Origin of the sequence: Asanoa sp. WMMD1127 (assembly GCF_029626225.1) — a bacterium.
In the GTDB taxonomy this organism is placed as follows: Bacteria; Actinomycetota; Actinomycetes; order Mycobacteriales; family Micromonosporaceae; genus Asanoa.
On record NZ_JARUBP010000001.1, the window covers coordinates 2389956 to 2617275 of the forward strand.

227 protein-coding genes, 2 tRNA genes, 3 pseudogenes and 1 riboswitch (2 of these 233 only partly in view) are annotated in these 227320 nt (G+C 72.2%); of the genes and pseudogenes, 116 read left to right on the forward strand and 116 right to left on the reverse strand.

What is annotated here, in order from left to right; genetic code table 11:
- Positions 1-1153, forward strand: partial view of a class II fumarate hydratase gene (locus tag O7635_RS11495; RefSeq protein WP_278080396.1) — the 3' portion only. The gene continues 248 nt to the left of window position 1, outside the view; 1153 of the gene's 1401 nt are visible here — the last part of the coding sequence; the start codon falls outside the window, past its left edge; its stop codon occupies positions 1151-1153.
- A gap of 362 nt (positions 1154-1515) precedes the next feature.
- Here the strand turns inward: O7635_RS11495 and O7635_RS11500 are convergent, their stop codons facing one another.
- From O7635_RS11500 to O7635_RS11510, 3 genes are all read right to left on the reverse strand, one after another.
- On the reverse strand, positions 1516-2505 hold the full coding sequence (locus O7635_RS11500) for a LacI family DNA-binding transcriptional regulator (RefSeq protein WP_278080397.1): 990 nt from the start codon (positions 2503-2505) through the stop codon (positions 1516-1518).
- Entirely contained in the window at positions 2505-3422 is a 918-nt protein-coding gene (locus O7635_RS11505) for a hypothetical protein (RefSeq protein WP_278080398.1), read from the reverse strand. Before O7635_RS11505 ends, O7635_RS11500 begins: the two co-directional genes overlap by 1 nt.
- A gap of 108 nt (positions 3423-3530) precedes the next feature.
- Positions 3531-4184 (reverse strand): helix-turn-helix domain-containing protein, encoded by a 654-nt coding sequence (locus O7635_RS11510; RefSeq protein ID WP_278080399.1) that lies wholly within the window; start codon positions 4182-4184, stop codon positions 3531-3533.
- Positions 4185-4227: 43 nt separating this feature from the next.
- Between O7635_RS11510 and cysS the strand changes: the two genes are divergently transcribed.
- The 4 genes from cysS (at position 4228) to O7635_RS11530 (ending at position 10691) form a co-directional block, all read left to right on the forward strand.
- Positions 4228-5655 carry a cysteine--tRNA ligase gene (gene cysS / locus O7635_RS11515; protein WP_278080400.1) on the forward strand — a complete coding sequence of 476 codons (1428 nt, stop codon included), beginning with the start codon at positions 4228-4230 and terminating at the stop codon, positions 5653-5655.
- Complete coding sequence (gene rlmB / locus O7635_RS11520; protein WP_278080401.1) at positions 5655-6758, forward strand: 23S rRNA (guanosine(2251)-2'-O)-methyltransferase RlmB; 1104 nt, start codon at positions 5655-5657, stop codon at positions 6756-6758. The genes cysS and rlmB overlap by 1 nt, the downstream gene beginning before the upstream one ends.
- Before the next feature lie 60 nt (positions 6759-6818).
- A complete protein-coding gene (locus tag O7635_RS11525) occupies positions 6819-8018 on the forward strand; it encodes an esterase-like activity of phytase family protein (RefSeq protein ID WP_278080402.1) in 1200 nt (399 codons plus the stop codon).
- A 69-nt stretch (positions 8019-8087) separates the two neighbouring features.
- Entirely contained in the window at positions 8088-10691 is a 2604-nt protein-coding gene (locus O7635_RS11530) for a hsp70 family protein (protein ID WP_278080403.1), read from the forward strand.
- A 54-nt stretch (positions 10692-10745) separates the two neighbouring features.
- On the opposite strand, the gene ugpC is transcribed toward O7635_RS11530, so the two are convergent.
- Entirely contained in the window at positions 10746-11837 is a 1092-nt protein-coding gene (gene ugpC, locus O7635_RS11535) for a sn-glycerol-3-phosphate ABC transporter ATP-binding protein UgpC (RefSeq protein ID WP_278080404.1), read from the reverse strand.
- A 199-nt stretch (positions 11838-12036) separates the two neighbouring features.
- Between ugpC and O7635_RS11540 the strand changes: the two genes are divergently transcribed.
- Positions 12037-12110: transfer RNA gene (locus O7635_RS11540), tRNA-Thr, on the forward strand.
- A 248-nt stretch (positions 12111-12358) separates the two neighbouring features.
- Here O7635_RS11540 and O7635_RS11545 read toward each other — a convergent pair.
- Positions 12359-12826, reverse strand: coding sequence for a DIP1984 family protein (locus tag O7635_RS11545; RefSeq protein ID WP_278080405.1), 468 nt, complete (start codon positions 12824-12826; stop codon positions 12359-12361).
- Between the two features lie 139 nt (positions 12827-12965).
- On the opposite strand from O7635_RS11545, the gene O7635_RS11550 reads away from it, so the two are divergent.
- Positions 12966-13955: a GDP-mannose 4,6-dehydratase gene (locus tag O7635_RS11550; protein ID WP_278080406.1), complete on the forward strand. Its 990-nt coding sequence runs from the start codon at positions 12966-12968 to the stop codon at positions 13953-13955.
- Here the strand turns inward: O7635_RS11550 and O7635_RS11555 are convergent.
- The 5 genes from O7635_RS11555 to O7635_RS11575 all read right to left on the reverse strand — a co-directional run bounded on the left by O7635_RS11555 (position 13952) and on the right by O7635_RS11575 (position 18106).
- Positions 13952-14761: a hypothetical protein gene (locus tag O7635_RS11555; protein WP_278080407.1), complete on the reverse strand. Its 810-nt coding sequence runs from the start codon at positions 14759-14761 to the stop codon at positions 13952-13954. The two genes, O7635_RS11550 and O7635_RS11555, sit on opposite strands and share 4 nt — an antisense overlap.
- Before the next feature lie 66 nt (positions 14762-14827).
- On the reverse strand, positions 14828-15163 hold the full coding sequence (locus tag O7635_RS11560; protein WP_278080408.1) for a DUF3263 domain-containing protein: 336 nt from the start codon (positions 15161-15163) through the stop codon (positions 14828-14830).
- Positions 15164-15247: 84 nt separating this feature from the next.
- Complete coding sequence (locus O7635_RS11565; protein ID WP_278080409.1) at positions 15248-16264, reverse strand: ABC transporter permease subunit; 1017 nt, start codon at positions 16262-16264, stop codon at positions 15248-15250.
- Complete coding sequence (locus O7635_RS11570) at positions 16261-17253, reverse strand: ATP-binding cassette domain-containing protein (RefSeq protein WP_278080410.1); 993 nt, start codon at positions 17251-17253, stop codon at positions 16261-16263. The genes O7635_RS11565 and O7635_RS11570 overlap by 4 nt, the downstream gene beginning before the upstream one ends.
- 67 nt (positions 17254-17320) lie before the next feature.
- On the reverse strand, positions 17321-18106 hold the full coding sequence (locus tag O7635_RS11575; protein ID WP_278080411.1) for a DeoR/GlpR family DNA-binding transcription regulator: 786 nt from the start codon (positions 18104-18106) through the stop codon (positions 17321-17323).
- A gap of 193 nt (positions 18107-18299) precedes the next feature.
- Between O7635_RS11575 and O7635_RS11580 the strand changes: the two genes are divergently transcribed.
- The 4 genes from O7635_RS11580 to O7635_RS11595 are packed head-to-tail and all read left to right on the forward strand — an operon-like array spanning position 18300 to position 21452.
- A complete protein-coding gene (locus O7635_RS11580; protein ID WP_278080412.1) occupies positions 18300-19175 on the forward strand; it encodes an SIS domain-containing protein in 876 nt (291 codons plus the stop codon).
- Positions 19172-20098 (forward strand): ROK family protein, encoded by a 927-nt coding sequence (locus O7635_RS11585; protein WP_278080413.1) that lies wholly within the window; start codon positions 19172-19174, stop codon positions 20096-20098. The genes O7635_RS11580 and O7635_RS11585 overlap by 4 nt, the downstream gene beginning before the upstream one ends.
- Positions 20095-21192 carry an N-acetylglucosamine-6-phosphate deacetylase gene (gene nagA / locus O7635_RS11590; protein ID WP_278080414.1) on the forward strand — a complete coding sequence of 366 codons (1098 nt, stop codon included), beginning with the start codon at positions 20095-20097 and terminating at the stop codon, positions 21190-21192. The genes O7635_RS11585 and nagA overlap by 4 nt, the downstream gene beginning before the upstream one ends.
- Positions 21193-21245: 53 nt before the next feature.
- Positions 21246-21452, forward strand: coding sequence for a hypothetical protein (locus O7635_RS11595; RefSeq protein WP_278080415.1), 207 nt, complete (start codon positions 21246-21248; stop codon positions 21450-21452).
- A 25-nt stretch (positions 21453-21477) separates the two neighbouring features.
- On the opposite strand, the gene O7635_RS11600 is transcribed toward O7635_RS11595, so the two are convergent.
- The 3 genes from O7635_RS11600 to O7635_RS11610 form a co-directional block, all read right to left on the reverse strand.
- A complete protein-coding gene (locus tag O7635_RS11600; protein WP_278080416.1) occupies positions 21478-22293 on the reverse strand; it encodes a DUF3626 domain-containing protein in 816 nt (271 codons plus the stop codon).
- On the reverse strand, positions 22290-22418 hold the full coding sequence (locus tag O7635_RS11605) for a hypothetical protein (protein ID WP_278080417.1): 129 nt from the start codon (positions 22416-22418) through the stop codon (positions 22290-22292). Before O7635_RS11605 ends, O7635_RS11600 begins: the two co-directional genes overlap by 4 nt.
- 104 nt (positions 22419-22522) lie before the next feature.
- On the reverse strand, positions 22523-23707 hold the full coding sequence (locus O7635_RS11610; protein WP_278080418.1) for a hypothetical protein: 1185 nt from the start codon (positions 23705-23707) through the stop codon (positions 22523-22525).
- Between the two features lie 127 nt (positions 23708-23834).
- Between O7635_RS11610 and O7635_RS11615 the strand changes: the two genes are divergently transcribed.
- Positions 23835-25655 carry an NAD-binding protein gene (locus tag O7635_RS11615; RefSeq protein ID WP_278080419.1) on the forward strand — a complete coding sequence of 607 codons (1821 nt, stop codon included), beginning with the start codon at positions 23835-23837 and terminating at the stop codon, positions 25653-25655.
- Here the strand turns inward: O7635_RS11615 and O7635_RS11620 are convergent.
- Positions 25647-26867: a DUF4032 domain-containing protein gene (locus O7635_RS11620; RefSeq protein WP_278080420.1), complete on the reverse strand. Its 1221-nt coding sequence runs from the start codon at positions 26865-26867 to the stop codon at positions 25647-25649. The two genes, O7635_RS11615 and O7635_RS11620, sit on opposite strands and share 9 nt — an antisense overlap.
- A 138-nt stretch (positions 26868-27005) precedes the next feature.
- Between O7635_RS11620 and O7635_RS11625 the strand changes: the two genes are divergently transcribed.
- The 4 genes from O7635_RS11625 (at position 27006) to O7635_RS11640 (ending at position 31135) form a co-directional block, all read left to right on the forward strand.
- Entirely contained in the window at positions 27006-28388 is a 1383-nt protein-coding gene (locus O7635_RS11625) for a serine protease (protein WP_278080421.1), read from the forward strand.
- 52 nt (positions 28389-28440) lie between these two features.
- A complete protein-coding gene (locus O7635_RS11630) occupies positions 28441-29139 on the forward strand; it encodes a phosphatase PAP2 family protein (RefSeq protein WP_278080422.1) in 699 nt (232 codons plus the stop codon).
- The gene (locus tag O7635_RS11635; protein WP_278080423.1) at positions 29106-30359 is read left to right on the forward strand and encodes an APC family permease; all 1254 of its coding nucleotides are present in this window, start codon (positions 29106-29108) and stop codon (positions 30357-30359) included. Before O7635_RS11630 ends, O7635_RS11635 begins: the two co-directional genes overlap by 34 nt.
- Positions 30360-30448: 89 nt before the next feature.
- Positions 30449-31135, forward strand: a complete 687-nt coding sequence (locus O7635_RS11640) for a hypothetical protein (protein ID WP_278080424.1) — start codon at positions 30449-30451, stop codon at positions 31133-31135.
- A 3-nt stretch (positions 31136-31138) separates the two neighbouring features.
- On the opposite strand, the gene O7635_RS11645 is transcribed toward O7635_RS11640, so the two are convergent.
- From O7635_RS11645 to O7635_RS11680, 8 genes are all read right to left on the reverse strand, one after another.
- On the reverse strand, positions 31139-32002 hold the full coding sequence (locus O7635_RS11645) for a hypothetical protein (RefSeq protein WP_278080425.1): 864 nt from the start codon (positions 32000-32002) through the stop codon (positions 31139-31141).
- Between the two features lie 326 nt (positions 32003-32328).
- The gene (locus O7635_RS11650; protein WP_278080426.1) at positions 32329-34656 is read right to left on the reverse strand and encodes an AAA family ATPase; all 2328 of its coding nucleotides are present in this window, start codon (positions 34654-34656) and stop codon (positions 32329-32331) included.
- Between the two features lie 10 nt (positions 34657-34666).
- Positions 34667-34984, reverse strand: coding sequence for a hypothetical protein (locus O7635_RS11655; RefSeq protein WP_278080427.1), 318 nt, complete (start codon positions 34982-34984; stop codon positions 34667-34669).
- Positions 34985-35011: 27 nt separating this feature from the next.
- Positions 35012-35599 (reverse strand): ATP/GTP-binding protein, encoded by a 588-nt coding sequence (locus O7635_RS11660; RefSeq protein WP_278085449.1) that lies wholly within the window; start codon positions 35597-35599, stop codon positions 35012-35014.
- Positions 35600-35747: 148 nt separating this feature from the next.
- Positions 35748-36191: a DUF742 domain-containing protein gene (locus O7635_RS11665; protein WP_278080428.1), complete on the reverse strand. Its 444-nt coding sequence runs from the start codon at positions 36189-36191 to the stop codon at positions 35748-35750.
- A complete protein-coding gene (locus O7635_RS11670) occupies positions 36188-36661 on the reverse strand; it encodes a roadblock/LC7 domain-containing protein (protein ID WP_278080429.1) in 474 nt (157 codons plus the stop codon). Before O7635_RS11670 ends, O7635_RS11665 begins: the two co-directional genes overlap by 4 nt.
- Positions 36658-39996 carry a nitrate- and nitrite sensing domain-containing protein gene (locus tag O7635_RS11675; RefSeq protein ID WP_278080430.1) on the reverse strand — a complete coding sequence of 1113 codons (3339 nt, stop codon included), beginning with the start codon at positions 39994-39996 and terminating at the stop codon, positions 36658-36660. The genes O7635_RS11670 and O7635_RS11675 overlap by 4 nt, the downstream gene beginning before the upstream one ends.
- Positions 39983-41215, reverse strand: a complete 1233-nt coding sequence (locus tag O7635_RS11680) for a hypothetical protein (RefSeq protein WP_278080431.1) — start codon at positions 41213-41215, stop codon at positions 39983-39985. Before O7635_RS11680 ends, O7635_RS11675 begins: the two co-directional genes overlap by 14 nt.
- Positions 41216-41526: 311 nt before the next feature.
- On the opposite strand from O7635_RS11680, the gene O7635_RS11685 reads away from it, so the two are divergent.
- The 5 genes from O7635_RS11685 to paaN all read left to right on the forward strand — a co-directional run bounded on the left by O7635_RS11685 (position 41527) and on the right by paaN (position 49728).
- On the forward strand, positions 41527-44307 hold the full coding sequence (locus O7635_RS11685; protein ID WP_278080432.1) for an alpha/beta fold hydrolase: 2781 nt from the start codon (positions 41527-41529) through the stop codon (positions 44305-44307).
- Positions 44304-45170: an ABC transporter permease subunit gene (locus O7635_RS11690; RefSeq protein WP_278080433.1), complete on the forward strand. Its 867-nt coding sequence runs from the start codon at positions 44304-44306 to the stop codon at positions 45168-45170. Before O7635_RS11685 ends, O7635_RS11690 begins: the two co-directional genes overlap by 4 nt.
- An 82-nt stretch (positions 45171-45252) precedes the next feature.
- Positions 45253-45387: riboswitch (SAM riboswitch) on the forward strand.
- 10 nt (positions 45388-45397) lie between these two features.
- Entirely contained in the window at positions 45398-46687 is a 1290-nt protein-coding gene (gene thrC, locus O7635_RS11695) for a threonine synthase (RefSeq protein ID WP_278080434.1), read from the forward strand.
- A 306-nt stretch (positions 46688-46993) separates the two neighbouring features.
- Positions 46994-48013, forward strand: coding sequence for a GNAT family N-acetyltransferase (locus O7635_RS11700; RefSeq protein WP_278080435.1), 1020 nt, complete (start codon positions 46994-46996; stop codon positions 48011-48013).
- Positions 48014-48051: 38 nt separating this feature from the next.
- A complete protein-coding gene (paaN, locus tag O7635_RS11705; RefSeq protein WP_278080436.1) occupies positions 48052-49728 on the forward strand; it encodes a phenylacetic acid degradation protein PaaN in 1677 nt (558 codons plus the stop codon).
- A gap of 1271 nt (positions 49729-50999) precedes the next feature.
- Here the strand turns inward: paaN and O7635_RS11710 are convergent.
- The 3 genes from O7635_RS11710 to O7635_RS11720 all read right to left on the reverse strand — a co-directional run bounded on the left by O7635_RS11710 (position 51000) and on the right by O7635_RS11720 (position 53486).
- Positions 51000-51539 carry a GNAT family N-acetyltransferase gene (locus O7635_RS11710; protein WP_278080437.1) on the reverse strand — a complete coding sequence of 180 codons (540 nt, stop codon included), beginning with the start codon at positions 51537-51539 and terminating at the stop codon, positions 51000-51002.
- 721 nt (positions 51540-52260) lie between these two features.
- Positions 52261-52599, reverse strand: coding sequence for a gamma-glutamylcyclotransferase family protein (locus O7635_RS11715; RefSeq protein ID WP_278080438.1), 339 nt, complete (start codon positions 52597-52599; stop codon positions 52261-52263).
- A gap of 32 nt (positions 52600-52631) precedes the next feature.
- Positions 52632-53486, reverse strand: a complete 855-nt coding sequence (locus O7635_RS11720) for a serine hydrolase (protein WP_278080439.1) — start codon at positions 53484-53486, stop codon at positions 52632-52634.
- 237 nt (positions 53487-53723) lie between these two features.
- Between O7635_RS11720 and O7635_RS11725 the strand changes: the two genes are divergently transcribed.
- Together O7635_RS11725 and groL are read left to right on the forward strand one after the other, a co-directional pair.
- On the forward strand, positions 53724-53927 hold the full coding sequence (locus O7635_RS11725; protein ID WP_278080440.1) for a cold-shock protein: 204 nt from the start codon (positions 53724-53726) through the stop codon (positions 53925-53927).
- A 525-nt stretch (positions 53928-54452) separates the two neighbouring features.
- Entirely contained in the window at positions 54453-56075 is a 1623-nt protein-coding gene (gene groL, locus O7635_RS11730; RefSeq protein ID WP_278080441.1) for a chaperonin GroEL, read from the forward strand.
- 68 nt (positions 56076-56143) lie between these two features.
- Here groL and O7635_RS11735 read toward each other — a convergent pair whose 3' ends face one another.
- The 3 genes from O7635_RS11735 to O7635_RS11745 form a co-directional block, all read right to left on the reverse strand.
- Positions 56144-56365 (reverse strand): hypothetical protein, encoded by a 222-nt coding sequence (locus O7635_RS11735; RefSeq protein WP_278080442.1) that lies wholly within the window; start codon positions 56363-56365, stop codon positions 56144-56146.
- Between the two features lie 64 nt (positions 56366-56429).
- Complete coding sequence (locus O7635_RS11740) at positions 56430-57356, reverse strand: GNAT family N-acetyltransferase (RefSeq protein ID WP_278080443.1); 927 nt, start codon at positions 57354-57356, stop codon at positions 56430-56432.
- A 10-nt stretch (positions 57357-57366) separates the two neighbouring features.
- Positions 57367-59613: a S8 family serine peptidase gene (locus tag O7635_RS11745; protein WP_278080444.1), complete on the reverse strand. Its 2247-nt coding sequence runs from the start codon at positions 59611-59613 to the stop codon at positions 57367-57369.
- 39 nt (positions 59614-59652) lie between these two features.
- On the opposite strand from O7635_RS11745, the gene O7635_RS11750 reads away from it, so the two are divergent.
- The gene (locus O7635_RS11750; RefSeq protein WP_278080445.1) at positions 59653-61473 is read left to right on the forward strand and encodes a glycerol-3-phosphate dehydrogenase/oxidase; all 1821 of its coding nucleotides are present in this window, start codon (positions 59653-59655) and stop codon (positions 61471-61473) included.
- On the opposite strand, the gene O7635_RS11755 is transcribed toward O7635_RS11750, so the two are convergent.
- The gene (locus O7635_RS11755) at positions 61470-62864 is read right to left on the reverse strand and encodes an FAD-linked oxidase C-terminal domain-containing protein (RefSeq protein ID WP_278080446.1); all 1395 of its coding nucleotides are present in this window, start codon (positions 62862-62864) and stop codon (positions 61470-61472) included. The genes O7635_RS11750 and O7635_RS11755 overlap by 4 nt on opposite strands.
- Positions 62865-62887: 23 nt before the next feature.
- On the opposite strand from O7635_RS11755, the gene O7635_RS11760 reads away from it, so the two are divergent.
- Complete coding sequence (locus O7635_RS11760; RefSeq protein ID WP_278080447.1) at positions 62888-63172, forward strand: DUF4031 domain-containing protein; 285 nt, start codon at positions 62888-62890, stop codon at positions 63170-63172.
- Here O7635_RS11760 and O7635_RS11765 read toward each other — a convergent pair.
- Positions 63141-63782 carry a metal-dependent phosphohydrolase gene (locus O7635_RS11765; protein ID WP_278080448.1) on the reverse strand — a complete coding sequence of 214 codons (642 nt, stop codon included), beginning with the start codon at positions 63780-63782 and terminating at the stop codon, positions 63141-63143. The two genes, O7635_RS11760 and O7635_RS11765, sit on opposite strands and share 32 nt — an antisense overlap.
- A gap of 67 nt (positions 63783-63849) precedes the next feature.
- Here O7635_RS11765 and O7635_RS11770 point away from each other — a divergent pair, with 67 nt between their 5' ends.
- Positions 63850-65178 carry a PrsW family intramembrane metalloprotease gene (locus O7635_RS11770; protein WP_278080449.1) on the forward strand — a complete coding sequence of 443 codons (1329 nt, stop codon included), beginning with the start codon at positions 63850-63852 and terminating at the stop codon, positions 65176-65178.
- Here O7635_RS11770 and O7635_RS11775 read toward each other — a convergent pair.
- Positions 65169-65501, reverse strand: coding sequence for a co-chaperone GroES (locus tag O7635_RS11775; protein ID WP_278085450.1), 333 nt, complete (start codon positions 65499-65501; stop codon positions 65169-65171). The two genes, O7635_RS11770 and O7635_RS11775, sit on opposite strands and share 10 nt — an antisense overlap.
- A 126-nt stretch (positions 65502-65627) precedes the next feature.
- Between O7635_RS11775 and O7635_RS11780 the strand changes: the two genes are divergently transcribed.
- Positions 65628-66914, forward strand: a complete 1287-nt coding sequence (locus O7635_RS11780; RefSeq protein ID WP_278080450.1) for an AI-2E family transporter — start codon at positions 65628-65630, stop codon at positions 66912-66914.
- Positions 66915-67146: 232 nt separating this feature from the next.
- Here the strand turns inward: O7635_RS11780 and O7635_RS11785 are convergent, their stop codons facing one another.
- Positions 67147-69150 (reverse strand): ATP-dependent DNA helicase, encoded by a 2004-nt coding sequence (locus tag O7635_RS11785; RefSeq protein WP_347405331.1) that lies wholly within the window; start codon positions 69148-69150, stop codon positions 67147-67149.
- A gap of 211 nt (positions 69151-69361) precedes the next feature.
- Between O7635_RS11785 and O7635_RS11790 the strand changes: the two genes are divergently transcribed.
- Positions 69362-69865: a DUF402 domain-containing protein gene (locus O7635_RS11790; protein WP_278080452.1), complete on the forward strand. Its 504-nt coding sequence runs from the start codon at positions 69362-69364 to the stop codon at positions 69863-69865.
- Here O7635_RS11790 and sigJ read toward each other — a convergent pair.
- Entirely contained in the window at positions 69862-70821 is a 960-nt protein-coding gene (gene sigJ / locus O7635_RS11795; protein WP_278080453.1) for an RNA polymerase sigma factor SigJ, read from the reverse strand. The genes O7635_RS11790 and sigJ overlap by 4 nt on opposite strands.
- Positions 70822-70899: 78 nt before the next feature.
- Here sigJ and O7635_RS11800 point away from each other — a divergent pair, with 78 nt between their 5' ends.
- The 3 genes from O7635_RS11800 (at position 70900) to O7635_RS11810 (ending at position 73552) form a co-directional block, all read left to right on the forward strand.
- Positions 70900-71769: a PPK2 family polyphosphate kinase gene (locus O7635_RS11800; RefSeq protein WP_278080454.1), complete on the forward strand. Its 870-nt coding sequence runs from the start codon at positions 70900-70902 to the stop codon at positions 71767-71769.
- 150 nt (positions 71770-71919) lie between these two features.
- Complete coding sequence (locus O7635_RS11805; RefSeq protein WP_278080455.1) at positions 71920-72546, forward strand: DUF47 family protein; 627 nt, start codon at positions 71920-71922, stop codon at positions 72544-72546.
- Between the two features lie 4 nt (positions 72547-72550).
- Positions 72551-73552 carry an inorganic phosphate transporter gene (locus O7635_RS11810; protein WP_278080456.1) on the forward strand — a complete coding sequence of 334 codons (1002 nt, stop codon included), beginning with the start codon at positions 72551-72553 and terminating at the stop codon, positions 73550-73552.
- A 363-nt stretch (positions 73553-73915) separates the two neighbouring features.
- On the opposite strand, the gene O7635_RS11815 is transcribed toward O7635_RS11810, so the two are convergent.
- Positions 73916-74419 (reverse strand): hypothetical protein, encoded by a 504-nt coding sequence (locus O7635_RS11815; RefSeq protein WP_278080457.1) that lies wholly within the window; start codon positions 74417-74419, stop codon positions 73916-73918.
- Positions 74420-74515: 96 nt separating this feature from the next.
- On the reverse strand, positions 74516-75481 hold the full coding sequence (locus O7635_RS11820; protein WP_278080458.1) for a Gfo/Idh/MocA family oxidoreductase: 966 nt from the start codon (positions 75479-75481) through the stop codon (positions 74516-74518).
- Positions 75482-75523: 42 nt separating this feature from the next.
- Between O7635_RS11820 and O7635_RS11825 the strand changes: the two genes are divergently transcribed.
- Positions 75524-76342, forward strand: coding sequence for an NUDIX hydrolase (locus O7635_RS11825; RefSeq protein WP_278080459.1), 819 nt, complete (start codon positions 75524-75526; stop codon positions 76340-76342).
- Here O7635_RS11825 and O7635_RS11830 read toward each other — a convergent pair.
- The 7 genes from O7635_RS11830 to O7635_RS11855 all read right to left on the reverse strand — a co-directional run bounded on the left by O7635_RS11830 (position 76329) and on the right by O7635_RS11855 (position 82696).
- Complete coding sequence (locus tag O7635_RS11830) at positions 76329-78593, reverse strand: excinuclease ABC subunit UvrA (protein WP_278085451.1); 2265 nt, start codon at positions 78591-78593, stop codon at positions 76329-76331. The two genes, O7635_RS11825 and O7635_RS11830, sit on opposite strands and share 14 nt — an antisense overlap.
- A gap of 24 nt (positions 78594-78617) precedes the next feature.
- A complete protein-coding gene (locus O7635_RS11835) occupies positions 78618-79406 on the reverse strand; it encodes a hypothetical protein (RefSeq protein WP_278080460.1) in 789 nt (262 codons plus the stop codon).
- 57 nt (positions 79407-79463) lie between these two features.
- The gene (locus O7635_RS11840) at positions 79464-79784 is read right to left on the reverse strand and encodes a DUF1416 domain-containing protein (RefSeq protein WP_278080461.1); all 321 of its coding nucleotides are present in this window, start codon (positions 79782-79784) and stop codon (positions 79464-79466) included.
- A gap of 5 nt (positions 79785-79789) precedes the next feature.
- A complete protein-coding gene (locus tag O7635_RS11845; RefSeq protein WP_278080462.1) occupies positions 79790-80638 on the reverse strand; it encodes a sulfurtransferase in 849 nt (282 codons plus the stop codon).
- Positions 80639-80803: 165 nt separating this feature from the next.
- A complete protein-coding gene (locus O7635_RS38125) occupies positions 80804-80881 on the reverse strand; it encodes an Ms5788A family Cys-rich leader peptide (protein WP_311202345.1) in 78 nt (25 codons plus the stop codon).
- 80 nt (positions 80882-80961) lie between these two features.
- The gene (locus O7635_RS11850; RefSeq protein WP_278080463.1) at positions 80962-81753 is read right to left on the reverse strand and encodes a DUF2993 domain-containing protein; all 792 of its coding nucleotides are present in this window, start codon (positions 81751-81753) and stop codon (positions 80962-80964) included.
- Between the two features lie 40 nt (positions 81754-81793).
- On the reverse strand, positions 81794-82696 hold the full coding sequence (locus tag O7635_RS11855; RefSeq protein WP_278080464.1) for a hypothetical protein: 903 nt from the start codon (positions 82694-82696) through the stop codon (positions 81794-81796).
- Between the two features lie 241 nt (positions 82697-82937).
- On the opposite strand from O7635_RS11855, the gene O7635_RS11860 reads away from it, so the two are divergent.
- The 3 genes from O7635_RS11860 (at position 82938) to mshD (ending at position 85761) form a co-directional block, all read left to right on the forward strand.
- Positions 82938-83645, forward strand: a complete 708-nt coding sequence (locus O7635_RS11860) for a response regulator transcription factor (protein WP_278080465.1) — start codon at positions 82938-82940, stop codon at positions 83643-83645.
- Between the two features lie 103 nt (positions 83646-83748).
- Positions 83749-84813 carry a polysaccharide deacetylase family protein gene (locus tag O7635_RS11865; protein WP_278080466.1) on the forward strand — a complete coding sequence of 355 codons (1065 nt, stop codon included), beginning with the start codon at positions 83749-83751 and terminating at the stop codon, positions 84811-84813.
- A 9-nt stretch (positions 84814-84822) separates the two neighbouring features.
- Complete coding sequence (gene mshD, locus O7635_RS11870; RefSeq protein WP_278080467.1) at positions 84823-85761, forward strand: mycothiol synthase; 939 nt, start codon at positions 84823-84825, stop codon at positions 85759-85761.
- Here mshD and O7635_RS11875 read toward each other — a convergent pair.
- On the reverse strand, positions 85750-86250 hold the full coding sequence (locus O7635_RS11875; protein ID WP_278080468.1) for an anthrone oxygenase family protein: 501 nt from the start codon (positions 86248-86250) through the stop codon (positions 85750-85752). The genes mshD and O7635_RS11875 overlap by 12 nt on opposite strands.
- A 258-nt stretch (positions 86251-86508) precedes the next feature.
- Between O7635_RS11875 and pstS the strand changes: the two genes are divergently transcribed.
- The 5 genes from pstS to O7635_RS11900 all read left to right on the forward strand — a co-directional run bounded on the left by pstS (position 86509) and on the right by O7635_RS11900 (position 92685).
- Positions 86509-87615 carry a phosphate ABC transporter substrate-binding protein PstS gene (gene pstS, locus O7635_RS11880; protein WP_278080469.1) on the forward strand — a complete coding sequence of 369 codons (1107 nt, stop codon included), beginning with the start codon at positions 86509-86511 and terminating at the stop codon, positions 87613-87615.
- 49 nt (positions 87616-87664) lie between these two features.
- A complete protein-coding gene (gene pstC, locus O7635_RS11885; RefSeq protein ID WP_278080470.1) occupies positions 87665-88783 on the forward strand; it encodes a phosphate ABC transporter permease subunit PstC in 1119 nt (372 codons plus the stop codon).
- Positions 88780-89856: a phosphate ABC transporter permease PstA gene (gene pstA, locus O7635_RS11890; protein WP_278080471.1), complete on the forward strand. Its 1077-nt coding sequence runs from the start codon at positions 88780-88782 to the stop codon at positions 89854-89856. The genes pstC and pstA overlap by 4 nt, the downstream gene beginning before the upstream one ends.
- Before the next feature lie 16 nt (positions 89857-89872).
- On the forward strand, positions 89873-90649 hold the full coding sequence (gene pstB, locus O7635_RS11895) for a phosphate ABC transporter ATP-binding protein PstB (protein WP_278080472.1): 777 nt from the start codon (positions 89873-89875) through the stop codon (positions 90647-90649).
- Between the two features lie 68 nt (positions 90650-90717).
- Positions 90718-92685: a histidine kinase gene (locus tag O7635_RS11900; RefSeq protein ID WP_278080473.1), complete on the forward strand. Its 1968-nt coding sequence runs from the start codon at positions 90718-90720 to the stop codon at positions 92683-92685.
- On the opposite strand, the gene O7635_RS11905 is transcribed toward O7635_RS11900, so the two are convergent.
- Entirely contained in the window at positions 92572-93177 is a 606-nt protein-coding gene (locus O7635_RS11905) for a response regulator transcription factor (RefSeq protein ID WP_278080474.1), read from the reverse strand. The genes O7635_RS11900 and O7635_RS11905 overlap by 114 nt on opposite strands.
- A gap of 101 nt (positions 93178-93278) precedes the next feature.
- Between O7635_RS11905 and O7635_RS11910 the strand changes: the two genes are divergently transcribed.
- Entirely contained in the window at positions 93279-93833 is a 555-nt protein-coding gene (locus tag O7635_RS11910; protein WP_278080475.1) for a dihydrofolate reductase family protein, read from the forward strand.
- A 49-nt stretch (positions 93834-93882) separates the two neighbouring features.
- On the opposite strand, the gene O7635_RS11915 is transcribed toward O7635_RS11910, so the two are convergent.
- Both O7635_RS11915 and mtfM read right to left on the reverse strand, forming a co-directional pair.
- On the reverse strand, positions 93883-94476 hold the full coding sequence (locus tag O7635_RS11915) for an FABP family protein (protein ID WP_278085452.1): 594 nt from the start codon (positions 94474-94476) through the stop codon (positions 93883-93885).
- Positions 94473-94577, reverse strand: a complete 105-nt coding sequence (gene mtfM, locus O7635_RS11920; protein ID WP_275408206.1) for a small membrane protein MtfM — start codon at positions 94575-94577, stop codon at positions 94473-94475. Before mtfM ends, O7635_RS11915 begins: the two co-directional genes overlap by 4 nt.
- Before the next feature lie 23 nt (positions 94578-94600).
- Here mtfM and O7635_RS11925 point away from each other — a divergent pair, with 23 nt between their 5' ends.
- Entirely contained in the window at positions 94601-94963 is a 363-nt protein-coding gene (locus O7635_RS11925) for a DsrE family protein (protein ID WP_278080476.1), read from the forward strand.
- Positions 94963-95583 (forward strand): SAM-dependent methyltransferase, encoded by a 621-nt coding sequence (locus O7635_RS11930; RefSeq protein WP_278080477.1) that lies wholly within the window; start codon positions 94963-94965, stop codon positions 95581-95583. Before O7635_RS11925 ends, O7635_RS11930 begins: the two co-directional genes overlap by 1 nt.
- Before the next feature lie 261 nt (positions 95584-95844).
- Here the strand turns inward: O7635_RS11930 and O7635_RS11935 are convergent, their stop codons facing one another.
- On the reverse strand, positions 95845-97275 hold the full coding sequence (locus O7635_RS11935; RefSeq protein WP_278080478.1) for a DHA2 family efflux MFS transporter permease subunit: 1431 nt from the start codon (positions 97273-97275) through the stop codon (positions 95845-95847).
- 136 nt (positions 97276-97411) lie between these two features.
- Here O7635_RS11935 and O7635_RS11940 point away from each other — a divergent pair, with 136 nt between their 5' ends.
- The 7 genes from O7635_RS11940 to O7635_RS11970 all read left to right on the forward strand — a co-directional run bounded on the left by O7635_RS11940 (position 97412) and on the right by O7635_RS11970 (position 102681).
- Positions 97412-98056: a TetR/AcrR family transcriptional regulator gene (locus O7635_RS11940; RefSeq protein WP_278080479.1), complete on the forward strand. Its 645-nt coding sequence runs from the start codon at positions 97412-97414 to the stop codon at positions 98054-98056.
- A 22-nt stretch (positions 98057-98078) separates the two neighbouring features.
- Positions 98079-98507, forward strand: coding sequence for a Fur family transcriptional regulator (locus O7635_RS11945; RefSeq protein WP_278080480.1), 429 nt, complete (start codon positions 98079-98081; stop codon positions 98505-98507).
- On the forward strand, positions 98504-99589 hold the full coding sequence (locus O7635_RS11950; protein ID WP_278080481.1) for a folate-binding protein: 1086 nt from the start codon (positions 98504-98506) through the stop codon (positions 99587-99589). The genes O7635_RS11945 and O7635_RS11950 overlap by 4 nt, the downstream gene beginning before the upstream one ends.
- A gap of 22 nt (positions 99590-99611) precedes the next feature.
- Positions 99612-100451, forward strand: a complete 840-nt coding sequence (locus O7635_RS11955; RefSeq protein WP_278080482.1) for a 3-keto-5-aminohexanoate cleavage protein — start codon at positions 99612-99614, stop codon at positions 100449-100451.
- Entirely contained in the window at positions 100451-101434 is a 984-nt protein-coding gene (locus O7635_RS11960; RefSeq protein ID WP_278080483.1) for an asparaginase, read from the forward strand. The genes O7635_RS11955 and O7635_RS11960 overlap by 1 nt, the downstream gene beginning before the upstream one ends.
- Positions 101435-101518: 84 nt before the next feature.
- A complete protein-coding gene (locus O7635_RS11965) occupies positions 101519-102121 on the forward strand; it encodes a helix-turn-helix transcriptional regulator (RefSeq protein WP_278080484.1) in 603 nt (200 codons plus the stop codon).
- Positions 102121-102681, forward strand: a complete 561-nt coding sequence (locus tag O7635_RS11970) for a hypothetical protein (protein ID WP_278080485.1) — start codon at positions 102121-102123, stop codon at positions 102679-102681. The genes O7635_RS11965 and O7635_RS11970 overlap by 1 nt, the downstream gene beginning before the upstream one ends.
- A gap of 62 nt (positions 102682-102743) precedes the next feature.
- On the opposite strand, the gene O7635_RS11975 is transcribed toward O7635_RS11970, so the two are convergent.
- The 5 genes from O7635_RS11975 to O7635_RS11995 form a co-directional block, all read right to left on the reverse strand.
- A complete protein-coding gene (locus tag O7635_RS11975; protein WP_278080486.1) occupies positions 102744-103481 on the reverse strand; it encodes an alanyl-tRNA editing protein in 738 nt (245 codons plus the stop codon).
- An 11-nt stretch (positions 103482-103492) separates the two neighbouring features.
- Positions 103493-104386: an alpha/beta hydrolase gene (locus tag O7635_RS11980; protein ID WP_278080487.1), complete on the reverse strand. Its 894-nt coding sequence runs from the start codon at positions 104384-104386 to the stop codon at positions 103493-103495.
- Positions 104383-104700 (reverse strand): DUF2516 family protein, encoded by a 318-nt coding sequence (locus tag O7635_RS11985; protein WP_278080488.1) that lies wholly within the window; start codon positions 104698-104700, stop codon positions 104383-104385. Before O7635_RS11985 ends, O7635_RS11980 begins: the two co-directional genes overlap by 4 nt.
- 327 nt (positions 104701-105027) lie before the next feature.
- Complete coding sequence (locus O7635_RS11990; RefSeq protein ID WP_278080489.1) at positions 105028-105234, reverse strand: hypothetical protein; 207 nt, start codon at positions 105232-105234, stop codon at positions 105028-105030.
- Between the two features lie 45 nt (positions 105235-105279).
- On the reverse strand, positions 105280-105696 hold the full coding sequence (locus O7635_RS11995; RefSeq protein WP_278080490.1) for an MmcQ/YjbR family DNA-binding protein: 417 nt from the start codon (positions 105694-105696) through the stop codon (positions 105280-105282).
- A gap of 47 nt (positions 105697-105743) precedes the next feature.
- Between O7635_RS11995 and O7635_RS12000 the strand changes: the two genes are divergently transcribed.
- Positions 105744-106226, forward strand: a complete 483-nt coding sequence (locus O7635_RS12000) for a GNAT family N-acetyltransferase (RefSeq protein WP_278080491.1) — start codon at positions 105744-105746, stop codon at positions 106224-106226.
- Positions 106227-106279: 53 nt separating this feature from the next.
- On the opposite strand, the gene O7635_RS12005 is transcribed toward O7635_RS12000, so the two are convergent.
- Complete coding sequence (locus O7635_RS12005; RefSeq protein WP_278080492.1) at positions 106280-106792, reverse strand: hypothetical protein; 513 nt, start codon at positions 106790-106792, stop codon at positions 106280-106282.
- A 603-nt stretch (positions 106793-107395) separates the two neighbouring features.
- On the opposite strand from O7635_RS12005, the gene O7635_RS12010 reads away from it, so the two are divergent.
- From O7635_RS12010 to O7635_RS12030, 5 genes are all read left to right on the forward strand, one after another.
- A complete protein-coding gene (locus O7635_RS12010) occupies positions 107396-107842 on the forward strand; it encodes a hypothetical protein (protein ID WP_278080493.1) in 447 nt (148 codons plus the stop codon).
- A 72-nt stretch (positions 107843-107914) separates the two neighbouring features.
- Positions 107915-108403, forward strand: coding sequence for a hypothetical protein (locus O7635_RS12015; RefSeq protein WP_278080494.1), 489 nt, complete (start codon positions 107915-107917; stop codon positions 108401-108403).
- A 104-nt stretch (positions 108404-108507) separates the two neighbouring features.
- Positions 108508-109683, forward strand: coding sequence for a hypothetical protein (locus O7635_RS12020; protein WP_278080495.1), 1176 nt, complete (start codon positions 108508-108510; stop codon positions 109681-109683).
- Between the two features lie 80 nt (positions 109684-109763).
- On the forward strand, positions 109764-110159 hold the full coding sequence (locus tag O7635_RS12025; RefSeq protein ID WP_278080496.1) for a hypothetical protein: 396 nt from the start codon (positions 109764-109766) through the stop codon (positions 110157-110159).
- Between the two features lie 51 nt (positions 110160-110210).
- Positions 110211-111077 carry a hypothetical protein gene (locus O7635_RS12030; RefSeq protein ID WP_278080497.1) on the forward strand — a complete coding sequence of 289 codons (867 nt, stop codon included), beginning with the start codon at positions 110211-110213 and terminating at the stop codon, positions 111075-111077.
- On the opposite strand, the gene O7635_RS12035 is transcribed toward O7635_RS12030, so the two are convergent.
- The 3 genes and pseudogenes from O7635_RS12035 to mshA form a co-directional block, all read right to left on the reverse strand.
- Positions 111074-111811: a peptidase E gene (locus O7635_RS12035; RefSeq protein ID WP_278080498.1), complete on the reverse strand. Its 738-nt coding sequence runs from the start codon at positions 111809-111811 to the stop codon at positions 111074-111076. The two genes, O7635_RS12030 and O7635_RS12035, sit on opposite strands and share 4 nt — an antisense overlap.
- Before the next feature lie 249 nt (positions 111812-112060).
- Entirely contained in the window at positions 112061-112576 is a 516-nt protein-coding gene (locus O7635_RS12040) for a YbjN domain-containing protein (protein WP_278080499.1), read from the reverse strand.
- Positions 112573-113986: pseudogene (gene mshA, locus O7635_RS12045) on the reverse strand (D-inositol-3-phosphate glycosyltransferase). Before mshA ends, O7635_RS12040 begins: the two are co-directional and overlap by 4 nt.
- A gap of 101 nt (positions 113987-114087) precedes the next feature.
- On the opposite strand from mshA, the gene O7635_RS12050 reads away from it, so the two are divergent.
- From O7635_RS12050 to O7635_RS12060, 3 genes are all read left to right on the forward strand, one after another.
- Positions 114088-114864, forward strand: a complete 777-nt coding sequence (locus tag O7635_RS12050) for an SDR family NAD(P)-dependent oxidoreductase (protein WP_278080501.1) — start codon at positions 114088-114090, stop codon at positions 114862-114864.
- Positions 114865-114881: 17 nt separating this feature from the next.
- Positions 114882-115652 (forward strand): class I SAM-dependent methyltransferase, encoded by a 771-nt coding sequence (locus O7635_RS12055; protein ID WP_278080502.1) that lies wholly within the window; start codon positions 114882-114884, stop codon positions 115650-115652.
- Between the two features lie 79 nt (positions 115653-115731).
- Positions 115732-116070, forward strand: a complete 339-nt coding sequence (locus O7635_RS12060) for an LPXTG cell wall anchor domain-containing protein (RefSeq protein WP_278080503.1) — start codon at positions 115732-115734, stop codon at positions 116068-116070.
- A 149-nt stretch (positions 116071-116219) separates the two neighbouring features.
- Here O7635_RS12060 and O7635_RS12065 read toward each other — a convergent pair whose 3' ends face one another.
- Positions 116220-117311 (reverse strand): UDP-N-acetylmuramate dehydrogenase, encoded by a 1092-nt coding sequence (locus O7635_RS12065; protein ID WP_278080504.1) that lies wholly within the window; start codon positions 117309-117311, stop codon positions 116220-116222.
- A gap of 72 nt (positions 117312-117383) precedes the next feature.
- Between O7635_RS12065 and O7635_RS12070 the strand changes: the two genes are divergently transcribed.
- Genes O7635_RS12070 through O7635_RS12085 form a run of 4 tightly spaced genes read left to right on the forward strand, consistent with a single transcriptional unit; the run spans position 117384 to position 120861 of the window.
- Entirely contained in the window at positions 117384-118145 is a 762-nt protein-coding gene (locus O7635_RS12070) for a maleylpyruvate isomerase family mycothiol-dependent enzyme (RefSeq protein ID WP_278080505.1), read from the forward strand.
- Positions 118146-118149: 4 nt separating this feature from the next.
- Positions 118150-119178 (forward strand): LacI family DNA-binding transcriptional regulator, encoded by a 1029-nt coding sequence (locus O7635_RS12075; protein ID WP_278080506.1) that lies wholly within the window; start codon positions 118150-118152, stop codon positions 119176-119178.
- Between the two features lie 58 nt (positions 119179-119236).
- On the forward strand, positions 119237-119752 hold the full coding sequence (locus O7635_RS12080) for a SigE family RNA polymerase sigma factor (protein ID WP_278080507.1): 516 nt from the start codon (positions 119237-119239) through the stop codon (positions 119750-119752).
- Entirely contained in the window at positions 119749-120861 is a 1113-nt protein-coding gene (locus O7635_RS12085) for a hypothetical protein (protein ID WP_278080508.1), read from the forward strand. Before O7635_RS12080 ends, O7635_RS12085 begins: the two co-directional genes overlap by 4 nt.
- Here the strand turns inward: O7635_RS12085 and O7635_RS12090 are convergent.
- Both O7635_RS12090 and O7635_RS12095 read right to left on the reverse strand, forming a co-directional pair.
- Entirely contained in the window at positions 120841-122064 is a 1224-nt protein-coding gene (locus tag O7635_RS12090; RefSeq protein ID WP_278080509.1) for an MFS transporter, read from the reverse strand. The genes O7635_RS12085 and O7635_RS12090 overlap by 21 nt on opposite strands.
- A 39-nt stretch (positions 122065-122103) precedes the next feature.
- Positions 122104-123426 carry an MFS transporter gene (locus O7635_RS12095; RefSeq protein WP_278085453.1) on the reverse strand — a complete coding sequence of 441 codons (1323 nt, stop codon included), beginning with the start codon at positions 123424-123426 and terminating at the stop codon, positions 122104-122106.
- A gap of 129 nt (positions 123427-123555) precedes the next feature.
- On the opposite strand from O7635_RS12095, the gene O7635_RS12100 reads away from it, so the two are divergent.
- On the forward strand, positions 123556-124305 hold the full coding sequence (locus O7635_RS12100; RefSeq protein WP_278080510.1) for a phosphoglyceromutase: 750 nt from the start codon (positions 123556-123558) through the stop codon (positions 124303-124305).
- Between the two features lie 208 nt (positions 124306-124513).
- On the opposite strand, the gene phoU is transcribed toward O7635_RS12100, so the two are convergent.
- A complete protein-coding gene (phoU, locus tag O7635_RS12105) occupies positions 124514-125155 on the reverse strand; it encodes a phosphate signaling complex protein PhoU (RefSeq protein WP_278085454.1) in 642 nt (213 codons plus the stop codon).
- 221 nt (positions 125156-125376) lie between these two features.
- Here phoU and O7635_RS12110 point away from each other — a divergent pair, with 221 nt between their 5' ends.
- Both O7635_RS12110 and O7635_RS12115 read left to right on the forward strand, forming a co-directional pair.
- Positions 125377-126654 carry an ATP-binding protein gene (locus O7635_RS12110; RefSeq protein WP_278080511.1) on the forward strand — a complete coding sequence of 426 codons (1278 nt, stop codon included), beginning with the start codon at positions 125377-125379 and terminating at the stop codon, positions 126652-126654.
- Positions 126655-126679: 25 nt separating this feature from the next.
- Entirely contained in the window at positions 126680-127363 is a 684-nt protein-coding gene (locus O7635_RS12115; protein ID WP_203710151.1) for a response regulator transcription factor, read from the forward strand.
- A gap of 1345 nt (positions 127364-128708) precedes the next feature.
- On the opposite strand, the gene O7635_RS12120 is transcribed toward O7635_RS12115, so the two are convergent.
- A complete protein-coding gene (locus tag O7635_RS12120) occupies positions 128709-129599 on the reverse strand; it encodes a hypothetical protein (RefSeq protein WP_278080512.1) in 891 nt (296 codons plus the stop codon).
- A gap of 76 nt (positions 129600-129675) precedes the next feature.
- Here O7635_RS12120 and O7635_RS12125 point away from each other — a divergent pair, with 76 nt between their 5' ends.
- Together O7635_RS12125 and O7635_RS12130 are read left to right on the forward strand one after the other, a co-directional pair.
- Positions 129676-130620 carry a Ppx/GppA phosphatase family protein gene (locus tag O7635_RS12125; RefSeq protein WP_278080513.1) on the forward strand — a complete coding sequence of 315 codons (945 nt, stop codon included), beginning with the start codon at positions 129676-129678 and terminating at the stop codon, positions 130618-130620.
- A 72-nt stretch (positions 130621-130692) separates the two neighbouring features.
- On the forward strand, positions 130693-131493 hold the full coding sequence (locus tag O7635_RS12130) for a sugar phosphate isomerase/epimerase (RefSeq protein WP_278080514.1): 801 nt from the start codon (positions 130693-130695) through the stop codon (positions 131491-131493).
- Between the two features lie 53 nt (positions 131494-131546).
- On the opposite strand, the gene O7635_RS12135 is transcribed toward O7635_RS12130, so the two are convergent.
- Entirely contained in the window at positions 131547-132080 is a 534-nt protein-coding gene (locus O7635_RS12135) for a CGNR zinc finger domain-containing protein (protein ID WP_278080515.1), read from the reverse strand.
- Between the two features lie 137 nt (positions 132081-132217).
- Here O7635_RS12135 and O7635_RS12140 point away from each other — a divergent pair, with 137 nt between their 5' ends.
- From O7635_RS12140 to O7635_RS12165, 6 genes are all read left to right on the forward strand, one after another.
- Positions 132218-133138, forward strand: a complete 921-nt coding sequence (locus tag O7635_RS12140) for a proline dehydrogenase family protein (RefSeq protein ID WP_278080516.1) — start codon at positions 132218-132220, stop codon at positions 133136-133138.
- A 53-nt stretch (positions 133139-133191) separates the two neighbouring features.
- Positions 133192-134502, forward strand: a complete 1311-nt coding sequence (locus tag O7635_RS12145) for a hypothetical protein (RefSeq protein ID WP_278080517.1) — start codon at positions 133192-133194, stop codon at positions 134500-134502.
- 251 nt (positions 134503-134753) lie between these two features.
- Complete coding sequence (locus O7635_RS12150) at positions 134754-134963, forward strand: helix-turn-helix domain-containing protein (protein ID WP_089253551.1); 210 nt, start codon at positions 134754-134756, stop codon at positions 134961-134963.
- A 217-nt stretch (positions 134964-135180) separates the two neighbouring features.
- Positions 135181-135282, forward strand: coding sequence for an AURKAIP1/COX24 domain-containing protein (locus tag O7635_RS12155; RefSeq protein WP_007465623.1), 102 nt, complete (start codon positions 135181-135183; stop codon positions 135280-135282).
- 104 nt (positions 135283-135386) lie between these two features.
- Entirely contained in the window at positions 135387-136448 is a 1062-nt protein-coding gene (locus tag O7635_RS12160) for an NAD-dependent epimerase/dehydratase family protein (RefSeq protein WP_278080518.1), read from the forward strand.
- 278 nt (positions 136449-136726) lie between these two features.
- Positions 136727-137596 (forward strand): lysophospholipid acyltransferase family protein, encoded by an 870-nt coding sequence (locus O7635_RS12165; protein WP_278085455.1) that lies wholly within the window; start codon positions 136727-136729, stop codon positions 137594-137596.
- 11 nt (positions 137597-137607) lie between these two features.
- Here the strand turns inward: O7635_RS12165 and O7635_RS12170 are convergent, their stop codons facing one another.
- The 3 genes and pseudogenes from O7635_RS12170 to O7635_RS12180 all read right to left on the reverse strand — a co-directional run bounded on the left by O7635_RS12170 (position 137608) and on the right by O7635_RS12180 (position 140731).
- Entirely contained in the window at positions 137608-138483 is an 876-nt protein-coding gene (locus O7635_RS12170; protein ID WP_278080519.1) for an HAD-IB family hydrolase, read from the reverse strand.
- A 372-nt stretch (positions 138484-138855) separates the two neighbouring features.
- Positions 138856-139722, reverse strand: a pseudogene (locus O7635_RS12175) (DUF5667 domain-containing protein); the annotation flags it as partial.
- Positions 139723-139837: 115 nt separating this feature from the next.
- A complete protein-coding gene (locus O7635_RS12180) occupies positions 139838-140731 on the reverse strand; it encodes an ECF subfamily RNA polymerase sigma factor, BldN family (RefSeq protein ID WP_278085456.1) in 894 nt (297 codons plus the stop codon).
- Between the two features lie 560 nt (positions 140732-141291).
- On the opposite strand from O7635_RS12180, the gene O7635_RS12185 reads away from it, so the two are divergent.
- The 3 genes from O7635_RS12185 to O7635_RS12195 are packed head-to-tail and all read left to right on the forward strand — an operon-like array spanning position 141292 to position 143707.
- Complete coding sequence (locus O7635_RS12185; RefSeq protein ID WP_278080520.1) at positions 141292-142821, forward strand: AMP-binding protein; 1530 nt, start codon at positions 141292-141294, stop codon at positions 142819-142821.
- Positions 142814-143050 (forward strand): glutaredoxin family protein, encoded by a 237-nt coding sequence (locus tag O7635_RS12190; RefSeq protein WP_278080521.1) that lies wholly within the window; start codon positions 142814-142816, stop codon positions 143048-143050. The genes O7635_RS12185 and O7635_RS12190 overlap by 8 nt, the downstream gene beginning before the upstream one ends.
- 9 nt (positions 143051-143059) lie before the next feature.
- The gene (locus tag O7635_RS12195; RefSeq protein WP_278080522.1) at positions 143060-143707 is read left to right on the forward strand and encodes an HAD hydrolase-like protein; all 648 of its coding nucleotides are present in this window, start codon (positions 143060-143062) and stop codon (positions 143705-143707) included.
- On the opposite strand, the gene O7635_RS12200 is transcribed toward O7635_RS12195, so the two are convergent.
- Together O7635_RS12200 and O7635_RS12205 are read right to left on the reverse strand one after the other, a co-directional pair.
- On the reverse strand, positions 143696-144340 hold the full coding sequence (locus tag O7635_RS12200) for a response regulator transcription factor (RefSeq protein ID WP_278080523.1): 645 nt from the start codon (positions 144338-144340) through the stop codon (positions 143696-143698). The genes O7635_RS12195 and O7635_RS12200 overlap by 12 nt on opposite strands.
- A gap of 78 nt (positions 144341-144418) precedes the next feature.
- The gene (locus O7635_RS12205) at positions 144419-145726 is read right to left on the reverse strand and encodes a sensor histidine kinase (protein WP_278080524.1); all 1308 of its coding nucleotides are present in this window, start codon (positions 145724-145726) and stop codon (positions 144419-144421) included.
- 312 nt (positions 145727-146038) lie between these two features.
- Between O7635_RS12205 and O7635_RS12210 the strand changes: the two genes are divergently transcribed.
- The 6 genes from O7635_RS12210 (at position 146039) to O7635_RS12235 (ending at position 152233) form a co-directional block, all read left to right on the forward strand.
- Positions 146039-146794 carry a redox-sensing transcriptional repressor Rex gene (locus O7635_RS12210; protein ID WP_278080525.1) on the forward strand — a complete coding sequence of 252 codons (756 nt, stop codon included), beginning with the start codon at positions 146039-146041 and terminating at the stop codon, positions 146792-146794.
- Entirely contained in the window at positions 146791-148098 is a 1308-nt protein-coding gene (locus tag O7635_RS12215; protein WP_278080526.1) for a glutamyl-tRNA reductase, read from the forward strand. The genes O7635_RS12210 and O7635_RS12215 overlap by 4 nt, the downstream gene beginning before the upstream one ends.
- On the forward strand, positions 148095-149021 hold the full coding sequence (gene hemC / locus O7635_RS12220; protein WP_278080527.1) for a hydroxymethylbilane synthase: 927 nt from the start codon (positions 148095-148097) through the stop codon (positions 149019-149021). Before O7635_RS12215 ends, hemC begins: the two co-directional genes overlap by 4 nt.
- Positions 149018-150598, forward strand: a complete 1581-nt coding sequence (locus O7635_RS12225) for a uroporphyrinogen-III synthase (protein WP_278080528.1) — start codon at positions 149018-149020, stop codon at positions 150596-150598. Before hemC ends, O7635_RS12225 begins: the two co-directional genes overlap by 4 nt.
- Entirely contained in the window at positions 150598-151581 is a 984-nt protein-coding gene (hemB, locus tag O7635_RS12230; protein WP_278080529.1) for a porphobilinogen synthase, read from the forward strand. The genes O7635_RS12225 and hemB overlap by 1 nt, the downstream gene beginning before the upstream one ends.
- Positions 151582-151750: 169 nt before the next feature.
- On the forward strand, positions 151751-152233 hold the full coding sequence (locus O7635_RS12235) for a helix-turn-helix transcriptional regulator (protein WP_278085457.1): 483 nt from the start codon (positions 151751-151753) through the stop codon (positions 152231-152233).
- 138 nt (positions 152234-152371) lie between these two features.
- Here O7635_RS12235 and O7635_RS12240 read toward each other — a convergent pair whose 3' ends face one another.
- The 3 genes from O7635_RS12240 to O7635_RS12250 form a co-directional block, all read right to left on the reverse strand.
- Positions 152372-155608, reverse strand: a complete 3237-nt coding sequence (locus O7635_RS12240; protein ID WP_278080530.1) for a lamin tail domain-containing protein — start codon at positions 155606-155608, stop codon at positions 152372-152374.
- An 83-nt stretch (positions 155609-155691) separates the two neighbouring features.
- Entirely contained in the window at positions 155692-156711 is a 1020-nt protein-coding gene (locus tag O7635_RS12245) for a GNAT family N-acetyltransferase (protein WP_278085458.1), read from the reverse strand.
- A 72-nt stretch (positions 156712-156783) separates the two neighbouring features.
- A complete protein-coding gene (locus O7635_RS12250; protein WP_278080531.1) occupies positions 156784-157875 on the reverse strand; it encodes a lytic murein transglycosylase in 1092 nt (363 codons plus the stop codon).
- A 62-nt stretch (positions 157876-157937) separates the two neighbouring features.
- Here O7635_RS12250 and O7635_RS12255 point away from each other — a divergent pair, with 62 nt between their 5' ends.
- From O7635_RS12255 to O7635_RS12265, 3 genes are all read left to right on the forward strand, one after another.
- Positions 157938-158153 carry a zinc ribbon domain-containing protein gene (locus tag O7635_RS12255; protein WP_278080532.1) on the forward strand — a complete coding sequence of 72 codons (216 nt, stop codon included), beginning with the start codon at positions 157938-157940 and terminating at the stop codon, positions 158151-158153.
- 266 nt (positions 158154-158419) lie between these two features.
- Positions 158420-161467, forward strand: coding sequence for an adenylate/guanylate cyclase domain-containing protein (locus tag O7635_RS12260; RefSeq protein WP_278080533.1), 3048 nt, complete (start codon positions 158420-158422; stop codon positions 161465-161467).
- A gap of 52 nt (positions 161468-161519) precedes the next feature.
- Complete coding sequence (locus tag O7635_RS12265; protein WP_278080534.1) at positions 161520-162542, forward strand: potassium channel family protein; 1023 nt, start codon at positions 161520-161522, stop codon at positions 162540-162542.
- 6 nt (positions 162543-162548) lie between these two features.
- Here O7635_RS12265 and O7635_RS12270 read toward each other — a convergent pair whose 3' ends face one another.
- The 3 genes from O7635_RS12270 to O7635_RS12280 all read right to left on the reverse strand — a co-directional run bounded on the left by O7635_RS12270 (position 162549) and on the right by O7635_RS12280 (position 167015).
- Positions 162549-163583 (reverse strand): 2-oxoacid:ferredoxin oxidoreductase subunit beta, encoded by a 1035-nt coding sequence (locus tag O7635_RS12270; RefSeq protein WP_278080535.1) that lies wholly within the window; start codon positions 163581-163583, stop codon positions 162549-162551.
- On the reverse strand, positions 163576-165423 hold the full coding sequence (locus O7635_RS12275) for a 2-oxoacid:acceptor oxidoreductase subunit alpha (RefSeq protein ID WP_278080536.1): 1848 nt from the start codon (positions 165421-165423) through the stop codon (positions 163576-163578). The genes O7635_RS12270 and O7635_RS12275 overlap by 8 nt, the downstream gene beginning before the upstream one ends.
- A gap of 194 nt (positions 165424-165617) precedes the next feature.
- Positions 165618-167015, reverse strand: a complete 1398-nt coding sequence (locus O7635_RS12280) for a hypothetical protein (RefSeq protein ID WP_278080537.1) — start codon at positions 167013-167015, stop codon at positions 165618-165620.
- Between the two features lie 116 nt (positions 167016-167131).
- Here O7635_RS12280 and ndhC point away from each other — a divergent pair, with 116 nt between their 5' ends.
- Complete coding sequence (gene ndhC, locus O7635_RS12285; RefSeq protein WP_278080538.1) at positions 167132-167509, forward strand: NADH-quinone oxidoreductase subunit A; 378 nt, start codon at positions 167132-167134, stop codon at positions 167507-167509.
- Here ndhC and folP read toward each other — a convergent pair.
- Positions 167506-168375: a dihydropteroate synthase gene (folP, locus tag O7635_RS12290; protein WP_278080539.1), complete on the reverse strand. Its 870-nt coding sequence runs from the start codon at positions 168373-168375 to the stop codon at positions 167506-167508. The genes ndhC and folP overlap by 4 nt on opposite strands.
- A 115-nt stretch (positions 168376-168490) precedes the next feature.
- Here folP and O7635_RS12295 point away from each other — a divergent pair.
- The 4 genes and pseudogenes from O7635_RS12295 to O7635_RS12310 all read left to right on the forward strand — a co-directional run.
- A pseudogene (locus tag O7635_RS12295) lies at positions 168491-168838 on the forward strand (DivIVA domain-containing protein); the annotation flags it as partial.
- Positions 168839-169791: 953 nt separating this feature from the next.
- Positions 169792-170277: an SRPBCC family protein gene (locus O7635_RS12300; protein WP_278080540.1), complete on the forward strand. Its 486-nt coding sequence runs from the start codon at positions 169792-169794 to the stop codon at positions 170275-170277.
- A gap of 33 nt (positions 170278-170310) precedes the next feature.
- On the forward strand, positions 170311-170880 hold the full coding sequence (locus O7635_RS12305) for a DNA-3-methyladenine glycosylase I (RefSeq protein ID WP_278080541.1): 570 nt from the start codon (positions 170311-170313) through the stop codon (positions 170878-170880).
- 103 nt (positions 170881-170983) lie between these two features.
- Entirely contained in the window at positions 170984-171559 is a 576-nt protein-coding gene (locus O7635_RS12310; RefSeq protein ID WP_278080542.1) for a hypothetical protein, read from the forward strand.
- Between the two features lie 17 nt (positions 171560-171576).
- Here the strand turns inward: O7635_RS12310 and O7635_RS12315 are convergent, their stop codons facing one another.
- Both O7635_RS12315 and O7635_RS12320 read right to left on the reverse strand, forming a co-directional pair.
- Complete coding sequence (locus O7635_RS12315) at positions 171577-172368, reverse strand: enoyl-CoA hydratase-related protein (protein WP_278080543.1); 792 nt, start codon at positions 172366-172368, stop codon at positions 171577-171579.
- 3 nt (positions 172369-172371) lie between these two features.
- Positions 172372-173190, reverse strand: coding sequence for a PaaX family transcriptional regulator C-terminal domain-containing protein (locus O7635_RS12320; RefSeq protein WP_278080544.1), 819 nt, complete (start codon positions 173188-173190; stop codon positions 172372-172374).
- Between the two features lie 218 nt (positions 173191-173408).
- Between O7635_RS12320 and O7635_RS12325 the strand changes: the two genes are divergently transcribed.
- A complete protein-coding gene (locus O7635_RS12325; protein WP_089253522.1) occupies positions 173409-173576 on the forward strand; it encodes a DUF3117 domain-containing protein in 168 nt (55 codons plus the stop codon).
- A gap of 91 nt (positions 173577-173667) precedes the next feature.
- Positions 173668-175080: a leucyl aminopeptidase gene (locus O7635_RS12330; protein ID WP_278080545.1), complete on the forward strand. Its 1413-nt coding sequence runs from the start codon at positions 173668-173670 to the stop codon at positions 175078-175080.
- Here O7635_RS12330 and O7635_RS12335 read toward each other — a convergent pair.
- Positions 175077-175718 (reverse strand): O-methyltransferase, encoded by a 642-nt coding sequence (locus O7635_RS12335; protein WP_278080546.1) that lies wholly within the window; start codon positions 175716-175718, stop codon positions 175077-175079. The genes O7635_RS12330 and O7635_RS12335 overlap by 4 nt on opposite strands.
- Before the next feature lie 170 nt (positions 175719-175888).
- Between O7635_RS12335 and O7635_RS12340 the strand changes: the two genes are divergently transcribed.
- On the forward strand, positions 175889-177244 hold the full coding sequence (locus O7635_RS12340) for a trypsin-like peptidase domain-containing protein (protein ID WP_278080547.1): 1356 nt from the start codon (positions 175889-175891) through the stop codon (positions 177242-177244).
- Positions 177245-177313: 69 nt separating this feature from the next.
- Positions 177314-177730: a preprotein translocase subunit TatB gene (locus O7635_RS12345; RefSeq protein ID WP_278080548.1), complete on the forward strand. Its 417-nt coding sequence runs from the start codon at positions 177314-177316 to the stop codon at positions 177728-177730.
- 89 nt (positions 177731-177819) lie between these two features.
- Here O7635_RS12345 and O7635_RS12350 read toward each other — a convergent pair whose 3' ends face one another.
- Genes O7635_RS12350 through O7635_RS12360 form a run of 3 tightly spaced genes read right to left on the reverse strand, consistent with a single transcriptional unit; the run spans position 177820 to position 180844 of the window.
- Positions 177820-178965 (reverse strand): Mrp/NBP35 family ATP-binding protein, encoded by a 1146-nt coding sequence (locus O7635_RS12350; RefSeq protein WP_278080549.1) that lies wholly within the window; start codon positions 178963-178965, stop codon positions 177820-177822.
- A gap of 21 nt (positions 178966-178986) precedes the next feature.
- Complete coding sequence (locus O7635_RS12355; RefSeq protein ID WP_347405274.1) at positions 178987-179535, reverse strand: DUF1003 domain-containing protein; 549 nt, start codon at positions 179533-179535, stop codon at positions 178987-178989.
- The gene (locus O7635_RS12360) at positions 179528-180844 is read right to left on the reverse strand and encodes a CBS domain-containing protein (protein WP_278080550.1); all 1317 of its coding nucleotides are present in this window, start codon (positions 180842-180844) and stop codon (positions 179528-179530) included. Before O7635_RS12360 ends, O7635_RS12355 begins: the two co-directional genes overlap by 8 nt.
- A gap of 32 nt (positions 180845-180876) precedes the next feature.
- On the opposite strand from O7635_RS12360, the gene O7635_RS12365 reads away from it, so the two are divergent.
- Genes O7635_RS12365 through O7635_RS12375 form a run of 3 tightly spaced genes read left to right on the forward strand, consistent with a single transcriptional unit; the run spans position 180877 to position 183433 of the window.
- A complete protein-coding gene (locus O7635_RS12365; protein ID WP_278080551.1) occupies positions 180877-181752 on the forward strand; it encodes a PhzF family phenazine biosynthesis protein in 876 nt (291 codons plus the stop codon).
- 41 nt (positions 181753-181793) lie between these two features.
- On the forward strand, positions 181794-182129 hold the full coding sequence (locus O7635_RS12370) for a PadR family transcriptional regulator (protein WP_278080552.1): 336 nt from the start codon (positions 181794-181796) through the stop codon (positions 182127-182129).
- On the forward strand, positions 182126-183433 hold the full coding sequence (locus O7635_RS12375; protein WP_278080553.1) for a hypothetical protein: 1308 nt from the start codon (positions 182126-182128) through the stop codon (positions 183431-183433). Before O7635_RS12370 ends, O7635_RS12375 begins: the two co-directional genes overlap by 4 nt.
- Positions 183434-183567: 134 nt before the next feature.
- Here O7635_RS12375 and O7635_RS12380 read toward each other — a convergent pair whose 3' ends face one another.
- Both O7635_RS12380 and O7635_RS12385 read right to left on the reverse strand, forming a co-directional pair.
- Positions 183568-184059 (reverse strand): hypothetical protein, encoded by a 492-nt coding sequence (locus O7635_RS12380; protein WP_278080554.1) that lies wholly within the window; start codon positions 184057-184059, stop codon positions 183568-183570.
- Positions 184056-184775 carry an HAD family hydrolase gene (locus O7635_RS12385; protein ID WP_278080555.1) on the reverse strand — a complete coding sequence of 240 codons (720 nt, stop codon included), beginning with the start codon at positions 184773-184775 and terminating at the stop codon, positions 184056-184058. The genes O7635_RS12380 and O7635_RS12385 overlap by 4 nt, the downstream gene beginning before the upstream one ends.
- A 174-nt stretch (positions 184776-184949) precedes the next feature.
- On the opposite strand from O7635_RS12385, the gene O7635_RS12390 reads away from it, so the two are divergent.
- Entirely contained in the window at positions 184950-185855 is a 906-nt protein-coding gene (locus O7635_RS12390; RefSeq protein ID WP_278085459.1) for a DMT family transporter, read from the forward strand.
- Here O7635_RS12390 and O7635_RS12395 read toward each other — a convergent pair.
- Complete coding sequence (locus O7635_RS12395) at positions 185852-186667, reverse strand: SDR family NAD(P)-dependent oxidoreductase (protein WP_278080556.1); 816 nt, start codon at positions 186665-186667, stop codon at positions 185852-185854. The genes O7635_RS12390 and O7635_RS12395 overlap by 4 nt on opposite strands.
- Before the next feature lie 77 nt (positions 186668-186744).
- Here O7635_RS12395 and O7635_RS12400 point away from each other — a divergent pair, with 77 nt between their 5' ends.
- Positions 186745-187701 (forward strand): CoA ester lyase, encoded by a 957-nt coding sequence (locus O7635_RS12400; protein ID WP_278080557.1) that lies wholly within the window; start codon positions 186745-186747, stop codon positions 187699-187701.
- Here the strand turns inward: O7635_RS12400 and O7635_RS12405 are convergent.
- Positions 187682-188239, reverse strand: coding sequence for a DUF4190 domain-containing protein (locus O7635_RS12405; protein ID WP_278080558.1), 558 nt, complete (start codon positions 188237-188239; stop codon positions 187682-187684). The genes O7635_RS12400 and O7635_RS12405 overlap by 20 nt on opposite strands.
- A 122-nt stretch (positions 188240-188361) precedes the next feature.
- Here O7635_RS12405 and O7635_RS12410 point away from each other — a divergent pair, with 122 nt between their 5' ends.
- The gene (locus tag O7635_RS12410; RefSeq protein ID WP_278080559.1) at positions 188362-189156 is read left to right on the forward strand and encodes an SDR family NAD(P)-dependent oxidoreductase; all 795 of its coding nucleotides are present in this window, start codon (positions 188362-188364) and stop codon (positions 189154-189156) included.
- Between the two features lie 3 nt (positions 189157-189159).
- Here the strand turns inward: O7635_RS12410 and O7635_RS12415 are convergent, their stop codons facing one another.
- Positions 189160-189687 (reverse strand): DUF4190 domain-containing protein, encoded by a 528-nt coding sequence (locus O7635_RS12415; protein WP_278080560.1) that lies wholly within the window; start codon positions 189685-189687, stop codon positions 189160-189162.
- Positions 189688-189780: 93 nt separating this feature from the next.
- Here O7635_RS12415 and O7635_RS12420 point away from each other — a divergent pair, with 93 nt between their 5' ends.
- Both O7635_RS12420 and O7635_RS12425 read left to right on the forward strand, forming a co-directional pair.
- Positions 189781-190977, forward strand: coding sequence for an acyl-CoA dehydrogenase family protein (locus tag O7635_RS12420; protein WP_278080561.1), 1197 nt, complete (start codon positions 189781-189783; stop codon positions 190975-190977).
- Between the two features lie 9 nt (positions 190978-190986).
- Positions 190987-192225 (forward strand): MFS transporter, encoded by a 1239-nt coding sequence (locus O7635_RS12425; protein WP_278080562.1) that lies wholly within the window; start codon positions 190987-190989, stop codon positions 192223-192225.
- Here the strand turns inward: O7635_RS12425 and O7635_RS12430 are convergent.
- Genes O7635_RS12430 through O7635_RS12445 form a run of 4 tightly spaced genes read right to left on the reverse strand, consistent with a single transcriptional unit; the run spans position 192184 to position 194819 of the window.
- The gene (locus tag O7635_RS12430) at positions 192184-193071 is read right to left on the reverse strand and encodes a GNAT family N-acetyltransferase (protein WP_278080563.1); all 888 of its coding nucleotides are present in this window, start codon (positions 193069-193071) and stop codon (positions 192184-192186) included. The two genes, O7635_RS12425 and O7635_RS12430, sit on opposite strands and share 42 nt — an antisense overlap.
- Before the next feature lie 52 nt (positions 193072-193123).
- Positions 193124-193528 (reverse strand): CoA-binding protein, encoded by a 405-nt coding sequence (locus tag O7635_RS12435; RefSeq protein ID WP_278080564.1) that lies wholly within the window; start codon positions 193526-193528, stop codon positions 193124-193126.
- A gap of 10 nt (positions 193529-193538) precedes the next feature.
- Positions 193539-194342 carry a hypothetical protein gene (locus O7635_RS12440; RefSeq protein ID WP_278080565.1) on the reverse strand — a complete coding sequence of 268 codons (804 nt, stop codon included), beginning with the start codon at positions 194340-194342 and terminating at the stop codon, positions 193539-193541.
- 30 nt (positions 194343-194372) lie between these two features.
- Entirely contained in the window at positions 194373-194819 is a 447-nt protein-coding gene (locus O7635_RS12445) for a septum formation initiator (protein ID WP_278080566.1), read from the reverse strand.
- 102 nt (positions 194820-194921) lie between these two features.
- Between O7635_RS12445 and O7635_RS12450 the strand changes: the two genes are divergently transcribed.
- The 5 genes from O7635_RS12450 to O7635_RS12470 all read left to right on the forward strand — a co-directional run bounded on the left by O7635_RS12450 (position 194922) and on the right by O7635_RS12470 (position 199003).
- The gene (locus O7635_RS12450) at positions 194922-195614 is read left to right on the forward strand and encodes a response regulator transcription factor (protein WP_278080567.1); all 693 of its coding nucleotides are present in this window, start codon (positions 194922-194924) and stop codon (positions 195612-195614) included.
- The gene (locus tag O7635_RS12455) at positions 195611-196867 is read left to right on the forward strand and encodes a HAMP domain-containing sensor histidine kinase (RefSeq protein ID WP_278080568.1); all 1257 of its coding nucleotides are present in this window, start codon (positions 195611-195613) and stop codon (positions 196865-196867) included. Before O7635_RS12450 ends, O7635_RS12455 begins: the two co-directional genes overlap by 4 nt.
- An 84-nt stretch (positions 196868-196951) precedes the next feature.
- Positions 196952-197446 (forward strand): PepSY domain-containing protein, encoded by a 495-nt coding sequence (locus O7635_RS12460; protein ID WP_278080569.1) that lies wholly within the window; start codon positions 196952-196954, stop codon positions 197444-197446.
- 70 nt (positions 197447-197516) lie between these two features.
- The gene (locus tag O7635_RS12465; RefSeq protein ID WP_278080570.1) at positions 197517-198428 is read left to right on the forward strand and encodes an ornithine cyclodeaminase family protein; all 912 of its coding nucleotides are present in this window, start codon (positions 197517-197519) and stop codon (positions 198426-198428) included.
- On the forward strand, positions 198425-199003 hold the full coding sequence (locus O7635_RS12470) for a nucleotidyltransferase family protein (protein ID WP_278080571.1): 579 nt from the start codon (positions 198425-198427) through the stop codon (positions 199001-199003). Before O7635_RS12465 ends, O7635_RS12470 begins: the two co-directional genes overlap by 4 nt.
- Before the next feature lie 64 nt (positions 199004-199067).
- Here O7635_RS12470 and O7635_RS12475 read toward each other — a convergent pair whose 3' ends face one another.
- The 11 genes from O7635_RS12475 to O7635_RS12525 form a co-directional block, all read right to left on the reverse strand.
- Entirely contained in the window at positions 199068-199922 is an 855-nt protein-coding gene (locus O7635_RS12475) for a PD-(D/E)XK nuclease family protein (RefSeq protein WP_278085460.1), read from the reverse strand.
- Between the two features lie 105 nt (positions 199923-200027).
- Positions 200028-200639, reverse strand: a complete 612-nt coding sequence (locus tag O7635_RS12480; protein ID WP_278080572.1) for a MarC family protein — start codon at positions 200637-200639, stop codon at positions 200028-200030.
- Positions 200640-200665: 26 nt separating this feature from the next.
- Positions 200666-201505 carry a PHP domain-containing protein gene (locus O7635_RS12485; protein ID WP_278080573.1) on the reverse strand — a complete coding sequence of 280 codons (840 nt, stop codon included), beginning with the start codon at positions 201503-201505 and terminating at the stop codon, positions 200666-200668.
- Positions 201506-201525: 20 nt separating this feature from the next.
- Positions 201526-202701, reverse strand: coding sequence for a hypothetical protein (locus O7635_RS12490; RefSeq protein WP_278080574.1), 1176 nt, complete (start codon positions 202699-202701; stop codon positions 201526-201528).
- Positions 202698-203339, reverse strand: a complete 642-nt coding sequence (locus O7635_RS12495; protein WP_278080575.1) for a SigE family RNA polymerase sigma factor — start codon at positions 203337-203339, stop codon at positions 202698-202700. Before O7635_RS12495 ends, O7635_RS12490 begins: the two co-directional genes overlap by 4 nt.
- Positions 203340-203446: 107 nt before the next feature.
- Positions 203447-204292, reverse strand: a complete 846-nt coding sequence (locus O7635_RS12500; protein WP_278080576.1) for a PH domain-containing protein — start codon at positions 204290-204292, stop codon at positions 203447-203449.
- A gap of 15 nt (positions 204293-204307) precedes the next feature.
- The gene (locus tag O7635_RS12505; RefSeq protein WP_170215836.1) at positions 204308-204466 is read right to left on the reverse strand and encodes a hypothetical protein; all 159 of its coding nucleotides are present in this window, start codon (positions 204464-204466) and stop codon (positions 204308-204310) included.
- Positions 204467-204584: 118 nt separating this feature from the next.
- Positions 204585-205268 (reverse strand): DUF6758 family protein, encoded by a 684-nt coding sequence (locus O7635_RS12510; protein WP_347405275.1) that lies wholly within the window; start codon positions 205266-205268, stop codon positions 204585-204587.
- Positions 205269-205328: 60 nt separating this feature from the next.
- Positions 205329-205952, reverse strand: coding sequence for an RNA methyltransferase (locus O7635_RS12515; protein WP_278080577.1), 624 nt, complete (start codon positions 205950-205952; stop codon positions 205329-205331).
- 51 nt (positions 205953-206003) lie between these two features.
- Positions 206004-206495 carry a hypothetical protein gene (locus tag O7635_RS12520; protein ID WP_278080578.1) on the reverse strand — a complete coding sequence of 164 codons (492 nt, stop codon included), beginning with the start codon at positions 206493-206495 and terminating at the stop codon, positions 206004-206006.
- 55 nt (positions 206496-206550) lie between these two features.
- On the reverse strand, positions 206551-207075 hold the full coding sequence (locus O7635_RS12525; protein ID WP_278080579.1) for a MaoC family dehydratase: 525 nt from the start codon (positions 207073-207075) through the stop codon (positions 206551-206553).
- A gap of 452 nt (positions 207076-207527) precedes the next feature.
- On the opposite strand from O7635_RS12525, the gene trxA reads away from it, so the two are divergent.
- From trxA to O7635_RS12545, 4 genes are all read left to right on the forward strand, one after another.
- Positions 207528-207899, forward strand: coding sequence for a thioredoxin (trxA, locus tag O7635_RS12530; RefSeq protein WP_278080580.1), 372 nt, complete (start codon positions 207528-207530; stop codon positions 207897-207899).
- Positions 207900-208000: 101 nt separating this feature from the next.
- Positions 208001-209935, forward strand: coding sequence for an intein-containing Rv2578c family radical SAM protein (locus tag O7635_RS12535; protein WP_278080581.1), 1935 nt, complete (start codon positions 208001-208003; stop codon positions 209933-209935).
- Between the two features lie 53 nt (positions 209936-209988).
- Positions 209989-211032: a winged helix DNA-binding protein gene (locus O7635_RS12540; protein ID WP_278080582.1), complete on the forward strand. Its 1044-nt coding sequence runs from the start codon at positions 209989-209991 to the stop codon at positions 211030-211032.
- A complete protein-coding gene (locus O7635_RS12545; protein WP_278080583.1) occupies positions 211022-211786 on the forward strand; it encodes a hypothetical protein in 765 nt (254 codons plus the stop codon). Before O7635_RS12540 ends, O7635_RS12545 begins: the two co-directional genes overlap by 11 nt.
- Here O7635_RS12545 and O7635_RS12550 read toward each other — a convergent pair.
- The 6 genes from O7635_RS12550 to O7635_RS12575 form a co-directional block, all read right to left on the reverse strand.
- A tRNA-Ala gene (locus O7635_RS12550) sits at positions 211765-211841 on the reverse strand. The genes O7635_RS12545 and O7635_RS12550 overlap by 22 nt on opposite strands.
- Positions 211842-211911: 70 nt before the next feature.
- On the reverse strand, positions 211912-212709 hold the full coding sequence (locus O7635_RS12555) for a hypothetical protein (RefSeq protein ID WP_278080584.1): 798 nt from the start codon (positions 212707-212709) through the stop codon (positions 211912-211914).
- 121 nt (positions 212710-212830) lie between these two features.
- Positions 212831-213460 (reverse strand): GNAT family protein, encoded by a 630-nt coding sequence (locus tag O7635_RS12560; RefSeq protein ID WP_278080585.1) that lies wholly within the window; start codon positions 213458-213460, stop codon positions 212831-212833.
- On the reverse strand, positions 213460-214734 hold the full coding sequence (gene glp, locus O7635_RS12565; RefSeq protein ID WP_278080586.1) for a gephyrin-like molybdotransferase Glp: 1275 nt from the start codon (positions 214732-214734) through the stop codon (positions 213460-213462). The genes O7635_RS12560 and glp overlap by 1 nt, the downstream gene beginning before the upstream one ends.
- Positions 214731-215681, reverse strand: a complete 951-nt coding sequence (locus tag O7635_RS12570) for a UTP--glucose-1-phosphate uridylyltransferase (protein WP_278080587.1) — start codon at positions 215679-215681, stop codon at positions 214731-214733. The genes glp and O7635_RS12570 overlap by 4 nt, the downstream gene beginning before the upstream one ends.
- Positions 215682-215690: 9 nt before the next feature.
- Positions 215691-217829 (reverse strand): diguanylate cyclase, encoded by a 2139-nt coding sequence (locus O7635_RS12575; RefSeq protein WP_278080588.1) that lies wholly within the window; start codon positions 217827-217829, stop codon positions 215691-215693.
- Positions 217830-217944: 115 nt separating this feature from the next.
- Between O7635_RS12575 and O7635_RS12580 the strand changes: the two genes are divergently transcribed.
- Positions 217945-218499, forward strand: coding sequence for a 5-formyltetrahydrofolate cyclo-ligase (locus O7635_RS12580; protein WP_278080589.1), 555 nt, complete (start codon positions 217945-217947; stop codon positions 218497-218499).
- Positions 218500-218514: 15 nt separating this feature from the next.
- Here the strand turns inward: O7635_RS12580 and O7635_RS12585 are convergent, their stop codons facing one another.
- Positions 218515-218829, reverse strand: a complete 315-nt coding sequence (locus tag O7635_RS12585; RefSeq protein ID WP_278080590.1) for an FmdB family zinc ribbon protein — start codon at positions 218827-218829, stop codon at positions 218515-218517.
- A gap of 105 nt (positions 218830-218934) precedes the next feature.
- Entirely contained in the window at positions 218935-219063 is a 129-nt protein-coding gene (locus O7635_RS12590) for a hypothetical protein (RefSeq protein WP_278085686.1), read from the reverse strand.
- Positions 219064-219147: 84 nt separating this feature from the next.
- Between O7635_RS12590 and O7635_RS12595 the strand changes: the two genes are divergently transcribed.
- Positions 219148-219450 carry a translation initiation factor 2 gene (locus tag O7635_RS12595; protein ID WP_278080591.1) on the forward strand — a complete coding sequence of 101 codons (303 nt, stop codon included), beginning with the start codon at positions 219148-219150 and terminating at the stop codon, positions 219448-219450.
- Here the strand turns inward: O7635_RS12595 and O7635_RS12600 are convergent.
- The gene (locus O7635_RS12600) at positions 219447-219932 is read right to left on the reverse strand and encodes a DUF2231 domain-containing protein (RefSeq protein WP_278080592.1); all 486 of its coding nucleotides are present in this window, start codon (positions 219930-219932) and stop codon (positions 219447-219449) included. The two genes, O7635_RS12595 and O7635_RS12600, sit on opposite strands and share 4 nt — an antisense overlap.
- 170 nt (positions 219933-220102) lie before the next feature.
- Between O7635_RS12600 and O7635_RS12605 the strand changes: the two genes are divergently transcribed.
- Together O7635_RS12605 and O7635_RS12610 are read left to right on the forward strand one after the other, a co-directional pair.
- Positions 220103-220543: a Fur family transcriptional regulator gene (locus tag O7635_RS12605; protein ID WP_278080593.1), complete on the forward strand. Its 441-nt coding sequence runs from the start codon at positions 220103-220105 to the stop codon at positions 220541-220543.
- A gap of 23 nt (positions 220544-220566) precedes the next feature.
- Entirely contained in the window at positions 220567-221412 is an 846-nt protein-coding gene (locus tag O7635_RS12610; protein ID WP_278080594.1) for an oxygenase MpaB family protein, read from the forward strand.
- A gap of 8 nt (positions 221413-221420) precedes the next feature.
- Here O7635_RS12610 and O7635_RS12615 read toward each other — a convergent pair whose 3' ends face one another.
- The 7 genes from O7635_RS12615 to O7635_RS12645 form a co-directional block, all read right to left on the reverse strand.
- A complete protein-coding gene (locus O7635_RS12615) occupies positions 221421-222263 on the reverse strand; it encodes a hypothetical protein (protein WP_278080595.1) in 843 nt (280 codons plus the stop codon).
- A 23-nt stretch (positions 222264-222286) separates the two neighbouring features.
- Positions 222287-222520 carry a hypothetical protein gene (locus O7635_RS12620; RefSeq protein WP_278080596.1) on the reverse strand — a complete coding sequence of 78 codons (234 nt, stop codon included), beginning with the start codon at positions 222518-222520 and terminating at the stop codon, positions 222287-222289.
- 41 nt (positions 222521-222561) lie between these two features.
- Positions 222562-223440, reverse strand: a complete 879-nt coding sequence (locus tag O7635_RS12625) for a sugar phosphate isomerase/epimerase family protein (RefSeq protein ID WP_278080597.1) — start codon at positions 223438-223440, stop codon at positions 222562-222564.
- Position 223441: 1 nt separating this feature from the next.
- Complete coding sequence (locus O7635_RS12630; RefSeq protein WP_278080598.1) at positions 223442-224635, reverse strand: substrate-binding domain-containing protein; 1194 nt, start codon at positions 224633-224635, stop codon at positions 223442-223444.
- Positions 224636-224659: 24 nt separating this feature from the next.
- Entirely contained in the window at positions 224660-225658 is a 999-nt protein-coding gene (locus O7635_RS12635) for an ABC transporter permease (RefSeq protein WP_278080599.1), read from the reverse strand.
- Positions 225659-225728: 70 nt separating this feature from the next.
- Positions 225729-226718 carry an ABC transporter permease gene (locus O7635_RS12640; RefSeq protein ID WP_278080600.1) on the reverse strand — a complete coding sequence of 330 codons (990 nt, stop codon included), beginning with the start codon at positions 226716-226718 and terminating at the stop codon, positions 225729-225731.
- Positions 226715-227320 carry the 3' portion of a sugar ABC transporter ATP-binding protein gene (locus O7635_RS12645; protein ID WP_278080601.1) on the reverse strand. 903 nt of this gene lie beyond the right edge of the window, so only the last 606 of its 1509 coding nucleotides appear in the window; its start codon lies beyond the right edge, outside the window — the gene reads right to left on this strand; it ends in the stop codon at positions 226715-226717. The genes O7635_RS12640 and O7635_RS12645 overlap by 4 nt, the downstream gene beginning before the upstream one ends.

A 227320-nucleotide genomic window follows, 5' to 3' on the forward strand; every position in this document is an offset into this window, starting at 1 on the left:
GCACGTGGCGGGTGGTGGGTTCGACGACCAGTTCCCGATCGACGTGTTCCAGACGGGCTCCGGCACGTCGTCCAACATGAACGCCAACGAGGTCATCGCGACCCTGGCAGCCCGGGAGCTGGGGCGCGACGTGCACCCCAACGACCACGTCAACGCGTCGCAGTCCAGCAACGACGTCTACCCGTCGTCGATCCATCTCGCCGCGACGGAGGCGGTGGTCAACGAGCTGGTCCCGGCCCTGTCTCACTTGGCTGATGCCCTGTCCACGAAGGCCGCGGAGTTCGCGACCGTGGTCAAGGCCGGCCGTACCCACCTGATGGACGCCACGCCGGTCACCCTGGGCCAGGAGTTCGGCGGGTACGCGGCTCAGGTCCGCAACGGCATCGCCCGCGTCGAGTCGTCGGTGCCCCGGTTGGCCGAGCTGCCGCTGGGCGGCACCGCGGTCGGCACGGGCGTGAACACGCCGCCGGGTTTCGCGGCCGCGGTCATCTCGCGGTTGCGCGACGCGACGGGCCTCCCGCTCACGGAGGCCGGCGACCACTTCGAGGCCCAGGGCGCCCGCGACGGCCTGGTCGAGGCCTCGGGCCAACTCCGCACGGTCGCGGTCAGCCTCTACAAGATCGCCAACGACATCCGCTGGATGGGCTCCGGCCCCCGCGCGGGCCTGGGCGAGCTCCGCATCCCGGACCTCCAGCCGGGTTCGTCCATCATGCCGGGCAAGGTGAACCCGGTCGTCTGCGAATCGGTCCGCCAGGTCTCGGCCCAGGTGATCGGCAACGACGCGACGATCGCCTTCGCCGGCACCCAGGGCGACTTCGAGCTCAACGTGATGCTGCCGGTGATGGCCCGCAACATCCTGGAGTCGATCCGCCTGCTGGCGGCCGCGAGCCGGATGCTGGCCGACCGGTGCGTGGTCGGATTAGCGGCCAACGAGGACGTGACCCGGGCGTACGCCGAAGGCTCACCCTCGATCGTGACGCCCCTGAACCGCCACCTGGGCTACGACGAAGCCGCCGCCATCGCAAAGGAGGCCCTGGCCAGCGGCCGCTCCATCCGCGCGGTCGTCGTCGACCGCGGCCACGTGGCCAGCGGCAAGATCACCGAAGAACAGCTCGACGAGCTCCTGGACGTCCTCCGCATGACCCGCCCCTAGCCGCCGAGGGGGCTCCGACGGTGGGCGGCTCGACCGCAGGCGGCACCCGTTGATTGCGTCGCGGCCCAGTGGTGTGTCGGTCGGGCTGCAAGCCGATCGGGGGTCGTGCGTCCAGCACGTACACGTTCTGGCATGTGCGTACATGCCAGAACATGTCGGCGCTCGGGCAGACACCTGCTCCTGGGGGAGCGCGACCAGGCGGAAAGTTGCGAAACGTCGCGCCGCCGTCCGCGGCAGCGCGCGGACCGAGCCGCACGGCCCGAGCCCCTGGCGGCTGGTCCAGCCGTGCGAGTCCGACCTGCGGTCGCGCTGCGTAGGCGCGCGACCAGCCCTGTGGCCGGGTAGCTCCGCCATTGGCCCCGTCAGGCGGCGGAGCTGCGGCGGATCTGCAGAGGCGCCGGTTCGACGCGGTGCCAGGACGGGCCTGTTTCGCCGGCGAGCAAGGCTCGCGTGGCCAGGGCGGCCATGTGTTCCACCGGTTGGCGGACCGAGGTCATCGCGGGCGTGGCGACCGAGGCCAGGAAGCTGTCGTCGAAGCCGACCAGGGCGACGTCGTCCGGCACTCGGCGGCCGCTTTCGTTCAGGGCGCGTAGCACGCCCATCGCGGTCAGGTCGCAGGCCGCGAAGATGCCGTCCAGGTCCGGGTGGGCGGCGAGGAGTTCCTTGGTGCCGGCCACCCCGGCCTCCAGGCAGAAGCCGCCTTCCGCGCCGATGGGTTCGTGGCCGGCGTCCACCGACGCGAGGCTGAAGCCGTTGCGGCGGGCGGTCGCGCACGAGTTGCCGTGTTTGCCGTGGACCGCTACCACCTTGCGGCGGCCCGTGCGGTAGAGGTGTTCGACCGCGGCCCGGGCGCCGGCGACGTTCTCGGCCTCGACCACCGGGACGCCGCGGGCCGAGCGGCCCAGCGAGACCACGCGGTCGCAGCGGGCGGTGAAGCGGGCAGCCAGGTCGGGCGGGACGTTGATCAGGAGGGCGCCGACGCCGACGATGTGCGCCACGTCGTCGAGACGGGTGGGTGCCTCCGGCTCGTCGATGACGTGCGTGCGCATTTGCGTGTCGCTGCCCGCGAGGGCCGAGAGGATGCCCGACACCACGCGGCTGTAGTAGGGGTTGCTGCCGACCTGCGTGGCGTCTTCGTCGATGATGACCAGGTCGATGACGTCGGCACGGCCCTTGGCCAGGGCGCGGGCTGCCAGGTCCGGGTGGTATCCGAGCGTCTCGACGGCCTGCCAGACGCGGTCGCGGGTGTTGGCGGACACCCGGCGGCCACCGGTGATCACGCGGGAAGCGGTGGCGCGGGAGACACCCGCCGCGCGGCCCACGTCTTCGAGTGTCGGCTTCTTTGCCTCCATCAGTGCATGTTAGAAGAGAGAGCGCTCTCCTCGACATCCTGTTTTCGCCTTGTGCGCCATCCGCGCGCCACCAACGCCGCTCGGACCTCGCGGACCACCTCGGAGAACTCCCGCCGGGGGGACGTACGCAGCACGAGCCAGGCATTGTTGATCATGACTGCCTCCGCGCCCGGGTCGGGTGTGCACCACAGCGCCACCCGGAACTCGGGCCAGGCCAGCGGCGGGCGCACCGCGAACATCGGCGGGCGGGCCACCGCCATGGGCAGCCCGGCCAGATAGAGCCGGATCCGCAGCAGCGACTCGGCCCGGGACGCCGCGTTGCCGTCGGCCAGGGCCAGCGTGTGCGCGGCCCGGCGGCCGCCCGGCCGGTCGCCGAGCCGGCCCGCCACCGCCCGTAGCTCCGCCGTCGAGACCAGCCGCTGGAACAGCAGCCCGTCGACCAACGCCACGGCGTCGGGCAGCGGCAGCCAGACCGCGGAGTCCCAGGCCGTGCGGGCCGGCCCGGTCGCCGGCACCACGTCGTCGCCACCGGCCAACCGGACCGAGCCGACGTCGACCGGGTCGAGCCGGACCCGGTGCAGCCGCGTCCCGGCCTGGTTGCCCACCCGCCGATGGCCGCGCAGGATCAGGTGCACCGGGTCATCCGCGCCGGCGGCAGCCGGGACCCCGAGCGCCTCCGCCGCCGACGGGCCGGCCAGCACGACCGAACCGGGCGGCATGCGGGCCAGCGTCGCCCGGCAGAACAACAGATGGTCGACCGGCAGCCGGGCATCCGCATAAACGTCGTGCCGCAGCCGCGTCCAACCGCGGGCCCGCAACTGGTGCACGGTGAGCAGACCGGCCGCCACGGCCGCGCTGCCCCGGAACACCCGCCATTCGAGCGCGGCTGGACGAACGGCGGGACGAGAGGTTCGCATGTGAACAGCGTCCGACCAACACGCGACCGGTGGACAGACCTGTGGATAACCAGCGTGGGAGGCCCGTACACAGCCTGTGGATAACTCGCCCGCCCGCTGTGGAAAGGGCTAGGAGGTCAGCGCGCCCGAGACCGTCGCGGCCGCCGCGGCCACCAACGGACCGACCTCCTCGAGGGAGAGCGCCGACAGCGCCACCACCCCGACGCTCGCGTCCAACCCTTCGACGCCGAGCACCGGCGCCGCCACACCGAACGCCCCGGGCTGCAACTCGCCGACCGTGGTCACCGGATCAGGCGAACCGGCCCGCCCGGCCAGGATCGCCCGCCCGGCCGCGCCCCGGGCCAGCGGATGCCGCGACCCGGCCCGATACGCAACGTGAAACGCCGTCCAGGTCGGCTCGACGACCGCCAGCGCCACGGCGTCCGTACCCTCGGCGATCGTCAGATGGGCCGTCGCACCGACCTCCTCGGCCAGCCGCCGCAACGCCGGCATGGCCGCCGAGATCACCAACGGATGGGCCCGCCGGGCCAGCTGCAGCACCCCCGCCCCGAGCCGCAACCGCCCGGCCGCGTCGCGCCTGACCAGCCCGTGCGACGTCAAGGCGCCGACCAGCCGGTAGACCACCGCCCGCCCGACGCCCAGCCGCTCGGCGGCCTCGGTGACGGTCAATCCGTCCGGTGCGTCGGCGATCAGATAGAGCAGCCGCAGGCCACGATCCAGCGTCTGGGCCGTCTCACCCGCGCGGTAGCCCGGCTGCGTCACACCGCGAGCATAGGCGCAAACGGATCAACGCTACCCTTGTCAGGTGACGCTGCGTTTGCATGACACCGCGACCCGATCGGTGCGGGAGTTCGTCCCGCGTGAGGCCGGCAAGGTCGCGATGTACCTGTGTGGCCTCACCGTGCAGTCCGAGCCGCACATCGGTCACCTTCGCTCCGGCGTCAGCTACGACGTGCTGCGGCGGTGGTTCGAGCGCACCGGCTACCAGGTGACGTTCGTGCGCAACATCACCGACATCGACGACAAGGTGCTGCAGAAGTCGCTGGAGCAGGGCAAGCCCTACTGGGCGATCGCCTACGCCAACGAGGTCGTCCTCGACGCCGCCTACCGCGCCCTCAACGTGCAGCCGCCGACCTACTCGCCGCGCGCCACCGGCCACATCACCGAGATGCACCAGTTGATCACCATGTTGATCGACAACGGCCACGCGTACGTGGCGGAGGACGGCTCCGGCGACGTCTACTTCGACGTGAAGTCCTACGCCGACTACGGCGCCCTGTCGGGCCAGCGGGTGGACGAGATGACCAGTGCCGCCGACAGCGCCGAGCGGGCCAAGCGCGACCCGCGCGACTTCGCGCTGTGGAAAGGCTACAAGAGCGACGAGCCGGTCGAGGGCCAGTGGTGGAGCCCGTGGGGCGCCGGCCGCCCCGGCTGGCACATCGAGTGCTCGGCCATGTGCCTGCGCTACCTCGGCCCCGAGTTCGACATCCACGGCGGCGGGCTCGACCTCACGTTCCCGCACCACGAGAACGAGATCGCCCAGTCGCGCTCGGCGGGCCTGCCGTTCGCCCGCTACTGGGTGCACAACGGGCTGCTCAACCTCGGCGAGTCCAAGATGGGCAAGTCGACGGGCAACGTGCTCGACCTCGACTACATAACGGCGCTCGGCGTACGGATGGTCGAGTTGCGCCACTACTTCGTGACCGTGCACTACCGCTCGCGGATCGACTACTCCGACGAGGCATTGCGGGAGTCGGCGACGGCGTACCGCCGGGTCGAGGGTTTCGTGCAGCGCGCGGTCGAGGCCGTCGGCGCGATCCCGGCCGGTGAGCCGCCGGCGGAGTTCGTCGAGGCGATGAACGACGACCTCAACACCTCCGGCGCGATCGCCGTCGCACACGAGCAGGTCCGGCTCGGCAACACCGCGCTGGCCAAGGGCGACGACGAGGGCGTACGCGCGGCGCTGGCCAGTGTGCGGGCGATGCTCGACGTGCTCGGCATCGACCCGCTCGACCCGGCGTGGTCGGTCGCGTCGACCGGTGGCACGCCCGGCGAGGAGCTCCGCGAGATCGTCGACTCGCTGGTCAAGCTCGCGCTCGAACAGCGTGCGCAGGCACGCACCAGGAAGGACTGGTCCGCCGCCGACGCCGTGCGGGACCAGCTGAACGCGGCCGGCGTCAACGTCGAGGACACTCCGCACGGCCCACGTTGGACGATCGGAACGAGGGACTGATGGCGGGCAACTCCCAGCGACGCGGCCGGCGGGTCACGCCCAAGAAGGGCGCGACCGTCGGCTCGGGCGGCAAGAACAAGGCGGGCCTGGCCGGCAAGGGGCGCACGCTGCCCGCCGACGAGCGGCCGTGGCACAAGGGCTACTCGGGCACCGAGAAGCTGCCGCAGCGCACCGCCTGGAAACAGGAGAAGGAGAAGCGCGCGGCGGCGGCCGAGGGCCGGGCGCCCAAGATCGGGCAGCCGGGCACCAAGGACACCACCTGGGGCAAGGGCACCAAGGGCGCCAAGCCGACGAGCCGCCAGCCGGCCCGCGGCGGCCCGCGGGTGGCGCCCGGGCGCCGCGCCCAGACCCCCAAGGACGCGCCGGAGCTGCTGGTCGGGCGCAACCCGGTGCTCGAGGCGCTGCGCGCGCTGGTCCCCGCGACCGCGCTCTACGTCGCGCAGGGCATCGACATCGACGACCGGATCACCGAGATCGTGCGTACCGCCGGCGACCGGGGCATCGCGCTGCTCGAGGTCGGCCGGGCCGAGCTCGACCGGATGACCGGTGGCGTGCTGCACCAGGGCGTCGGGCTGCAGGTGCCGCCGTTCGCCTACGAGCCGTTCGACGACCTGATGGCGGCGGCCCTGGAGCACCCGACGCCGCTGCTGGTCGCGCTCGACGGGGTCACCGACCCGCGCAACCTCGGCGCCGTGATCCGTTCGGCGGCCGCGTTCGGCGCGCAGGGCGTGTTCATCCCCGAGCGGCGGGCGGCCGGCATCACCGCGACCGCATGGCGCACCAGCGCCGGCGCCGCCGCCCGCGTGCCGGTCAGCCAGGTGGTCAACCTGACCCGGGCGCTCAAGGCCTGCCAGCGCGAGGGTTTCGTGGTGATCGGCCTCGACGCCGACGGCGAGACCGATCTCTACAACCTCGAGGCCGCCGTCGGCCCGCTGGTGGTCGTCGTCGGCTCCGAGGGCCGCGGCCTGTCCCGGCTCGTCGGCGAGACCTGCGACATGCGGGTCGGCATCCCGATGGTGTCCGAGGTGGAGTCGCTCAACGCCAGCGTCGCCGCCGCGGTCACGCTGGCGGAGGTCGCCCGCCGCCGCACCGAGGCGGGCTGACAGCCGGCGTTCACGCCACCACCCCGACCGGTTCATCATGGCTGGCTAGCTTCTCGCCTCATGACCAAACGTCTCAACGCAGTCGCGGGCGCGGCGATGATCGCCGCCCTCGCCGTCGGTGTGGCGGGCCCCGCGTCCGCGCACGACGCCGACGAGTTCGGCCCGGCCACGCTGACCGGCTTCGCGTCGCTGCCGGCGCTGACCTTCGTGCCGGCCAGCGAGCCGTCCGGTTCGCTGCTCGACACCGCGCCGGTCAACGGTGTCGCCGCACCCTGGGCCGACCAGCCGGTGCAGGGCTTCAGCGGCATCGTGAAGAACGGCGACGGCACCTTCGAGGTGATGTCGGACAACGGCTTCGGCAACAAGGCCAACAGCGGGGACTTCGTCCTGCGCATCCACACGATCGCGCCGGTGCTCCACACCAACAGGGTCGACGTGCTCGGCGGCATCAACCTGACCGACCCCAAGGGGTACGTGACGTGGCCGCTGACCCGGACCGACCGGGTGCTGACCGGCTCGGACTTCGACGTCGAGTCGATCCAGCGGGCGGCCGACGGCACGTACTGGATCGGTGACGAGTTCGGCCCGTTCCTGCTCCACTTCGACCGGACCGGCGCACTCATGCAGGCACCGATCTCGCTGCCCGGCGTCTTCGCTCCGGAGAACCCGCTGCGCGGCACGACGCCCAACAACATCAACAGCAGCAAGGGCTTCGAGGGCATGGCCCAGTCGCCCGACGGGCGCAAGCTCTACCCGCTGCTGGAGGGCACCGTCGCCGGTGACACCCCGGGCACGCTGCGCTTCAACGAGTTCGACGTGCGCGCTGGCTCGTACACCGGGAAGCGCTATGTCTATGAGCTCGACGACCCGGCCAACGCGATCGGTGACGCCATCGCGGTCGACGGGCACCGCTTCCTGATCATCGAGCGGGACAACGGCCAGGGCCCGACCGCGAAGACCAAGAAGATCTACCTGGCCAACTTCGCGGACCGCGACAGGGACGGAGCCATGGACAAGACCCTGGTCGCGGACCTGATGAACATCAGCAACCCGAAGCAGCTCGGTGGGTTCGGCAAGACCTTCACGTTCCCGTTCCAGACCATCGAGGACGTCGTGATCCTCGACGACAAGACGATCGCCGTGCTCAACGACAACAACTTCCCAGGCTCGGCCGGCCGCACCGCCGGCGTGCCCGACAACAACGAGTTCATCACGCTGAAGCTGACCCAGGGCCTCAACGTGGACCGCCGCTTCCTCTGATCACGGGTGGGCGTGCCCGGCCCGTACGATGCAGGCCGGGCATCCCCTCGCCCGTGGAGGAGTCGGCAGATGCAAGGGCATGCGCTCGGGGTCGACCTGGGCACGTCGAACACGGTCGCCGTGTTGCGCTGGCCCGACGGGCGCACCCGACCGTTGCTCTTCGACGGTCAACCGCTCCTGCCCTCCGGCGTGCTCCTCGACGACGCGGGCCGGCTGCACGTCGGGCGCGACGCGCAACGGCTGGCCCAGGCGGACCCGGCCCGCTACGAGCCCAATCCCAAGCGGCACGTCGACGCGCCCGCGGTGTTGCTCGGCGACCGCGAGGTGGCCACGGTCGACCTGCTCGCCGCCATCCTCGCCGCGGTCGCGCACGCCGCCGTCGAGGCGGCCGGCTACCTGCCGCCCGCGGCGGTGACCTATCCCGCGGCCTGGGGCGCCACCCGCCGCCAGGTGCTGTCCGTGGCGCTGTCCCGCGCCGGCTGGCCGGCCAGCACCGTGCTGGTGCCGGAGCCGGTGGCCGCGGCCCGCTACTTCGCCGAGGTGCTGCGCCGGCCGGTGCCCGTCGGCTCGGCGCTGGCCGTCTTCGACTTCGGTGGCGGGACGCTCGACATCGCGGTGGTCCGCAACGACGGCCCGGACCCGTCCGGCCGCGTCTCCTTCAGCGTCGTCTCCGCCGGCGGGGTCGCCGAGCTCGGCGGCCTCGACCTCGATGCGGCCCTGGTCGACCACCTCGGCCACGGCCTGGCCGGCATCGACCCGGCCGCGTGGGAGCGGCTGCGCAACCCGGCCAACACGGCGCAGTGGCGCGACCGCCGCCGCTTCTGGGACGACGTGCGGGGCGCCAAGGAGATGCTGTCCCGGGCGGCCGTGGCGCCGGTCGCCGTGCCGGGCGTCGAGAAGGCCGTGCACCTGACCCGCGACGAGCTCGAGCAGCTGGCGACGCCGCTGCTGCGCCGCGGAGTGATCGAGACGGCCGGGGTGATCACGGCGGCCGCCTTGCGGCCGGATCAGCTCGCCGGCCTGTTCCTGGTGGGTGGATCGTCCCGGGTGCCGCTGGTGGCACGCATGCTGCACGCCGATCTCGGCCTGGCGCCGACGGTGCTCGAGCAGCCGGAGCTGCCGGTGGCCGAGGGGGCGCTGGCCGAGCTGCCCGCCGCGGTCGCGGTGGCGGCCACGGCGCCGTCGGCCGCCGGCACCGCCCGCGTCACCAGCGCGCCGCCCGAGGTCTCCCCGGTGTCCGGCGGTGCCGCGCCGCCGCCACCCGTCCCGCCGCAACGCGATTCCGCGTGGGTCGCCCCGACGGCCGGGCCGCCGCGGTCCCGGCGGGGGTTGGTGGTCTCCGCCGCCGCGGCCGGGCTGGTCCTGATCGTCGCGGCGGTCGCCGTCATCGTCATGCTGGTCAACCGGGACGGCTTCGACAAGGTCAAGTTCGCGGCGTTCGCCGATGTCGGGTCCCCGCTGGGGATGGAGGCGACGTCGTACTACGTCTGGAGCCACGTCGCCGGTGACCGCGCCTACTTCGCCTACACGATCGACGACAAGCTGACCGTCGTCGCCGCCGACGCCACCAACGGCAAGCAGCTCTGGCGCGAGACGTTGCCGGACGCGGCCAGCACCTGGGAGGGCATCCGGGCGGTGCCGGGCGCGGTGCTCGCCTACGCGAACCCGATCGGCAGCACCGAGCCCCGCCGGGTGTTCGTGCTCGATCCCGGCGACGGCCACCGGCTCTGGGACCGCAACCTGGGCGACGAGGACGAGACCTTCGTCGTCGAGGACCGGCTCGTCGTGGTGGACCGGGTCAACGCGAAGCTCGTCGGCCTCGCGCTCCGCGACGGCGTCCAGAAGTGGGAACAGCCGACCCCGAAGGATCAGTACGACGACGCGGACACCGCGGTCTACGGCGCCCAGACCGTGAAGGACCTGAACGGTCCGGCCGACTTCGGCGGCGTCGCGCTCGACCCGGACCGCACCGACGACAAGCGGCTCGTGCAGATCAACTCCGACCGGTCGGCCCGGGTCATCGACGCGGTCAGCGGCGAGATCCTCAAGCAGCAGGCGGCCGTGGCCGACCCCAACGACCTGGCCACCGTCTTCGACGGGCAGCTCTTCACCACCCGTGGCAACGACAGCACTGAGCTGTTCGCCGTCGACCTGGACACCTTTGACAAGCCCCGGCTGGTCTACCGGGCCGATCCGCAGCGCCGGCCCACCGGCATCAGCCCCTGCGGCGACCAGCGGGTCTGCCTGTTGGAGCAGACGAACTTCGACAGCAAGTCCACGGAACTGGTGTCGCTGCCGACCGGCGGCGAGGGCGAGAAGTGGACCAAGCCGGCGGCCGGCGTCACCGCGATCCTGCCCGTGGGCGACCACGTGGTGCTGCAGAGCAAGGAGGCGAGCGTTCCGCACGTCGTCGCGTACGACGCCGATGGTGTCGAGGTCCTGACGCACGACGGCGCGGTCGCCCGGGTCAACGGCGCGAGTGTGCTGATCTTCGGCAAGGACCCCGGGACCTCCGTCGACGACGTCAACGTCGTCGGCTGGGTGCTCGGCGAGCAGGACCCGGTGCAGTTGGGGGCGTTGAGCGGCGTACGGCCGGCCAGCTGCACGTGGTCGACCTCGGTCGTCGCCTGCGTCGGCGACAAGGACCTGCGGGTGCGCCGCTTCGCCGGGTAAACGAACGGCGGGCCGGTCGCCCGGCCCGCCGTCTTTCGTCTGCTGCGCTCTGGCTCAGACCCGCAGGCCGGACGCCGAGTGGAACGCGTGGTGCTGGTCGGCGCGCGGCTTGACGAACACGGTGTCACCCATGTTGGGCATGTGCCGGCGGTCGGTGCGGACCACGAACCGCTCGGAGACGCCGTCGAGGGCCGCGTGGCCGTAGATGTTGGCGTCGGAGCCGAGGTCCTCGACCAGCTCGACGACGACCGGTAGGCCACCGTCGGTCGGGCCGACCAGGTCGCAGTCTTCCGGCCGGAAGCCGAGGGTCACCTTGTCGCCGCCGCCGTTGGCGCGGGCCTTCTCGATCTCGTCGCGGGTCAGCGGGACGATCATGTCGATGAACTTGGCGCCCTGGTCGGTCAGCGGCACGGTCTTGATGTTCATCGCCGGCGAGCCGATGAAGCCCGCGACGAAGACGTTGGACGGCTTGTCGTAGAGCGCCCGCGGTGTGTCGACCTGCTGCAGCACGCCGTCGAGCATGACCGCGACCCGGTGGCCCATGGTCATGGCCTCGATCTGGTCGTGGGTCACGTAGACGGTGGTGATGCCGAGCTTGGCCTGCAGCGAGGCGATCTGCGTGCGGGTCTGGACGCGGAGCTTGGCGTCGAGGTTCGACAGCGGCTCGTCCATCAGGAAGACCTGCGGCTCACGCACGATCGCGCGGCCCATCGCGACGCGCTGGCGCTGGCCACCGGAGAGCGCCTTCGGCTTGCGGCCGAGGTATTCCTCGAGCTGCAGCAGGCCGGCGGCCTCCTTGACCCGGCGGTCGATCTCCGACTTCGAGGTCTTGCGCAGCTTGAGCGCGAACGCCATGTTCTCGTAGACCGTCATGTGCGGGTAGAGGGCGTAGTTCTGGAAGACCATCGCGATGTCGCGGGCCTTCGGCGGCAGGTGCGTGACGTCGCGGCTGTCGATGTGGATCGAGCCCTCGTCGACGTCTTCGAGGCCGGCGAGCATGCGCAGGCTGGTGGACTTGCCGCAGCCGGAGGGGCCGACGAGGACGAGGAACTCGCCGTCGCCGATCTCGAGGTCGAGGTGGTCGACCGCGGGCCGTTCAGTGCCCGGGTAGATCCGGGTGGCCTGCGTGTAGGTGACCGTAGCCATGGGGGGACACCGCTTCCTTTCACCGGCAGGAACGTGCCGGACGATCCGAGTGAAAAGAGCTGCCGGCACGCGTGCGCCGACACCAATGCTGGTCACCGTAAACGTTTCTCGCATTCGTGCCAAGAGATGGTGGGACTCCTGCCCCATTTGCCCTGGCAAGCGCTCGCCGCCCGGAGGCTCGCTATGCTGTGCTCAAGCTGCCCCTGTAGCTCAGATGGCCAGAGCACTCGCCTTGTAAGCGAGATGTCGCCGGTTCGATCCCGGCCGGGGGCTCTTGTCGTCGGGCTCTGCCTGGTCGCGGAGTGCCCCTTGCCCGCCCTCACCGTGGTGGATCCGCACCCGGTTGTGCGCTTTACCCAGTGCGCTGTCACCTGTGCGTCGTGCTGGGCTTGCGCTGTGTGATCGGGGAATCGAACCCCATGCGCCCGCCCCAGGCGCGCCAGGAGTTTGGCCGGATAGCCCGCCGGCCAACGGGGTTCTGGTGCGCGCCTCCACCTCGGCTACCTGCTCCGCGACCGTCTTCAGTCCAACAGGTCGACCGCCCAGTTGGTCCGCTGGATGAGCGTGTCGACCTCCCGCAGCTCCCGGGCGAGCCGGTCCGCCTGGGTCCGCAGGTCGGCCACCGGCAGTGCCGGCAGCATCTTCAGCTCCGACCGCAGCTGCCGGTAGCCGTGGCGCCCCTCGCCGGCAGCGGCGTCGGCCGCGCCGGAAACGAGTCCGTGGTGCACCTTGAGGATGTCCCGCCGTGCCAGGGCGTCCGTCAGCGTCCCGCCGCCGTCGAGCGTGGTCGCGGCGTTGGTGCGGTTGATCCGCCGGATGAGCCCTTCGAGCTCGCCCAGCACCGCACCGACCTCGGCCAACAACGCACCAGCGTCTTCGGCCGGCGCCTCACCTTCCTGATAACGCGCGCTGCCACCGATGCGGCTCCGCAACTGCTCGACCCGTCGCGAGGCATCGGCCCGCAACACGAGCGCCTCCGCCAACTTCATGATCACAATTATCTGTCCGAAGGCCCGAACGCTCCTCCCATTTTCCGCCGGCCATGGGCGGGGTCGCGGCCGGAAAGGCGCGCGGGCGAGTCCTGCGGGTGATCGCCAGGGCAGGCATGGTCTGCGATAAAGTCCAGCGGTGGGTCGCACCGCACTCATTTCGGGCGTCGCCGGGCAAGACGGCTCTTACCTGCTCGAGTTTCTGCTCGACCACCATTACGAGGTCGTCGGGTTCGATATCGACGGGAATGCTCTCGCGCGATTGACGCGGCGGATAACGGAGCGGCCCGACGCTCGTCGCGCGCGGCTTCTTGTCGCCGACGTGACTCAGCCGGACAACGTGCGACGACTGTTGTCGGACACCGCGCCGACCGAGGTCTACAACCTGGCCGCACAGTCCTTCGTCGGCCGGTCCTACGCCGACCCCTACGACGACGTGGTCATCACGACCGGGACGCTCAACCTGCTCGAGGCGATCCGGCGGCACGCACCCGAGGCCCGGTTCTACCAGGCATCGTCGGCGGAGATGTTCGGCGACGCGGCGGCGCCGCAGACTGAGCAAACGCCGTTCGCGCCGGTCAGTCCATACGCATGCGCGAAGCTCTACGCCCACCATCTGGTCCGGATGTATCGCGACGTGCACGGCCTGAAAGCCGCCTCCGGAATTCTCTTCAACCACGAGTCGCCGCGGCGGCGCCGCGAATTCGTGACGCGGAAGATCACGCACGGCATCGCCGCCATCGTCAGTGGGCAGGCAACCGAGTTGCGGTTGGGCAATCTCGACTCCCGCAGGGACTGGGGACATGCGCGGGATTACGTGCGAGCCATGTGGTTGATGCTGAACCGCGACGAGCCGGCCGACTACGTCATCGCGAGTGGGGAGAGCCGGACAGTCGGCGAGCTCGCGCGGTTCGCCTTCGACCTGGTCGGCTTGGACTGGACCAGATACGTCAGGCAGGACGCCTCTCTCGTGCGGCCGCACGACCCGGCGAACCTCTGCGGCGACGCCCAACGGGCCGAGGCGGATCTCGGGTGGCGGCCGGAGGTGTCGTTCGAGGCGCTGGTGACGGAGATGCTCGACGCGGACCTGGAGGCCCACGGCCTGGACCCCAAGGACGTGCGGCGCTAGACGAGCCGCATGCGGGTAGGCGTCTCGATGTCGGCGCCGTAGTCCACGCGTACCACTTCCGAGACGATCCCGTCGGTGGCACGGTCGTTGAGGGTCTTGAGATTGCCCGGGTCTGTCACGAAGCCGCTGGCGCCGACGGTGCCGGTGCCGTGGATGCCCGCGAGCACCACCACCCGCCGCAGCGGTTGGCGAGGGTTCGGCAGCGACGCGATCAGCCCGTAGTCGTAGTTGCTGTTGTTGGGGGAGCCGCCTTCGCGGGAGGACAGCATCCGCGTTTCGCGTTCGTGGTCGGTCAGGACGTTGCGGCCGTCCGCGCCCACGGTCATCGTGTAGCGCATCGACAGCGAAGGCGCGATCTCGTCGAGGACGGCGTTGCGGGCGGGTCCGCACAGCAACACGAGGTTGTTACGCCACAGCTCCGCGTTGATCGCCACGCTGCGGTCGGGTACGACCGTGAAGTCGACACCTTCGTGCATCCCTGCCGCTTCGAGCAGTGTCGCCAGCGCCCGCGCCGCCTTGGTGTCGGTGGCGGGGTAGTTCCACGCCTGCTCGGGCTCGTCGAACACCGCGGAGTGGATGATGATCACTCTCGCGGGGGTGCCGAAGAACTTCCGGACCGACTCGTCCCTCGAACGCTGGCGAAGCCATCGCCTGGTGCGGCCCGTTCCGGTCGACACGGCCGCGCCAAACGCCGCGCACCCCAGGTTGACCAGCACGTCAACGAGTGGAAAGTCCACGGCGCGACCTCCGACGAACCCGTTCGCGATATTGGTACGCCTAAGTCCTTTGTAGGTGCGAACAGTCATCACGTCAATACGAAGAGCGACTATCACCGCGATGGTGGCGAGGCGCGCGGCTCATGCCGCGGGTGGCTAGCGGCGGCGGGAGCGGGCGCGGGTCGAGCGGAGCCGGCGGAGGCGGCCGACCACGACCGGATCGGCGGCCAGCGCCGCCGGGTTGTCGAGCAGTCCGTTGAGCAGCTGGTAATAGCGGGTCGCCGACAGGTCGAAGGCGTCGCGGATCGCCTGTTCCTTCGCGCCGGCGTGTTTCCACCACTTGCGTTCGAACGCCAGGATCTGTTCTTCCCGCTCGGTCAACGCCGGCGCCGTCGGTGCCGTCGGCGCACTCTCCACTTCGGACTCAAGCTCGTCGTCGTCGTGGGTGTCGGCCTGGTCAGCAGCGGCGGGCATCATGGCACTCCTCGACACGCACGCGTCGACATGGGGATACCGGTCAGCCTAACCGCGGCCGGACGGCCGTGCACCGCTCATTCATTGTGATCAACGAGACGCTCAGGTCACGTCGCGGCGGCGGATCGACCACAGGGCACCGAAAACGGCGACCACCAGCACGACCGCGAACAGCACACCGGCCTGCTGCCACGTGACCACCAGCTCGCCCGGGTTGCACTGGCCCTGGACGAAGTCGCAGGACCGATAGTCGTACAACGTCAGGCTTTTGCTGAACCAGGCGGCCAGGTAGCTGGACAGGATGTAGCGATCGCCGAACCGCACCTGTGTCAGCTCGAACGCGATGCGCAGGCCGATCTCGCTGACCACGACCACGCCGATGCCGACGCCGAGGGCCATCGCGGTGTGGCGGCCGATCGAGGCCAGGCAGAAGCCGAGCGTCGCGGCCAGCAGCACCGCACCGACGCCGCGGGCGCCGGTCAGCGCGAACGACTGCCACACGCCCGACGTGAGTTTGCCGAGCTGGCCGTCGAATCGGCCGATGGCCCAGAACGCCGCCGTCCACAGGGCGCCGAGCACGACGAACACGCCGAGGATCGAGCCGAGCAGCACGCCGAGCTTGGTGACCAGCACCGGTATCCGCCGCGGTCGCCACAGCAGCAGGTTGGTCATGCCGCCGCTGTTCCATTCGGCGCCGACGAAGGACGCGCCGATGACGAACGCGACCATGGCCAGGATCGCGGCGAAGACGTAGAGCGACGGCTCGAACTCGTCGCGGAAGGTGAACTCGAACGGCAGGTAGTTGGCGGCCTCGAAGTATTCCGGCCGCGGCCCGTAGTCGGCGCCGCAGTTGGGTCCGTAGCGCTCGTCGACGTCGGTGGCGCCGGCCGCCTTCTCCGACTCGCACTGCCTGACCATCTGCTGGTAGTCGGCGCTGGCGCGCTCGAACTCCCGCTGCGCCTGCGCCTCGGCGGCGGCGCGCTGGGACGGACCCGTGCGCTGGCTGCTGACCGTGAACACGATCGGGAAGATGGCCAGCCCGACCAGCGTGAGGATGAGGAAGATGCGGGTGACCCGGCGCTTGAACAGCCGGCGCACCTCGGCCTTGGGCAGGCTCACACGCCCCACCCGCCCTGGGCCGGCGCGGTCACCGCGGAGTCGTCGACCTGCCGGGCCTGGCCGGCGACCGGCGCGGTCTGCGTCAGCTCGAGGAAGACGCTCTCCAGGTCGACCCGCACCGGCGCGAGCTCGCTCACGTAGTAACCCCGTTCCGCGAGGGTGCGCGTCACCCAGGCCGGCTTCTCGACGTTGGCGACCAGCAGGTGGTCGTGTTGCGGTGTGACGCGGGCGCCGGCGGCGATCAGGATCTCGGCCGCGTGCGACAGGTCGTCGGGCGACTCGAGCTTGACCGTCACGCCACCGCCGGCGTGCTGGGCCAGCACCTCGGCCACCGGGCCGTGCGTCACCCGCCGGCCCCGCGAAATGATCGTCACGGAGTCGCAGATGAGCTGCACCTCGCCGAGGATGTGGCTGGACAGCAGGACCGTCATGCCGGCTTCGGCGAGCCCGCGCATCAGCGTGCGCATCTCCCGGATGCCGCCCGGGTCGAGGCCGTTGGCCGGCTCGTCGAGAATCAGCAGCTCGGGCTGCTTGAGCAGCGCGGACGCGACGGCGAGCCGCTGCTTCATGCCGAGCGAGTAGGTCTTGACCCGCTCCTTGGCCCGGTCGCGCAGGCCGACCAGCTCGAGCACCTCGGGCACCCGCTGCTTCGGCACGCCGCCCGCGTCGGCGAGCAGCGCGAGCGTGTCGTGGGCCGAGAAGTTCGGGAAGAACTGCGGGCTCTCGACGATCGCCCCGACCCGGCGGGCCACCTGCGGCAGCGCCGCCGGCACCTCCTGGCCCAGCAACGTCATCCGCCCGCCGTTGGGCGTGATCAGCCCGAGCAGCGTACGCAGCGTGGTCGTCTTGCCGGAGCCGTTGGGCCCCAGGAACCCGTGCACCTGGCCCGCTTCGACGACCATGTCGAACCCGTCGAGGGCTTTGCGCTCACCTCGGCGTCTGCTCCGGTAGGTCTTCTGCAGACCCGATATCTCCAGTACGGCCGGCACGTCGCGCTCCCCGTCTCACGTCGGATCGCGCACACAGTACTGGGTATGCAGGTATTCGGATAGACCGTTATGCAGTGATCACCCGTACGCCTACCGAGCGGAACGGCGCGGTCGCCTCGGGTGTTGCGCCGGAGTCGGTGATCAGCGTTTCGACCCGGTCGATCGGGCAGATCCTGGCGAACGCGTGACCGCCCAACTTGGACGAGTCCGCGATGATCACGACCCGGCGGGCGCGGGCGACCATCAGCGCGTTCATCGACGCCTCGCCCTCGTGGTGGGCGGCGGCGCCCAGGGTCGCGTCGATCGCGTCGACGCCGAGCAGCGCGACGTCCAGCGTGACCTCGCGGAGCAGCGCGCTGCCGAGCGGCCCGACCAGCTCGAACGACTGCGGCCGCACCACGCCGCCGGCCACCACGATCTTCATCCGCGAGCGGACCAACAGCTCGTTGGCGATGTTCAGCGCGTTGGTGACCACGGTGAGCTGTGCGCCGTCGGCGCTGGAGTTGAGGTCCGGCCGCACCGCCAGGGCGCGGGCCACCTCGGTCGTCGTCGTGCCGCCGTTGAGCCCGACCACCATGCCCGGCTCGACAAGGGCCGCCGCCGCCGCGCCGATGCGCTGCTTCTCGGCGGAGTGCTTGGCGGTCTTGTAGCGCAGGGGCAGGTCGTACGAGACGCCGTTGGCGACCGCGCCGCCCCGGGTCCGGGTGATCATCTGCTGCTGGCCGAGCTGGTCGAAGTCGCGGCGAATGGTGGCCTGCGAGACGTTGAGCCGCTGCGCGGCGTCCTCGACGCTCACCCGGCCGCTCTCGGCGAGCAGCTCGAGCAGCGCGTTCCACCGCGCGTACCGGTCCACATCGACCCCCTGGCACGGACCCCGTCAATTGCGTGCACACTAGTGCGCGAAACGACCGGCAAGCAACGCTCTCGCTGCGCGGTCGTGCGCGATCCGCGCACGCTTGCCGCACGATCATCTGTCCTGCACAATAACGCGCGGAAACAGCTCCAAACGAACTGATTCGCGCAAGCTCTCCCTGGGGGTGTGCCCGGTGACCCACGTCGAGGCGGAGATCGCCAGCCAGCCGTCGACCTGGGCCCAAGTGGCTGATCTCGGGGTCGAGGGCCTGCCGCGCCGCGGACAGCGGGTCGCCGTCGTCGGTTGCGGCACGAGCTGGTTCATGGCCATGGCGTACGCCGCCCGGCGCGAGAGCCTCGGCCACGGCGAGACCGACGCGTTCCAGGCGTCGGAGTTCCCCCGCAACCGGGCGTACGACCTGGTCGTGGCCATCAGCCGGTCCGGCACCACCACCGAGGTGGTCGACCTGCTCGGTGCGTTGTCGAGCCCGTCCCTGGCCATCGTCGGCGACCCCGACAGCCCCGCCGCCTCGGCCGCCGGCACCGTGGTCGCGCTGCCGTTCGCCGACGAGCGATCGGTCGTCCAGACCCGGTTCGCCACCACCGCGCTGGCGCTGCTCCGCTCCGGCCTCGGCGAGGACACCGCCGCGCTGGCCGCACACGCGCGCCGCGCGCTCGATCTGCTGGTCCCGCTCGACCCGGCCGCCGTCGAGCAGGTGACCTTCGTCGGCCAGGGCTGGACGGTCGGGCTGGCGCAGGAGGCGGCGCTCAAGTGCCGGGAGGCGGCGACCTTCTGGACCGAGGCGTACCCGGCGATGGACTACCGGCACGGCCCCGTCTCGATCGCGGCGCCGGGCCGCGCGGTCTGGTCGTTCGGCCCTCCGCCGGCCGGGCTGCCCGGCGAGGTGACCGCGACCGGCGCGACATTCGCCGGCGGTGGTGCGAGTCTTGATCCGATGGCCGAGCTGATCCTGGCGCAGCGGTTCGCGGTCGCGCTCGCGGCACACCGCGGGCTCGATCCGGACACCCCGCGCAACCTGACCCGTTCCGTCGTCCTGGAGCCGCGGTGACACGGCCGGCCGAGGTCGTCGTGGCGCTCGACGTCGGCGGCACGGTGATGAAGTGCGGGCTGGTGTCCGCGGCCGGCGAGCTGCGGCACGCGGAACGCCACCCGACCAACGCGGCCGCCGGTGGCGAGGCGGTCGTCCGGACGATTCTCGACGTGGCGGCCGGGCTGGCGGCCACGGCGCGCGCCGACGGCCTGACTCCGGTGGCGGCCGGCGTCGCGGTGCCCGGCGTCGTCGACGAGGAGCAGGGCGTGGCGGTCTGGGCGGCCAACGTGGGCTTCCGCGACGTACCCCTGCGTGATCTGGTGGCCGACCGGCTCGGCCTGCCCGCGGCGCTCGGCCACGACGTGCGCGCGGGCGGAGTGGCCGAGGCCCGGTTGGGCGCCGGCGCCGGCAGCCGGCACGTGCTGTTCGTGGCGATCGGCACCGGCATCGCGGCCGCCCACGTGGTCGACGGGCGGGCGTTCGCCGGCGCGCACGGGGCGGCCGGCGAGGTCGGGCACATCATGGTCCGCCCCGAGGGCCCGCCGTGCGGGTGCGGCGCGCGCGGTTGCCTGGAAGCGGTGGCGTCGGCGTCCGCGCTGGCCCGCCGCTACAAAGAGCTGGCCGGCGTGCCCCTGTCGGCGGCCGAGGTCGCGGCCGCGGCGGCCGGCGGGGATCCGATCGCCGCGCGCGCCTGGAGCGAGGTGGTCGACGCGCTGGCCGACGGCCTGACGATCGCGCAGACCTTGTTCGACCCGGCGGTGGTCGTCGTCGGTGGTGGCCTCGCCGAGGCCGGTGAGCAGCTGCTGGCGCCGCTCGCCGCCGGGGTGCGGGCCCGATTGACCTTCCAGCGCGAGCCGGCGCTGGTGCGGGCGGCGCTCGGTGACGCGGCGGGTTGCCTCGGCGCCGGCCTGCTCGGCAGGGACGTGGTGGAGGCGACGTGAGGATCGACGGACGGGTGGTGACGCCGAGCGGCGTCGTGACGGGTTCGGTCGAGGTGACCGGCACCCAGATCGGCGCGATCTCGCCGGGCGACGTCAGCGATCCACAATGGATCGTCCCGGGCTTCGTCGACATCCACAACCACGGCGGTGGCGGCGACACGTTCACGACCGGCGACCCGGACGCGGCGTTGCGCGCGGCCGCGTTCCACCTGCGGCACGGCACCACGACGCTGTACGCGAGCCTGGTCAGCTCGCCGTTCGAGCTGATGCGGGCGGCCACGGCGGCGTACGCCCCGATGGTTTCCTCCGGGGTGCTCGCCGGGATCCATTTCGAGGGCCCCTACCTGTCGGAGGTCCGCTGCGGCGCGCAGAACCCGTCCCACCTGCGCGATCCGTCCGTCGAGGAGCTGGCCACGCTGATCACCCTCGGCGGCGGGGCGGTCCGGATGGTGACGATCGCGCCCGAGCGGACGGGCGCCATCGACGCCATCCAGATGCTCGTTTCGCATGGCGTGGTCGCGGCGGTGGGGCACACGGACGCGACGTACGAGCAGACGCTGGCCGCCGTCGAAGCGGGCGCGAGCGTCGGCACGCACGTGTTCAACGGCATGCGGCCGCCGCACCACCGCGAGCCGGGCCCGGTCTTCGCGCTGCTCGGCGCGCCGAGCGTGGTCTGTGAGCTGGTCGCCGACGGCGTGCACCTGCACGACGGCACGCTCGCCTTCGCCGCCGGCGTCGCCGGCCCGGACCGAGCGGCCCTGGTCACCGACGCGATGGCCGCGGCGGGCATGCCCGACGGCGCCTACGAGCTCGGTGGTCAACAGGTCGAGGTCCGCGACCGGGTGGCCCGGCTGGCCCGTGACGGCGCGATCGCCGGCAGCACGCTGACCATGGACGCCGCGCTGCGCCAGGCGGTCGGCGCCGGCATCCCGATCGTCGACGCCTGCCGCATGGCCGCGACGACACCCGCCCGCGCGGTCGGCCTCGGCGAGACGGTGGGCGCGCTGCATCCGGGCTGGCGAGCCGACCTGGCCATCCTCGACGAGGACCTACGCGTCGTACGCGTCATGCGCGCGGGCTCCTGGGTCAGCTAGCCCGTTTCGCGAAGGTCACCGCGCGGTTTGCGACGGTCCGCGATGATGCCTGTGTGACCGCGAAGCGGCGTTTGCTGACCTTCCTCACCTGCAGCGTCATCGCCGGCGTCCTGCTGCTGGTCACGGTCGTCTTCAGCCTCCGCGACCACACGGCCGCGAGCTGGCTGACCGGCGCCGCCAGCCTCCTCGTCTGGGCAACCGGCCTCGTCGCCGTCTGGCCGGTAATCACCGAAATCCGCACCGGCGACTTTCGGCGGTAGCCGAGTCCTCGGGACGGGCTGAGCCCTACGAGCGGCCGAAGCGGGCCACGTGGTGCCAGACGCGCTTCAAGGTTTGGGGGTCGTGTTTGCCGGCGTTGGCCGCGGCCCCGACGATCCGGGCGTCCAGCCGGCCGTCGACCGCGACCTCCAACCCGGCCGCCACCACTTCCGGCCCGCGGTAGTCCGGATGCCGCACCAGCTCGTCGACGCTCAGCGCGAACCCCGGATGCCACTCCACCGGGCATCGCAGCCCCGCCGCCAGTTCCTCGACCGCCGTCCCGCGGTAGCACGGGTCCAGCACCAGCGCCTCGACGTCGGAGTCGAACCGGACCACGCCGTGCACGTGGGCCTCGATGTAGTCGTCCAGGTAGTCCAGTGAGTCCGCGTCGGCCAGGGCGATGAGCGACATCCGCGAGGCGACCCCGAAGGAGCTCGGCGCGAGGTAGCTGTCGGGATAGCAGAACGTCGTCCGCGGCAGGGTCTCCGGGCGCATCCGGAGGTACGCGGACCCGAACCGCGGTGAGCCGCCCTCGGGGCGGCGACGGTGGTTGAGCGAGCCGTACTTCGGCCGGCTCGAAGCGGCGGCCGCGTCGTACACCCCGCCGAACATCCGGCTCTCCCACCGCCACCGGTCGCCGCCGGGATGAGCGGTCAGGCCGCCGTTGCCCGTGCCCGTCTCGAACTGCGACCGGTAGACCCCCGCCCGGGCCATCGCGGCCAGGATGGGCTCGCCGGCGAACATGCGGTCGGGGTGGAAGTGCACCGTCACCCGCAGCGCCGGGTCCACCGGGTCGCCGGAGGCCAGGTCCGCGACGTGGGCGACCGCGCGCTCCCAGCTCATCCGCGAAGCCCGGTGATGTTGAGGCGCACGTGGCCCAGCGGCAGCCGGTCGAGCACCTCCTGCGCCATCCGGTCCATCGCCACCGACACCCGGTGGTACGCGGCCGCGTCCCAGCTACGCGCCAAGGTCGGCGACTGCCTTCGCGGAAGCGCGGTATCTCATGGTCGCAGTATGCGCCGACGCACCCCGCCCGCGGGAACCCCGGGCGGGGTGCGTCGTGCGGAACTGGTCAGCGCAGGTCGGCGTCCTCGCCCGCGACCGGGCGCTCCGACGACGACCGCGACCACTGCCGGTGCGCCCGGCGCTGCCCGCCGTCGTTCGCCGCCGGCTGCGTGGGCCCGGACGCCTGCGACGGGGCCGGGTTCTGTGCCGGCGCCGAACCCTGCGCGGGGGCCGAGCCCTGCGCCGGCGCCGAGCCGCCGCCACCGAGCGCGTCGATCGACGACAGGTCGCCCAGCGGGCCGCCCGGGTCGCTGGTGTTGATGGCCGACAGCGGCAGCTGGCCGACCAGCGGCAGCCCGATCATCGAGTCACCGGCCTCGGTCAGGAACCCGGGCGGCATCTCGGCCTCCAGCGCCTCGCCGATCAGCGCCGGCACGAGCGACTGGCCGATCTTGTCGAGGTCGTCGCCGCGTACGCCGGCCAGCGCGAAGTCGGACTGGTCCGGGGCGGCGTGCTTGCCCACGGCGCCGAGCGGGTTCTCTGTCAGCTCGCCGAGCGGCCCACCGCCCAGCCCACCCCGGCCGAGGTCGCCGAGCCCACCGCCCTTCCCGAGGTCGCCGAGCCCGGCGCCACGGCTGAGCTGGTCCAGGCCGCCCAGCTGGTCGGCGCTTACCGTGCTGCCCAGGGTCCGCATCTGGGAGTCGCTCCCGATCGTGTTGAGGTTGTCGTCGCTGAGCGCGTCGGCCACCGGCGCCGCGCCGGTGCCGAGCAGCTGGTCTTCGCGCGGCGCCCCGCCCAGCCCGAGCAGGTCGTCGCCGAGCGGGCTGCCGCCGAGCATGGGCAGCGTCGACCCGGTCGTGGCGCCGCCCTTGAGCAACTGCCCGCCGGCCGGCTCCGACGTGAGTGAGCCGAGCAGGTCGTCGGCGCCGATCCGTTTGTCGCCGACGCTGAGCAGGGTGAGGTCGTCAGTGGAGAGCTGGCCCGCCGGCCCGGCTTCCAGCGCCGCGGGGTCGATACCGGCCGCGGGGCTCAGCGGCACCGCGCCGAGGAAGTCGAGGTGCTGCCCAGGCGCGTCGAGCCCGCCGCCGGCCTGGTGGTCGCCCATGGGGCTGAGGTAGCCGTCGAGCGAACCGCGTAGGTCGTTCACCGGCGAGTCGATCGCGTCGGCCTGTGCGGCACCACCTGCCAGGAGCAGGGCGCCACCGGCGGCGACGCCGACCGTACCCACCGCGCGATAGATCCACTTGGTCATGTCAGTCCATTCCGTAGCGCATTAGCGGCATTTACCGCCTAGCTCTCCAATCGGACCAACGAGGCATACTCGCAGGACGTTGCTCTCCGTACCCAAGGAAGCCCACCGAGCCCTTACGATCCGGGTCATGGTCGTTCCCTGGCGCAACCGGGCGCGTCGCGCGGTCGAGACCCGGTTGCGGGACGGGTTGCGCACCAACGGTGACAACCGGCCGCACTACATCGTCTGCGGCCACGACGCGCTCGCGTACCACCTGGTCAACGCGCTCGGTCCGGCCACGGTGCGGGTGACCGTCGTGGTGCCGCCCGGCCGGCATCCCACCGCCCCGGACATCACGAAGATTCGCGGCATCAGGGTCCTCCGCGCCGACCGGGTCGACGAGTCGACGCTGCGGGCGGCCGGTCTGGAGACGGCACAGGGCCTGGCCCTCATGCAGCAGGACGACGTCGGCAACATCCACGTCGCGCTCACCGCACACGAGATCGCCTCCCGGGTCCGGATCGTCATGCGGATGTTCAACACCGGCCTGGGGTACGGCGTGAAGCGCCTGCTCGGCGACTGCGAGGTGCTCTCCGACGCGGCGATGGCCGCGCCCACCTTCGTCGCCGCGGCGCTGGGCGAGGTGGCGCCGACGAACTTCCACCACTACGGCCGCACGCTGGTGGTGGCCCGGCGGGCCGACGTGCGTCCCGAGCAGGTGGTCTGCGGCATCGCCGACACCAGCGACCCCGCGCGGCACGTCATGCTGCCCGAACCGGACCGCGCCGACGTCGTGCTCGCCGAGGCGACCGGGCAGCAGCCGGCGGCCGAGGTGATGGCCAACCGGATCGCCCGAGCCCGCCGGTTCCGCCGGCCGTGGCGCGGCATCGGCAACGCGCTCCGCTCCTTCTTCAGCCGGAAGATCGGCATCGCCACCGCGTCGGTCCTCGCGGTCGCGCTGGCCTTCGGTTTCCTGCTCTACCGGGCCGACGGCGACGCCCACCTGGACCCTTGGCAGGCGGTCTACACCACGCTGCTGACCGCGCTCAACGGCGCCGACGTCGAGGTCGAGAAGGGCATCGTCGTCCAGCTCATGCAGATCGTGCTCACGGTCGCCGGGCTCGCCCTGGTCCCGCTGATCACCGCCGCCGTTGTCGACGCGATGGTCAAGGCCCGGCTGGCGCTCAGCGCCGGGCGGCTCGCGGTGCCGCGCGAGGACCACGTCGTGGTCGTCGGCCTCGGCAACGTCGGCACGCGGGTCATCCGCCAGCTGCACAACCTCGGCGTCGAGGTGGTGGCGATCGACAAGGTGCCCAGCCCGCGCGGCGCCGTGGTGGCCAAGCAGCTCGGCATCCCGCTCATCATCGGCGACGCGGCGCTGGAGGAGACGCTGGTCGAGGCGTCGGTGGCCACCTGCCGCGCCCTGGTCGTGGTCTCCACCGACGACGTGACCAACCTGCAGGCGGCGCTCAACGGCCGCGCGCTGCAGCCCGACCTGCGGGTCGTGTTGCGGCTCTTCGACGGCGACCTGGCCCAGCGGATCCGCTCGACGTTCGGGATCTTCCGCTCCCACAGCGTGTCCTACCTCGCCGCGCCCGAGTTCGCCGCCGTGCTGCGCAAGCGGCAGGTCGTCGCGACGATCCCGGTCGGCCGGCACGCGCTGCTGGTGACGATCGTGGTGGTGGCCAAGGGCTCGGCGCTCGACGGTCAACCGGTGCGACTGGCCGAGCAGGCGCGGGGCGTACGCGTGATCGCCCTGCTCCCGACCGGTCTGCGCCCGAGCTGGTCCCCGTCGCCGGACACCGTGCTCGGCCCCGGCGACCAGCTGACCGTGGTCGCCCGCCGGGCCGGCCTGAGCTGGCTCATCAAACAGGCGAGCCCGCCGGTGGCGACGCCCGCGGTGCCCGTGCAACCCGGCCCCGAGGATCCGACGATCGCCGACGGAACGCCGGCCGGCACCTCAGACTGAGGCCTCCAGCGTCGGCACGTCGACGCCCAGCACCGCCTGCTCGTCGGGCCGGTGCACCAACACGTCGGTCAGGTAGGACTGGACGGCCGCGGCCAGGCCCACGTCGCGGCCCGACTCCTCGGAGCGGAACCAGCGGTGCTCCAACACCTGGGTGAACAGCTCCGCGGGCTCGAGCTTGCGCCGCAGCTCGGCCGGCACGGCCCGGACCACCGGCTCGAACACCTCGATCAGCCAACGGTGGGCGGCCTGCTGCTCGTCGGTCAGGTCGGTGTCGGCCCGATAGGCGTCGAGGTCGTTGAGCAGCGCCCGGGCCTGGTTCTCCTCGGCGTCGAGGCCGGTCAGCCGCAGCAGCCGCCGGGTGTGGTGGCCGGCGTCGACCACCTTCGGCCGCACGTACGCCCGGCCCTCCTCGCCCACCGACATCGACACCTCGGCGATGTCGAAACCGAGCTCGTTGAGGCGCCGGATCCGTTTCTCGATCTCGTGCCGCGAGTCGCGGGCGACCTCCTGCTCGAAGGTGACCTCGTGCCAGAGCCGCTCGTACCGCGTGATCACCTCGTCGGCCACCCACTCGGGGTCGATCGCCTCGTCGAGCAGCTCGGCCGCCCGCAGGTCGAGCGCCTCGCCGAAGATGTTGAGCCGGGCGATCTCGACGTCCTCGTTGCGCTGGCCGTTGGACAGCGACGGCCGCAGCGCGCCGGTCTCGGCGTCGACCAGGTAGGCCGCGAACGCGCCGGCGTCGCGCCGGAACAGCGTGTTGGACAGTGAGCAGTCGCCCCAGAAGAAGCCGGTGAGGTGCATCCGGACGAGCAGGGCGGCCAGGGCGTCGAGCAGGCGGTTCATCGTCTCGGGGCGCAGGGTGTGCGAGAACACCGCGCGGTACGGCAGCGAGAACTGCAGGTGCCGGGTGACCAGGACGGGGTCGAGCGGCTCACCGGCGGGGTCGACGCGGTCGGCCACGATGGCCACCGCCTCCACGGCCGGGAAGTCGATGCGCTCGAGCTGGCGGAGCAGGTCGTACTCGCGCTCGGCGATCCGCTCCGCCGTTTCCTTGACCGCGTAGACGGTGCCGCCCAGCCGCACGAACCGCACCACGTGGCGGGAGATGCCCTGTGGCAACGCGACCAGGTGGTCGGCCGGCCACTCCTCGAGCGGCGTCGACCACGGCAGGTCGAGCAACGCCGGGTCGATGAGGGCCGAAGTGATGCGCACGCCCTAAGTCTGCCCGCTCACCGCGCCGCCACGCAGGTCTCCGTGGCTCGTTACACAGTGGCGAGATGATCCGATTGTCTGCTCTGAGGCATTCCTCCTCGGGCGGCGGTCCACGATGGAACCCGAAGGAGACACGGTATGCGGCGGACTCTGGCGCTGGTCGCCGGCGCGTGCACGGCAGTGGTTCTGGCCGGCGCGACGGCGTACGCGATGACCGGCGACGGGGCCGAAACGCAGCCGGCGGGGGCGGCGGGGTTGGGCCGGCCCGCCGAGGTGGCGGCGCCGCGGGCGGCGGCGCCCGCGCCTGAGGCCGGTGCGCCCGCGCGGGACGAGGCGGCGGCGCCCGCGCCGGCTGCGGCCGGTGGCGTCGGCGGGGTGATCGACGCGGTCGGCCGGCAGCAGGTCGGCGCGCTGGAGTCGGTCGACCGCCTGCTCGGCTACCGCTCCGAGGGCACCACGCAGACGTTCCACTACCCGGGCGCCGACTACGTGAAGGTGCACTTCGACCGGGTCGACATGCTGCCGGGCGACTACGTCACGGTGGCCGACCCCGAGGGTGCCGAGGTGCACCGGATCGACAGCGACCCGCTCGCGGTCGTCGACGGCCTGCTCGGCAGCCGGCCGGAGGCGACCAGCGACGCCGGCCGGTGGGCGATGTCGGTCACCGGCGACACCGCGGTCGTCACGCTGCACCGTGCCCTGCCGGACCCGCTGGGCCTGCAGGAGGCGGCCGGGCTCGGCGTGCGGGTCGACAAGGTGGCCCGCGGGTTCACCGAGACCGAGCAGGCGGCCGAGGAGCGCGCCGAGCAGGACCGGGCCCGCTCGGCGGCCGGGCCGGGGCGCGAGGAGAGCGTCTGCGGCAGCAACGAGTCGCGGGACGCGGTCTGCTACAAGTCGGCCGACCCGACCGCCTACAAGAAGTCCAAGGCCGTCGCCCGGCTGCTGATCAACGGCACCGAGCTCTGCACCGGCTGGCGGATCGGCGCGACCAACCGGATGCTCACCAACAACCACTGCATGGTGACCTCCGACGACGCGTACGACACCGAGGTCTGGTTCGACTACCAGTGCGCCAAGTGCGGCGGGCACGCCGTGTTCAAGGCGACCAAGGTGTGGGGCGACAAGGTGCTGAGCACCAACCGGAGCCTCGACTACACGCTGTTCACCGTCGAGAACTTCGCGCAGGTGCAGAAGTTCGGCTACCTGACCATCGAGACCGCCCGCCCGGCGCGCGGCCAGGAGGTCTACATCCCGCAGCACCCCGGCGGCAACCCCGGGATGATCGCGATGGGCAGCGACAGGGACAGCAAGGGCATCTGCGCCGTCAACGACCCGGCGTACGACGGGTACGCCACCGACAGCGACGTCTCGTACTACTGCGACACGGCGGGCGGTTCGTCGGGTTCGCCGGTCATCTCCCGTACCACCGACCGGGTCATCGCCCTGCACCACTTCGGCGGGTGCCCCAACAGCGGCGTCCGCATCGACCTCATCTACAACCGGATCAAGAAGCTTCTGTGAAGGTGCGGTAGGCGGGCCGGACCGGCGCGCGCCGCCTGGATACCGTGGTCCCGTGCGTAACGCGATCACCGACCGGGCGGCCGCGCTCCGGCTGCGGCCGGTGCGGCCGGCCGGCTGGTGGTTCGACGGCCTCCTGATCGGCCTGTTCGCGCTGCTCACGGGCGTCCTGGCGGCCGGCGGCCTGCTCGGCGTCGACACCGCGGTGCGCGACTGGTGCCTGAGCCACCAGACCGACGCCACCTACTGGCTGGCCCGGGTCTTCAACTATCTGGGCAACGGCGGCCCGCTGACCCTGATCAGCCTGGTCATCGCCCTGTTCCTGGCGATCCGCCGGCGCACCGTCTGGCCGATCCTCCCGGTCGTGGCGGCGTTCCTGCTGACCGGCATCGTGATCATGCCGCTCAAGATCTGGACCGAGCGAGCGGCGCCCGGCTACACCGGCCCCGACGCGGTCGACCTGTTCAACAGCGCGCTGCCGCCGGGCACCTACGACACCGGCTACCCCTCAGGCCATCTGGTCAACACCGTCGTCTGGTACGGCGTGATCGCGCTGCTCCTGGCACCCTGGCTGAACCGCACGGCGCGGCTGTGGCTGCGCATCGCCCCACCGGCGATCGTCTTCGTGACCACGATCTACCTGAACTTCCACTGGCTGACCGACTCGATCGCCGGCCTCCTCCTCGGCGTGTTCATCGCCCGCCTGATCGACCGCGTCCCGTGGCGACTGCCGGCCCGCAGCACCCTGCCCTAGCCCGCCGCTTGGGCCTGCGTGACGCGGTCGTCGTGGGGCTCGGCTCGATGCTGGGCGCCGGCGTCTTCGTGGTCTTCGCCCCCGCCGCGGCCGCCGCGGGCGGGGTGGGCCTGCTGGTCGCCCTGGGTGTCGCCGGCTTCGTGGCCTTCTGCAACGCGACGAGCTCGGCCCGGCTGGCGGCCCGCTATCCGGAGTCCGGTGGCGCCTACGTCTACGGCCGGGAACGGCTGGGCGCGTTCCCCGGTTTCCTCGCCGGGTGGGCGTTCGTCTGCGGCAAGACGGCGAGCTGCGCGGCGATGGCCCTGGCGATCGGGGCGTACGCCTGGCCCGGGCACCCGCGGGTCGTCGCGGTCCTGGCGGTGGTGGTGGTGACCGCGCTGAACCTGCGCGGGATCGCCAAGACGGCCCGGGTGACCCTGGTCCTGGTCTGCGTGACGCTGGTCGTGCTGGCGGCGGTGGCGGTCGCCGGGGTGGCGGGCTCGTCGTCGTTGTCGCTCGGCCCGGGGCCGTCTTTCCGTGGCGTGCTGACGGCGGCCGGGCTGCTGTTCTTCGCTTTCGCGGGCTATGCCCGGATCGCGACGCTGGGCGAGGAGGTCCGCGACCCGGCCCGCACGATCCCGCGAGCGATCCCGTTGGCGTTGGGGATCGTGCTGGCCATCTACGCCGTGCTGGCGGTGGTGGCGCTGGCGGTCCTCGGCCCCGCCGGCCTGGCGTCGTCCGCGGCGCCGCTGGCGTCGGTCGCGTCGGTGGCCGGCTCCGACGCCCTCGCCACCGCCGTCCGCGCGGGCGCCGTGGTGGCGGTGCTTGGCGTGCTGGTCGCGCTCCTGGCCGGCGTGGGGCGGACGGCGCTGGCGATGGGCCGCCGCCGCGACCTACCGGCGCCGCTGGCGGCGGTGCATCCCCGGACGCGGGTGCCGCACGTGGCCGAGCTGGTGGTCGCGGCCGCGGTCATCGTCCTGGTCCTGAGCGGCGGTCTGACGACGGCGATCGCGGCGTCGAGCTGCCTGGTCCTGGTCTACTACGCGATCGCGAACGCGTCCGCGTTGACCCTGCGTCCGGAACCGGGGCGTTGGCTGCCGGTGCGGACGCTGGCCGGGCTCGGTCTGGTCGGCTGCCTGCTGCTGGCCGCCACGGTCCCGACCCGCGGCCTCGTCGCCGGCGCCGCGATCCTGGCGGCGGGCGCCCTCTGGTATGCCGCCCTGGCGAGGGCAAGAGCCTGATCCTCAGCGCGGAGGGGTGACATTGGTGCAAATCGCCCAGGTGGCATGTTAAGAACTATTGCCGCACCACTTCTACACGGGGGAATCATGTGTCAGGGCTGCGCGATTCCGACCCGCCGCCGGCCGACCGGGCCGCCGTCCTGCTGACCGGTGCGGCGCTCATCCTGGGCGTCGCGGCAGACGTGCAGGCGTTCCTGCCACTCGAGAAGCCCGGCGGTCTGATCCTGCTGGCGGCCGTGGCGCTGGCCGGGTTCACGTTCACCACACCCGCGGGACGGCACGTGCGGGTGGTGCTCGCCGGGATGACCGCCCTCGTGCTCGCGTCGCTCTGGTTCGGTTACCGGATTCCCGAACCACCCGCACCCGCACCCGCCACCGCCACCTCCGCTGACGGGGTCGACGGCCTGGCCCGCGACCGGGACCTCTACGCCACGCAGCAGTCCCGCGGCGCCACCCGCCGACCCGACGACGACGGGGTGCCCGACGCGCGCCTGTTCAGCGGCCAGGGCATGACGCTGAGCTGGCCGATGGAGGGCGCCGAGCTCGAGCTGACCGCGGACCGGCTGGTGGGCGGCCGCGTCCTGCTCGCGGTGGTCCGGAACTCGTGCGCCACGGCCGATGCGAGCGACTTCGTCCGCGCGATCCCGCTGACCGATGTCGAGGTGGACACGACGATCTGCCTCCGCACCACGGCCGCGGACTCGGCGCTGCTGATCACGGACCGCTCAACCGCCGGCGCCCGCTATCCGTGGCTGGAGTTCCGACTCCATCCGTGACGTTCAGCCCATCCCCGGGAAACCGATGAAGACGGAGGTCTCCACCGGCTGACCGACGTTGCCGGCCGCGTCCAGCGCCCGCGCCTGAATCCGCACGGACAAGATCGCCCCCGGCGGAAGCGCGGCGTCGAAGGTGACCGCTCCGCCCGGTGTGTCGAGCCGGACCTGGTCGGGCTCGGTGAACGGCGCCGGGCAGACCAGCTGGCCGAACTCCCCACCGATGCTGCAGCCCGGCACGCCCAGGTCCGAGAACGAGAACTGGAACCCGCCCACCTCGGGATCCCCGAAGCTGTCCAGCGTGATCCGCAGTGGCTGGCCGGGCACGTACTCCGCGACGGAGATAGCCGGTGTGGTCGCGGGCGGGGTCCGGTCATAGGTGAATCCGCAGGCTTCGGACCAGGCCGACCGCTCACGCCCCTCGCGGGCGCGCACCTTCCACTTGTAGGTCTGGCCGTCGGTCAGCAGGCCGTCCGGCAGGGTGACGCTCAGCAGCCCGTGCGGGCCGGCGCTCAGATCGCTGAACACCTGGCGCTCCTCGGGTGCACCCTTCGGCCAGATCGCGAACTCACCGGAAAGCTGATCGGCGTCGTCGTCCTCGCTCGCGACCGCCTCCAGCGTGCCGGCGAAGCCGCCCAGGCGCGGGAACGGCTTCCCGTCGGCGCAGGCGAACCCCGCGTTGAACCGGTGCTCGACCACCGGAGCGCCGTCCGACACTGCCGCGGCTGGTCCGGTGAATGCGGCGAGGACGCCGAACGTCAGCGTGACCGCCGCCCCGAGGGCGCGAACGACTGAGGCCTGATGCATCTGCTTCTCCCCGTGGGCATCGATGGTGCGCACATCTAAATACGTGCCTGCGTCACGGGTCAAGATCGACTAGCTCCGCTGCCGGACTGCGGAGCTGGAGGCTGTCGCGCGCAGCCCGGACCCCGGGCGCCAGCTGGGACCAGATCGCTGCGGTGACGGGCAGGGAGCCGCCAGGTGGCGGTCGCGACGTCAGCTGCGCGCTTCGCGCCGCCGCTTGCTGCCCGGCGTCGGCCACGTGGCCAGCGGCGTCGGCCACCCGGAAAGCGGCGTCGCCGCGCGGGGAGCGGCGTCGCCGCGCGGGAAGTGGCGTTGCCGCGCGGGAAGTGGCGTTGCCGCGCGGGAAGTGGCGTTGCCGCGCGGGAAGTGGCGTCGCCGCGCGGAAAGCGGCGTCAGCTGCGCCGGGAGGCGTACTCCGCGAGGCGCGCGACCTGGATCGGGTCCAGCGACGGGCGGACCCGCTGGCGGGCCGCGGTCACATGTTTGGCGGTGACCGACGTGGCCTCCAGCGACTCACGGATCGCGGCGAGCGCGGCCTCGCGGATCAAGGCCGCGCAGTCCGCGGCGGAGAAGCCGTCGAGCTCCCGGCCCAGGTCGACGAGGTCGACCTCGGGATCCAGCGGCACGCCCTTGGCCGCGGCCTTGAGGATCTCGGCGCGGGCGGCGGCGTCCGGTGGCGGCACGAACACCAGGCGCTCAAGGCGGCCCGGGCGCAGCAGGGCCGGGTCGATCAGGTCCGGCCGGTTGGTCGCGCCGATGACCACGACGTCGCGTAGCGTTTCGATGCCGTCCAGCTCCGTGAGCAGGGCCGCGACGACGCGGTCGGTGGTGCCGCCGTCGGTGGACTGGCCGCGCAGCGGCGCCAGCGCGTCGACCTCGTCGAGGAAGATCAGGGTGGGCGCGGCCTCGCGGGCGCGGCGGAACAGCTCGCGTACGGCGCGCTCGCTCTCGCCCACCCACTTGCTCAGCAGCTCGGCGCCCTTGACCGAGAGCACGTTGGCCTTACCGCTGCCCGCCAGCGCCGTGACCAGGAAGGTCTTGCCGCAACCGGGCGGGCCGTAGAGCAGCACCCCGCGCGGCGGCCGCACGCCCAGCCGGGCGAACGTGTCCGGGTAGGTCAGCGGCCACAGCACCGACTCCGTCAGCACCTCCTTGACCTCGACCAGGTCGCCGACGTCGTCGAGGGTCAGCCCCGAAAGCTCCAGTGTGGACGTTGCCATCGACGTCGGCCGGACCACCTCCAGCGCCGCGGCGAAGTCGGCCGCGGTGACCTCGGGCGCCTCCGCTTCGCGTTGCCGCAGGGCCGCGCGCACACCGGCCTCGCGGACCAGCGCGGCCAGGTCGGCGGCGACGAACCCGGGCGTACGCGCGGCCACGTCGTCGAGCTGCACATCCCCGGCCAGCGGCGTGGCCCGGGTGAGCACGCCGAGCTGCTCGCGGCGCATCGCCTGGTCCGGCAGCGGCACCGCGATCTCGAGCGAGAGCAGGTCGGGCGCGCGGAGTGCGGGGTCGATCTCCTCCGGCCGGCTGCTGGTGCAGACCACCGCGGCGCCGGCGTCGACCAGCGACCCGACCACCTGCCGGAAGACGGTGCCCAGCGGGCCGGGCGACTCCCGCGGCGCGAGGGCGTCGACATCGGTGATCAGCACGACGGTCGGCCCGGCGCCGGCGTCGTCGGCCACCGCCCGCAGCCGGGCCGCGGCCGCGTCGTTGGTGAGCGCCGCGATCTCGGGCGCCCAGACCGTCGACACCCGGGCCCCGACCGCTGCCGACACCGCCCGCACGAGGTCGCTCTTGCCCGACCCGGCCGGCCCGGTGATCAGCACGCCGAGCGACACCGAGGTGGCCAACCGCCGCAGCACGTCGCGATGGTGGAACCCGAGGTCGAGCAGCTCGGTCAACTGCTGCGCCTGGTTACGCAGCCCCGGCAGATCGTCGACACTGGGCGCGTCGACCGCCTCGTCGACCACCGATCCTTCGACGACGTCCCCGTCGATCACGCTGTCATCGTCGACTCGCGGAGCCGCGGCGGCGTACCCGCCGCCCGCACTGGTCCCAGTGTCCTCGACAACACCGCGGCCGCCGGTGCGATCACGGGTTGGCCCGCTGGCAGGTGCAGAAACGCCCGTCTCGGAGGCTTGGGTGATTTGTCCGTTCTCCCAGCCGATCACCGTGTCCATGGTGACCAGGGCCGCCTCGGCCGGCGCCACGTCGAGCACGGTGAGCAGCGTGCTGGTCCAGGCGTACCCGACCCGGTTGGCCAGGCTCTGCCGCGCCGCCGCCACCAGCGACCGCGCCGCCTCGTCGGGCACGACGTCCTGGGGCAGTAGGGACACGTCGTCGCCGGTCGAGATGACCTTGCCCAGCAGGGCCAGCCGCAGCATCTCCGGGGACACCACCGCCACCACCTCGGGCGCACCGCGCAGCGTCGCCCGGCGCGCCGCCACCACCGGTGTGGGCGCGATGGTGATCTGCGCGCCGTCGCGTACGCCCAGGTTGCCGAGCATCAGGTCGTCCGCGTGCAGCAGGCCGCGCCCGTCGGACGGCGAGCCGGGCGCGACGATGCCGGCCGTCGTGCGCCGGCCGGTCAGCCGCACCGGATCACCGGGTCGCAGGCCGAGCGCGCCCAGCACCTCGGGGTGCAACCGGACGACGCCGCGCCGGGCGTCGAGCGCCGCGGGGCGCAGGCTGGCGGTCAGGACAAGGTCGCGGTCGGCCACCCGCCCGACACTAATCCGGATCGGGGGCGAGCAGCGTGTGGTCGCGCCGGATCAGGTCGGCGAGCTGCGCGGCGGCGTCCTTGACCGGCCCGGGCGAGATCTGCACCGTGTCGTTGACCCAACCGACCATGAACCCGGTGCTGTCGCCGGCCGACTCGACGGAGATCGTCACCGCCGTGTCCGGGTGGCGCTCGACGATCCGCCGGATCGCCTCGGCCACCTCGGCCGCGACCGACGTCCGCTTGTTGGTCGCCGCCTCCGCCCGCAATCGCTCCAGTTCCTCGCGCCGCGCCATGCGGTCGAGCGCCTCACCGAACGCGTCCCTCATCCGGACCGACCTCCGTCCGTCACCCCGTCACGATCCTCCGCGCTCGCGCAGGGCCCGATCCAACGCCCGGTCGAGGAGCACGAGCAGGGCGTCGCGGACCGACAGGCGCTGCCGCGCGTCGAACCGCACCACCGGCACGTGGTCGCCGACCGCCAGCGCCCACCGCACGGCGTTGAGGTCGTGGGTGAGCTGCCCGTCGAACGCGTTCACGGCCACCACGAACGGGAGATCGGCCCGCTCGAAGTAGTCGATGGCGAAATGACACTCGTCCAGGCGGGCGCTGTCAACCACTACGAGCGCGCCGAGTGCGCCGCGGGTCAGATCGTCCCACATGAATCCGAAGCGGGACTGGCCGGGCGTGCCGAAGAGATAGAGCTTGAGACTGCCGTCGATGGTCACGCAACCGAAGTCCATGGCGACCGTGGTGGTCGTCTTGGTCGACTCCGGGTGGAGGTCGTCGACGCCGATCGAAGCCGTGGTCATCTCGGCCTCGGTGGTCAGCGGGGCGATCTCGGAGATCGCGCCGACCGTGGTGGTCTTGCCGACGCCGAAGCCGCCGGCGACGACGATCTTGACGGGGATCGGCGCCCGCCGTCGCCGGACCGGCGGGCCCACGACGCGCGCGTCGACGGCCGGAGCGGGCGGGGCGCCGATGTGGTGCCAGCCCACGTTGGGCGCATAGGCCGACTGCTGCTCCCGGTGGCGACCACCGGGCTCCGGGTCGAAGCCACCGACCGGGGGGCGGTCGGCGGTCAGCGGCCACTCAGGAGATCGCACGTAGTCCACGGATCACCCGCCGAATCGTCTCGGGGTCGCGAGGGTCAGCGACATCAAGCGTGTGTACGTCCAGGTGGCCGGTCGCCCGCAGGTCTCCGACCAGCACCCGGGTCACCCCGAGGTGCATGCGCAACTTGGCCGAGATCTCGGCCACGGACATGGGCGCCACGCAGAGCGCCACGATGGCCCGCAGTTCGCGGGCACTGCTCGGCAGATGGGTCCGCGGCGGTCCCTCGTGGACGGTCACCTGCGTCTCCATGCCGATCGCCGGGTCGATGCCCATCACCCGGCCCGAGGTCAGCACGAAGGGGCGCAGAGCGGCCGACGCGTCGTCATCGGGCGGGGCGCCGCTGCCCTCGCCACCGGTCAACCCCGCCTGCAGGTACGGGCGCACGCCCGTACCCGGCTCGGGGTCCTGCCCTGTCGTCATGACTGCACGGAGTTCTTCAGCTCGGCGATCAGGCGTGGGGTCAACGCGCCGCCGGCGCGACTGGCGAACAGCGTCATCTCGTACGCCAGCGTGCCCAGGTTGGCCGACCGGTCGGCGATGACGCCGAGCACCGACCCGCTGCTGATCGACGTGATCAGCAGGTAGCCGTCGGCCATGTCGACGATCACGCGGTTGAGGCCGCCCAGCGTGTACCAGTTGGCGGCGCCGCCGGCCAGGCTGGTCATGCCGGAGACGATCGCCGCCAGTCGTTCGGCGTTGGCCCGGTCCTTGATGGCCGACATCGCCATCAGCAGGCCGTCGCTGGAGACGGCGATGGCTTCCAGGACACCGGCGGTGCCGGAGGTGAACGAGTCGAGCAGCCAGTTGAAGGTCTGCGCCTCCTGGCTGAGCTGGCCGTTGGACACGTCCGCATCCCGCTCGATGCTTTCGTGGATGTACGGGCTCGTCATCGTGATTCCTCTTCGTCGCCAAGGCCGGCACTGATCTGGCGCATCGCCCGTGCCACACCGGATTCGAACTGCTGGACCAGGTCACGCGCGGCGTCCGGGTCCAGCGGTTGGTCAGACGTCCGACGCTCGGTGGTGAGCGCCGGGTCGTCGAGGGTGGCGCCCGGTTGGCGCCGGCGCAGCGGCTGGCCCGGTTGGGCCGTCGCCACGTTGCGGCTTCCAGCCGCCGCGCTCGTCGTGGTCGCCGCCGATCCGTGGGCGGCGCCGTTCGACGAACCGTTCACGGGTACGGGCTTCGCGCCCGGAATGGCACCGCCGCGCACCTGCCGCTCGGCGTAGCGGACACCGGCCTCGAACTCCTCGACCAGCGCGCGGGCTGCGGCCGGGTCGGCCGGCGTGGGCGACGGCGGCCCGGACGTCGGCGTCGCCGGCTCGCCCGAGGGAAGCTGCGCGCCCGGGACCCGGCGCCGCAGGACGGCCTGGGTCTCCTCGTCGGACAGCTCGGGCTTCGGCTTGGCCTTGGCCGGCGTGCCCTTCGCCGCCTTGGGCGGCTTCGGTGGCTGAACCGGCTGGGCCGGCCGAAGCGGCTGAACCGGCTGAGCTGCCTGGGCGGCCTCGGCTGGCTGAGTGCTCCCGGTCGGCTGGCCGTTCTGCGCGGCGCGCGGCGGTCCGTCGACCGACGCGGTGCCCGTCGCCGGCCGGGCCGACGGCGGGCGCTGGGTGGCGGGTCCGACCGGCCGCTGGTTGCCCGCCGGCGCGCCGGCCGGCTTGGCGCCGGTCTCGGTGCCCGGCTCGACCTCCCCGGCGATCCGTGGCTGCGGCACGAACGCGTTCCACGGCTGGCCGTTGGCGAGCATCTTGCTCGCCCGGTCGAGCGCCGACTCGTCGAAGCCCGGGCTGTTGCCGGTCGGGGCGCCGTGGCGCCGGCTCAGCGGCGTGGGGCGGCGGCCGGCGGGCGGCTCGGCGTCCGAGTCGTCCCCGCTCGCCCCGGTCGGGCTCGACGCTCCGGTCGGGCTCGACGCTCCGGTCGGGCTCGACGTCCCGGTCGGGCTCGACGTCCCGGTCGGATTCGGCGTCCCGGTCGGGCTCGGCGTCGCGGTCGGCGGGTCGGCCGGGTTCGGCGTCAGGGTCGGCGGGTCGGTCCGGCCCGGCACCCGCTGGCGGATCGGCCACTCGGGCGCGGCGGCCGCGGGCGGTGCGGCGGCACCCACCCCATCGGCCGCAGCGCCGGAGTCGGCGGGCGGGGCGACGGGATCCGCGGCACCGGCCGGCGCGGGTGCCGGCCCGGCGGCCGGTGCCGCGGACGATGCACCGCTCCCGACGCCGGTGCGGCGGTCGGGTCGGAACGGGTCGTAGACGGGCGCGGCCGAGCCGTCGCCACCGACCACCGGCGGGGCGGCCCGGCCGTCGTCGGCGGCCGGCAGCTCGCGCCGGGTCGGCTCGGCGCCGACGCGGGCCCGGGCGACCGCCGAGACCGGCGGCAGCTCGGCGCCGGAGACGAGGTCGCGCTCGTGCACCTCGAGCTCAGCCGTGACACCGCCGCCGGGCGTCGGCGTGAGCGTCACGCGCATGCCGTGCCGGCGGGCCAGCCGGCCGACCACGAACAGCCCGAGCACCTCGGTGGGCACCAGGTCGAGCCGCTCGCGGTGGGCGAGCCGGGCGTTCTCCTCGGCCATCCGCTCGGGCGTCATCCCCAGGCCGTGGTCGACGACGAGCAGGCGGATGCCGGGGTCGCTGACGACGCCGGTGACCGTGACGCGGGTGTGCGGCGGCGAGAACGTGGTCGCGTTCTCCATCAGCTCGGCCAGCACCAGCACCAGGTCGCCGATCATCGACGGCGCGATGTTGATCTCGGTCGGCACCTTGATGTCGACCCGCAGGTAGTCCTCGATCTCACCCAGCGCCAGCCGGATGACGTCGGTCAGCGGCAGCGGAGCGACGTGGCTGTCGGCGCCGGCCGAGCCGGAGAGCACCACGAGGCTGCTGGCGCTGCGGCGCAGCCGGCTGGAGATGTGGTCGAGCCGGTAGAGGTGCTGCAGCCGGCCCGGGTCGGCCTCCTGCCGCTCCAGCCGGTCGATCAGGGCGAGCTGGCGGCCGACCAGGTTCTGCGTGCGCCGGCCGACGTGCCCGAACATCTGCGCGACGTTGCGCCGGCCGGCGACCTGCCGCTCGACCAGCCGCGCGGCGGTGGCCTGGACCCGCTCGAACGCCCGGGCCAGGTCGCCGACCTCGTCGCGGGCGCTCACGTCGACCGCTTCCAGCCGCACCGGCACCGACGAGTCCAGCTCGCCGTCGGCCACCTTGGTCAGCTCCGCCTCGGCGACCTCGGCGACGCCGTCGGCCGACTGGGTCAGCCGGGTCAGCGGCCGGGCCACCGCACGGGCGACCGCGACGCTCAGCAGCACGACGCAGAGCAGCAGGAGCACACAGGCCAGACCCACGCCGTACGCCTCCGTCAGGGCTCGTCTCTGCTGGTCGGTGACCTCGGCCTTGACGTCGGCGATGATCCGTTTCTCGACGAACGTGCCGAGCGTCATCAGCGACTCGGCGGTCGGGAACAGCTGCGAAAGCGTGATGTCCTTGAGCGCATCGAGCGGGTCCTGCGAGAACCGGCCGAGGAAGTCGTCGGAGGTGCTGCGGTTGTCGACGCCCTTCTGCACCAGGTTGTAGACGCTGTTCTGTTCCGGCGTCGCGTAGAGACGGAACCGGTCGACGTCCTGCAGCAGGATCGCCATCGTCGAGGTGAACTGGTTGTCGATCGACTTCTGCTTCTGTGCCGCGATCACCACAATCTGCGCGGCCACCTGGCTGACGCCCTCGTCGGAGCGCAGCACGGCGTCGAGCGCCATGACCTGCCGGCCGGCGGGCGTCGTGGTGTCCGCCTTGTTGCGCAGCTGCAAAGAGTTGATCAACTGGGAGATCCCGTTGCCGAACGCCTTCATCACGTCCGGGGGAGTTGCTCCGCGGTTGAGCACGGAAGCGCGCGTCGTGGCCAGCGCGGGCAGCGCTTCGAGCGCCGACCGGACGTCGCCGGGGATGTCCGGAGTCGCCGTCAGGTCGGCGATGGCGTCGGTGACCTGGGCGCTCTGCAGCACGAGCCGGTCGCGATCGACGACCTGGAGGTAGTAGCCGATCGACAGCATCCGCTCCTGCTGGATGTTCTGCACCAGCGAGCCGACCCGGCCGGCGATGTCCACCGTGCGCGCCGTCTCCGCGGCCCGCTCGGCGGTGTCGACCCGACTGGCGACCACCGGCACCGCCAGCGCGACGATGCCCAGCAGCGGCGCGATCAGGAGGAGCGCGAGCTTTCCGCGGATTCGTAACCTACCGAGCAGCACCGGAGCGCTCCCACTGTGTCTGGTTGTCCTGGGCCGCGCCGCGGTTCGGCGCGCTGGCGATGGACGCGACCGCCGGCCACACCGTGGGATCGTTGGTGGGCGGCGGCGCCGGGTCGCTGTCAGGGAACGGGCCGGTGGCCCGCGCCCGGCGCGGCCTGCCGCCGAGGAACAAGGCGACGAAGAAGCCGATCGCCAGTAGGACCGCGAGCGCGGCGGCTCCGGCGGCCAGCAGCCGAGACCGGTCGATCTCGTCGGCCCGGGCATCGAGCAGCCCCTCCACCTCGCTGAGGATCGCGGTGGAGAGCTCGCCGGCAGCGGTCTGCAGCCCACCGCGGGCGAGGTCGATGATCGACAGGTCGCTGAGCCCGGACTGACCACTGCTCGCGGCCGCCGGGATGGACGCGAACATGGCCGCCATGTTGTCCGAGGCGCGCTGGAAGTTGTCGAGGCGGCTGAGCAGGTTGCTGCCCAGCGTGCGGCTTTCGGTGCTGTCGACGGCGGACCGCAGGTCGTCGACGACCCGGGCCGACGCGTCGAACAGCGTGACGCGGGCGGCGGTGAGCTCCGTCAGCAGCTGGGCCTGCTGGGCAAGCTGCTCCGGGGTCGCGGGCTGGCCCGTAGGCGCCTGCGCCCGGGCCTTCAGGGCAAGTGCTGCCGCGTCGGCCAGCCGGCCTGCCGCGATGACCGCGACCGGCAGCTCGCCGGCGGCGCTGTTCTGCAGGTTGAACGCGTCGCCGTCGGGGTCGTGCACCAGCCCGGACTCGACGCGCACCTTGGCGTACAGGGCGAGGACCAGGTCCCCGATCTCTCGGAAGCCCCGGATCATCTCGACCGGGTCGGCACCCGTCGGCGCGTTCCGCAGCGCGTCGAGGCGGCTGCGGATGCCGGTCCACCGGTCCGTCGTGCGCAGCGTCGCGCCGAGCCGCGCGTCCGTGGCGTCGTGGGCGAGCACGGCGGTGATCACCGCTTCGCGCGGCGCGGGCTTGCCGGCGACCGCCGCGGACTGCACGTTGGCGAGCGCCTGGCCGACGGGCTGGAGGGTGCGCAGGTAAGCCACGCCGTCGAGCTCTCGCTCGGTCGCCCGGGCCTTGTCGCCTTCGGACCGCCAGGTCTGCGCGAACAGCACCGCGGTGGGCACCAGCAGCGCGAGGACCAGAATGGACAGCAGGACGGACTGCGCCCCCGAGCGAGCCCGGGAACGCGGTGCGGAACGTGTCATCGGCAACCCCTCCACGAAGTGGTGGCACGGGCGCAAATGAACGCCCCGGCCGTCCCGTCCACCGGACGGAGAAACTAGTGGAGGGGCACCCAGGCCGGTCCAAACCGAACAGCCATTTCTCCTTCATCCGTCTATTTCTATGGCCCTCCGTGATGGATCAAGATGTGAATCCTTACTCTGCGTAACTTGCTGTCGGTTCATTGACCGGTCGGTGTAATACGTCGGATTTCGCGGGATAAGCATGCGTCCCACGAAGCGGCTGCGCCCAAGACTCAGACAATGCTCAGCCGCCGCGCCGTACCTTTGGCGGCATGTCCCCACCGCTGTCCCGCACCAAGCGCCGCCTGCTCGCCGCCGGCGCGGCCGTGATCGTCCTCGCCGGCGCCGTCACCTGGGCCGTCTGGCCGGACGACCCCGGCTTCACCACGCAGGACGCGCGGATCCAGGTGCGCTCGGGCCCCGGTGGCGACGAACCGGTCGAACTGGACACCCGGCTGTTCCTTCCGAACGGCGCCTCGGCCGGCGACAAGGTGCCCGCGGTGCTGCTCGCGCACGGTTTCGGCGGCACCAAGGAGACCACCTACAGCGACGCCGAGGACCTCGCCGGCATCGGTTATGCGGTGCTGACCTACACCGCCCGGGGCTTCGGCCGCAGCGGTGGCCAGATCCACCTCGACAATCCCGACTACGAGGTACGCGACGCGCAGCGCCTGGTCGACTGGCTGGCCGCCCGGCCGGAGATCAGCACCGACGGTCCCGGCGATCCCAAGGTGGGCGTCGTCGGCAGCTCGTACGGCGGCGGTCTGGCCCTCCTGCTCGCCGCCCAGGACCAGCGGATCGACGCGGCCGTCCCGATGGCGACCTGGAACGACCTCGCCAACGCGTTCCTGCCGGAGTCGACCGGGCGAGGTCCCGTCGACGGCGTCTTCAAGAAGACCTGGGCCGGCCTGTTCTTCGGCAACGGCGCCGGCGCCGGGCTCGATCTCGACTCGCTCGGCGCGGCGCCGCCCAGCGCGGCCGCGGCGCTCGGCGTCGATCCGTCTTGCGGCCGGTTCGCTGCCGACGTCTGCGCGGCCTACCAGCGGATCGCCACCGCCGGCCGGGCCGACCAGGCCGCCGTCGACCTGCTCCGCCGGTCGAGCCCCGCCGGCGTGCTCGACCGGATCAAGGCGCCCACGCTGCTGGTGCAGGGCACCGCGGACACCCTGTTCCCGCTCTCGGAGGCGGACGCCAACGCCCGCGGCATCGCCGCCACCGGCACCCCGGTGCGGGTCGCCTGGTTCACCGGCGGCCACGACGGCGGCGACGGGCCGCAGTCCGACCGCGACCGGATCCGGTTCCTGATGGCCCAGTGGCTCGACCACTACGTCAAGGGCAGCGGCGACACCCCGTCCGACAGCTTCACCTGGTCGCGCATCACCGGCTTCAACGCGCTCGATCGAGGCGTGGTGACCAGCGGTTACTCCGACCCGGCGTACCCGGGTCTGGCCGGCGCCGGCACCTCGACCGTGACCGTCGCCGGGCCGCCGCAGCCGATCGCGAACCCGCCGTCAGGCAACCCGGCGGCCATCTCGTCGCTGCCCGGCGCCGGCGGCGGACTCTCCTCGTTCGTCAACGGCGTGGTCACCGACCTGCCCGGCCAGCACGCCCGGTTCACCTCGGAGCCGCTGGACCGCCCGCTCGACATCGTCGGCGCGCCGACCGTGCGGATCCGGGCCGCCTCGCCGACCGGCGAGGCCGTGCTCTTCGTCAAGCTCTACGACGTCGACCCGCAGGGCGTGGGCACGCTGTCCAGCGGCCTGATCGCGCCGGTCCGGCTGACCGGGCTCCCGGCCGACATCGCGCAGGCGGCGCCGGTCACGGTGACGCTGCCGGCGATCGTCCACCGGGTCGAGGCCGGGCACACGCTGCGGATCGCCGTCGCCACGGCCGACCAGGCGTACGCGACCCCGGCCGAGCCCACCGTCTACACCGTGGACGTGCCGGACGGCGCGACCACGGTGACCCTTCCGACCGTGACCGGCGAGCCGATCGCCAGCCCGCAGGTGATCTGGCGGTGGGTGCTGGTCGGCCTGCTGGCGGCCATCGCGATCGGCCTCGTCGTGGTCGTCCTGGTCGTCCGGCGGCGCCGCAACCGGCACGACACCTCGGTGCATCCCGAGTACGCGGACGTGCCGCTGCGGGTCGACGCGCTGCGCAAGGAGTACGGCAGCTTCGTCGCCGTCGACCGGGTCGACTTCGAGGTGCGCCGGGGCCAGGTCGTCGGCCTGCTCGGCCCGAACGGCGCCGGCAAGACCACCACGCTGCGGGTGCTGATGGGCCTGACCACGCCGACCGCCGGCCAGATCCACGTGTTCGGGCACCCGCTGGTGCCGGGCTCGCCGGTGCTGTCGCGGATCGGCGCGCTGGTCGAGGGCCCCGGCTTCCTGCCGCACCTGAGCGGGCTGGCCAACCTCCGCGCGTACTGGGCGGCCACCGGCCGGCCCGCCGAGGAGGCCCGGCTCGACCGGGCCCTGGAGATCGCCGGCCTCGGCGAGTCGGTGCACCGCCGCGTCAAGACCTACAGCCACGGCATGAAGCAGCGGCTGGCCATCGCGCAGGCGATGCTCGGCCTGCCGGAGCTGCTGGTGCTCGACGAGCCGACGGACGGGCTCGACCCGCCGCAGATCGCCGAGATGCGCCGGGTGCTCAAGCGCTACGCCACCGACGGCCGGGCGGTGCTGGTCTCCAGCCACCTGCTGGCCGAGGTGGAGCAGACCTGCACGCACGTCGTGGTCGTCAACAAGGGCGCGATCGTCGCCGCCGGTCCGGTCGACGAGATCGTCGGCGAGTCGCCCACCGTGCAGATCGAGGTGTCCGACGGGGACGCCGCCGCCGGCGTGCTGGGTCAGCTCAGCGGCGTCCGCTCGGTCGCCGTCGACGGCGATCCGCGACAGCTGGTGGTCGACACCAACGGCACCGCCCGCAGCGAGGTGGTGGCCGAGCTCGTGCGGGCCGGCATCGGGGTGGAGCGGGTGGTGCCCCGGCGCCGCCTGGAGGACGCGTTCCTCGCGCTGGTGGGGGAGAGCTCTAGTGGAAGCGGAGACCGATGACTGACCTGCGAGCGGGCGCGGCGGCGGGCTATCGGGCCGCCCGCACCCTGCCGATCCGGGCGGAATGGCGACGGCAGTGGTCGCGGGCGCGTACCCGATGGGCCCTGGGTCTGATGCTCCTGCTGCCCTTGATCATTCTGGTCGCCTTCCAGTTCGACAGCGGTGGCGACGACGACAACGGCGGCGGCGAGTTCGGCAGCCTGATCGACCTGGCGACCTCCGGGGGCCTCAACTTCACCCTGTTCTGCCTGTACGTGTCGGCCACCTTCCTGCTGGTCGTGGCCGTCGCGCTGTTCTGCGGCGACACCGTGGCCAGCGAGGCGCAGTGGGGCAGCCTGCGCTACCTGCTGGCGGTGCCGGTGCCGCGGGCCCGGCTGGTCGCGGTCAAGCTGGTCGTCGCGCTCGGCTACTCGGGGCTGGCGCTGCTGACCCTGGCCGGCACGGCGCTGGCGGTCGGCACGGCCCGCTACGGCTGGGGGCCCCTGCGCAGCACGGTGGCCAACGAGATCGCGCCCGGCGCCGGGCTGGTCCGGCTGCTGGGCATCCTCGGCTACCTCGCCGTGGTCCTGCTGGTGGTGGCCGGCCTGGCCTTCCTGCTCTCCGTGTCGACGGACGCCCCGCTGGGCGCGGTCGGCGGCGCGGTGCTGCTGTGGATCCTGTCGAGCATCCTCGACCAGATCACCGCGCTCGGCGCCCTGCGCAACCTGCTGCCGACGCACTACAGCACCGCGTGGTTGGGGCTGCTCTCCACACCGGCGCAGTACGACGACATCGTCAAGGGCGCCATATCGGCCGTGGTCTACGCGACGCTGTTCTGGTCGCTGGCGTTCTGGCGTTTCACCCGCAAGGACGTGACCAGCTGAGCGCTTGAGGCCTGGTTCACACACTGGGAAGCGACAGGCCTCCGCCCCGGCGGAGGCCTTACACTTGGCTCCACAACTGCATACCTCATCCAGAGGGGCTGAGGGATACGGCCCGACGACGCCCCGGCAACCACCTCCGGCGACTCATCGCAGAGCGCGCGGTGCGCAGGTGCCAATTCCGTCCCCGCCGCACCGTGCGGCGTGGGGAAGATGAGAGGACCTCCCTCATGACGTCGATCATCGACGAGACCGCCGCCTCTCCCGTCGCCGACTCGCCCGCGCGCGCCCTCGTCTGTCGCGGCTGTGGCACCGAGTTTCCGCTGGCCGCCCAGCACGCCTGCTACGAGTGTTTCGGCCCGCTCGAGGTTGCCTACGACCCGGCCGCGCTGGCCCGGGTGACCCGCGGCCAGATCGTCGCCGGTCCGCAGAACATCTGGCGCTACGCGCCGCTCCTCCCGGTCGGCCAGGACCCGGCCAGCCGCGTCACCCTCGACCCCGGCCTGACGCCGCTGGTCTCCGCTCCCGCACTGGCCGCCGCGCTCGGCATCACGGCGCCGCTGTGGGTCAAGGACGACAGCGCCAACCCGACCCACTCGTTCAAGGACCGGGTCGTGTCGGTGGCGCTGACCGCCGCCCGCGGGCTCGGCTTCACCCGCTTCGCCTGCGCCTCCACCGGCAACCTGGCCAACTCGGTGGCCGCGCACGCCGCGCGGGCCGGCGCCCCGTCGATCGTCTTCATCCCGGGCGACCTCGAGCAGGGCAAAATCATCACGACCGCGGTGTACGGCGGGGACCTGGTCGCCATCGAAGGCTCGTACGACGACGTCAACCGGCTCTGCAGCGAGCTCGTGGAGACCGACGAGTTCGAGGACACCGCGTTCGTCAACGTCAACGTGCGGCCGTTCTACGCGGAGGGCTCCAAGACCCTGGGCTACGAGGTCGCCGAGCAGCTCGGCTGGCGGATCCCGGCGCAGGTGGTCATCCCGATGGCCAGCGGCGAGCTGCTCACCAAGATTGACAAGGCGTTCAGCGAGCTGGTCGAGATCGGGCTCGTCGACGCTCCGGCCGGCGGCTGGCGGGTGTTCGGTGCGCAGTCGGCGGGCTGCAACCCGATCGCGACCGCGCTGCACCAGGGCACCGACGAAATCGTCCCCGTGCGGCCGACCGGCATCGCCAAGTCCCTCAACATCGGCGACCCGGCCGCGGGGCTCTACGCGCTCGAGGCGGTGCGCCGCACCAACGGCTGGATGGACTACGCCTCGGACGACGAGATCCGCGACGCGATCCGGCTGCTGGCTCGCACGACGGGTGTGTTCGCCGAGACGGCCGGTGGGGTGACCACCGCGGTGCTGGCGAAGCTCGTCGCCTCCGGCAAGCTCGACCCGACACTGGAGACGGTCGTCTTCAACACCGGCGAGGGGCTCAAGACCATCGATGCCGTGGCGGGCCAGGTCGGGCCGACCTACCGCGTCAAGCCGTCGCTTCGGGCAGCTCGCGAAGCCGGTTTGCTGGGCTGACGAAGGCCCGTTATCCAGGATGGACTCATCCGTTCGGGTGAGGCAACATGTTCGCACCGTAGTGGTGATTTTGCCGTCCGTCGAGAAAACATGTCGGTAGGGACTTGACGACCATGATGGGTACCCCGCAGGATGCTCCGTGCGGGAGGGCGAGCCGCCGTAGACTTTTGAAGTTCTAGCGACCCAGCGCCGGAGGCGTTGTGCGACCGCCCTTCCGACCAACGTTCGATTGAGGCCCGCCGCGCACGCCCGCGGCGGGCCTTAATTGACTCGCGTGGCCGCTTCGGGTTCGGCACGCTGGCCGGCATGAGCATCCGGGTCACTCCACTCGCGGCCGGCGACGAGGCCGGCGCCCGCCACGCGTTCGACATCCGATCGCGCAGCATCGCCGCCGACGTGCCCGACTTTCCGCCAGTCTGCCCGCGGAACTTCTACGGGTCGCTGTCCGACCCGTGGCCCGGTGTGCACAAGGCCAATGCGATCGCGTGGCTCGACGACGAGCCGGCCGGTTTCGTCGAGATGCGACTGCCCTTCCTGGAGAACACCGGCACCGCCGACCTGACCCTCGACGTGCTCCCGGACTCGCGTCGGCGGGGCGTCGGTCGGGCATTGCTGGCCTGGGCCGAACAGACCGCGCGGACCGACGGGCGCAAGCATCTGATCGGTGAGTCCGTGTTCGCGCTGCCTGGCGGCGACGAGCGGCCCACCGCCGGTCAAGCGTTCGCCCGCGCGCGAGGAGCGGATCTCGCCCTGACCGACGTACGTCGGCGGCTCGTCGTCGAGACCCTCGACCATGCCGCGCTCGATGCGCTGTTCGCTGCGGCGCTGCCGGCGGCGGCCGGCTACAGCCTGGTCAACTGGCGCGACCACGTGCCCGACGAGTTCCTCGCCGACACTGCCTACCTCGAGGGCCGGCTGATGTCTGACGCGCCCACCGGCGACCTGGCGGTCGAGGGGCTGAAGATGTCCAGCGAACGGCTCCGCGAGGAGGAGGCCGCACGGGCCCGGCGCGGGCGGCGGGTCTACACGACGGCGGCGCGCCATGACGCCAGCGGCCGGCTGGTCGCGATCACGTCGGTCGACTTCAACGCCACGGTCGACTGGCACGTCTTCCAACAGATCACCCTCGTCGATCCGGCGCATCGGGGGCACCGCCTGGGCGTGCTGGTCAAGCTGGCCAACCTGCGCGCGGTGCTGGCGGCCGAGCCGGCACTGCGGGTGATCGACACCTGGAACGCCGCGGTCAACTCGCACATGATCGCCATTAACGAGGCGATGGGTTTCCGGCCGGTCGACGAATGGCACAGCTGGCAACTCACCCTGTGACGCCTCCGCACCGCCGGTGAAGAGGCATGATGGCTGGCATGACGGAGACCCCGCACCCCTGGTTCGCCCAGCACTCCTCGACGCTCGACCGCGCCACCACCGCGATCACCGAGCGTGGCTACTGGTCGGCCTACCCCGAGTCGCCGAGCCCGCGCGTCTACGGCGAAACCGCGGCGGCCGAGGGTGAGGCCGCGTTCCGTGGCTATCTCGACGCCAAGTTCCCGCTCGACCAGCCCGGCATCACCGACTGGGTGGCCACCGAGCGCAGCCCGTTCGGGGTGCCGCTGGCGGTGTCCTACCCGCACGTCGCGCCGGAGACGCTGATCTCGGCCGCGACGGCCGCGCTGCCCGCCTGGCGCGACGCCGGCCCGCAGACCCGCGCCGGCGTCTGCCTGGAGATCCTGGCGCGGCTGCACGCGCACATCTTCGAGCTGGCCAACGCGGTGCAGTTCACCAGCGGCCAGGCGTTCGTGATGGCATTCCAGGCGGGCGGGGCGCACGCGCTCGACCGGGCGCTCGAGGCGCTCGCCTACGCCTATGCGGAGATGACCCGCCACCCGGCCGCGGCGGGCTGGGAGAAGCCGGCGGGCAAGGGCGACCCGCTGCGGATGACCAAGACGTTCCACGTCGTCCCCCGCGGCGTGGCGCTGGTGATCGGCTGCAACACGTTCCCGACCTGGAACTCGTACCCGGGACTGTTCGCCAGCCTCGTCACCGGCAACCCGGTCGTCGTCAAGCCGCACCCGGGCGCCGTGCTGCCGCTCGCGATCACCGTGCGCTACGCGCGGGCCGCGCTCGAAGAGGCCGGCTTCGACCCCAACCTGGTGCAGCTGGCCGCCGAGGCGCCCGGCGAGGGCCTGGCCAGGACCCTGGCCCTGGACCCGGCGGTACGCATCATCGACTTCACCGGCTCGACCGAGTTCGGTGACTGGCTGGAGGCCAACGCCCGCCAGGCGGCCGTCTACACAGAGAAGGCCGGCGTCAACACGATCGTCGTCGACTCGACCGACGACTTCGCCGGCATGTGCCGCAACATCGGCTTCTCGCTGACCCTCTACAGCGGCCAGATGTGCACGACGCCGCAGAACATCCTCGTGCCGGCGGATGGCATCTCGACAGATCAAGGCCACAAGACCTTCGACGAGGTGGCCGCCGCGCTCGCCGCGTCGGTGGCCAAGCTGACCGGCGACCCGGCGCGGGCGGTCGAGCTGACCGGGGCCATCGTCAACGAGGGCGTGCTCTCGCGGCTGTCGGAGGTCACCGCGGTCGGCGAGGCGGTCCTGCCGTCGTCGCCGGTCACCCACCCGTCCTTCGCGGAGGCGGTGGTCCGCACGCCCACGATGGTCAAGCTGACGGCTGCGGACGCCTCCACCTATGGGCGCGAGTGGTTCGGCCCGATCTCGTTCGTCATCGCCACCGACTCGACGGCCGCGAGCATCGACATCTTCCGGTCGACGGTCCTGGCCAAGGGCGCGCTGACGGCGTCGGTCTATTCGACGGACGAGTCGGTCCTGGCCGCGGTGGAGACCGCCTCCCTGGACGCGGGCGTCCACCTCAGCTGCAACCTGACGGGCGGCGTCTTCGTCAACCAGTCGGCGGCGTTCTCGGACTTCCACGCCACCGGCGCCAACCCGGCGGCGAACGCCGCCCTGACAGACGGCGCCTACGTGAGCAACCGCTTCCGCGTGGTCCAGTCCCGCCGCCACACGGCCTGATTGCCTGCCGCTTACTGGCCCGCCCCCGATCTTCCTCGGGGGCGGGCGGCTCTTGGTGGTCCGCGAGCCGTGGCTTTGCTCTGCAGCCAAATACGCAACGCTTCTGACGGGGGGTGTTGCGTATATGGCTGCAGAGCAAAGCGTCCGCCACACGGCCTGACGGCGCTGTTCCAGCCGCCCCGGTTGGCCCGTGGTGGGCGGCGGGATCGCTCCCTACGCGCCCGGCTGGGCCGGGCTTGGGTGGGGGGCCGGTTCCGGTCTTTGCCCAGGTGGCTGGGGTTGGCGTGGGGTGGGTGGCCGGGTTCGGTCCTTGCGCACTGGCGGGGCTGGCCTGGGGTGGTTGGCTGGGTTTGGTCTTTGCCCAAGTGGCTGGGGCTGGCCTGGGGTGGGTGGCGGATTTCGGTCCTGCTCACGTGGCGGGGCTGGCGTGGGGTGGGTGGCTGGGTTCGCATCCTGCGCACGTGGCGGGGCCGGCCTGGATGGTTGGCTGGGTTCGGTCTTTGCCCAGGTCGCCGGGGCTGGCGTGGGGTGGGTGGCTGGGTTCGCTCCTAGCGCACGTGGCGGGGCTGGCCTGGCGTGACCGGCTGGGTTCGGTCCTTGCGCACGTGGGCTGGCCTGGGGTTGGGCGGCTGGTTTCGATCCTTGCCCACGTGGCACGTCGCCCTGGGGTGGGCGGCTGGTTTCGGCACTGGCCATGCGGCCAGCCGCGGCGTCGGTAATTCCGTTCCGCACCGCTTGATCAAGTGCAGCTGATCCAGCCAGCAGCACGGTGCCGCCATGATCGTGCGCATCCCGTCTGGACTGCGTGCGGCGTGTCGCCCAGACCACGTTCACCTGATCAAGGCGATGGCCGCCCGTGGGCCTGACCCAGCACACATGATCAAGCTAGGCGGGCGGGGACGGTTGGCTGGTGCCGTTCGCCCGGCGCGTTCGAGCCGCCAGCCTCGGGCGGCTGCTGGCGCCGCCTGACCGCCCGCGTCGTGAGCGTGTGAGCCGCTGGTCATTGGTACCGACCATTTGCCCTTCCCACGCCACCGGGCCCACGCATCCATCGGCTTGCCTCTGCTGCGAAACAACGCGGGCCGCCCGGGTGGTGATGCGTATCCGGAAGCAGAGCAGAGCTGCGGGTGGCAGGCCGGTCGGCAAGTGATCCAGCTGAAATCGCAGTATCCGGCGGCGCGGACAGACGCCGACCGCGCCTCGGCTGCGGGTCCGATCACTGTGGCCGGGCCGGTACCACAGCCGTCGCGGCTGCGGCCGGATCTGGGCTGCTATGCGCGGCGGCGCATCTGGAGTTCGGTCATCGCCGCGGTCGTCGGGTGGGGGAGGCGGACGCCGGTGTCGACGAAGCCGACACGTTCGTAGGCGCGGACCGCGCGGTCGTTGCCGACGACCACCTCGAGCATCAGGTCGGGCCGCCCGGCCGCGCGCGACCACGCGGCCACCGCCTCGGTCAGGGCGGCGATCAGCCCGCGCCCGCGCCAGGCCGGCGTGACGTAGACGGCGAAGATCACGGTCACCCCCGGTTCCTCGGCGATCGCGGTGCCGCCGGCGTGCGCCACCGCCCGCCCGTCGGCCACGGCGATGAACTGCGCCACCCGGTCGCCGGCGGAGGTCTCCGCGATGCGGGCCGCGTACTCGCGGTGCGAGCGCGCCGCGGCCTGCGCGAGGGTCTCCAGGAAGGCCAGCGGCGAGTCGGCGAGCATCTCCAGCCGGATGGCACGGGTGCGGGCGGCGTCCGAGGGCCGGACGCGCCGGACCTCGACCGGCGGCATCTGCGCGGGCGGCACGGCGGGGGCGGTCCGGGTCATGCGGGAATGCCTACCTGGCCACACACCCGCGGCGCAACGCGGGCCCTTGGACCAACGCGACGTCGACCCGACCCGCCCACTCGGCCCGGCCTTCCCCCTGCCGCGCCGCGCCGGCGTGGCGGGCCGAGCTGTCGTGCAGCGACGCGGGTCACGCCGTGTCCTGGCGCGCTGACGCCGCATGGTCGTCGCGGCGTGACGCAAGTCGAGGCCAGCGACCAGCTGCCGCGTAGACCCGTGGGCTGGGCCAGCGCCGTGGGGGTCGCTGTCGTGGCGCGGTCGCGACGTAGACCCGTGGGCCGGGCCAGCGCCGCGGGGGTTGGGGTCGTGGCGCGGTCGCGACGTAGACCCGTGGGCCGGGCCAGCGCCGCGGGGGTTGGGGTCGTGGCGCGGTCGCGACGTAGACCCGTGGGCTGGGCCAGTGCCGCGGGGGTTGGGGTCGTGGCGCGGTCGCGACGTAGACCCGTGGGCTGGGCCAGTGCCGCGGGGGTTGGGGTCGTGGCGCGGTCGCGACGTAGACCCGTGGGCTGGGCCAGTGCCGCGGGGGTTGGGGTCGTGGCGCGGTCGCGACGTAGACCCGTGGGCTGGGCCAGTGCCGCGGGGGTTGGGGTCGTGGCGCGGTCGCGACGTAGACCCGTGGGCCGGGCCAGCGCCGCGGGGGTTGGGGTCGTGGCGGGGTCGCTACGCAGACCCGTGGGCCGGGCCAGCGCCGCTGGGGTTGGGGTCATGGCGCGGCCGCCACGTAGACCCAGGCTGAGGCACCAGATCGCAGCGGAAGCAGGGCGCGGCGGTAGTCGGCGGCCTCGTAGCCGTCGGCCGCGGTCAGTTCCGCGTCCGTGATCTCGAAGACCACCCCGGGCACCGAGTCGGTCGGGTTGTCGCTGGGGGCTGCCACCGGGTGCCAGGCGGCGCCGCTCACCGCGACCACCGCCGCCGACGTGATCTTCAGCTGGTCCAGGCGGTGGCCCGGCAGCGCGTCCGGCCTACCCGACAGCAAGCGGCCGAAGTTGGCCTGTTGGACCGCGGGGTCGCGCAGGGTGCCGTAGGAGAAGAGCAGGGGCATGGGTTCGATCATGCCCGCCCACGGCGGCCGGGTCAGTCGGACCGTGGGGAGACCAGCGCGGTCGTGGGGGCCAGCAGCTCGCCGCCGACGGTGGCGCACAACGCCGTCCCGTACGCGAATCCAAGATCGCCTCGATAGCGGAGCAGGATGCCGATCGCCCATCGGTCGGTGACGGCCAGGCACGCCATGTGCCATTGGCCGTCCTCGTCGCGGAGTAGCCAGCCGTTCTTGATCGAGACGGTGGCCGCCGCCGATGCCGGTAAAAGGCGGCGGACGCCGAAATCGCCGGTTCCGCGTACGGCTCGCATCTCGGTCAACAACCACGGCGTCCAGCGGGCGCCCGCGGCCCGGCCGGACGCGATGCAGGCCGCCAACCGCACCGTGTCGCGGGCCGAGACCACCGTCATGCTCCAGTTGTTGTCGTGCGCCGAGCTGTCGCTGAGGCCACACATTTGGATCATGCGAAGGATGGACGGTTGCCCACCGACAAGGTCGTAGACGGCGATGGCCGCCGCGTTGTCGCTGTCGCGGATCATGATGCTCAGCTGGCCGAGCCGAAAATCCGAAGGCTCCTCGCCTTTATCTTCCGATACTCGCAAATAATCGGCGGCCAACCATGCCTTCACCATCGACATCGTGTCGCTCGGTTCCGTCATGTTCGGCGAGCCGGTGATCCGCCCGCTCTGCCGGTCGAGGAACGCCCACGAGAGGAATCCCTCGGCCCGCGCGGAGACCGTGCCGACCGCCAGGTCCGGGGCTCGCGCCCGGTCCGCCGCGGGCCCCTGTCGCTTGGCCGCAGCCACCGTGGCCTGCTGTTTCGGCGCCACCTGCCAGACGGCCAGCCCGCTGCCGACCGCGACGAGCAGCACCGCGGCGAGCATTGGCATCGTGTTCCGTCCACGGGACCGATGCCGGCCGGGCTGTGCGCCGTGTCTGCCTCGAAACACGTTCGGTTAACGAGCGAACGGTCGCGGAAGGCGCTCAGGGTGTCCATTTTGGGGTAGTGCACGGTCGTCACTCCTCGTGTACCTTACGATTTCGGCCGCAATGTTCGAGGGACTCACGTACACCCTCGAATGGGCGGTCTCGGACCGGCAGGCGCATCAAAGGTTAGGAAGTGCACCGTGGCACAGGGCACCGTCAAGTGGTTCAACAGTGAAAAGGGCTACGGTTTCATCGCGGTCGATGGGGGTCAGGACGTCTTCGTCCACTTCTCGGCGATCCAGATGGACGGCTACAAGTCTCTCGACGATGGTCAGCGCGTCGAGTTCGAGATCGCGCAGGGTCAGAAGGGCCCGCAGGCGGAGCAGGTCCGCCTAATCGCTTGAGCGAAGACCAGCCGGGCACCCCACCCGGGTCCGTGACGACCTAGCGCCGATCCCACGAGAGGGGTCGGCGCTTCCTTGTCTTTACGGCCGGACAACCCGATGCATGATGCATTTGATCTTGCCATCCATTCGCGACTTTGCGCATTGCGGACAGCGCTGCCTTTCAACAATTGACGAGTCATTAATCGCCCATGTACGCGGTCCCGCGCGCCAAGATCAGCAGCCGGCGACGATCACCGGGCCGGAGGCCCCCGAGGGGCCGACTTCGCTTGCACTCGCCTGGTCCGAGTGCTAAACAAGTCATTGGCACTCGACAACCGCGAGTGCCAATGGTCGGGACGGTGGGGCCACCGCTGACGCCCTACGGAGACGGGCGCGGCAAGGGGCCGGTCGTCGCGGGCTATCCGGCCCGGCCGGCGGACGTCACTGTCGCCAGGTAGTGACGTCCGAAGGTGCGTAAAGCAGGCGGTTCTCCGTGGCCGACCAGGCCGCGGCGACCGCGAGTGTCCAGGAGGACAACGCCGTATGGCCAAGATCATTGCGTTCGACGAGGAGGCGCGCCGCGGCCTCGAGCGGGGTATGAACACCCTCGCCGACGCCGTCAAGGTGACGCTCGGCCCCAAGGGCCGCAACGTCGTGCTCGAGAAGAAGTGGGGCGCCCCCACCATCACCAACGATGGTGTGAGCATCGCCAAGGAGATCGAGCTCGAGGACCCGTACGAGAAGATCGGCGCTGAGCTGGTCAAGGAGGTCGCCAAGAAGACCGACGACGTGGCCGGTGACGGCACGACGACGGCGACCGTCCTCGCGCAGGCGCTGGTCCGTGAGGGCCTGCGCAACGTCGCCGCCGGCGCCAACCCGATGGCCCTGAAGCGGGGCATCGAGGCCGCCGTCGCGCGCGTCGCGGAGGAGCTGGCCAAGATCGCCAAGGACGTCGAGACCAAGGAGCAGATCGCCTCCACCGCCTCGATCTCCGCCGGTGACACCAGCGTCGGCGAGATCATCGCCGAGGCGATGGACAAGGTCGGCAAGGAAGGCGTCATCACCGTCGAGGAGAGCAACACCTTCGGCCTCGAGCTCGAGCTCACTGAGGGCATGCGCTTCGACAAGGGCTACATCGCGCCCTACTTCTGGACCGACCCGGAGCGTATGGAGGCCGTCCTCGACGACCCGTACATCCTGATCGTCAACAGCAAGATCTCGTCGGTCAAGGACCTGCTCCCGATCCTCGAGAAGGTCATGCAGGGCGGCAAGCCGCTGCTGGTCATCGCCGAGGACGTCGAGGGCGAGGCCCTGGCCACCCTGATCGTCAACAAGGTCCGTGGCACCTTCAAGTCCGTCGCCGTCAAGGCCCCGGGCTTCGGTGACCGCCGCAAGGCCATGCTGACCGACATCGCCATCCTCACCGGTGGCCAGGTCGTCAGCGAGGAGCTCGGCCTCAAGCTCGAGGCCGTCGGCCTCGACATGCTGGGCCACGCTCGCAAGGTCGTGGTGACCAAGGACGAGACCACCATCGTCGACGGTGGCGGCGACCAGGACCAGATCCAGGGTCGGGTCAACCAGATCCGTGCCGAGATCGAGAAGAGCGACTCCGACTACGACCGCGAGAAGCTGCAGGAGCGCCTGGCCAAGCTGGCCGGCGGTGTTGCGGTCATCAAGGTCGGCGCGGCCACCGAGGTCGAGCTCAAGGAGCGCAAGCACCGCATCGAGGACGCGGTCCGCAACGCGAAGGCCGCCGTCGAAGAGGGCATCGTCCCCGGTGGTGGCGTCGCGCTGGTGCAGGCCGGCAAGACCGCCTTCGACAAGCTCGACCTGGTCGGCGACGAGGCGACCGGCGCGACGATCGTCAAGATCGCGCTCGACGCCCCGCTCCGCCAGATCGCCGTCAACGCCGGCCTCGAGGGTGGCGTCGTCGTGGAGAAGGTCCGCAACCTGGACACCAACCACGGCCTCAACGCGGCGACCGGTGACTACGTCGACCTGCTCAAGGCCGGCATCATCGACCCGGCCAAGGTGACCCGTTCGGCGCTGCAGAACGCGTCGTCGATCGCGGCCCTGTTCCTCACCACCGAGGCTGTGGTGGCGGACAAGCCGGAGAAGGAGAAGGCCCCGGCGGGTGCGCCCGGCGGCGGCGACATGGACTTCTGAGTCCATCCGCAACACAAGAAAGGGCGGTCCGCGCGAGCGGGCCGCCCTTTCGGCCGTCCAAGCTCAGGCTAGCGGCGTTGGTTGCGCCGTTTGTCGGCGCGGCTCGTCGCGTCCCGCGGCGGCGCCGGCTGCGGCAGGTCACCCAGCGGAGGCCAGCCCGCCGGCAGCGGTGGCGAGTTGTCGGTCGGCGGCGGCTCGGCCAGCGGCGACCGGTCGCTCGGCGGAGGTCCGGCGGATTCCGACGGGCCGGAGCGGGGCAGCTCCCCGGATGGCTCGTCTTCGAGGCTCATTCCGGCACGGTAGGGGTTCGACGGCCGCCGCGCAGGGTTTCGCGACACAATGCACCGCCCCGAGCTACACCGCCTTCCGGTAAAGGAAGAACACGCGCTCGATCCGGGCGCCGGCGTTCGCCGAGTAGAACGGCACCGGGCCGACCCAGCCGATCTGCGCCGACGCGAGCCCGGCCTCGTGCTGGTCCCGCAGGCAGCGCCGCAGCAACACCCCACCGACCCCGAGCCCGCGCGCGGCCGAAGCCGTGCCCATCGGCCCGAAGTACGACGGCCGCGACGACCCCCACGACGCGAAGCCGAGCACTTCACCGTCGCGTACCGCGTAGTGGATGCCCGCCGACTCGCTGACCTCCGCCCCCCAGCCAGGCCCGAAGTGCGCGGCCGCGAACTCCACCAGCCCCGGCACGTCGGCCGCCACCGCCCGCCGCACCGCCACGCCGGCCCCGGCCAGCCGCGCCTCCGCCTCCGTGGTCGGCGCCAGCGCCGGCGAGCCCGGGGTCAGGTCCGCGGTCATGTTCCACGCGATGTCCTGCCGCTCGTAGCCGCTCGCCTCCGCCAGGCACACGGCCGCCGTGTAGCGGACGTCGACGCCGGGCCACGCGTACACCGGCGCGTTGCCGACCAGCGCCATCGCGCCCACGCCGAGGTCCGCCAGCGCCGACTCCGCCTGGGCCAGCAGCGCCCGCCCGATGCCGCGGCGCCGGTGGTCCGGGTGCACGGCGATCAGGTCCACGTGCCCGACGGCCACGTCCCCGAAGCCGGTCGACCCCAGCACCGCGCCGACGACCTCGGAACCACCGGCCAGCACGACCCAGCCGGTGGTACGGCGCTCGCCGGCCGACCCGGGCAGCGGGCCCGGGTGGCGCAGCCGCTCGACGATGGCGTCCGCCTCGGCGGCGTCGTCCGGCAGGTCAAGTGCCACCCGGCAGAGCGCGGCGACGTCGGGTACGCGGTCGGGAGTCAGCTCGACGAGCTGGTACGCATGATCCACGCCCGGCAGGCTACCCGGCCGAACGCACGGCCGCGGCCGCGTCGACCAGGCCACCGAGCCGGGCCGGCGGGCAGGCGTCCACCGGCGGGCCGGCCGACGACAGCAGCAACTCCCGGGTACGCGCGACGTCGCCGACCAGCGCCGGGTTCGCCGACCACAGCAGCGCGACCACGCCGGCGACGTGCGGCGCGGCCATCGAGGTGCCCGTGAGCCGCCCGTACTCCCCTCCGGGCAGCGCCGACACGACCTGCACGCCGGGCGCGACCACGTCCGGCTTGTCCCGGCCCCGGCTCGACGTCTCGTGCAGTGCGCCCGCCGAGTCGACCGAGCCGACCGAGAGCACGTCGTCGTAGAACGCCGGCGGATCGTCGACCGAGCCGCAGGCCGGCCCGGTGTTGCCGGCCGACGCGACCACGAACACGCCGGCCGCGGCGAAGGCGTCGAACGCCGGCTCCAGCGCGCGCCCGTCGCACCCTTCCACCTTCGGGCAGGCCCAGGAGTTGGTCAGCACCTGGGCGGCCCGGGCCGGGCGACCGGCCGTGAAGGGGTCACCGCCGGGCGGGAACGGCGCGAGCATGAACTGCAGGCAGTCCAGGTAGTGGGCGGGGTTGCCCATGTTGCGGGCCAGGTTGACGCAGCCCATCCACTGCGCGTCGGGCGCCACGCCGATGCCGCCCCGCCCGACCGCCGTGCCGAGGGTGTGCGTGCCGTGCACGCCGGCGTCGGTGGGTGTCGCCGTGTGGCGCCACGGGTCGTACCAGGAGTCGTCGCCGCCCCGGAAGCCCGGCGCCAGCGCCGGATGGGCGCCGTCGACGCCGGAGTCGGACGCGCCGACCACGATGCCGCGCCCGGTCGCGCCGGTGGCCCAGGCGGCCGGCGCGCCGATCTGCGTCAGGTTCCACTGCGGGCCGGCGGGCGCGGCCACGCCGGCCGGCCGCGCGGCGACCGCGGTCATCGGCAGTGGTCGCAACACCTGGGAGAGCAGCACCCGGTCGACGTCGGAGCGGCGCGCCAGCAGGGCCCGCAGCGCCGGCCCGCCGCCGTCCACCTCGATTCCGTTGACCAGGTAGTACGGCGTGTAGTCCAGGTGCCACCGGTCCAGCGCGCGCCGCAGGTCGGCCTGGCTTTCCTCGGCGTGCGCGACGAGCCGGCGGTAGACCTCGGTCGTGCGCGCGGTCAGGGCCGCCTGGCCGGTGCCGGCGGGCAGCCCCGACAGGTCGGCCTGGCTGGCGAGCACCACGAAGAGCCGGTCGCCCGCGAAGCCGGGCTGGCCCGGGCCGGCATAGACGGCGGCGCTGCCCAGCGCCAGCACACCGGCCAACCCGAGGGCGACCCCGCGCCGGACCCGGACCAGGCCGATGCCCAACGCGAGCGCCGCCGCGGCCAGGAATGAGCTGGCGGCGGCGACGGCCGCGAAGAACGGCGCATCCCGCCCGACCAACAGCAGCGTGACCTCTTCCGGGTCGGTGAAGGCCAGCGGACCGACCACGGCCAGCGCCACGAGCCCGGCCACCGCGGGCCCGCGCGCCTCGGCCGGACCCAGCGCCGCCAGCACGAAGCCGACCATCGGCAGCGCGAGCAACACGAGCAGGTGCGGCCCACTGTGGCCCACGCCCGCACCGAGGAGGGCCAACGCGACCCCCGCCCGGGGGCCGCCGACCCAGATGCGCCGCGCCCGGCTCCACTCCGCCATCGGCGCCCAGAAGGCCGGCCCGAGCACGGCGGCGGCGAGCAGCCCCACGGCCAGGGCGGCCACCACCGCGAGCGCCGTCTCCAGCACCCCGCCCAGCGCACCCAGCCACAACCAGGGCAGGAGCAGCAGCAGGCCGCCGACCACGACGAGTGGCGGCCGCCCGAGAGACGGGCCGATCACGGCGGCGCCGGCCAGGGCCAGCAGTGCCAGCACGGCCAGGTAGACCTCGTGCTGCGCCGCCGGCACCGCCCGCGCCGCCGTCAGCACGGCCAGCGCCGCGGCCGCCGCGAACCAGGCCCGCCCGGCCGCCCGCAGCCCCGGCGCGACGGCCAGGACGGCGGTCAGCAGCACCGGCACGCAGATCAGGAGGAAGCCCACGGCGCCGGCCAGCGGCCACCGCCAGACCGGCAACGACAGCGACGTCAGCAGGCCCAGCTGGTCGACCAGGTAGCCCAGGGTCTGCGCCACCACGGTGCCGAGCACGATCCAGAATCCGGCCACCAGGGCCGCGACCACCCCCAACCACCGTGGCGGAGCGGGTCGATCAACGGGCAGGACGGCCATGGGCGCCAGGGTAGAGGCCCGCGGGGTTACCGTGGATCCGTGCGTGACCCCGCGATATCCCGCTTCGCCGCCAGCCACCTGTCCGCGAGCCGGCGGGCCGACGACCTGCGCCGGCTGCGCAGCGAGCGGTTCGACGTGCTGGTCGTCGGCGGCGGCGTGACCGGCGCCGGCGCCGCCCTGGACGCCGCCTCCCGCGGTCTCAAGGTCGCCTTGATCGAGGCGCGTGACTACGCGGCCGGCACGTCGAGCCGGTCCAGCAAGCTGATCCACGGCGGCCTGCGCTACCTGGAGCAGCTCGAGTTCCACCTGGTCCACGAGGCGCTGACCGAGCGCGGCCTGCTCGCCACCCGGCTCGCCCCGCACCTCGTCCGACCCGTGCCGATCCTCGTGCCGTTGCCGGCGGGCGGCCTGCCCGGGCGGGCGTTCCGCCGTTCCTACTACGGCCTCGGTGTCGCCGCGTACGACGCGTTCGCCGGTGTCTTCGGCCACGGCCGGGGCATGCCGCTGCACCGCCACCTGAGCCGCGAGGGCGCCCGCCGGCTGTTCCCGAGCCTGCGCGGCGACGTGACCGCGGGCGCGATCCGCTACTTCGACGGCCAGGTCGACGACGCCCGGCTGGTCGTCACCCTGGCCCGCACCGCCGCCAGCCTGGGCGCGGCTATGGTCACCAGCGCCCGCGCGGTCGGCTTCCTGCGCCAGGCCCGCGAGGTCGTCGGCGTCCGGGTCCGCGACATGGAGGCCCGCCCCGGCGACCCCGACGCCGAGTTCGAGGTGCGGGCCCGCACCGTGATCGCCGCCACCGGCGTGTGGAGCGACGACATGTCCCGCATGCTCGGCGACGTCGGCGTCCGCCCCGGTTTCCGGGTGCGCGCGTCCAAGGGCGTCCACCTGGTGGTCCCCAGGTCCGCGATCACGGGCGACGCCGGCCTGATCCTGCGCACGCCGACCTCGGTGCTCTTCGTGATCCCCTGGGGCGGGCACTGGATCATCGGCACCACCGACACCGACTGGCAGCTCGACCGCTCACACCCGGCCGCGTCGGCCCGCGACATCCAATACATCCTCGACCAGGTCAACCCCTGGCTCGCCCGGCCATTGTCGACCGACGACATCGAGGGGGTGTACGCCGGCCTGCGCCCCCTGCTCAGCGGCGAGGCCGAGGCCACCTCCAAGCTGTCGCGCGAGCACGCGGTGATCGAGCCGATGCTCGGCCTGCTGCTGGTCGCGGGCGGCAAATACACGACCTACCGGGTGATGGCGGCCGACGTGGTCGACCGGGCCGTCCGGCGGCTCGGCGGCGGCCAGCCGTCGCCCACGGCGGAGCTGCCGCTGCTCGGCGCCGACGGCTACCCGGCGGCCTGGCGGGACCGGGCCGACCTGGCGCGCCGCCGGGGCGTCCAGGCCGGCGTGGTCGAGCACCTGCTCGAGCGCTACGGCACGCTGACCACCGAGCTGCTGGCGCTGATCGAGGCCGACCCGACGCTGGCCGCCCCGCTCGCCGGGGCTCCGGAATACCTCGCGGCCGAGGTCGCGTACGCCGCCTGGGCCGAAGGCGCCCTGCACCTCGACGACGTGCTGACCCGGCGCACCCGGATCTCCATCGAGACCACACACCGCGGCGCCGAGTCGGCCCGGCACGCGGCGCAGGTGATGGCCGGCGTGCTGGGCTGGGACGAGCTGGTCACCCGCAACGAGGTCGAGCACTACCTGGCCCGCGTCGACGCCGAGCGCGAGTCGCAGCGCATGCCCGACGACGCCACCGCCGACGCGGCCCGCATGGGCGCCGCCGACGTGCGGGGCCTGGCCGCCGACCGCGGCATCGAACTCCCCCTCGGCCCACCGCCCCTGATGACGCCTTAGACGACCTTCCCGGGGTTCAGCAGCCCTGCCGGGTCGAGGGCGTTCTTGATCGCCCGGTGGACGGACATGCCCACCGGCCCGATCTCCTCGGCCAGCCACTCCTTCTTGAGCAGGCCGACGCCGTGCTCGCCGGTGCAGGTGCCGCCCATGCCCAGGCCGAGCCGCATGATCTCGTCGAACGCGCCGCGTCCCCGCGCGACCGAGTCCGGGTCGAGGCGGTCGACCACGATGTTGGGGTGCAGGTTGCCGTCGCCGGCGTGCCCGACGACGCCGATCGGCAGCGCATATTCCTTGGCGATCTTCTCGATGCCGTCGAGCATCGCGGCCAGCGCCGTGCGGGGCACCGCGATGTCGTCGACGATGATCCCGCCGCTGCCCTCGGGGTAGGTCTCGGCCGCGAACTTCTCCATCGCCGGGTGCGCGAGCCGGCGGGCCCGCAGCAGCTCGGCCGCCTCGACCTCGTCGGTCGCGGCGAACACCTCCAGCGCGCCGGCCGCGGCGCAGACCTCCTCGATCGCCGCCAGGTCGGCCGCCGCCCGGCTGCCGGTGTCGACGCTGGCCAGCAGCAGCGCCTTGGCGTCGGTGCGCAGGCCCATCGGCCGCAGCGCCTCGATCGCCACCAGGTGGGTCTGGTCGAGCAGCTCCAGCAGGCTCGGCGAGAAACCGCCGGAGGAGATGGCGGCCACCGCGTCGCCGGCCGCGGCGGTGGTCGGAAACAGGGCGATCAGCGTGAGCGACGGGTCGGCGGCCGGGCGGAGGCCGACCACCACCTCGGTGATCACGCCGAGGGTGCCCTCGGAGCCGACGAACAGCCGGGTCAGGTCGTAGCCCGCGACTCCCTTGGCGGTGCGCCGGCCGGTGCGCAGCACCTCGCCCGAGGCGAGGACGACCTCGAGGCCCAGCACGTACTCGGCGGTGACGCCGTATTTCACGCAGCACATGCCGCCCGCGTTGGTGGCCACGTTGCCGCCGATCGTCGACGACTCCCACGAGCCCGGATCGGGCGGGTAGCGGAGGCCCGCCTCGCCGGCGGCGGCCGCCAGCGTGGCGTTGACCACGCCCGGCTGCACGACGGCGAACCGGTTGACCGGGTCGACCTCGAGGATCTTGTTCATGGCGACCGTGGACAGCACGACCGCGCCGTCGACCGCGTTCGCCGCCCCGGCCAGCCCTGTCCGGGCGCCCTGCGGCACGACCGGCGCCCCGGCCGCCGCCGCGGCCCGCACCACGGCCACCACCTCGGCGGTCGTCCGCGGCCGCACCACCACCGCCGGCATCCCGGACGGCACGAGGTCGGCCTCGTCGCGCTGATGCCCCCGGAGCAGGTCGGGATCGGTCAACACGGCGCCGTCGGGCAGCGCCGCCCGCAACTCCGTCACGAGGTCAGCCATACCCGCGACGTTAGCCTCTTCCCGTGGTGTTCCTCGATCCGCCGGTGTGGCCGGCCCGCGGGCGGCTGTGGTCACACCTCGTCAGCGACGTCTCGTACGCCGAGTTGCACGTTTTCGCCGAGATGCTCGGCTCGCCGCGGCGGGCGTTCGACCGGGACCACTACGACCTGCCGGCGGACCGGTTCGCGATGGCCGTGTGGCTGGGCGCGACGGTGGTGTCCAGCCGGGAGATCTCGCGCCGGCTGCGGGAGTCGGGCCTGCGGCGTCCGAAGCACCTCAACGGTCCAGGGCGCCGAGCTCGCGGATGAGGTTGGCCCGGGCCGGCTCGTTCCACCGCTCAGCCAGCTCGGGGATCCGGTAGAGGCTGGGCAGCTCCAGGAGTCGGCGCAGGATCGCCGCCCGGCCGGCGCGGAACTCGGCGTCCGGGACGAACTCGTACTCCTGGCGGACGGCGGCGGCGTACGCGTCGTAGGCGGCCGGTTGACCCGCCAGCACCGCCAGGTCGGCGTCGCAGAGCAGCGCCCCGTCGGCGTCCCCGGCCGGCACGGCGTGCCCGGCGGTGAGCAGCACGAGCCGGCGCACAGTGTCGATCGCTGCCGTCGGAACCCCCAGCGTGACGAGCGTGCCCACCGCCAGCTCGGCCGACGCCCGCTCGTTTCCGTCACCGGGCGTGTGCGGATCGTAGACGGCGTCGTGGAACCAGGCGGCCAGTCGCACCAGGTCGGGCTCCCGCGCCCGGTCGGCTTCCTCGTCCACAATGGAGAGCACTGTCGCCAGGTGTTCCAGCGTGTGGTAGTGCCGGTGCGGCTCGGCCCAGCGGGCCAGCAGCGCGGAGCCCTCGGCGTCGACGGCATGGTCGTCGGCGGTCGCGCCGGCGCCCCGGGCGGCCGCGCGCCAGGCGGTGGCGAGATCTCTCACCCCGTCATTCTGGTCCAGCCCGGCTCATGATCGACGGTGGCGTGGCCGCCGTCGCTAGGCTGTGTCCATGACGCAGACCGTGATCTCCAAGGCGCCCGAGCAGCGGCGCCGGGGGTGGCGCGTCCTCGTGCTGTTCGGCGTCATCGGCTTCATCGCTCTCTGCGCGATCGCGATGTCGATCGTGCTCGGCTGGAACATCGGCGTCCAGGCCACCGTGATCGGCCTCGCCGCGGCCATCCTGCCGGTCCCGGTGCTGGTCGCCTGCTTCCTCTGGCTCGACCGCTACGAGCCCGAGCCCGCGCTGCTGCTGGCCGTGGCGTTCGCCTGGGGCGCCTTCGTCGCGACCCTCACGGCGTACGGCGTCAACACCGGCGCCGCCCACCTCTTCGCCAACCTCGGCCTGCCCGAGAGCCTCGTGGCGGTGATCGTCGCGCCGTTCATCGAGGAGACGATGAAGGCGCTCGGCCCGGCGCTGATCCTGGTGCTGTTCCGGCGGGAGTTCTCCGGCATCACCGACGGCATCGTCTACTGCGGCCTGTCGGCGGTGGGCTTCGCGATGGTGGAGAACATCCTCTATCTCGGCGGGCACGGCTACGCGGCGGCCGCCGACGAATACGGCCCGGCCTCCGGCGCCCAGATGCTCATCCTGATCTTCATCGTCCGGATCTTCCTGACCGGTTTCGCCCACCCGCTGTTCACCTCGATGACCGGCATCGGCCTGGGCATCGCGGCCCGCTCGGCCGACCGCTGGGTCCGCGTCTGCGCCCCGCTGGCCGGCCTGCTGGTCGCGATGATGCTGCACGGCACCTGGAACCTCGTGCCCACGCTGGCCCAGGCCACGGGCGAAGGACTGATCCTGCTGTACGGCTACATCGCGGTGATGGTGCCCGTCTTCTTCGCGATGGTCGGGCTGACCATCTGGTTGCGTGGCTGGGAGGGGCGGCTCACCGAGCGGGCCCTGCCCGTCTATGTGCAGGCCGGCTGGCTCAGCCCGCCCGAGGTCGCCGCCCTCGGCTCGCTGGCGCGGCGGCACTCGGCCCGCCAGTGGGCCCGCCGCGTGGCCGGGCCGGCCGGCCTCAAGGCGATGCGCGACTTCCAGTTCGCGGCCACCCGGCTCGCGCTGCTCCGCGACGGGCTCGACCGGGGCCTCGACAGCCGCCCCGCCGACCGGGCCCGGGCCGAGGCCGACGAGCAGCGATTGCTGGCCGAGCTCGCCACGTACCGCCAGGTCTTCGTCGGTCGTGATCCCCAGGTGCCGCCGGCGGTCTGGGACGGCGAGCGCTATGTCGTGATGTTCCCCGACGGCGTGCGGCGCGCGTTGCCGGCGCCGGAGGACCCGGTGGTGCCGATCCCGGTGGTGCTGGCGCCGCCGGTGCCCTACTGGCCCTACAGATAGAGGCCGGTGGAGTCGTCCTCCACCCGTTGCGCCGCCACGGCGTGCACGTCGCGCTCGCGGAGCAGCACGTACTCGCGGCCCTGAAGCTCGACCTCGGACCGGTCCTCGGGGTCGAAGAGCACCCGGTCGCCGATCACGATCGACCGCACGTGCGGGCCGACACCCACCGCCGTCGCCCAGGCGAGCCGGCGACCCATGGACGCCGTGGCCGGGATCACGATGCCGGCGGTGGAGCGGCGCTCGCCCTCGGCGCCCTCGAGCCGGACGAGCACGCGGTCGTGCAGCATCCGGATGGGCAGCTTCTCGGTGTCAGCGTCGGCCATCACGCGGGGAACGCTACCGCGCGGCCCGGCCGGACCCACTCGCAGGGCAAATCCAGGTCGGATGGGCTAAGCCGGTGCGGACCTTGCCGCTACCGTAAGAGGGCGATTCACAAGCCAGGGGGAGTCTTGGGTCGGTTCGAGCGGGTTCAGGCGAGCCTTCGGCGCGCCTACCGGGCCGGCCGCGAGTCGGTGCGGGCCGCTCGTTCCCGCGGTCTGGCGAGTCCGTCCGAGGGCGGCGAGCAGTTCCAGCCGGTCGTGCCGGACGCCGAGCCGCCACCTCCGCCGCCCTCGCCGGTCGAGGCGGTCCACCCGTCGACGACGAGCCGCGACGACGAGGACGTGCCCTACAGCCTGCGCATCTCCGCCGCCTGGTCCTGGCGCCTGCTGGTGCTGGCGATCGCGGTCTACGGGCTGGTCCGGGTGATCGGCATCCTGCGCTTCGTGGTCATCCCGCTAGCGATCGCGCTGCTGCTGACCGCGTTCCTGTCGCCGGCCGTCGGCTGGCTGCTGCGGGCCCGGCTGCACCGCACGCTGGCGGTGGTCGTGGTGATGATCTGCGGCCTGGCGGCGGTGGCCGGCACGCTGACGCTGGTGGTCAACGAGTTCGTGTCGGGCGCGCCGCAGCTGGGCGCCGACGCGGCCAAGGGCGTGCGGCAGATCCAGAACTGGCTGCAGACCGGCCCGCTGCACCTGAGCGACGCGCAGATCACCCGCTACATCGACGAGGCCCAGTCGTGGATCACCGACAACTCGTCGCGCTTCACCAGCGGCGCCCTGGCCACGGCGGCGACGGTCGCCGAGATCGTCACGGGCGCCCTGCTCGTGCTCTTCTCGACGTTCTTCTTCCTCCGCGACGGCCGCAAGATCTGGCGCTTCATCGTGCGCCTGTTCCCGCTCGGCGCCCGCTGGCGCATCGACGACGCGGGCCAGGCGTCGTGGTCGGCCTTGGGCAACTACGTGCGGGCGACGGTCCTGGTGGCGTTCATCGACGCGGTCGGCATCGGGATCTGCCTGGTGATCTTCCGCATCCCGTTCTCGTTCGCCCTGGCCGCCCTGGTCTTCCTGGGCGCCTTCATCCCGATCGTCGGCGCCACCCTGTCCGGAGCGGTCGCGGTGCTGGTCGCGCTGGTCGCGCAAGGCCCGATCGTCGCTCTGATCATCCTGGGCGCGGTGATCGGCGTGCAGCAGCTGGAGGGTCACGTCCTGCAGCCCCTGATCATGGGCCGTGCGGTCGCCATCCACCCGCTGGCGGTCATCGTCGGCATCGCCTCGGGCGTCGTCATCGCCGGCATCGTGGGCGCGCTGATCGCGGTGCCGCTGATCGCGGTCCTGAACACGGCCGTCCGCCGCCTCAACAAACGCCGCCCACCCAGCATCCCGCCGGGCGTCGAAGTGGTCAGCACCCGCGAATAGCCAGGCCTGGCAAGCCGGCCGAGGGTTCGACCGACGGGTGGCCTCTTCTCGCTGCCGCGAGGCCATCGCCGGGTAGGCGGCCCGGACGGCCACAGCCTGAGCCGCGGAGCCCGTTCCTGCCGGTTCGAGCCGGCTAAGCGCCGACGGCCGCAGCGTGAGCCGAGGTGCCCGTCTCGGCCGGCTCGCGACGCCGGTTCGAGCCGGCCAGGCGCCGACGGCCGGCGACGCGGCGTTAGTTGGTGGCGGCCAGGCGCTTCAGGGCGCCGACGGCCACGTCCTGTTTGGTCGTGTACCAGAACGGTGGCAGGGACTTGCGCAGGAACGGGCCGTAGCCGCGGGCCGTTTCCAGGCGGGAGTCCAGGACCGCGACCACGCCCTTGTCGCCGTGGGAGCGGATCAGGCGACCCGCGCCCTGGGCCAGGCGGATTGCGGCGATCGGGACGCTGACCGAGGCGAAGCCCGAGCCGCCCGCCGCGTCGACGGCGGCGGCGCGGGCCGCGGCCAGCGGCTCGTCGGGGCGCGGGAACGGCAGGCGGTCGATCACGACCAGCTGGCACGCGTCGCCGGGCACGTCGACGCCCTGCCAGAGCGACATCACGCCGAACAGGCAGCTGGCCTTGTCGTCGCGGAAGCGGCGGACCAGCAGCGGCAGCGACTCGTCGCCCTGCAGCAGGACCGGCAGGTCGGTGCGCGCCCGGACGAGCTCGGCCGCCTGCTGTGCGGCGCGGCGCGACGAGAACAGCCCGAGCGTACGGCCGCCCAACGCACCCACCAGCGTCAACAGCTCCTCGCCGGCCTGGGCCGGCAGGCCCGACGCGGCCGGCCGCGGCAGGTGGGCGGCGACGTAGAGGATCCCCTGCTTGCCGTATTCGAACGGCGAGCCGACGTCGAGCGATCGCCAGCCGGGCCCACCGAGCTCGGCCACCTCGTCGGCCGCCGTCGACAGGTTGGGGGAGCGCGTGGCGGTCGCGGCCGCCGCGGCGGCGGCCACCGGCGTGCGAGCCCGTTGCGCCGGCACCGGCTCGGAAGGGGGCAGACCCAGCGCCCGCGCCACCGTGTCGAACCGCCCACCCAAGGCCAGCGTCGCCGAGGTCGCCACCACCGTGCGCTCGTCGTAGAGGTGTGTGGCCAGCGTCCCCGCCACCGACAGCGGCGCCACCACCAGCGCGCGGCGGCCGGCGCCGGGTCGGTCGGGCTTCTCGACCCAGGCCACGTCGTGCTCGTTCTCCTCGAGCAGCCGTTGCGCGGTCTTGGAGACGTCGTCGACCAGCGCCTTGGCCTGCTGCTTGCGGACCGGGTCGGGGTCGTCGGCCTTGATGTCGCCGATCTTCTCCAGGGCCCGGCGGGTGGCCGCGTCGAGCAGCGTGCAGGCCTCGCGCAGCGCGTCGGGCAGGCCAGCCACGATCCGCCCGGCCGGCGCCTCGGCCAGGCCCACCGCCAACGCGTCGCCGGCTTCGAGCAGGGTCTCGGCTAGCTCCGGCTGGATGATCGGGCGGGCGCGCCGGGCCGCCCGGTCGACGAGCTCCGGGGTCAGCTCCGCCTGGGACGCCGAGGAGACCCGGTCGGCCAGCTCGTGGGCCTCGTCGACGACGAGCAGCTTGTGCGGCGGCACGATGTGGCGGCCGGCCAGCATGTCGACGGCCAGCAGGCTGTGGTTGGTGATGACGATGTCGGCCTCGCGGGCCCGCACGCGCGACGCCTCGGCGAAGCACTCCGTCCCATAGGGGCAGCGTTGCGCGCCCACGCACTCGCGCGCCGGCATCGAGACCTGCTTCCACGCCTGGTCGTCGACGCCGGGGTCGAGCTCGTCGCGGTCGCCGGTCGCGGTCTCCATCGCCCACTCCTGCAGGCGCAGGATCTGCTTGCCCAGCCGGCCGGCCTCGCCGAGCCACTTCACCGGGGCGGCCGGGGCGGCGGCGGGCGCGTCGAACAGGGCGTCCTCCGGCTCCTCTTCGGACGAGTTCTCCAGCCGGGCCAGGCACAGGTAGTGGTGCCGTCCCTTGAGGACGGCGAAGGTGGGCCGCCGGCCCAGCACCGGCTCGACGGCGTCGGCGAGCCGGGGCAGGTCGTGATCGACCAATTGGGACTGGAGGGCCAGCGTCGCGGTCGAGACGACCACCGGGCCGTCGACGGTCAGGGCCGGCGCCAGGTAGCCCAGCGACTTGCCGGTGCCGGTGCCGGCCTGCACGAGCAGGTGCTCGCGGGCCGCCAGGCTCTCCGCGATCGCGCCGGTCATCTGCTGCTGGCCCGGGCGGGCGGCCCCGCCCGGCACGGCGCCGACCGCGGCGGTGAGCAATGCCTCGGCCGACGGTCGGGTGCGCGCTGACGAGGTCACCGTGCGACCGTACCCGCACCCTCCGACGAACCTGGCGAACCCGCCCCCGCGCCACGTGCCGTTAACCCGCTGACGCGAGAGCGGTTACCGAAGGATCGGCTAGGGTGTTTGCGTGCCGAGCGACATCGTCCGGGTGGTCTACCGCAAATACGACGGCTCCGCCCACAGGGACTACCCCGCTCGCCGTCTCGCCGAAGACGACCTGGGCGTCTGGCTGGGAGTCACGCAGGGCACGGAGTCGGTCTACCACGGCCGGCCGTCCGTGGAGAAGATCCCGTTTGTCGTGCTCGTCCCGCATGACGCCTGGTGGACCGGCATGTTCAACCCGCCGCCGCGCACCAGCGAGGTCTACTGCGACATCGCGACGCCGGCCCGCTGGCGGGGCGACACCGTCAACATCATCGACCTCGACCTCGACGTGGTCCGGCGCCGCGCGACCGGCACCGTCGAGCTGCGCGACGAGGACGAGTTCGCCGACCACCGGGCCCGCTTCGGCTACCCCGACGAGCTGGTCGCCAACGCCGAGGCCGCGGCCAAGCTGCTCTTCCAGGCCCTGGGCGACGGCACCGAGCCGTTCGCCACCGCGTACCGGAAGTGGCTCGCCCTGGTTGTCTAGGGCCAGGAGGCCGCGTCCGCGGCGAGCGGCGGCACGCGGGTCATCTTCTCCGGGTTGAACTGGTTGTACGCCGCCGTCACGCGCCCGTCGGCCACGGCGAACGAGAGCACCGAGCGGAACGACCGCCCGTCCTTGTAGACGGCGTCGAGCAGCACCCCCACGCCGCCGTTGACGTCGACGAACTCCAACCGCATCTCGCCGGCCTGGTGGGGCAGGACGCGCAGCAGGCCCAGCAGGAACGTGGCGACCCGCTCGGCCCCGACCACCGGTTGCCGGGCGGTGGGGAAGTAGCCGCCGGAGTCGCCCACGAAGACCACGTCCGGCGCCAGCACCGCGATCAGCTCGTCGATGTCGCCGGTCTCGGTCGCGCTCATGAACGCCTGCACCACCCGGCGCTGCTCGGCCGGCGAGGCGGTGTGCCGGGGCGCGCCCTCGGTGATCGCGCGCCGGGCCCGCGAGGCGAGCTGGCGGGCAGCCGGGACCGTGGTGCCCAGCGTCGTCGCGATCCCGTCGAACGGCACCCCGAACGCGTCGTGCAGCACGAACGCCACCCGCTGCTCGGGGGTGAGCCGCTCGAGCACCACCATCAGCGCCATGCCGACCTCGTCGCCGCGTACCGCCCGCTCCGCCGGGTCCGGCGCGAAGGTCGTCGGCGCGGCCGGCGGGTCGGCGAGCCGGCTGACCAGGGGTTCCGGCAACCATTGACCGGGGTACGCCTCGCGCCGCACCCGCGCCGACCGCAGCACGTCGAGGCAGATCCGGGCGGTGGCCGTGGTCAGCCAGCCGCGCAGGTCGCGGATGTCGGCCCGGGCCGCCGGGTCGGACAGCGCGCCGGAGCAGCGCAACCAGGCCTCCTGCACCGCGTCCTCGGCCTCGGCCCGGCTGCCCAGCATCCGGTAGGCCACCGCGGTCAGATGGTCGCGCTCGGCTTCGAACTCGCGAGCAAGGTCTTGCATGCCGGCCTCCCCTTCTGGGCATTCTGCCAGCGTCGGCACTGACGCCGGCCGCCGCCCGAGCGCGTGGAGAGTGCCGATATGTCCGAGATGCGGAGCTTGTTGCGAGTGTGCTCCGACCGCCCGGTCGACCTCGCCGACATCGATCCTCGCTCCACGCCCGGCCTGCCGAACAAGAAGGTCACCGGCGCCGACACCAAGCTGTGGGCCCGGGGCGAGGTCGACCGGATCGGCGACGAGCTGGCCACCCAGCAGGAGATGCTCTTCGCCCAGGCCACCGTCGACCCCCGGCTCGGCCGGTCGGTGCTGCTCGTGCTCCAGGCCATGGACTGCGGCGGCAAGGACGGCGCGGTCAAACGGGTCGCCGGCGCGATGAACCCGCTGGGCCTGCACATCAAGGCGTTCGGGCCGCCGACCGAGGAGGAGCGCCGGCACGACTTCCTCTGGCGGATCCGCAAGGCGCTGCCGCCGGTCGGCTACGTCGGTGTGTTCAACCGCTCCCACTACGAGGACGTGCTGGTGGTGCGGGTCAACGAGCTCGTGCCGGAAGACGTCTGGCGGCCGCGCTACCAGGAGATCAACGACTTCGAGCGGCAGCTTGTCGACGCGGGCACCACGGTCCTCAAGGTGATGTTGCACATCTCCCGCGACGAGCAGCGCGAGCGGCTGACGGCCCGGCTCGACGACCCGACCAAGCACTGGAAGTTCAACCCCGACGACCTGGACTCCCGGGCGCGGTGGGACGACTACCAGGCGGCCTACGCCGAGGCGCTGACCAGGTGTGACAGCGACCAGGCCCCCTGGTACGTGATCCCCGCCGACCGCAAGTGGTACCGGGACTGGGCGCTGGCCCACCTCGTGCGCGAGACGTTCGCCGACCTGAAGCTCAACTACCCGGAGCCGGACTACGACCTGGCGGCTCAGCGTCGCCGACTGGAAGCGGACGGTTGACCTAGGTGAACGACAGGTGAACGGAAGGTTGCGGTCAGGTTGACCTTGGTAGCCCGGCGAAAGGCCAGTTCAGAGGTTTCTTAGCATTCGGTGAACGCGTTCCCCGGCGGCGCGTCCGGACACCCCCTTCGACGCGACGAGGTTCGTGCCGTGAAGTTCTCCTTCCGCCCCACCGACAGTGCCTTCTATGAGTTGTTCAGCAGAGCCGCGGACAACCATGTCCGCGGCACGGAGCTCCTCCAGGAGCTGGCGCTGCCCGGTGTCGACGTGCAGTCGGTCAGCGAGCGGCTGACCGAGGTCGAGCACGACAGCGACCAGATCACCCACGAGCTCTACAAGAAGATCAACTCGACCTTCGTTACTCCGTTCGACCGGGAGGACATCTACCGGCTCGGGTCGCTGCTCGACGACGTGATGGACCACCTGGAAGCCGTCGGCAACCTGCTCTACCTCTACGGGCTGACCAAGCTGCCGGCCCTGCCGCGCGAGATGCACGAGCTGGTCAACGTGCTCGACCAGCAGGCCAAACTGACCGCCGAAGCCATGCCGCGACTCAAGTCGATGAAGGACCTCGAGGACTACTGGATCGAGTGCAACCGGCTCGAGAACGAGGGCGACCGGGCGTACCGGATGCTGCTCGTCAGGCTCTTCTCCGGCGAGTACGACGCGCTGACCGTGCTCAAGATGAAGGAGGTCGCCGACGAGCTCGAGGCCGCCTGCGACGCCTTCGAGCACGTGGCCAACACGGTCGAGACCATCAAGGTCAAGGAATCCTGATCCGTTGGACGTCCCCCTCATCGCCGTCCTCGCGGTGATCCTCATCGCGCTGGCCTTCGATTACACGAATGGTTTTCACGACGCGGCCAACGCGATCGCCACCAGCGTGTCGACCCGGGCCCTGACCCCCGGCGTGGCGCTGCTGATGGCCGCGATCGGCAACTTCATCGGCGCGCACTTCGGCGACAAGGTCGCCAAGACGGTCGGCGCCGGCCTCGTCAACCTGCCAACCGGCCAGGCCAGCCTCGGTGTGGTCTTCGCCGGCGTACTCGGCGCGATCGTCTGGAACCTGATCACCTGGTACTTCGGCCTGCCCTCGTCGTCGTCCCACGCGCTGATCGGCGGCCTGGTCGGCGCCACGCTGGCCGCGTCCGGCACGGTGCTCTGGGCCAAGGTCCTGGAGAGCGTCGTGCTGCCGATGGTGCTCTCGCCGCTGGTCGGCTTCGCCCTCGGCTACCTCGCGATGCTCGCGGTTCTGTGGATCTTCCGGAACGGCCAGCCGGGCAAGCTCAACCGCGGCTTCCGCTGGGCCCAGACCGCCTCGGCGGCCGCGATGTCGGTCGGCCACGGCATGCAGGACGCCGCCAAGACGATCGGCATCATCGTGCTCGCCCTCTATGTCGGCGGCCGCCAGGACAGCCCCGGCACGATCCCTGAATGGGCGTTCTGGACGTCGGCGTCGGTGCTGGCCCTGGGCACCTATGCGGGCGGCTGGCGGATCATCCGCACCCTCGGGCGCCGGATCATCCACCTGGGCCCGCCGGAAGGCTTCGCGGCCGAAACGGTGGCCAGCGGCGTGCTCTACTTCAACGCCCTGGTCCTCGGCGCCCCGATCTCGACGACCCACACGATCACCTCGGCGATCATGGGCGTCGGCGCCACCAAGAAACTGTCCGCGGTCCGCTGGGGCGTGGCCGGCAACATCGTCGGCGCCTGGATCCTCACCTTCCCCGCCGCGGGCGCCATGGCCGCGCTGGCCTACTTCGCCGTCCGTCCGATGTTCTAGATCGATGCTCGGGCCCGCGGTGGGTCCGGACCGTTCCTCCCGCGAGGCCCCGCTCCGCTTCGCTCCGCTCTCCGCGTCCGCGGTGGGCAAGGCGCGGGGAGGGGCCTCGCGCGCCTCTCCGGCCCGACGCGCCGTGGCGCAGGGCGCCGACCGGCTTCGGCCGGCCAGCCGTGGTCGGCCCGACGCGCGGTGGCGCAGGGGCCGACGGGTTGCCCGGCCAGCCGTGGTCGGCCCGACGCGCGGTGGCGCAGGGGACCGACCGGTTTGCCGGGCCAGCCGCTTGCGCGGTGGAACACCGCGTTGCGCGACGGCTGAGCCGGCATGCGTGCGCCCCGTTGGCGTCGGCGCTCGGCCGGGTGGGGCTTAGCGGTTGTCCTTGCGGCTCTGGACCCGCTTCGTCGCGGCCCGGGTGGTGGCGTGGCGTTTGAGGCGGTCCGGCGTGCGCGGGGCGCGGTCGCCGACCTGGTCGGCGCGCGGGTCGCGGCGGCCGCCGGACGACGGCGGGATCGGCGGCGGCGTGAAGGTGGCGGCGCGCGCCTCGGCGATCCGTTCCGCCTTGAAGGCCCGCGCCGCGGCGCGGGCGGCGGTGGCGAGGCGGCGGCTGACCCGGGCCAGCGCCTCCTCGAACACCTCCGCCTTGTCGCGGTCGCGGCTGCCCCGCGCGTAGGCCTTGCCGCGCGCGCCGGTGGCCTTGACCCGGTCGGCGGACTGGCGACGGTAGAGCTTGACGTACTTGTCCCGGGCGCGGCGCACGCGGGTGTGCAGCTCGACGAGCTCGTCCTCGTCGAGGTCGGCCATCTGGTCCGCCGTCGTCTCCCGAACGAGGAGCTGCTCGTCCTCCTTCATCGACCCGATCACCGCCTGCATGGCCCACCCTCCCCGAAATGCGAAGCTTTCACCCATCTTCGCCGCAGGGCGGACGCTACGGGCCGCTTTCGGGCAAGGGCACCCGCGAACACCGCTTCAGCGGTAGCTGACGCCGATCTGGGCGCGGATCTCGTCCAGCAGGCCCATCACCTCGAGCGTCGTCTCGTGGGGGACCAGCGGGCTCTCCAGCAGGCCGGCGTCGAGGCAGCGCTGCACCTCGATTGCCTCGAACTGGTAGCCGGCCCCGGCCTGGTCACGGCGCACCGTCTCCGGGTCGGCGCCCGTCCGGTGCAGCGTGTAGCTGGTCGCGTGGAAGAAGGCCGGCAGTTCGATCCGGCCCGCCGTGCCGGTGATCGTCGCGTGCGTGCCCGTCGTGCCCACCAGGCCGCAGGTCAGCGACGCCACCGCGCCCGAGTCGTAGCCGAAGACGATGCCCGTGTTCTCGTCGGTGCCCTCCGGGCCGAGTTTCGCCCACGACCGGATGTGGTCCGGCGCCCCGAGCACGAGGTGCGCCATCGTCACCGGGTAGACGCCCAGGTCGAGCAGCGCGCCGCCGCCCAGCTCGCGCGCCCGCAGCCGGTGCCCGGAGGGGAACGGGCCGTAGCTGCCGAAGTCCGCCGACACCGTGGTCACCGTGCCGATCGCGCCGTCGGCGATCAGGTCGAGGGCCGCGCGTACGGTCGGGTTGACCCGGGTCCACATGGCTTCCATGAAGAACAGCTCGGCGTCCCGCGCGGCGGAGATCAGCGAAGCCGCGTCAGCCCGGTCGAGCGTGACCGGCTTCTCGCACAGCACCGCCTTGCCGGCCCGCAGGCAGGTCAGCGCCGCGGCCAGGTGCGCCGAGTGCGGGGTGGCCACATAGACCACGTCGACGTCGGGGTCGGCGGCCAGGGCCTCCCACGACCCGTGCGCCCGGGGGATGTCGAACCGACCCGCGAACGACTTCGCCGCCTCCTGCGACCGCGACCCCACCGCCACCAGCGACGCGCCGGGCGCGTGCCGCAGGTCGGCGGCGAACGCGGCCGCGATGCCACCGGTCGCGAGGATTCCCCACTTCGTCATGCGCCGCACGCTAGCCCACGCCGGGAAAGATAGGCTCGGCCGGTGGTCGACGAGTTCGCAGTGCCACCGGAGATCGCCGACCACGCGCGGCGCTTCCTGGCCGAGGGCAAGACGCCGGTGCCGCCCAGGCTAGCGGCGACGGTGCTGCTCCTGCGGGAAACGCCGGGCGCCGGCTTCGAGGTCTACGTGATCCGCCGGGTCGCCGCGATGGCCTTCGGCGGGATGTACGCGTTCCCCGGTGGCGGCGTCGACCCCAGCGACGCGGACGCCGACCTCGGCATCGACCCCGCATCCCTGGCCGACAAGCTGGCCACCGACCCGCAGCGCGCCCAGGCGATCGTCTGCGCCGCCGCCCGCGAGGTCTTCGAGGAGGCCGGCGTGCTGCTCGCCGGCCCGAGCGCCGACACCGTCGTCGGCGACGTCAGCGGAGACGACTGGGAGGCCGCCCGGCGCGCCCTGGTCGCCCGCGAGCGCAGCTTCGCCGACGTGCTCAACCAGCGGGACCTCACGTTGCGGGCCGACCTGCTCGCGCCGTGGAGCCGGTGGGTCACGCCGGAGTTCGAGCCGCGCCGGTTCGACACCTACTTCTTCGTCGCGGCGCTGCCGGTCGGCCAGGTCACCCGCGACGTCTCGGGCGAGGCCGACCACACGATGTGGATCCGCCCGGCCGACGCGGTCGCGCGGGCCGAGAGCGGCGAGGTCGCCATGCTGCCGCCCACGATCATGACGCTCAAGCAGGTCGGCGCGTGCGGCGACATCGCCGAGGTGTTCGCGGCCGCCGCCGGCCGCGAGCCCGCCGTCCCGGTGACGCCGACGCTCGACCTCACCGGAAACGGCGGCCCGCGCTTCAGGTACGGCTGAGGTCGCGCCGCACGGCCTCGGCCGTGTGCGTGTCGGCCTCCAGCAACGCCACCGGCGGCCCGGTGAACAGCACCTGACCGCCCTTGGTGCCACCCTCGGGGCCCAGGTCGACGATCCAGTCCGCGTTCTTGATGACGTCGAGGTTGTGCTCGATCACGACCACCGAGTTGCCCTGGTTGACCAGCCGGTCGACGATCGCCAGCAGGTGCGCGATGTCCGACATGTGCAGGCCGGTGGTGGGCTCGTCCATGACGTACACCGTGCCGGTCTTGTGCAGTTCGGTGGCGAGCTTGATGCGCTGGCACTCGCCACCGGACAGCGTGCTGAGCGGCTGGCCCAGGCGCAGATAGTCCAGGCCGACGTCGTTGACCGCCGTGAGGATCGCCCGCAGCTTCTTCTCCGGGAAGAACGAGACCGCCTCGGCCGCCGTCATCTCCAGCACGTCGGCGATGGACCGGCCGCGCAGGTGATAGCCGAGCACCTCCTCGGAGAACCGCCGGCCGTGGCAGATCTCGCACGGCGACTTGAAGCCCTCCATGAACCCGAGATCCGTGTAGATCACCCCGAGCCCCTGGCAGTTGGTGCAGGCGCCCTTGGAGTTGAAACTGAACAGCCCCGCGTTGACGCCGTTGGCCTTGGCGAACAGCCGGCGGATGTCGTCCATGAGGCCCGTGTAGGTGGCCGGGTTGGAGCGGATCGAGGCCCCCACCGCCGACTGGTCGATGGCCACCGCGTCCGGGAACTGGCCCAGGAACACCTCGTTGATCAGCGTGCTCTTGCCGGACCCGGCCACGCCCGTCACCACGGTCAGCACGCCGGTCGGGATGTCCACCGTCACGTTGCGGAGGTTGTTGAGCGTCGCGCCGCGGATCGTCAGCGCGCCGGTCGGGGTGCGGGCGTCGCGCTTGAGCGGCAGCGCGTGCTCCATGAACCGCCCGGTCAGCGTCGGCGCCCCGGTCAGCGCGGCGACCGGGCCGGTGAACACGACCTCGCCGCCGTGCGCGCCGGCCTTCGGTCCCATGTCGATCACGTGGTCGGCGATCGCGATCACGTCGCGGTCGTGCTCGACGACCAGCACCGTGTTGCCCTTGTCGCGCAGCTTGACCAGCAGCTCGTTGAGCCGCTGCACGTCGTGCGCGTGCAGGCCGATGCTGGGCTCGTCGAAGACGTACATCATGTCGGTCAGGCTGCTGCTCAGGTGCCGCACCATCTTGATGCGCTGCGACTCGCCGCCGGAGAGCGTGGTCGTCTCGCGGTCCAGCCGGATATAGCCGAGCCCGATCGTCACCAGGTTCTGCACGCGGTCGACGAGGCTGTCGACCACCGGCCGACCGGCGCCCTCGACGGTGCCGGCCAGCTCGCGCAGCGTGGCCAGCAGGTCGGTCGCCTCCATCCCCAGCAGGTCGACGATGTGGTAGCCGGCGACCTCGGCGGTCAGCGCCGCCTGGCTGAGCCGGCCACCCTTGCAGAGCGGGCAGGTGCCGGCGGAGACGAACCGGAGCAGGGACTCGCGGTTGCGGTCGGACATCGCGCCGATGTCCTTCTTGATGTAGAGCCGGGTGAACTTGTCGACCAGCCCTTCGTACGTCGTGTTGATCTTCCCGCCCTGCCACTCGACCGGGACCTTGCCGGTGCCGTGCAGCAACACCTCGAGCTCCTGGTCGCTGAACTCGCGCACCGGCTTGTCGGCGTCGAAGAAGCCCGACATGAGGTACGTGCTGAGGTACCAGCTGCCGACGGCGAAGTCGGGATGGAGCACGGCGCCCTCGTTGAGCGAGCGGTCGCGGTCGAGCAGCTTGTCGAGGTCGAGCGTGGTGACCCGGCCGAGCCCCTCGCACTCGGGGCACATGCCCTGCGGGTCGTTGAACGAGAAGGCGTTGGAGTAGCCGACGTAGGGCCGGCCGACCCGGGAGAACAGCAGCCGGACCAGCGGGTTGATGTCGGTGATGGTGCCCACCGTCGAGCGCGAGCTGCCGCCCAGCCGCTTCTGGTCGACGACGATCGCGGCCGACAGGTTTGCGATCGAGTCGACGTCAGGTTGGCCGTAGCTGGGCAGGAAGTTGCGGGCGAACGCGGTGAACGTCTCGTTGAGCTGCCGCTGGGCCTCGGCGGCGACGGTGTCGAAGACGAGTGACGACTTGCCGGAGCCGGAGACACCGGTGAACACGGTGATCCGGCCCTTCGGGATCCGGACGGTGACGTCCTTGAGGTTGTTTTCGCGGGCTCCGGTGATCTCGATGTGGTCGGTCAGCACCCGTACACTGTACGGAACCCGTCAACAGAGTTCTGTCACGTAGACGCGGGCCTCCCCGCCGGACCCCGGGACGACCGCGACCGCCTCCGCCGCGCCGCGCCGGTAGGCGTAGACCTCGGGCGTGTCGACGACCGCGACGCCCTGGTCGTGCTCGCGGGCGGCGGCCGGGCGGGCCGTGACTCCGTGGCCGACGGCCGACGCCGTGGCGACGGCCCGGCCGGACGGGCAGTGGGCGAACGTGACGGTGGCCGTGTCGACCGACGACGCGCCGAGCGCCGCGAACACCTTGGCCGGCGCCGCGTGCTGCGGATATTCGGGCAGCAGGTCGCCGACCACGCCGTCGACCGGGCGGCAGCCGGTGGTGACCGTGACCTGCACCTCGCCGGCCGTGATGACCTTGCCGCGCAGGGCCACGAACTCGCCGGCGTCGGCCCGCAGCGCCTTGCCGTCGGGGCTGAGCCGCGCCTCGTAGGCCGCCGGGTAACCGGCGGCCAGCCGGCCCATCAGGGCGGCCGCGTCGGCGGTGAAGAACCGGACCACGCCCGTCGCCGTCGCGCCCGAGCGGAACGGCGTGAGGCGACAGCCCTCGTCGACGGTGGTCGGCATGATCACCGGGGCGGTCTCGGTGCCGGCCTGGCCGACCGTGAAGCCCGTCGCCTCGCTGACGACCCGCAGCGCCGCGGACAGGTCGCGCTGTTCCTTCACGGTCGGCGGGTCGTCGCGGTGCGAGAGCACCCCCAGACCCGCCAGCACGAGCGCCCAGGCGGTCAGGCCGCCGATCACCCAGAGTCGTCGGCGCGATGCGGTCACCGGGCCATGGTGACACGAGAGCGCCCCGGCCGACGGCCGGGGCGCTCTGGTGGAAAATCAGCCGACGCGTACGCCGGTCTCGGTCACGCCGCGGTTGGCGGTCACCGTGGTGTCGCCGTTTCCGTGCCGGGACAGCGCCCGCAGGGTCCAGGTGCCCGGAGCGGCGAAGAACCGGAACTGGCCGGCCGGCGAGGTGACGACCTCGGCGGCGAACTCGCCCGTGGCGTCCAGCAGCCGCACGTAGGCGCCGCCCACGACGGAGCCGTCGGGCGCCGTCACGACACCGGTTATCACGGTTTCCTTCTCCAGGTCGACGCTCGCCGGCAGGGGGAGGGACTGGTCCGGCGCGGCGCAACTCGAATCGACAGGGGTGGTCATGGCGGTCACGCCTTCCCCGGCTCGTCGCCGAGCGCGACCGGCACGCCGACCAGCGAGCCGTACTCGGTCCAGGAGCCGTCGTAGTTCTTGACGCTCGAGTGGCCCAGCAGCTCCTTGAGCACGAACCAGGTGTGCGAGGAGCGCTCGCCGATCCGGCAGTAGGCGATGGTGTCCTTGCTCTCGTCGAGCCCGGCGGCCGCGTAGATGGCGCGCAGCTCGTCGTCGGACTTGAACGTGCCGTCCTCGTTGGCGGCCTTGGACCACGGCACGGACAGCGCGGTCGGGATGTGGCCCGCGCGCTGCGCCTGCTCCTGCGGGAGGTGCGCCGGGGCGAGCAGCCGGCCGGCGTACTCGTCGGGGGAGCGCACGTCGACCAGGTTCTGGCTGCCGATCGCCTTGACCACCTCGTCGCGGAACGCGCGGATGGTGGTGTCGGGGTCCTGCGCGGTGTAGGTGGTCTGCTCGCGGCCCGGCACGTCCTTGACCAGCGGGCGGGCGTCGAGCTCCCACTTCTTGCGGCCGCCGTCGAGCAGCTTCACGTCGCCGTGGCCGTAGAGCTTGAAGTACCAGTACGCGTAGGCGGCGAACCAGTTGTTGTTGCCGCCGTAGAGCACGACCGTGTCGTCGTTGCCGATGCCCCGCGCCGAGAGCAGCGCCTCGAACTGCTCCTTGTTGACGAAGTCACGGCGGACCGGGTCCTGGAGGTCGGTCTTCCAGTCCAGCTTGATCGCGCCGGGCAGGTGGCCACCCTCGTACGCCGTGGTGTCTTCGTCGACCTCGACGAAGACCACGCCGGGTGCGCCGAGGTTCTTCTCGGCCCAGTCGGCCGAAACGAGTGCGGTGTCGCGACTCATCAGTTCACTCCTGTTGGTCTGCGGAGATGGTGGTGAGTCAACGCGCGCGGGGGATGTGGATGTCGTCGCTCCACGCGCGCGACCCAGGGATTAGGGATCACGGGTACGAGCGACGGCGGCACTGCCGGACGGAGAAGTGAAGGAGCAGACCTCAGCGCGCCGCCGTCAGATGACGGGGCGACACAGGCAGGTGGCCACGCGGCACAGGTCGACCGCGCGCCGTTTGGTGAGGAGCGTCCCCATGGGGATGAAGGCTACCAGCCGTCCTGTCCGAGGTCACCGGGCTGACCACCATCCGGGAGCGCCCGGGACGGTGAGCCGGATCACGAGTTGAGCGGCACGTCCTTGGCGGTGGCGGTCACGGCCAGCCCGTCGGGCTTGGCATCGACCTGCTTGAGCTCCATGTTGAAGGGCAGCGCCGGCACGTCGACGTTGATCGAGATCTGCCGGATGAAGTTGCTGACGACCTGCTGGGCCAGCGGCACGGCGGGCAGCCCCTCGGCGGTCGCGTCGGCGAACTTGATCTGGATCCGCCGGCCCTGGACCGAGAGGTCCGCGGAGCCCGTGACGGTGAACTGCTGGTTGATCCCGGGCACCACGATCGGGGCGGTGGCGACGAGCTTGCCCTCGCGCTCGCTGAGCTTGAGCCCCTCGCGGTTGATCAGCGCGGTCACGCTGTCATAGGTGATCGTCCCGGTGCCGTCGACGGTCTTGGCGGTCACGTCGCCCTGCCCGCTGCGCAGGGTGTCGATCGAGGCGGCCACGTCGTGCGCCACCACGTTGAGCTGCGGCAGGTTGACCGCGTCGCCGTTGACGTCGCCCTTGACGTCCCGCATGACGATCGTGATCTCTTCGTAGTTGCCCCGGAGCACCTGGGTCAGGAACGGGAACCCGCCGACGGACACCTCGGGCGGCGCCGACTGCACGTTCTGCGCGGCGACCTCCTGGCTGACCTGCTCGGCGATCTTCTTCTCGGCGAAGTTGGCGGCCACCCGGTCGGCCGCGACGAGGACGCCGGCGAGCACGATGAGCAGCACCAGCAGGGTGATCAGCGCACGGCGGCCGCGCCGCTTGCGGGGACGGGTTTCCTCGTCCGCGTAGTAGGTGGTCGTCACCGTTCCTCCTCGTCGTCGCTTTCCTCCTTACCCACTCGGGTCAAGTCAGGAACAGCACCGTCATGACGTACGCCGCGGGCGCGGCCAGCGCGAAGCCGCCGAGCGGACCCTGCATGTGCCGGGCCACCCAGAGCGTCGGCGGGTCGCCGGCCATCTGCCGGCCGGCCTCGGCGTAGTCGGCGGCCAGGTCGGCCAGCACCGCGAGCACGGCGGCGACCAGCCCGGCGACCGCCGCGCTGGTGGGGCTGAACGAGTAGAGGTAGGACCCGAGGACGGCGCTGAGCAGCGTGCCGGCCATCGCGCCGAAGATCACTCCGCTGGCACCGCGGGGGATCTGGGGCGCCAGCCGCGGCTTCGGGTAGACCGCGTCCACGAGCCGGGCGACCATCAGCGCGACCGCGCTGGACGCGACGCAGACGAGGATCACCTGGGTGCCGAGCGGCTCGCGGCTCAACATGCTCAGCGACGCGATCGCCACCACGCCGACCACGAGCAGCAGGGTGGCCAGCAACGACTCCGTGATCCGCCGCCGGTCGCCGGCCCGGATGGACTGGCCGAGCACCACCGCCGCGACGCCGGTCACCGCGATCAGGCCGAGCATCCCCAACCCCGGCTCGGCGGCCCGCACCGCCTGCAGGTCGCTCCACCCGGCCACCACCAGGCAGACGCCGCCGACGAGCAGCGCCTGCGGTGGGCGGGTGGCCATCAGCCAGGCGAGCACGTAGAGCACCTGGAGGCCGGCCAGCACGAGGGCGAACGGCACCCGGGCGCCCGGGCTGCTCGACTGGGCGCCGAGGATCAGCCCGATGCCGACCAGGCCCGCGAACGCCGCGATCGCCGCCGACAGGGCCGGCCGGATCGGCGTGACTTCTATCTCTTCGAGATCGTCGTCGGGGGCGCCGGCGGGGTCGGCCGCGGTCTCCGGTGAGGTCGAGGGGAACACGGTCCGATCGTGCCAGACCCGCCCGAACCAGGGGCAGGTCACCGGCCCGTTCGGACCGATCGCGGCGATGAACGCACGGCCACCGCCCGGTTACGGCCTTCTCATCGGTTAAGCTCGTTTCGACTCGCGGAGGGCGTTTACGCAGGCGTAACACGACTGAGCGAGGCTGGCACCACCCCGTCAGCGAAGCCGGGTTCCCCGCCGCGGCCGCTGCGCCGCATCAGACGGAGGTGACTGACGCGTGGAGATTCTGCTGCTGGTGACGGCCCGGGCCGGCGAGCCGTCGAGCGTGCTGTCGGCGCTCGACCTGCTGCCGCACTCGGTGCGCACCGCCCCGCGCGACGTGCGCACGCTGGTCAGCGGTCCCAGCCCCGACGCCGTGCTGGTCGACGCCCGCTCCGAACTGTCCGAGGCCCGGGCGACCTGCCGGATGCTGCACGCGACCGGGCTCGGTGTGCCGCTGATCGCGGTGGTCACCGAGGCCGGGCTGATCGCGCTCAACGCCGACTGGGGCGTCGACGACGTGATCCTGGCCAGTGCCGGCCCGGCCGAGGTCGAGGCTCGGCTGCGGCTGGCCGTCGGCCGCCTGACCAACGCCACCAACGCCGCCAACGGGCTGATCCGGGCGGGCGAGCTCACCATCGACCCCGACACCTACGCCGCCAAGCTCAAGGGCCGGCCGCTCGACCTGACCTACAAGGAGTTCGAGCTGCTCAAGTTCCTGGCCCAGCACCCCGGCCGGGTGTTCACCCGCGACCAGCTGCTGCGCGAGGTCTGGGGCTACGACTACTTCGGCGGCACGCGCACGGTCGACGTGCACGTGCGGCGGCTGCGGGCCAAGCTCGGCTCCGAATACGAGTCGATGATCGGCACCGTGCGGCAGGTCGGCTACAAGTTCGTCGTGCCGCCGACCCGCTCGCTGCCCGACAACGAGCTGCTGTCCGTCTGACCTCTTTCGGGCTGTTGGGGACCACTCCGTAACTCCGGGGCGGTCCCCGTCGTTTGTCCAAGTTTGGCCACGTAAAACACGAAAAATCCATACGCTGGCCAGTGTGAAGATCGGACCGACCACCCGGACCCTCGCGATCGTCACGGTCATCGCCTCGGCGATCATCGGCAGCTCGTTCGCGCTCGGCAACGCCACGCGCCAGGAACACGAGCAGGGCCGATCAGCCGCGGGCACGTACGACAGCGACGCCGTGCGCGGCGACCGGCACCGCGGCGCGGCGGCCGACGACGAGCGCCCCGGCCTGCCCGCCTCCCCGTCCAGCCGGGCGGTGGCCAAGGCGCACGAGCCGCGTACGCAGGAGCCGAAGCCGGACACGGCGCCGACGCCGACGGCCCAGCCACAGGGTGGCGCCGCGCCGGCCAAGCAGGGCGTGCCGGCCGCGCCGCCGCTGCCCGCGGTCTTCAACCAGCAGATCGTCGTCGGACCGGGCCGGCCGCCGCTGATGCCGGACAAGGCCGGGCCGTTCGGCAGCCGGATGACCACGGGGACCATGCAGGTCGCGCTGACCTTCGACGACGGCCCGGACCCGAAGTACACGCCCGAGGTGCTCGCGCTGCTCGACGAGTACGGCGTCAAGGCCACGTTCTGCCTCGTCGGCGAGATGGCCGCGCAGTTCCCGGATCTGGTGCGGGAGATCGTCGCGCACGGGCACACGCTGTGCAACCACACCTGGAACCACGACACGGAGCTGGGCACGAGGTCCAAGGCCGTGATCCGGGCCGACATGCAGAAGACGAGCGACGCGATCCACGCGGCGGTGCCGGACGCGAAGATCTCGTACTTCCGGCACCCGGGCGGGGCCTGGACCCAGGCGGCGGTCGACGTCGCCAAGGAGCTCGGGATGTCGTCGCTGCACTGGACGGTGGACCCGGTGGACTGGATGAAGCCGGGGGCCAAGAGCATCGAGAAGACGGTCATGACGGACACCGGGATCGGCTCGATCGTGCTGATGCACGACGCCGGGGGTGAGCGCGAGGGCACCGTCCAGGCGCTCAAGAAGATCTTGCCCGACCTGGAGAAGCGGTTCGCGCTCGCCGCGCTGCCGCCCGGCATCGACGAGCCGATGCTGCACGGGCGCGATCTCCCGATCCACCGCGGCCAGAAGTAACGTGAGCGGGTGACCAACCCGCCCCGCGTCGAGCGGCTCGACCAGCTGGCTGCCGCCGACGTCGCGGCCGTGCTCGACCTCGCCTCGCTTGCCGGCGACACCGACGGGGCCTACCCGTTCTCCGAGCACGTGGTGCTGCACATCCGGCACGGCGGCGAGCAGGCGGCCGTGCACCTGCTGGTCCGGGACCCGGACGGCACGCTCGCCGGGTACGCCCACGTCGACACCACCGACGAGGTCGAGGGCGCCGCCGCCGAGCTGGTGGTGCATCCGCTGCGGCGCCGGCACGGGCTCGGGCGGGCGCTGGTCAACGCGGCCATCGCCGCCACCGAGGCGGCCGGCTCGCGGTCGCTGCGGCTCTGGGCCCACGGCGACCACCCGTCGGCCGGCGCGCTCGCGCAGGAGCTCGGCTTCGACCGCGCCCGGGTGCTGTTCCAGATGCGCCGGTCGCTGTTCGCGCCGCTGCCCGCCCGCGACCTGCCGGCCGGCGTGACGCTGCGCGCGTTCGAGCCGGGCCGCGACGAGCAGGAGTGGGTACGCGTCAACGCGCGGGCCTTCGCCGACCACCCCGACCAGGGCCGGTGGACCATCGACGACCTGCGGATCCGGATGGCGGAGCCGTGGTTCGACCCGGCCGGCTTCCTCCTCGCGGTCGACGCGCAGGACGGCGCGATGCTGGGCTTCCACTGGACCAAGGTGCACGGTAAGGGCGGCCACCAGCACGACCCGATCGGCGAGGTCTACGTGGTCGGGGTGGACCCGGCCGCGCACGGTCGCGGGCTGGGCGGCGCGTTGACCGTCGCCGGGTTGCGCTACCTACGGGCGGCCGGGCTGGACCAGGCGATGCTCTACGTCGACGAGTCCAACAAGCCCGCCGTCCGGCTCTACACGGGGCTCGGTTTCGCCGTCTGGTCGACGGACGTGAGCTATCGCCGCTCATCCCAGTGACCGGCCGTACTCGGCGAGGCCGCCGAGCAGCGCCACGAACGCGGCGAGGACCAGCCAGGTGCGCACGTGGTTCCACCGGTTCCACTTCGCTTCGAACGCGACGCGTACGGGATGCGGGTCCGTCATCCTGGCCGGGTCGCCGGCGGCCAGCAGGGCGTTGTTGAGCGGCACGTTGATCCCGAACGTGATGCCGAGCTGGATCGCGTAGAGCACGGCGGCGGCGACGATCCACCAGACGGTGCGGTCGCCGGTGTTGAGCGCCAGCGCCACGACGGTGAAGACCATGGCGCCGCCGAACGCGAAGCCGAACAGGCCATTGAGGATCTTGATGTTGATCTCCCGCATGGCGGTGACGAAGGTACGGTCGTCGGTGCTCGCGAGGCCGCGCATCACCGCGACGTCGAAGGTGTAGAAGAGGCCGGCGGCCAGGCCGGTGGCCAGGGCCGCCAGAGCGAGAAAGCCGCCACGGACGGTCAGCACGTCAGTCATGTCGGTAAGTCTCTGACCTGCCGCCGGTGGCTGACCATCGCTGACCCGCTCGTTCGCATACGCGATCGTCTGCGGCCGGTTAACGGAATCGACATCCATGGCTCAGCATGTCGCCACCTCGGCGGCTGAAGCTGTTCACCGCCAGTTCACTAAGGCCCGGGAAGTCGGCTACCTACCCCTCTTAGCTTCGCTGGTAGCCCCGGGGGCAGCACGCTCCCGGGCCAATCTCGAAACCCCGTTTGAAGGGATATCCCTCAGGTGAAGCTCCAGCGGCACGGCACCATCGCCTGCCTCGCTTTGACGGCGGCACTCGCGCTGAGCGCGTGCGGCTCGGACAACAACGAGTCGCCCGGCACCGGCGCGAGCGGCGGCGCGTCCGCGGCGGCCGACTGCGCCTCGGGCACGGTCAACGCCTTCGGCTCGTCCGCGCAGAAGAACGCCGTTGACGAGTGGCGCAAGGCCTACCAGCAGCTGTGCACCGGCACGACCATCAACTACGAGCCCAACGGCTCCGGTGCCGGCATCCAGTCGTTCATCGCCAAGACGGCGGACTTCGCGGGTTCGGACTCGGCGCTCAAGGAAGACGAGCAGCCGAAGGCCGACGCCCGGTGCGGCACCGGCCCGGCGATCCACCTCCCCATGGTGATCGGCCCGATCGCCGTCGCCTACAACCTGCCTGGCGTCGACGGCCTGCAGCTCAAGCCCGACACCCTGGCGAAGATCTTCAACGGCTCCATCAAGAAGTGGGACGACGCCGCGATCAAGGCGGACAACCCCAGCGCGACGCTGCCGTCGACCAACATCCAGACGGTGCACCGGTCGGACGAGTCGGGCACGACCGACAACTTCACCAAGTACCTGAGCACCGTCGCCGAGGCGAACTGGACCTTCGGCAACGCCAAGGCGTGGAAGGCCCCGGGCGGCACCGGCTCCAAGGGCTCGGACGGCGTTGCCACGTCGGTCAAGGGTGCCGAGGGCTCCATCGGCTACATGGAGTGGTCGTACGCCGAGAACGGCGGCCTGTCGAAGGCCAAGATCGCTAACGGCGCGGGTGAGTTCACCGAGCTGACCGCCGAGGCGGCCGGCAAGACGATCGCGGGCGCCGAGGTCACCGGCTCCGGCGACGACCTGAAGATGAAGATCGACTACGCGACCAAGGAGGCGGGCGCCTACCCGATCGTCCTGGTCACCTACGAGATCGTCTGCAGCAAGGGCACCCCGGCCGACAAGCTCGCGCTGGTCAAGGGCTTCCTGAACTACGCCGCCAGCGCCGAGGGCCAGGGCTCGCTGACCGAGCTCGGCTACGCGCCGCTGCCGACCGAGGTGCAGACCAAGGTCCAGGCCGCGATCAAGAACCTCGCCTGAGCCAGCAGCTAGGAACCTCAACCGAACCGAAGACGAAACGAGCGAGCAGATGGCCGACAGGCACACCCGCTCGGCCGACGTCAGCACCGGGGGGCCGGGCGTGACCAACAGTCACGCCCGGCCCGCCGGTGCAACGGCGTCGACCGGCGTTCTCGACGGGCGGTCGGGCGGCGACGCTCCGGTGCCGCCGGACTTCCGCCACAACGGTGGCGCGCTCGGCGGCGGCGGGTCACTTCCGCGCCGCAAGGGCTTCGGGGCCGAAAACGCCTTCCGCGGCCTCACCCTCGCCGCGGGCACGATGGTCCTGGTCATCATCGTCGCGATCACGATCTTCCTGATCGCCAAGGCGGTGCCCGCGCTCCAGGCCAACGAGGCCAACTTCCTCACGACCAAGGAGTGGTTCCCCAACCAGTCACCGCCGCAGTTCGGCATCGCGGCGCTGGTGTGGGGCACGGTGGTCACCGCGGTGATCGCGCTGCTCGTGGCCGTCCCGATCGCGCTCGGCATCGCGCTCTACCTGTCGCACTACGCGCACAAGCGGATCGCCACGGTGCTCGGCTTCCTGATCGACCTGCTGGCCGCCGTGCCCAGTGTGGTCTACGGCCTGTGGGGCCTGATGGTCTTCATCGACCCGGTCCGGGACTTCTCGGTCTGGCTCAACAAATACTTCTCGTGGCTGCCGTTCTTCTCCGGTGAGGCCCCGTTCGGCCGCTCGTTGCTGCTCGGCGGCCTGGTGCTGGCCATCATGGTGCTGCCGATCGTCACGTCGCTGTCGCGTGAGGTGTTCATGCAGACGCCGACCGCCAACGAGGAGGCGGCCCTGGCGCTCGGCGCCACCAAGTGGGAGATGATCCGCACCGCGGTGCTGCCCTACGGCCGCCCCGGCGTGATCGCCTCCGTGATGCTCGGCCTCGGTCGCGCGCTCGGCGAGACCATCGCGCTGGCGATGACGCTCGGCTTCATCAACGTGATCTCGCTGAACGTCATCACGAACGGCGGCAACTCGATCGCCGCCAACATCGCCAACGGCTTCGGTGAGGCGGGCGAGATCGGTCGCGGCGCGCTCATCGCGTCCGGCCTGGTGCTGTTCACGATCACGCTCATCGTCAACATGATCGCCCGCGCGATCATCTACCGGCGTCGCGAGTTCACGGAGTCCGCCGCATGAGTACGAGTACGTTGCCTGCCCCGGGCCAGAACCCGACGCTGCAGACCAAGCGGCTGCCGACCGTCGCGTTCCTCGGCATCGCCGTCGTCGCGCTGGGCCTGGCGGCCGCGCTCTGCTACGGCACCGGCATCGGTGGCTGGGTGCTCACCCTGGTCATCGGCCTCATCCTCTACATGGTCGGCGTCTACGTCGCCGTCAACGCCGTCGAGGGCCGCCGGTCCGCGCGCAACCGCACCTGGAGCGCGCTGATCCACTCGGCGTTCGTGCTCGCGGTGCTGCCGCTCGCATCCGTGACCTGGACGCTGATCTCCAAGGGCATGGAGCGTTTCGACGGCGACTTCTTCAACGCGTCGATGAACAACATCGGCGCCCGCGACGCCAACGGCGGCGCCTACCACGCGATCATCGGCACGCTGGAGCAGGTCGGCATCGCGGCGCTGATCACGATCCCGCTGGGCGTGCTCGGCGCGATCTACATCGTGGAATATGGCCGCGGCCGGTTCACCTTCCTGATCAGGTTCTTCGTCGACGTCATGACGGGCATCCCGTCGATCGTCGCCGGCCTGTTCGTGCTGGCGTTCTGGGTGCTGATCGTGTCGCCGTGGTTCAACGACGGCGCACCGGCCTTCTCGGGCTTCGCAGCGGCGTTGGCGTTGAGCGTGCTGATGTTGCCGACGATCGTGCGGTCGACCGAGGAGATGCTGCGCCTCGTGCCCGCGCCACTGCGCGAGGGTTCCTACGCGCTCGGCGTACCCAAGTGGAAGACGATTTTGAAGATCGTCATCCCCACGGCCCTGCCCGGCATCGTCACCGGCATCATGCTCTCGATCGCCCGCGCGGCCGGCGAGACGGCGCCGGTGCTGCTGGTCGCCGGCGGCAGCGCCGCGATCAACTTCAACCCGTTCACCGGCCAGCAGGGTTCGCTCTCGCTGTTCGTCTTCCAGCAGGCCGGCGACGCCTCCCGCTTCGCGCCCGCCCGGGCCTGGACCGGAGCGCTCACGCTGGTGGCGCTCGTCCTGATTCTGACCATCGCGGCCAAGCTGCTCGCCCGCCGCAACCGCATCCCTCGCTAGATCTGAAGGACTGAAAATGGCCAAGCGTGTCGAAGCGACCGGGGTCACCGCCTACTACGGTTCGTTCAAGGCGATCGACAACATCAACCTGAGCGTCGAGCCCAAGACCGTGACCGCGCTGATCGGTCCCTCGGGCTGCGGCAAGTCGACGTTCCTGCGTTCGATCAACCGGATGCACGAGGTCCTGCCCGGCGCCCGGGTCGAGGGCAAGCTGACGGTTGACGACGAGAACATCTACGACAAGGACGTCGACGTCACGGCCGTACGCCGGATGATCGGCATGGTCTTCCAGCGGCCCAACCCGTTCCCGACGATGTCCATCTTCGACAACGTCGTCGCGGGTCTGAAGCTCAACGGCGTGCGCCGCAAGTCGGTGCTCGAGGAGGCGGCCGAGAAGGCGCTGCGGTCGGCCAACCTGTGGGACGAGGTCAAGGACCGGCTCGGCAAGCCCGGCGCCGGCCTGTCGGGTGGCCAGCAGCAGCGGCTCTGCATCGCCCGTACGATCGCGGTCGAGCCGCAGGTCGTGCTGATGGACGAGCCGTGCTCGGCGCTGGACCCGATCTCCACGCTGGCGATCGAGGACCTGATGTTCAAGCTGAAGGACCGCTACACGATCATCATCGTGACCCACAACATGCAGCAGGCCGCGCGCGTCTCGGACCGCACGGCGTTCTTCTCCATCGAGCGCACGGGCGACCCCGGCCGCCTGATCGAGCACGACTCGACGCAGAAGATCTTCAGCAACCCGAGCCAGAAGAAGACCGAGGACTACATCACGGGCCGCTTCGGCTGACCGGCTGCGCATAGGATCCCGGCACGCGGTCGGCGGGCCGGGATCTGGCGTGGACGGGGGTGACGCGGGTGGCCGAGCGGCACGGCGAGCTGTGGTTGGCCCGGGTCGCCGCGGCGGCGCTGGCCCTGGGGTTCGGCTTCGGTGGGCTCGTCGGCATCGTCGAGAGCGGACATTCGATCGCCGCCCGGTCGGCGGCGGTGGCCCTGTTGACCGCCCTGGTGGCTCTGCACCTACGCAACTGCGTGCGCCCGCGCGCCGGCAGCGCGCCCGCGGGCTGGAGTTGGACGCTCGCCGTCCAGGCGTTGCTGACCGGCGCCGGCATGGTCTGGTTCGCCGACACCTGGTACGGCAACTCGGGCTTCCTCGCCGCCGCGATGCTGTTGCTGGTGCGCCCGCCGGTGCTCGCCTGGGCCGGCTTCGGCCTCGTCGTGGTCGCGCAGTTCGCCGTCGCTCTGACGGTCCGACCCACGGTCGGCGAGGCGGTCCACCTCGCGGTGGGCCACGCGGCCTTCGTCGGCATCGCGCTCTACGCCGTCGCCCGTCTGGCCGACCTGGTCGCCGATCTGCGCGACGGCCAACTGGCTTTGGCCGCGGCGGAGGTCGCCCGGCAGCGGCTGGAGTTCGGTCGCGAGCTCAACGAGCGGGTCGGCGCCAGCATCCGCCGGCTGATCGCCGACGCCGAAGCGATTCTGGCCCAGCCAACGCCGGACCGGGCCCGGCCTGAGCTGGACGGCGCGCTCGCCACGGCCCGGTCCGCGCTCAACGAGGCCCGTTCCGTCGCGCACGGGCACGGCCGGGATGCCCCGCGCGCCACTCCACCGCGCCTGGCGGCCGACCTCGACACGGCGGGCGTGGCAGCGCTCGGCGCTCTGGCGATCGTCCTGATGATCGTGCCGACCGAGCTGCGGTGGGCCGTGCGGACCGGCCTGTCCGGCGGCGAATGGGCCCTGCTGGCGGCGGCGCTGCTCGGGTTCGTCGGGTGTTACCTGGCGGCGTGCCTGCCACCGCGGGGCGGCAAGCGGCAGCAGCGCTGGTGGCTCCTCCTCGTCGCCGGGGCGCTGGCGGTCGGCCCGCTCGCCGTCCTCGACCTCCCCGTGTGGCACGTGGCGTACTTCCTGCCCGGCCTGTCCCTGGTCCTGCTGCGCGGCGCGCTGCGGTGGCTGGTGAGCGTGCCGCTGATCGGCCTCGACGCCGTTCTCTATCTCTGGGACGCCAACCTCGGCGACCCGACCGTCCTGGGCCAGGTCTACGAGGCGGTGTGGACGGGCGAGCGCGCCGTGCTCGTCCTGGCCCTGGCCAGCATGGCCAGCCTGACGGCCCAGCTGGTGGCCGCGCGGGGGGCGCTCGCGGAGGCGGCACTGGTGCACGAGCGGCTGCGCTTCGCCCGGGACCTCCATGACCTGTTCGGCTACAGCCTGTCGGTCCTCGTGCTCAAGAGCGAGCTCGCGGCGCGGCTGTTCGACCGCGACGCCGGGCGGGCTCGCGCCGAGCTGGCGGCCGGCGTCGAGGTCGCCCGGGAGGCTCTGGCCGAGCTGGAGACACTGGCCGTGGGCTACCGCGCCATGACGGTCGAGGCCGAGGCCCGCACGGTGCGCGCGGTGCTGACCGACGCCGGCATCGAGGTCCAGGGGTCGGTGGCGCCCGGACCGCTCGACGACGAAATCGGCACGGTGCTCTCGACCGTGCTCCGTGAGGGCGTCACCAACCTGTTGCGACACAGCGACGCGCGACGGTGCGAGCTGACCGTCTCGCGCGGTCCGACCGAGGTCCGGCTCCGGCTGACCAACGACGGCGTCGCACCGGCCGCCGGAGTGCCGCGGGGGATGGGTCTCGACAGCCTCACCCGTCGGGTCGCCGCGCTGGGCGGGACGCTGTCCGCGGCCCGGGTCGGCGACGGGTTCCGGCTGGAGGCGACGGTGCCCTTACAGCCAACCCCGATCGGTGGCGATCCGGATCGCGTCGACCCGGTTGCGGGCGTCGAGCCGGGTGATCGCCGACGAGAGGTAGTTGCGCACGGTTCCCACGCTCAGGAATAGCGTCGCGGCGATCTCGTCGGGTCCGGCGCCGGTCGCGGCCAGTCGCAGCACGTCGATCTCCCGGGCCGGGAGCGGGTTCGCCGGCGTCTCCAGCGCGGCCAGGGCGAGCTGAGGATCGACGACGCGTTCACCCGCGACCACCTTGCGGATCGCGTCGACGAGGGTCTGCGGCACGGCGTGCTTGAGCACGAACCCCGCCGCTCCGGCGGCGAGCGCGCGGCGCAGATGATCGGGCCGGGCGAGGCCCGTGAGCACCAGCGCCCGACACTCGGGCAGCGCTTCCCGCAGCTTCACGGCGGCGGAGATGCCGTCCAGGCCCGGCAGGTCGATGTCCAGCAGCGCGACGTCCGGACGCTCGCGGGCGGCGGCCTCGACGATCTCGTCGCCGCGCTCGACGGCGGCCACCACGGTCAGGTCTTCCTCGAGCTCCAGCACCGCCGCCAGGGACTCACGCAGCAGCGGCACGTCTTCGGCGATCATCACGCGGATCATGTGGGTTCCTCATACCGGGTCGCTGAGCGCCGTACTACCGGCCGGTGCCGCTGGATTGGAACTCTATCGGCACAGCCGAACAGCACCGGAAGGAGACAGTGATGCGGCGGATCATCGCCTCGACGTACGCGACGCTCGACGGGTACATCGACAACCCGCACCTGTGGTCGATGGAGTACAACAGTCCGGACGCCCTGCAGTACGCCCTCGATCTCGCGCTCGGCGCCGATGCGCTCTTGCTGGGCCGGGTCACCTACGAGGGCATGGCGCAGGCCTGGCCGACGATGGGCGGCAACCCGTACGGCGATCACGTCAACAGCATCGAGAAGTACGCCGTCTCGTCGACGATGGACGCGCCCGCGGACTGGAACAACTCGTTCGTCATACCCGGCGACCGGCTCGTCGAGAGCGTCACCGAGCTGAAGAACCGGCCCGGCAAGGACATCCTGGTCTGGGGACACGGCCGGCTCACCGACGACCTGGCGGCGCACGGGCTCCTCGACGAGCACCGGATCTGGATCTGCCCCGTCCTCAAGGGCAGCGGCGAGCCGCTGTTCCGGCCCGAGAGCGTCACCCCGCTGGCCCACGCCGACACGACGACGTTCGGGTCGGGCGTCGTGGTGTTGTCGTACCGCCCCGTCACGGCCGCGGCATAGCGTCCGGCGGCGCGGGATCCGTTCCCGTGCCGCCACCCGCGGGCCGGGTTCAGCCGCCGACGCGGACCAGCCGGGCGGAGAGGTGCGGCGACATCTCCTGGCCGACCGCGGCCATGTCCTGCGCGTAGAGCAACGCGCCCTCGACGATGCCGTAGAGCCGGTGGCCGGCGGTCACCTCTTTGGCGGTCGGCGTGCGCAGGACGAGGTCGGTCGCCATCTCGACCCGCGTACCGTCGATCTTGCCGATGTGCATCTCCATGATGCCGGTCGGCGTCGTGATCAGGACCTCCAGCTCGCCGGTGCCCTTGCCGTCGACGATCACCGGTCGCCACCAGCCGACCTCGCGACCGGCCGGCTTCACGGGCAGGTTCTCCTCGTTGATCACCCAGGCCCGCGACTCGTAGTAGAGGAACGGCCGGCCGTCGTGCGTGATCTTGATTTCCTGCCCGTAGTCGAAGTCCTCGATCGTCGGGAAACCACCACGACCACGACCCCGCCAGAGCCCGATGTAGGGCAGCAGCGGCTGCAGCGCCGGGTGCAGATCCGGTCCCTCGCGCAGGTCGTATGTCTCCACGAAGGGATACGGCTCCACCGGCGGGGCGTTGAGCCACGGCGGGGGTGCGATCGGGTTCTCGTCGGTCACCATCTGCCCCTTGCTACGCGTGCTGCCAGATAGACCAGTCCACCGGCCAGCGCGCCGAAACCTGCCACGAGCAGGCTCACGAACCCGATCTCGGTCACCACGCGAACGATCCTATGCTGAGCCGATGGCTCGTACGTTGATCGTCAAGGTCACCGCCGGGGCGGACGCGCCGGAGCGGTGTGCCCAGGCCTTCACCGTCGCCGCCACGGCCGTTGCCGCCGGCGCCGACGTCTCATTGTGGCTGACCGGTGAGTCGTCCTGGTTCGCGCTCCCCGGCCGGGCGGAGACCTTCGACCTGCCCCACTCGGCGCCGCTCGCGGACCTGCTCGCCGCGGTGCTGGCCGCGGGCCGGGTCACCCTCTGCACCCAGTGCGCGGCCCGCCGCTCGATCGGCTCCGACGACGTGCTCCCCGGCGTACGCATCGCCGGGGCGGCGGCCTTCGTCGAAGAGGTGTTGACGGACGGCGCGCAGGCGTTGGTCTACTGATGGACTGGGTGAGCTGGCACTCCGCGTACGCGGACCCCTCGTCGTCGCTGTCCCGTCGCCTGGAGGCGGTGCGGGAGCAGATCCGGCTGTGCCTCTCCGCGGCCCCGTCGGGCTCGTTGCGGGCGGTCAGCATGTGCGCCGGCGACGGTCGCGACCTGCTGGGTGTGCTCGCCTCCCATCCGCGCGCGGCAGACGTCTCGGCCCGGCTGGTCGAGCTGGACCCGACGTTGGCCGCTCGGGCGCGCGCCGCCGCGGCGTCCTTGCCGGCCGAGGTCTCGGTGGTCGAGGGCGACGCTGCGTTCACGTCCGCCTACGCGGGGGCGGTCCCGGCCGACCTGGCCCTCTTCTGCGGCGTCTTCGGCAACATCTCGCCGACGGACATCGCGACCACGATCGCCGCGGTGCCGGAGTTCGTCGCACCCGGCGGCGTCGTCATCTGGACGCGCCACCGCGAGGCGCCGGATCTGGTGCCGCAGATTCTCGAGTGGTTCGCGGACGTGGGGTGTGAGTCGCTCTACGTCTCGCCCAAGGACGCCGGCTTCGGTGTGGGGGCACACCGGTTCGTCGGGACGCCGCGGCCGCTCGTCGCCGGGCGTCGGCTGTTCACGTTCGAACGCTGATCGGCTCTCGGCGCCCTCGCGCGCCGGGCTGGCCTGGTGTTGCGCAGGGCTTTGCTCTGCAGCCAAATACGCAACGCAGGTCCGCCGGGGTGTTGCGCAGGCTTTGCTCTGCAGCCAAATACGCAACGCAGGTCCGCCGGGGTGTTGCGCATATGGCTGCAGAGCAAAGCCCTGCGCAACACGGGCTCCGGGCCCGGGACGCGAAGTGGCCCGCGTCCCGCCCCCAAGGAGGAGGCAGGACGCGGGCCGAGGAGAGCCGGATCAGCCGCGGGCCTTGCGGGGCAGCAGGAAGCCGAGCCCGAACGTCACCGCGGTCAGGGCCAGCGCGATCAGCGTCACCCGCTCCACCCCCACCGACAGGTTGCCGAAGAACACCGTCCCCAGGATCGCGACCCCGAGCGCCGCACCCAGCTGCTGCAGCGACTCCAGGATCCCGGCTGCCGAACCGACCTCGTGGTCGCGGACCTCGCCCATGATGACGTCGAACAGCGGGACGAAGATCATGCCCATGCCGATGCCGTAGAGCAGGAGCGGCGCGAGCATCGAGCGGACGCCGACCGAGTCGAGCTGGAACACCACGTACAGGGCCGCCGTGCCGGCCAGCATCAGCGCCAGTCCGATGTGGAGGATGCGGCGGCCGAGGCGGTGCATCATCGTGCTGCCGAAGCCCGAGCCCAGGAACGCGCCCACCGCCCACGCGGCCATCGTCAGGCTCGCCTTCATCGGGCTGTAGCCGAGCACCAGCTGCAGGAACATGCCCACCGCCAGCGAGAAGCCGGCGATCGCGCCGAAGAAGACGATCACGAACAGCACACCCGAGGCGTACGACCGGCGCGTGAAGACCGCGAGCTCCACCAGCGGGTTCCGGCCCGAGCCGGCCCGGCGGATCTGGCGGACCGCAAAGGCGACGAAGACCGGCACAGCGGCGGCGATCATCAGCAGCGTCCACAGCGGCCAGCCCAGCTCACGGCCCCGGACCAGCGGGAACACCAGCAGCACCATGCCGACGGCGGCGGTCAGGGCGCCGGTGACGTCGAGGCGGCTGCCAGCCTGCGCCCCGGACGAGACCGGCAGCGCGGCCCGGCCGGCCAGCAGAGCGAACAGGCCGAGCGGCAGGTTGATCAGGAACACCATCCGCCAGCCGGTGCCGAAGAAGTCAGCGTCGATCAGGGCGCCGGCCACCACCGGGCCGAGGATCGTGGCGAAACCGATGATCGGGCCGAACGCGCCGAACGCCTTGCCGATCTCCTGCGGCGGGAACAGGTCGCGGATCAACCCGAAGCCCTGCGGGATCATGATGGCGGCGAACAGGCCCTGCACCACGCGGGCGACGATCAGGCTCTCCGGCGACCAGGCCACCGCGCACAACAGCGACGCGGCCACGAAGCCGACCACGCCGACCAGCAGCACCCGCCGCCGGCCGAACATGTCGCCGAGCCGTCCGCCGGTGAGCAGGCCGACCGCGAGCGCCAGCGTGTAGGACGCCGCCACCCACTGCAGGCTCGTGTAGCTCCCGCCCAGCGAGGCCTGGATCGCCGGCGCGCCGACGTTGACCACCGTGGTGTCCAGCAGGTTCATGATCGTTGCGGCAAGGATCGCGAACAGGCCCAGCCAGCGGCGCGACTGGCCGACCCGGGCGGGCGCAGAGACGGCGGCAGGCGCCGCGGGGGACTCGAGAACGGCAGTGCTCACGACAACCTCCGGAGAAGCGGACCGGAATGAACTGTTCCGCTTCTGACTGTAGCAGAGCGGAACGATCCGTTCCAGAGGCGAGCCGGGAAAACAGAACAGAACTTTTCGTTCCGCAACCGTGCTAGCCTTGGGCGTCATGACGACCGTGCCGATGAGCGGCCGCCGCGCCCAGGCCGCCCGCAACGACGAGGTGATCCTCGACGCCGCCCGCGACGTCTTCGTCGCCGATCCGGGCGCGCCCATCGCCGCCGTGGCGCAGAAGGCGGGTGTCGGGATCAGCGCGCTCTACCGGCGCTACCCGAGCAAGGAGGAGCTGCTCTCCAAGCTCTGCCTCGACGGCCTGCTGGTCTACGTCGGCATCGCTGAGCAGGCCAACGCCGAGCTCGACGCCGGCGCCGACCCGGCGGAGACCTTCACGACCTTCATGCGCCGCATCGTCGACGCCGACACCCACTCGCTGACCCAGCGACTCGCCGGCACGTTCCACCCGACGCAGGAGCACAACCGCAACGCCGTCCGCGCCGGCGAGCTCAACCAGCACCTCGTCGACCGCCTGCTCGAGGCCGAGGTGGTCCGTCCCGACCTGGCCGTCGCCGACCTCGGCCTGGTCTTCGAGATGATCGCGGCGATCCGGTTCGGCGACGACGAACGCCGTGGCCAGCTGCGCCACCGCTACCTGGCCCTGCTGCTCGCCGGCCTCCTCCTGCCGGAGGCGAGCCCGCTGCCCGGCCCCGCACCGTATCCGGGCGAGTTCGCCGGCCGCTGGATCAAGACGCCCTAGCCGGGCGCACTATTATTCGAAGGTGTCGGATACCTCGCTTGCTGAAGTTCTCCGGGCGCGCGGGCTGCGGCTGACCGCGCAGCGACAGCTCGTCCTGGAAGCCGTCTACGAGCTGGGCCACGCGACACCCGAGCAGGTGCACAACGCGGTCCGCGAGACGGCCGCCGGTGTGAACATCACCACCATCTACCGCACGTTGGAACTGCTCGAAGACCTCGGGCTGGTTACCCATACGCACCTCTCGCACGGGTCACCGACGTACCACGCCGCCGGTGGTCATCAGCACGTCCACCTGGTGTGCCGGTCGTGCGGCGAGGTGACCGAGATCGACCCGTCGGTGCTCCAGCCGCTCGTTGACCAGTTGGCCGATGAGCGCGGGTTCCGGGTCGACGTCGGGCACGTGGCGTTGTTCGGCGACTGCGGTCGATGTGAGGAGCAGGGGCAGGGATGATCGACGCACCCGGTGCGGTCGCCGTCGAGGCGATCGACGAGGAGAGCCCGGACGGCGGGGTGGCCGCGCACTACGGCGACCCGACCCGTGAGCAGCGCCTGCTGGAAGGCGACGTCGGCCTGGTCGACCGGTCCAACCGCGGCGTGATCGCGGTGCCGGGCGAGGAACGCGCCTCCTGGCTGCACACGCTGACCACCCAGCACCTCGCCGCGCTCGCCGCCGGCCAGGGCAGCGAGCTGCTCGTGCTCTCGCCGCACGGGCACGTCGAGCAGCACGCGATGGTCGCCGAGGACGGCGAGACCACGTGGCTCGACACCGAGCCGGGCGCGACCGCGGGTCTCCTCAAATACCTCGAGATGATGCGGTTCTTCACCAAGGTCGACCCGCGCGACGCCACCGCCGACTACGCCATGTTGTCCCTGGTGGGCCCCAACGCCGTCACCGCCGCCGCCAAGCTCGACGGCAGCCTGGCCGACCTGCGCGCCCCGGACGCCCTCGCGGTCCCCGGCGCCAAGTTCACCAAGGGCGACGCCCCGGACCGCCCGACCACGGTGTACGACGTCCGCCCGCTCCAGGACGGCGGCTGGGCCCGCCGCACCGCGCTCGGCGTCGACGTCCTCGTCCCGCGCGACCGGTTCGCCGGGGCCGTCAAAACCCTGCTGGACGCTGGCATCGCCCCGGCCGGCCTCTGGGCCTACGAGGCGATCCGGGTCGCGGCCCGCCTGCCCCGGCTCGGCTGGGAGACCGACCACCGCACGATCCCGGCGGAGGTCGACCTCATCGGGCCGGCCGTGCACCTCGACAAGGGCTGCTACCGCGGCCAGGAGACGGTCGCCCGGGTGCACCACCTCGGCAAGCCCCCGCGCCGGCTGGTGCTGCTGCACCTCGACGGCGTGACGACCGACCAGCCGCCGGCCCGTGGCACGGAGGTGACGGTCGACGGCCGCACGGTCGGCTTCGTCGGCACCGCCGTCCGCCACCACGAGCTCGGCCCGGTCGCGCTGGCCGTGCTCAAGCGCAACGTCCCCGACGACGCGACCCTGCGCATCGGCGAGTCCACGGCGGCGATCGACCCCGCGTAAGGCCCGCGCTTAGGATCGCCCCATGACAACAACGACGTTGATCACGGTGGCGCCGACGGGGGCCGAGTCGGCCAAGTCCGACGTGCCCGCCCTGCCGGTCACGCTCGACGAGCTGGTGGTGACCGCGAAGGAGTGCGCCGCCCTGGGCGCGTCGGTGATCCACGTGCACATCCGCGACGGGCAGGCCGAGCCGACGCTCGACCTGGGCCGCCTGCGCGAGACCGTGGTCGCGCTCCGCGAGTCGACCGACCTGGTCGTCCAGCTCTCCAGCGGCGGGGCGGTCACCGACCCCGAGGCCGACCGGCTGCGCGTGCTCGACGCCGCCCCCGACATGGCCTCCTGCACGATGGGCACGGTCAACTTCGGTAACGACGTCTTCCTCAACCGCTGGGAGTTCGTCGTCGAGCTGCACACCCGCATGCAGGAGCGCGGGATCGTCCCCGAGTACGAGATCTTCGACCTCGGCCACCTCGCCGCCCTGGAGCGGCTGCTGGCCAAGCACGGTCTGCCGGCCGGCGGGCACGTGCACGTCGACTTCGTGATGGGCGTGCCGGGCGGCATGCCGGGCACCACGGCGGCCCTGGTCGCCTGCGTCAACGAGCTGCGCAACCTGCCGGCGGGCACCACGTTCTCGGCCACCGGCATCGGCCGCACCACGATCCCGGTCATGCTCGCGTCGCTGTCGGCCGGCGGTCACCTGCGGGTCGGCATGGAAGACACCGTCACCTACGCCAAGGGCCGGCCGGTCGAGTCCAACATGCAGCTCGTGGCCCGCGCGGTCGGTTTCGCGCAGCTGGCCCAGCGCCCGCCGATGACCCCGCTCGACGCCCGTGAGCTGCTCGGGCTGGAGACCAACCGCTGATGGGCAAGTTCTACGAAGGCGGCGTACGCCTGGTCGAGGTGATCCGATCCGGCTTCCCGGAGGGTTACCACCACGGTTCCGCGGTGGTGCTCGACCCGGCCGGCCGCACGGTCGCCGCCACCGGTGACGTCGAGTCGCCGATGTTCCCGCGGTCGTCCAACAAGCCGATGCAGGCGGTCGGCATGCTGCGCGCGGGGCTGCGCCTGACCGACCCGGCCGATCTCGCGCTGGTCTGCGCCAGCCACTGGGGTCAGGACTTCCACGTCGCCCGGGCCCGGGCGATGCTGCGCTCGGCCGGGCTCGACGAGTCAGCGCTGCGCTGCCCGCCCGACATGCCGCTGGACCCGGCCGCCGCGGCCGACGTGATCCGGGCCGGTGGCGGGCCGGAGCGGATCCAGATGAACTGCTCCGGCAAGCACACCGGGATGCTGCTGACCTGCGTGGCGGCCGGCTGGCCGACGGAGGGCTACCTGCAGCCCGAGCACCCGCTGCAGCGGGCGATCACTGCCGCGGTGGCCGACGTCGCGGGCGAGGAGATCGTGGCCACGGCCGTCGACGGCTGCGGCGCGCCGCTGCTGGGCATGTCGCTGACCGGGTTGGCCCGGGCGTTCGGGCGGATGGTGGAGAGCGACGCCGAGCGGCCGGTCGCGGATCTGCCGCGCGACCACCAGCGGGCGGTCGCCGACGCCATGCGGGCCCATCCCGAGCTCGTGTCCGGCCGGAGGACGACCGAACATCAGCTGATGACCGCCGTACCCGGGATGCTGGTCAAGGCCGGCGCCGAAGGCGTCATGGCGGTCGCCGTGCCGGGCGCCGGCGCGGTCGCGATCAAGATGGACGACGGCGCCCACCGCGGCAACCGGCCGGTGCTGGTGTCCGCGCTGCGCCGCATCGGTGTGACCGGTGAGGCGCTCGAGCAGGCCGCCGAGGTGCCCGTGCTGGGCGGTGGCGAACCGGTCGGAGAGCTCAAGAGCCTCTGGTAGGTCGGTTTCGCGACATTGTGGCACTGCTAACTCCCGTTAGCGTTTCGCTTGCAGGAGCTAGCAAGCGGAGCTAACGTCGTCCGCATGCCCTCGAAGGATCTGCCCCGCGACGTGGGGGCGTTCATCCGCGATCTGCGCCGCAACGCGCAGATCTCGCTCCGCCAGCTCGCCGAGCAGGCCGGCGTCAGCAACCCCTACCTGAGCCAGGTCGAGCGCGGGCTGCGCAAGCCCAGCGCCGAGGTGTTGCAGCAGCTCGCCAACGCCCTGCGGGTGTCGACGCCGGTGATGTACCTGCGGGCCGGCCTGCTCGAGGAGAAGGAAGGCCACGGCGTGCTCACCGCCATCGCCGCCGACTCCGACCTGACGATCGCCCAGAAGCAGTCGCTCAGCCAGATCTACGAGACGTTCCGCCGCGAGAACGCGCGGCACGCCGAGGCGGAGGCGGAGTCGGCCAAGCAGGCCGAAGCCGCGAGCGAGGCGGCCGCCCAGGCCGCGCGTGCCGCCGACGCCGCCGCGGCCGCGGCCGGTCGAGCCGCCGGTGGGCCCACGCAGGCCCCGACCGGCTGGCCCGGCGACGCAGAAGCCACCCCAACACCGGCGGCGGAGACCGCCAAGCCGGTGGTCAAGAAGACGGCCAAGAAGGCCGTGAAGAAGGCGGCGCCGAGGGCCGCCGAGGAGGAGAACTGATGTCCCAGCCGAAGACGACCCGTATCCCGGCTCCGTTGTACGCGGCCGCCGGCGCCGGGGAGATGGCCTACCGCCAGCTGCTCAAGCTGCCGACGTACGCCAACGACCTGAGCGACAAGGCCGCCAACAACGGCGCGGAGCTGCGCCAGCAGGTGATCACCACGACCACCGAGCTGCGGGACCGGGCCAGCAAGGCCTACCGGCAGGCCAACGAGCGCGCGGTCAAGCTGCGCCGCGAGGACCTCGACGTCGACCGCCTGCGTGACCTGGCCATGCGCAACGCCGGCCAGTTCATCGTCACCGCGCAGGACCTGCAGGACCGGGCGATCAAGTTCTACGGCGATCTCGTCGCGCGCGGCGAGAAGGTCGTCGGCACCGGCATCGTGGAGGCCGCCGACACCGTGCAGGCCGACATGAACGAGACCGAGAAGCCGATCGCGCCGAAGGCGGAGAGCAACGGCCACGGCAGCCTGGGCGCCGCCGAGACCAAGCAGGTCGCCAAGAAGACGGCCGCCAGCAACAACAGCAACACCGCGCCGAAGAAGACCGCCGCCAAGTAAGCGGCACGTCGGAAAAGGGGACCGACCGGATCTGGTCGGTCCCCTTTCGCGTACGCGCTGCTTCAGTCGACGATCCGGACCCGTACCCGCCGGTTCGCCTTGCCCTTGCTCTCGACCTTGACCACCTGGACGCGGCCGATCTGCCGGGTCGAGGCGACGTGGGTGCCGCCGTCGGCCTGCACGTCGAGGCCCACGATGTCGACGATGCGGATCTCCTGCTCGTCGGCCGGGATCAGGTTGGACTGCGTGCGGATGATGTCCGGCAGTGCCAGCGCCTCGTCGCGGGGCAGCACCTTGACCGCCACCGCCCGGTCCGCGGTCACCTCGGTGTTGACCAGCTCTTCGAGCCTGGCCTTGAAGTCCTGCGGTACGACCGGCAGGTTGAAGTCCATCCGCGCCTCGCCGGGCTCCATGTTGCCGCCGGTCACGAGCGCCCCGAAGTCGCGGAACACGACGCCGCAGAGCACGTGCAGGCCGGAGTGGGTGCGCATCAGCATGGTCCGGCGGTCGTCCTCGACGGCGCCGGTGACCGCGGTGCCGACCGGTGGCAGCGGGTCGCCCTCGGCGGGGAGCAGGTAGAGGTCGTCACCCTTGTGCGTGCCGACGATCCGGGTCTGCGTGCCCTGCCAGAGCAGCGTGCCGTGGTCCGGCGGCTGGCCGCCGCCACCCGGGTAGAAGGCCGAGCGGTCCAGGACGATGCCGTCGTCGGGCGACGAGTGCAGCACCGTGCACTCCCACTCGCGCAGCGTCGGGTCGATCAGGTCGAGACGGTGTGTGCGGCCATGCTCGGAAACGCCCATGACCGGGCAGACTACTCCGGCGCGTTGAGGAAGCCGGAGATGCGGGCGCGCAGGTCGGTGCGGTCGGTCCAGACCACCCCGGGCCGGTCGTAGACGTGCAGCGTCGCGTTCGGCAGCGCCTGCGCCAGCCGTTCCGCGACCGCGACCGGGTGCACCTCGTCGCCGGCGCAGGCGATCACCAGGGCGCGGGCGGTGACGCTGTGCAGCGGGGTGAGGTCGGCGACCGGGTGGCGGTCGGCCAGCGAGGCCAGGTCGCCGGCGAGCCCGTCGCGCATGAGCTGGTCGATCCGCTGCCGCAGGTAGGCCCAGACGGCCGGGGTGCCGCGCAGCGTCGGCGGGAACTCGACCGAGATCGCGTCGGCGACCGCGGCGACGTCGCCGGCCTCGATGGCGGTGGCCAGGGCGGCGAGGCGAGCCTTGACGGCGGCCGGGCGCGGCAGGTCGAGCACCGCGGGCAGGAAGAAGACGAGCCGTTCGAACCGGTCGGGGTTGTCGGCGACGAGCCGGGTCAGCGCGCCGGCGCCGAGGCTGATCCCCACCGCGCGGGTCGCCCCGGACAGGTCGGCGACGGCGCGCAGGTCACGGGCCAGATCGGCGTACGACCAGGGTCCGGGTGGTGAGTCGGAGCGGCCGTGGCCGCGGAACTGGAAGAACACCTTGCGACCGTCGACCGCGCTGCCCATCGGGCGCGTCACCGCGATGCCACTCGCCAGGCCGTGCGCGAACACGGTCGTCGGGGTGCCGGTGCCGGTGATCAGGCGCTCGAGTCTGACGCCGTGCGGCGTGGTGACCAGCTCCGTTTCCGGCTCGGGCAGCGTGGGGCGCCCGCTGCGCGGGGCGCTCGGGCCGGGTCCGTAGGTCCGCGGGCCACCGTCGGGGGGTGGAGGCCAGCGGAAATCCCTCACCAGAAGCCTTTGCCGTCAGTCAGGTCCTTGAGCCCGACACGCACGTCGAGCAGGTAGACGAGGGCCGCTCCGATGCCGATCAGCCGGAAGAGGCTGAACGTGCCGAACGACGGCAGCAGGGAGAGGAGGAGGCAGATGCCCAGGATCGCCAGCCAGCCACCCTTGGGCAGGGACCCGATCGCCGGGAACGCGTCGGTGCGCTGGGTGAGGCAGTGCACGAAGGCGACGCCGATCAACACCAGCGAAAGAACCATGATCAATATGCCGACGCCGCTCAGGACATCGTCGTAGAAGATTGGCGCGCTCGTGGGCATGGAGACAAGAGTACTTCCGCGCCACCGTTCCGGGAGCCGGAGCCGGGCGTGCGCATTCCGGGGATCTGGGGGACCGGGCGGCCGGTCGGCGGCGCGTCGGTCCTCCGCCGCGGTGGGTTGTCCGCAGGCTTTGCTCTGCAGCCACATACGCAACGGAGGTGCGCCGAGGTGTTGCGTATGTGGCTGCAGAGCAAGGACGTCAGGGCTGCTCGAAAGCTCCGGCTTGGGGCGCGGCGCGTCAGTCAGTGGGGCTGGGCCGGCCATGACGGCTCAGGCGCGGCGCGGTGGCGGCCTCGGCTCGCGGTGGCGCGTCGCCGGGCCGGCGGCTCAGTGCTCCGGGATGTAGCGCCAGGGCGGGTCACTGCCGGGGGCGTCGTCGGCCACGTAGGTCTCGGTGACCTTGACGTCGCCGTCGGGGCCGGTCCAGCGCCATTCGTGGGTCAGGGGGCTGGGCGGCAGGCCGTCGGTGATCGGTACCTCGACCTGGGTGCCGTCCTGCGGCCCGCCGATCACCGGAATCCACGAGTTCGCCATGCCCAGATCATCGCGCGGGCGGTTGGCGGGCGGGCGTGAATCGCGCTATCCGGCCGCCGGGTCGGGAAGCAGCGCCGCCAGCTTCTTCGGCGCCATGATGCGGTAGCTCTCGGTCAGCAGCTCCGCCACCTCAGCCCAGTCGGTGCGCGGGCCGAACACCAGGCCGACCACGTTGTGCCCCCAGTCGGCCTTGAAATAAGGAGGCTCGCCGACCGAGAAGGCGCCGACCTCGTCGTCGGGCGCCCGGAAGGTCATCACGACCAGGTGGCTGGTGGCCCCGACCGCCCGCGCGTAGGCCGGCCGCCGCTCCGGGTCGACCGTGAGCACGTGGGCGATGGTGCGCTTGCGGACCCGCCACCGGACGCCGACCCAGGCATCCTCCTCGTAGGTCTCGGGCAGCGCGAGACAGATCCGGCTCAGCCGGTCAAGGATGGCGGGCGGCACGTCGCCGGGCTCGGACACGGAAAGACCGTAGCGCCGGGGTCCGACACTTCCGTAGCCTTCGGCCCATGCCCCAGGTGACCCTGCGCCCGGCAACCGACGCGGACGCCGACGCCATCGCCGACATCTGGCGAAGCGGCTGGGCCGACGGCCACCTCGGCAACGTCCCCGACGCGCTGGTCGCGATCCGGACGCCCGAGTCCTTCCGGTCCCGGACGGTCGACGGCCTCCCGCACACGACGGTCGCCGTGGTCGGTGAGGCGGTGGCCGGCTTCGTGATGGTGGTCGAGGACGAGGTCGAGCAGGTGTACGTGTCATCCGCCCACCGCGGCTCCGGCGTCGCCGCTGTCTTGCTGGCGGAGGCCGAGCGTCTGGTGGCGGCAGAGGGCTACGGCGAGGCCTGGCTGGCGGTAGCCCCCGGCAACGCCCGAGCCCGCCACTTCTACGAACGCAGCGGCTGGTCGGACGCGGGCCTCTTCGACTACCCAGCCCAAACAGCCGACGGCCCACTCCCGGTCCCCTGCCATCGCTACGTGAAGCCGGTCGCCTAACAACGAAGCGCCCCGCACCTCCGAAGAGATGCGGGGCGCCGAACTCGCCGAGATCACTGCGAGTTTGCGGTGACCTTCCACTTGGTCGTGATTGCCCGGCCCTGGCAACTGTCAGGGGCAGTGCCATCGAGCCAAACCGCGTCCAGCACGCGAATGGTTGCAGTGCCGTCCTTCGGGATCGAGATGCTGCCAGTGCTGCCGCCCGAGCCGTTGTCGATAACGATCGGTTCAGCCAGGTTCAGGGCTTCCGCGCAAGTCGTCCCTCCGCCGATGGAGAGAAGAGTGTTGACGACGTCGGCGCTAGTGACCGTCACGCCAACCTCGTTCTCATTCGTCACCGGGATGATGATGCTTGCCTTGTGGTTGTCGCCCGACCACAGCTGAGTTTCCTCGTTGGCGTAGTCGATGGTCACCGTCCCGACGGTCAGCGGCTCCATCTGGGCTGCGGCGCCTTCGACTGGGCCGGTGGTGAAGAAATCGCTGAACGCGTAAGCGACACCGCCTGCGGCGAAGACGCCGGCGGCGGCGAGGGTGGCAGCGAGGACTCGCTTCGAACGCTTCTGCAAGGGAGGTCTCCTAGTGCGTGCCGGCGTCCGGGCCGGCGAAACTTCATGGCGGGTGTCGCGGACAAACCAGGTGTTTTCGACCGGCTGCGGCGACGTAGGAAACTCTGCCCCAAGGCGGCGAGATTGCGGCATAGAGAACACGGTTTGTGGTTGTTCGCCGACAAGAGATCGCAATGCGCGGACCGGATGACCCCGAATAGGTGACCCCTTTGGAACGCGACAAATGCTCGTCGTGAGCACGCCTATTGGTCATGAATAAAGCGTCCCCGAGCATCGGAACGATTTTGCAAAACCCCAGGTCAGGTGCCTCGGCGAGTCGGCTTGGCACGTGTGCTAGCGCCACGTTTTCGCAGTTCAGAGCCTATCTACAGCGCGCCGAACCAACACGAAACGGGCTTAACGGGCATATCGGGTCACTCTAAGGAGTTAAGCCGTCAGGCTTTACCTGGGCTATTTCAGCACAACAAAGGTCGGACATTTGCTTGCTTGAGGTTAATGAGGGATCTCGGCAAAGTTGTCGTCGGGCGCCGGACCCGCCTCCACCGGGCCGGCGCCGACATAAAGAGCAACGCTTTCGCCCGTACCTTTGAAAGGGATTCCGCCATGCGCACGTTCACCAAGCGGACCGCATCCGTCGCCATCGCCGCCGCCGTCATCCTGGGGGCGTCGAGTGCCGCTTGGGCGTGGTGGGAGTTCAGCGGCCGGGCCACCGTCGAGGCCTCGGCCGCATCGATCAAGCCGATCGAGGTCGACACGCGGGACGTCAACGGCCTCTACCCGGGTGCGGAGAAGGACCTGCGGGTCGAGATCTACAACCCGAACCCGTTCCCGGTCGTTATCACTGAGGCCGAGGCGACCGTCCGCACCGAGGCCGGACCCCGCTGCGGTGACGCGATCACCGTGGAGCTCCCGGACCGTCCCGTCCGGGTCGAGCCTGGCCGCAAGTCCTACACCCTCGACGACGCCGTGCGGATGGACGAGAGCGTGACGCGCTGCCAGGGCGCCGACTTCAGGGTGGTCATTTTCTATCGAGGCCAGAACGCGGCCTGATCGACGTCGGCGGGTGGCGTGGCTGGTTCGGCCACGCCGCCCGCCGAGCCAGAAAAGAACGTAGGAGCGTCCATGCGCAACATGTCCCAGCGCGCCGCCGTCATCACGCTGGTCGCCGTCATCGTGGCCGGCATCGCCAGCGTGGCGTGGGCGGCCTGGTCGGTCACGGGCCAGGGCACGGCGACGCTGTCCGCGGCCGAGGTGACCGCCCTGCAGGCGACGGCCCGGCCGACCGGGAGCCTCTTCCCGGGCGGCACGGCGGACATCGAGGTCAGCGTGACCAACCCGAACGAGTTCGCCGTCGAGGTGCAGTCGTTCGCGCAGGACCCGCAGATCGTCGTCGACCAGGCGCACGCCCAGGCCGGTTGCACGGCCGGCAACGTGCGGCTCAAGGCCACGAAGAAGCCGATCGCCAAGCGGGTCGAGGCCGACGGCGGCCGCCAGACGTTCGTGGTCGAGGACGCGGTCGAGATGGTCTACAACGCGCCGGAAGCCTGCCAGGGCGCGTCCTTCGAGATCACCCTCGCCCTCGCCGGCGTGGGCCTGCCGGACTCGGCATGACGCCAACGGTGCGCGCCCGTCAGCCGCGCGATCCCGGTTCGATCCCGATCCGGATGCCCTACCTCCACCGTCCGGATCATCGGTGCAGTCATGAAGGTGAACAAGTGAAGAAACTGATTGCCACCTCTCCCGCCGTGCTTGGTGGGATCGCGGCCGTGGCCGTTGTGGCGGGTGCCGGCGCGGCGCTCGCCGCCTGGCGTGTGCAGAGCGACGAGGTCGTTCTGACCGCGGAGACCGCCACGCTCTCGCCCGGCAACAAGCCCGCCGTCACCGCCGACGGCAACCTGGTCACCGTTTCCTGGAAGCCGAACTCGTTCGGTGAGCGCAAGGTCGACAGCTACCGCATCCAGCGCTACGACCTGGCCGGCGCCGTGCAGCAGCCGCGGGGCAGCTGCGAGGAGAACGTGGCCAAGGAGTCCTGCACCGACTCGGGCGTGCCGACCGGCTCGTGGCGCTACACGGTCGTGCCGGTCAAGGGCGGCTGGACCGGGCCGGAGAGCGCCAAGAGCGACGCGGTGATCGTGGCCGAGGACGGTAAGGCGACGGTGATCCCCGACCCGGTGGCCGACAAGACGCAAGGCCCGGCGGCCGGTCCCGCGGTGGTCAAGCTGGGCGACCCGGCCGACGCCGCGCCACCCGCGCCCGGCGCGCCGCCCAAGTGGACGCTGCAGCCCGGCGGCGACGGGGTGCTCGGCACCGACGACACGCTGACCTACGTGGGTGGGGACCCGATCGACCCCAAGACCATCATCGAGGGCTGGGACGGCGGCAAGCGCCCGGTCATCGTGCAGGCCACGGCCGGCGACCCGGCGGTGCTGACCGTCGACGACGGCAGCGTCCGGGTCTTCGGCCCCCTCGCGGTGCCGGCGGCGACGGTACCTGCCGACGTGGCATATACCGCCACCCTGGCCGCGATCAACGGCCGGATCGTCGTCACCCTGGGCGCCGTCAAGGTTCCGCCCAGGCAGGAAGCAGCGCCGACCACGCCGCCCACCGCGGACGCCGACACCCCACCCGCGACGCCCGAGGCGACCGCGCCGGGCCCCGACCCGGATCCGGACCCGACGACCGCTCCGGCCACGCCCGACGACACGCCGAGCGCCACCGAGTCGACCGGCGGCGACCAGCCGGCCAGCACCGACGAGACCCCGGCCGAGGGACAGCCGGAGACGCCGGCGACCGACCCGGCGGCCTCCGACACGCCGCCGGCCGCCGAGGTGACGCCGTCGACGGCCGGTGAGACCAGCGAGCCCGCCGTGGTGCTCGTCGCCGCGACATGAGCGAGGCGGCCGGTGAAGAACCGACGACCCGGGAACTCACCGGCCGTAACCTGGCGCCCGCTCCGTCCGGTGTACCAAACGTGCAGTTCACCCCGAAAAAGGTCCTCGCGCTGATCCTCGGGCTCGGCCTGCCCATCGTGGTCTCGGTCGGCTGGGCGCTCGGCCAGCGCGGGGTCACCGGCACCCCGCCCGGCGGGTCGGGCGCGATGGGCGCGGCACCGCACGAGCAGGTGCCCTCGCCGGCCGCGCAGTACGACGTCTACAACGAACCGCCGGTGATCGTGCCGATGGCCAGCGCCTCGGCCGCCGCCACACCGACCCCGGAGCCGGAGGCGCCCCGGACGACCGCCGACCCGCGGCCGCACCCGACGACGCCGCCGACCGTGCTTCCCGAGGACCAGACGCCGAGCCCGGAGCCCAGCCCGAGCGACCCGGAGCCCACCCCGGAGGAGCCGAGCACCGAGACGGACGGATAAAACCGGGCAAACCACCCACTCGTACGGTCGACCGCCCGTACGGTCATGGTCATGGGCCTGGTCTTGGCGATCGTTTCGGCGATCTGCTACGGCTCGGCGTCGGTGTTCCAGGCGATGGCCGCCCGCCGGGCGCCGAGCTCCGACACCGTCGACGCGCGGTCGCTCGTCCGGGTCTTCGCCCAGTGGCCCTATCTGCTCGGCCTCGCCCTCGACGGCGCCGGCTTCGTGGCCCAGTTCATCGCCCTGCGCAGCCTCCCGATCTTCGTCGTCCAGGCCGCGCTCGCCGCCAGCCTCGCGGTGACCGCCGTGATCGCCATCCCGATCCTCAAGCTGCGGCTCGGCCCGGTGCAGTGGTTCGCGGTCGCCGGCGTCTGCGTCGGTCTCGCCCTGCTCGGCATCTCGGCCGGCCACGAGAACGCCGACCGGCCCGGCTGGACGTTCCGGATCGGCCTGGCCATCGCCGTACCCGTGCTGGCCCTGCTGGGTCTGGCCGCCCTCAAGCTCAAGGATCCGGTGCGGGCGGCGACCCTCGGTCTGGTCGGTGGCCTGTTCTTCGGCGTGGTGGCGCTGGCCGCGCGGTCGATCTCGGACGTCGACTTCGTCGACTGGTTCAGCGGCCCGGAGATCTACACGCTGGTCGTCGCGGGCGGTCTGGCGTTCGTCTTCTACACGATCGGCCTGCAGCGGGCCTCGGTCACCACCGTGACCGCCGGCCTGGTGATCGGCGAGACCGTGCTGCCGTCGGTGGTCGGCGTGGTCGCGCTCGGCGACAGCACGCGGCGCGGCTTCATCCCGGTCGCGGTGGTCGGCTTCGCCCTGGCGGTGGCGGCGAGCCTGATGCTGGCCAGGTACGGCAGCCTCGAGGAGTCGGAACCCGCGGCCGAGTCGCCGGGCACGCCCGAGCTGCAGACCGACTAGATCGGCCGGTCGGCGATCCGGCGGGCGCCCAAGGGTCGGTGCACGCCCGGCGAGACGTGATAGGCGTCCGCGCCCGGTGCGGCGGTGACCGCCTCGACGAGGTCGGTGCCGACGTAGTGCAGGCCCGTCGCGTCATCGGTCGCATAGCCGGGCGGCAGCGTGCCGTCGTCGACGAGCCGCTGGAAGAGCACGCGGCGCGGCTGGTCGGTCGCGTCGTGGTGGACGCTGTTGCTGTAGGGGAGGAAGGCCAGCGCGTCGGTGACCGGGTCGAGGTCGTCGGAGAACGAGTCGGTGGTGCCGCCGACGTGCCAGCAGATGCTGCCCGCGCTGCCGCCGCCGAGCACGACGCCGGCCTCCCAGCACTCGCGCATGATCTCGTCGAGCCGGTGCGCCCGCCAGACCGCCAGCAGGTTGACCACGCTGCCGCCGCTGACCCAGATCAGGTCGCGGGACAGCAGGAAGGACCGCACGTCGCGGACATTGGGCTGCGGGAACAGCTGGAGATGGCTGGCCTCGGCGTCGTCCGCGCCGGCCAGCACCGCGTAGAGGCTCGCGATGGCGGCCGGGTCGTCGCCGACCGCGGTGGTGACGAAGCAGACCTTGGCCTTGGGCACGTCGGCCAGCGAGATCGCGTGGTCGAGCAACGCGCTGCGCCGGCCGGGCGGTGTGCCCGCCGGCCGGGCGGTCGGTGAGACGGCGAAGATCTGCGGCGGACGCGGCACGGTCGTGATCATCTCAGAAATGGCCAACCGGCGGGGCAGACGACGCCCACCCCCGTAAGCGTCGCCCGCTCTCCGCCGGTTTCAGGTGGCCCGGCCGTCCCCCAACGGCGGGCCACCACCCCCAACGCGTTCGCTCGTCGCCTGGCCTCGCGGCCTGCGGCTCCCCCAAGAACCCCTCGAGCGTGGCGCCAACAAGAACGGTAGTTCTCGACGATCTCGGTAAACAAGCGAGTTCGCATGTCTCGCCGATCACATCGGTCCTTACCGCTCAGTAGCCGGCGGCGTGGGAAAGAGATGCGTGAATGCCTGAAGGTTCGCGGTGGACTCCCCGCGCTTGACCCGCCACTCCCACTCGCGCCGGATCGCCGTGCCGAAGCCGATTTCCAGCATGGTGTCGAACGAGTCGTCGGCGTAGGTGAGCACCGAGCCGAGCAGCCGGTCGAGCTCGTCCTCGGTGATGCCGGCCAGCCCGACGCGGCCTGTCAGGTAGACGTCACCGACCTGGTCGATGGAGAACGCCACGCCGTACATCCGGGCGTTGCGCTGGAGCAGCCAGGCCCACAGCTCCTCGCGCCGCTCGTCGGGCTGGCGCATCACGAACGCCTCGACCCGTAAGGAGTGCTCGCCGACGATCAGGTTGCAGGTCGTCTTGAGTTTGTGGGTGCCCGGCAGCGTCACCACGTAGGCCAGGTCGCCGGTCGACTCGACGGCCAGCTCGCGTTCGGCGCAGACCCGCTCGATCAGCGCCGCGACCTCGGCCGGGGAGGGCCCGCTCACCACGCGGCCAGCGCGGCCGCCTCGCCGGCGAGCCGGGCGGTCAGCCGCTCCCGATGCTCCGTCACCGCACCACCGTAAACCGCCAGCAGCCCGCTCGCCGTGCGCGACCAGGAGAACTCGCTGGCGTGCGCGACCGCGCCGGCGGACAGCTGCGTCCGGCGGCGGGGCGCGGTCAGCAGACCGCCGAGCGCGCGGGCCCAGTCGTCGGGGTCGTGCCCGTCGACCAGCAGGCCGCTGATGTCGTCGCGGACGGCGGTGACCAGGCCGCCGACCGCGGCCGCGACCACGGGGGTGCCGCAGGCCTGGGCCTCGAGCGCGACCAGGCCGAAGGACTCGTTGTAGGACGGCACCGCGACGAGGTCGGCGGCCCGGTAGACGTCGGCGAGGTCGCTGCCGGTCTGCGGCGGCAGGAAGCGCACCGCGTGGCTGATGCCGAGCGAGGCGGCGAGCTCGATGAGCGCGGTGGGCCGGTCCAGGCCGGTGCCGCTGGGCCCGCCGACGATCACCACGGTCAGGTCGCGGGCGGTCTCGGGGTCGCGGGCGTGCAGCGCGGCGGCCGCGGCGAGCAGCACGTCGGGCGCCTTGAGCGGCTGGATCCGGCCGACGAAGGCGACGATGTGGCCGCGCTCGGGCAGCCCCAGCCGGCGGCGCGCGGCGAGCTGGTCGCCGGGCGTGAAGCGGTCGAGGTCGACGCCGGGCTCGACGACGCTGACCAGGTCGGGGTCGGCGCCGTACCGGTCGATCAGGTCGCGGGCCTCGAAGGTCGTGTTGGCCACCAGCCGGTCGGCCTCGGCGACCACCTGCTCCTCACCGACCACCCGGGCCAGCGGCTCGGGCCGGTCACCGGAGGCGAGCTGGGCGTTCTTGACCTTGGCCAGGGTGTGCGCGGAGTGCACCAGCGGCACGCCCCAGCGCTCGCGGGCCAGCCACCCGACCTGCCCGGAGATCCAGTAGTGCGAGTGCACCAGGTCGTAGTAGCCGGGCGCGTGGGCCGCCTCGGCGCGCAGCACCCCGGTCGCGAACGCGCACATCTGCGCCGGCAGGTCCTCCTTGGCCAGCCCCTCGAACGGGCCGGAGATGACGTGCCGGACGAGCACGCCGGGCGACATCTCGACGGTGTGCGGCAGGTCGCTGGAGGTGGCCCGGGTGAAGATCTCGGTCTCGACGCCGGCTTCGGCGAGGCGGCGGGCGACCTCCGTCACGTAGACGTTCATCCCGCCCGCGTCGCCCGTGCCGGGCTGGTCGAGCGGCGACGTGTGGACGGAAAGCGTGGCGATGCGTCGGGGGAGCGGCCAGGGCTGGGGTCCTCGCTGCCGGACGACGCCATTCGGCGCCTGCACCAGATCTGCTCCTTCCGCGCGGGCCCTCATTGCCGGGCGCCCATATACAAACCTTTCCCCCTGGCGTCATCTTCCCTACCCGCGCCGAGCTACGCCTACCGGGTGGTGCGCAGACGTGACGGACTTCATCCGCGAGTGAGGCGCGCCACGCGATGCGAGAGGATTGCCGGCATGCCGATCGCGATCGTCACCGGCGCGTCCAGCGGAATCGGGGCTGCCAGCGCCCGCCGCCTGGCCGCCGAAGGGTTCACCGTCGTCGTCGCCGCGCGCCGGGCCGATCGGCTCGACGAGCTTGTGACAGAAATCACCGACGCCGGCGGGGCCGCGGTCGCCGTGCCGTGCGACGTCACCTCCGACGAGTCGGTCGCGGAACTCGCCGAGGCGGTGGCCGACCTGGCCGAGCCGGTCACCCTGCTCGTCAACAACGCCGGCGGCGCCCTGGGCCTCGACCCCGTCGAGAAGGGCTCGGTCGCCGACTGGCAGTGGATGTACGAGGTCAACGTGCTCGGCACCCTGCGGGTCACCAAGGCCCTGCTGCCGCAGCTGGAGGCGTCCGAGGCCGGCACGATCGTGATGGTCAGCTCGACGGCCGGCTTCATCGTCTACGAGGGCGGTGGCGGCTACAGCGCGGCCAAGCACGGCATGACCGCGCTGACCGGCACGCTGCGGCTCGAGCTGGCGGGGCGGCCGGTCCGGGTGATCGAGGTCGACCCCGGCATGGTGCGCACCGACGAGTTCGCCAAGGTCCGGTTCCGCGGCGACGAGGCCCGTGCGGCCGCCGTCTACGAGGGTGTCGAGATGCCGTTGACCGCCGACGACGTGGCCGACTGCATCGCCTGGTGCGCGACCCGGCCGCAGCACGTCAACGTGGACCGCTTGGTGGTCCGCCCGCTGGCCCAGGCCGCGCAGCACAAGGTCGCCAAAGGCCCCATCGGGAGGCAGAGCTGAGCAGTCGGCCCCGGGGCATGGTCACCAGGGGAACGACCAACCCCAATCGGCTGCGCCGGATCGACAACTGGATCGCGGCGTACGCGGCCGCGCTGCTCCGGGACGCCGCCGATCCGCTGGTGGTCGACCTCGGCTACGGCGCCACCCCGGTGACCGCGGTCGAGCTACGCGCCCGGCTGTCCCGCGTGCGGCCCGACGTCCGGGTGGTCGGCCTGGAGATCGACCCCGAGCGCGTCGCCGCCGCCGCGCCGGCCGCCGACCCGCCGGGTCTCACGTTCGCCCGGGGCGGCTTCGAGCTGGCCGGCCTGCGCCCAGTGGTGGTGCGGGCGCTCAACGTCCTGCGCCAGTACGACGAGGCCGAGGTCGCCCCCGCCTGGGCCACGATGACGGGCGCGCTGGCGCCGGACGGGATCGTGGTCGAGGGCACCTGCGACGAGCTGGGCCGGCTGGCCGCCTGGGTCTGCCTCGACCGGGCCGGCCCGCGCTCGCTCACGCTGGCCGCCCGGCTCTCCACGCTGGACACCCCCGGCACGCTGGCCGAGCGGCTGCCCAAGGCGCTGATCCACCACAACGTGCCGGGGGAGCCGGTGCACGACCTGCTGCGGGCGCTGGACGACGGTTGGCGGGACGCGGCCCCGTACGCCACCTTCGGCGCGCGGCAGCGCTGGCGGCGCGCGGTGGCGGCGGTGAAGAAGGCGGGCTGGCCGGTGCTGGACCGCCCGGCCCGCTGGCGGCTCGGCGAGGTGACCGTCGCCTGGGAATCGGTCGTCCCGACAAAATTGTCCTAACCGGACACGCCACCTAAATCGCCTAAGCCTCGTTGGGCCGTTCGACAACGACCCATCACACAGACGGGGAGGACAGGCTGTGCGTAAACGGCTGTCCCTCATTCTCGCCGCTTTCGCGCTCCTGGTGCCGGCGATCGCCCTGACCAGCGTGGCCGCGCAGGCCGCGCCGTCCGCCGCCTACGCGGCACCGTCGCCGTGCCCGGACGGCTCGGTGCGGCAGGACTACTACTGCGAGCCGACCGACACTCCGACGACCCCGCCGGTCGAGGAGCCCGCGCCGGAGCCGACGCCGACGCTGCCGCAGACCGGTGCGGGCGCCGGCACCATGGCCGGGATCGGCGGCGGCGTGCTGCTGCTCGGCGCGGTCATCGCGGTGTGGGCCACGCTCTCCCGCCGCCGCCACCGTTTCGAGGCCTGACCACATCACCCCCAGCCCGGTGCGTACCCGGGGGTCCAGTGGGGGTAACCGAAGAAGGCCCGCGCGCCGGAAACGCCGCGGGCCTTCTTCCTTGCCCGCCCGTTAGGAACGGTCCGTTGCAATCGGAAACCGATTGCAACGGACCGTTCCTAACGCAGGGTGCAGTTGACCAGGACCGGTTCCGGGTGGAGGGTCACGCCGAACCGGTCGTGCACGCCGTCGCGGATCTCCCGGGCCAGGTCGAGCAGCGCGGCGGTGCTGCCCTCACCGCGGTTGGTCAGCGCCAGCGTGTGCTTGCCGGAGATGGCGACCCCGCCGCGGCCGCCGTAGCCCTTGGTGAAGCCGGCCTTTTCGATCAGCCAGGCGGCGCTGACCTTGACGTGCCCGCCCGGGCCCGGCCAGGACGGCGGCTCGCCGATGCCGGCGGCCCGGCTGCGCAGGAACTCGGCGGCGGCCGCGTCGAGCACCGGGTTGGTGAAGAACGAGCCGACCGACCACGTGTCGTGGTCGACGGGGTCGAGCACCATCCCCTTGCCGGCGCGTAGGGCCCGCACCGCCGCCCGGGCCTCGGCCAGCGGCACCCGGTCGCCCGTCTCCACCGCCAGCGCCTTGGCGAGCTCGGCGTAGCGGACCGGCGCCGAGCGCGGGTCGCGGGCCAGCCGGAAGTCGACCGAGAGCACCACCCAGCGGTCGCTGTGCTTGAACAGGCTCGCGCGGTAGGCGAACCGGCACTCGACCGGCGCCATCCGGCGGACGGTGTCGTCGACCCGGTCGTAGACCTCGACGGCCACGATCGTCTCGGCGACCTCCTGGCCGTAGGCGCCGACGTTCTGGATCGGGGTCGCGCCGGCCGAGCCCGGGATGCCGGAGAGGCACTCGACGCCCGACCAGCCGGCGTCGACGGCGGTGGCGACGAACTCGTCCCAGGGCTCGCCCGCGGCGACCCGGACCACCACGTGGGCGGCGTCGGAGTCGACGACCTCGACGCCGCGGGAGCGGACCAGGATCACCGGGCCGGGTACGCCGTCGTCGGCGACCACGACGTTGCTGCCCCCGGCCAGGATCATGGCGGGTACGCCGGCGCGCGCGGCTGTGCGTACCATTTGCACGATTTGGTCGGAACTCTCCGCCGTTTGCACCTGACCCGCGGGGCCGCCCAGCCGCAGCGTGGTGAACTCCGCCAACGCCCGGGGCGCGAGCGGGTCGGCGGCGGTCGGGGGGTCGGCGCTAACGTCTGACACGCTGTTAACCCTAGGCTGAGAGGCTCCGGCATCTGTGGCGACGGTCCGGCCCCGCACCGAAGGAGCACCCCGATGACCAGACTGCACGGCACCAAGGACTTCTGGCTCGGCGGTCTGCGCGCGGAAGCGGCCGCGTTCGGGGCGGCGGTGGCGGCCGCGCCGCCGGACTCCCCGGTGCCCTCCTGCCCCGACTGGACCGTCACCGACCTGACCCACCACGTCGGCAGCGTCTACGAATACGTGACCCGGCTCGTCGAGCGCGGCGGCACCGACCGGCCCGACCCGCGCGAGCACCCCAAGGACGCGCCCGACGGCGCCGCGGCGTTGGCCTGGTGGCAGATGCGCTACGACGCGCTTCTCTCCACACTGGACGCCGTCGACCCCGAGGCCCCGGTCTGGAACTGGGCCCCGCAGTCGAAGAAGGCCGGCTTCTGGCACCGCCGGATGGCCCACGAGACCGCCATCCACCGGTGGGACGCTCAGATGGCGCTGGCCGCGAGCGAGCCGATCGAGGCCAAGCTGGCCGCCGACGGCATCTCCGAGGTGCTCGACACCTGGCTGCCCGCGGGCCGGCGCCGGGCGCAGGAGCGTCCGCACGGCGTGGTCCACCTGTTCGCGGCCGACACCGATCAGGAGTGGCTGGTGCGGCTGCGCGGCGAGGGCGTCGCGCTGCTCGACACCGACACGATCCTCGACACCGACGAGCCGCCCGCCCGGGTGCAGGCCGAGGGCACGGCGAGTGATCTGCTGCTGGCGCTCTACGGCCGGGTGGGCTTCGATGTCCTCGTGGTCAGTGGCGATCCGACGCTGCTGACGGCGTTACGCACGGGGTGATTCGTTGACCAGGGCCAAGAACGGAGCGCGCGAGCGGCCGACGCTGGAGGCGGTGGCGCGCCGGGCCGGCGTCTCCCGGGCCACCGTGTCGCGCGTGGTCAACGGCTCGACCACGGTCGCCGAGCCGATCCAGGAGGCGGTCCGGCGGGCAGTGCGTGAGCTGGGCTACGTGCCCAACATGGCGGCCCGCAGCCTGGTCACGCAGCGCACCGACTCGGCGGCGCTGATCCTGCCGGAGACGCCGACGCGCGTGTTCTCCGACGACCCGTTCTTCCACGGCATCATCCGCGGCGTGTCGATGGAGCTCGACGCCCTCGACAAGCAGCTCGTCCTGCTGATCGCCGGCTCGACCGCGGGCCACGACCGGGTCGAGCGCTACACGATGAGCCGCCACGTCGACGGCGTCATGTTCGCCTCGATGCACGGCGCCGACCCGCTGCCGGCGGCGCTGATCCGGATGGGCATCCCGGTCGTCTGCAGCGGCCGGCCGCTGGGGCGGGCCACGGTCGAGGTGCCCTACGTCGACGTCGACCAGATCGGCGGCGTGGTCTCGGCCGTGCAGCACCTGCTCGACTCCGGGCGCAAGCGGGTCGCCACGATCGCCGGCCCGCAGGACATGGTCGCCGGGATCGACCGGCTGACCGGCTACCGCCAGGCGTTGCGTGACTCCGACCGCCGCTCGATCGTCGCGATCGGCGACTTCACCCGCGAGTCCGGCACGGTCGCGATGCGCCAGCTGCTCGACGACGACCCCAAGCTCGACGCGGTGTTCGCGGCCTCCGACCTGATGGCCCACGGCGCGCTGCGGGTGCTGCGCGAGGCCGGGCGCCGGGTGCCGGACGACGTCGCGGTGATCGGCTTCGACGACATCGAGATGGCCCGCTACACCGAGCCGCCGCTGACCACGGTGCGCCAACCGATCCAGCAGATCGGCCGCGAGATGGCCCGTCAGCTCATGCGCCTGGTCGCCGGCGAGGAGATCGAGTCGGTCACGATGCTGCCCACCGAATTGATCATCAGAGAATCCGCCTGACGCTGCAACGGCTGCGCCGGGTTTCACGTTCTTAGCGTCGTGGATCGACGGAGTTGGCGTGGACGCTGAGGCGCGGCACGACTTCAGTGTCTTCGTCGCGAACCGGTCCGCGTCGTTGTTCCGGTTCGCCATGGGGTTGACGGGGCACCCGCAGCAGGCAGAGGACCTGCTGCAGTCGGCCCTGGCCAAGGCCTACCGGCATTGGGGGCGGGTGCGCCACGGCAACCCGGACGCATACCTGCGCCAGGTGATGTGCCGCGAACAGATCGACTGGTTCCGGCGACCGAGCTGGGGCCGCGAGCTGCCGAGCGAGCGGCTGCCGGAACGGCGGGTCGCGGACGGGACCGCAGGGGTCGACCTGCGGCTGGCGCTGCGCGAGGCGTTGGGTCGCCTGAGCCCGAGACACCGGGCCGTGCTGGTGCTGCGCTATCTCGAGGATCTACCCGACGACGAGATCGCCCAGCTGGTCGGCTGCCGGCCGGCGACCGTGCGCAGCCTGGCCGCCCGTGGGCTGGAGCGGCTGCGGGTCCTGTGCCCGGAGTTGGCACCCGAGCTGATGGAGGAGCGGCGATGACCAGGGAACTGCGCCGCGCCCTGCGCGAGCTGACCGACGTGCCCCCTCCGCCTGACCTGGCCGCCCGGTCGATCCGGCTCGCCGAGCGCCGGCGGCGCACCCGGATCGCGCTGGGCGCCGTGGCCGCGGCCGTGGTGGCGGTGTCGGTAGCGGTGCCGCTGGTGCTCCGGCCGGACCGGCACAGCGCGCCCGTGCCCATCGCGCCGACGCCGTCGGTCAGCTCTGACGGCACGGCTGCCCTGCCGGAGACGCCGCAGGTCGTCGCTTTCGCCTACGCCCGGGCCACGCCGATCTCCTCCGGCGGCTGGCCGCCGCCCGGCGACTCCTACGTGCTCGACCGGTCCACCGGCCAGTACCGGACGATTCCCTACGAGGTGGTGGTGCCGTCCCCGGATGGGAAACGGTTCTTCGTCGCCGACGCCGAACGCGGCGGCATCATGGAGGGCGCCCGCGGCTCCGTCCACTGGGTGGAGGCCTACGACCGCGGCGCGCGCGGCGTGGAGTGGTCGCCCGACGGCCGAGAGGTGCTCATCACCTCCCTCGGCAAGGACGAGCCCGGGGGCTTCACCGTGGTCGACTCGAAGACGTTCGACGAATCCCGTTTCGTGCCAATGGTCGACATACAGTCGCTGAACGCCCGTGGGCTCGGCTTCTTCTGGAGTCGCGACGGCCGGAGCATCGGACACACGCTCACCACCTCGGACACCGGGTCGGACCCGGACCGGGCGCTCGGCATCCGGTTCTACGACCTGAGCGGCAGGACACTGCGAACGGTGGAACTCGACGGCACCGCGGCTGTGCGGACCACCGCCGACGTGTCGCCGGACGGCCGCCGGGCGGTGGCCGTCGACGACTGGGGGAATCGGCACGTCCGGATCGTCGACCTCGAATCCGGGGCCGTCATCGGCGAGTTCGCCGGTTCCGGCGTCGTCGGCTGGTACGACGACGAGCATCTGGTGCTCAGGAACAACGACGAGCTGCAGGTGGTCGACTTCACCGGTCAGGTGGTGCGCCGCGTGCCCGGGTCAGCCAACCTGCTGACCGGCGCGGTCGTGCACCTTGTGCCCGCGGACGGGCTGCCGGCGGCGTCAGCCCGCTACGCGTTCTAGCTCCCGGGCGCCGGTGGCGCGGCGGGCGGCTTCGCGGTCGCGGGACGGGCCGGTCAGCAGGTGGCCGGCTGCGGCGGCCAGGCCGAGCGAGCCGGCGACGATCCAGTGCCAACTGCCCAGGCGCTCCAGGCTGAGCCCACCGAGCGCCGGGGTCAGGAAGGCGGCCGCGGGGAAGGTCAGCGCGAACACGGCCTGGTAGCGGCCGCGCAGCTCCTCGGGCGCCAGCTCCGCGTTGACCTCCGCGTTGGGTGGCGCGGCCAGCATCGACCCGATCGTCCAGACCACCGCCGCCAGCAGGTAGATCGCCATCCGGTCGGCGAAGGCCAGCGCGCCGAAGCCGACCCCGATCAGCAGGAGGGCGGCGGCCAGCACGGTGTGCTTGCGACGGCCGTCGATCAACGGGGGTACGAACAGCTGGCCGACCACGATCAGAGCGGCGCTGATCGCGACCACCGTCCCGTACGCCGCGGGGCTGAGCCCGTCGGCCCGCATCGCCAGCGGCATGATCGTCGAGGTCTGCGTGGATAGGGCGGCGAGCAGGAAGGTGAGCCCGACGAACACGAGGTAGGTGCGGTCGGTGAGGGCGGTCAGCAGCCCACCGTTGGTCCGCGCGTCCGACCGGCGGCGGAACGTCTCCGGCACCTTCCAGGCGATGACGATCGCGGTGATAGCGGTCGCGCCGGCGTCGGCCAGGAACAGCACCAGGTAGCTGACCTGCGCGAGCACGCCGGCCACCAGACCGGCCGCCGCCATGCCGAGGTTGAACGACCAGAACTGCAGGTTGAACGCGCGCGACCGGCCCTCCGCCGGGACCACGTCGACGATCGCCGCGACGAATGCCGGCATCGGCATCGAGTGGACGATGCCGAGCAGCACGGTGAGCACCGCGATCACACCCACGTGGGTCGTGAACGCCAGCGCCGCCATCAGCGCCGCCGCCACCGCGTGGGCCCAGAACAGCGTGGCGCGGCGACCCCAGTGGTCGGCGAGCACGCCGCCGAGCAGGGTGCCGGCGACGCCGCCGATGCCGTAGCCGCCGACCACCAGGCCGGCCAGGCTGACCGAGGCGCCGCGCTCGTCGGTCAGGTAGACCGACATGATCAGCATCGCGAACGCGCCGACCCGGTTGATCAGCATGCCGGACCACAGGTACCAGTAGGTGCTCGGCAGGCCGCCCGCGGTGCTCCGCAACCAGGCGCGCAACCCCGTCCCCTTCAGTTAAGAAGCCTTACGGAAGAAACGCTACGAAGGCGCGGAGGTCGGCGCCAGCGTGTCGCTCATCACCCCGGGTGGAGCAGGCTCGACCTCCGAGCGCGGCGCCGGCGCCCGGCTGGCCGCCGCGATCGCCGCCGCCCGCCGCTCGCGGGCCGGGCCGGCGGCCAGGTGGATCGCGGCGGCCAGGAAACCGATCAATGCGCAGCCGATCCACAGTGCGCTGTTGCCCAGCTGGTCGCGCACGAAACCGCCGGCGACCGGGGCGGTGAAGCCGGCGATCGACCAGGAGAGCGAGAAGACGCCCTGGTAGCGGCCGCGGATCGCGGCCGGCGAGAGGTCGGCGATGGTGGCCGCCGACGACGGCGAGTAGACCATCTCGCCGAGGGTCCAGACAAGCACGGTCATCGCGTAGAGCCAGGCGTTGCCGGCCAGTGCGGTCAGGCCGAAGCCGACGCCCTGCACGATCGTGCCGACCGCCAGCACCCGGGCCCGGCTGTGCCCGGCGATCAGCTTCGGGATGAACAGCTGGCCCAGCACGATCAGCACGCCGTTGAGCGCGATCACCCAGCCGAAGGTCGACGACGAGAGGCCGTCGTCGGTCATCGCGATCGGCAGCATCGAGATGTGCTGCAGGAAGACCATCGCGGCCAGCAGGTTGACCAACGTGAAGGTCAGGAACACCCGGTCGCGCAGCACCAGGCCGAGCCCGCCCTTGGCGGCGGCACCGGGATGCGCGGCCGCGACGGCGGGTCGGGTTTCCTTGATCTTGATGAACACGATGGCGGCGGTGACCAGCGTCGCGGACGCGTCGACCAGGAAGAGCAGCAGGTAGTCGAGGTGGGCGGCGAAGCCACCGAGGATGGCCGCGGACGCGAAGCCGAGGTTGATCGCCCAGTAGTTGAGCGAGAACGCGCGCACCCGGTCGCGGTCGGGCACGACGTCGACCATCATCGCGGCGAACGCGGGGCGGGCCGACTCGGCGAACATGCCGAGCGCGAACGCGACGATCGCGATCATCACGAACGGCCGGGAGAAACCGAGCAGCACCATCATGCCGGCGCCACCGACGTGGGCGAGGAGCAGCGTCGGCCGCCGGCCCCAGCGGTCGGCCAGGACGCCGCCGACCATCGTGCCGACCCCGCCGCCGGCGCTCCACAGGCCCACGACCAGGCCCGCCTGGATGTCGCTGAAGCCGCGTTCCTTGGTCAGATAGACCGTCAGGAAGATCAGGACGAAGCCGCCGAGCCGGTTGACCAGGGTGCCGCACCACAGGTACCAGAAGGTCCGGGGCAGTCCGCCCGCCGTCTCGCGCAACCAGCCCCGTACCAACTCGTGGCCCCCCTTGGTAATGACCACCAATCCACGGTGGCCTTACGCAACCTAAGTGGAGGGCACCCAGGAAGTCATCAGGATTACCGCATGGCGGTCGTCACGCCGGGTGCCTGTCGGCCGCCGGGCGGCCTGCGCGAGGATGGCCTCATGACTGTGGGGACGTTGGTGCTGCTCCGGCACGGCGAGAGCGAGTGGAACGCGAAAAACCTCTTCACCGGCTGGGTCGACGTCGACCTGACCGAGAAGGGCGAGACCGAGGCCCGGCGCGGCGGCGCGCTGCTGCGCGAACACGACCTGCTGCCGGACGTGCTGCACACCAGCGTGCTGCGCCGCGCGATCCGCACCAGCGAGCTCGCGCTCGGCGAGGCCGGCCGGTCCTGGATCGCGGTGCGGCGGTCGTGGCGGCTCAACGAGCGCCACTACGGCGCGCTGCAGGGCAAGAACAAGAAGCAGACGCTCGAGGAGTACGGCGAGGAGCAGTTCATGCTCTGGCGCCGGTCCTACGACGTCCCGCCGCCGCCGATCGACCCCGGTGACGAGTGGGCGCAGACCGGCGACCCGCGGTACGCCACCCTGCCGCCCGAGCTCATGCCGGCGACCGAGTGCCTCAAGGACGTGCTCGAGCGCACCCTGCCGTACTGGTACGACTCGATCGTCCCGGACCTGCTGGCCGGGCGCACCGTGCTGGTCGCGGCACACGGCAACTCGCTGCGCGCCCTGGTCAAGCACCTCGACGGCGTCTCGGACGAGGCGATCGCCAAGCTCAACATCCCGACCGGCATCCCGCTGCGCTACGACCTGGACGCCAACCTGCGTCCCGTCACGGCCGGCGGCGCCTACCTGGATCCGGAAGCCGCCAAGGAGGCGGCCGCCGCCGTCGCCAACCAGGGAAGGTAACCCCCGCCCGGCCGGCGACCACAAGCCCGGCGGTGCTATCGGTTTGCTACCGCAAACCGGCGGTGCGACCGCAAGCCGAACGGCGCCTGGCCACGTGAGGGAGCGTAGTGGCGCGCTCGTGTGGTGCGGCGTCGTCCGGCCGAGCGCAGCAATGGCCGGACGGCGCCGCACCACACGAGCTGCCAGCGCCGCGGAGCGACCGAACCATTCAGCTCTGCTCGCCGGTCACCAGGTAGATGACGTGGTGGCCGGCGTTGACCGCGTGGTCGGCGAAGCGCTCGTAGAAGCGGCCCAGGAGGGCGCCGTCGATCGCGGTCTCGGCGCCGTAGGGCCAGTCGGGGCTGAGCATGACCTTGAACAGCTCGACGTGCAGCGCGTCCATCGCGTCGTCGTCGGTCTCGAGCTCGGCGGCGCCGATCGGGTCGAGCTTCGACAGCACGGTCGCGATCTTGGCGGCCATCTTGTCGGCGACGTCGGCCTTGGCCAGGAACACCGGCCGCAGCTCGGCCGGCACCGCCGGCGACGGGTGGCGGCGCAGGGCGGTCTTGGCCACGTGGTCGGCCAGGTCGCCCATGCGCTCCAGGTCGGCGGCCGTCTGCAGCGCGGTGATCAACACCCGCAGGTCGCTGGCCACCGGCGCCTGGCGCGCCATGAGATCGGTCACCCGCTCCTCGACCTGGCGGTAGAGCGCGTCGACCTCGGCGTCCCGGGCGATGACGTCCTCCGCCGCGACCTTGTCGGCGCGGAGCAGGGCGGTGGTCGCCTCGCGCATGGCGGTGCGGACCGCCTCCGCCATGTCGACCAACAGCTGACTGACGATGTGCAGGTCGGCGCGGAACTCTTCGCGCAGGGCCATCTGGTGCTCCTGAATAGCGGGTGTGTCGTTGGCTCAACGATTGTGACCGCTGGGTAATATCCGGTCACGCTTCGTCTTATGTCCGGTTCACCGTAGGTGTACGTCGCAGAACGCCAGTGAACGGCGTTGGGCCGGCTGGTGAACATTGCGCGATCTGCGCCCGGTTTGCCCGGCCCGACCAGCCTGTTCGTAAACAATGACCCTACGATCGCCTCGTGGAATGGGCGATCGTGGCTGGCGCATGCGTTGCCAGCCTGCTGGCGGGCCTCGCCGCCGGATCGCTGATCCCGCGCCTCAGGCGACGGGGATCAGCGACCGTCGCCCCTACCCGCGCGGCTGGCGACGGAAGGCAGGCGATCACCATCGACCGGCACGATCCGCAACCCGGATTGGGTCGCAAGAGCCTCGACTCGCTGCGGGTCGGCGTCGTGGTGCTCGACGGTGACGACAACGTGACCCTGGTCAACCCGGCGGCGCGGGCGATGGGACTGCTCCGCTCGGCCGGCACCCCGGGCAGCATGGTGGCCCACCCGATCATCCGCACGCTGGCCGGCCAGGTGCGCCGGTCCGGCGTACGCCGCGAGGTCGAGATGGACCTGCCCCGTGGCGACGGGGCCGAGCCGCTCGGCGTACACCTGCGGGCCGTTGGTCTTGGCGGCAACTTCGTCGCCGTGGAAGCGGCCGACGTCACCGAGTCGCACCGGGTCAGCCGGGTGCGCCGGGACTTCGTCGCCAACGTCAGCCACGAGCTGAAGACCCCGATCGGCGCGCTGCAGCTGCTGGCCGAGGCGCTGCTCGACGCCACCGACCCGACCAACGTGGGCCCGCAGCCCGGCGCCGGCCCCGAGGAGGACGTCGCGGCCGCCCGCCGGTTCGCCGAGCGGATCCAGCACGAGTCGACCCGGCTCGGCCGGCTGGTCAACGAGCTGCTGGAGCTGACCCGGCTGCAGGGCGCCGACCCGCTGCCGGACCCGGAGCCCGTGCCGGTCGACTGGGTGGTCGCCGAGGTCATCGACCGCACGCGCACGACCGCCGCCGCCCGCGAGATCGAGGTCGTGGTCGAGGGCCGGCGTGGGCTCACCGTCTACGGCAGCGACAGCCAGCTGGCCACCGCGCTGGCCAACCTCGTCGAGAACGCGATCGCGTACTCGAAGGAGGAGACCCGGATCACCATCAGCACCGCGCTCGACGACGACACGGTGCTGCTGTCGGTGGCCGACCAGGGCATCGGGATCGCCCCCGACGAGGTCGACCGGATCTTCGAGCGGTTCTACCGCGCCGATCGCGCGCGTTCCCGGGCCACCGGCGGCACCGGGCTCGGCCTCGCGATCGTCAAGCACATCGCCACCAACCATGGCGGGCGCATCGACGTAGTCAGCACACTGGGGGAGGGTTCGACGTTCACCCTCCGGCTTCCGGCCAGCCCGCCGGACGCCGCCCTCCCGCTACCCCCCTCTATTGAGATCGTGTCCGGATCGCCTCAGTCGAGCTGATCCGAGCGGTAAGGAAGGAAAGTCCGTGGCCCGCGTGCTCGTGGTCGAGGACGAAGAGTCGTTCTCCGATGCCCTCTCGTACATGCTCCGCAAGGAGGGCTTCGAGGTTTCGGTCGCACCGACCGGCACCTCGGCGCTGACCGAGTTCGACCGGACCGGCGCCGACATCGTCCTGCTGGACCTGATGCTGCCGGAGATGTCCGGCACCGAGGTCTGCCGGCAGCTGCGGTCGCGCTCCCGGGTGCCGATCATCATGGTCACCGCCCGCGACAGCGAGATCGACAAGGTGGTCGGCCTGGAGATCGGCGCCGACGACTACGTGACCAAGCCCTATTCGCCGCGGGAACTCGTCGCCCGCATCCGCGCGGTGCTGCGCCGCCAGGGCACGGAGACCACCGAGCCGGACGTGCCGACCCTGTCCGCGGGCCCGGTGCGGATGGACGTCGAGCGCCACGTGGTCACGGTCGACGGCTCGGCCGTGCAGCTGCCGCTCAAGGAGTTCGAGCTGCTGGAGCTGCTGCTCCGCAACGCGGGCCGGGTGCTCACCCGCGGCCAGCTGATCGACCGCGTCTGGGGGGCCGACTACGTCGGCGACACGAAGACCCTGGACGTGCACGTGAAGCGCCTGCGCTCGAAGGTCGAACCAGAACCGTCGACGCCGCGCTTCATCGTCACGGTCCGCGGACTGGGCTACAAGTTCGAGCCGTAGGCAGACGTGCCGGTACCTGCTGACGGGAGCCATCCCAGAAAGCGCAGAATTGCCGGCGTTCGAAATCGGTTCCGTATCTTGTCGCGGAGTTGGATTGCGGCTTCCATCCGGACGCCCGATTCGGGCCGAGTGCGGGCCCGATTGCGCGGACGAATATTTGTGATTCGGCGCAGCGGGCCTTCGCGTGTCGCCTCTTCTGTTGGCGATACGCGCTTTCTTGCGGTTCTCGCGGGCCCGCGTCGGGTCGATCCGCGCCAATGACCCGCCCACCCGAAGGGCCCTGCTGATTTCGCCGGCCGGCCGGACACTTTGCGCCGCGGACTGGGCCGGCCTGACCGCCTCCATCTGCGCCTTGCCGCGTTTGCCAAACTGGCCGCTTCGCCAATTGCGGGATCCCGCTCGCCGCCCGTCCAAGGCAATTGGGTCTGCGGCTTTGCCCGGGTCTGCGGCCTTGCCGGGCCGGGTCTGTGGTCTTGCCCGGGTCTGCGGTCTTGCCCGGGTCTGCGGCCTTGCCGGGCTGGGTATGCGGTCTGCCAGGCCTGCGATCTTGCCCGGGTTCGAGCCTCGCACGGGGCTGCAGCCTTGCCCGGATCTACGGTCTTGCTCGGTACTTGGGCGGCCCTGGCGCGGTGCTTGGGGCCTTGCGTGAGCTGCCGCCTCGCGCGGGGTTGCGGCCTTGCCCGGGTCAGGTGGCTTGATCGGGTCCGTGGCCTCGACGGGTTTCGTGGCGTTGGCGGGCGTCTGCGCCTCGACTCCACAGGCGATGTTGACTTGGCCGACGTCGTTGGCCGAGCCGCCGCGCGACGGACCGCGACCGATGGGGGCGTCCAGGCCTGACGCCGCGGGCCGGGCTCGATCGAAACCGGCCTCGCCGCCCGCGGGCGTGACCGCCACCCATTGTTGTTGGTGGTCGACGTGTATTCGGCGCAGCTTCTCGGCATGGCGCTGTGCCAAACCCCACGCCCGACGACATTGATGCGCGCGGCGGAATGCATCGCGCTCGGGGGAATAGTTACGTGATCTGGTCCGATCGCGCATGGCAGCCAATTCACCCCTGGTGAACAATTGAAGCTGCCGCATGCTTCTATTATCTCGCCCCGACACGCTTAACGCACACCCCGGCGAGCAATCAAACATGCCAATCTGATCGTTGCACTATCCAGTGGCGGCGATAGGGTGGTGCCGTGAGTGCCGAATCAAGGCTTCCTGCGGACTCGAAGTCGTCGTCAAGCAACGACGCCGCTGCAGCGGACTCTGCCGCTGCGTTCGCGCGGCGGTTCGCCGATCGTCATGGAGAGCTTTCGCGCCGACTGGCGCGCTGACCCGAATCGCGCCGTGTGCCGGCTCAGCGCTTCTTCGGGGGGTTCGGTGGGGCGGCCGGCTCGCGGCCGCCGGAGAGGTTGCCCGCTCGGGCGATCGGGAGGCGGCGCTTCGGGTCCGCCGGGTGGGCGGCGACCAGGCCCCGGCGGGAGCGGGCCGCGCACATCTCCGCCAGCTTCGCGTAGGCCGCCTTGCCGATCAGCTCGGTCAGTTCGGGCTCGTAGCTCTGCCACATCGGCTCCCGGCCGACGTGGGCCTCCGGTGACGACGTGCACCACCAGCGGAGGTCGTGGCCGCCGGAGCCCCAGCCGCGGCGGTCGAACTCGGTCAGCGTGGTGATCAGGATCTTCGTGCCGTCGGGGCGCTTGTGCCAGTCCTGGTCGCGGCGGACCGGGAGCTGCCAGCACACGTCGGGCTTGTATTCCAGCGGGTGCACGCCGTCGCGCAGGGCCTGGGCGTGCAGGGCGCAGCCGCCGCCGGCGGGGAAGTCCGGGTCGTTGAGGAACACGCACGGGCCGTCGGGGCCCTGGGTGGCGGTGCGCCGGGCCGGCGTCTTGCCGTCGACCGTGTCCATCTCGGTGTAGTTCTTGAAGCCCCGGCGGTAGTGCTGCCACGTTTCCGGCGTCAGCTTCTTGGCCGCCGCCCGCACCCGGCTCTCGTCGTCGGAGTCGGTGAAGAACGCGCCGTGCGAGCAGCAGCCGTCTTCCGCGCGGCCCTCGATGATGCCGTGGCAGCCCTTGCCGAAGATGCACGTCCAGCGGGAGAGCAGCCAGGTCAGGTCGGCGCGGATGAGGTGCTTGGGGTCCTCGGGGTCGAAGAACTCGACCCACTCGCGCGGGAAGTCGAGGTCGACCTCGCGGCTGCGGGGATCGTCGGCGTCGTCGACGAGAACACGAAGCTGGCTGCGTGCTGGCACCGAACAAGCCTACGCCCGAATCACGTACGAGCAGGCGTGCCGCACGGCAACCGGCGGTGCGTCATAAGGTGCGGGCATGAGGCTGGGCGTACTCGACGTCGGTTCCAACACCGTGCATCTCCTGCTGGTCGACGCGCACCATGGCGCCCACCCGTGGCCGGCGCACTCGGAGAAGTCCGTGCTGCGGCTGGCCGAGCAGATCGGCCCCGACGGCGCGCTCACCAAGGCCGGCGCGGACGCCCTGGTCAAGACCGTGCACGACGCCAAGGTCAGCGCGCGCCGGCTCAAGGCCGACGATCTGCTCGCGTTCGCCACCTCGGCGGTCCGGGACGCCACCAACTCGCAGGAGGTGCTGTCGCGGGTGCGCAAGGAGACCGGCGTACGCCTGCAGGTGCTCTCCGGCGCCGACGAGGCGCGGGCGACCTTCCTCGCCGTGCGGCGCTGGTTCGGTTGGTCGGCGGGTCGGCTGCTGGTGCTCGACATCGGCGGCGGCTCGCTGGAGATCGCGGCCGGCATAGACGAGACGCCGGACCTGGCGATGTCGCTGCCGCTCGGCGCCGGCCGGCTCAGCCGGGAGCGGCTCCAGGTCGACGCGGCCACCTCGACCCCACCGCCGCCCAAGGCTGTCGACGACCTCCAGGCGTACGTGGAGAAGCAACTCGCCAACGCCGGCTCCAAGCTGGCCGACGTCAAGTGGGACCGGGCCGTGGCGACCTCGAAGACGTTCCGCACGCTGGCCCGGCTCGCCGGCGCGGCCCCGTCGCGGCAGGGGCTGTGGGAGCCGCGCGCCCTGCCGGCCCACGGCCTGCGGCAGGTGCTGGGCTTCATCCGGCTGATCCCGCCGCGCCAGGTCTACGAGCTGGAAGGGGTCAGCGCCAGCCGCTCGCACCAGCTGCTGGCCGGCGCGGTGGTGGCCGAGGCGGTGCTGCGCCGGCTCCAGATCGACGCGGTCGACATCTGCCCCTGGGCGCTGCGGGAGGGAGTCATCCTGCGCCGCCTCGATCAGCTTGAATCGGCTTAGGCAGGCCTTAAACAGTGGATTTGGGGTGGCTCGTCCGAGTGGTCCAGGCCACCTAGGGCTACCCTGACAGTCGTGACCTCGCGCACCCCCGTACTGCTGTCAAGCTCTTCGGTCTTCCCCGAGCCAACCGCCGCCGCCTTCGAGATGGCCGCGCGGCTGGGCTACGACGGCGTCGAAGTGATGGTCTGGACCGACGCGGTGAGCCAGGACGCCGGCGCCCTGCGCGGGCTGGCGTCCCACTACGGCGTGCCGGTGCTGTCCGTGCACGCGCCCTGTCTCCTGGTCACCCAGCGGGTGTGGAGCTCCGACCCGTGGGAGCGGCTGCGCCGCGCGGCCGAGCTGGCCGAGGCCGTCGAGGCGCCGACCGTGGTGGTGCACCCGCCGTTCACGTGGCAGCGCGACTACGCCCGGTCGTTCCAGCCGGGGCTCGAGCGCATCGAAAACAAGCACAGCGATCTGACCTTCGCGATCGAGAACATGTTCCCGGTACGCATGGCCGGGCGCGAGTTCGTGCCCTACCAGCCGGGCTGGAACCCGACCGAGACGGGCTTCGCGGCGTACACCCTGGACCTGTCGCACTGCGCGGCGTCGCGCACCGACGCGCTGGCGCTGGCCGACACGATGGGCGACGGGCTCCGGCACGTGCACCTGGGCGACGGCAGCGGCGAGGGGCGCGACGAGCACCTGGTGCCCGGGCGCGGCAACCAGCCCTGCGGCGAACTGCTCGAGTCGCTGGCCGGGCGGGGCTTCCGCGGCTCGATCGCCGTGGAGGTCAACACCCGGGGCGCCAAGAGCCGCTCGATCCGCGAGGCCGACCTGGGCGCCGCGCTCGAGTTCGCCCGCGCCCACCTGCCGGCGCCGGCCAAGGTCTGAAGGAACGGCCCGTTCCTAACGCTTTCCGCATAGGAACGGCCCGTTCCTAACGGCTAGACGCCCGCGAGGGTGGCCCGCTTGCGGGCCCGGTGCGCGGCGACGTGCGACCGGGTGGCGCAGCGCTCCGAGCAGAACCGGCGGCAGTTGTTCGACGACGTGTCGAGGTAGACGTTGCCGCACCGGTCGTCGGCGCAGACGCCGAACCGGGCGCTGCCATGGGTGCACAGCCAGACCGCCAGGCCCCAGACCGCCGCGGCGAGGAACTCCGCACTGGCCGACGCGCCTCGGCTGGTGACGTGCATGTGCCAGTCGCTCGCGTCGTGCCCGGAGATCCTCGGCTGGACCGGATGGTCCTTCAACAGGGAATTGATCTCGTTGACCGCCTCGGTGTCGCGGCCCGCGCTGCCGAGCTGGAAGACGTCGCGCAGCCGCTTCTGGGCGCGGCGGAACATCGTCACATCACGCTCGGTGACCTCGTCGCGCATCCAGACGTTGTCGCCGGCGAAGACGGCCCGCAGGTCGTCGATGCCCGCCATCGGGGCGTTGACCAGGTCAACGGCGGTGCGCGCGTACGCATCGAAGTTCACCCGACAACCGTAGACGACGCGGAACTCCGGTGCCTCGTCCGTCGGGTCACTCCGCGACCGTGCCCTTCCGCTAAGTGATCATGAGCGCTTGCCAAGCTCGCCGAGAACCCCACGCGTACGGGCGTTACGCTGCCGTCATGCTCCGTTCGGTCATCCTCGCCGCCTCCCGGTCATCCCGGGTCGAGCGGCTCGTCGAGACGGCACCGCTCACCCGCGACGTCGTCCACCGCTTCATCGCCGGCACGACCGCCGACGACGCGCTGCACACGACCCGCGACCTGGTCGGCGACGGCCTGGCGGTGACGCTCGACCACCTCGGCGAGGACACCGTCAACCCCGACCAGGCGATCGCCATCAAGGACGAATACCTGGCGCTGCTCGGCGCGCTGTCCGGCGCCGGCCTGACCCCGGCCGCCGAGGTCAGCGTCAAGCTCTCCGCGCTGGGGCAGAAGTTCGACGAGCAGCTCTCGTACGACCTGGCGCGGCAGATCTGCGCGGCCGCCGCCAACGCGGGCACCACGGTGACCCTCGACATGGAGGACCACACCACCACGGACTCCACCCTGGAGATCCTGGCCAAGCTGCGGCTCGACTACCCGACCACGGGCGCGGTGCTCCAGGCCTACCTGCGGCGCACCGAGGCGGACTGCCGCGAGCTGGCCACTGTCGGGTCTCGCGTGCGGCTCTGCAAGGGTGCCTACAAGGAGCCTGAGTCGGTGGCGTTCCAATCGGCGATCGACGTCGACAAGTCCTACGTGCGATGCATGAACATCCTGATGTCCGGCGAGGGCTACCCGATGCTGGCCACGCACGACCCGCGGCTGATCGCGATCGGCGAGGACCGGGCCCGCTGGTTCGACCGGTCGCCCGACGCGTTCGAGTTCCAGCTGCTGCACGGCGTGCGCCCCGACGAGCAGCTGCGGCTGGCCGGCGAGGGCTACACGGTGCGGGTCTACGTGCCCTACGGCAACGACTGGTACGGCTACATGATGCGCCGTCTGGCGGAGCGCCCGGCCAACCTGCTGTTCTTCGCGCGGGCCGTGAAGTCCCGCAAGTAACTCGGCCGTACGGCTGATCCCTCGATCGGGTGGTTGGCCTTAATCTCGCCCGGATGGCTGAGGAGACAGGTGCGCCGGCGCCACGCCGGCGGTGGTCGTTGTGGCTTCCCCTCGGCCTGGTCGCCGCGCTCGTGCTGTGCGTCGCGCCGGTCGGGGTGGGCGTCGTGGTGTTCCGCGGCCTCGACACCCCCGCCTGGCCCGCCACTCCGGCGCCCAAGGCCGAGCCGGCCCGCAGCCCCGTCGCCGGCGACGCCGAGCGGGTCACCGCCGCCTGGCTCAGAGACCAGATCGGCGCGGCACTGACCGCACAGGGCGCCGCGCTGCTCGGCGGCGACCAGGCGAAGTTCGTGGGCACGGCCGACCCGGCGAGCCCGGCCGCCAGGACCCTGCGGGCGCAGTTCGCGTCCCTGCGGGCGATGAAGATCAGCCGGTGGTCGCCGTCCGCCGAGGCCATCCCGTCGTCGGTCGGCCCGCGCAAGTGGCGGGCGCTGGTCGAGGTCGACCACTGCTTCGTCGAGCCCGACTGCGCGCCGATGAGCATCACCTACGGCACGGTGTGGGCGGACACCGCCGCCGGGCTCAAGCTGACCGCGATCGAGCCCTCGATGTCCACGTACGACGGTCCCCGCCCCTGGGAGGTCGACCAGCTGGTGGTGGCGACCGGCAAGCGGGTCGTGGTGGCCACGACGCAGGCGCTGCGCGGCCAGCTCAAGACGGTGCTGGCCGAGGCCGAGCGGGCCGCCGTCGTCGCCGACCGCTACGCGGTCGGCGGGCCGCCGCCGTCCCACTACGAGGTGTTCTACGCGGGTCCGGCGCAGTGGAAGCGCTGGTTCGGCGGCAAGCGGCCGTCCTGGACCGCCGGATACGCGCTGCCGGTCGGCGGCGACCAGGTCGACGTCGTGATCAACGCGGCCGCGCCGCAGCGCAACAACCTCGACGACCTACTCCGCCACGAGATGACGCACGCCGCGACGATGCCTGCCAACGGCTTCCCGACGTCGGCCTGGTGGCTGGTCGAGGGCATCGCCGAGCTGGCGGCCTCCGGCGGCGCGGCGCCGCAGTCCTACGAGGGCATCGAAGAGGTACGCAAGGTCGTCCGGGAGCGCGGCTGGTCCGGCCCGCTGCAAGACCTCAAGATCGCCGATGGCGCGGCCGACTGGGAGGTCGCCGGGGCCTATGGCATCGGTTATCTCGCGGTGCGGCAGTTGGCGGAGCGCTTCGGGGAGCCGGACGTGCTGGCGTTCATGAAGGCGCTCACCCATGATCGACTGCCGATCGACGATGCGAGCCGGGAAGTCTTCGGCGAGCCGTGGTCACTGCTCAACGACCAGTGCGTGGCCGCCGTACGCGCCGCCGCCGGCTGATCGAACTCCGCGGCGACCGTACGCGCCGGCCGCCCGGCCGACCAAGGTCTTGGGTCACCGGTCACGGCTGCCTCATTCGACGCCTTCGAAATGTCCCCTTTAGGGGTGAATTTCGGGAAAACTCGGTGAGTTGAGTTGACGGATCATGATCAAATCCGCGAAGGCATCGCGCCGGTAACAGCGGCACCGTTACCGTACTAGTTACACGCGCGACTGACGGCGCGCGCCGGGGATGGATTGGTTGGTGAGCCATGGCAGGATCACCACAAGCCGACAGGCTGTCGGAGGTCAAGTTCCTCACGGTCGCCGAAGTGGCGACATTGATGCGGGTGTCAAAGATGACGGTCTACCGCTTGGTGCATTCGGGTGATCTCACCGCGGTGCGCGTCGGTCGATCGTTCCGGGTTCCGGAGCACGCCGTGAACGAATACCTACGCGGCGCGTTCCAAGAGTCCGCATAAGAGCGACAGGGAGCCGGCCGCGGGGCCTGTCCGGCCCCGCGGCCGGGGTCGCTTTGGTCGCCGTGACAGGCGACGCGTACCCTGGATCGCGATTCTGACCCCGCTGTGGCGCGATGCGCCGGCAACGCCAGGTCGGATCCGATGTCAGTTCGCTGTCGGCCGCACCTCCCCGTGACGTCCGACGCATGTCGCACGTTCACTGGGAGAGGGCTGTCGTATGGGCTCGGTGGTCAAGAAGCGCCGCAAGCGTATGGCCAAGAAGAAGCACCGCAAGCTGCTGCGCAAGACCCGCGTCCAGCGTCGTCGTCTCGGCAAGTGACGCCGGCCCGGGCCGCCTGAGGCCCGACCCCGGGCCACTGGCCCGGGGCTAGCGGCCCGGCGCGTCCGCGCGGCACCCTCCTGAGCACTCGACCGGAGGCCAACGTGAGGTCGCGACCAACAGGTTCGGTTGTCGTCACCGGCGTCAGCCGCTACCTGGGCGCGCACGTCGCCGCCCGGCTGGCCGCCGACGACCGGATCGTCAGGGTGGTGGGGCTCGACCCGAACCCGCCGCCACCCGAGTTCGCCCACCTGCTCGACGGTGTCGAGCAGGTGCATGGCGACGCCGGCTCGGCCAGCACCGTGATCGCCGACCTCGAAGCCGAGGCGGTGGTCCATCTCGCCCTGGCCACGGCGCCGGATCCGCAGCACGGCGGCCGGGCGGCCATGAAAGAGCAGAACGTCATCGGCACGATGCAGCTGCTCGCCGCCTGCCAGCAGGCGCCGCGGCTGCGCAAGCTGGTGATGCGTTCGTCGACGGCCGCCTACGGCGCGTCGTTCCGCGACCCGGCCGTGTTCACCGAGGACACCGAGCCGCGCGAGGTGCCCCGCGGTGGGTTCGCCCGCGACATCCTCGACATCGAGGGCTACGTACGAGGCTTCCGGCGCCGCCGGGCCGACGTCACGGCGACCGTGCTGCGCTTCGCGCCGTTCATCGGCTCGAGCGCCGACACGACGCTGACCCGCTACTTCTCCCGGCCGGTCGTCCCGACCGTGCTCGGCCGCGACCCGCGCCTGCAGTTCCTGCACATCGACGACGCGCTGGAGATCGTGCACCGGTCCGTCGTCGACGACCACCCCGGCACGTTCAACGTCGCCGGCGCGGGTGTGCTCTCGCTGTCCCAGGCGATCCGCCGGGCCGGCCGGATACCGGTGCCGGTGCTCGAACCCGGGCTGTCCGCCGCGTCCAACCTCGTCCGCAACCTCGGTCGCAGCGGCTACGGACTCGACCAGGTCGACCTGTTCGTGCACGGCCGCGTGGTCGACACGAGCAAACTGGTCGACGAGTTCGGCTACGCCCCGCGCAGCACCGCCGACGCGTTCGACGACTTCGTCGCCGGCCACCGCGGCGGCGCTGTGCTCCGCCGGGAGCAGCTGGCCATCGCCGAACGAGCGATCCTCGACGGGATCCGCCAGGCACGCGCGACTGTGCAGGAGAAGGCATGACCGACGACCAGAGCCGACCCGACCGGCCGCCGCGCAAGAGCGCCCACAAGAGCACCCGCCGCACACCGGCGCAAAAGTCCAACGGTGCCGCGCGGCCGCCGGTCCTGCCGGGCGCCGAGTTCCCGATCGACCCGCCGTCGGCCAACGGCAGCGAGCCGCACGCCTCGAACGGGACGCGCAAGCCCGGAACCACCGCGCCCACGGGCGGCGCGGCCACGGGCGGCGCGGCCACGGGCGGCGCGGCCGCAGGGGCTGGCAACGGAACTCGGCCAGGCCCGCTGCCGCCGGCGGTGGCAGACCGGCCCGGCGACATCTGGGATCAGCGGGTCGCCAAGGGTCTCGCCTTCCTGCGCCGCCGGCTGGCCGGTGACTACGAGGTCGACGAGTTCGGCTTCGACCCGGAGCTCACCGACAAGGTGTTCCTGCCGATGCTCCGGCTGCTCTACCGCGACTGGTTCCGCACCGAGGTTTTCGGCGTGGAGAACCTGCCGGCGCACGGCTCAGCGCTCGTGGTCGGCAACCACTCCGGCACCCTCGCGCTCGACGCGGTCATGCTGGCCACGGCCGTCAACGACCGCACGCCCAACCGTCGCCACCTGCGGCTGCTCGGCGCCGACCTGGTGTTCCGCATGCCGATCGTCTCCGAGCTGGCGCGCAAGTCGGGCGGCACGGTCGCCTGCAACCCCGACGCCGAGCGCCTGCTCCGCAACGGCGAGCTCGTCGGCGTCTTCCCCGAGGGCTTCAAGGGCGTGGGCAAGCAGTACGCCCAGCGCTACAAGCTCCAGCGCTTCGGCCGCGGTGGCTTCGTGTCGGCCGCCCTGCGCACCGGCACCCCGATCGTCCCGGCCGCCATCGTCGGCGCTGAGGAGATCTATCCGATGCTGGCCGACATCAAGCCGCTGGCCCGCCTGCTCGGCATCCCGTACTTCCCGGTGACCCCGACCTTCCCCTGGCTCGGGCCGCTGGGCATGGTGCCCCTGCCGAGCAAGTGGCTGATCGAGTTCTCCGCGCCGATCCCCACCGCCCACCTGCGCGACCAGGCCGACGACCCGCTGGTCGTCTTCAACCTGGCCGACCAGGTGCGGGAGACCATCCAGCAGACCCTGCACACGCTCCTGGAGCGCCGCCCGGACCCGTTCGGCCGCTAAGCCGAAGGAGGTCAGGTGGCGCGGCGGCGACGGCGGACGGCCAGCGCGGTCGTGATCGCGCCGGCAAGCAGGCCGGCGGCCAGCGTCGACGGCACCGCCACCTTGACCGCCTTGCGGCCGGTGCGGAAGTCGCGCATTTCCCAGCCTTGCTCGCGGGCGGCCCGGGCCAGCGCGGCATCGGGGTTGACCGCGACCGCGTGCCCGACCGCCGACAGCATCGGCAGGTCGTTGATCGAGTCGCTGTAGGCGGTGCACCGCCGCAGGTCGAGCCCTTCGACGTTGGCCAGCTGCGTGATCGCGTCGGCCTTTGCCGGGCCGTGCATGAGGTCGCCGACCAACCGCCCGGTGTACGCGCCGTCGAGCACCTCGGCCACCGTGCCGATCGCGCCCGTGAGCCCGAGTCGCTGGGCGATCACCCGGCCGATCTCCACCGGGGCCGCGCTGACCAGCCAGACGCGCTCGCCGGCGTCGAGATGCAATTGCGCGAGGGCGCGCGTACCGGACCAGATCCGGGGCGCCATCAGCTCGTCGAAGATCTCTTCGGTGAGCCGTTCGATGTCGTCGACCCGCCAGCCCTCGATGAACGCCAACGCGACCTTCTTGGCGTTGGACATGTCACCGGCGTGCTCGGCCGCCAGCAGCCGGTAGCGGGCCTGCTGCCACGCGAACCGGGCCAGGTCGGTGGTGGTGAAGTAGCGCCGGGCGGCCAGCCCGCGGGCGATCCAGTAGATCGAGGCGCCCTGCAGCATCGTGTTGTCGATGTCGAAGAAGGCGGCGGCGCTCTTGTCGACGTCGACCTCGAGCGCGGCTTCGAAATCCGCCGCGGCCCAGCCGGCGGTGTGACCGTGCGCGTCCGTGCTGATAGTCAGCCGGTGCTCCGATGCCACGCCGCTACCTCCGGATCTGCCGCCTGGGCCCTCGACCGAGGGTATCCGGACGAACCCGCCCCTACAGCGATCGAGGCGTTCCCCGGAGTGGAGAACGCCCCGATCGTGGTAACTCCCTCAGGGAACGAGCCCGCCGAGCAGGTCACCGAGGTCTTCGACGAGGCCGCCGCCGCTCGGCGCCGGAGTCGGCGTGTTGCCCGGCGCCGGGCTCGAACCCGAGCGGTCGGCGGAGCCGGGAGCGTTCGGCGGAGCCGGCGCGTCGGGCTGGTCCGGGCGGGGGTCGGTCTTCTCGGGCCGCACGTCGTCGGCCCGGCCGGTGGTGTCGCCACCGGGCTGCGACTTGTCGGCCGGAGCGTCGGCCGGCGCGCTGCCCGCCGGGCAGGCACCCGGCAGCGGACCCAGCGCGTCGGCGGTCGACTCGGCGGTCGCGCCGCACTCGAGGGAGCGGCGCAGCTCGTCGGACCGCTTCTCCGCCGAGAGCAGCAGGGCGACCGAGGTCAGCGCGCGCTCCTGGCGCGGACCGGTGGTGCCGCTGACCAGGCCACCCACGTCGGTGCGCTGCCGCTTGAGGAACGCGTCGATCGCGTCGAGCGCGGCCATCTCTCTGCGCTGCGTCGCCGTGGTGGTGAGCAGCTTGACGCCCTCGGTGGTGTTGGCGTCCATGTCGTCGAGCGCCCGGGCGAACCCGTCGCCGTCGCCGACGGCCCGCGCCTCGTTGAGGCGGTTGCGGGCGAAGTCGAGGAACAGCTGGCCCTTGGACAGGTCGGAGCTGGCCAGCGCGAGCTGAGCCCGCTCCGTGGACCGCTTGACCCCGTAGAGCGCATCGCCCGGCACGGCGTTCTCGCTGGCGGCCGACATGCCCGAGATGGCGATCGCGCCGACGGCGACGCCGGCCAGGATCGCGCCCCGGGTGCGGAGCCGGCGGGCCCGTTGCTTCGGCGCGTTGGCCGCGGCCCGGAACGCCACGAGGTCGACGGTCGCGCCGGTGTCGGCGATGTTGCCGATCCCTTCGCGCTCCGCCGCGGCGACCAGCGCCGCCCGGAGGCTCATCCGGAACTCGGGGTCGACGTCGACGTCGACCGAGTGTTTGAGCGCCGACACCCGATGCCCGACAGCCACGACATCCGCGAGATCGTTGTCGACCGAAGACCGTACGTGGTGACGACGGCCGCCGTGGGCCTCGTCGAGAAGCTGGGCGAAGCGCTCGGCGCGCCGCCGGTGGAAAAGCACGGAGTTCACCGCGGGCACCCCCCTTCGCTGGTTACGACAGTGTTGCCGGGATGGAGACCCATCACCGGACGCATCGAGTTCAACTGTCGTAAGGCACGAAAAGTTACGGGGCGCCCGCCACCCGTCACGGTTGGAACCCGTCGGGAAGCAGCCGGGCGAGCGCCCTGACAGCCCGGTATTGCAGCGCCTTGATGGCGCCCTCGTTCTTGCCCATGGCCTGCGCGGTCTCGGCCACGGAGAAGCCCTGCAGGAAGCGCAGCACGATGCATTCCTGCTGCTCGGGGTTGAGCTGCTTGACCGCCGTGAGCAGGGCCACGTTGGTGATGTGGTCGACCACGGCCGCTTCCGGGCTGCCCTCGGGGCCGCGGTCCTCGCGGTCGGCGTCGAGCACGTCGCCGGTGGTCACCTCGAGCCGGTAGCGGCCCGACTTGAAGTGGTCGGCGACCAGGTTGCGGGCGATGGTGACCAGCCACGCGCCGAGGTCGCGGCCCTGCCACGTGAAGCTGCCGATGCGCTTGAGCGCCCGCAGGAACGTGTCGGAGGTCAGGTCTTCCGCGAGCTGGCGGTTGCCGACGCGGAAGTAGACGAACCGGAAGACGGTGTCGACGTAGCGGTCGTAGATCAGCCCGAACGCCTCGGCCTCGCCGGCCTGCGCCCGCTCGACCAGCGTCCAGACCTCGGTCGCCGGGTCGGACGGGTCGGGGCGCGACGGGTATTGCGTCGGTGCGCCGCCGGAGCCGCCGGTGCGCTGCTCGGCGATCGGTGGGACGGCCGGCAGCACCGCGGTCTCGCCGCTCTCGGCCGGGCTCTGGCCGACGCCGGGCTGGGCCGGCATGGTCGGCCGGTTGGGCGTGCCCACGCGGCCGCCGCCCACCTGCTTGGCGTTGCTGCCCGGGCCGACGGGGCGACCAGGGAGGTCGGTGTGCGGCCGGTTGCGGGTCCGCCGGGCGCCCCCGTCGGCGACGGGACCGTCGCCGCGCCAGGTGGATCCGTCACCTCGAATGTCGAGGCTCCGCATCTCCCGCAGCGATCGGCGCAGCGCCGTCAGGCCTGCGTCGAAGCCGAACGCAACATCAGCGGGGTAGCTGTAGGCCGTCACTTGCCGCCCTCCTGGCCGCGAGCCGGGATCGGCCACGTCGAGTCGACACCCGGACATAGGTGCTCATGCAGCGCGTCTATGGGCACAGCGGCCTCCTCGGGGATGAGGGGTGTGACTCACATACAAAAGGGGTGAGCCGACCCAAAGATAGTAGGGCCAACATCACCCACGTGTGGGGAGTCCGTTACACAGAGCCGAAGTATTTCCCGATACCACCTGAACGTGTCGCACATCTTGTCCGCTACTGGACCTCAGCCACCTTCTCGGGCGACGGCCGCGACCTGCGGAAAGCATGCGACACGCCGAATCGCGACACGCCGATGTGTGACGCTGCGTCTGGCCGATCGGCGACACGCGGGTGGCTCGTCGGTTTACGCCGGCAGTCCCGTCGGTGGGATTTCGGTCGCACACTCGCACAACACCCCGGGCGACGCACGACCATCGCCATCGCGGGCGACACTGTGCCAGACTCGGCGACCGTGGTGGACCGCCGTTCCGACACACTTGCCGACCGGGTGGCGGCAGCCGCTGCCGCGACGCCCGACAAGACCGCGCTGATCTGGCACGACACGACGTTGAGCTGGGCCGAGCTCGACCGCCGCGTCGACGCCGCCGCGGCCGCGCTCGTCGGGCTCAACCTGCCGACCGGGGCGCGGGTTGCGCTCGCGTTACCCAACTCACTCCGCTACGCGGTGACCTTCTTCGGGGTGCTCCGCGCGGGACTTGTCGCGGTGCCGGTCAACCCGCAGTTCACGGCCCGCGAGCTGCGCCACGTGCTGGCCGACTCCGGTGCGTCCGTGCTGGTCGCCAGCCCCGACGTGGCCCGGGTCGTCGAGGGCGTACGCGAAGACCTGCCCGACCTGGCCCGCATCGTCGACCGGTTGCCGGAGTCGGGCGAGGCCACCGCCGCCGCCCGCTTCCATAACCTGGCCGTGCTGCTCTACACCTCGGGGACCGAGGGCCGGCCCAAGGGCGCGATGCTCAGTCACCGGGCGCTGCTGGCCAACCACGAGCAGATCGGCGCCGTGACGCCGGCCGTGGTCGGGCCCGACGACACGGTGCTGCTCGCGCTGCCGCTGTTCCACGCCTACGGGCTCAACTCTGGCCTCGGCGCCGTCGCCTACCACGGGGCGACCGGCGTGCTGATCGAGCGCTTCGACCCGGCCGACTCGCTCGCCGTCGTCGCCCGCCTCGGCGTGACCGGGCTGGTCGGCGTCCCGTCCATGTTCCAGGCGTGGTCGCTGCTGCCCGGCCTGGACCAGGCGATGGCGACCGTACGCGTGGCCGTGTGCGGCGCGGCCCCGCTCGACCCCGAGACCGCGGCCCGGTTCACCCGCGCGACCTCGCTGCCGGTCTTCGTCGGCTACGGGCTGACGGAGACCGCGCCGGTGGTGACCTCCACATTGCTCAGTCCCGAGCCCAAGCCCGGTTCGATCGGCCGGCCGCTGCCCGGCATCGAGCTCCGGCTCGTCTCGCCCGACGGCGCCGACGTCGCGGACGTGTCCGAGCTGGACGGTGACGAGTTCGACCTCGAGGTCGGGCCGCCGGAGACGGATCCGGGCGAGATCGTCGTGCGCGGCGCCAACCTGTTCGACGGCTACTGGCCCGACGGCCGCGACGGTCCTGACGCCGACGGCTGGTGGGCGACGGGCGACATCGCGTACGCCGATGCCGACGGTGATCTGTTCCTCGTCGACCGCCGGGGTGAGCTGGTGATCGTCAACGGCTTCAACGTCTACCCTCGCGAGGTGGAACAGGTTCTCGAAGCCCATCCGGGCGTCGCGGAGGCGGCCGTGATCGGCGTGCCGCATCCCTACACCGGGCAGTCCGTCAAGGCGTTCGTGGTGCGGACGCCGGGGACCGACGTGGAACCGGAGGAGCTGCTCGGCCACGCCGAACAGAACCTGGCCCGGTTCAAGACGCCGACCGCGCTGGAGTTCGTGCCCGAGCTGCCGCACTCGGCGATCGGCAAGGTGCGCAAGGCCGAGCTGCGGGGCGACGATGCCTAGGGTCACGCTGCTCACCCGGGCCGAGTGTCACCTGTGCGACGCGGCCCGCGCGGCGCTCGACCGGGTCACCGAGCGCACCGGCGAGCCCTGGGCCGAGCGTTCGGTCGACGAGGACATCGAGCTCGAACGCGACTACGGCGACCGGCTGCCGGTGGTGCTGCTGGACGGCCGGGAGCACGGCTACTGGCGGGTCGAGGAGGACCGGCTCGCCCGGGATCTCGGTGAGTAGAGTCGTCGCGTGACGCGCACGCACCTGGTCTGGGACTGGAACGGCACGCTGCTCAACGACTTCGAGCTGGTGCTGTCGGCGACCAACCACGCCCTGGCCACGGCGGGTGGCCTGCCGGTGACCGCCGATCACCACCGGCGGCATTTCGTGCGCCCGGTCGCCGACTACTACGCGATGGTGCTGGGGCGGGCCGTCGACGCCGACGAGTTCGACCGGCTCGACGCGATCTTCCACGACGCCTACCGGGCCGGGCTGACCACCTGCGCGCTGGCCGACGACGCGGTGAACGCGATGCTGTCGTGGCCGGGCACGCAGTCGCTGCTGTCCATGTGGTTCCACGAGGACCTGGTGCCGGCCGTGACCGCGTTCGGGCTCGACGGCCGGTTCCGGCGGGTCGACGGGGTGCAGGTGGCGCTCGGCGGTGACCGGGCGTTCAAGGCGGGTCACCTCGCGCGGCATCTGGCGGCGCTCGAGGTCGACGGTGGGTCTGCCGTGCTGATCGGGGACTCGCTCGACGACGCCGACGCGGCGCGCTCCGTCGGGGCCGGGTGCGTGCTCTACAGCGGCGGGTTCACCGACGAGGAACGGCTGCGGGCCTCGGGTCACCCGGTCGCGTCGTCGCTGTCGGAGGCCGTGCAGCTCGCCTCAGCCGCGTAGGTAGGCGAGGACCGCCAGCACCCGGCGGTGCTGTTCCTCGTCGGGCGGCAGTTGGAGCTTGGTGAAGATGTTGCGCACGTGCTTTTCCACGGCGCCGTCGCTGACCACCAGCTTGCGGGCGATCGCGGTATTGGACATGCCCTCGGCCATGAGCCCGAGCACCTCGCGCTCGCGGGCCGTCAGCTCGCGCAGCGGGTCGTCGCGTCGCCGCCGGACCAGCAGCTGGGCGACCACCTCGGGGTCGAGCACGGTGCCGCCGCCGGCCACCCGGCCGAGCGCGTCGAGGAACTCCGTGATCGCCGCCACCCGGTCCTTGAGCAGGTAGCCGACCGCCCCGGCCCGGTCGGCGAGCAGATCGTCGGCGTACGACACCTCGACGTACTGCGAGAGCACCAGCACCGGCGTGCCCGGCACCAGCCGGCGCGCCTCGACCGCCGCCTTGAGGCCCTCGTCGGTGTGGGACGGCGGCATCCGGACGTCGACGATCGAGACGTCGGGCTTCTCCCGGACGATCGCCTCGACCAGGCTCGGTCCGTCGCCGACCGCGGCGGCCACCTCGTGGCCGTGCTCGGTGACGAGCCGGACCAGTCCTTCGCGGAGGAGCACCGCGTCATCGGCGATCACTATGCGCACCGGTCGAGCCTAGCGATGCGCCCCGCAGTTGGTAACGGCCCGTTCCTATGCGAAAAGCGTTAGGAACGGGCCGTTCCTTTACAGCGGGAGCGTGGCTTGCACCAGCGTGGGGCCGCCGGCGGGGCTTGTCACCGTCAGGCGGCCGCCCGCGGCGTGCACCCGGTCGGCGAGACCGGCCAGGCCGTGGCCCTTGGAGACGTGGGCGCCGCCCTCACCGTCGTCGGAGATCTCCACCCGCAGGTCCTTGCCCTCGCGGCTGACCGCGACCCGGCACACCTGGGCCCGGCTGTGCTTGGCCACGTTGGTCAGGGACTCGGCGACCACGAAGTAGGCGGCGCTCTCCACGGACGGGTCGAGCCGGCCACCGGCGGTGCCCAGGTTCTGGTCGACCGTCAGGTCGATCGGGATCACGCCCCGGCCGGCCAGGGCGGCCAGCGCGCTGGGCAGGCCGCGGTCGACCAGGATCGGCGGGGCGATGCCGCGGGACAGCGAGCGCAGCTCGTCGAGGGTCTCCCGCGTCTGGGTGAGCGCCTCCTCGATCGTGCGGCGGGCCGCCTCGGGGTCGTTGTCGAACTGCTGCTGCGCCCGGCCCAGGTCCATGGCGAGCCGGACCAGCCGCTGCTGGGGGCCGTCGTGGATGTCGCGCTCGAGCTTGCGCAGGGCGGTCGCCTCGGCCGAGACGGCGGCCCGGCGCTGGCCCTCCAGCGTGGTGATCCTGTTGCGCATCTCGGCGACGCCGGTCAGCATCCCCTTGCTCGTGCTGGCCTGGAGCAGCGCCACGCCGCGCACCACGATCGGCAGGCTGAGCAGGAAGAACACCCCGATGACGGTGTGGACCAGGAGGCGCGGGCCGGTGCCGCTGCCGAGGCCGAGCAGGGTGTTGAGGTCGACCTCGTCGGGGTCGCGGGGGATGGCCCAGTCCCACATCCAGTAGGTGATGCCGCCGAGCGCGCCGGCCCACCACGTGACGGTGACCACGAACGAGAAGATCGACAGGACGAACTTGACAAGGGCGTGCAGGGCGTCGAGCCACGACTGGCTGTCGCCGACGATCGCGAGGACCCGGCGGAACAGGCCGGCGCCGGGGCTGGCGGTGCGGTATTCCGGGCGGACCCGGGGCACCCGCAGCACGGGGCCGATGGCCATCCGGTCGAGGTCGGCGAAGAACCGGGCGACCAGCAGGGCGCCGGCCAGCACGGGCAGGCCGATGCCGGTGACGATCAGGCCGGCGCTGAGCACGAGACCGACCAGGCACGCGACGAAACCGGCGATCGCCAGCGGGAAGCCCACGATCACGTACGCCGAGTCGGTCAGCAGTTGACGCACGATGCCACGGTGGAATGCGGGCGTGGCCTCCGCGGGGCTGGGAACGACGGCTGTTGTCATGCCGTCGACGCTAGGCATCCGCCCTGTTCACCCCCATCCCGTCGGCTTGCCTCTTCAGGGTAGGGCTGTCCGTACCACCACTGGCCCCCCGCGTCACGGATTTGGTGGTAGAGGCGTCATTTACGCAATAATCGGCTTCGGGATGGGTGCCGTCGTGCGCTCAAGATCGCGATTTGTGCACGAGTTCACAAGCGCCTACGCTGTAACCCCGACGAATCCCGTTAACACAGCCGGTCACCGCGCCGCACTTCGGGGGCCCCACACCGCGGGCCCCGTGCGCGGGCAAGCCAGACGATCGCAACACGGAGTCGCATGAGCCAGCACCGCCCGAATGGCCCCAACGGACGGTCCGGCGGCGTACCCGCCCTGCCGGACCTGCCCGAGGCGACGGTGGCCCGCCTGCCCGAATACCTTCGCGCGCTGCACGCGATCGCCGAAGCGGGCAACGACACCGTCTCCAGCGAAGGGCTCGCCACGGCGGCCGGGGTCAACTCGGCGAAACTGCGCAAAGACCTTTCCCACCTCGGCTCCTACGGGACACGGGGGGTCGGCTACGACGTCGCCCTGCTGATCGACCAGATCGAGTTCACCCTCGGGTTGACCCAGCGCCGGGCGGTCGCCCTGGTCGGCGTCGGTAATCTCGGTCACGCCCTCGCCGGCTACGCGGGGTTCGCCAGCCGCGGGTTCCGCATCGCGGCGCTCTTCGACGCCGACCGGGCCCGGGTGGGCGAGCCGATCAACGGGCTCAACGTGCGGCACATCTCCGAGCTGGCCGATGTCGCCGCGGCCGAGTCGATCGCGATCGGCGTCATCGCCACACCGGCCGGCGCGGCCCAGGAGGTCGCCGACGCCCTCGTCGCGGCCGGCGTCACCAGCATCCTCAACTTCGCGCCGTGCGTGCTTTCCGTCCCCGAAGGGGTAGACGTCCGCAAGGTCGACCTGGCGATCGAGTTGCAGATTCTCTCGTTCCACGAGCACCGTAAGTCGGCGCTGACCGCCCTCCCCGGCGGATATACGAGCCCCAACGGGCTCGCGGCGACCGGGACGGAAGAGGCGGTGGGCACGTGAACCTGATCGTGGTGGGCGCTTCCTACAAGACCACGCCGGTCGCCATGCTGGAGCAGCTGGCGGTGCCGGCGCCCGACGTGATCGGCACGCTCGACAAGCTCGTCGCCCAGCCCTACGTGCGCGAGGCGGTCGTGCTGTCCACCTGCAACCGGGTGGAGATCTACGCGGCGGTCACCGGGTTCCACGGCGGTCTCACCGACATCTGCGCGGTGCTCGGCGAGCGCGCCGGCCGGGCCCCGGCCGAGCTGGCCAACAACCTCTACGTGCACCACGGCGCCGCCGCGGTCGAGCACACCTTCCGGGTCGCCACCGGCCTCGACTCCATGGTGATCGGCGAGGCGCAGATCCTCGGCCAGCTACGCGACGCCTACCACGCGGCCACCGAGGCCGACAGCGCCGGCCGCACGCTGCACGAGCTGATGCAGCAGGCGCTGCGGGTCGGCAAGCGGGCCCACGCCGAGACCGGCATCGACAAGGCCGGGCAGAGCGTCGTGACCGCGGCCCTCGACATCGCGGCCACCCACTTCCCCGGCGCGCTCGCCGACCGACCGGCCCTGGTGGTCGGCGCCGGCGCGATGGGCGCGCTCTCCGTCGCCACGCTGTCCCGGCTGGGCGTCGGCCCGGTGTCCGTGACCAACCGGGGCGCCGACCGCGCGGTCCGGCTCGCCGCGGCCTACGGCGCGACCGCCGTCCCGATGGCCGAGCTGACTCGTACCCTCGCCGAGGTTGACGTCGTGGTCGCCGCCACCGCCTCCACCGAGCCGGTGCTCACCCGCGACACCGTCGCCGCCGCGCTGCCCGGCCGCACCACCCCGCTCGTGCTGCTCGACCTGGCCGTGCCGCGCGATGTCGAGCCCGAGGTCGCCGGCCTGCCCGGCGTCGTCGTGGTCGACATCGACACGCTCGCCGCCGAGCTGCGCGCCGGCCAGCACGCCGCCGACGAGGTGGCGGTGCAGGGCATCGTCGAGGCCGAGGTCGAGACGTTCGTCGGCTGGCTGCGCGGTGCCGACGTGGCGCCCACGGTGGCCGCGCTGCGCACCCGGGCCGACGAGGTGGTGGCCGCCGAGCTCAGCCGGCTGCGCCAGCGCAGCCCCGAGCTGTCCGAGGAGCAGCGGGCCGAGGTCGCGCACACCGTGCACCGGGTCGTCCGCCGCCTCCTGCACTCTCCGACCGTCCGCGTGCGGCAGCTCGCCGCCGAGCCGGGCGGCGACCAGTACGCCACGCTGCTGCGCCAGCTCTTCGACCTCGAGGTGCCGCAGACCGCGCAGGCCGACGACGTCCCACCGTTGGGAGACCATTCATGACCGCGCTGCGCCTGGGTACGCGGGCCAGCAAGCTCGCGCTCGCCCAGTCCCGCCTGGTCGCCGACGCCGTGACCGCCGCCACCGGCCGCCCGGTCGAGCTGGTGGAGATCTCCACGGCCGGCGACCGCTCGTCCGCGCCGGTCGCCCAGCTCGGCGTCGGCGTGTTCGTGTCGGCCCTGCGCGACGCGCTGATGGAGAACCGCATCGACATCGCGGTGCACTCCTACAAGGACCTGCCGACCGCGCTGCCGGGCGCCCTGCACATCGCCGCGATCCCGCCCCGAGAGGACCCGCGCGACGCGCTGATCGCCCGCGACGGCCGGTCGCTGACCGACCTGCCGGCCGGCGCGCAGGTCGGCACCGGCGCGCTGCGGCGGATCGCCCAGCTCAACGCTTTGCGGCTGCCGTTGACGGTGACGCCGATCCGGGGCAACGTCGACACCCGGATCAAGCGGGTCACCGGCCCGGAGGCCGACCTTGACGCCGTCGTGCTCGCTCGGGCCGGGTTGGTCCGGCTCGGGCGCGCTGACGAGATCACCGAAACGCTCGACCCCATGCTGATGCTGCCCGCACCGGCACAGGGTGCGTTGGCGGTGGAGTGCCGGCACGACGACCACGACCTGGTCGCCGAGCTCGGCGCGCTCGACGACGGACCGACCCGGGCCGCGGTCACCGCGGAACGGGCGTTGCTGGCCACGCTGGAGGCCGGGTGCAGTGCCCCGGTCGCCGCCTACGCGGAGTTCGCGGAGGGCGAGGACGGCGACGAGATCTACCTGCGCGGTGCGGTGATCAGCCCGGACGGCGAACGCGCCATCCGGCTGTCCCGCACCGGAACGCCCAGCGCCGCGGCGGAGATCGGCAAGGCACTCGCCGCCGAGCTCCTCGACCGTGGCGCCGATACCTTGTTTGGGAGCACAGAATGACCCGCACCCGTAAGCCCGCAGGCCACATCTCGTTCGTCGGGGCGGGACCCGGCGACCCGGGCCTGCTGACCCGCCGGGCGCACGACGCGCTGGTCGAGGCCGACCAGGTGGTCTACGACCGCGGCGTCCCGGAGTCGCTGCTGACCGCGATCCGGGCCGAGGCCAAGGCCGACGCGCAGTTCACCCCGGCCGAGGGCGCCTCCGGAGACGTGGCCAAGGTGCTGCTCTCCGCCGCGCGCTCGGGCCTGTCCGCCGTGCACCTCGTCGCCGGCGACCCGTTCGGGCACGAGTCGGTGGTCAAGGAGGTGCAGGCCGTCGCCCGCACCGCCGTCCACTTCGAGGTCGTGCCGGGCGTCGGTCAGGCCGAGGGCGTGGCCACCTACGCGGGTGTTCCGCTCCCCGGGCTGCGTACCGCCGCTGATGTCGACGATGTGTCGTCCCTCGACTTCGAAGCGCTGGCCACCGCGGTGGCCCGTGACTCGCTGGCCCTCGCGGTCGACGCCGGTGACCTCGCCGCCCTGCGCGACGGCCTGCTCTCGGCCGGCCTCGACGGCACCACGCCGGTCGGCGTGACCGGCGACGGCACGGGCGAGACCCAGTTCACCACCACGTCGACGGTCGACAGCTTCGTCGCCGCCGCGCTCGGCTTCACCGGCCGCGTGGTGCTCACCCTGGGCGTCGGCGTCGCGCACCGCGACAAGCTGAGCTGGTGGGAGAACCGCCCGCTGTACGGCTGGAAGGTGCTCGTGCCCCGCACCAAGGAGCAGGCCGGTGCGATGAGCGCGCGGCTGCGGGCGTACGGCGCGATCCCCTGCGAGGTGCCGACCATCGCCGTCGAGCCGCCGCGCACGCCGGCCCAGATGGAGCGGGCCGTCAAGGGCCTGGTCGACGGTCGCTACGCCTGGGTGCTGTTCACCTCGGTCAACGCCGTGCGCGCCGTCTGGGAGAAGTTCGCCGAGCACGGCCTCGACGCCCGCCACTTCGGCGGCGTGAAGATCGCCTGCATCGGCGAGGCCACCGCCGACGCGGTCCGCGCGTTCGGCATCCAGCCCGAGCTGGTGCCGTCGGGCGAGCAGTCGTCGGAGGGCCTGCTGGCCGAGTTCTCGCCGCACGACGAGGTGCTCGACCCGGTCGGCCGGGTGCTGCTGCCGCGCGCCGACATCGCCACCGAGACGCTGGCCGCGGGCCTCACCGAGCTGGGCTGGGAGGTCGACGACGTGACCGCGTACCGCACGGTCCGCGCGGCCCCGCCGCCGGCCGAGATCCGCGACGCCATCAAGTCGGGCGGCTTCGACGCGGTCCTGTTCACCAGCTCCTCCACGGTCCGCAACCTGGTCGGCATCGCCGGCAAGCCGCACACCCGCACGGTGGTGGCGGTGATCGGCCCCAAGACCGCCGAAACGGCCACGGAGTTCGGCCTGCGCGTCGACGTCCAGCCGGCCCACGCCTCGGTCCCGGACCTGGTGGAGGCGCTCGCGGCGTACGCCGTCGAACTGCGCGAGAAGCTGGCGGCGATGCCGGCCAAGCAGCGCCGCGGCTCGAAGGTGCAGGGCCCGACCGCGCTGAGGTTCCGCTGATGCCGTTCCCGACTGACCGCCCGCGCCGGCTCCGGACCACGCCCGCGATGCGCCGCCTCGTCGAAGAGACGAAGCTCGCCCCGTCGGAGCTGGTCCTGCCGATGTTCGTCAAGGAAGGCCTGACCGAGCCCCGCGAAATCTCCGCGATGCCCGGCGTGGTCCAGCACTCCCGGGAGTCCCTCCGCAAGGCCGCGGCCGAAGCGGTCCGGGCGGGTGTCGGCGGCATCATGCTGTTCGGCGTCCCGATCCACAAGGACCCGACGGGCTCCGGCGGCCTGGACCCGGACGGCATCCTCAACGTGGCGATCCGTGACGTCGTCGCCGAGGTGGGCGACGCCACGGTGGTCATGGGCGACCTCTGCCTGGACGAGTTCACCTCCCACGGCCACTGCGGCGTCCTCGACGATGCGGGTCGGGTCGACAACGACGCCACCCTCGCGGCGTACGCCGAGATGGCGGTGGCCCAGGCCGAGGCGGGCGTACACCTGGTCGGCCCGTCCGGGATGATGGACGGTCAGGTCGGCGCGGCCCGGGCCGCCCTGGACGCCGCGGGCCACCAGGACGTGGGAATCCTGGCGTACGCGGTGAAGTACGCGTCGGCCTTCTACGGCCCGTTCCGCGAGGCGGTCGAGTCGGCGCTGGAGGGCGACCGCCGGACCTATCAGCAGGACCCGGCCAACTTCCGCGACGCGCTGCGTGAGGTGACGCTGGACGTCGAGGAAGGCGCGGACCTGGTCATGGTCAAGCCGGCCCTGACCAACCTGGACGTCATCCACGCGGTCCGCCAGCAGGTGAACATCCCGGTAGCCGCCTACCAGATCTCGGGCGAGATGGCGATGGTCGAGGCCGCGGCCGCCAACGGCTGGCTGGACCGCGAGCGCGCCATGCTGGAAACCCTGACCTCGATCCGCCGCGCCGGCGCCCAGGTCATCCTGACCTACTGGGCAGTCGAGGCCGCGGGCCTGCTCCGCTCCCGCTACTGAACGCGAAGGCCCCGTCCCGGACCTACCTCTCGGCCGCATTTGCTCTGCATCCATAGACGCATCACCTCTGCCTGTGATTCGCGGATGGATGCAGAGCAAGGGAAGTCGGTTATCCACAGGTCGCGGTGTGACGCTTACGCCGTCGTATCGGATCGTGCATGCTCTGGCGATGCCACAGCGCATAGGTCCTACAAAGCTTCCAGCAGCCGGCCTCGTTCGAGCCGCTCGAAGGCGGGCCGATTTCAGTCAACGTGAGCTGGCGAGGAAGAGCGCCGCAGCGCAAGGCACCATCGCGCGGATCGAATCAGGCGACTTGACGCCGAGCTTGGCGATGATCGAGAAACTACTCGGCGCCTGCGGCTTCCAACTGGTGGCGGTTGATCACGAGGGCTGTGTGCTGCGGCCGATGCGGGACACGGAGGATACGTTGGACGGCGCGGGCAGGCGCTATCCCGCGCACTTGGACGTCATCCTCGACCCACTGCCGGGCGAATGGTGGGCCGACATATACGGATTGGCGAGGCCGCCAGAGACTTTCTACCGCGACCGAGCCCGTCGCGACCGTCAGCGTCGGCGCAGTCAGTGGGAAGTCCGCGTCAAGAAATACAGGTTCGTGCCGCCGCCGCCGACGGCACGCGGTTTCTACGCCTGACCTGCCCGTCCGATGGCCAGGACGGCGGCGCTGCGGCGATTCGTCTATGGATGCAGAGCAAATGCGGGTGAAGAGACACCCCGAGCCCGACGTGGTGGAGCGGCCGGCTCAGGCCGGCCGCTCCAACTGCCGTCAGGCTCAGTCGTCGTTGCGGATGGTGCCGATGGCGACCGGGTCCGCCAGGACCAGGCCCGGGATGCCGGCCACGATCAGGGTCAGGGTTTCGTTCTGTTCGCGTTGGCGGTCGCCCTTGACCGTCACGTCGACCGTGGTCGACGTGGCGCCGGCGGGCAGGGTGCGGCAGCCGATCACCGGGTCGTAGTCGCTGCCCGCCCGGGCCGTCAGGCCCAGGGTGGTGCCGCAGAGGAGGACCGCCTGGGACAGCGGGCGGCTGACCGAGACCGTGAAGCTGAGCGTCGTCGTGCCCGTGTCGCCCTCGGTCAACGCTGCGTCCGCGACCGTCAGAGACGCCCGCGAGCTGAAGCGGGCCACCTGCGGGTCGTGGTCGCTGGAGCCGCGGGAGCCGTCGCCGGCGTGGTTGGCCGGCCAGTCCGCGTTGATGTGGGCCGCCCGCATCTGGACCAGGTCGCCGTACAGCGGCGCGTTGACGAACAGGTGGTCCAAGGTCTGGGACTGGCCCTCGAACGAGTACGAGTACGCGCTCGACGGCACCTCGCGGACCAGGTCCTCCCACAGGTTGTGCAGGCCCGCGTCGTACAGCGGCGCCAGCTGGTCGCCGGGGTTCGCCTGCACCGGGTCGTCGGGGCGCGGGAAGACGTTGAGGTCACCGCCGTAGACGACGCGGGCGTTCGGGTCCGCGCCTTCGATCGCCGTGACGATGGCGGCGCCGTAGCGGGCCTGTTCGCGGCGCTGGCCCACCCGGCCGTCCGGTGTCGACGAGTAGTGGTTGCTCACCGCCCACAGCACCGACTTCTCGTTGCTGCCCGGCGCGGCGGCGACCAGGAACTTCGCCACCTGCGGGGCTCGGGTGAAGACGTCCGAACCGTCCACGCCGGTCGACGTGTCCACGTCGGACGGCAGGTCGGCGTTGAGCGACTTCGGGTTCTGCACGTCGGTGTTGTAGCCCAGCCCGGCCGCCCGGTAGGAGACCGTCGGGTTCGCGCCGAGGACCGCGTCCGTCGCGGACGCCGGGGCCAGCGTGACCCGGTCCGTGCGGTAGAGGAACGCCGCGGTGATGCCACGGTCGTCGGCGCCGTCACGGTCATAGGCAGCGGCGTACGCCGGACCGCCCGTGGCCTTGATGGTCAGCGCCAGCTCCTGGATCGTGTCGGGAGCGCCGTCGGCGTTGTCGGTGGTGCCACAGGCCAGCGTGGCGCCCGAGACCGTGCAGATGTCCTGGTCCTCGGCCTCCTGCACCAGAATCACGTCGGGGCTGTGCAGGTCCCTGGTGATCTGCGAGGCCAGCGCGGCCAACTGGTTGTCGTAGTCGGCCTGGTCCACCGGCACGTAGTCGAACGGCGGGCTCACACCCGGGCAGCCGGTGTTGCCGAGGAAGTCGCAGCCGTCGAACGGGTCGTCGCGGAAGTCGTACAGGTTCTCGACGTTGTAGGTCGCGACCGCGAACTCGTCGTTGCGGTCGGCGGGCCGCGGCGGGTTGTTCCGGGACGGGTCGGCGCCGGCCGCGAACGAGACCTGGCCGGGCTGGATGCCGTACTTCTCGAAGGAGTAGTAGAGCCCACCGACCGCGTCGCTGGTCAGCGTGTCGAACGTGTGCGCCGGCGGCAGCAGCGTCGTGCTGTCGCCGGAGCTGTCCTTCACGCCCATCGAGCCGAACATGATCCGGTTGCCGTTCTCGTCGTCGAACCGCGCCGGGTTGTTGTCGAGCGGGTGCGAGTCACGGAAGACGCGCCGGGCGTACGGGTCGGCCCGGTCCAGCAGCGGGTCGTCCTTGTCGACCACCCACACCTCGGAGTCGGCCGTGCTGGCGAACACGTCGCGGCCACTGACCGCCTGCGCGCCGGCGCGTACCCGCAGCTGCATGCCCTCGTGCCGCTCCCAGAACCGGTCGGCCTCGGCCAGGTCGACCGGCGGCACCGCGTCGGTCACCGCCACGTCGACACCACTGGCCAGCTTGGACACCAGCGAGGCGCTGGCGAGCTGGGTCAGGTTGAAGTACTCCGTGACCCGGGCCCGGATGACGATCTCGTCGCCCACGACCGGCTGGTAGCCGCCGATCAGCGTGGGGAACGTGCTCGTGTAGACGAAGATGCCGTCCGAGGTGAGCGGGTCACCGTCCGCGAAGCCGGACGAGCTCTGCAGGAAGAAGCCGTACTGCACGGCGCCCGCGCTGGTGCGGGACAGCGTCCGCTGGGCGACCACGCCGCGCACGTCGTAGAGCTGCTGGCTGTTGCCGCTGGCCGGGGCGAGCGGCGACCGGTCGGCCTTGCCCTGCTCGGCGTCGGTCGTCTGGCCCTGCACGGCGCCGACCGTCAGCACGCCGTTGACCTGCACGGTGAGCGTGCAGGAGGCGGTCGTGCCGGCGTCGTCGGTCGACGTGAGCGCGACGGCGTAGGTGCCCGCCGGCACGTCGCCGGTCACCGAGACCGTCGCGGTGGCGGTGCCGCCGACGCCGGTCGCCGGGGTGAACCCGGTGCGGCTGATCTCCCCGGCCGCGGGCGTCGGCGTCACGCCGGTGACCACCAGCGAGGTGATCGTGTCGTCGGCGTCGGTCGCGGTGACGTCGCGGGTCGCGGCGGTGCCGGCCGAGGTGACCAGCGCGCTGCCACAGGTGAGCACCGCGGGCGCGTCGACGGGGCCGCCGCCGGTCGAGTGGCTGCCGAGCCCGTCGAACGTGTCGACGGCGAAGCCGTCCCACTGCGCGGCCGGGTCGAACGCGTCGCTCGGGTCGGTGTCGCCGGCGTCGACCGTCGACTTGCGACGCAGGGTGTTGTCGGCCGTGCTCGTGAGCCCCGTGCCCCACTCGGCGCCCGGGTCGACACCGACCTGGCCGAACGAGTCGACGACCGCGTCGCCCTTGCGGAGCACGATCGCGTCGTCGCCGTTCCACAGACCGGAGCCCGTGGTCGCGTCGGCCTGGTCGAGGATCGCCTGGGCCGACGAGGAGTGCGCGAACACGAACACGCCGCCGGCCGCGACCGTGCCGGTGAGGTTCGAGGATAGGCCAGGAGTGGCCGAGCCGTTGAAGTAGACGGACAGCGTGTAGCCGGCGAGGTCGACCGGGGCGCCGGTGCCGTTGTGGAGCTCGACCGCCTTGTTGTTGGACGAGCCCTCGACGTATTCGGAGATGAGCAGATCAGTCGGTGCCGCGAAAGCTCCACTCGAGACGCCGACGAGCGCGGCGGTCGTGGTGAGGGTCGCGGCCGCCAACAGGGCAGGCGCGCGCAACGAGCGCAATGCAGCCTCCAGGGGTGGTGGGGGCAGGGAATACGCAACCAGGGCTGTCTAGCAGCCCTGGGTGGCGATCTAGTGTCGCGTTGCTAAACGCCGCGCTCAAGATGGCGCAGGACGTCGGCCACGTCGGCGCCGTATTCGTACCATTCGCGGTCGGGTTGAAAACCGAGCTCCGCGTTGACCTTGAGCATCGACTCGTTGGCCTGGGCGTTCCAGGTCTGCACCTCGGCCAGCTTGGGTTCCGCCGACCGCAACTCGAAGAGCATGCGGGCCTTGATGGCCCGGTCGATCCCGTAGCCACGGTGGTCCTGGACGACGATCGTGTCGTACTGGTCGGCGCGGGTGGGGTGTTGGGCCGGGACGACGACCTCGGTCAACCCCGCCACGTCGCCGGTCTTCTCGTGGATGGCGAGCACGATGTAGGGCTTCATGCCCCGGCGGTGCAGGCAGTCGAGGCTCGCGCGTAGTCGTTGCGGGTCGTAGGAGCTGGGTCGTAGGTCGAGGTCGCCCTCGTCGATGTCGCGCAGCTCGGCCTTGGCCTTGGCGTAGGCGTCGAGCAGGTCGTCAGGTGGCCCGCCCGGGCAGAACTCCAGGCGGTAGCCGGCCGAGATGCCCCGCGCCATCTCGCCGAGGGTCAGCCAGTCGACCGCGTTGAGGCGGAGCACGCTGCGGGTCTCGGTGTATTCGCGGACGAATCCCATCGACTCGAAGAACGTGACGGCCGGGGTGCCGCCGACCACCTCGGCGCCGATGACGGAGAAGCCTTCGTGGTAGGTCTTGCGGGCGGCCTGGGCCAGCATTTCCCGAGCCAGCCCGGCCCGCCGCGCCTTGGGATGGATCAGCAGCTCGACCACGCCGATGTCGCCGAGGAGGAGCACGTTGGCGTGCCCGGCGACCTTGGGCTGCTTGCCGTTTTCGCTGGGCTCTTCGGCGAGCCAGGAAATGCGTCGCTCGCCCGGCATCGTCTCGGCCAGGTATTCGCGGAGATAACTTTCCTGCCACAGCGGGTCATCCGGGAGGTCCGCCATCAGCACCGCGTTCAAGCTGTCGAGCATTGCCCTGAGCTCGTCGGTGGAGGCGGTTTTCGGATCCCACTCGCGCACCATCACCTGTCTAGCTTGCCGCTAACGGGTCCGACGCGAAAGGCCTTAGTTCTCCAAAGTGCCGATCCAGTCACGCTACGTGCGGCTCCTGGTGCCGTAGTCATTGGCCGCAGTGAACACGTCGTCGGCGTATCGCCGCACGTCGTTGTAGCTGAGGATGGCGCCCCACCAGTCCTGGGGGTTGGTCAGGTCCCGTCCGTTACGACACAGATAGTTAGCTGCTGCGAGAGCTGCGTCGTCGATGTCGTGTGGGTCCTTGACGCCGTCGTTGTCCGCATCGACGCCGGAGCTGGTCCAGGTGGTGGGGATGAACTGCATAGGACCAACCGCCCGGTCGTACGTCGGGTCGCCGTCCATCTGCCCGTTGTCGGTGTCGGTGATCCGCTGGCGCCCGCCCTGCCCGTCGAGCGGCAGCCCGACGATGTGCGGGTAGGCCTGGCCGGCCGCGGTCAGCGTGGCCCCGCCGGCCGTGCCGTGCGCCGACTCCACCTTGCCGATCGCGGCCAGCGTGGTCCACGACAGCCGGCAGGCCGGGGTGGACTGCCCGACGACGAGCTCGGCGTAGCCGTAGGCGCGGACGGCGGTGGCGCTGATGCCGACCTTCATGGCGACCTGCTGCGCCCAGCTGTTGAGCACGTCCGCGGGCTGCGCGCCGCCGACGACCGGCGGCGGGACGCCCGGACCCTGGGTGGTCGGCGTGGTGGTCGGGAACGTGGGGAACCCGGTCGGGAAGCCGCCGTCGGTCGGCGCGACGCCGGTCGGCAGCGCGTTGCCCGGCAAGGTCGCGTCGGACGGGAGGTCGCTGGGCGTGCCGGCCGGGGCGGGGTGCGCGGCCGGCGGCGCGTTGGCCGGCAGCACCACGGCGCCGGCGACCGCGGTCATCCCGACGAGCGCGAACAGCAGCACGCCGGGCAGCACCAGCCGGCCGCTCGGGCGGCGGGACCAACTGCCGAACGCCGCCGCGCCGGACCGGACCCGTTCGCTGCCGGGGAAGCCTCGGCGCACCGGCCGCTCGATGCCGGGTGGCGGGCGCCGGGCCGGATCCCAGTCGTCGGCCAGGTCGATGTCGACTTTGGTGGGTGGGTCGGGATCGGCCGGTGGCCGCTGGTCGGGCACGGAAGCGCGCAACTGCGACGCAGCGGTCGGTGTGTCCTCCCCGGCACCCACGTGAAAGAGCCTACCGATCCAGGTGCGGGATCCGGTACGGCGGAGGTCGTACCCTGTCTGGCATGCCCCGGTATGAGTTCCGTTGCCGCGCCTGCGGCAGCACCTTCGAAGTCAACCGTCCGATGGCCGAAGCGTCGGCGCCCGCCCAGTGCCCCGACGGCCACGCCGACACGGTCAAGCTGCTCTCCACGGTCGCCGTCGGCGGTCGCGGTGGCGCCGCGCCCGCGCCCGCGGGTGGTGGTGGCGGAGGCTGCTGCGGCGGCGCCTGCGGCTGCTGACGCACACATCCTGACCCCCGGTCGATCATCCGTTGGTGCCGCCAAGGCTGGCCGACGGTGCCGCAACCACCTGACCGCCAACCGAGTTACTCAGCCGTGAACCGCGGGCCGGACACCCGCGGTTAACCCCGGCGTGGCACGTAGCTCCAGGTGGGAGCGGGTTTTTCGACCTTGGGCCCCCGCCGGGCCAGCCGAACCTACGATGCGCCGGCTGTCCGGAGTGCGGCAGCATGGACCCGACTTCCAGGGGGGCGGAGGTTCTAGGCGTGCCGGGACGAGTTCACCTTCCCAGTGGGTTGGTGACTTTCTTGTTCACCGACATCGAGGGCTCGACGCGACTGGCCCAGATGCTCGGTGCGGGTTACCGGCCGGTGCTCACGGAGCACCGGCGACTCCTGCGCGCCACGCTCGCGGCCAACCACGGCGTCGAGCTGTTCACCGAGGGCGACTCGTTCTTCATCGCGTTCGACGACGCGGCCGCCGCCCTCGACGCCTGCGTCACCGCCCAGCGCGCCCTGGCCAACCACGACTGGCCGACGCCGGAGTCCGCGCCCCGCGTGCGGATGGGCCTGCACACCGGCCACGCGGTCCCGCTAGCTGGGGAATACGCGAGCCCCGAGGTGCACCGCGCCGCCCGGATCGCCGCCGCCGCGCACGGTGGCCAGGTGCTGCTCTCCGCGGCGACCGCACACCACGCCGCCCCGCTGCCCGCCGACGCCTCGCTGATCGACCTGGGCCTGCACCGGCTGCGCGGCTTCGACGACCGGGAACGCCTCTTCCAACTGGTCGCACCCGGTCTGGCCCGCGACTTCCCGCGCCCCCGCACGGTCGACGAGGCCGTGCACAACCTGCCGACCCAGGTGACCTCGTTCGTCGGCCGGCAGACCGAGCGGGCCGAGCTGTCGACCCTGCTGCGCGACAACCGGCTCGTCACCGTCGTCGGCGCGGGCGGGGCCGGCAAGACCCGGGTCGCCGTGGAGGTGGCCGGGCCGCTCGTCGACGCGTACCCGGACGGGGTCTGGTTCGTCGACATCGCCACCGTCACCGACCCCGGCCTGGTCGCCTTCGCGATCGCCGCGGTCTTCGGCCTGCGCCCGGAGCCCGGCCGCCCGATGATCGACACGCTGGTCGACCACGCGGCCGGCAAGCGCATGCTGCTCATGCTCGACACCTGCGACGCGCAGCCCCGCGCGTCCGCCGAGGCCATCTCCCGGCTGCTGACCGGCGGCAGCGCGTTGCGCGTGCTGGCCACCAGCCGCGAGCCGTGCGGGCTGCCCGGTGAGGTCGTATGGCGCATCCCTCCGCTCTCGACGGAGCCCGGGCCCGGCGGCGGGCCCAGCGACGCGATGGCGCTGCTGCTCGACCGCACCGCGGCGGCCCGCGGCGGCCGGCGCGGCGGCCTGACGGAGTCGACCGAGCTGCACCGCGTGGTGGCGCGGCTCGACGGCCTGCCGCTGGCGATCGAGCTGGCCGCCGCCCGGCTGCGGGTGCTCTCGGCCAGCCAGCTCGCCGAGCGGCTCGACGACGTGCTCGGCACGCTCGACGCCGGCCGCGAGGACGCCGGCGACGGGCTCGCCGGCTATGCCGCCGTCGACCAGGACGCCGGCGGCCAGGAAGACACGATCGACCTCAACGCGGCGGCCCTCGGCGGCGCCCGCAGCCCGCAGACCCGGGCCGCCCTGCGTTCGGCGACCCAGCGGCACGCGACGATGCAGGCGACCGTCACGTGGTCCTACCGCACACTCGGCCCACGGGCCGCCCGGCTGCTGCGCTGGCTGTCGGTGTTCGCCGGCCCGGTCGACCTGGCCACCGTGGAGTGGCTGCTCGACGACGACCCGCTCGACCCGCTCGCGGTGCTGGTCGACAAGTCGATGATCCAGGTCGAGCCGCACGGCGCCGCGAGCACCTACCGGATCCTCGACCCCATCCGGGCGTACGCCGCCCGCCGCCTGGTCGACGCCGGCGAGGAGCAGGGCGCCCGGGACCGGCACGTCGCGTGGTGCGCGCACGCGCTGCAGCGGGTGTTCCACGGCGCCGACGGCCGGCCGGTGACGCTCTCGCTGGCCGCCCTCGACCCGCTCGCCGACGAGGTGCGGGCCGCGCTGCGCTGGACGGCCACCGGCGGCAGCGCCCGGATGGGCCTGCGCCTGGCCAGCGGGCTCGACCAGTGGTGGCGCGAGCGGGGGCTGGCCCGGGAAGGCCGGCTCTGGCTGTTCCGGCTCTACGGGCGGATCGCCGAGACCGGCGAGCCGATCCCCGACGCCGAGCTGGCCGCCGCCTACCACATGCACTCGCAGCACGCCGCGGCCGACGGCGAGTTCGCCGAGGAGCTGCGGTTCGCCCAGCGGGCCGAGGCCGCCGCGCTCCAGGCGGGCGACGCCGGCCTGCTGGCGCGGGTGATCGCGGGCCGGGCCGGGCCGCTGATCGACATGGGCCGGCTCACCGAGGCCGAGCGGGCCAGCCGCGACGTGATGGAGTGGGCCACCGAGAACGGCGTCGCCAGCGAGGCCCTGGTCGCGGTGCTGAGCCTGGCCGAGCTGCTGTGGCAACGGGGCGCACTCGACGAGGCCGCCGAGCTGCTCGGCGCCGCCCGCCCGCTCGAGGCCGCCCGGCCCCCCGAGCGCGGCCGGCGCACCGTCGACATGCTGCTCGGCATGGTCGCCCTGGCCCGTGGCGACCTGGTCGCGGCCCACGACCACCTGGTCGTCGCGTTGCGCTCACGGATGGCGTACGGCTTCCGGGGTCGGGCCTGCGACAGCCTCAACGCGATGGCCGTCCGGTGCGCGCACGGCGGCGACCCGAAGACGGCGGCCCGGCTGTTCGGTGCGGCCCAGGCGACGCGGACGACCCAGCGCGGCGCGGGCGGGCTGTTCGCGGCCTACTGGTCCAAGGAGCAGGCGGCGACTCGGGCGGTGCTCGGCGACGCGGCCTTCGACGCGGCCTACGCCGCCGGCGCCGAGCTCACGCTCGAGCAGGCGGCCGCGATGGCCCTCGCGGTCGAGCACCCCGACCTGGCGGCCGGCTCGAGCCGGTTCGCGGCCGACCCCATGACGGCCCAGCCGATGGGCGACGAGCCGACGACCGCCAACCTGACCGAGGCCGAGCCGCCCCGGCCACGGGAGGCCCGGCACCGCGCCGACCACCGCCAGGCCGCCGCCGAGCCCGCCCGTGAGGTGGAGATCGACACGACCGTGGTCCTGCGGGAGCAGCGCCGCACCCGCGACGCCAAGGGCGATCCGCAGCCGCCGCATCCCCGCCGGTCCCGCACCTACCGGGGCGCCCTGATCGGCGACAGCGAGGCCGAAAACACCTAGGGCCCCGAATCCGCGCTGGCTTGCCTTAAGGTGTGGGCGTGCGGGAGACGGCGTGATCCATTTTCCCCGGGTGCGCCAGAGTCCACTGCGGGCGCTCGGCGTGCGGCTGTTGGCGGCCGTGGCGCTCGTCGCGCTGATCGTCCTGATCGTCTACATCGACCGGGACGGCTACCGCGACGTGACCGACACGCCGTTGTCGCTGCTCGACTGCGCCTACTACGCCGTGGTGACGCTCTCCACCACCGGCTACGGCGACATCACCCCGGTCACCGAGTCGGCTCGCTTGATCAACGTCTTCGTCGTCACCCCGGCCCGCGTGCTCTTCCTGATCATCCTGGTCGGCACGACCCTCGAGGTGCTGACCGAGCAGTACCGCACCAACCTGCGGCTGACCCGGTGGAGGAAGAAAGTGAAGGACCACGTGATCATCTGCGGGTACGGCACGAAGGGCCGGGCCGCCGTCAACGTGCTCCTGGAGAACGGCTTCGACAAGAGCAAGATCGTGGTGGTCGAGCGGGACCGGACGTCCCTGCGGTCGGCCGTCGCCAACGGCCTGGTCGGCATCGAAGGCTCGGCGACCCGGTCCGCCACCTTGCTGGAGGCGCACGTCAAGGACGCCAAGGCGGTCATCATCGCGACCCACGCCGACGACGCCGCGGTGCTGGTGACGCTGACCGTCCGCCAGCTCACCGCCGGCAAGGTGCGGATCATCGCGGCGGCCCGGGAGTCGGAGAACGCGCCCCTGTTGCGGCAGAGCGGCGCGCACCACGTGGTCGTGTCGGCCTCGACCGCCGGCCGGCTGCTCGGCCTGTCGACCTCGGCGCCGCCGCTGATCGAGGTCGTCGAGGACCTCCTGACCCCCGGGCAGGGCATGGCGCTGGCGATGCGCTCGGCCGAGCGCCGCGAGGTCGGCCAGGCGCCCCGCGAGCTCGAACCGCTGGTGATCGCGCTGGTCCGCCGGGGCAAGGTCGTCTCGGTGGCGGAACCGGCCGGTCTCACGATCGAGACCGGTGACATGTTGGTCTACGTACGCGACGACCGGCCCTCCGCGGTGGCGGAAGGCCGGTCGACGTAAACCCTGTTACAGGATCGTCCAGGTGTCGCCGCTGGTCAGCAGGCCGGCGAGCTGCTCTTCGGGCGTGCCGGTGGCCTTCGCCTTGGCGGACTCGGTCTGCTCGCGGACCCGCTCGTCGTAGGACGAGCGATCCACCTTGCGGAACACCCCGATCGGCGTGTTGCGCAGGTCGAGCCCGGGCAGGCGGGACAGCGCGAACGCGTACGCTGGCTCGGCGACCGTGGCGTCGTGCACCACGATGTCGGCCGGGTCGACGGTCGCCGTCTCGCGCACCTCGAGCCCGAAGCCGCCCGGCGGGTGCACCACGCACCGCTGTCCCTCGGCCCCGAACGTGATCGGCTGGCCGTGCTCGAGCCGGATCAGGTAGTCGTCGCGGGTGGCCGGGTCCTTCAGCGTCTCGAAGGCGCCGTCGTTGAAGATGTTGCAGTTCTGGTAGATCTCGACGAACGCGGAGCCCTGGTGCTCGGCCGCGGCCCGCAGCACCGACTGCAGGTGCTTGCGGTCGGAGTCGAGGGTGCGGGCGACGAAGGTGGCCTCCGCGCCCAGCGCCAGGGAGAGCGGGTTGAACGGCGCGTCCGCCGACCCGACCGGCGTCGACTTGGTGATCTTGCCCAGCTCGGACGTCGGCGAGTATTGCCCCTTGGTCAGGCCGTAGATCCGGTTGTTGAACAGCAGGATCTTCAGGTTGACGTTGCGGCGCAGCGCGTGGATCAGGTGGTTGCCGCCGATCGACAGCGCGTCGCCGTCGCCGGTGACCACCCAGACCGACAGGTCGGGCCGGCTCACCGACAGGCCGGTGGCGATCGCCGGGGCCCGGCCGTGGATCGAGTGCATCCCGTAGGTGTTCATGTAGTACGGGAAGCGCGACGAACAGCCGATGCCCGACACGAACACGGTGCGCTCGCGCGGGATCTGCAGCTCCGGCATGAACGACTGCACGGCCGCGAGGATCGCGTAGTCACCGCAGCCGGGGCACCAGCGCACCTCCTGGTCGGACTTGAAGTCCTTCTGGGTGAGCTTCACAGCGACGGGGTTAGCCATTCTTTACAACTTCCTCGAGCATCGACTCAAGCTTCGCGGCCGTGAACGGCAGGCCGCTGACCTGGTTGTAAGGGATGGCGTCGATCAGGTAGCGACCACGGATCACGTGGGCCAGCTGGCCGAGGTTCATCTCCGGGATCACCACGCGGTCGTACGCCTTGAGCACCTCACCGAGGTTCGCGGGCATCGGCGACAGGTGCCGCAGGTGCGCCTGGGCGACCGGCAGGCCGCGCTGGCGCAGGGCCCGGCAGGCGGCGCCGATCGGGCCGTAGGTCGAGCCCCAGCCCAGCACCAGCGTGCGCGCGTCGCCGTCGGGGTCCTCGACCTCGACGTCGGGCACGGGGATCGCCTCGATCCGGGCGGCCCGGGTGCGCACCATGAAGTCGTGGTTGGCCGGGTCGTACGAGATGTCGCCGGTCTTGTCGGCCTTTTCCAGGCCGCCGATGCGGTGCTCCAGCCCAGGCGTGCCCGGGATCGCCCACGGGCGGGCCATCGTCACCGGGTCGCGCAGGTAGGGCAGGAACGTCTTGCCGTCCTCGCCGTTGGGCTGGGTCGCGAACTCGACCCGCAGGTCGGGCAGCGCGTCGACCTCGGGCAGCAGCCACGGTTCGGAGCCGTTGGCGACGTAGTTGTCGGACAGCAGGATCACCGGCGTGCGGTAGGTCAGCGCGATCCGGGCGGCCTCGAGCGCGGCGAAGAAGCAGTCGGACGGCGACCGGGGCGCGACCACCGCGACCGGCGCCTCGCCGTGCCGGCCGAACAGCGCCATGTTGAGGTCGGCCTGCTCGGTCTTGGTCGGCATGCCGGTCGACGGGCCGGCCCGCTGCACGTCGATGATGACGAGCGGCAGCTCCAGCGCCACGGCCAGCGAGATGGTCTCGCCCTTGAGCGCGACGCCCGGCCCCGAAGTGGTGGTGATGCCCAGGCTGCCGCCGTACGACGCACCGAGCGCGGCGCCGATGGCGGCGATCTCGTCCTCGGCCTGCATCGTCGTCACGCCGAAGCGCTTGTGCTTGCTCAGCTCGTGCAGGATGTCGGACGCCGGAGTGATCGGGTAGGCGCCGAGGAACACGGGCAGGCCCGAGCGCACGCCGGCGGCGACGAGACCCAGCGACAGGGCCTGGTTGCCGGTGATGTTGCGGTAGGTGCCGGGGTTCATCCGGGCCGGCTTGACCTCGTAGCGGACACCGAAGTCCTCGGTGGTCTCGCCGAAGTTCCAGCCGGCCTTGAACGCCGCGATGTTGGCCGCGACCAGCTCCGGCCGGGCGGCGAACTTGCGCTCGAGGAACCGGATCGTCGACTCGTAGGGCCGCGAGTACATCCAGGACAGCAGGCCGAGGGCGAACATGTTCTTCGCGCGCTCGGCGTCCTTCTTCGACACCTCGTGCTCGGCCAGCGCGCCGATCGTCATCGACGTCAGCGCGACCGGATGCAGCGCGTAGCCGTCGAGCGAGCCGTCCTCGAGCGGGTTCGCCGCGTAGCCGACCTTGGTCAGGTTGCGCTTGGTGAACTCGTCGGTGTTGACGATGATGTCGGCGCCGCGCGGCAGGTCACCCACGTTGGCCTTGAGCGCGGCGGGGTTCATCGCGACCAGCACGTTGGGGGAGTCACCCGGGGTGAGGATGTCGTAGTCGGCGAAGTGCACCTGGAAGCTCGAGACACCGGGCAGAGTGCCGGCGGGCGCCCGGATCTCGGCGGGGAAGTTCGGGAGAGTCGAGATGTCGTTGCCGAGCTGCGCGGTCTCCGAGGTGAACCGATCGCCGGTGAGCTGCATGCCGTCGCCGGAGTCGCCAGCGAAGCGGATGACCACGCGATCCAGTTGACGGACCTGTTTGGCCACGAGAAGCTGACCTCCTTGCCGGACGGCGGCGGCGGGGTCGCGCGTCGTTGGGCCGTCCCGCTCCATGTTGTGTCTTGGAAAAGCGTACGTCCCGAGAACAGCCTTTCCACGTACCGGGTCCCGCCCGGTGAGACGACCTTCTCACGTCCGGGTCAGGCTTACCTTACTTGTGAGCGAAAGCACTGGTCGTCGGCCTAGTCCGCGGCCGGCACCTCGAGGCGCGTGGTGCTGTCGTCTTCCATACCGCGGCGCAGCGACGTGGTCGCCAGCGTGATCGCCAGGATCACCAGGAGGATGGACACCACCACGAGGGCGAGCGCGGTCTTCTGGACTCCCGACAGACCCTGGTCACCGGAGACCGGCGCGAAGCCACCGATCACGCCCTGTGACGCGGTCGCCCCGACAGCACCGGAGGGGGTCGCCGACGGCGTGGCGGTGGCGGCGTCGGCGGTGATCCGGAAGCTCATCTGCACCCGCTTGGTGTCGCCACCGGCGGTCAGCATGCCGAACGCCGCGCCCGAGAGCGGGGCGAGCCGCTGCGCCTCGATCGTGGCCCGCAGCGGCAGCGTGGTCGTGATCGCCTGGTCGGGCGCCAGCCGGCCCAGCTCGCAGCGCGTGCGGTCGCCCTTCGCGGCGCACCCACCCGGATGCTGGGCGACCGTCACGCCGGCCGGCAGCAGCACTTCCACCGCGCCGGTCGACATCGCGTCACCGGTGTTGGTCAGCCGGATCTCGAGGTTGGCCGGCGCGTCGGGCCGGCCGAAGTTGACCTCGCCGGCGGCCAGGTTGATGCCGGGCACCGGCGGGCCGGGCGGGAACAGCACCGCGAAGCCTTGGTTGTCGCCGATGGTGCCCAGGTCGGCCCGGCCGGGCGCGTCGGCCGTGACGTCGACCGAACCGCTCAGTGGCATCCTCCGCCACGCGTCGCCGGCCACCTTCACCTTGATCGAGGTGGAGAACCGCAGGCCGGGGCCGACGGTCCAGGAGCCGCAGACGTACGTGCGTCCGGCTGACCGCGCGCAGCCCGGTGTGCCGGCGTCGGTGATGCCGACGGGCAACGTGTAGCGCATGGTCATCCGCTCGAGGATCGAGCCGGTGTTGGCCACCACGACGCGCAGGTCGGTGTAGGTGGCGCGGCGCGACCAGTAGCCGTTGCCGAGCGTGATGTCGCTGGTCCAGACCAGGGCGCCGAGCCGCGGCTGTTGCCCCGGGTTGACCGGACCGGGCCGCTGCGGAGGCACGACGGTGGGCACCGGGACGCCGGTCGGCTCGCTGGTCGGTGGGTCGGACGGCGGATCCGTCGGCGGGTCGGTCTCCGGGTTGGTGGGCGGCGGCACGCTCGGTGACTCCGACTCGGTCGGCGACTCGGTGGGCGTCGGCGACTCGGGTTCGGGGCTGGGGGGATCCTCTTCCGGGTCGGGATCGGGGTCGACCTGGTCGTCGCTCGGATCGAGGGCCCTGGTGACCCCGCTCGGGCCGGTCGCGGTGGCGCCCACCGACGGGATGGTCACCACGGCGGCCATCACGCCGGCCGCCATGAGGCCGGCGACCAGCGCGCGCAGCAGCGCGTACGCGCGGCGTTCGCTCGGCATTGCTCCTCCGGCCTTCTGTTCGGGTCCTTCATTATTCGGCGATAGTTGCTACTCAGCACCCGTCGGTCGGAAACAAAACCGTAACTCCCGTCGCCGCGGCGGTAGAGTCCCCGGACATGACGGGATACCTCGGGTCGTACGCGACGTTGGGGCTCCTGTTGGTCGCCAGCGTCCTGATCTTCGTCGGGGCGTTCACCGCCAACCGCCTGCTCAGCCCGGCGGAGCCGGCCGAGCCCGCCGGGAAGCGCGCGACCTACGAGAGCGGCATCGACCCGGTCGGCGGCGACTGGGCGCAGATGCAGATCCGCTATTACGTCTACGCGTACCTTTATGTGCTTTTCGCGGTCGAGGCCGTTTTTCTCTTTCCATGGGCGGTCGTCTTCGACCGGCCGGGCTTCGGCGCGACCACGGTCGTCGAGATGGCCATCTTCGTCGCCGTGCTGGCGCTCGGCATCCTCTACGCCTGGCGCAAGAAGATCCTGAGCTGGACCTAGGCCAGGCCGCGGCGGGAGACGGCCGGGGGTCGGTCGCCGCGGATCGAGGCCACCGTGTCGAGCACGCGGCGGGTCTCCTTCACCTGGTGCGCGCGGAAGAGGCGGGCCCCGAGCCAGGCGGAGACCGCGGTCGCCGCGAGCGTGCCCTCCAGCCGCTGGTCGACGGGCACGTCGAGGGTCTCGCCGATGAAGTCCTTGTTGGACAGCGCGACCAGCACCGGCCAGCCGGTTGCCACCAGGTCGCCCAGCCTTCGGGTGAGCTCGAGCGAGTGCCGGGTGTTCTTGCCGAAGTCGTGCGCGGGGTCGACCACGATGCCGTCCGGTCGCACGCCCAGCGCCTCGGCCCGGCGGGCCAGCGCGGTGACCGTGCCGACGGCGTCCGCCACCACGTCGGCGAAGGCCGCCCGGTGCGGCCGGGTGCGCGGTCGCAGGCCGCCGGCGTGGGTGCAGACCAGCCCGGCCCCGGTGGCGGCGGCGACCTCGGCCAGTCGCGGGTCGGCGCCGGCCCACGTGTCGTTGATCAGGTCCGCGCCGGCCGCGACCGCCTCGGTGGCGACCTCGGCCCGCCAGGTGTCGATCGAGATCACCACGTCCGGGAAGGCGGCGCGGACGGCGGCCACGGTGGCGACCGTACGGGTGATCTCCTCGGTCGGGTCGACGTCGTCGCCGGGACCGGCCTTGACGCCCCCGATGTCGATGATGTCGGCGCCGTCGCCGATCGCCGCCTCGACCGCGCGCAGGGCGGCGTCGGCGGCATAGGTGGCGCCCCGGTCGAAGAACGAGTCCGGTGTCCGGTTGACGATCGCCATCACCACGAGGTCGGTCGGGCCGAACGTACGCGGACCGAGCCGCAAGTCGCCCGACATGTGCGCTCCTCCTCATCCGGCCGCCGTAGGACGTCCGGCTTGATCCTTGCCCGCGAAGGTGGACGACGGGGTGGCGGGGTCGACCCTCCCGGCGTGACATGCCACGATCGGGCGTATGGGTCAGCTACTCCTTATTGTGGTCGTCGCGGTCACCGTCGCGGCGGTCGTGTTCGGCGTGACCGTGCTGGTCAGCGGGCGCGACCCGGGCCTCTCGCCCGCCGAGCCCGACGGGCGCGCGTTACCGCTGCCCACGACCCGGCCACTGCGGGAGTCCGACCTCGGCGACGTGCGCTTCGACCTGGCGACGCGGGGCTACCGGATGGCGCAGGTCGACCAGGCGCTGCGCCGAGCGGCCTACGACATCGGCTACAAGGACGAGCTGATCGGCGTGCTCGAGGCCGAGGTCAACGCGCTGCGCGAGGGCCGGGTGCTCGACGCCGACGCGCTCCGGCGGGCCCGCGAGGCGGCCCAGGCGCCGACGCCGGCGCCGGCCCCGACCGGCGAACCGGGCAAGCCCGGGTGGACCGAGTTCACCCGCCCGGCTGAAGCTGACGAAGTCGCCGACGAGCCCGCGGCAGCCGCGGTGACCTCGGCATCGGTGGCCGCTGATCTCGACGCCGACAAGTCGGGCGGCCGGACGTCCGCGACGTCGACCGACGCTCAGGCGGACGAAGTGTCGACCGGCAGCGCGGCCACGGCGGCCGATGCGAAGCAGGCTGGTGCCGGAGGCGCCGTGGCGGCGGACGCGGATCAGGCTGGTGCTGAGACCACCCTGCCGGCGGATGCGGATCGGGCTGGTGCCGGGACCACCCTGCCGGCGGATGCGGACCAGGCTGGCGCTGGGTCTGCCCTGGCGGCGGACGCTGACCGCGTGAGTGCCGGGACCGCAGCTGCGGACCAGGCGGGTGCCCAGCCCGCGGTGCCGGCGGTGGCGGCCGCGGAGGTCGACGCCGATCCGGCGGAGGCCTCGGCCAAGGACGCGGTGGCGGCCTGGGAGGAGACCCCCGGTTCGACCGCGCCGGAGTGGCCGCTCGCCGAGCCCGCGGCCACCGCCGAGCCGACGATCACGTCCGGGTCGGCAGTCGCCGCCGAGCCGGCTCCTTCCGGCGCTGAGCAGGCCGCCGACCCTGATCGCAGCCCGGAGGCGGCCACGGCGCCGGAGCAGGCTTCCGGCCGCCGGCGCGCGGCCCGCGCGGACGACGAGGCCGGCCTCGATTCGAACGGCGAGCCGACGGCGACGAAGCCGCGCGCGCCCCGGAAGGCCGCGACCCGGGCCGCCCGCCCGGCCAAGCGCGCCGCGGCGGCGCTCGCCGAGCCCGACGACGCCGGCTCGCTGACCGTTTCACCGGAAAGCGCGCCCATCGCGAAATCGGCCATCGGGTCTGATTCCGTGACACCGGCGGAAGACGCGCGCCGATGAGAGAGGAAGACCTTCGCGAGGCCGCCCAGCCGGGCGCCGGTGAGGTGACCGCGACGGTGATCGTCAACGCGCCCGCGAAGCAGGTCTACGAGGCGTTCATCTCGTGGCGGCGCCAGGGCGAGTGGATCCCGTTCACCACGGTCCGGGTGGTCTCCGGCGACGGCGGCGAGGGCAGCGTCATCGAGGCGGTCACGGCGATCGGCCCGGCCGTGCTCCGCGACGAGATGCGGGTGGCCCACCTGGACCCGCCGTACGAGGTGCGGGTCATCCACCAGGGCAAGCTCCTGCGCGGCCCGGGCGTGCTGCGCTGCACCCCGATGGGCCAGGACCGCACACAGGTGGTCTGGCACGAGTGGTTCCACCTGCCCGGCGGCGCCGCGGGCCGGGTCGCCTGGCCGGTGCTGTGGCCGGGTTCGAAGCTGAGCCTCACCCAGGCCCTGAAGCGTTTCGCCCGCCTGGTCGAGGCGGGCCGGTTGCCGTGAGGACTGTCGTACCCCGCTCATAGGCTCGTTCCTGTGACGGACCTCGTGATCGGCGCCGACGGCCAGGCGCGCTGCCGGTGGGGCAGTGGCCCCGACTACCTCGCCTACCACGACACCGAGTGGGGCAAGCCGCTGCACGGCGACGACCACCTGTTCGAGCGCATGACCCTGGAGGCGTTCCAGTCGGGCCTGTCCTGGCTGACCATCCTCCGCAAACGCGAAAACTTCCGCGCGGCCTTCGACCACTTCAAGATCAAAAAAGTCGCGGCGTACGACGATCGCGACGTCACCCGCCTCATGGCCGACACGGGCATCGTGCGCAACAGGCAGAAGGTCGACGCCGCGATCAACAACGCCCGGGCGGCCCTGGAGGTCGACGGCGGCCTGAGCAAGCTGCTGTGGAGCTACGCGCCACCGCCGCGGCCGCACCGCCCGCGCTCGTTCGCCGAGGTGCCGGCCATCACCCCGCAGTCGACCGCGATGGCCAAGGACCTGAAGAAGCGCGGGTTCCGCTTCGTGGGCCCGACCACCGCCTACGCCCTGATGCAGGCCACCGGCATGGTCGACGACCACCTCGAAGGCTGCCACGTGCCGCCGCACTGAGTCGGCCGGCCCGGGCCTGGGTTGCAGCCGGCCGGCCCCCTACCTGGCCCGCGCCTCGTGCCGCCGCGGTGCGTTGGTTGGTGCCTGTGATGGGATGGTTGGCATGGCACAGTGGGCGGTCGTCATCCCCGAGGCTCGGTTGTCGGCCGAGCGTCTGTTCCACCACGAGACGCTCGAGCTGAGCGACGGCGGCGAGCCGGCCGGCCCGGTCGAGGGCGACCAGGTGTTGGTCGTCGCCGAGACGCCGGCGCCGCGCATCGTGGCCCTGGGCCGCATCACCGCCGCCGCCGGCCGGGCCGACGACGACCCCGACAACGCCGACGTCGCGGCCCGCGGCCCGGTGGTCGTCACCTACACCCGCCGCGTCTTCGACGAACCGGCCGAGGCCGCCGAGCTCACCCTGGCCGGCCCGCTCACCCCGGTCGACGACCAGACCTTCGCGGCGCTCGCCGCCCGCGTCACCCCGGCCGTCGACAACCGCACGTGGCTGGTCAGCCTCGACCTCCCGATCGAGGCCCCGACGCCGGCCGAGGCGGTCCGCCTGTTCTGGTCCTACGTGATGGAGCTGGGCCCGCGCGAGCTACCCACCTACGTGGCCCCGTCCGACGACGAGCTGGCCATGCAGGCCTTCGTCCTCGGCGAGGAAGCCAACCAGGACCCCGAGGAAGACGACGACTGACCCACGCTCGCTCGGGCCTAGCGGCCTTCGAAGACCGGCTTCTGCTTGTTGACGAAGGCGGTCGTGGCGTTGCGGTGGTCGGCGGTCGCTCCGCTGATCGACTGGGCCTGGGCCTCGGCGGACAGGGCGTCGTTGAGTGTCCCGGCGTCGCCGATGGAGAGCTCGCGTTTGATGGCGCCGTAGGCCACCGTCGGGCCGGCCGCCAGGCGGGCCGCCAGCTCCTGGGCGGCCGGCAGGACGTCCGCGTCCGACTCGACCAGCCGGGTCAACAGGCCCAGCGACCGCGCCTCCTCGGCCTTGACCTGTTCGGCGAGCATCAACATCTCGATCGCCTTGGCGTGGCCGACCAGGCGGGGCAGTGACCACGACAGGCCGGTGTCCGCGGCCAGGCCGACGTTGGCGAACGCCATCAGGAACGACGTGCTCGGGCCGCCGACCCGGAAGTCCGCGAGCAGCGCGAGGCCGGCGCCGGCGCCGGCGGCCATGCCGCCGACCGCGGCCACGACGGGCTTGGGCAGGCTGCCCAGGCGCGAGGCGATCGGGTTGTAGTGGCGGCGGACCGTGTCGAGCGCATCCGTGCTGCCGGACTCCAGCACGCCGACGTGTTCCCGCAGGTCCTGGCCCGTGCAGAACGCCCGCCCCGCGCCGGCCAGCACCACCGCGCGGCAGGAGCGGTCGGTCTCGAGCGCCGCGAGCGCGTCCCGGAGTGCCTCCTTGAGCGGCACGTCGAGGGCGTTCATCGCCTCCGGCCGGTTGAGCGTCAGCGTCACCACCGCGTCGGTGCGGTCGACGAGCAGCACGTCAGTCACGTGTCAGGAACCTTTCGATCGGGCGGCCCGCAGGCCCGCTTCGAGACAGCTTTCCACGTAGCGGTCGGCGGCCGGGCGCAACCGGCTCGCGTGCCGGTCGAAGAACGCGGCCGCGTTGGTGCCGGCCCAGCGCTCCGGCAGCAGAGCCGGCGGGAGCTGCGGGTCACGGAACAAGAAGGTGCGCCAGGCGTGTACGAGCCGGAACCGCGCGGCGTACGCGTGCTCGTCTTCGCTACGCGGCGTCACCTGGGTCAGCAGAGGGCGCTGTTCGGCCACGAACGCCTCGTACGCGTTGCCGATCTCCTCGAGGTCCCAGGCCCGCCGGACGACCGCCATGGCGCCGGACGTGCCGGCGGCGTGGGTCGCGGTGAACCGTTCGTAGCCGATGCCGGCCTCGACCAGGAGCGCGTCGACGTCGACGCCGGGCCGGGTCGCGACCCAGGTGCGCTCGTCGAGCATCCCGTAGCCGAGGTAGCTGAGGTTGGCGCCGAGCCGCTGCCGCTCGCGGCGCACCGCCGGCGCGTCCAGGACGATGAGATCGAAACGCCCGTCCCAGCCCGGCCGGTTGGTGCGGTAGATGCGGGCGGCGGCCTCGTCGAGCCGGCGGGCGGCCTTCGTGGTGATCAGATAGCCCGGGCCGGTGGCCAGTCGCAGGGGGTGCAGCCAGCCCTGTCGCACCATGCGGGACACGGCGGTCCGGACCGCGGGCGGGGCGATGCCGAGGGGCGCGAGCAGGCGGACGAGCGCGGCGACCGGTGCCCTGCCGCCGCGTGGGCGCAGGTAGTCGCCGTAGAGGTCGAAGAGTGCCGACCGTGCCTGCATGACCGCACATTGTGACAGCCACTTTCAAGATAAGCTAGATGCTGTCACATCAATACCGGCTCGGTTTGGGCCCAGCGGTGGTTATCAGGGAAAATCATTGGTCGGCGCCCTGCGAGGCGCCCTCGGGTAACACGGTGTCACGGGCCGTAGCGTGACGCCGCCGGAACGAAGTGGCTGTGGGACAACCCACCACCCTGGCGAGTCTGAGGGGAGACAACATGGCGGCGATGAAGCCGCGGACGGGCGATGGTCCGCTGGAGGTCACCAAGGAGGGCCGGGGCATCGTGATGCGGGTTCCGCTGGAAGGCGGAGGGCGGCTCGTCGTTGAGATGACCCCTGACGAGGCCAACGCGCTCGGTGACGCACTGAAGACCGCCGCCGGCTGACGTCCGACGCGCCCGCCGGCACGCCCACAGGGCTGCCGGCGGGCCTCCTTGTGTCAGCAGCGCGAGCACCAGCACAACCCGGGAGGCCGGCGTGCCCACATTCCGTTTCATCGACCCCGCCGACGTGGACGCCGAGACCCTAGTCGTGCCGACCGGGGCCGGTGCGCCGGCCGTCGACGGGCTGCCCGACGACGTCGTCGCGTTCGCGGCCGGCCACAGTGGCAAGGGCAGCGTGGTCGAGGTGCTGCCCCGGCCGACCCAACGGCCCTCGACGGTGCTGCTGGTCGGCATCGGCGCGGGCGACGCGAGCGGCTGGCGGGCGGCCGGCGCCGGCCTGGCCCGGTCGCGTTCACACACCGGCGCCGTCACCGTGCGGCTGCCGGACGACGCCGACGTGCGGGCGTTCGCCGAGGGCGTGCTGCTCGGCTCCTACCGGTTCCGGCTGGCGCCACCCAAGGCCGACGGCCCACCGGAGCTGACCGAGGTGCTGCTGGCCGGCGCGCCCGACGAGGCCGCGCTCGCCACCGCCCGCGCCACCGCCGAGGCCACCACGCTGGCCCGCGACCTGACCAACATGCCCTCCGACGAGAAGACCCCGGCCTGGTTCGCCGAGCGGGTCAGCACGACCGCGGCGGCGTACGACGGCCTGACCGTCTCTGTTCGTGAGCCCGACCGACTGGAAGCGGAGGGCTTCGGCGGCATCCTGGCCGTCGGCGGCGGCTCGTCGCGCGGGCCGCGCCTGGTCGAGCTGTCCTGGGCGCCCGCCGAGGCCACCCAACACGTCGTGCTGGTCGGCAAGGGCATCACGTTCGACACCGGCGGCATCTCGATCAAGCCCCGCGACGCGATGAAGCTGATGCGCAAGGACATGGGCGGCGCGGCGGCCGTCGTGGCGGCGACCATCGCCGCGGCCGCGCTGCGCCTGCCGGTCCGGGTCACCGCGCTCGCCCCGCTCGCCGAGAACCTGGTCAGCGGCTCGGCCTTCCGGCCGGGCGACATCATCCGGCACTACGGCGGGCGCACGAGCGAGAGCAACAACAGCGACGCCGAGGGCCGCCTGGTGCTGGCGGACGCGATGGCGTACGCCGTGGACCAGCTCGCCCCCGACCTGCTGGTCGACCTGGCGACGCTGACCGGGGCCAACGCCGTCGCGCTGGGCAAGCGCACGGCCGCCCTCTACAGCGAGAACGACGGGCTGGCCAAGGCGCTCGAGGACGCGGCCGCCGACGCCGGCGAGCAGGTCTGGCGGATGCCGCTGCCGGCGGACTACCGCGACTACCTCAGCAGCGACCTGGCCGACCTCAACAGCACGAGCCCCGAGGCGAGCGCCGGCTCGGTGATGGCCGCGCTCTATCTGGCCGAGTTCACCGGCCCGCTGCGCGACCGCTGGGCGCACATCGACATGTCGGCGCCGTCGTGGGCCGACTCCGACAGCGCCGAGCTGACCAAGGGCGCGACCGGCTGGGGCGTACGCACGCTGCTGAGTTGGCTCGCGAGTCTCTAGCGGCGGACCGCGGTGAGCAGGCCGGCGCCGGTGGGCAGCAGCGCCGGGATCCAGTCGTCGGAGTCGCGCAGCTCCTTGACCACCTCGCGGATCAGCACGGTCTGGGCGTCGCGGGCGGCCGGGTCGCCGATCCGGCCGCCGGCCAGCGCGTTGTTGACCGCGAGCACACCGCCGGCCCGCAGCAGCCGGCCGGCGGCGGCGACGCAGGCGGCGTATTCGGTCGGGTCGGCATCGACGAACACGAGGTCGTATCCGCCGTCGGTGAGGCGCGGCAGCACGTCGAGCGCGCGCCCGGTGATGATCCGCGTGCGCGACGGCGCGAAGCCGGCCTCCTGGAAGATGCGCCGGGCCACCCGTTGGTGTTCGTTCTCCACGTCGATCGTGGTGAGCACCCCGTCGCGACGCATGCCGCGCAGCAGCCAGACCCCGCTGACGCCGGTGCCCGTGCCGATCTCGACCAGCGAGCGCGCGTTGCCGGCGGCGGCCAGCAGGCGCAGCGCCGCGCCCGACCCCGGGCTCACGCAGGGCAGACCCACCTCGTCGGCGAGCCGGCGCGCGGTCTGCAGCACCAGGTCCTCCGGCGGGTACGCGTCGGCGAACAGCAGCGCCTGCGTCGTGGCCGGGCCGGCGGCGCCCATGGGTGAACCTCCGTGCGAGGGGGAAGCGGGGGACCGGGTATGAGCGTAGAGCGCACCGTCGGTGTTGGATGGACGGGCGGTGCGGTGAAGGCGTTCGGCAACTCCTGAATGCTCTTCGGGTATCCATGTAATCCTTGAGTCGGGGTAGTGGGCGGCGACCGGGAGGCGACGTGACCGACGGCTGGAACTGGCAGCAGCCTGGCGGCGGCCGGCCCTCGGGCCAGCAGGTCCCGGGCGCGATGCCGGTCAGCCCCGTGCCGTCCTACAACCCGCCGCCCTCGTCGAGCCGGCCGCCGCACCCGGCCGACCCGGCTGGCCCGGGCAGTCCGTGGTGGTCCGACGCGCTCGGTGACCCCTGGCGCGACCCGCACGCCCCGGCCGCCGTGGTTGTCCAGCCCGGCGTGGCCGGCGGCGCCGAGCCTGAGCCCGTCGCCGACCCGGACGCTCCACGCCCGCCCGGCAACCGCTCGGTGCTGTTGGTCGCGGTGGTCTCGGCGTTGCTGGCCGGCCTGCTCGGCGGTTCGCTCGGCTACGCGTTCGCGGCCCGCAGCGGCGTCGGCGGGGCGCGCACGACGCTCGGCGGCAACGGCGCCAGCCCGCCGGCCGCCGCCAACCGCCCGCCGGACTCGCTGGCCGGGGTCGCCGCGCGGCTGCTGCCGAGCGTCGTCACCGTCCGGGTGGCGTCCAGCGACGGTTCCAGCCTCGGCTCGGGCTTCGTGGTGTCGGCCGACGGCTATGTGATCACCAACGACCACGTCGTCGAGGGTGGCGGCACGCAGACCTTCACCGCCGTGTTCAGCGACGGCAGCACCGCGTCGGCCAAGCTGGTCGGCCAGGACCCGGAGTCCGACATCGCGGTGATCAAGCTGGCCCGCGCCGGCCTGACACCGGTCGAGTTCGGCGACTCCGACGCGATCGCGGTCGGCGACCCGGTGCTGGCCATCGGCTCGCCGCTGGCGCTGGCCAACACGGTGACGGCCGGCATCGTCAGCGCGGTCGACCGGACGATCCAGGCGGGCGACCCGGGCGGGCCGATCCGCTACTACGCGGCGATCCAGACCGACGCGGCGGTCAACCAGGGCAACTCGGGCGGCCCGCTGGTCGACGCGGGCGGCCGCGTGGTCGGCGTCAACGCGGTGATCAAGTCGGTGTCGGCCGACGAGCAGTCGGCGGGCAACATCGGCCTGGCCTTCGCGATCCCGATCAACCAGGCGAAGCGGGTCGCGCAGGACATCATCGACACCGGCAAGGCCCGCCGCACGGTGATCGGCGCGAAGGTGACCAACGGCCGCACCACCGGCGCCGGGGTGCGGCTCGACACCGTCGAGCCCGGCGGTCCGGCCGAGTCCGCCGGCCTGCGCGCCGGCGACGTGGTGACCCGGATCGACCGGCACCCGCTGGAGGAGGCGACCGATCTGATCGCCCTCGTCCGTAAATATGCGCCGGGCGCGGTGGTCACCGTGGAGTACCGGCGGGGCAGCGAGACCCAGACCGCCTCAGTGACGTTAGCCGCAGACGCCCAGTAGCAACGGCCGTTCCCATCGCGAGCGCCCCGCGCGTAGTGTTGCGCCGGGGATCGCACGAGGGAGGCCCGGTTGTTCGAGAACCTGAACTGGTGGGAGATCGGTCTCCTTCTGCTGGTCGCCCTGCTGATCTTCGGCGACAAGCTGCCCAACGTGATCAGCGACGGCCTGCGCATGGTCCGCAACCTGCGCCGCATGGCCAGCAACGCGACCGGTGACCTGAGCCGCGAGCTCGGCACCGACATCCAGCTCGAGGACCTGCACCCCAAGGCGTTCATCCGCAAGCACCTGATGAGCGAGGAAGAGCAGGAGTCGCTGCGCAAGCCGCTGCAGAAGATGTTCGACGACGCCAAGACCGACCTGACGGGCGTGCACAACGACCTCAAGGACGTCGCGCAGGCGGCCGACATCAAGAACGGCGCTCGCCGGCCGGCGACCGAGACGACCAGCGCCCCGGCCCCGCGCCGGTCGTTCGACGACTTTACGTAAGCGAAAGGAACGGCCCGTTACTAACGCCGGCGTTAGTAACGGGCCGTTCCTCTGCGAAAAGCGTTAGTAACGGGCCGTTCCTTCGGGGGTCAGCGGCCGGCTGGCCGCAGGCCCAGCGGCTTCCCGATCAGCGACTCGCGGCGCACCGCGAGCCGGTCGGCGACGGCGGAGATCGCCTGGGCGGCCGGCGCGGTCGGCTCGGCGAGCACGATCGGCAGACCGGCGTCGCCGGCCTCGCGTACCCGGGTGTCGAGCGGGATCTGACCCAGCAGCGGCACCTCCGCGCCGAGGGTCCGGCCCAGCTTCTCGGCCACGATCTGACCGCCGCCCGCGCCGAAGATCTCCATGCGCTCGCCGGTCGGCAGCTCCAGCCACGACATGTTCTCGACGACGCCGACCAGGCGCTGGTGGGTCTGCAGCGAGATCGCGCCGGCCCGCTCGGCGACCTCGGCCGCGGCGACCTGCGGGGTGGTGACCACCAGGATCTCCGCGTTCGGCAGCAGCTGGGCCAGGGAGATCGCCACGTCGCCGGTGCCCGGGGGCAGGTCGAGCAGGAGCACGTCGAGGTCGCCCCAGTAGACGTCGGCGAGGAACTGCTGGAGGGCGCGGTGCAACATCGGGCCGCGCCAGACTACCGCCGCGTTCTCGGCGGTGAACATGCCGATCGAGATCACCTTCACGCCGTGCGCGGCCGGCGGCATGATCATGTCTTCGACCCGGGTGGGCCGGCCGGCGGCACCGAGCATCCGCGGCACCGAGTGGCCGTAGATGTCGGCGTCGACAACACCGACCGACAGGCCCCGGGCGGCCAGCGCGGCGGCCAGGTTGACGGTGACGCTCGACTTGCCGACGCCGCCCTTTCCGCTGGCGATCGCGTACACCCGGGTCCGGGAACCAGGCTGGGCGAACGGGATCACCGGCTCGGCGCCGCCACCGCCGCGGAGCCGGGTCTGCAGGTCCTGGCGCTGTTCGGTGCTCATCACGCCGAAGTCGATCTCGACGGCCCGCACGCCCGGCACCGCGCTCACGGCGCTGGTGATGTCGCTGTTGAGCTTGTCGCGCAAGGGGCAGCCGGCGACGGTCAGCAGGAGCTCGACCCGCACCAGCCCGTCTTCGTCGATCGTGAACGACTTGACCATGCCCAGATCGGTGATCGGGCGGCGGATCTCGGGGTCGTCGACCGTGGCGAGGGCGGCCTGGATGGCTTCCTCACGAGACGTTGCAGGCGCGGACATGCGACAACTGTATGTCGCGACTCAGGCGTCCGTGTCGGCGTGGTCGTCCGGTTCGGCCTCGGGTTGCTTCGACTTGCGCTTCTTGCGCCGCTGCGCGAGCTCGTCGAGGTCTTCGGTGAGCCGGCCCAGCTCCGAACGCAGGAAGTCGCGGGTCGCGACCTCGCCGACCGCGAGCCGCAGCGCGGCGATCTCCCTGGTCAGGTATTCGGTGTCGGCCTTCTGCGCCGACGCCCGCCGGCGGTCCTCCTCGAGCGCCAGCCGGTCGCGGTCGGCCTGCCGGTTCTGCGCGAGCAGGATCAGCGGCGCCGCATAGGAGGCCTGCAACGACAGGATCAACGTCAGGAACGTGAAGGTGTACGGGTCGAAGCGCCAGCCTTCCGGCGCCAGTGTGTTCCAGCCCACCCAGAGCAGGATCACGATGGTCATGTAGACCAGGAACTTGGCCGTGCCCAGGGCCCGGGCGATCGCCTCGGACCACCGGCCGAAGGACTCCGGGTCGAATCGGGGCAGCTTGAGCCGGCGCGGCTCCTGCGGCTGGTCGAGCCGCGGGGCCCGGCGCGGCTCAGCCATCGGCGCCGCCGTTCGGGCCGGTCGCCGGGATGGCGCGGGGCGGGACGGCCACCGGGGAGCCCGGGACCATGTCGGGCACGTCGCGGTCGCGCCAGTCCGGCGGCAGCGAGTGGTCGAGCACGTCGTCGACGGTGACTGCGCCGACCAGCCGGTTGTTGGCGTCGACGACCGGCATCGCGACCAGGTCGTACATGGCCATGCGGCGAGTGATCTCGATCAGCGGCGTCTCGGGACGCAGCGGGTTGATGCCGGCGTCGACCACGCCGCCGAGGATCTGTGACGGCGGCTCCCGGAGCAGCCGCTGGAAGTGGACCATGCCCAGGTATTTACCCGTCGGCGTGGCCATCGGCGCCCGCGCGACGAAGACCTGTGCGGCCACCGCCGGCGGCAGCTGGGGCTCGCGGATCCGGGCCAGCGCGTCGGCGACGGTCGTGTCGGGCGTCAGGATCACCGGTTCGGAGGTCATCACGCTGCCCGCCGTGCCGGCCGCGTATTTCAGGAGCTGGCGCACCGGCTCGGCCTCGTCGGGCTCCATCAGGTCGAGCAGCGCCTGCCGCTCCGGACCCGACAGCTCGCCGAGGAGGTCGGCCGCGTCGTCGGCGTCCATCTCCTCCAGGATGTCGGCGGCCCGCTCCTGGTCAACGGTGGCGAGGATCTCGACCTGGTCGTGCTCGGGCAGCTCGCTGAGCACGTCGGCCAGGCGCTCGTCGTCGAGCGCGGCGGCGACCTCGTTGCGCCGGCCGTCGGGCATCTCCTGCAGCGCGTTGGCCAGGTCGGCGGGGCGCATCTGCTCGAGCACGGCGAGCAGCCCCGCGGTGCCCTGGGTGTCGGTGAGGCCGATCAGCCCGCGTACGCGGTCCCATTCGAGCTCGACCAGCTGCCCGCGGCGGGTCAGCCGGCGGCTGGGCTGGCGGACGGCGACCTTGGCCAGCGACCACTCGCCGGTGCGGTTGGTCTCCATGGCGAGGTCGACCACCATCGCCGGGGTCTCCTCGGGAAGGATCGTCACCCGGCGGTCGAGCAGGTCTTCGAGGACCAGCAGCTCGTTGGGGCGCTTCTCGAAGCGCCGCAGGTTGAGCGTGCCGGTGTTGAGCACGACCGACTCGGGGTCGATCGAGGTGAACCGGCCCATCGGCAGGAAGATCCGCCGGCGGACGGTCATCTCGACCACCAGACCGACCACCTGGGGCGGGCGGTTGGTGGTGCGCAGGCGCGCGACGGCATCACGAACCCGGCCGACCTGGTCACCGTTGGGGTCGTAGACCGGGAGGCCGGCGAGTCTGGCGATGTAGACCCGCGCTGTCGTCACACCGTCAAGACTAATTCCCTAGGCTCTTTCGCATGTCTACCGTCCCGTACGAGATCGTCGACGTCTTCACCGACCGGCCGTTCACCGGCAACCCGCTGGCCGTGGTGTTCGGCGGCGAGGACCTGGGCGCCAGCCAGATGCAGGCGCTGGCCCGCGAGTTCAACCTGTCCGAGACGGTGTTCGTGCTGCCGCCGTCGCCCGGGGCCGAGGCGACCTACCGGGCACGGATCTTCACGCCCAACAGCGAGCTGCCGTTCGCCGGCCACCCGAGCGTCGGCGCGGCGGTGACGGCCAGCGCCCGCGGGATGTTCGAGGCCGGCCCGGTGGTCCAGGAGTGCGGCGCCGGCCTGCTTCCGGTCGTCGTGTCGGGTTCGACCGCGACGCTGACCGGCGGCGTCGCGACCGTCGGCGAGCCGCTCGACCCCGGGCCGCTGTTGGCCGCCGTGGGGCTGACCGCCGACGACCTCGACCCGGCCGCGCCGCCCCGGGTCGCCGGGTGCGGGCTCGAGTTCCCCTTCCTGCCCGTACGCGCGGACGCGGTGACCCGGGCCCGGCTCGACACCGGGGCCGCGGAGGGCGTCGCGGCGCACAGCATCGACGTCTTCGCCTGGGACGCGCAGAGCCGGACGGCCCACGTACGCGTCTTCGTGCCGGGCCTGTCCGTGCCGGAGGACCCGGCGACCGGCTCGGCCGCCCTCGGGCTCGGGGTCTGGCTGGTCACCAGCGGGCTGCTGCCGGCCGACGGCGAGAGCGGCTATGTCGTGCACCAGGGGCTCGAGCTGCACCGCCCGTCGGTGCTGGAGTGCGTGGTGACCGCCGCGGCCGGCGCGGTGACCGGCGCGCGTGTCACCGGCAGCGTGGTGCCGATCGCCCGCGGCGAGATGGCGGTGCCACCGTTCGTCGGATAATTAGACTGGCGGTATATACCGATCGTCGGTAGCATCCATGCATGGCCATGCAGGAGCCGACCTTCTTCATCCTGACCGCGCTCGCCGAGCAGCCGTTGCACGGCTACGGCGTGATCCGCGCCGTCTCCGACCTGTCCGGCGGGCGGATCACGCTGCGCGCCGGCACGCTCTACGCCGCCCTCGACCGGTTGACCGAGGAAGGGCTGCTCGTCGTCGACCGCGAGGAGGCCGTCGACGGGCGGCTCCGGCGCTACTACCGGCTGACCGACGACGGCGCGACCGCGCTGTCGGCCGAGGTCGAGCGGCTACGCGCCAATGCCGCGATGGCGGCCGCCCGGCTCCGGGGCATCCGGCTCGCGTTCGGCGGCGTGGCGTGAAGCCGCTCGAGCGCCGCTACCGGCGGCTGCTGCTGGCCTACCCACGGGCCTACCGCCGCGATCGGGGCGACGAGATGGTGACGACGCTGCTGGAGGGCGCGCCGCCCGGCCGGGTCCGACCGCCGGCCGGCGACGTCTGGGACCTGCTCCGCGGCGGCCTGCGCCAGCGGTTCGCCCCGCCCCACGGCCGCGGCTACGCCCTGGTCGCGGTCGCCTGCGCGGCCGCCGTGGCGTTCCTCGCCCTCAGCGCGGCGGTCCGGCTCACCACGGCGTCCGAGGCCAGCAAGGACACTCTCTTCCTCACGTCCGCCCGGCTGCTGCCGCGCAACGCGCCCATCGTCGGCGACCAGGAGCGGATGGTGACGACGTTCGGCGGTCCGACCCGGGTCGATCTCACCTTCGCGACGCCACCGGCCGAGCTCGACGACCTGGCGGTCGAGGTGCGGGACCTCGCCCTCGCCGAGGGATGGGTGGCCGGCCCGATCGAAGGGCGCCGGTTCACCGCCGAGCGCGACGGGCAGACGCTGGTCGTCAGCGTCGCCGACGGCGTGCCGGCGGAACCCGACCTTTTCGCGTCCTTCCACACGCGCTATCCGTTGCCGGCCTCGCTGCTGCCGCTGGGCCTCGCCGCCGTCGTGCTGGGCGGGCTGGCCGGCTGGCTGGTCGCCGCCTGGACGCTGCGGCGGTTCCGGACCCGCACTCCGGCCGGCCGGCTGCTCATCGCGCTCGCCGGCGCGCCGAGCCTGCTGCTCGTCGGCGCCGTGGCGGCCAGCACCGCCGGAGCCACCCTGGACGCGACCGGCCAGAGCTTCTTCACCGACACGTTCGCTGAAGGGCTGGCCCTGGCCTGCCTGGCGGCGACACCACTGCTCGCGGCGGTCCTGCCCGCCGCGGCCTCGGCGCCGGTGCCGCGGGGGCGCACCGACCTGGTCGCGGTGGGCATCCGGCTGGCGACGGCGGCGCACCTCGCGTTCGGCGCCGCGCTGGCGACCGTGCTGGTCACCTTCACGGTGCGCATGCTGGCCACCGGCAGCGACCGCGTCGCCATGCTGAGCGGCGCCCATGATCCCAAGGGCGTGCTGCCGCTACCGGTCTACGTGCCGGTAGCGCTGCTCTACTACGGCGGCGTCGTGCTCTCCCCGCTGCTCCTGCTGGTCTCGGTGCCCCTGCTGGGCGTCGGCCGGGGCCGCGTCCGCCCGGTCGCCTGGTGGACCCTGGCGGCAGCCGCCTGCTCCGCAGCCATCCTGCCGGCCCTCCTACTCACCCCCTACGGCGGCGACGCCGCCCTGTGGTGGCTCGACTAACGCTTGCGCGCACCCTGCTGTGCCGTCCTGCTCACCGGTTGCGGCGCTGGGGTGGCTCGACTCATGCCTTGTCGCGGACTTTGCCGGACGTCCTGCTCGCCCGGCGCGGCGGTGGCGCGCCCGGGGTGGCTCGGCTAACGCTTGCCGCGCACCTTGTGCAGGCGGAAGGGCTTGCGGGTGACCCGCGCCGCCGGGGTCTCCCGGGGCGCCTCGGCCAGGCTGTCGTCGGGCAGGTCGGGGCGGGTCACCGCTGGGCCGACCGGGCTGAGGCAGCACAGCGTGCAGTCCATCGCCCAGCGTTCGAGCAGCTTCTCGGTCGGCCCGGGGGCGTTCAGGCGCTTGCCGCCGACCTGCGGCGCGACCGTGTTCCACTCGTCGTCGCCCGGCTGCACGCGGCGCACGTCGGCTGTGAAGGTGACGATCCGGCCGCCGTGGTCGCCGCGGAGTGTCACCTCGGCCGTGGCGCCGTCGACCAGGCCGGGCAGCCGCTGCTCGCCGATGCCGGTGACGACATAGAGCGCGCCGTCGATCGGTACGCACCACAGCCCGCGCGGCGGCCCGTCGTCGACGGACACCCAGGCCACGGCCGCCTTCTTGATCGCCTCTTCCACCACCGGGTCGGTCACCCCCTCATCCTGCCCGGCACGGGGGTGGGCTGGCCATGGTCGACCTCGTCCAGCACGCCGACGAGCTCCTTGATCGCCGGGCCGTCCCAGTCGAGGTCGGCCGCGAAGACCAGGTGGTCGGCCAGGTCGGGCGCGGCGAGCCGGACGGCGGTCATGCCGACCTCGGCCGCGCCCGTGAGCTCGTGGCTGCCGCCGTCGCCGACGTAGAGGCACTCGGCCGGCGCGACACCGAGGCGCTGGCACGCCGCCAGATAGATGCTCGGGTCGGGCTTGCAGACACCCTCCTCGACGGAGAACACGGCGGTGTCGAGCAGCGGCGCGACCGGCAGCCGCGGCAGCAGGGCCGGCAGCTCGTGGGTGCAGTCGCTGACCACGGCGGTACGCAGCCCCCGAAGCCGCAGCTCCCACAGCACCGGAACCGCCTCGTCGCGCAGCTCCGTGTCGTGCTCGACGGCGCGCAGCCGGCAGGCCAGCGCGGCCCGCACTGCCTCGTCGGAGGGGTCGGCGCCGGCCCGGGCGGCGATCCACCGCAGGTTGTCCTCCGCGGAGCCGAGGTCGCCGCTGGCCCGGCGGTAGTACGAGGCGTCCAGCAGGGCGATCATCGCCGCGGGATCGCATCCCAGGATGCGGGCGGTCTCGAGGTGCTCGGGGCCGCGGCGGACCGGTCGGGTGAGAGTGCCGAAGAAGTCGAAGACGACCGCGCGTATCGCTGGCAAAGCAGCCTCCATGGCAGGACCTGGGGGCAGTAGCTAGGCAAGACCGGGCGAGCCTATCGATGGGGACCGCCGTACCCTATCGGCCGATCGACTGACCGTAGTCGGATAGCCGCAGTATGTGATTTGTGAGGATGGTTCACTGTGCACCGCCCCGCCATCGACCCGGCCGCCACCATGGCACTGGTCGTCGCCGTCCTCGCCGTCTCCACCTCCGGCCCGCTGATCGCGTTCGCCGCCGCCGCGCCCGCGCTGGCCATCGCGTTCTGGCGCAACGCCCTCGCGGTCGGCGTCCTGGGCCCCATCTCGCTGATCGCCCGCCGCCGCGAGTACGCCAACCTGGCCCGCCGCGAGGCCGTCTTCTGCGTGCTGGCCGGCGTGGCCCTGGCGGCGCACTTCGCGGCCTGGATGCCGAGCATCCGGTTCACCACGGTGGCGGCGTCCACGGCGCTGGTCGCGACCCAGCCCGTCTGGCAGGGCCTGATCTCGGTCGCCCAGGGCCGCAAGCTGCGCACCGTCACCTGGGCCGGCATCGGCGTCGCGGTGCTCGGCGCGGTGCTGGCCACCGGGGCCGACTTCGGCGTCTCGACCCGCGCGGTGATGGGCGACCTGCTGGCGGTGGTCGGCGCGATCATGGCAGCCGCGTACACCGCGCTCGGCGAACGGGCCCGGGTCACGCTGAGCACGACGACGTACACCACGATCTGTTATGGGGTCTGCGCGGTCCTGCTGCTGGTCATCTGCCTGGCGTCGGGGCAGCGGTTGGGCGGCTACCCGGGCACGACCTGGCTGGCGATCCTCGGGCTGGTGGCCGGCGCGCAGCTGCTCGGGCACACGATGTTCAACTACGCGCTGCGCCGGGTGTCGGCCACGACGATCAGCGTGCTGATCCTGCTGGAGGTGCCCGGCGCCGGCCTGATCGCCTGGCTCTGGCTCGGCCAGGTGCCGCCGGCCGCCTCGCTGCCGGGCCTCGCCCTGCTGCTCGTCGGCGTGCTCATCGTCGTGCTCGGCGGCGCACAGGCCGGCCGCCGCGAACGCGCCGCCCGCCGCCTCGAAGTCGAAACGGCCGGCACGATTCCCTAGCTGATGGCCTGCTCGCTGGCCTTCCAGAGCGCGCCGGCCAACGCGGGGTCGGTGGCCTTGGCGGCGGCGCGGCGGGGCTTCTTGTCGTAGTAGTAGGCGCCGTTGACCAGGCGCGCCGGGTCGGCGGTGGCGAGCCAGACGAGCGTCTCGGCGCCGCGCTCCGGGCTGCGCAGCAGCGGCGCCCGCTTCATGCCCCAGGCGATCAGCCGGTTGTCGTTGTAGAACCGCGTGCGCACCACACCGGGATGGAACGCGAAGGAGAGCATGCCGGGCCACTGCCGGGCCGCCTCGCCGGCGAACAGGATGTTGGCCTGCTTGCTGGTGCCGTAGGCGCGGAGCGGGAAGTAGCGCTCGAGCGGCCGGTTGAGGTCGCGCGGGTCGAGGTCGCCCCACCGGTAGGCGCCCGAGGCGGTCACCACCATGCGCTCGATCCGGTCGTGCAGCAGCACGGTGAGCAGGAAGCTGGCCAGGTGGTTGGCCTGGATGGTCAGCTCGTAGCCGTCCACGGTGGTCGCCGGGTGCAGCACGATCGCGCCCGCGTTGTTGGCCAGCACGTGGATCGTGTCGTACGCCGAGCGCAGTTGCTCCGCCAGCGTGCGCACGTCGTCGAGCGCGGCGAAGTCGGCGCGGAACGACGCCGGCAGGGTGCCGGTCGCGTCGCGCACCTCGGCGGCGGCGGCGGACAGCCGGGCCGGGTCACGGCCGACCAGAACGACCTGGTCACCCCGGCTGGCCAGGGCGACGGCGGCGGACAGCCCGATGCCCGAGCTGGCCCCGGTGATCACTACGACGCGCCCGGTGACTTCTTCCACTGCTTGGTTCTCCTCGGTCGTCGCGCGAGGTTACCGTTTGGTCAAGGCCTAACTGTAACGATCGTGAGGAGCCGTCGATGGCCGCTGCGGGACGCCCACGCCGGTCCTGTTTGGCCGTACCCGGCTCCAGCCTGAAGATGCTCGACAAGGCCCTGGGTCTCCCGGCGGACCAGGTCTTCCTCGACCTGGAGGACGCGGTCGCCCCACTGGCCAAGCCGGAGGCCCGCAAGAACGTCGTGGCCGCGCTCAACGAGGGCGACTGGGGTGGAAAGACCCGGGTCGTGCGGGTCAACGACCTGACCACCGAGTGGACCTACCGCGACGTCGTCGAGGTGGTCGAGGGGGCCGGCGACAACCTGGACTGCGTGATGCTGCCCAAGGTGCAGTCCGCGGCCCACGTCGAGTGGCTCGACCTCACGCTCACCCAGATCGAGAAGGCGGTCGGCCTGCCGGTCGGCGGCATCGGCATCGAGGCGCAGATCGAGAACGCGGCCGGACTGGTCAACGTGGACGCGATCGCCGCCGCCTCGCCCCGGATCGAGACGATCATCTTCGGGCCGGCGGACTTCATGGCGTCGATCAACATGCGGTCGCTGGTGGTCGGCGGGCTCATCCCCGACTACCCGGGCGATCCCTACCACTACATCCTGATGCGCCTGCTGATGGCCGCCCGCATGCACGACAAGCAGGCCATCGACGGCCCGTTCCTGCAGATCCGCGACGTCGACGGTTTCCGCGCCGTGGCGAAGCGGTCGGCCGCGCTCGGCTTCGACGGCAAGTGGGTGCTGCACCCGGGCCAGATCGAGGCGGCCAACGAGATCTACGCGCCCACGCAGGACGACTACGACCGGGCCGAGCTCATCCTCGACGCGTACGAGCACGCCACCTCGGAGGCCGGCGGCAAGCTCGGCGCGGTGATGCTCGGCGACGAGATGATCGACGAGGCGTCGCGCAAGATGGCCCTGGTGATCGCCGCGAAGGGACGCGCCGCCGGGTTGGCCCGCACCTCCCGCTTCACGCCCCCCGAAGGCTGACGAGCATCGCGTACGGGTCGTCGAACATGCCCTCGCGGGCGCCGATCACGATCATGATGACCACGAACGCCAGGTAGCCCAGGATCAGCGCGGTGAGGATCCAGCCGACGATGATGCCGGCCAGCGCCATGCCGTCGCCGCTCTCGCCGCGCTCGCGGATCTGCTTGCGCGCGACGTGGCCCAGGATCGCCCCGACCGGCGCGGAGATGCAGGTGGCGAGGCCGGCCAGGGCGCAGACCAGCGCGGCGATCGCCAGGCCGTTGGTCTTCGCCACGGGCGGGTAGCCGTAGCCCGGGTAGGCGCCGGCCGGGGCAACGTAACCGGCCGGCGGGTAGGCCGGGTAGCCCGGCGCCGCGGGATAGCCGGGCCCGGCCGCATAGCCGGCGGGCGGGTAACCCTCGGGCGTCGTGGCCGGGTAGGCCTCCGCCGGCGGGTAGCCCGGCTGGGCCGGCACGGGGTAGGTCGGCTGCTCCGGCGCCGGGGAGCTCGGCGGAGGCGCGGTCGGGTCCCAGGACGCGTTGGGGTTCGGGTTGGTCATCGCGCTCTCCGAGGTCGGGCCGGTGTGCGACCCGTAGGGTATCGGTACGCGGCACTGTCCGGATGCCCCCAGGAGAGGGGGTGTCGTTGCCGGGGTTGACCGGACCGGGCAGGATCTCACGCATGGCAATCGACACGCAGGCCGACGACGGGCTGACCACCGTTCGCCTCGACGGGCGGGTCGCCCTGGTCACCGGCGCCGGCAGCCCCGACGGGATCGGCTACGCGACCGCGCGCCGGCTGCGCCAGCTGGGCGCCCGGGTGGCCATCGTGTCGACCACCCGCCGCATCCACGAGCGCGCGACCGAGCTCGGCGCCACCGGGTTCGTCGCCGACCTGACCGACGAGGCCGAGGTGGGCGCGCTGGCCGACGCGATCGCCGAGCAGCTCGGCGACGTCGAGGTCCTCGTCAACAACGCCGGTCTGGCGAGCCGGGCGAGCCCGGAGGTGCTCCGCCCGGTCGGGCAGCTCACCTTCGACGAGTGGAAGTCCGAGATCGACCGCAACCTGAGCACCGCGTTCCTGTGCAGCCGGGCGTTCATCGGCGGCATGGCCGAGCGGGGCTGGGGCCGCATCGTCAACCTGTCGGCCACCGCCGGCCCGGTCAACGCGCTGCCGACCGAGGCCGCCTACGCGGCGGCCAAGGCGGGCGTGATCGGCCTGACGCGGGCGCTGGCCATGGAGATGGTGGCCGACGGGGTGACCGTCAACGCGGTCGCGCCGGGCACCATCTACACCGCCGCCTCCACGGTCGCCGAGCTCAAGCAGGGCCTGGGCACGCCGATCGGGCGGCCGGGCACCCCGGACGAGGTGGCCGCCGCGATCGCGTTCCTCTGCTCGCCGGCCGCGTCCTACATCACCGGCCAGATGCTGGTGGTCGACGGCGGCAACAGCGTGCGCGAGGCCCAGTTCCGCTAGGAGCTAGTAGGTGTTGCCGACGTTGTCGGCGGTCGCGCCGAACCAGCCGAGCGCCAGGCCACCGCAGCAGAGCACCACGGCGAGCCCGGTGAACACGTAGCTCAGCACCAGGCCGGCCGTGGCGAGGCCGCCGCCCTCCTCACCGGAGGTGCGCAGCTGCTTCTTGGCGATGTGGCCGAGCACGATGCCGGCCGGCGCGAAGACGAACGCGAAGACCAGCGACAGGATCGCCATGAGGTTGGTGCCGCGCGGCTGCGCGTAGCCGCCGCCGTAAGGCTGCTGCTGGTAGCCCGGGTAGCCACCCTGGCCGTACTGCGGTTGGGCCGGCGCCGGGTACTGGCCGTAGGGGTCCGGCTGGCCGGAGGTGGGCGGCGGACCGTAGGGGTCCGGCTGACCCGAGGTCGGCTGCCCGTAGGCGGGCTGGCCGTAGGTCGGCGGAGGGCCGTAGGACGGCGGCCCCGACTGCTGCGGGTCGTACGGTTGGCCGGGCTGGTACGGGTCGGGCTGGTTGCCCGGTGGCGGGTAGCTCATCGAATCTCTCCTGGGGGTCGTCCCCGGCACGCTACCGAACGCAAGGAAGTCATTCGCGCCCGTGCCCGCCTCGGACGAGGAAAGATGTGTGCCATGGCGCGCCTGGCCCAGACTCCTGGCCTCACCGACGTGCAGGGCTCGATCCTCGAAACGGTCCGGGAGTTCGTCGACAAGGAGATAATTCCGCACGCGCAGCGGCTGGAGCGCGCCGACGAGTACCCGGTCGACATCGTCGACGGCATGCGGGAAATGGGCCTTTTCGGACTGACGATCGACGAGGAGCACGGCGGCCTCGGCGAGTCGCTCCTCACGTACGCGCTGGTGGTCGAAGAGCTCTCCCGCGGCTGGATGTCGATCTCGGGGATCGTCAACACCCACTTCATCGTCGCCTACCTGATCGCGCGGCACGGTTCGGCCGAGCAGCGCGCGGCGTTGCTGCCCCGGATGGCGACCGGCGAGGTACGCGGCGCCTTCTCCATGTCGGAGCCCGGCTGCGGGTCCGACGTCGCGGCGATCCGCTCGACCGCCCGGCGCGACGGCGACGCTTATGTCCTCGACGGACAGAAGATGTGGCTGACCAACGGCGCCTACTCGTCGGTGGTGGCGACGCTGGTCAAGACCGAGATCGGCGCGGACTCCGTCTACGGCAACATGACCTGCTTCCTGCTCGAGAAGGAGCCTGGGTTCGGCGAGACCGCGCCCGGCCTGACCATCCCGGGCAAGATCAGCAAGATGGGCTACAAGGGCGTCGAGACGACCGAGATGGTGCTCGACGGCGTCGCGGTGCCCGAGACGGCGGTGCTCGGCGGCCCCGACCAGCTCGGGCAGGGTTTCCGCCAGATGATGGACGGCATCGAGGTCGGCCGGGTCAACGTCGCCGCCCGGGCCTGCGGCATCTCGATCCGGGCGTTCGAGCTCGCCATCGCGTACGCCCAGCAGCGTCACACGTTCGGCGAGCCGCTCGCCGGCCACCAGGCGATCGCGTTCAAGCTCGCCGAGATGGCCACGAAGATCGAGGCGGCGCACCAGCTGATGGTCAGCGCCGCGCGGCTCAAGGACGCCGGCGCCCGCAACGACGTCGAGGCCGGTATGGCCAAGCTGCTGGCCTCCGAATACTGCGCCGAGGTGGTCCAGGAGTCCTTCCGGATCCACGGCGGCTACGGCTACTCCACCGAATACGAGATCGAGCGGCTGATGCGCGAGGCCCCGTTCCTGCTGATCGGCGAGGGCACCTCCGAGATCCAGAAAACGATCATCTCGCGGGGCCTGCTGAAGGAGTACCGCCTCTAATGTGAGTGCGTGTCATCGCCCCTGAGGGATCGGAACTTCGTCCTCTTCTGGATCCTGCAGGCGGTCTCGGTCGCCGGCGACTCGCTGACCACCCTCGCGGTGCCGTTGCTGGTGCTGCAGCTCACCGACTCGGTCTTCCAGATGGGCCTGGTCACGGCCGCGATCGGCGGGGCCTGGCTCGTCTCGGGCGTGCTGGCCGGGTCGATCGTGGACCGCTTCGACCGCCGTACGGTCATGATCGCGTGTGACGTCGCCCGGGCCGGGCTCTACGGCCTGGTCCCGCTGGTCTGGCTGGTCGAGCCACACATCTGGGTGCTCTACGCCGCGATGCCGCTGGGTGCCGCGGCGGGCATGCTCTATCAGGTCGGCTACATCACCGCCGTGCCCGCGCTGGTCGGCAAGGAGCAGATCACCCGGGCCAACGGGCTGCTCTCGGCCTCCTTCGCGGTCGCCGGCATCACCGGCCCGGCGATCGGCGCCGCGCTGTTCCTGGCGGTCGACCCGGCCTGGGTGATCGGGATCGACGCCGTCACGTTCGGGCTGTCGGCGGTCGCCATGTCCTTCGTCCGGCTGCGGCAGCGGGAGTCGGCGGGCGCGGCCGAGTCGCCGATCCGCGGCTTCGTCACGGGCCTGCGGTTCCTCTGGGGCCACCCGGTGCTGCGCACGATCACGCTGCTGCTGTGCGGGGTCCTGTTCCTCACGTACGCCATGGACGATCTGCTCATCTATCGGCTGAGGGGCGACCTCGGGCAGGGCGGCGAGGCGGTCGGCGTGGTGTTCGCGATCGGCGCGGCGGGCTCCGTGCTGGCCGGTGCGGTGGTCGCCGCGCTGCGTCGCCGGCTGGGCTTCGGCGCCTGCTGGATCGGGGCGTACGTGCTGACCGCGATCGCCCTGGCCGGCGCCGGCAGCGCCACGGTGGTGCCCGTGCTGGCCGGCTGCCTCGCGGTGATCCTGTTCTGCCAGGGCATCGCCGGCACCTGCTCGATGTCGCTGCGGCAGGAGATCACCCCGGACCACCTGCTCGGCCGGGTCACCTCGGCGTTCTGGACCATCCACTACCTGCCGGGGCCGCTCGGCGCCCCGCTGGTGACGTTCGCGGCCTCCCGGGCGGGCGTGCCGGCGGTGACCCTGGCGCTCGGCCTGGGCCTCGTCGTGATCGCCGTGGTCGCCGCCTTCTCCCCGCTGCGCACCCGCGCTCCGGAGCGCCTAGCTTTCGGCGACCGGCCGGCGCATGGTGAAGCTCTGTAGTCGGGTCGCGTAGCCCAGGTGCTCGTTGAGCCGGCGCATGTCGGCGTTGCCGCGCTGGGTCCAGGTGTAGACCTCGGTGAGCCCGGTCGCGGCCGCGTGCGCCAGCGTCAGGCGCTTGAGGTGCGCGGCGACACCGCGGCCGCGCCAGTCGCGCCGCACCACGGTCAGCGCGTTCTCGGCCCGGTGCGGGTTGTCGTAGTCGGCGATGAGGCCGGCCATGCCGACGGGTTCGCCGTCGGCGAGCGCCACGAACATCGCCGCCGGGTCGCCGATCCAGCTCGTGCGCCACTCGGCGATGGTCGCCTGCATCGGGGCGATCAGCGCCATGTCCTGGAACGCCTGCACCGCCAGCCCTTCGTAGATCACGTCCCAGAGGTCCGGCCGCTGCGCGATGGTGACCACCTCGACGTCGGTGCGCGGCGGCGGGCTCGGCTCGGCGCCGATGGCCCGCACCTGCTCGACCTGGCGATCGACCTCGGTGAAGCCGTGCCGCTCCGCGAACGCGCGGGAGCCCTCGTCGTCGGTGTGCGCGATGACGTGCGCGACGCCGAGCGTGGCGGCGTGCGCCCAGAGGTGGGCCAGCAGCCGGGTGCCGACGCCCTGGCGACGGAACTCGGGCAGCACCCGCGGCGTCACGGTGGCGGCGCCGGAGATGCTCGACCGGTCGGCCGCGCCGCTGCCGACGAGCTTGCCGTCCTCCTCGACGAGCAGCACCAGCGAGTCGCGGGTCCACGCGGCCCGCATCTCGGCGACCGACGGCGCCCGCTCATAGGGCATGATGGCCATCCGCACCTGCCGCACCAGGTCGAAATCCTCGTCGGTCGCGGCTTTCCGCATGGTCAGCATGTGCGGACGTTAACCCGCCGTCGATGCGACCGCGAGCGGATTAGGGCCCGTCCTACAGCCGGCTCAGGTTGGCCACGGCGCGTTCCACCGCGATGCAGCGGTCTTCGACGTAGTCGATGCCGGCCGCGGTGGCGAGCTCGCGGGCCTCGGGCGAGACGATGTCGAGCTGGAGCCAGACGGCCGGCGCGCCGGCGGCGATCGCGTCGCGCACCACGTCGGGAGCGTCCGCGGCCGGCCGGAACACGTTGACCAGGTCGACCGGGAACGGGATCTCCGCGACCGAGCGGTAGACCGGCTCGCCGAACAGCTCGTCGACGAACGGGTTGACGGGGATGATCCGCCAGCCGTGGCGCTGCATCTGGAGGGGCACGGTGTGCGCGGCCTTGCGGGGGTCGCGCGACGCGCCGACGACCGCGATCACTTTGGCGTCGGCGAGGAGTTGCTGAGCATCACGCACGCGACCGACTCTATCTCCGGTGGGCGGCCGTCGACCGCTCGCTGGCCGGCGCCTCGGCCTGCCGCACCACGGTGACCGTCGGGCCGGCCGGCAGCGCCGGCGGGGCCCCGCCGTCCCGCAGGCGCCGGGACAGCCGCTCGAGCTCGGCCGGGCGACCGATCGCCGCCCGGTGCTCCGGGTGCGCGACGTAGTAGCGAATCGCGTCGGCCAGGAACCACGGATGGATGTCGAGCACGTCGATCGGCACGTCGAGCCGGGGCCGGCGCTCGCTGGGCGGGCGGACCAGATAGCTGGTGCCGACGACCAGTTCGAGCCGCTGCGTACGCAGCCGCGGCGCCCACGGCGTGCCGGGCTGGACCGCCGCCCACGGCACCTCGATCCGGTGCAGCCGGCCTGGGATGCGCAGACCTTCCGCGGTCAGCTCCACGGTGGTCGGCACGAGCAGCGAGCGGGCCAGCAGGGCGGCCGCGAACAGGCCGAACAGCACCGAGAGGACACCGTCGAAGGCCCCGCCGTCGCCGCCGAGCCGGTCGACCGCGAGGGCGGCCTGCGAGATCGAGACCAGCACCAGGGCGGCGACCTCGATCGTGCGGCGACGGTTGGTCGGCGCCACGAACGTGTCGCCGCGCACCGTGAAGCTCGCCGGCCCGGCGGGCCGCCAGCCGATCAGGGCCACCAGCGCGACCACCCCGGCCAGCGTCGGCCCGAGGTGCAGCAGGAAGTCGAGCACCAGCACCGGGATGTCGAACGCGATCGCGGCGCCACCCCAGACCACTCCCAGGGTCGCGGCGCCGAGCAGCCATCGCTGGTGCATGGGCGGAGCCTACCGGGGGATCGGCCGCCGTCAGTCGTCGTGCCCGGCCTCGACCGGCGTACCCCCGCGACACTCGATTTTGATCTCGAAGCGGCCGCCTGCCCCCTCGAACTTGACCTCGGCGTCGTCGTCGGGGCCCTCGTCGAGGTCACGGACGCTGTAACCCTGCGCCGGCGACCAGGTGTCGATCGTCGCGAGCCGGCCGCGGCAGCTGGCCACCACACTGCCGCCGGGATTCGAGAAGCTCCGGCTGCGGGTGTCACCCGACGGTGGTGTCGTGGCCGGGCGGCTCGGCGAGGGCGTCGCGGCGGGAGTGGCGGCGGCCGCGAGGTCGCGCGCCACCTCTGCCTCGCTGCGCACCCCGCCGGGCGTGCCGGTGAAGCTGTTGCCGACCAGGCGGATCGCGCCCACGCCGGCCAGCGTGGCGACGACGACGGCCGCGAGCCAGCCGAGCACGGCGAGGGTCCAGCGGGACATGACCTGACTATGCACCCTGCCGCGCTAACGGCGGCGCTGGCCGACGCTAAGAGCGGGTTAAGGGCGTCGGCGGTCGAGCACTGGCGGGATACGGTGCGAGCTGTGCCGCGCCTGCTGCTCATCGAGGACGATCCGGCGATCCGTGCGCCACTGTTGCGGGCGCTGCGCGATCGGGGCCACGCCGTGGCGGCCGCGACGACCGCCATGGACGGGCTGCGAGCCGCGCTCGACGAGCGGCCCGACCTGGTAGTGCTCGACCTCGGCCTGCCCGACGTCGACGGCGCGGAGCTCCTGCGCATGCTCCGGGCGGTGAGCACGGTGCCGGTGATCGTGGCGACCGCCCGCGACGCCGAGACGGAGATCGTGCGGGTCCTCGACGCGGGCGCCGACGACTACGTGGTCAAGCCGTTCACCGCTGCCCAGCTGGACGCTCGCGTGCGGGCGGTGCTGCGCCGCGGTGGTCCGGCGGCCGGTGCCGACGAGGTGGTCGTCGTCGCCGGGCTGGAGATCGACTTCCGGTCACGCGCGGTGCGCCTGGACGGAGCGCCGCTCGACCTCACGCCTCGCGAATTCGACCTGCTGCATTATCTGGCCACCCGCCCTGACGAGGTGGTCACCAAGCGGGAGCTGCTGACCGAGGTGTGGCGGATCCCCTACGGCGGTGCTGACAAGACCGTCGACGTGCACCTGTCCTGGCTGCGCCGGAAGCTGGGGGAGACCGCCGCCGCGCCGCGTTACCTGCACACCGTCCGCGGCGTCGGCGTGCGGCTGTCCGCACCGGGCGGTCCGGCGTGAGGTGGCGGCTGACCCTGCTGGTCGCGGCCACCACGACCCTGACGCTCGTCGCCTTTCTCGTGCCCTTGGCGCTGCTGCTGCGGGACGTTGCGGAGGACCGCGCGACCGACCGGGCGACCGCCGACGTGCAAGGTATCGTGCCGGTGGTCGGCACGGCCGACCGCGCGGACATCGAAATCGTCGTCGAACAGCTCAACGCCGCGGGTCGGCGGGTCACGGTGTTCCTGCCGGAGGGTGGCGCACCGGTCGGCGCCCAGGCCGCGCGTACCCCCGCCGTGGAGCTGGCCGCCACCGGCACCAGCCTGACCGCGGCCCGGGACGGCGGGCGGGAGATCGTGATCGGCGTCGGGCGCTCCGGCGGCACCGCGGTGATCCGGACCGTCGTACCGGAGGCTGATCTGCATGCCGGCGTGACCCGGGCCTGGCTCGTGCTCGCGGCGCTCGGTCTGGTGCTGGTCGTGGTCGGGCTGCTCGTCGCGGACCGGTTGGCGCGTAGCCTCGTGCGGCCGATCGACGACCTCTCCGCGGTCTCCCACCGGTTGGCGCGTGCCGAACTGGGCGCCCGAGCCGTCCCGACCGGCCCGCCGGAGGTGCGCGAGGTGGCGGGGGCGCTCAACCACCTGGCCGAGCGGATCCAGGTGCTGCTGCGTGAGGAACGCGAGCAGGTGGCCGACCTGTCGCATCGGCTCCGGACGCCGCTGACCGCGCTGCGGCTGGAGGCCGAGTCGGTGCGCGATCCGGACGAGCGGGCGCGGGTGACCGCCGGCGTGGATGCGCTCGAACGGGCGGTGACCGGGTTGATCCGCCAAGCGCGGTGGCGCAGCGCGCCGTCGGCCTCGGCGACGTGCGATGCGGTCGAGGTGGTGCGGGACCGGGTCGAGTTCTGGTCGGTGTTGGCGGAGGACACCGGGCGCGCGGTGCGACTGTCGTCGGTGGATGGTCCGTTGCCCGTCGGCGTGGCGGCGGACGAGCTCGCGGCCGCCGTGGACGCGGTGCTCGGCAACGTGTTCGCCCACACTCCGGACGGGACGCCGTTCGCGGTGACGCTCTCCGCCGACCGGGTGCTGGTGGTCTCGGACGCCGGTCCGGGGCTCTCCGCGGCCGTGGTGTCGCGGGGGGTGAGCCAGGGTGGCGGGACCGGCCTGGGCCTCGACATCGCCCGGCGGGCAGCGGCCGGCGGCCTAGACATCTCCGACAATCCAGGCGGAGGTGCGGTGGTCACGCTGCGGCTCGCCGCGCCGCCGAGTTCTTAACGTGCCTTTAGCGGTCGCACAGCGCGCCGCTATCCACAGTTCCGCGAACCTCGTCGGTATCAGCCCGATACGGAGGTCACGAACATGAAGCGCACACCGGTGATCATCACGCTGGCCGGGATGGCGGCCCTCGCCGTCACGGGTACGGCGCTGGCCGTCGGCGCCGCCGCCGAGGACGACGCGCCCGTCGCCCTCACCGGTCTGGGCAGCGCGATCGCCACTGCCGATCCCAGCGCGTCGCCGACGGACGAGCCCAGCGGTACCCCGTCCGCCTCCCCGAGCGGATCCGCGACGGCGACGACGCCGCCGGTCTCGGGTGGGATCGACACCGCCGCCGCTGCGCGCATCGCGCTCGACCGGGTCGGCGGCGGCACGGTCACCGAGGTCGAGTCGGAACAGGAGCACGGCGTCTCGACCTGGCAGGTCGAGGTCGAGCGGGACGGCGTCGAGCACGACGTCTACGTCGACCGGGCCAACGGCGGCATCGTCAAGGCCGACAGCGAAGCGGACGACGATGACGACGACGACGATGACGACCGGGACGATGACGACGACGACCGGGACGGTGACGACGACTGACCGGGCCGCGTCCCTTCGCCACCCCTGGCCGCCGGCCGGGGGTGGCGCTGGCTTACGAGAGACTGGCCGGGTGACCTTGCTCCTTGGCCGCCGCGACATCGCCGCGGCCGTCGACGTCGGCGCCGCGCTGGACCTGCTGGCCGCCGGTTTCCGCGCCGGCGCCGCCGGCCCACCGCCGCTGCGGATCCGCACCGACCTGCCCGGCCCCGGCACTGCGACCTGCCTGATGCCGGGGCTGCTGCCGGACGTGCCGGCCTACACGGTGAAAGTCAACGCCAAGTTCCCCGCCGCGTCGCCGGCCCTGCGGGGCGTCGTCTGCCTGCACTCGCTGGCCGACGGCGAGCTGCTCGCCCTGCTCGACTCGGCCAGCGTCACCGCGTGGCGCACGGGCCTCGCGGCCGCCCTGGCCACCCACACGCTGGCGCCGCCGGAGGCGACCACGCTCGGCTTCGTCGGCGCCGGGGCTCAGGCCGCCACCACCCTGGCCGGGCTGCGCCACCTGCGCCCGTGGACCCGGATCGTCGCGACCGACCTCGACCCGGCCCGGGCCGCCGCCCTGCCGGCCGAGGTGCTCCCGTCGGCGACCGCCGTGACCACCGCGGCCGACGTGGTCGTGCTGGCCACCTGGTCCCGTGCGCCGCTGCTCGGGCTCGCCGACGTGCGGCCCGGCCAGCACCTGACGTCGCTGGGCGCGGACGAGCCCGGCAAGCGGGAGCTCGCCGCCGACCTGCTGGCCGCGAGCCGGCTCGTCGTCGACGACGTCGACCTGGCCCTGACCGGCGGTGCCCTGGGCAGCGCGGGCCTGACCGCCGACGCCTCCGCCGGCACGCTCGGCGACGTGCTGCGCGGCGACCTGCCCGCGGTCGCCCCGGCGGACGCGCCCAGCGTCTACAGCCCGGTCGGGCTGCCGTGGCAGGACCTGGCGCTGAGCTGGTCCGTCTACCGCCAGGGCGGCGGCACCACCGTGGACCTGCTGTCATGACACCCTCCACCGAGCTGGTCGCGCACGTGCGGGCCAGTGCGTGGCTGATGGCGGTGCTGGCCGCGGTGCGGTCGGCGGACCTGCCGGACGCCTGGGTCGGCGCCGGCGTGCTGCGCGACCTGGTGTGGGGCGAGCGCTACGGGACGGGCTTCGACCCGGATGGCGTACGCGATGTCGACGTCGCCTTCTTCGACCCGGCCGACCTGTCGCGGGACCGCGACCGCGCGGCCACGGCCCGCCTCGCCGCCCAGCTGCCGGCCGTGCCGTGGGAGGCGACGAACCAGGCCGCCGTGCACACCTGGTATCCGGCCCACTTCGCCGGCGACCCCATCGCGCCGTTGCGCAGCACCCGCGACGGCATCGCCACCTGGCCGGAGACGGCGACCTCGGTCGCGGTGCGTCTCGAGCCCGACGACACGGTGGCCGTCTGCGCCCCGCACGGCCTGACCGACCTGCTCGGCGGAGTCTGGCGCCGCAACCCGACCCAGGTCTCGCTGGCCCGCTCCCGCGAGCGCTTGGCCCGCCACGCTCCCGCCACCCGCTGGCCCGGCGTCCGGGTCATCGAGCCGACCTGACCGCCGCCGGGTCAGGCCTGGGGCGAGCCGAGCTGACCGCCGCCGGGTCCGGCCTGGGGTGCGGTCAGGCCGAGCCGACCTGACCGCCGCCGGGTCCGGCCTGAGGGGCGGTCAGGCCGCGGTCGAGGCCGGCCCACTGCTCCTTGTCGGGGACCCCGACGCCGGCCGGGCACGAGCGCTTGAAGTCGCACCAGCCGCACATCGGGCCGGGTGTCGTCGGGAAGGCCTCGTCGGGGTCGGCGCCGGCCGCGACCGCCTTTTCCGCGGCGATGATGTCGCGGGCCGTGTCTTCCGCACGGGACACCTGGCGGGCCAGCGACGCCTCGGTGTGGTCGTGGGCCGCGACGGTGCCGCTCGGCAGGTGGTGGAGCTCCACTCGCTTGCAGGGCCGCCGGAAGACCCGCTCCGCGGCGTAGGCGTAGAGCGCCAGCGCCTGCGACCCCCGCGCGTCGTCGGCGTCGAGGCCCGTGCGGCCTGTCTTGTAGTCGACGATGGCCAGCTCGGGGCCGCGGGCGTCGATCCGGTCGGCCCGTCCGTTGAACGCCAGCACCGCCGTCTTCACCGCCACCACCCGCTCGACGCCGACCGGCTCGGCGGCCGGGTCGAGGCTGGCCACATAGCCGTCGAGCCAGTCGAGGGCCCGCCGGTAGACGGCGCGCTCCTGGTCGGTGTCGCGGTAGCCCTCGCGGACCCAGGTGCCCTTGAGCAGGCCCGGCAGGGCGCCGCGGTCACGCCGCTCCGGCGGCAGGGCGAACCACGAGCGCAGCGCCGTGTGGACGCTCGCGCCCAGCGAGTTGTGCGCCCACGGCGGGCCCTTGGGCGGTGCCGGGCGGTCGACATAGGAGAACCGGTAGCGCCGGGGGCAGTCGGTGTAGGCGCCGAGCTTGCTCGGCGTGCACACGAACAGCCGCTCGGGCATGCCGGCGAAGCCGAGCTGCTCGGACCGGGGCGCCGGGGCGGCCCGGCCAGTCTGGGAGCTGCGCACGGGAGAATCCTCCCATCCGGGTACGACAACCCCGGATGGTCACCCGGCCTGGTAGGAGTCGACGAAGGCGAACACCGCGTCCGCGATCAGCTGCACCGCGATCGCGGCCAGCAGCAGGCCGGCGATGCGGGTCAGCACCTCGATGCCGCCCTGCCGGAGCACCTTGACCACGACACCGCAGTAGCGCAGGACCAGCCAGACGACGAGCATCGCGGCGAGGATGCCGAGGCCGACCGCCACGTAGTCGGCCGGCCCGGACGAGCGCTGCACGAACAGCATCGTCGCCACGATCGCGCCGGGCCCGGCCAGCAGTGGGGTGCCCAGCGGCACGAGCGCGATGTTCGACGTGGAGTGCCCCGACGGGTCGTCGGTCTTCCCGGTCAGCAGCTCCAGCGCGATCATGATCAGCAGGAGGCCGCCGGCGCCCTGGAGGGCGGGCAGGTCGACGTGCAGGTATTCGAGCAGGTTCTGGCCCGCCACCGCGAACAGCACGATGACGCCCAGTGCCAGGCAGACCGCTTGCCAGGCGGCACGGTGCCGGTCACGCGGTGTCATCGCGCCGGTCATGGCGACGAAGATCGGCACCATGCCCGGTGGGTCCATGATCACCAACAGCGTGACGATGACCTCGCCGAATACCTTCAGATCCACGCGGACACGGTAGGCGAGAGATCCTCTCAACCGAGCACGGGTGTCACCCCAGAGGACTTCGCCACAAGCCGTTCGTACGCCGCCGGCGCAGTCGTCTCGGCACCCAGCCGCACCACCTTGTGCGTACCGTGGAAATCGGACGATCCGGTCACCACCAGCCCGAGCGAGTCCGCCAGGTCGCGCACGTGCGCCCGCTCGGCCGGCGAATGGTCGGTGTGGTCGGCCTCCAGCCCCGACAGCCCGGCCTCGGCCAGCGAGACGATCAGCGAGTCCGGCACGATCCGCCCGCGCCGCGTCGCCCGCGGATGGGCGAACACGGTCACCCCGCCGGCGTCCGCGATCAGCCGCACCGCGGTGAACACGTCGATCTCGGCCTTCGGCACCCGGTAGCGGCTGCCCAGCCACTCCGGCGCGAACGCGGCCGACGTCGAGGGGACCAGCCCGGCCCGGATCAGCGCCTGCGCGATGTGGGGCCGCCCGACCGTGCCGCCGGCCGCGTACCCGCGCACCTCGTCCCAGCTCACGTCGTAGCCGTCGGCCCGCAGCAGCGCCACCATCCGCTCCGCCCGGACCTCGCGGGCCGCCCGCACCCGGGCCAGCTCCGCGACCAGACCGGGATGATCCGGATCGAAGAGGTACGCCAGCAGGTGCAGCGAAATCGTCTCCCAGCGACAGGACAGCTCGGCTCCGCGCACCAAGCGGAGCTCCGGCGGGCGGGCGGCGGCCGCGGGTGCCCAGCCGGCCGTCGTGTCGTGGTCGGTGAGGGCCACCACGTCGAGCCCGGCGTCGGCAGCCGCGGCCATCAGCGAGGCGGGGCTCAGCGTGCCGTCACTCGCGGTCGAGTGGGCGTGCAGGTCGATGCGCATCCCCGCCGACGCTACCGGGATCAACCCGTCGTGGAGCCCAACCGGGGCACGAGGTCCCAGCCGACGCCGGCCGCCGCCGGTGCCTCAAGCACCTTGCGGACGCCGTCGGTCTGGCAGCGGACGACGCCACCGTCGTACGGCGCGACCACGGTGCGGCTGTCGATCCAGACCGGCGAGCGCACGCCGGCGGCCGCGCAGCTCTTCGCCGATCGGATGCCGACCAGCGCGTGGTCGACGCTGACCAGCGCGAGATCGTCACCGGCCGGCTCGGCCAGCCAGCCACCATCGGGGGAGAGGCTGTGTGTCAGGTCCTCGCTGGACGGGACGAAGCCGCAGACGCGGGTGAGCGCGACCGACATGGACGGCCCGTCGTTGGGGCGCAGCGCCGCGAGGCAGAGCTGTTCCTCGCCGGCCGTCCAGGCCAGCCCCACCGCGGCGTCGCTGCGGATGCCGAACACGCCGGAGACCGCCGGGTTCCACGCCGGTTCGACCTTGTCGGAGTCGTCCGTGACCTTCACGAACTCGTAGCCCCGCCCGCCCGGCACCTCGCCCGCGACCAGCACCCGGTCGCCCAGCAGCGCGGTCGGCGCGGCATCGCCGGTCACGTTGGCGACGCCCAGCGGCTTGGCGCCCTGCGGACCGAGCTCGGCCACGGTCAGCAGCTCGTCGGCCACGACCGCGATCCGCGAACCGTCTTCGCTGACCGACCAGCGGCTGTCCTCGGGGGCGACCTGCACCGCGGGCCCGCTCTCCGGCTGGAGATAGACGCCGCCGCTCGTGCCGTAGAGCCAGCCCGCCGGGACCCGGTAGGCCTGGTCGACGTCGCCGTGCGCGCCGAGGTCGAACCGGCGGCCGTCGGTGGTCCAGAGCAGGTCGCCGATCCGCAGGTCGAGGCCGAGACTGGCGACGTCGTGCGGGTCGATCTTGGCAGTCACCAGTGGCCGCGGCAGCGCGGTCGGGTCGGCCGCGAGCACCGAGCTGTCGTAGCCCACGCGGGGCGAGCGGAGCAGCTGCCAGCCGGTGATCCCGCCGATCAGCACCACGAACGCCAGCACGGCGGCCAGCGAGGTGCCGGCCCGCCGCCATCGTCGGGTGCGGTGGGTGCGCTGGATGATCCGGTCGGCCCGGTTGACGCCCGCCGGCGTCAGTTGCACCTGGTCCCGGAAGGCGTCCCGCAGCTTTTCCTCGACTCTCACCGCCCCTCCAGTCCTCCCGCCGGCGCGGGAATGCGGGGGGCGGGGGCGGGCGCGCGCACCGGCGCGGACGGCGGTGGCGCCTGGCGCGGGATCTTGGGCGGCTCGGCCTGCGCGGCCAGCGCGTCGACCCGGGCCTGCTCGGCCGCCCGCTCGGCGCCGAGCCGGCCCCGCAACGTGCTCAGTGCGCGGGAGGTCTGGCTCTTCACGGTGCCGGTGGAGATGTCGAGGATCGCGGCGGTCTGCGCCTCGGAGAGGTCCTCATAGAAGCGGAGCACCAGCACGGCGCGCTGCCGGGCCGGCAGCGACTGCACGTGCCGCCACAGTGCGTCGCGTTCGAGCTGCTCGTCGACCCGGTCGGCGACGGCCCGCTCGGGCAGCACCTCGGTCGGGCGCTCACCGTGCCAGCGGCGGCGCCACCAGCTGATCGAGGTGTTGACCAGGACCCGGCGGGCGTACGGCTCGACGGCCTCGATCTCACCCAGGCGCCGCCAGGCCAGGTAGATCTTGGTGAGCGCGGTCTGCAGCAGGTCTTCGGCCGTGGCCCAGTCGCCGGTGAGCAGGTACGCGGTGCGCAACAAAGCGGGCGAACGGGCGGCGACGAACTCCCGGAAGTCGTCTTCGACCGACCTGTCCGTCACCGGACGCCCTCCCTTGGGTGTCTGCGCGTGGGTGAAGACTGTCACACGCAGCACAGGGGGTCTACGGGGCGAACGGTTGCCCTATGACGAGCGATCGGTGGGCTTAACTATGCACCATCGTCGGCGCGGGCCTCGTCGGCGTCCTTGCCGAGGCGGGCCTCGACGGCCTGCGGCTCGTACATCTCCTCGACGACGCGCAGATAGAGCTCGTTGGGGTTCGGCAGGTGCTTGATCTCGCGCAGCGCCTGCTCCTGGCCCGCGGACTCGAGCACGAACGTGCCGTAGTTGAGCGCGCGGCCCAATGGGGACTGTTCGTATTTCATGTCGGTGACCCGCAGCAGCGGCATCATCGCGACCCGGCGGGTGATGATGCCACTGACCACCATGACCCGCTTGTTGGTCAGGATGAAGCGGTCGAAATACCAGTCGCCGACCTTCCAGGCGACCCAGCCGAAAATGGCCACCCACACCAGAATGGCCGCCGTTGTCATGCCGGCGGCCTCTTGGCGGAACAGGAAGCCCGACAGATAACCGAGCACGAACGTGGCCAGGATGATGACCAGGAGCGGCGTGCTCAGGTGGATCCAGTGCCGCTTCCACTCGCCGCGGTAACGCTCGGTCGGGAAGAGGTAGCGGGAGACCAGCGGGGTCGGCTCGTCTTCGAGCGGCAGCACCCGGCGTGGGCCGAGCGGCAGCCCGGACGCGTCGACCTGGAGCCCGGCCAGCTCCTCTTCGGAGATTTCGGTCGCGGTGTAGCCGCCGACCGTGCGCTGGCGGGCCGTCGTGTCGTGGGCGTAGTCGGCCGAGTCGCCGAACCCCGCGCCCTCGGCGTAGCCCGCGCTCGGCGAGTAGGCGGGGCCGGAACCGAAGCCCGGGCCGTCGTCCGGGGGCACGGTTTCGCGCCCCCAGGCGGAGTCGTCGGGGTCGGGCGGAGGCGTGGACGGTCGGTCCATAGGTGACAGAGGCGCCTAGGCGACCAGGCTCGTGAAGAAGTCGCCGAAGCCCTCGGCGACATCCATGATGCCGCCGCCGATGTTCTTGAAGACATCGGCAGACTCGTTAGGACGGAAGGCAATGAAGAAAATGAGGAAGGCGATTCCGCCCCAAGTGAGGATCTTCTTGAGCATTGCGGCCCATCCCCCTCTGCGCGGCGCCGGCAACTTGCCGCGGCAGGACTCAGCGTATCAGTCGTTGCTCTCAGGTTGAACAAACTGCGCACAATCCGCACAAGCGGGAACGCCCCACTCAGGCGAGCCCATGCAGGTACGGAGAAGGAGCACCGTACACGAGTTCCGGCGGCAACCATTCGCAAAGGTCGTGCAACACGACGTCTTCCGCGAGAACGTAGCCCGCGTGCGCCGGCCAAGCTATGGCATAAAGCCACATTCCGCGCGCCTCGCCGACGTAGGCGCAGCGGTCCTCGGCGGCCGGCAGGGACCACAGTGGAGTCGGGTGACCGTCCACCTTGATCTTGGCGTGGGCGTTGGTCGGCTCGCCCGGCGCCGGCTCGGTCAGCTCGCGCACCAACTCCGGGCCGGGATCGGTGCCGGGCAGGCCGGCGAACCGGTTGCCCAGCCCGACGCCCGGCTCCTCGGCCACGATCACGAGGTCGGCCGGGCCGCCGGCCAGCGGGGCCGGGCCGCTGCAGGCCAGCACCGAGGCGCGTACGCCGGAATGGTCGTCGCCGGCCCAGGCCACCCCGGTCACCGTCCAGTCGCGCAGCAGCGGCCAGGTGCACCAGAGCGGCACCGGCCGGCCCGCGGGCGAGCCGGCGGTCATCGTGTTGACCACGCTCTTGGCGACCTCGGCGTTGTTGTGGTGGGCGACGTGCAGCGGGGGGACGTCACCGCAGCCGTCGCACCGCCAGTCGGCGCGCATCAGGTCCGGCGGCCGCACCGGGCCGCCGCATCGGGGGCAACTCACCGTCATGCCCACACCGTTACGGTCCCCGCGAAGCTGGGTCGAGGTCAAGCAATCCGGCCGAATCGGTCAACCCTCGGGCGGTGGCTCCCCGTACGTCCGGATCCAGGCATGCATCGCGATGCCGCTGGCCACGCCCGCGTTGATGGACCGGGTCGAGCCGTACTGCGCGATCGAGAAGAGCTGATCGCACGCGGCACGGGCGGTGTCGGACAGCCCCGGGCCCTCCTGCCCGAAGAGCAGGACGCAGCGCCGGGGCAGGACAACCGTCTCCAAGGGGCGCGAACCGGGCAGGTTGTCGATGCCGATCACCGGCAGGTCCGCGCCGTGCGCCCAGGCGACGAACTCGTCGATCGTCGGGTGGTGGCGGACGTGCTGATACCGATCGGTCACCATGGCGCCCCGCCGGTTCCACCGCCGCTTGCCGACCACGTGCACCTCGGCGGCCAGGAAGGCGTTGGCGTTGCGGATCACGGTGCCGATGTTGAAGTCGTGCTGCCAGTTCTCGATCGCCACATGGAAGTCGTGCCGCCGCCGGTCGAGGTCGGCCACCACCGCCTCGTGCCGCCAGTAGCGGTAGCGGTCCACCACGTTGCGCCGGTCGCCCGCCGCGAGCAGGTCCGGGTCGTACTTCGGATCGGCCGGCCACGGACCGGGCCACGGCCCGACGCCGACCTCACCCTCCGTTTCCACACCGGGAATCTAATGGTTGTACGCGCGGCGGGGTCGCACCCGGCCCGATGATCAGACCATGCCGAGGGCGTGGCCGAGGTCGGCCAGGAACCTCCGGTCGCCGGGGCCGAGCTGACCGGCGGCCGGCCCGCGGCCACCGGTGCACACGCGGGCCGCGATCGACTGGACCCACTGCCGGTAGGCCGCCGAGTCGGCGGGGTCGGCGCGGTCGTTGAGCACCCGCACGGCGTCCCGGCACTCGTCGAGGAGGTCGCGGGCGGGCGGGCGTGGGCCGTTCGGCATCCGTTCGGCGTAGACGGCGGCGACCACCGCGCGCACCAGGTCGCTGTCGAAGGCCCGGCCGGCCGCCATCGCGTCGAGGCCGGCCAATCCTTCGCGGACGCTGCGCCGCGGCGCTCCGGTGTGAGTGGCCGCGACGATCACCCGCCCGGGCAGCCGCACGAGCAGCTCCCACTCGCGGGCGGTGAAGACGTCGATCGCGACGTTCGGGAAACCGTGGAGTGGATGGGACAGCGGATCGCCGGGCGCGGGCTGGCTTGGCATAACGACCTCCCAAGGTCAGCATATGCCGCATTTGGCCCGTTGCGACCAGCCAGTTCTAGCGGGGTACGGGCTCCACCGGTTCCGGGAAGCTGGGGCGCTCCGGGTCGCGACCGTCCGCCCCGGCCGCGTACTCCTGCTTGGGCACCATGACCTTGCGGCGGAAGACGCAGACCAGCGTGCCGTCCTGGTTGTAGCCGCGGGTCTCGACCGACACCACGCCGCGGTCGGGCTTCGAGCCGGACTCCCGCTTGTCGAGCACCGTGGTCTCGCCGTAGACGGTGTCGCCGTGGAAGGTCGGCGCCACGTGGCGCAGCGACTCGACCTCGAGGTTGGCGATCGCCTTGCCGCTCACATCGGCGACGGACATGCCGAGCAGCAGCGAGTAGATGTAGTTGCCGACCACCACGTTGCGCCGGAACTCGGTCGCGGTCCGCGCGTAATGGGCGTCCAGATGCAAGGGGTGATGGTTCATCGTCAGCAGGCAGAAGAGATGGTCGTCGGCCTCGGTGACGGTCTTGCCCGGCCAGTGCCGGTAGACGGCGCCGACCTCGAACTCTTCGTAATAGCGCCCGAACCGCATTCCCGCACCATAACGGCTCGTGAACCGGGGGGAGACGCAATGAGCGGCGGGGCCCTCCCCGGCACCCGCCGCCCACGCTTGTCCCTACGATTTTGCCGGACCAACCGGTACCGGAAAACCCTTCGGGAAGTGACGGGGGTCACCCGTTATGGTTCTGCAACATTACGTATCGTAAGAGTGATCGACTTTCGAACCGTTCGTCACCCGTGCCGTTTTCCCTTGCTGGACCGGGCCGCGGCCGATAACGGCAGGCAGATGGGCCAGGCGTTATGGAAACGCTCCCGTCACCGTACGCAATGCGGATCTTGGTTGCTCCTGATGTGCTCGTGATGATCCGGGCCACCTCGTCCGGCGTCCTCGCGGGTTGGCCGGGGAATGAGCGGGGGTACTCAGTCGTTACACGGACGGATGCCTCGGGAGAGGCACGAACGAGCACCCGATCGGAGTGATCCATGGCGACCGTTGAGCTGACGACCGAGAACTTTGACAAGGTCACCGGCGGTGACGGCATCGTTCTCGTCGATTTCTGGGCCAGTTGGTGCGGTCCGTGTCTGCGCTTCGCGCCGGTCTACGACCGGGTCAGCGACAAGCACGAGGACGTCGTCTTCGGCAAGGTCGACACTGAGGCGCAGGTCGAGTTGGCCGCCCGTTACGACATCCGGTCGATCCCGACCCTGATGGCGCTCCGCGACGGCGTGATCGTCTTCGCGCAGCCGGGCGCGCTGCCCGAGTCCGCGGTCGAGTCGCTGATCTCACAGGTCCGCGCGCTCGACATGGAGGACGTGCGCAAGCAGCTGGCCGAGCACGCCGCACACGAGCACTGAGCTGTTCGCCAGGGGCGTTCCGTGGTTCGCACGGGACGCCCCTTTCGCGTCTGTGAGCAGGGCGCTTGCGTTCTTGCTCGTACACGTGTTCGAATCGGGTAATGCGTTGGGACAACCTGTCGGCTCTCCCCGCCTCGGTCGTCCCTGATCGGGCGGCGCCGGCGACACCACCCCTGCCGCTGGCGCTGCCCGGCGCAGTAGCGCGCACCTTCGACACGCCCGGCTTCGCCGGCATGACCTTCTACGAGGTGCGCGCAAAGTCGATCATCAACCGGGTGCCTGCCAGTTCCCGGATGGGCTTCGACTGGACGATCAACCCTTACCGGGGCTGCAGCCATGCCTGCACCTACTGCCTCGAGGGCGACACCCGGATCCTGATGGCCGACGGTCGCACCCGGGCCCTGCGCGACGTGGCCGTCGGCGACCGGATCTACGGCACGGTCCGGTCGGGCACCTACCGGCGCTATGTCATCACCGAGGTCAAGGCGCACTGGCAAACCACCAAGCCGGCCTACCGGGTGACACTGGCCGACGGCACCGAGCTCGTCGCCAGCGGCGACCACCGCTTCCTCACCGAGCGCGGCTGGAAGCACGTCACGGGCGCGATGGGCGGCGCCGACCAGCGGCCCTACCTGACGAGCGGCAACAAGCTGATGGGCGTGGGCCGGTTCGCGCCGCCGCCGGCTGATACGCCCGACTACCGGGCCGGCTACCTGTGCGGGATGAGCCGCGGCGATGCCAGCGTCACGGACCGCGAGCCGCTCGACCGCACGCGGCGCTACCTGGCCGAGGCGTCGCCCGAGGTGGCCCGGCTGGCCGCGGCGGGCTGGATCGCCGCACCGCCGTCCGTGACCGACGACTGGCGCAAGGGGTTCCTGGCCGGCGTCTTCGACGCGCAGGGCACCCACGACGGCGTCGCCCTGCGGATCGGCAGCATCGACCGGGAGACCATCGACGAGGTCGCGGCGGCGCTGCGCACGCTGGGCTTCGAGTTCGCGGTGCGCCGCACGGGCGGCGCCCGCGGTTGGTATGTCCGCATCGTCGGCGGGCTGTCGGCCCGGCTGCGCTTCCTGCACACCACCGACCCGGCGGCGACCCGCAAGCGGTCGATCGAGGGCCTGGCACTCAAGTCCAACGTGCCGCTCGACGTGGTCGCGGTCGAGTCGCTCGGCGTCGAGCTGCCGCTCTGCGACATCACCACGGGCACGGGCGACTTCATCGCCAACGGCGTGGTGAGCCACAACTGCTTCGCCCGCAACACCCACACCTACCTGGACCTCGACCCGGGCCACGACTTCGACAGCAAGATCATCGTCAAGGTCAACGCCGGCGACCTGGTCCGCAAGGAGCTATCCGCCCGCCGCTGGCGCGGCGAACACATCGCCATGGGCACCAACGTCGACGTCTACCAACGGGCCGAGGGCCGCTACCGGCTGATGCCCCAGATCCTGTCGGCCCTGCGCGACTTCGCCAACCCGTTCTCGATCCTGACGAAAGGCACCCTCATCCTCCGCGACCTGCCTCTGCTACAGGAAGCGGCCTCGGTGACCTCGGTAGGCCTGTCGTTCTCGATCGGCTTCGTCGACGAAGAGCTGTGGCGCCGGGTCGAGCCGGGCACGCCGAGCCCCCGCCGCCGCCTGGACGCGGTCCGCCGCCTGACCGACGCGGGCTTCTCGGTCGGCGTCCTGGTCGCCCCGATCCTGCCGGGCCTGACGGACAACGAGGAGTCCATCGACCGCACGGTGGGGGCGGTCGCGGAAGCCGGCGCAGCGGGCGTCACGGGCATTGCCCTGCACCTGCGTCCCGGCACCCGCGACTGGTACGCGCGGTGGCTGGGCCGCGAGTTCCCGTCGTTGGTGCCGCGCTACCGGGAGCTCTACCGCGGCGGCTCCTACCTGCCGAAGGAATACCAGCGGGAGATCACGGCCCGCATCCGCCAAGCAGCCCGCCGGCACGGCCTGGACCGCAAGGAGAGCTTCGAGTCCCGCCAACTACCGGAGCAACCTCCGGAGCCGGAACAGCTCACACTGCTCTAAAAGCCTGTTCGGTGTTCGGTCATTACCGAACATCGAACAGTTACACTCGAGCCATGGGCGCGAGTGCCGGCGCAGCTGGCATCGAGGAGCTGCGCGACGCGGTGGCCGCCATCGGGCTGGCCATCGAAACGTCCGGGGCCGACTCCACCGTCGACGGGCTGCTGGTCAACCCGGCCGGAGGTCCCGGAGTCCCGGTGCGCATCAAGCGGATCTCGCTGGCCGCGGCGGAAGGCCTTGATCGCAAGCTGGCGCAATGGGCCGGGGCGGAGGCGGCCGGTCGGTCGCCTGCGGTGCAGGTGCTGGTGGCCGACCGCGTGACCGAGCAGGCGAGGGAAGTCCTCCGGAGAGCAGGCTGGAGCTGGCTCGACCTCCGAGGCCACCTGCACCTGGCCGCCCAGGGCCTGTTCGTCGACGCCAGCGTGCCCCGGCTCAGCGCGCTGCCGGAACGCTCGTCCGCGTTGGCGGGGCGAGTCGCCACCGAGGTGGCGACCTGGCTGCTGCTCCATCCGGACAAGCCGGCGGCAGTTCGTGAAATCGCCCGCAACCTGGAGCGTTCCGCGAGCTCAGTGTCGAGGGTGGTCGGGGACCTGCGGGCAGCCGGCCTGGTGACCACCGATGGCAAGCCGGCCATCCCCGAGCTGTTCTGGCAGCTCGCCGATGCCTGGAAACCGGTGCATCTCGACGTGGCGCGCGCGCCGTCGACGTCCGACGACGAGCCGGTGAGCGACGCCCTCAGGTTGGGTCTCGGCGGTGAGTTCGGTTGGGCCCTAACCGACACGATGGCGGCGGCGGCATACGGGGCCCCGGTGGGGACCAGATCCGACTATCCACCCGATTTTTACGTTCCTGACCAGACCGTTCTCCGCCGAGCCGGTCAGTTGCTCGGCGTGGCGCCGAGTCGTGAGACGCGAGCGGCCAGTCTCCGGGTAGCGCCGTTGCCGCTGGTCGTCGCTCGTCGCGTCCTCGTGCGCGGTGAGGTCTGGCCGCTGGCCCGACCACTGTTCGTCGCGCTCGATCTCGCCGCCGATCCGGGACGCGGGCGCGAGGTCCTGGAGGCCTGGACGCCGCCGTCCGAGGTCGGTCGCCGTGTCTGGTAACCCGATCGTCGACCTGGCGGGCACGTCGATGTCGGCCCTGGCGCTGGCGATACCGGCGGTGGCGGCGCGCACGGGTCGAAAGGTCACCGTGGTAGGCGGTCTCGCCGTGGTCTGCCGCTTGAGCCGGGCCTATCGCGCCACCACCGACCTGGACACTGTGCACCGGCGGCGCGACGGCGAGCCAGCCCAGCTCGAGCTGCTGATCAGCAGTGGGGCGGCGCCCAGCGGTCCGTCGGGTGTCCTCGTGCCGACCGAGGCGGGGCAGGTCCAGGTCGACATTCTCGAAGTGACCGATGCCGACCTTGCCGTTCTGCCGACCGACCCGACGGACCGGCTCCATGTGCTCTCGCACGCGTGGGCCGCGAGCACCGCGACGCCGATCACCATTCGTGCGGCCGGTCTCACCGACCTCGTCGTCGATGTGGCCGAACCAGGACCGCTCGTCGCTATGAAGCTGCAATCGGTCATGAACCGCGGTCGCGCGAAGGAGGGCACCGATCTGCTCGACATCGTCCGGCTCTGCCTTGATCCGACGACCGGGCCGGCATTGAGGCGGCAGTTGACGGCCGCTGATCCGCAACTTAGGGATGACGCCGATCGGCATGCCCGCAGATGGTTCCGCGATCAGGCCGAACGATCCTTGCGCATTGTTCGTGCGATTCCCGAAGGTCGGGGAATCGAACTCGATGACCTGCGCCTGGTCGGCGAATTGTTGCAAGGAGTAATGCGTAGTGGTGGAGCTGAGGGGATTTGAACCCCTGACCCCCTCGATGCGAACGAGGTGCGCTACCGGTCTGCGCCACAGCCCCGCCGCTGGACTTTCGGCCAGCGAACCGGCGATAAGGCTAACAGGTGCACCCGGCCGGCAGCGAACCGGGCCTACGCCGTGTTGCTGCGGCGTGCTTCGTACGGGCGGCCGCGCAGGCCGCCCGCCCGCCGGTAGGAGACCGAGCCCGTCGCGGCCGGTGGTAGGTCGGCCGGGCGGTCCAGGCCCATCGCGGCCCGGCGGACCGCCTCGCGTTGGGCGGCCAGGCGGCGCTGCTGCTCGCGTCGCGCCTCCGCCCGCCGGGCCTGCTCCGCCCTGACCTCCGCCTGCCGGGCCGCCAGCCACGCCGCGCGGCGGGCCTGCTGGCGCCGGCGCTTGCGCTCGGCCAGGGCCCGGCTGCGTAGGTGCGCCAGGTAGACCAGCAGCAGCGTGCCGGTCACCGCGACGCCGACCCAGAAGCCCGGGCCGACCAGGAACACGCCGACGAGCTCGACGAGGTTGAGCAGCACCAGGGCGGCCAGCACCCGGCGCCGCCGGTAGACGGCCATCGGGTGGCGGCGCAGCGGCGGGCGCCGGCGGGCCGGGCGGGCCATCACGCCCGGCGGCACCGCGCGCAGGCGGGGCGCGCGACGGGAGAATGGGGGCGCCGAGACCGGGGGCGCCGAGACGGGTGGCGCGGAGACCGGGACTTCCGGGCGCAGCGGAGGGAGCACCGCGCGGGCGCCGCGGATCGGGCGGCGGCCGGGCACGGTGCGGCGACGGCGGCTGCGAGACAGCACGCGCGCCGTCGAATGCGCCCTCTCCGCTACCAATCGCTCGGTGGCGTCGTACCGGCGGACCAGGGCCGGCGCCAGAGCGAGCAGCCCGGCCGCGGCGAGGACAGCGAGGAGCACCGAGGTCGGCACCCTCACCCCTCCCGTCTTACGGTTGACAACCCGATCATGCGGATTGATGAGGTTGCCGTACGTTTCGTAATTCGAGGTTACGGGCGGCCACCGAACAATGTGGCGCAACGCGCCGACTCGCTCAAGATCAGGATGCGGGTGTGCGGAGCCGGTGCCAGCGGGCCAGCAGGCCGCCTTCGGTCGACACTTCCTCGCTGGTCATCGCATATCCGATGTGGTCACGCCACGCGCCGTCGATGTGCATGTAGCGCGGGTGGTAGGCCTCTTCGCGGAATCCGAGCTTCTCGACGACCCGCCGGGACGGCTTGTTCTCGGGTCGGATGTTGACTTCGATGCGGTGCAGGCCGCCATAGCGGAACGCGTGGTCGACCACGAGGGCCAGTGCGGTGGGTATCACACCGCGCCCCGCGACCCGGCCGTCGACCCAATAGCCCACATAGGCCGAACAGAACGCCCGGCGTACGACGTTGCCGAGGTTGATGTGGCCGACGAACCGATCCTCGAGGCACACGGCGAACGGCATGCTCTCGCCGCGCCGGGCCGACTTGCGCTGGTCACGGTGGACGAAGCGGTACGCCGCGACGGAGTTGAGCTCGTTCCAGTCGCCCGGCGCCGACGGCTCCCACGGCGCCAGCCACGCCCGGTTGGCCCGGCGCACCTCCGACCAGGCCGCCGCGTCGGAGCGGCGGTAGGGGCGCAGCAGGACGGGCCCGTCGCGGAGCACGGCGGGCCAACCCGGAGCGGCGCCGAACGTCATCACTTCCGTCTGTCCAGCAGCAGAACATCCACAGTGGAGCCGGCGGCGGCCGTGGTGACCCGCTCACCGAGCACCACGAGGCCGTTGGCCTCCATCAGACCGGACAGGGTGTAGGGGCCACCGTGCAGCGGCTGCACGGTGTAGCCGCCGCCGCGGCGTTCGGCGACGTGGGCCGGGCGGAACTCGCGCAGGCCGGCCGGCGAGGTCACCGTGTCGAGCAGGTGGGCCCGGACGCTCGGCCGGAACACCGGCTCGGCGCCGGACAGCAGCTGGATCGCCGGGCGCGCCAGCACCTCGAAACCGATCAGCGCCGCGCCGGGGTCACCGGGCAGGCAGACCACGGGCACCTCCTCCGCGCCGACCGTGCCGAAGCCAAGAGTGGTGCCAGGGTAGAGCGCGACCTCGGTGAACGCCACGGGTCCGGCGCGCCCGCCGTCGCGCCGGGACAGGATGCGGCGCACCATGTCACCAGGCCCGGTGCCGGTGCCGCCGGTGGTGAGGATCAGGTCGGCCCGCAGCGTCTGGTCCTCGAGCAGCGCCCGCAGGCCCTCGGGGTCGTCGTCGCAGATGCCGACGCGGTAGGCCAGCGCGCCCACCTCGGCCGCCGCCGCGGTCAGCGCGTGCGAGTTGGCGTCGACGACCTGCCCAGGCTGGCTGCCCCGCCCGACCTCGACCAGCTCGTCGCCGGTCGCGATGATGACGACCCGCGGGCTGGACCGCACCACCACGTGCCCGATGCCGGTGGCGGCGAACGCCGCGACCAGGGCCGGCGTGATGGTCGAGCCGGCCCGGGCCAGGACGGACCCGGCGGCCAGCTCGTCGCCGGCGCGGCGCAGGCCGGAGCCCCGCTTCGGCGGATGGAAGATCTCGACCGCGGCCATGCCCTGGTCGGTCCAGCTGATCGGGACGACGACGTCGGCACCGCCGGGCAGCGGGGCGCCGGCCGCGACCGAGAAGCAGGTCGACGGCGTCAGCCGCACGGGCCGCCAGCTCGACGCGGACAGGTCGCCGATCACGTTGAGCCGCACCGGCGTGCCGCGGCCCGCGGTGGACACGTCCTCCCAGCGCGCCGCGTAGCCGTCGATCGCCGCCAGGTCGAACGCCGGGAAGGCGTGCGGCGCCACGACGTCCTGCGCGAGCACGTTGCCGTACGCCTGCGTCAGTTCGAGGTCGAGCGGGGGAAGCGCGCGCAGCCGCCGCAGCGCGCTGCCGAGATAGTCGGCCAGCGGCGTCAGCTCTCTGGCGGCCACCTCCGCGTCGGCTGTCTGGGTCATGAGCCCCCCGCTTGGACGAACTCCTCGAGCCAGGACCGGAACGCCGGCCCCAGGTCTTCACGCTGGCACGCGATCTGCACGACGGCCTGCAGGTAGCCCAACGGCATGCCCGTGTCGTAGCGGGTGCCGCGGTAGACGATGCCGTGCACCGGGGTGCCCTCGTCGAGCAGCGTCTGCATCGCGTCGGTCAGCTGGATCTCGCCGCCGCTGCCGGGCTTGGTGTTGCGAATGGTCTCGAAGATCTTCCCGGGCAGCACGTAGCGGCCCAGGACGGCGAGGTTGCTCGGGGCGTCCTCCGGCGACGGCTTCTCGACCAGGCCGGTGACCTTGACGATCTCGGCGCCGGGCACCAGGTCGGGATCCGCCGGCTCCACCGACGCGATGCCGTAGCGCTTGACCTCTTCCCGCGGCACCTCCAGGAACGCCAGCACGATGCCGCCGGTCTGCGCCTGCAGGTCGAGCATCGCCGGCAGCAGCGGCTCGGACTCGTCGACGAACTCGTCACCGAGCAGCACCGCGAACGGCTCGTCGCCGACGTGCGAGTCGCCCATCCCGACCGCGTGCCCGAGCCCGAGCGGCTCGCCCTGGCGGCAGGTGTAGATCTCGGCGAGCTCGGCGGGCTTGCGCACCGCCGCGAGGCGCTCCGCGTCGCCCTTCTCCTCGAGCCGACTCTCCAGGTAGGGCTGGCGGTCGAAGTGGTCGACCATGGACGTCTTGCCGCGGCCGGTCACGAGCAGGATGTCGCGGATGCCGGCGGCCGCCGCCTCTTCGACGATGTATTGCAGGACCGGCCGGTCGACGACGGGCAACAGCTCCTTGGGTACGGCCTTCGTCGCGGGCAGGAACCGGGTGGCGAGGCCGGCGGCCGGGATGACCGCCTTCACCGCGCGCCGGCGCTTTTCGGTCGACGGGGAGGGCGGTCGTGGGGTCGCGGGCTCGTCCGACATTCCGCGAGACTATCCGCCCCTCGTCTGTCGCGGTGGCTGCGTCCCGCTTGACGCGCCGCCAGCAGGTCGGATCGGTTCGCCACCCCCGGCCCGGGGCAGGTTGTCGTCGGGTGGAACGCCTCCCGCGGCCACCGGAATCTCGGCCACCAGGGTGCCGCCGCCGGGCGCCGTGCGGAAGCCGTCGCGGCCCGCCGCCTTGGCCGCGTAGAGCGCGTCGTCGGCCGCGTCGAGCACGGCCTGCGCGGTCGCGGCGTGCGACGGGAACACCGCGACTCCAATGGAGACGGTCACGTCGATGCCGGCGGCGCCGTCGATGTCGAACGGCTCGTCGCGGACGGCGGCACCGAGCCGGCGGGCCACGATGGCGGCCCCGTCGGCGTCGGTCTCGGGCAGCAGCACCACGAACTCCTCGCCACCCTGGCGGAACGCCAGGTCGACCTCGCGCACCACGCCCCGGATCCGGCGGGCGAACTCGACCAGCACCGCGTCGCCGGCCGCGTGCCCCCAGGTGTCGTTGACCTCCTTGAACCGGTCGAGGTCGAGGGCGAGCACCGCCAGCATGCGGCCGAACCGGCTCGCCCGCTCGACCTCGCGGCGGATCGACTCGCGCAGGTAGCGGTAGTTCCACAGCCCGGTCAGCGGATCGGTGAGCGAGAGCCGCTGCGCCTCCTGGTGGACCCGCACGTTGTCGACGGCCACCGCGGCCTGGCCGGCGAAGGTGCGCAGGGTGATGAGGTCGGCGTCGTCGAACTCGTCGGAGCCGAGCCGGTCGTAGAGGGCGAGCACCCCGGAGGCCGTCGGCGGCTCGGGTGGCAGCACGCCCGGCACCGCGGTCTGCTCGGCGGCCGGCCCGGAGACGTTGAACGGCACGGCGACGTAGGTGCGGCAGGTCGGCTCGAACGGCGACAGGGCGGGCCCGTCGCGGTCGATCCGGCCGCGGATCGGCACTCCGGTCGCGGCGACGGCGCCGAGCAGTCCACTACCGAGCGGCACCCGGCGGCCCGCGACGTCGACACCGAGCCCGCACTGGCCGACCAGCGTGCCGGTGGCCGGGTCGAGCAGCAGCACCACGCCGCCGCTCGCCCCGGTCGCCGCTCGCGCCGTGTCGAGGATGACCTGCAGGATCCGCTGCAGGTCATGGGTGCTGCTCAGGGTGTCGCCGAGCACCGCCAGATGGCCGCGCAACTGGTCACGGCTGGTGGTGAGGGCGCGGACGTACGCCTGCGTCTCGCGGGTCATCCGGTTGAACGCGACCGCGAGCCGGCCCACCTCGTCCTGGCCGCGCACCGGCACCCGGGCGCCGAGGTCGCCGCCGCCGACCCGGCCGGCCGCGGTGGCGAGCTCGGCCAGCGGCCGGGTGGTCGACCGGGCGAGCCACCACGCGGCCGCCACGGCGCACAGGGCGGCGAGGATGACGGCGGCGACCAGCAGGGCGTACAGGCCGGGTAGTTGACCGGTCGGCACGGACAGCACAAGGGGGAGCGGCTGGCCGGGCGCGGGGCCGACCCGCCGGACCGCCCGGCCGTCGGCGGTCTCGGCGACCGCGTCGCCACGGACCCCGGCCGCGGCGGCGACGACGCCCCGCAGCGCGCCGGCCGACTCAGTGCTGTGCACCGCGGCCGACGGGTCGCCGCCGAGCAGGGTGACCGCGGTCCCGGTGGCGCCGGCGAGCCGGCCGACCGTGACCGGGCCGAGGTCGTGCGTCGCCCAGATCGCGCCGAGCGGGGCACCGGCCGCGTCGCGGGCCTCGATCCGGACGGCGAGGCCGAGGAACGGGCCGCCGTCCTGGTCCGGTCGCGCGCAGTCGGCCCACGGCCGGTCCGGTGACCCGGGGGTACGCAGCGTGGGTACGCCGGCCGCGTCCTCGACGACCACGCCCGAGGCGAGCCCACGGGCGACCACCAGCCCGGCGATGTCGCTCTGGTGGGCGGCGTCGGTGGCCATGGCGACCGCGTCCGCGGCGGCCTGGAGCTGCTGGCAGAGGGAGCTGACCGAGGTGCGCGCCGCGGTGGCCGCGACGCCCAGCCGCTCGACCGCGCGGTCGCGGCTCACGGCGGCCACCGTGCCGCCGACGAAGAGCGCGCCCAGCAGCACCGGACCCAACACGACGGCGAGGAACGCGGCGGTCAGCCGCCCGCGCAGCGTCACAACTCCCCCTTCGCACCTGCCATGCTCGGCACCTGGGCCCTCGAGGGTCTAACCGGGTAAGGGTCGGGAGTGTTGCGTGCCGGATTTATCGCATAGTGGGCCGACGAAGGCGGACATGCGGGCGGCGGTGCTCGCCGAGCGCCGGTCACTGTCCGAGCCGGCCCGGCTGGCGGCGGCCGCGGCGGTGACGAAAACGCTGGCCGAGCTCATCCGGGTCAGCGCGCCGCGCCGGGTCTGCGGGTACGTGCCGGTCGGCAGCGAACCCGGCGGCGCCGGGTTGGCCGAGGCGATCACCGGGGCGCTGAGTGAGGGCGCCGAGTTGCTCCTGCCCGTGTTGCGGGCGGACAACGACCTGGACTGGGCGCGCTACGCCGGGACTCTGGTGCCGGCCGGCCGGGGGCTGCGCGAGCCGCCGGGGGAGCGGCTGGGCCGCTCAGCGGCGGCCGGGGCCGACCTGATCGTGGCCCCGGCGCTCGCGGTGGACCGGCGCGGGATGCGGCTGGGCCGCGGCGGTGGCTCGTACGACCGGGTGTTGGCCCGGGTGCCCGCCGGCGTGCCGATCGTCGCGCTGCTGCACGACGGGGAGCTGGTCGACCGGGTCCCGGAGGCGGCACACGACCAGCGGGTGACGGAGGTGATCACCCCGTCCGGCGGGCTGACCCGCCTCTGACCGGGGCCGGGGACCTCAGGCGGCCGGGGTGCTCGCGGCCTTGGCTGGCTCGGCCTTCGGCTTCGACTCGGTCTTGGTCTCCGTCTTGGTTTCGGACTTCGACTCGGCCGGCTTCGCGTCGGACTTGACCTTGGTGTCGCCGCCGCTGTTGCCGTTGCGCGAGTCGGTGCGGTAGAAGCCGGAGCCCTTGAACACGACGCCCACCGAGCCGAAGACCTTGCGCAGGCGACCCTCGCACTCGGGGCAGACGGTCAGCGCCTCGTCCGAGAACGACTGAACGGCCTCGAGCTGGTGTCCGCACTCGGTGCAGGCGTACTGGTAGGTCGGCACGGCTTCCTCCGGATCTTGCGCGCTCGGTCGTGGCAGCGTCTTGGCACTCAGCCTATCCGAGTGCTAATAGTGCGGCATCGGACCAGCCTTCGTCCAGCGACAACATCAACCCCAGTGCGGCGGCCGGTCTTCCCAGAGCCGGTCGTCGTTGGTGTCGGTTCGCTCACCCCAACCCCGGTCGGTGTCGTCCGAGGTCTGCTCCGGCAGCACGAAGTCGTCACCACTGAGGTCCACGGGGCGCTCGTCGTCAGGTGTCGCTGGCGGTTCCACGCGGTTCACGGGGGCAGCGTACCCGCGGGTTCGGTAGCGTCGTTCGCCGTGAGCGATGACTCCGCGTGGCAGCGGCCCGGTCCCGGCGGCGAACTCGGACCGGAGAGCGCCCCGCCGGCCGTACCCCCGGTCGGCTATTCGGGTCCGCCGCCCTCGGACCCGCCGCCGGCCGACTGGCGACCGCCCACCTATGTGCAGCCGCCACCGCCCCGCCAGCTCGCGCCGCAGGACGTCGACAAGATCGAGGCGCAGGAGAAGGAAGCCCGGACCCTGACGTACGGCGTAGCCCTGGTCGCGGCGGCCGTGCTGGTCGTGCTCTCCTGCCTGCTCTGCTCGCGCGTGCTCTTCTAGGGGACGGCACCTTCCCAGACCGCGTGGGCGCCGCTGTCGCCGGTGAGGAAGACGTAGATCGCGGTGGCGACGGCCAGCGCGATGACGATCACGCTGATGCCGAGGTGGACGCCGACCGGCACGTGCGGCGCGCGGCGGTTGCCGCTGGTGATGAACACCATGACCAGCGTCACCACGCCCAGGGCGAGGGTGAACCACCAGGCGCGGTCGCCGTACGTTTGATGCTGGTTGACCTTGTCGAGGATCTCGCCCGAGAAGCCGGCCGCCACCAGGCGGTCCTCTAGGTTCTCGCCGGACGCCTTGGCGAACCACGCGGCGATGGGGGAGATCACCGCCAGCGCCGTGACAGCCCACCCGATCTTGCCGCGGAACCGCGGGACCACCGCGTAGACGACCGCGCCGAGGCAGAGCAGCGGGATGAAGACGACGGCCGCGTGGACGATCAGGGGATGGGCCGGAATGCCCAAAATGTTGTTCAGCACGCGGCCTCCTGTGGTGAATGAGACGTCAGCGTACGGCCGGTCCCGGCGCTGAACAGTCCCTACGCACGGGACACGTGAGACTCCCCGGGATCGGTTCAGCCGTTGATCGAAATTCGCGCTGAACTCCACGTATCTTGAACGTTTCCAGGGTGCGTGCTTCCATTGCGGGCATGTCGCAGCCCGCGGAGGACGAGAGCGCGACCCTGCTGCGCGCCCGCGGCATGCGGGTCACCCGCCCGCGCGTCGCCGTGCTCGAGGTGCTGGCCGGCGGCGGTCACCTCGAGGTCGACGAGATCGCCAGAGCGGTCCGCGCCCGGCTCGACTCGGTCTCCACCCAGGCGGTGTACGACGTGCTGGGCGCGCTGTCCCGGGCCGGGCTCGCGCGGCGGATCGAGCCGGCCGGCAGTCCCGCCCGGTTCGAGGCGCGCGCCGGCGACAACCACCATCACGTGGTCTGCCGGGCCTGCGGCGCGATCGCCGACGTCGACTGCGCCCACGGCGCCGCACCCTGCCTCGACCCGGTCGGCGCTGGCGGCTTCGTGGTCGACGAGGCCGAAGTGACGTTCTGGGGCCTGTGCCCCGACTGCCAGCGGGCCAAGGCCGACGACTGACCGGTCGTGGCAGGCTTGGTCTTATGAGCGATCTGGGGTTGTTCGGGCCGGAGACGGTGACCTGGCGGGTGCACGCCGAGCCGATCCTCTTCGTCGGCGGCCTCCGCTCCCTCTATCTGCAGGCCCTGCACCCCCGCGCGATGGCCGGGGTGGCGCAGAACTCCCACTACAAGGACGACCCGTGGGGCCGGCTGGTCCGCACGTCGATCTACGTGGCGACGGCGGTCTACGGCACCACGGCGGAGGCCGAGGCGGCCGGCCGCCGGCTGCGCGCCATCCACTCCCGGATGAGGGCCCGCGACCCGTTCACCGGCGAGGAGTTCCGGGTCGACGAGCCCGACCTGCTGCGCTGGGTGCACGTGGCCGAGGTCGAGTCGTTCATCACCACGGCCCGCCAGGCCGGGGTGCCGCTGACCGACGCCGAGGTCGACACCTACTACGACGAGCAGCGCCGGGTGGCCGCCCTGGCCGGCCTCGACCCGGCTTTCGTGCCGGGGTCCGCGGCGGAGGTCGCCGACTACTACGAGTCGATGCGGCCGGAGCTGCGGGTGACCCGCGACTCGGCCGAGGCTCTGGTCTTCCTGACGGCCCCGCCGGTGCCGTGGAAGCTCAACCCGGCCGTGCGGCTGGGCATCGAGCTCGGCGGGCCGCGGCTGGCCTATCTGGGTGTCGCGTCCACCGCGCTCGGGCTGCTGCCGCCGTGGGCGCGGCGGCTCTACGGCGGGCTCGGGTTGCCGGTCGAGGGCTTCACGGCGGGCCTGTCGGTGCGCGCGCTGCGGGCGGCGCTGGCCGCGCTGCCGCGCCGCTACGTCGAGGGCCCGATCTACCAGGGCGCGATGGCCCGCGCCGCCGCCGCGGCCGCGAACTAGCCCATGGCTCAGACGTAAGCCGCGGCCAGGGCGGTCAGCTCCGGGTCCGTGCGGCTGGCGATCACCCGCACCGTGCCGGCGATGATGTCGGCGACCTGGACCCGGGGGTCGTCGTTGGAGTCGACCAGCGTCAGGCTGACCAGGTCGGGCGCGGCCGCCCGCAGCCAGGCCACCCGGGTCGGGGTGAGGGTGCTCTGGAAGTCGTGGACGATCCGCACCGGGCCCCAGTGCGCGACGGCGTTGACGATCGCCGGCGCCAGCAGGTCGACCGGGGCGAACGCGGGTGGGTCGGTGCGGGCCCGTTCGTGGATCTCGTCGGCCCGCGCGCGGCTCTTGGCGAGCAGGGCCAGCGTCTCGTCGGCGGCGGGCGGCAGGCCGCCGCGGCGCAGGTCGTCGATCGACCAGAAGACCGCGTCGGCCGCGGTGGGGTCGAGCGGCTCCCGGGTGCGCAGCAGCGCGTTGGCGGCCGCGAGGAAGCGCCGCCAGCGGGGCTCGTCGGTGACCGGCAGGGTCGCTTCGCGCTCGGGCGCGTCGATCAGCTGGTCGAGCAGGACCCGGACGAGGAACCGCGGCTTGTCGACCAGCTGCACGTAGGCGCGGCCGTGCACCGGACCGCCCGGGCCGAGCAGCCAGAGCAGCACGTCGCGGTGCTTGTCGCGCAGGAGGTGGTTTGCCTTGTATTCGGTGGCCGGCGACCGGATCCGCGCCCGCAGCTCGGCCATGCAGTCGACCGCGGCCTCGGGCGAGATGTGCACGCTGCCGTGGGCGAACACGGTGGTCGGCGAGTTGACGATCGCCTGGCCCTCGTAGCCGGACTCGTCACAGGCGATCTCGCGCACGTCCGCCGCCACCCGACCACCCTCCCACGGGCGGCTCAATCGGTGACAGCGTATTTCCGCCGGCGCCGGGCCAGCACCGCCGCGAAGATGACCAGCGCGACGACGCCCGGACCACAGTGGACGGCGAGCACCCCGGCCAGGCTCGGCCCGCCCCAGTCGCGCTGATAGGTCGACGGATCGTTGAAGTCGATCACGAACGGCTCGATCGCGGCCCGCACGACCAGATAAGCCCCGAACAGGATCCCCAGCACCGCCAGCGCCTTCTTCATGACGTTCAGCCTCGCGTCACGCGCGCGGGCCGGCCAGCCGGTCAGCCCCCCGTCGATGGTGCGGCCAGCCGCACCATGACCTCGCGGAGGTGGCGCAGGCCGTTGGTGGCCAGCGCGTCCTGGGACGGCGCGAACGGGCGCCAGATCGACGCCGCCACCGCGATCGACTCGTTCTCGCCCGTGAACGACTCGATGCAGATCGGGCCGCGGTAGCCCGTTTCGGCCAGGGTCCGCAGCCAGCGCGCCCAGTCGATGTGGTCGTCGCCCGGTGCGCCGCGGTGGCTGCCGCTGACCTGGACGTGCACCAGGCGCGGGCCGGCGGCCGTGATGGCCGCGTACGGGTCGGCTTCCTCGATGTTCATGTGGTAGCTGTCGAGCATGATGCCGACCGTGTCCGGGAGCCCGTCGAGCGCGGACAGCGTCTGGTCGACCGTGTTGAGCACCGACGTCTCATAGCGGTTGAGCGCCTCCAGGCCGATCCGGACGCCCGCGGCGCCCGCATGGTCGGCCACCGGGGCCAAGGCGGCCCGCAGCGCGGCGTAGCAGGAGGCCCGCTCGGCCGGCAGCATCCGCCAGACCCGGCCCACGGAGGCGTAGGCCGGGCCGCAGACGCTCGGCGCGCCCAGGACCACCGCCGCGTCCACAAGGGAGCGTAGGTAGTCCTGGGTCGCCCGTACCGTCGCGGGATCGGTGTCGACCAGGTCACGGCCGGGTGGCGTGACCAGGAGAACCGCGGCGGCGGTCAGCCCGTGTGCCGCGAGCAGGTCGCGGGTTCGCTCAGGTGACCAGTCGCCCGGGTTCTCCACCGGGATCTCGATAGCGTCGAAGCCCCAGCCGGCGATGCGTGGCACGAGGTGCGCCAGCGCGGCGTCGGTGACCGGGGACGTCCAGATCCAGGGGTTGGCACCGATCTCGAACACGTTACTTACCGCCCCAGTCGCCCGGGTAGCCCGGCAGGTCGGCGCAGCCGCACATCGCGTAGTGCAGCGGCGGCATGCTCGGGTCGACGAACTCGGCCAGGTTGGCGTCGGTGATCGTCGGCTGCGGGAGCTTCCACGGGTTCGGCACCGCTTCGCCGTTCAAGATCTTCAGGGCGGCGATCACCGGCGTACGCCATTGGTACGTCGGATAGGTCGGCGCCACCGCCGTCAGCTTGCGGTCCTGCCACATCCGCAGGAAGTCCTGCTGGTCCTCGCCCACGATCGCCGGGAACGGCTTGCCCGCGTCCTCGAACGCCTCGGCCGCGGCTACCGCCGTGGCGCCCGCGTCCATCCAGATGCCGTCGATCGTGCCGAAGCGCTCGATGTAGTTGCTCACGATCGTCTTCGTCTTGGCCGGGTCGCCGTCGGTGAACTCGACCCCGACGACCTTGAGCTGCGACTTGTCGAAGGTGACCTTGGCCGCGCCCCAACGGGCCTCGAGCACGTCGACGCCGGGCAGGATGCGCAGCGCCAGCACGTTGCCGCCCGGCTTGACCTTCTCGGTCAGGAACTCGGCGCCGGCCGCGCCGAACGCGTACCCGCCGATGGGGTTGATGAACGTGACCGGGCACTTGGTGTTGACGCCGCGGTCGAAGACGATCACCGGCACCTTGGCGCAGGCCTGCTCGACGGCCGGGGTCAGCGTCGCGGTCGTGTTGGGCGACACGATCAGCGCGTCACAGCCCTTGCCCAGCAGGTCGGTGATGTCGGAGATCTGCTTGTCGTCCTTGCTCTCCGCGTCGGCCACCTGGAACGACTTGATCTCCGGGTGCAGCTTGACCTCGGCCTGCATGTTCTTGAAGCCGACCTGGCGCCACGGGTTGCCGACGCCGGCGTTCGAGAAGCACAGGTCGTACGGCCCCGCCTTCTTGTATTTGGCTGTATCTGCGTTCTGCGGGTTGAGCGCCTGCTCCCACGGCTTGTCGGCGGGGCCGGTGGGCGTGGCGGTGCGCAGGGCGATCTCGTTGTCGTAGTCGGCCTGGACGAAGAACTCCGACGTCTCGCCGGTGCCGGCGCCCGCCTCCGCCGAGCCGCTCGCCGTCGGGTTGGCGGCCGGCACGTCGCTCGAGCAGCCGGCCAGGACCAAGGCCGTGGCGGCCAGGACGGCGAGGGCGCTACCTGTTCTCTTTCGCAACTCTCCTCCTCGGGTTTCGGTGCGTCAGGTGCGTGCCCGTAGCCCGCCGATGGCCACGGCAGCGAGGATGATCAGCCCTTGCACCGCGGACGCCAGCGCGCCCGCGACGCCGAGCAGGTTGAGCAAGGTCAACAGGGTCTGCAGGGTGAGCGCGCCGAGCATCGCGCCGACGACCGAGCCGCGGCCGCCGCCGAGCACCACGCCGCCGAGCACGACCGCGGTGATCGCGGTGAACTCGAGGCCCGCGCCGACCTGGAAGCTCACGCCGCCGAAGCCGCCGAGCAGGATGGCCGCCACGGCCGCGCAGCCGCCGCTGATCACGAACGCGATCGTGCGTACGCCGGCGACCCGACCGCCGGCCAGCCGGGCCGCGCGCGGGTTGTCGCCGACCGCGAGGAGCACCTTGCCGAAGTCGGAGCGCATCGCGAGGACCGCGAGGGCGGCCAGGACGAGCAGGATCAGCACGGCGTACGGAATCTCGCCGAGCCACGGGACACCCTCGATGCCCCGCCGGCCGAGCATGCGGAACTCCTCGGACAGGGCGCCGCGCGGCGAGCCGCCGGTCCAGGTGTAGACGGCGCCGACGAGGATCAGGTACATGCCGAGCGTGGTGATGAACGACGGCACCAGCAGTCGGGTGGTGACGAGCCCGTTGACCAGGCCGACCAGCAGGCCGAAGCCGAGCACGAGGGCGACCACCGGCCAGGTCATCGCCGGGTCGCCGTCGATCACCCGGGCCGCGATGACCACGCCGGCGGTGACCAGCGAGCCGACCGAGAGGTCGAAGTCGCCGGCGACGATGACGAAGTACTGGCCCGCCGCGAGGATGATCAGCGGGGCGGACCGCTTCAGGAACGCCAGCAGCGACGGCGGGTCGTAGAAGTCCGGCTGCCGGATGGCGACCGCGATAAGCAGCAGCACGAGTATCGCGACGACCGGCCAGACGCTGCCCGCGCCCCACCGTCCCCGGCGCGACTGCCCGAGCGCGGCCGGCCCCGCCGGCGGCGCCACCGTCTCCGTCATGCGCCTGCCTCGCTTCGCTCGGAAGGGCATGACCCGGCTACTGAGCCGAATGATTCGGTCGCAAGCTCCCTCATGCCCGCACCGCCTTTCGGCGCAGCCGTAGCGCGTAGATCGCGACCGCGGCGACGATCACGACGCCGCGGACGACCTGCTTGAAGAACGGGTCGACGGCGAGCTGGTTGAAGATGCCGTCGATGACCGCGAGCAGCAGGACGCCGCCGACCGTGCCGGCCACGCCACCCTTGCCGCCGGCCAGCACCGTGCCGCCGAGCACCACCGCGGCGATCGACTCGAGGTCGTAGCCACCCTCGGCGCCCACCCGCGGCGCGCCGGCGCCGAGCCGGCTGGCCAGGTAGAGGCCCGCGATGCCGGCGCAGAGCGAGCAGATGACGTGGGTGCGGATCAGCACCCAATCGGTGCGGACGCCGGATAGGCGGGCCACGTCGAGGTCGCCGCCGGTGGCGATCAGGTGGTGCCCGAACCGGCTGCGGTTGATGACGACCCAGGCGACCGCGGCGACGCCGATGAACAGCAGGAACGCCACCGGCACCGGGCCGATCCGGTCGTAGCCGAGATGCTGGAAGGAGACCGGCACCTGGCCGGCGGGGCCGGCGTACCCCTGCTCGAGATAGCCCTTGATGAGCAGGCCGACGCCGAGCGTCGCGATGAACGCGTTGATCCGCAACTTGGTGATCAGCAGGCCGTTTACGAGGCCGATCGCGCCGGAGACGGCGACCACGGCGAGGATGGCCGGCAGGACCCGGCCGTCGCTGCCGGCCATCGTCTCGGCCGCGATCAGCGAGGTCAGGCTGATCACGTAGGCGACGGACAGGTCGAGGGAGCCGGCCAGGATCGTGAACGTCTGGCCGACCGCGACGATGCCCAGCCCCGCCGCCCGCTGCAGCAGGCTGACCGTGCTGTTCTGACCGAACAGCGAGCCGCCGTCGGTGGCGACCAGGATGCCGCCCACGATCAGCGTCACGCCGAGCGCCAGCCAGACGCCGTTGGTCGAGTCGATCCGCGGCCGCCGCCAAGCCGCCGTCGCCGCGGTCGCGCTCATGCGGGCACCTCGTGCGGGGTGCCGGTGGCCAGGCTCAGGACCGCCTCCTCACTCGCGTCGCCGGGCAACTCGCCGGCCAGCGCGCCGTCGCGCATGACGACGATCCGGTCGCTCATGCCGAGCAGCTCGGGCAGCTCGGACGAGATCATCAGCACCGCCGCGCCCTTGGCGGCGAGGTCGCGGATCAGCTCGTGGATGGCCGCCTTGGCGCCGACGTCGATGCCCCGGGTCGGCTCGTCGAAGAGCAGCACCCGCGGCGTCATGGCCAGCCAGCGGGCCAGCACCACCTTTTGCTGGTTGCCGCCGGAGAGGTAGCGCACCTCCTGGTCGGCGCCGGCCGCGTGCACCTCGACCGCGGCGAGCAGGTCCCGCACGCCGGTGGCGCGGGCGCCGCCGCCGAACCAGCGCGGCGTGGCGGCCCGCTTGGCCAGCAACGCGTTGTCGAGCACCGACTGGCTCAGCGCGAGGCCGTCGCCTTTGCGGTCCTCGGTCACGTAGGCGATCCCGGCCCGCACCGCCTGCCGCGGCGACCGCACCCGCACGGGCCGGCCGTCGAGCGTCATCCGGCCGGTGGTGAACCCGTCGACGCCGAACAGCGCCCG

Bases quoted from the DNA above. Each gene is read 5' to 3' on its own strand.
- O7635_RS11500 (WP_278080397.1), bottom strand. From the start codon at position 2,505: ATGGAGGCAAAGAAGCCGACACTCGAAGACGTGGGCCGCGCGGCGGGT.
- O7635_RS11505 (WP_278080398.1), bottom strand. From the start codon at position 3,422: ATGCGAACCTCTCGTCCCGCCGTTCGTCCAGCCGCGCTCGAATGGCGG.
- rlmB (WP_278080401.1), top strand. From the start codon at position 5,655: ATGGCGGGCAACTCCCAGCGACGCGGCCGGCGGGTCACGCCCAAGAAG.
- O7635_RS11525 (WP_278080402.1), top strand. From the start codon at position 6,819: ATGACCAAACGTCTCAACGCAGTCGCGGGCGCGGCGATGATCGCCGCC.
- O7635_RS11530 (WP_278080403.1), top strand. From the start codon at position 8,088: ATGCAAGGGCATGCGCTCGGGGTCGACCTGGGCACGTCGAACACGGTC.
- ugpC (WP_278080404.1), bottom strand. From the start codon at position 11,837: ATGGCTACGGTCACCTACACGCAGGCCACCCGGATCTACCCGGGCACT.
- O7635_RS11545 (WP_278080405.1), bottom strand. From the start codon at position 12,826: ATGAAGTTGGCGGAGGCGCTCGTGTTGCGGGCCGATGCCTCGCGACGG.
- O7635_RS11555 (WP_278080407.1), bottom strand. From the start codon at position 14,761: ATGACTGTTCGCACCTACAAAGGACTTAGGCGTACCAATATCGCGAAC.
- O7635_RS11600 (WP_278080416.1), bottom strand. From the start codon at position 22,293: ATGAGCTGGGAGCGCGCGGTCGCCCACGTCGCGGACCTGGCCTCCGGC.
- O7635_RS11610 (WP_278080418.1), bottom strand. From the start codon at position 23,707: ATGACCAAGTGGATCTATCGCGCGGTGGGTACGGTCGGCGTCGCCGCC.
- O7635_RS11615 (WP_278080419.1), top strand. From the start codon at position 23,835: ATGGTCGTTCCCTGGCGCAACCGGGCGCGTCGCGCGGTCGAGACCCGG.
- O7635_RS11625 (WP_278080421.1), top strand. From the start codon at position 27,006: ATGCGGCGGACTCTGGCGCTGGTCGCCGGCGCGTGCACGGCAGTGGTT.
- O7635_RS11655 (WP_278080427.1), bottom strand. From the start codon at position 34,984: ATGAGGGACGCGTTCGGTGAGGCGCTCGACCGCATGGCGCGGCGCGAG.
- O7635_RS11665 (WP_278080428.1), bottom strand. From the start codon at position 36,191: ATGACGACAGGGCAGGACCCCGAGCCGGGTACGGGCGTGCGCCCGTAC.
- O7635_RS11670 (WP_278080429.1), bottom strand. From the start codon at position 36,661: ATGACGAGCCCGTACATCCACGAAAGCATCGAGCGGGATGCGGACGTG.
- O7635_RS11680 (WP_278080431.1), bottom strand. From the start codon at position 41,215: ATGACACGTTCCGCACCGCGTTCCCGGGCTCGCTCGGGGGCGCAGTCC.
- O7635_RS11685 (WP_278080432.1), top strand. From the start codon at position 41,527: ATGTCCCCACCGCTGTCCCGCACCAAGCGCCGCCTGCTCGCCGCCGGC.
- O7635_RS11690 (WP_278080433.1), top strand. From the start codon at position 44,304: ATGACTGACCTGCGAGCGGGCGCGGCGGCGGGCTATCGGGCCGCCCGC.
- thrC (WP_278080434.1), top strand. From the start codon at position 45,398: ATGACGTCGATCATCGACGAGACCGCCGCCTCTCCCGTCGCCGACTCG.
- O7635_RS11700 (WP_278080435.1), top strand. From the start codon at position 46,994: ATGAGCATCCGGGTCACTCCACTCGCGGCCGGCGACGAGGCCGGCGCC.
- paaN (WP_278080436.1), top strand. From the start codon at position 48,052: ATGACGGAGACCCCGCACCCCTGGTTCGCCCAGCACTCCTCGACGCTC.
- O7635_RS11710 (WP_278080437.1), bottom strand. From the start codon at position 51,539: ATGACCCGGACCGCCCCCGCCGTGCCGCCCGCGCAGATGCCGCCGGTC.
- O7635_RS11715 (WP_278080438.1), bottom strand. From the start codon at position 52,599: ATGCCCCTGCTCTTCTCCTACGGCACCCTGCGCGACCCCGCGGTCCAA.
- O7635_RS11720 (WP_278080439.1), bottom strand. From the start codon at position 53,486: ATGCCAATGCTCGCCGCGGTGCTGCTCGTCGCGGTCGGCAGCGGGCTG.
- groL (WP_278080441.1), top strand. From the start codon at position 54,453: ATGGCCAAGATCATTGCGTTCGACGAGGAGGCGCGCCGCGGCCTCGAG.
- O7635_RS11735 (WP_278080442.1), bottom strand. From the start codon at position 56,365: ATGAGCCTCGAAGACGAGCCATCCGGGGAGCTGCCCCGCTCCGGCCCG.
- O7635_RS11745 (WP_278080444.1), bottom strand. From the start codon at position 59,613: ATGGCCGTCCTGCCCGTTGATCGACCCGCTCCGCCACGGTGGTTGGGG.
- O7635_RS11755 (WP_278080446.1), bottom strand. From the start codon at position 62,864: ATGGCTGACCTCGTGACGGAGTTGCGGGCGGCGCTGCCCGACGGCGCC.
- O7635_RS11770 (WP_278080449.1), top strand. From the start codon at position 63,850: ATGACGCAGACCGTGATCTCCAAGGCGCCCGAGCAGCGGCGCCGGGGG.
- O7635_RS11775 (WP_278085450.1), bottom strand. From the start codon at position 65,501: ATGGCCGACGCTGACACCGAGAAGCTGCCCATCCGGATGCTGCACGAC.
- O7635_RS11785 (WP_347405331.1), bottom strand. From the start codon at position 69,150: ATGACCGGCGCGATCGCGGAGAGCCTGGCGGCCCGCGAGCACCTGCTC.
- sigJ (WP_278080453.1), bottom strand. From the start codon at position 70,821: ATGCAAGACCTTGCTCGCGAGTTCGAAGCCGAGCGCGACCATCTGACC.
- O7635_RS11800 (WP_278080454.1), top strand. From the start codon at position 70,900: ATGTCCGAGATGCGGAGCTTGTTGCGAGTGTGCTCCGACCGCCCGGTC.
- O7635_RS11815 (WP_278080457.1), bottom strand. From the start codon at position 74,419: ATGCAGGCGGTGATCGGGTCGATGAAGGAGGACGAGCAGCTCCTCGTT.
- O7635_RS11820 (WP_278080458.1), bottom strand. From the start codon at position 75,481: ATGACGAAGTGGGGAATCCTCGCGACCGGTGGCATCGCGGCCGCGTTC.
- O7635_RS11840 (WP_278080461.1), bottom strand. From the start codon at position 79,784: ATGACCACCCCTGTCGATTCGAGTTGCGCCGCGCCGGACCAGTCCCTC.
- O7635_RS11845 (WP_278080462.1), bottom strand. From the start codon at position 80,638: ATGAGTCGCGACACCGCACTCGTTTCGGCCGACTGGGCCGAGAAGAAC.
- O7635_RS38125 (WP_311202345.1), bottom strand. From the start codon at position 80,881: ATGGGGACGCTCCTCACCAAACGGCGCGCGGTCGACCTGTGCCGCGTG.
- O7635_RS11875 (WP_278080468.1), bottom strand. From the start codon at position 86,250: ATGACTGACGTGCTGACCGTCCGTGGCGGCTTTCTCGCTCTGGCGGCC.
- pstC (WP_278080470.1), top strand. From the start codon at position 87,665: ATGGCCGACAGGCACACCCGCTCGGCCGACGTCAGCACCGGGGGGCCG.
- pstA (WP_278080471.1), top strand. From the start codon at position 88,780: ATGAGTACGAGTACGTTGCCTGCCCCGGGCCAGAACCCGACGCTGCAG.
- pstB (WP_278080472.1), top strand. From the start codon at position 89,873: ATGGCCAAGCGTGTCGAAGCGACCGGGGTCACCGCCTACTACGGTTCG.
- O7635_RS11905 (WP_278080474.1), bottom strand. From the start codon at position 93,177: ATGATCCGCGTGATGATCGCCGAAGACGTGCCGCTGCTGCGTGAGTCC.
- O7635_RS11910 (WP_278080475.1), top strand. From the start codon at position 93,279: ATGCGGCGGATCATCGCCTCGACGTACGCGACGCTCGACGGGTACATC.
- O7635_RS11925 (WP_278080476.1), top strand. From the start codon at position 94,601: ATGGCTCGTACGTTGATCGTCAAGGTCACCGCCGGGGCGGACGCGCCG.
- O7635_RS11930 (WP_278080477.1), top strand. From the start codon at position 94,963: ATGGACTGGGTGAGCTGGCACTCCGCGTACGCGGACCCCTCGTCGTCG.
- O7635_RS11940 (WP_278080479.1), top strand. From the start codon at position 97,412: ATGACGACCGTGCCGATGAGCGGCCGCCGCGCCCAGGCCGCCCGCAAC.
- O7635_RS11950 (WP_278080481.1), top strand. From the start codon at position 98,504: ATGATCGACGCACCCGGTGCGGTCGCCGTCGAGGCGATCGACGAGGAG.
- O7635_RS11955 (WP_278080482.1), top strand. From the start codon at position 99,612: ATGACAACAACGACGTTGATCACGGTGGCGCCGACGGGGGCCGAGTCG.
- O7635_RS11960 (WP_278080483.1), top strand. From the start codon at position 100,451: ATGGGCAAGTTCTACGAAGGCGGCGTACGCCTGGTCGAGGTGATCCGA.
- O7635_RS11965 (WP_278080484.1), top strand. From the start codon at position 101,519: ATGCCCTCGAAGGATCTGCCCCGCGACGTGGGGGCGTTCATCCGCGAT.
- O7635_RS11970 (WP_278080485.1), top strand. From the start codon at position 102,121: ATGTCCCAGCCGAAGACGACCCGTATCCCGGCTCCGTTGTACGCGGCC.
- O7635_RS11975 (WP_278080486.1), bottom strand. From the start codon at position 103,481: ATGGGCGTTTCCGAGCATGGCCGCACACACCGTCTCGACCTGATCGAC.
- O7635_RS11985 (WP_278080488.1), bottom strand. From the start codon at position 104,700: ATGCCCACGAGCGCGCCAATCTTCTACGACGATGTCCTGAGCGGCGTC.
- O7635_RS11990 (WP_278080489.1), bottom strand. From the start codon at position 105,234: ATGGCGAACTCGTGGATTCCGGTGATCGGCGGGCCGCAGGACGGCACC.
- O7635_RS12000 (WP_278080491.1), top strand. From the start codon at position 105,744: ATGCCCCAGGTGACCCTGCGCCCGGCAACCGACGCGGACGCCGACGCC.
- O7635_RS12010 (WP_278080493.1), top strand. From the start codon at position 107,396: ATGCGCACGTTCACCAAGCGGACCGCATCCGTCGCCATCGCCGCCGCC.
- O7635_RS12015 (WP_278080494.1), top strand. From the start codon at position 107,915: ATGCGCAACATGTCCCAGCGCGCCGCCGTCATCACGCTGGTCGCCGTC.
- O7635_RS12030 (WP_278080497.1), top strand. From the start codon at position 110,211: ATGGGCCTGGTCTTGGCGATCGTTTCGGCGATCTGCTACGGCTCGGCG.
- O7635_RS12035 (WP_278080498.1), bottom strand. From the start codon at position 111,811: ATGATCACGACCGTGCCGCGTCCGCCGCAGATCTTCGCCGTCTCACCG.
- O7635_RS12050 (WP_278080501.1), top strand. From the start codon at position 114,088: ATGCCGATCGCGATCGTCACCGGCGCGTCCAGCGGAATCGGGGCTGCC.
- O7635_RS12055 (WP_278080502.1), top strand. From the start codon at position 114,882: ATGGTCACCAGGGGAACGACCAACCCCAATCGGCTGCGCCGGATCGAC.
- O7635_RS12070 (WP_278080505.1), top strand. From the start codon at position 117,384: ATGACCAGACTGCACGGCACCAAGGACTTCTGGCTCGGCGGTCTGCGC.
- O7635_RS12085 (WP_278080508.1), top strand. From the start codon at position 119,749: ATGACCAGGGAACTGCGCCGCGCCCTGCGCGAGCTGACCGACGTGCCC.
- O7635_RS12100 (WP_278080510.1), top strand. From the start codon at position 123,556: ATGACTGTGGGGACGTTGGTGCTGCTCCGGCACGGCGAGAGCGAGTGG.
- O7635_RS12125 (WP_278080513.1), top strand. From the start codon at position 129,676: ATGAGGCTGGGCGTACTCGACGTCGGTTCCAACACCGTGCATCTCCTG.
- O7635_RS12140 (WP_278080516.1), top strand. From the start codon at position 132,218: ATGCTCCGTTCGGTCATCCTCGCCGCCTCCCGGTCATCCCGGGTCGAG.
- O7635_RS12145 (WP_278080517.1), top strand. From the start codon at position 133,192: ATGGCTGAGGAGACAGGTGCGCCGGCGCCACGCCGGCGGTGGTCGTTG.
- O7635_RS12150 (WP_089253551.1), top strand. From the start codon at position 134,754: ATGGCAGGATCACCACAAGCCGACAGGCTGTCGGAGGTCAAGTTCCTC.
- O7635_RS12155 (WP_007465623.1), top strand. From the start codon at position 135,181: ATGGGCTCGGTGGTCAAGAAGCGCCGCAAGCGTATGGCCAAGAAGAAG.
- O7635_RS12180 (WP_278085456.1), bottom strand. From the start codon at position 140,731: ATGCGGAGCCTCGACATTCGAGGTGACGGATCCACCTGGCGCGGCGAC.
- O7635_RS12190 (WP_278080521.1), top strand. From the start codon at position 142,814: ATGCCTAGGGTCACGCTGCTCACCCGGGCCGAGTGTCACCTGTGCGAC.
- O7635_RS12205 (WP_278080524.1), bottom strand. From the start codon at position 145,726: ATGACAACAGCCGTCGTTCCCAGCCCCGCGGAGGCCACGCCCGCATTC.
- O7635_RS12210 (WP_278080525.1), top strand. From the start codon at position 146,039: ATGAGCCAGCACCGCCCGAATGGCCCCAACGGACGGTCCGGCGGCGTA.
- hemC (WP_278080527.1), top strand. From the start codon at position 148,095: ATGACCGCGCTGCGCCTGGGTACGCGGGCCAGCAAGCTCGCGCTCGCC.
- O7635_RS12225 (WP_278080528.1), top strand. From the start codon at position 149,018: ATGACCCGCACCCGTAAGCCCGCAGGCCACATCTCGTTCGTCGGGGCG.
- hemB (WP_278080529.1), top strand. From the start codon at position 150,598: ATGCCGTTCCCGACTGACCGCCCGCGCCGGCTCCGGACCACGCCCGCG.
- O7635_RS12235 (WP_278085457.1), top strand. From the start codon at position 151,751: ATGCCACAGCGCATAGGTCCTACAAAGCTTCCAGCAGCCGGCCTCGTT.
- O7635_RS12245 (WP_278085458.1), bottom strand. From the start codon at position 156,711: ATGGTGCGCGAGTGGGATCCGAAAACCGCCTCCACCGACGAGCTCAGG.
- O7635_RS12255 (WP_278080532.1), top strand. From the start codon at position 157,938: ATGCCCCGGTATGAGTTCCGTTGCCGCGCCTGCGGCAGCACCTTCGAA.
- O7635_RS12270 (WP_278080535.1), bottom strand. From the start codon at position 163,583: ATGGCTAACCCCGTCGCTGTGAAGCTCACCCAGAAGGACTTCAAGTCC.
- O7635_RS12280 (WP_278080537.1), bottom strand. From the start codon at position 167,015: ATGCCGAGCGAACGCCGCGCGTACGCGCTGCTGCGCGCGCTGGTCGCC.
- ndhC (WP_278080538.1), top strand. From the start codon at position 167,132: ATGACGGGATACCTCGGGTCGTACGCGACGTTGGGGCTCCTGTTGGTC.
- folP (WP_278080539.1), bottom strand. From the start codon at position 168,375: ATGTCGGGCGACTTGCGGCTCGGTCCGCGTACGTTCGGCCCGACCGAC.
- O7635_RS12300 (WP_278080540.1), top strand. From the start codon at position 169,792: ATGAGAGAGGAAGACCTTCGCGAGGCCGCCCAGCCGGGCGCCGGTGAG.
- O7635_RS12310 (WP_278080542.1), top strand. From the start codon at position 170,984: ATGGCACAGTGGGCGGTCGTCATCCCCGAGGCTCGGTTGTCGGCCGAG.
- O7635_RS12320 (WP_278080544.1), bottom strand. From the start codon at position 173,190: ATGCAGGCACGGTCGGCACTCTTCGACCTCTACGGCGACTACCTGCGC.
- O7635_RS12325 (WP_089253522.1), top strand. From the start codon at position 173,409: ATGGCGGCGATGAAGCCGCGGACGGGCGATGGTCCGCTGGAGGTCACC.
- O7635_RS12335 (WP_278080546.1), bottom strand. From the start codon at position 175,718: ATGGGCGCCGCCGGCCCGGCCACGACGCAGGCGCTGCTGTTCGCCGAC.
- O7635_RS12350 (WP_278080549.1), bottom strand. From the start codon at position 178,965: ATGTCCGCGCCTGCAACGTCTCGTGAGGAAGCCATCCAGGCCGCCCTC.
- O7635_RS12355 (WP_347405274.1), bottom strand. From the start codon at position 179,535: ATGGCTGAGCCGCGCCGGGCCCCGCGGCTCGACCAGCCGCAGGAGCCG.
- O7635_RS12365 (WP_278080551.1), top strand. From the start codon at position 180,877: ATGTCTACCGTCCCGTACGAGATCGTCGACGTCTTCACCGACCGGCCG.
- O7635_RS12370 (WP_278080552.1), top strand. From the start codon at position 181,794: ATGGCCATGCAGGAGCCGACCTTCTTCATCCTGACCGCGCTCGCCGAG.
- O7635_RS12390 (WP_278085459.1), top strand. From the start codon at position 184,950: ATGGCACTGGTCGTCGCCGTCCTCGCCGTCTCCACCTCCGGCCCGCTG.
- O7635_RS12400 (WP_278080557.1), top strand. From the start codon at position 186,745: ATGGCCGCTGCGGGACGCCCACGCCGGTCCTGTTTGGCCGTACCCGGC.
- O7635_RS12405 (WP_278080558.1), bottom strand. From the start codon at position 188,239: ATGACCAACCCGAACCCCAACGCGTCCTGGGACCCGACCGCGCCTCCG.
- O7635_RS12410 (WP_278080559.1), top strand. From the start codon at position 188,362: ATGGCAATCGACACGCAGGCCGACGACGGGCTGACCACCGTTCGCCTC.
- O7635_RS12415 (WP_278080560.1), bottom strand. From the start codon at position 189,687: ATGAGCTACCCGCCACCGGGCAACCAGCCCGACCCGTACCAGCCCGGC.
- O7635_RS12420 (WP_278080561.1), top strand. From the start codon at position 189,781: ATGGCGCGCCTGGCCCAGACTCCTGGCCTCACCGACGTGCAGGGCTCG.
- O7635_RS12430 (WP_278080563.1), bottom strand. From the start codon at position 193,071: ATGCTGACCATGCGGAAAGCCGCGACCGACGAGGATTTCGACCTGGTG.
- O7635_RS12440 (WP_278080565.1), bottom strand. From the start codon at position 194,342: ATGCACCAGCGATGGCTGCTCGGCGCCGCGACCCTGGGAGTGGTCTGG.
- O7635_RS12445 (WP_278080566.1), bottom strand. From the start codon at position 194,819: ATGTCCCGCTGGACCCTCGCCGTGCTCGGCTGGCTCGCGGCCGTCGTC.
- O7635_RS12460 (WP_278080569.1), top strand. From the start codon at position 196,952: ATGAAGCGCACACCGGTGATCATCACGCTGGCCGGGATGGCGGCCCTC.
- O7635_RS12470 (WP_278080571.1), top strand. From the start codon at position 198,425: ATGACACCCTCCACCGAGCTGGTCGCGCACGTGCGGGCCAGTGCGTGG.
- O7635_RS12475 (WP_278085460.1), bottom strand. From the start codon at position 199,922: ATGCCCGAGCGGCTGTTCGTGTGCACGCCGAGCAAGCTCGGCGCCTAC.
- O7635_RS12485 (WP_278080573.1), bottom strand. From the start codon at position 201,505: ATGCGCATCGACCTGCACGCCCACTCGACCGCGAGTGACGGCACGCTG.
- O7635_RS12500 (WP_278080576.1), bottom strand. From the start codon at position 204,292: ATGGACCGACCGTCCACGCCTCCGCCCGACCCCGACGACTCCGCCTGG.
- O7635_RS12505 (WP_170215836.1), bottom strand. From the start codon at position 204,466: ATGCTCAAGAAGATCCTCACTTGGGGCGGAATCGCCTTCCTCATTTTC.
- O7635_RS12510 (WP_347405275.1), bottom strand. From the start codon at position 205,268: ATGACGGTGAGTTGCCCCCGATGCGGCGGCCCGGTGCGGCCGCCGGAC.
- O7635_RS12520 (WP_278080578.1), bottom strand. From the start codon at position 206,495: ATGCCAAGCCAGCCCGCGCCCGGCGATCCGCTGTCCCATCCACTCCAC.
- O7635_RS12525 (WP_278080579.1), bottom strand. From the start codon at position 207,075: ATGCGGTTCGGGCGCTATTACGAAGAGTTCGAGGTCGGCGCCGTCTAC.
- trxA (WP_278080580.1), top strand. From the start codon at position 207,528: ATGGCGACCGTTGAGCTGACGACCGAGAACTTTGACAAGGTCACCGGC.
- O7635_RS12535 (WP_278080581.1), top strand. From the start codon at position 208,001: ATGCGTTGGGACAACCTGTCGGCTCTCCCCGCCTCGGTCGTCCCTGAT.
- O7635_RS12540 (WP_278080582.1), top strand. From the start codon at position 209,989: ATGGGCGCGAGTGCCGGCGCAGCTGGCATCGAGGAGCTGCGCGACGCG.
- O7635_RS12560 (WP_278080585.1), bottom strand. From the start codon at position 213,460: ATGACGTTCGGCGCCGCTCCGGGTTGGCCCGCCGTGCTCCGCGACGGG.
- glp (WP_278080586.1), bottom strand. From the start codon at position 214,734: ATGACCCAGACAGCCGACGCGGAGGTGGCCGCCAGAGAGCTGACGCCG.
- O7635_RS12570 (WP_278080587.1), bottom strand. From the start codon at position 215,681: ATGTCGGACGAGCCCGCGACCCCACGACCGCCCTCCCCGTCGACCGAA.
- O7635_RS12580 (WP_278080589.1), top strand. From the start codon at position 217,945: ATGCGGGCGGCGGTGCTCGCCGAGCGCCGGTCACTGTCCGAGCCGGCC.
- O7635_RS12605 (WP_278080593.1), top strand. From the start codon at position 220,103: ATGTCGCAGCCCGCGGAGGACGAGAGCGCGACCCTGCTGCGCGCCCGC.
- O7635_RS12610 (WP_278080594.1), top strand. From the start codon at position 220,567: ATGAGCGATCTGGGGTTGTTCGGGCCGGAGACGGTGACCTGGCGGGTG.
- O7635_RS12620 (WP_278080596.1), bottom strand. From the start codon at position 222,520: ATGAAGAAGGCGCTGGCGGTGCTGGGGATCCTGTTCGGGGCTTATCTG.
- O7635_RS12635 (WP_278080599.1), bottom strand. From the start codon at position 225,658: ATGACGGAGACGGTGGCGCCGCCGGCGGGGCCGGCCGCGCTCGGGCAG.
- O7635_RS12640 (WP_278080600.1), bottom strand. From the start codon at position 226,718: ATGAGCGCGACCGCGGCGACGGCGGCTTGGCGGCGGCCGCGGATCGAC.